The organism is Vibrio sp. Vb1127 (assembly GCF_033338735.1).
GTDB classification, from domain to species: Bacteria; Pseudomonadota; Gammaproteobacteria; order Enterobacterales; family Vibrionaceae; genus Vibrio; species Vibrio alginolyticus.
In genome coordinates, this window is the sequence record NZ_JAWOTF010000010.1 from 1 (window position 1) to 162,575 (window position 162,575).

The 162,575-nt window shown below is 44.1% G+C and carries 136 protein-coding genes, 2 tRNA genes, 1 other RNA gene and 1 riboswitch; of the genes, 84 read left to right on the forward strand and 55 right to left on the reverse strand.

What is annotated here, in order from left to right:
* Positions 1-156: 156 nt before the first annotated feature.
* Positions 157-241 (reverse strand) — tRNA-Tyr (locus R7H07_RS14525).
* Positions 242-525: 284 nt separating this feature from the next.
* Between R7H07_RS14525 and R7H07_RS14530 the strand changes: the two genes are divergently transcribed.
* The gene (locus R7H07_RS14530; RefSeq protein WP_005378593.1) at positions 526-1,620 is read left to right on the forward strand and encodes an efflux RND transporter periplasmic adaptor subunit; all 1,095 of its coding nucleotides are present in this window, start codon (positions 526-528) and stop codon (positions 1,618-1,620) included.
* Positions 1,620-4,733, forward strand: a complete 3,114-nt coding sequence (gene vmeF, locus R7H07_RS14535) for a multidrug efflux RND transporter permease subunit VmeF (protein ID WP_149191937.1) — start codon at positions 1,620-1,622, stop codon at positions 4,731-4,733. Before R7H07_RS14530 ends, vmeF begins: the two co-directional genes overlap by 1 nt.
* A gap of 80 nt (positions 4,734-4,813) precedes the next feature.
* Here vmeF and R7H07_RS14540 read toward each other — a convergent pair whose 3' ends face one another.
* Entirely contained in the window at positions 4,814-5,389 is a 576-nt protein-coding gene (locus tag R7H07_RS14540) for a porin family protein (protein ID WP_085569626.1), read from the reverse strand.
* Positions 5,390-5,603: 214 nt separating this feature from the next.
* Between R7H07_RS14540 and R7H07_RS14545 the strand changes: the two genes are divergently transcribed.
* Complete coding sequence (locus tag R7H07_RS14545) at positions 5,604-5,921, forward strand: DUF1244 domain-containing protein (protein WP_005378586.1); 318 nt, start codon at positions 5,604-5,606, stop codon at positions 5,919-5,921.
* 61 nt (positions 5,922-5,982) lie between these two features.
* Here R7H07_RS14545 and R7H07_RS14550 read toward each other — a convergent pair whose 3' ends face one another.
* Positions 5,983-7,077, reverse strand: a complete 1,095-nt coding sequence (locus R7H07_RS14550) for a PLP-dependent cysteine synthase family protein (protein WP_005389952.1) — start codon at positions 7,075-7,077, stop codon at positions 5,983-5,985.
* A 140-nt stretch (positions 7,078-7,217) separates the two neighbouring features.
* On the opposite strand from R7H07_RS14550, the gene R7H07_RS14555 reads away from it, so the two are divergent.
* Both R7H07_RS14555 and R7H07_RS14560 read left to right on the forward strand, forming a co-directional pair.
* The gene (locus tag R7H07_RS14555) at positions 7,218-7,682 is read left to right on the forward strand and encodes an Lrp/AsnC family transcriptional regulator (protein WP_025998626.1); all 465 of its coding nucleotides are present in this window, start codon (positions 7,218-7,220) and stop codon (positions 7,680-7,682) included.
* A 456-nt stretch (positions 7,683-8,138) separates the two neighbouring features.
* Positions 8,139-11,180: a cadherin repeat domain-containing protein gene (locus tag R7H07_RS14560; protein WP_206959073.1), complete on the forward strand. Its 3,042-nt coding sequence runs from the start codon at positions 8,139-8,141 to the stop codon at positions 11,178-11,180.
* Positions 11,181-11,248: 68 nt separating this feature from the next.
* Here the strand turns inward: R7H07_RS14560 and tesB are convergent, their stop codons facing one another.
* A complete protein-coding gene (tesB, locus tag R7H07_RS14565; RefSeq protein WP_005378575.1) occupies positions 11,249-12,109 on the reverse strand; it encodes an acyl-CoA thioesterase II in 861 nt (286 codons plus the stop codon).
* Between the two features lie 240 nt (positions 12,110-12,349).
* Here tesB and R7H07_RS14570 point away from each other — a divergent pair, with 240 nt between their 5' ends.
* Entirely contained in the window at positions 12,350-12,784 is a 435-nt protein-coding gene (locus R7H07_RS14570; RefSeq protein WP_005378572.1) for a YbaY family lipoprotein, read from the forward strand.
* Between the two features lie 30 nt (positions 12,785-12,814).
* Here R7H07_RS14570 and R7H07_RS14575 read toward each other — a convergent pair whose 3' ends face one another.
* Positions 12,815-13,117: a DNA base-flipping protein gene (locus R7H07_RS14575; protein ID WP_033905036.1), complete on the reverse strand. Its 303-nt coding sequence runs from the start codon at positions 13,115-13,117 to the stop codon at positions 12,815-12,817.
* 257 nt (positions 13,118-13,374) lie between these two features.
* On the opposite strand from R7H07_RS14575, the gene R7H07_RS14580 reads away from it, so the two are divergent.
* The 7 genes from R7H07_RS14580 to udp all read left to right on the forward strand — a co-directional run bounded on the left by R7H07_RS14580 (position 13,375) and on the right by udp (position 21,672).
* On the forward strand, positions 13,375-14,118 hold the full coding sequence (locus R7H07_RS14580; RefSeq protein WP_005389942.1) for a hypothetical protein: 744 nt from the start codon (positions 13,375-13,377) through the stop codon (positions 14,116-14,118).
* Between the two features lie 152 nt (positions 14,119-14,270).
* The gene (locus tag R7H07_RS14585) at positions 14,271-16,274 is read left to right on the forward strand and encodes a GGDEF domain-containing protein (RefSeq protein WP_206959074.1); all 2,004 of its coding nucleotides are present in this window, start codon (positions 14,271-14,273) and stop codon (positions 16,272-16,274) included.
* Positions 16,275-16,411: 137 nt separating this feature from the next.
* An RNA gene (gene ffs, locus R7H07_RS14590) (signal recognition particle sRNA small type) lies at positions 16,412-16,508 on the forward strand.
* Positions 16,509-16,720: 212 nt separating this feature from the next.
* Complete coding sequence (locus tag R7H07_RS14595; protein WP_005378485.1) at positions 16,721-17,455, forward strand: RNA methyltransferase; 735 nt, start codon at positions 16,721-16,723, stop codon at positions 17,453-17,455.
* A gap of 245 nt (positions 17,456-17,700) precedes the next feature.
* Complete coding sequence (locus R7H07_RS14600; protein ID WP_005378483.1) at positions 17,701-18,120, forward strand: CBS domain-containing protein; 420 nt, start codon at positions 17,701-17,703, stop codon at positions 18,118-18,120.
* 172 nt (positions 18,121-18,292) lie between these two features.
* A complete protein-coding gene (locus tag R7H07_RS14605; RefSeq protein ID WP_206959075.1) occupies positions 18,293-20,599 on the forward strand; it encodes a zinc/cadmium/mercury/lead-transporting ATPase in 2,307 nt (768 codons plus the stop codon).
* A 314-nt stretch (positions 20,600-20,913) separates the two neighbouring features.
* Positions 20,914-21,672 (forward strand): uridine phosphorylase, encoded by a 759-nt coding sequence (gene udp / locus R7H07_RS14610; protein ID WP_005378479.1) that lies wholly within the window; start codon positions 20,914-20,916, stop codon positions 21,670-21,672.
* Positions 21,673-21,829: 157 nt separating this feature from the next.
* Here udp and R7H07_RS14615 read toward each other — a convergent pair whose 3' ends face one another.
* Both R7H07_RS14615 and R7H07_RS14620 read right to left on the reverse strand, forming a co-directional pair.
* A complete protein-coding gene (locus R7H07_RS14615; protein ID WP_005378476.1) occupies positions 21,830-22,990 on the reverse strand; it encodes a DUF1887 family protein in 1,161 nt (386 codons plus the stop codon).
* A gap of 163 nt (positions 22,991-23,153) precedes the next feature.
* Positions 23,154-25,145: a methyl-accepting chemotaxis protein gene (locus R7H07_RS14620; RefSeq protein ID WP_033905040.1), complete on the reverse strand. Its 1,992-nt coding sequence runs from the start codon at positions 25,143-25,145 to the stop codon at positions 23,154-23,156.
* A 269-nt stretch (positions 25,146-25,414) separates the two neighbouring features.
* Between R7H07_RS14620 and hinT the strand changes: the two genes are divergently transcribed.
* The 7 genes from hinT (at position 25,415) to R7H07_RS14655 (ending at position 31,627) form a co-directional block, all read left to right on the forward strand.
* Positions 25,415-25,765 (forward strand): purine nucleoside phosphoramidase, encoded by a 351-nt coding sequence (gene hinT / locus R7H07_RS14625; protein WP_005378473.1) that lies wholly within the window; start codon positions 25,415-25,417, stop codon positions 25,763-25,765.
* Between the two features lie 69 nt (positions 25,766-25,834).
* Positions 25,835-27,232, forward strand: coding sequence for a COG3014 family protein (locus R7H07_RS14630; protein ID WP_005378471.1), 1,398 nt, complete (start codon positions 25,835-25,837; stop codon positions 27,230-27,232).
* Entirely contained in the window at positions 27,232-27,624 is a 393-nt protein-coding gene (locus R7H07_RS14635) for a YcfL family protein (protein ID WP_005378469.1), read from the forward strand. The genes R7H07_RS14630 and R7H07_RS14635 overlap by 1 nt, the downstream gene beginning before the upstream one ends.
* A gap of 66 nt (positions 27,625-27,690) precedes the next feature.
* A complete protein-coding gene (gene lpoB, locus R7H07_RS14640) occupies positions 27,691-28,281 on the forward strand; it encodes a penicillin-binding protein activator LpoB (RefSeq protein ID WP_005378467.1) in 591 nt (196 codons plus the stop codon).
* Positions 28,282-28,305: 24 nt separating this feature from the next.
* On the forward strand, positions 28,306-29,187 hold the full coding sequence (gene thiK, locus R7H07_RS14645) for a thiamine kinase (RefSeq protein WP_017634746.1): 882 nt from the start codon (positions 28,306-28,308) through the stop codon (positions 29,185-29,187).
* Between the two features lie 75 nt (positions 29,188-29,262).
* Entirely contained in the window at positions 29,263-29,805 is a 543-nt protein-coding gene (gene ycfP, locus R7H07_RS14650) for an alpha/beta hydrolase YcfP (protein WP_005378464.1), read from the forward strand.
* Positions 29,806-30,337: 532 nt separating this feature from the next.
* A complete protein-coding gene (locus tag R7H07_RS14655) occupies positions 30,338-31,627 on the forward strand; it encodes an NAD(P)/FAD-dependent oxidoreductase (RefSeq protein ID WP_005378463.1) in 1,290 nt (429 codons plus the stop codon).
* 76 nt (positions 31,628-31,703) lie between these two features.
* On the opposite strand, the gene R7H07_RS14660 is transcribed toward R7H07_RS14655, so the two are convergent.
* The 4 genes from R7H07_RS14660 to R7H07_RS14675 all read right to left on the reverse strand — a co-directional run bounded on the left by R7H07_RS14660 (position 31,704) and on the right by R7H07_RS14675 (position 37,224).
* Positions 31,704-32,252 carry a GNAT family N-acetyltransferase gene (locus R7H07_RS14660; RefSeq protein ID WP_042522138.1) on the reverse strand — a complete coding sequence of 183 codons (549 nt, stop codon included), beginning with the start codon at positions 32,250-32,252 and terminating at the stop codon, positions 31,704-31,706.
* Between the two features lie 160 nt (positions 32,253-32,412).
* Positions 32,413-33,180, reverse strand: coding sequence for a peptidoglycan binding protein CsiV (locus R7H07_RS14665; protein WP_021707672.1), 768 nt, complete (start codon positions 33,178-33,180; stop codon positions 32,413-32,415).
* Between the two features lie 7 nt (positions 33,181-33,187).
* A complete protein-coding gene (mfd, locus tag R7H07_RS14670) occupies positions 33,188-36,649 on the reverse strand; it encodes a transcription-repair coupling factor (protein ID WP_206959076.1) in 3,462 nt (1,153 codons plus the stop codon).
* 5 nt (positions 36,650-36,654) lie between these two features.
* Positions 36,655-37,224, reverse strand: a complete 570-nt coding sequence (locus R7H07_RS14675; RefSeq protein WP_017634743.1) for a hypothetical protein — start codon at positions 37,222-37,224, stop codon at positions 36,655-36,657.
* Between the two features lie 249 nt (positions 37,225-37,473).
* Between R7H07_RS14675 and lolC the strand changes: the two genes are divergently transcribed.
* The 3 genes from lolC to lolE are packed head-to-tail and all read left to right on the forward strand — an operon-like array spanning position 37,474 to position 40,629.
* Complete coding sequence (lolC, locus tag R7H07_RS14680; RefSeq protein ID WP_206959078.1) at positions 37,474-38,682, forward strand: lipoprotein-releasing ABC transporter permease subunit LolC; 1,209 nt, start codon at positions 37,474-37,476, stop codon at positions 38,680-38,682.
* Complete coding sequence (gene lolD / locus R7H07_RS14685; RefSeq protein WP_005378457.1) at positions 38,675-39,382, forward strand: lipoprotein-releasing ABC transporter ATP-binding protein LolD; 708 nt, start codon at positions 38,675-38,677, stop codon at positions 39,380-39,382. The genes lolC and lolD overlap by 8 nt, the downstream gene beginning before the upstream one ends.
* Positions 39,383-39,384: 2 nt before the next feature.
* A complete protein-coding gene (gene lolE, locus R7H07_RS14690; protein WP_206959081.1) occupies positions 39,385-40,629 on the forward strand; it encodes a lipoprotein-releasing ABC transporter permease subunit LolE in 1,245 nt (414 codons plus the stop codon).
* A gap of 148 nt (positions 40,630-40,777) precedes the next feature.
* Here lolE and R7H07_RS14695 read toward each other — a convergent pair whose 3' ends face one another.
* Positions 40,778-41,287: a DUF2062 domain-containing protein gene (locus R7H07_RS14695; RefSeq protein WP_005387834.1), complete on the reverse strand. Its 510-nt coding sequence runs from the start codon at positions 41,285-41,287 to the stop codon at positions 40,778-40,780.
* Between the two features lie 8 nt (positions 41,288-41,295).
* On the opposite strand from R7H07_RS14695, the gene R7H07_RS14700 reads away from it, so the two are divergent.
* From R7H07_RS14700 to kdsB, 5 genes are read left to right on the forward strand one after another with little or no spacing between them, the layout of a single operon-like run.
* Entirely contained in the window at positions 41,296-43,551 is a 2,256-nt protein-coding gene (locus R7H07_RS14700; protein WP_206959083.1) for a DNA internalization-related competence protein ComEC/Rec2, read from the forward strand.
* Positions 43,552-43,582: 31 nt separating this feature from the next.
* Complete coding sequence (gene msbA / locus R7H07_RS14705) at positions 43,583-45,331, forward strand: lipid A ABC transporter ATP-binding protein/permease MsbA (RefSeq protein WP_186584398.1); 1,749 nt, start codon at positions 43,583-43,585, stop codon at positions 45,329-45,331.
* A gap of 5 nt (positions 45,332-45,336) precedes the next feature.
* On the forward strand, positions 45,337-46,344 hold the full coding sequence (gene lpxK, locus R7H07_RS14710) for a tetraacyldisaccharide 4'-kinase (protein ID WP_017820019.1): 1,008 nt from the start codon (positions 45,337-45,339) through the stop codon (positions 46,342-46,344).
* Positions 46,325-46,504, forward strand: a complete 180-nt coding sequence (locus tag R7H07_RS14715) for a Trm112 family protein (protein WP_005378451.1) — start codon at positions 46,325-46,327, stop codon at positions 46,502-46,504. The genes lpxK and R7H07_RS14715 overlap by 20 nt, the downstream gene beginning before the upstream one ends.
* A complete protein-coding gene (gene kdsB / locus R7H07_RS14720; RefSeq protein ID WP_053349434.1) occupies positions 46,504-47,259 on the forward strand; it encodes a 3-deoxy-manno-octulosonate cytidylyltransferase in 756 nt (251 codons plus the stop codon). Before R7H07_RS14715 ends, kdsB begins: the two co-directional genes overlap by 1 nt.
* A 79-nt stretch (positions 47,260-47,338) precedes the next feature.
* Here kdsB and R7H07_RS14725 read toward each other — a convergent pair whose 3' ends face one another.
* From R7H07_RS14725 to R7H07_RS14765, 9 genes are all read right to left on the reverse strand, one after another.
* Positions 47,339-48,898 (reverse strand): SpoVR family protein, encoded by a 1,560-nt coding sequence (locus R7H07_RS14725; protein ID WP_005378449.1) that lies wholly within the window; start codon positions 48,896-48,898, stop codon positions 47,339-47,341.
* Between the two features lie 11 nt (positions 48,899-48,909).
* Positions 48,910-50,181 carry a YeaH/YhbH family protein gene (locus tag R7H07_RS14730; RefSeq protein ID WP_186584396.1) on the reverse strand — a complete coding sequence of 424 codons (1,272 nt, stop codon included), beginning with the start codon at positions 50,179-50,181 and terminating at the stop codon, positions 48,910-48,912.
* A 47-nt stretch (positions 50,182-50,228) separates the two neighbouring features.
* Positions 50,229-52,163, reverse strand: a complete 1,935-nt coding sequence (locus R7H07_RS14735; RefSeq protein ID WP_005378447.1) for a PrkA family serine protein kinase — start codon at positions 52,161-52,163, stop codon at positions 50,229-50,231.
* Between the two features lie 493 nt (positions 52,164-52,656).
* Entirely contained in the window at positions 52,657-53,157 is a 501-nt protein-coding gene (locus R7H07_RS14740) for a YfbU family protein (RefSeq protein WP_005378446.1), read from the reverse strand.
* A 136-nt stretch (positions 53,158-53,293) separates the two neighbouring features.
* Positions 53,294-53,959 carry an energy-coupling factor ABC transporter permease gene (locus R7H07_RS14745; protein ID WP_053303246.1) on the reverse strand — a complete coding sequence of 222 codons (666 nt, stop codon included), beginning with the start codon at positions 53,957-53,959 and terminating at the stop codon, positions 53,294-53,296.
* Between the two features lie 154 nt (positions 53,960-54,113).
* Positions 54,114-54,854, reverse strand: a complete 741-nt coding sequence (pflA, locus tag R7H07_RS14750; protein WP_005378444.1) for a pyruvate formate lyase 1-activating protein — start codon at positions 54,852-54,854, stop codon at positions 54,114-54,116.
* 211 nt (positions 54,855-55,065) lie between these two features.
* A complete protein-coding gene (locus tag R7H07_RS14755; protein ID WP_005378443.1) occupies positions 55,066-56,043 on the reverse strand; it encodes a lipid A deacylase LpxR family protein in 978 nt (325 codons plus the stop codon).
* 153 nt (positions 56,044-56,196) lie between these two features.
* Positions 56,197-58,473: a formate C-acetyltransferase gene (gene pflB, locus R7H07_RS14760; protein WP_005378442.1), complete on the reverse strand. Its 2,277-nt coding sequence runs from the start codon at positions 58,471-58,473 to the stop codon at positions 56,197-56,199.
* A 303-nt stretch (positions 58,474-58,776) separates the two neighbouring features.
* The gene (locus tag R7H07_RS14765; protein WP_005378441.1) at positions 58,777-60,324 is read right to left on the reverse strand and encodes a DUF3360 family protein; all 1,548 of its coding nucleotides are present in this window, start codon (positions 60,322-60,324) and stop codon (positions 58,777-58,779) included.
* 454 nt (positions 60,325-60,778) lie between these two features.
* Here R7H07_RS14765 and R7H07_RS14770 point away from each other — a divergent pair, with 454 nt between their 5' ends.
* The 6 genes from R7H07_RS14770 (at position 60,779) to R7H07_RS14795 (ending at position 68,524) form a co-directional block, all read left to right on the forward strand.
* The gene (locus R7H07_RS14770) at positions 60,779-62,254 is read left to right on the forward strand and encodes a hypothetical protein (protein WP_053307480.1); all 1,476 of its coding nucleotides are present in this window, start codon (positions 60,779-60,781) and stop codon (positions 62,252-62,254) included.
* Positions 62,255-62,518: 264 nt separating this feature from the next.
* Positions 62,519-63,289, forward strand: a complete 771-nt coding sequence (locus R7H07_RS14775; RefSeq protein ID WP_054729268.1) for an ABC transporter ATP-binding protein — start codon at positions 62,519-62,521, stop codon at positions 63,287-63,289.
* An 83-nt stretch (positions 63,290-63,372) separates the two neighbouring features.
* Positions 63,373-64,143, forward strand: a complete 771-nt coding sequence (locus R7H07_RS14780; RefSeq protein WP_005378437.1) for an ABC transporter substrate-binding protein — start codon at positions 63,373-63,375, stop codon at positions 64,141-64,143.
* Positions 64,144-64,224: 81 nt separating this feature from the next.
* Complete coding sequence (locus R7H07_RS14785) at positions 64,225-64,965, forward strand: ABC transporter permease (protein WP_005378436.1); 741 nt, start codon at positions 64,225-64,227, stop codon at positions 64,963-64,965.
* 3 nt (positions 64,966-64,968) lie between these two features.
* Positions 64,969-65,646, forward strand: coding sequence for an ABC transporter permease (locus R7H07_RS14790; RefSeq protein WP_005378435.1), 678 nt, complete (start codon positions 64,969-64,971; stop codon positions 65,644-65,646).
* A 154-nt stretch (positions 65,647-65,800) separates the two neighbouring features.
* Positions 65,801-68,524, forward strand: a complete 2,724-nt coding sequence (locus R7H07_RS14795; protein WP_206959085.1) for an ImpA family metalloprotease — start codon at positions 65,801-65,803, stop codon at positions 68,522-68,524.
* Positions 68,525-68,617: 93 nt separating this feature from the next.
* On the opposite strand, the gene xthA is transcribed toward R7H07_RS14795, so the two are convergent.
* The 5 genes from xthA to dinG form a co-directional block, all read right to left on the reverse strand.
* Positions 68,618-69,424 (reverse strand): exodeoxyribonuclease III, encoded by an 807-nt coding sequence (gene xthA, locus R7H07_RS14800; RefSeq protein WP_065274299.1) that lies wholly within the window; start codon positions 69,422-69,424, stop codon positions 68,618-68,620.
* A gap of 94 nt (positions 69,425-69,518) precedes the next feature.
* Positions 69,519-69,683 carry a pleiotropic regulatory protein RsmS gene (gene rsmS, locus R7H07_RS14805; RefSeq protein ID WP_047100850.1) on the reverse strand — a complete coding sequence of 55 codons (165 nt, stop codon included), beginning with the start codon at positions 69,681-69,683 and terminating at the stop codon, positions 69,519-69,521.
* Positions 69,683-70,228: a primosomal replication protein gene (locus R7H07_RS14810; RefSeq protein WP_005378431.1), complete on the reverse strand. Its 546-nt coding sequence runs from the start codon at positions 70,226-70,228 to the stop codon at positions 69,683-69,685. Before R7H07_RS14810 ends, rsmS begins: the two co-directional genes overlap by 1 nt.
* Positions 70,225-71,010 carry a sulfite exporter TauE/SafE family protein gene (locus R7H07_RS14815; protein ID WP_005387866.1) on the reverse strand — a complete coding sequence of 262 codons (786 nt, stop codon included), beginning with the start codon at positions 71,008-71,010 and terminating at the stop codon, positions 70,225-70,227. The genes R7H07_RS14810 and R7H07_RS14815 overlap by 4 nt, the downstream gene beginning before the upstream one ends.
* 14 nt (positions 71,011-71,024) lie before the next feature.
* A complete protein-coding gene (gene dinG, locus R7H07_RS14820) occupies positions 71,025-73,100 on the reverse strand; it encodes an ATP-dependent DNA helicase DinG (protein ID WP_053303240.1) in 2,076 nt (691 codons plus the stop codon).
* Between the two features lie 515 nt (positions 73,101-73,615).
* Here dinG and R7H07_RS14825 point away from each other — a divergent pair.
* Together R7H07_RS14825 and R7H07_RS14830 are read left to right on the forward strand one after the other, a co-directional pair.
* Positions 73,616-74,695 (forward strand): porin, encoded by a 1,080-nt coding sequence (locus tag R7H07_RS14825; protein ID WP_005378424.1) that lies wholly within the window; start codon positions 73,616-73,618, stop codon positions 74,693-74,695.
* 76 nt (positions 74,696-74,771) lie between these two features.
* Positions 74,772-75,449 carry a DUF2057 family protein gene (locus tag R7H07_RS14830; RefSeq protein WP_065274300.1) on the forward strand — a complete coding sequence of 226 codons (678 nt, stop codon included), beginning with the start codon at positions 74,772-74,774 and terminating at the stop codon, positions 75,447-75,449.
* Positions 75,450-75,534: 85 nt separating this feature from the next.
* Here the strand turns inward: R7H07_RS14830 and R7H07_RS14835 are convergent, their stop codons facing one another.
* Positions 75,535-76,236 carry a pseudouridine synthase gene (locus tag R7H07_RS14835; protein WP_017634731.1) on the reverse strand — a complete coding sequence of 234 codons (702 nt, stop codon included), beginning with the start codon at positions 76,234-76,236 and terminating at the stop codon, positions 75,535-75,537.
* Between the two features lie 311 nt (positions 76,237-76,547).
* Here R7H07_RS14835 and R7H07_RS14840 point away from each other — a divergent pair, with 311 nt between their 5' ends.
* Positions 76,548-78,773 carry an NADP-dependent isocitrate dehydrogenase gene (locus R7H07_RS14840; protein WP_005378404.1) on the forward strand — a complete coding sequence of 742 codons (2,226 nt, stop codon included), beginning with the start codon at positions 76,548-76,550 and terminating at the stop codon, positions 78,771-78,773.
* A gap of 185 nt (positions 78,774-78,958) precedes the next feature.
* Here R7H07_RS14840 and cspD read toward each other — a convergent pair whose 3' ends face one another.
* On the reverse strand, positions 78,959-79,177 hold the full coding sequence (gene cspD, locus R7H07_RS14845; RefSeq protein ID WP_005378407.1) for a cold shock domain-containing protein CspD: 219 nt from the start codon (positions 79,175-79,177) through the stop codon (positions 78,959-78,961).
* A 704-nt stretch (positions 79,178-79,881) separates the two neighbouring features.
* On the opposite strand from cspD, the gene clpS reads away from it, so the two are divergent.
* Together clpS and clpA are read left to right on the forward strand one after the other, a co-directional pair.
* The gene (gene clpS, locus R7H07_RS14850) at positions 79,882-80,202 is read left to right on the forward strand and encodes an ATP-dependent Clp protease adapter ClpS (protein ID WP_005378419.1); all 321 of its coding nucleotides are present in this window, start codon (positions 79,882-79,884) and stop codon (positions 80,200-80,202) included.
* 50 nt (positions 80,203-80,252) lie between these two features.
* Positions 80,253-82,520 carry an ATP-dependent Clp protease ATP-binding subunit ClpA gene (gene clpA / locus R7H07_RS14855; RefSeq protein ID WP_005387879.1) on the forward strand — a complete coding sequence of 756 codons (2,268 nt, stop codon included), beginning with the start codon at positions 80,253-80,255 and terminating at the stop codon, positions 82,518-82,520.
* A gap of 133 nt (positions 82,521-82,653) precedes the next feature.
* On the opposite strand, the gene infA is transcribed toward clpA, so the two are convergent.
* From infA to aat, 3 genes are all read right to left on the reverse strand, one after another.
* A complete protein-coding gene (infA, locus tag R7H07_RS14860) occupies positions 82,654-82,872 on the reverse strand; it encodes a translation initiation factor IF-1 (RefSeq protein WP_001040192.1) in 219 nt (72 codons plus the stop codon).
* 81 nt (positions 82,873-82,953) lie between these two features.
* Positions 82,954-83,655, reverse strand: a complete 702-nt coding sequence (locus R7H07_RS14865) for an arginyltransferase (RefSeq protein ID WP_005378346.1) — start codon at positions 83,653-83,655, stop codon at positions 82,954-82,956.
* Positions 83,652-84,359, reverse strand: coding sequence for a leucyl/phenylalanyl-tRNA--protein transferase (gene aat, locus R7H07_RS14870; protein WP_065274302.1), 708 nt, complete (start codon positions 84,357-84,359; stop codon positions 83,652-83,654). The genes R7H07_RS14865 and aat overlap by 4 nt, the downstream gene beginning before the upstream one ends.
* Before the next feature lie 39 nt (positions 84,360-84,398).
* Here aat and R7H07_RS14875 point away from each other — a divergent pair, with 39 nt between their 5' ends.
* Both R7H07_RS14875 and aroA read left to right on the forward strand, forming a co-directional pair.
* Complete coding sequence (locus R7H07_RS14875; RefSeq protein ID WP_005378348.1) at positions 84,399-84,875, forward strand: glycine zipper 2TM domain-containing protein; 477 nt, start codon at positions 84,399-84,401, stop codon at positions 84,873-84,875.
* A gap of 290 nt (positions 84,876-85,165) precedes the next feature.
* The gene (gene aroA, locus R7H07_RS14880) at positions 85,166-86,446 is read left to right on the forward strand and encodes a 3-phosphoshikimate 1-carboxyvinyltransferase (RefSeq protein WP_017634728.1); all 1,281 of its coding nucleotides are present in this window, start codon (positions 85,166-85,168) and stop codon (positions 86,444-86,446) included.
* Between the two features lie 63 nt (positions 86,447-86,509).
* On the opposite strand, the gene R7H07_RS14885 is transcribed toward aroA, so the two are convergent.
* Positions 86,510-86,758 carry a YciN family protein gene (locus R7H07_RS14885; protein ID WP_005387884.1) on the reverse strand — a complete coding sequence of 83 codons (249 nt, stop codon included), beginning with the start codon at positions 86,756-86,758 and terminating at the stop codon, positions 86,510-86,512.
* A 434-nt stretch (positions 86,759-87,192) separates the two neighbouring features.
* Here R7H07_RS14885 and topA point away from each other — a divergent pair, with 434 nt between their 5' ends.
* The 4 genes from topA (at position 87,193) to R7H07_RS14905 (ending at position 93,996) form a co-directional block, all read left to right on the forward strand.
* Positions 87,193-89,823 carry a type I DNA topoisomerase gene (gene topA / locus R7H07_RS14890; RefSeq protein ID WP_005378351.1) on the forward strand — a complete coding sequence of 877 codons (2,631 nt, stop codon included), beginning with the start codon at positions 87,193-87,195 and terminating at the stop codon, positions 89,821-89,823.
* Between the two features lie 595 nt (positions 89,824-90,418).
* Entirely contained in the window at positions 90,419-91,636 is a 1,218-nt protein-coding gene (gene glgC, locus R7H07_RS14895; RefSeq protein WP_005378352.1) for a glucose-1-phosphate adenylyltransferase, read from the forward strand.
* A complete protein-coding gene (glgA, locus tag R7H07_RS14900) occupies positions 91,626-93,083 on the forward strand; it encodes a glycogen synthase GlgA (protein WP_033905051.1) in 1,458 nt (485 codons plus the stop codon). Before glgC ends, glgA begins: the two co-directional genes overlap by 11 nt.
* Before the next feature lie 109 nt (positions 93,084-93,192).
* Complete coding sequence (locus tag R7H07_RS14905; protein ID WP_005387891.1) at positions 93,193-93,996, forward strand: alpha/beta fold hydrolase; 804 nt, start codon at positions 93,193-93,195, stop codon at positions 93,994-93,996.
* A gap of 31 nt (positions 93,997-94,027) precedes the next feature.
* On the opposite strand, the gene R7H07_RS14910 is transcribed toward R7H07_RS14905, so the two are convergent.
* From R7H07_RS14910 to torD, 5 genes are all read right to left on the reverse strand, one after another.
* Positions 94,028-94,348 carry a DUF2007 domain-containing protein gene (locus tag R7H07_RS14910; RefSeq protein WP_017820033.1) on the reverse strand — a complete coding sequence of 107 codons (321 nt, stop codon included), beginning with the start codon at positions 94,346-94,348 and terminating at the stop codon, positions 94,028-94,030.
* Between the two features lie 20 nt (positions 94,349-94,368).
* The gene (locus tag R7H07_RS14915) at positions 94,369-95,055 is read right to left on the reverse strand and encodes a TVP38/TMEM64 family protein (protein WP_005378366.1); all 687 of its coding nucleotides are present in this window, start codon (positions 95,053-95,055) and stop codon (positions 94,369-94,371) included.
* Positions 95,056-95,169: 114 nt separating this feature from the next.
* Positions 95,170-95,760: a TfoX/Sxy family DNA transformation protein gene (locus tag R7H07_RS14920; protein ID WP_005378367.1), complete on the reverse strand. Its 591-nt coding sequence runs from the start codon at positions 95,758-95,760 to the stop codon at positions 95,170-95,172.
* 116 nt (positions 95,761-95,876) lie between these two features.
* A riboswitch (cyclic di-GMP riboswitch) is annotated at positions 95,877-95,966 on the reverse strand.
* Between the two features lie 287 nt (positions 95,967-96,253).
* Entirely contained in the window at positions 96,254-97,258 is a 1,005-nt protein-coding gene (gene purR / locus R7H07_RS14925) for an HTH-type transcriptional repressor PurR (protein WP_005378368.1), read from the reverse strand.
* A 468-nt stretch (positions 97,259-97,726) separates the two neighbouring features.
* On the reverse strand, positions 97,727-98,374 hold the full coding sequence (gene torD, locus R7H07_RS14930; RefSeq protein WP_005378369.1) for a molecular chaperone TorD: 648 nt from the start codon (positions 98,372-98,374) through the stop codon (positions 97,727-97,729).
* 266 nt (positions 98,375-98,640) lie between these two features.
* On the opposite strand from torD, the gene torR reads away from it, so the two are divergent.
* Positions 98,641-99,351: a two-component system response regulator TorR gene (torR, locus tag R7H07_RS14935; RefSeq protein WP_005378370.1), complete on the forward strand. Its 711-nt coding sequence runs from the start codon at positions 98,641-98,643 to the stop codon at positions 99,349-99,351.
* Between the two features lie 72 nt (positions 99,352-99,423).
* On the opposite strand, the gene elyC is transcribed toward torR, so the two are convergent.
* Positions 99,424-100,209, reverse strand: a complete 786-nt coding sequence (gene elyC / locus R7H07_RS14940) for an envelope biogenesis factor ElyC (RefSeq protein ID WP_005387893.1) — start codon at positions 100,207-100,209, stop codon at positions 99,424-99,426.
* A gap of 114 nt (positions 100,210-100,323) precedes the next feature.
* Between elyC and cmoM the strand changes: the two genes are divergently transcribed.
* The 4 genes from cmoM to mukB are packed head-to-tail and all read left to right on the forward strand — an operon-like array spanning position 100,324 to position 107,627.
* On the forward strand, positions 100,324-101,115 hold the full coding sequence (cmoM, locus tag R7H07_RS14945; protein ID WP_206959246.1) for a tRNA uridine 5-oxyacetic acid(34) methyltransferase CmoM: 792 nt from the start codon (positions 100,324-100,326) through the stop codon (positions 101,113-101,115).
* Between the two features lie 2 nt (positions 101,116-101,117).
* On the forward strand, positions 101,118-102,455 hold the full coding sequence (gene mukF / locus R7H07_RS14950; RefSeq protein WP_017634722.1) for a chromosome partition protein MukF: 1,338 nt from the start codon (positions 101,118-101,120) through the stop codon (positions 102,453-102,455).
* On the forward strand, positions 102,436-103,161 hold the full coding sequence (mukE, locus tag R7H07_RS14955) for a chromosome partition protein MukE (RefSeq protein WP_192947903.1): 726 nt from the start codon (positions 102,436-102,438) through the stop codon (positions 103,159-103,161). Before mukF ends, mukE begins: the two co-directional genes overlap by 20 nt.
* Positions 103,162-103,163: 2 nt before the next feature.
* A complete protein-coding gene (gene mukB / locus R7H07_RS14960; RefSeq protein ID WP_206959248.1) occupies positions 103,164-107,627 on the forward strand; it encodes a chromosome partition protein MukB in 4,464 nt (1,487 codons plus the stop codon).
* Between the two features lie 143 nt (positions 107,628-107,770).
* Here the strand turns inward: mukB and R7H07_RS14965 are convergent, their stop codons facing one another.
* The 7 genes from R7H07_RS14965 to R7H07_RS14995 form a co-directional block, all read right to left on the reverse strand.
* A complete protein-coding gene (locus R7H07_RS14965; RefSeq protein ID WP_005378381.1) occupies positions 107,771-107,923 on the reverse strand; it encodes a hypothetical protein in 153 nt (50 codons plus the stop codon).
* Positions 107,924-108,150: 227 nt separating this feature from the next.
* Positions 108,151-109,119, reverse strand: coding sequence for an alpha-L-glutamate ligase-like protein (locus tag R7H07_RS14970; RefSeq protein ID WP_005378387.1), 969 nt, complete (start codon positions 109,117-109,119; stop codon positions 108,151-108,153).
* Between the two features lie 3 nt (positions 109,120-109,122).
* Complete coding sequence (locus tag R7H07_RS14975; RefSeq protein WP_005378389.1) at positions 109,123-110,628, reverse strand: inactive transglutaminase family protein; 1,506 nt, start codon at positions 110,626-110,628, stop codon at positions 109,123-109,125.
* Positions 110,629-110,639: 11 nt separating this feature from the next.
* Positions 110,640-111,386, reverse strand: coding sequence for an ATP-dependent zinc protease (locus R7H07_RS14980; RefSeq protein WP_005378391.1), 747 nt, complete (start codon positions 111,384-111,386; stop codon positions 110,640-110,642).
* A 276-nt stretch (positions 111,387-111,662) separates the two neighbouring features.
* Positions 111,663-112,634 (reverse strand): tRNA 5-methoxyuridine(34)/uridine 5-oxyacetic acid(34) synthase CmoB, encoded by a 972-nt coding sequence (gene cmoB / locus R7H07_RS14985; protein WP_005387902.1) that lies wholly within the window; start codon positions 112,632-112,634, stop codon positions 111,663-111,665.
* A gap of 81 nt (positions 112,635-112,715) precedes the next feature.
* On the reverse strand, positions 112,716-113,453 hold the full coding sequence (cmoA, locus tag R7H07_RS14990) for a carboxy-S-adenosyl-L-methionine synthase CmoA (protein ID WP_154204714.1): 738 nt from the start codon (positions 113,451-113,453) through the stop codon (positions 112,716-112,718).
* Between the two features lie 93 nt (positions 113,454-113,546).
* Positions 113,547-114,413, reverse strand: coding sequence for a DUF72 domain-containing protein (locus tag R7H07_RS14995; RefSeq protein WP_206959087.1), 867 nt, complete (start codon positions 114,411-114,413; stop codon positions 113,547-113,549).
* A 273-nt stretch (positions 114,414-114,686) separates the two neighbouring features.
* Here R7H07_RS14995 and aspS point away from each other — a divergent pair, with 273 nt between their 5' ends.
* The 21 genes from aspS (at position 114,687) to R7H07_RS15100 (ending at position 133,696) form a co-directional block, all read left to right on the forward strand.
* Positions 114,687-116,465: an aspartate--tRNA ligase gene (aspS, locus tag R7H07_RS15000; RefSeq protein WP_154204712.1), complete on the forward strand. Its 1,779-nt coding sequence runs from the start codon at positions 114,687-114,689 to the stop codon at positions 116,463-116,465.
* Positions 116,466-116,607: 142 nt separating this feature from the next.
* Entirely contained in the window at positions 116,608-117,354 is a 747-nt protein-coding gene (locus R7H07_RS15005) for a YebC/PmpR family DNA-binding transcriptional regulator (protein WP_005378402.1), read from the forward strand.
* A 92-nt stretch (positions 117,355-117,446) separates the two neighbouring features.
* On the forward strand, positions 117,447-117,968 hold the full coding sequence (gene ruvC, locus R7H07_RS15010; protein WP_005387909.1) for a crossover junction endodeoxyribonuclease RuvC: 522 nt from the start codon (positions 117,447-117,449) through the stop codon (positions 117,966-117,968).
* Between the two features lie 67 nt (positions 117,969-118,035).
* On the forward strand, positions 118,036-118,647 hold the full coding sequence (gene ruvA / locus R7H07_RS15015; RefSeq protein WP_005378313.1) for a Holliday junction branch migration protein RuvA: 612 nt from the start codon (positions 118,036-118,038) through the stop codon (positions 118,645-118,647).
* Between the two features lie 287 nt (positions 118,648-118,934).
* The gene (gene ruvB, locus R7H07_RS15020) at positions 118,935-119,939 is read left to right on the forward strand and encodes a Holliday junction branch migration DNA helicase RuvB (RefSeq protein ID WP_005378312.1); all 1,005 of its coding nucleotides are present in this window, start codon (positions 118,935-118,937) and stop codon (positions 119,937-119,939) included.
* A 461-nt stretch (positions 119,940-120,400) separates the two neighbouring features.
* Complete coding sequence (gene cydA, locus R7H07_RS15025) at positions 120,401-121,987, forward strand: cytochrome ubiquinol oxidase subunit I (protein ID WP_005378311.1); 1,587 nt, start codon at positions 120,401-120,403, stop codon at positions 121,985-121,987.
* A 17-nt stretch (positions 121,988-122,004) separates the two neighbouring features.
* On the forward strand, positions 122,005-123,141 hold the full coding sequence (gene cydB / locus R7H07_RS15030; protein ID WP_053307471.1) for a cytochrome d ubiquinol oxidase subunit II: 1,137 nt from the start codon (positions 122,005-122,007) through the stop codon (positions 123,139-123,141).
* A 12-nt stretch (positions 123,142-123,153) separates the two neighbouring features.
* Entirely contained in the window at positions 123,154-123,261 is a 108-nt protein-coding gene (cydX, locus tag R7H07_RS15035) for a cytochrome bd-I oxidase subunit CydX (protein WP_000270284.1), read from the forward strand.
* A complete protein-coding gene (ybgE, locus tag R7H07_RS15040) occupies positions 123,254-123,556 on the forward strand; it encodes a cyd operon protein YbgE (RefSeq protein WP_005378304.1) in 303 nt (100 codons plus the stop codon). Before cydX ends, ybgE begins: the two co-directional genes overlap by 8 nt.
* 172 nt (positions 123,557-123,728) lie before the next feature.
* Positions 123,729-124,148: a tol-pal system-associated acyl-CoA thioesterase gene (gene ybgC / locus R7H07_RS15045; RefSeq protein WP_017820044.1), complete on the forward strand. Its 420-nt coding sequence runs from the start codon at positions 123,729-123,731 to the stop codon at positions 124,146-124,148.
* Positions 124,138-124,836 carry a protein TolQ gene (tolQ, locus tag R7H07_RS15050; RefSeq protein WP_005378301.1) on the forward strand — a complete coding sequence of 233 codons (699 nt, stop codon included), beginning with the start codon at positions 124,138-124,140 and terminating at the stop codon, positions 124,834-124,836. Before ybgC ends, tolQ begins: the two co-directional genes overlap by 11 nt.
* Before the next feature lie 3 nt (positions 124,837-124,839).
* Positions 124,840-125,283 (forward strand): ExbD/TolR family protein, encoded by a 444-nt coding sequence (locus R7H07_RS15055; protein ID WP_005378298.1) that lies wholly within the window; start codon positions 124,840-124,842, stop codon positions 125,281-125,283.
* Between the two features lie 13 nt (positions 125,284-125,296).
* On the forward strand, positions 125,297-126,361 hold the full coding sequence (gene tolA, locus R7H07_RS15060; RefSeq protein WP_053303231.1) for a cell envelope integrity protein TolA: 1,065 nt from the start codon (positions 125,297-125,299) through the stop codon (positions 126,359-126,361).
* Positions 126,362-126,376: 15 nt separating this feature from the next.
* Positions 126,377-127,729: a Tol-Pal system beta propeller repeat protein TolB gene (tolB, locus tag R7H07_RS15065; RefSeq protein WP_005387925.1), complete on the forward strand. Its 1,353-nt coding sequence runs from the start codon at positions 126,377-126,379 to the stop codon at positions 127,727-127,729.
* 30 nt (positions 127,730-127,759) lie between these two features.
* The gene (pal, locus tag R7H07_RS15070) at positions 127,760-128,284 is read left to right on the forward strand and encodes a peptidoglycan-associated lipoprotein Pal (protein WP_005378293.1); all 525 of its coding nucleotides are present in this window, start codon (positions 127,760-127,762) and stop codon (positions 128,282-128,284) included.
* Between the two features lie 15 nt (positions 128,285-128,299).
* On the forward strand, positions 128,300-129,052 hold the full coding sequence (gene ybgF, locus R7H07_RS15075; protein ID WP_005378285.1) for a tol-pal system protein YbgF: 753 nt from the start codon (positions 128,300-128,302) through the stop codon (positions 129,050-129,052).
* Positions 129,053-129,303: 251 nt separating this feature from the next.
* The gene (gene nadA, locus R7H07_RS15080; protein ID WP_042522106.1) at positions 129,304-130,365 is read left to right on the forward strand and encodes a quinolinate synthase NadA; all 1,062 of its coding nucleotides are present in this window, start codon (positions 129,304-129,306) and stop codon (positions 130,363-130,365) included.
* A 118-nt stretch (positions 130,366-130,483) separates the two neighbouring features.
* Positions 130,484-131,527 (forward strand): potassium channel protein, encoded by a 1,044-nt coding sequence (locus R7H07_RS15085; RefSeq protein ID WP_017635053.1) that lies wholly within the window; start codon positions 130,484-130,486, stop codon positions 131,525-131,527.
* Entirely contained in the window at positions 131,527-131,943 is a 417-nt protein-coding gene (locus tag R7H07_RS15090) for a DUF350 domain-containing protein (protein ID WP_206959089.1), read from the forward strand. Before R7H07_RS15085 ends, R7H07_RS15090 begins: the two co-directional genes overlap by 1 nt.
* An 8-nt stretch (positions 131,944-131,951) precedes the next feature.
* Positions 131,952-132,521, forward strand: coding sequence for a DUF1190 domain-containing protein (locus R7H07_RS15095; protein WP_025766906.1), 570 nt, complete (start codon positions 131,952-131,954; stop codon positions 132,519-132,521).
* A gap of 8 nt (positions 132,522-132,529) precedes the next feature.
* Positions 132,530-133,696, forward strand: a complete 1,167-nt coding sequence (locus R7H07_RS15100) for a glutathionylspermidine synthase family protein (protein WP_042522104.1) — start codon at positions 132,530-132,532, stop codon at positions 133,694-133,696.
* A gap of 73 nt (positions 133,697-133,769) precedes the next feature.
* Here the strand turns inward: R7H07_RS15100 and R7H07_RS15105 are convergent, their stop codons facing one another.
* Entirely contained in the window at positions 133,770-134,381 is a 612-nt protein-coding gene (locus R7H07_RS15105) for a YecA family protein (protein ID WP_114139468.1), read from the reverse strand.
* Between the two features lie 51 nt (positions 134,382-134,432).
* Between R7H07_RS15105 and R7H07_RS15110 the strand changes: the two genes are divergently transcribed.
* From R7H07_RS15110 to R7H07_RS15120, 3 genes are all read left to right on the forward strand, one after another.
* Positions 134,433-136,853: a hybrid sensor histidine kinase/response regulator gene (locus R7H07_RS15110; protein WP_065274306.1), complete on the forward strand. Its 2,421-nt coding sequence runs from the start codon at positions 134,433-134,435 to the stop codon at positions 136,851-136,853.
* Positions 136,854-137,355: 502 nt separating this feature from the next.
* Positions 137,356-137,805, forward strand: a complete 450-nt coding sequence (locus tag R7H07_RS15115) for an L-alanine exporter AlaE (protein ID WP_054575116.1) — start codon at positions 137,356-137,358, stop codon at positions 137,803-137,805.
* Positions 137,806-137,949: 144 nt separating this feature from the next.
* Positions 137,950-138,037 (forward strand) — tRNA-Ser (locus R7H07_RS15120).
* A gap of 273 nt (positions 138,038-138,310) precedes the next feature.
* Here the strand turns inward: R7H07_RS15120 and R7H07_RS15125 are convergent.
* The 3 genes from R7H07_RS15125 to R7H07_RS15135 all read right to left on the reverse strand — a co-directional run bounded on the left by R7H07_RS15125 (position 138,311) and on the right by R7H07_RS15135 (position 141,115).
* The gene (locus R7H07_RS15125) at positions 138,311-138,439 is read right to left on the reverse strand and encodes a hypothetical protein (protein WP_017635045.1); all 129 of its coding nucleotides are present in this window, start codon (positions 138,437-138,439) and stop codon (positions 138,311-138,313) included.
* A gap of 349 nt (positions 138,440-138,788) precedes the next feature.
* Positions 138,789-139,781, reverse strand: coding sequence for a cytochrome d ubiquinol oxidase subunit II (locus R7H07_RS15130; protein WP_005388401.1), 993 nt, complete (start codon positions 139,779-139,781; stop codon positions 138,789-138,791).
* A 2-nt stretch (positions 139,782-139,783) separates the two neighbouring features.
* Positions 139,784-141,115, reverse strand: coding sequence for a cytochrome ubiquinol oxidase subunit I (locus R7H07_RS15135; RefSeq protein WP_065274361.1), 1,332 nt, complete (start codon positions 141,113-141,115; stop codon positions 139,784-139,786).
* Between the two features lie 815 nt (positions 141,116-141,930).
* Here R7H07_RS15135 and R7H07_RS15140 point away from each other — a divergent pair.
* On the forward strand, positions 141,931-142,179 hold the full coding sequence (locus tag R7H07_RS15140) for a hypothetical protein (RefSeq protein ID WP_005378271.1): 249 nt from the start codon (positions 141,931-141,933) through the stop codon (positions 142,177-142,179).
* A 5-nt stretch (positions 142,180-142,184) separates the two neighbouring features.
* Here the strand turns inward: R7H07_RS15140 and R7H07_RS15145 are convergent, their stop codons facing one another.
* Positions 142,185-143,174 carry a Solitary outer membrane autotransporter beta-barrel domain gene (locus R7H07_RS15145; RefSeq protein ID WP_005388404.1) on the reverse strand — a complete coding sequence of 330 codons (990 nt, stop codon included), beginning with the start codon at positions 143,172-143,174 and terminating at the stop codon, positions 142,185-142,187.
* Positions 143,175-143,948: 774 nt separating this feature from the next.
* Between R7H07_RS15145 and R7H07_RS15150 the strand changes: the two genes are divergently transcribed.
* The 4 genes from R7H07_RS15150 to R7H07_RS15165 all read left to right on the forward strand — a co-directional run bounded on the left by R7H07_RS15150 (position 143,949) and on the right by R7H07_RS15165 (position 150,998).
* Positions 143,949-145,586, forward strand: coding sequence for a methyl-accepting chemotaxis protein (locus R7H07_RS15150; protein WP_005378266.1), 1,638 nt, complete (start codon positions 143,949-143,951; stop codon positions 145,584-145,586).
* Between the two features lie 465 nt (positions 145,587-146,051).
* Positions 146,052-147,191 (forward strand): efflux RND transporter periplasmic adaptor subunit, encoded by a 1,140-nt coding sequence (locus R7H07_RS15155; protein WP_065274363.1) that lies wholly within the window; start codon positions 146,052-146,054, stop codon positions 147,189-147,191.
* A 2-nt stretch (positions 147,192-147,193) separates the two neighbouring features.
* Positions 147,194-150,355 (forward strand): efflux RND transporter permease subunit, encoded by a 3,162-nt coding sequence (locus R7H07_RS15160; protein ID WP_005378264.1) that lies wholly within the window; start codon positions 147,194-147,196, stop codon positions 150,353-150,355.
* 187 nt (positions 150,356-150,542) lie between these two features.
* Positions 150,543-150,998 carry a MarR family winged helix-turn-helix transcriptional regulator gene (locus R7H07_RS15165; RefSeq protein ID WP_017635039.1) on the forward strand — a complete coding sequence of 152 codons (456 nt, stop codon included), beginning with the start codon at positions 150,543-150,545 and terminating at the stop codon, positions 150,996-150,998.
* 44 nt (positions 150,999-151,042) lie between these two features.
* On the opposite strand, the gene R7H07_RS15170 is transcribed toward R7H07_RS15165, so the two are convergent.
* Positions 151,043-151,999, reverse strand: a complete 957-nt coding sequence (locus tag R7H07_RS15170) for an AEC family transporter (protein WP_065274364.1) — start codon at positions 151,997-151,999, stop codon at positions 151,043-151,045.
* 601 nt (positions 152,000-152,600) lie between these two features.
* On the opposite strand from R7H07_RS15170, the gene trpS reads away from it, so the two are divergent.
* Positions 152,601-153,623, forward strand: coding sequence for a tryptophan--tRNA ligase (gene trpS / locus R7H07_RS15175; protein ID WP_065274365.1), 1,023 nt, complete (start codon positions 152,601-152,603; stop codon positions 153,621-153,623).
* Between the two features lie 67 nt (positions 153,624-153,690).
* On the opposite strand, the gene R7H07_RS15180 is transcribed toward trpS, so the two are convergent.
* Positions 153,691-154,665 (reverse strand): ATP-dependent dsDNA exonuclease, encoded by a 975-nt coding sequence (locus R7H07_RS15180; RefSeq protein ID WP_206959092.1) that lies wholly within the window; start codon positions 154,663-154,665, stop codon positions 153,691-153,693.
* Positions 154,662-155,990 (reverse strand): sphingomyelin phosphodiesterase, encoded by a 1,329-nt coding sequence (locus tag R7H07_RS15185; RefSeq protein WP_047100810.1) that lies wholly within the window; start codon positions 155,988-155,990, stop codon positions 154,662-154,664. Before R7H07_RS15185 ends, R7H07_RS15180 begins: the two co-directional genes overlap by 4 nt.
* Before the next feature lie 291 nt (positions 155,991-156,281).
* Here R7H07_RS15185 and R7H07_RS15190 point away from each other — a divergent pair, with 291 nt between their 5' ends.
* Together R7H07_RS15190 and R7H07_RS15195 are read left to right on the forward strand one after the other, a co-directional pair.
* The gene (locus R7H07_RS15190; protein ID WP_025766895.1) at positions 156,282-156,548 is read left to right on the forward strand and encodes a hypothetical protein; all 267 of its coding nucleotides are present in this window, start codon (positions 156,282-156,284) and stop codon (positions 156,546-156,548) included.
* A gap of 154 nt (positions 156,549-156,702) precedes the next feature.
* Positions 156,703-158,331, forward strand: a complete 1,629-nt coding sequence (locus tag R7H07_RS15195; protein WP_047100808.1) for a methyl-accepting chemotaxis protein — start codon at positions 156,703-156,705, stop codon at positions 158,329-158,331.
* A 125-nt stretch (positions 158,332-158,456) separates the two neighbouring features.
* Here the strand turns inward: R7H07_RS15195 and miaE are convergent, their stop codons facing one another.
* Together miaE and R7H07_RS15205 are read right to left on the reverse strand one after the other, a co-directional pair.
* Positions 158,457-159,227 carry a tRNA isopentenyl-2-thiomethyl-A-37 hydroxylase MiaE gene (miaE, locus tag R7H07_RS15200; RefSeq protein ID WP_047100806.1) on the reverse strand — a complete coding sequence of 257 codons (771 nt, stop codon included), beginning with the start codon at positions 159,225-159,227 and terminating at the stop codon, positions 158,457-158,459.
* Positions 159,228-159,324: 97 nt separating this feature from the next.
* Positions 159,325-160,089: a hypothetical protein gene (locus tag R7H07_RS15205; RefSeq protein WP_005378247.1), complete on the reverse strand. Its 765-nt coding sequence runs from the start codon at positions 160,087-160,089 to the stop codon at positions 159,325-159,327.
* Positions 160,090-160,402: 313 nt separating this feature from the next.
* On the opposite strand from R7H07_RS15205, the gene cysB reads away from it, so the two are divergent.
* Positions 160,403-161,377 (forward strand): HTH-type transcriptional regulator CysB, encoded by a 975-nt coding sequence (gene cysB, locus R7H07_RS15210; RefSeq protein ID WP_005388967.1) that lies wholly within the window; start codon positions 160,403-160,405, stop codon positions 161,375-161,377.
* A 53-nt stretch (positions 161,378-161,430) separates the two neighbouring features.
* Positions 161,431-162,575, forward strand: a 1,145-nt coding sequence (locus tag R7H07_RS15215; RefSeq protein ID WP_318128766.1) for a methyltransferase, incomplete at its 3' end; no start/stop codon positions are given.

Consider the following 162,575-nt stretch of genomic DNA (forward strand, 5'->3'; position numbering starts at 1 on the left):
CGGATTCGAACCATCGAAGGCAGTGCCGGCAGATTTACAGTCTGCTCCCTTTGGCCACTCGGGAACCCCTCCAGGGTGTTTTATACTTAAAAGTTAGTTTCCCAACCTAGCTTTCAAGTTGTTCTCACGTTTAAAGGAAAAACATAAGAAAGAATATGGTGGAGGGGGACGGATTCGAACCATCGAAGGCAGTGCCGGCAGATTTACAGTCTGCTCCCTTTGGCCACTCGGGAACCCCTCCAGAGGATTTTTATACTTAGTAAGATGTTTTCCCAACTCATCTCCCAAGTGCGGAGCGAATCATAGCAAACTCGCTCAGGCTGTAAAGCGTTTTTCTTACGTTTTTACGTTGAATGCTGTCTTTTTGGGCAAAGATGGTAGAAAGTCAGCGTTTTGTTTGTCCTTTGAACAGAAGAGAGGCGCGCTTTTTACTTGAATTTACACTACTTGACGTTAAACACCGTATCTACTGATAAACTGTAAGCAGTTTAATGACATAAGTTTATTCGTTTAGAAGTCAATATCATGAGCATGAAAGCCACGTTATCGTTATCTGTTTTAACGCTTTCTATATTACTGAGTTCTCCATCGGTTTGCGCTGCGATGCGAGGAGGCTCAGCGGTTACTGTTGTGACTGAACAAGTAGAAACGCATGAGATCAATCAATCCTTAACTCTTATCGGCAAATTAAAGGCAGCGGAGTCTGTGGTTGTCGCATCGGAAGTCGCTGGCAAAGTGAATCAAATCGCTGTTAAAGCGAATCAAAATGTCCAGCAAGACCAGCTATTAATTAAGTTAGATGACGATAAGGCTCAAGCCGCTTTGATTGAGGCAAAGGCGTATCTAAAAGATGAACAGCGTAAGTTAAAAGAGTTCCAACGTTTGGTTAAGCGGAATGCGATTACTCAAACTGAAATCGATGCACAAAAAGCCAGTGTTGAAATAGCACAAGCGAGGCTTGATGCTGCTCAAGCCAATTTAGCTGACCTCCATATTACTGCCCCATTTTCTGGCACTGTTGGTTTTATCGATTTTAGCCGCGGCAAAATGGTCAGTGCGGGTACTGAACTTTTGACGTTGGATGATCTTTCCGTCATGGAACTGGATTTACAAGTACCGGAGCGCTATTTATCGATGCTTTCTATTGGTATGGAAGTCATCGCTAAAACCAGTGCATGGGGTAGCCAGACCTTTACTGGTCAAGTCACAGGTATTGATACGCGGATCAGTGCCGAAACACTGAATCTTCGCGTGCGTATTGAGTTTGATAATCCAGAAAATCAATTGAAGCCGGGCATGTTGATGAACGCTTCACTAGCATTTCCTGCTATTAAGGCGCCAATCATTCCTGTTCAAGCACTTGAATACTCCGGAACTAAACGTTTTGTATATGTAATTGATGAAAATAACAAAGCTACTCGTCAAGAAGTGTCGCTAGGTGCTCGTGTTGGCAACGAGGTGGTGATCGAATCTGGTGTTGAGATTGGTGACAAGATTGTGGTTCAAGGCATTGTTAACATGCGTGATGGTGTCGAAGTGAAAGAAATTGTCGCGCCACTAAAAGCGAACACCACGGATGTGACACGCAATGACAGTGAATCGGATGAGGAAGAAAACTAATGTTACTGTCCGACGTTTCAGTTAAACGCCCTGTCGCGGCGTTGGTTCTGAGCATGCTGTTGTGTGTGTTTGGCTTTGTGTCATTCACCAAATTAGCCGTTCGTGAAATGCCTGATATAGAAAGCCCAGTCGTTTCTATCAGTACGCGTTATGAGGGTGCATCGGCGACTATTATTGAAAGCCAAATTACCTCCGTTTTGGAAGACCAGCTTTCTGGGATCAGTGGGGTTGATGAAATTAGCTCCACTACTCGTAACAGCATGTCGCGTATCACGATCACGTTTGAGTTAGGTTACGATCTCAACACAGGTGTGAGCGACGTGCGTGATGCCGTAGCTCGTGCTCAGCGCTCGCTACCTGATGAAGCGGATGACCCTATTGTTTATAAGAACAATGGCTCGGGAGAGGCGTCGCTCTACATCAATCTCAGTTCTGCAGAGATGGACCGTACTCAATTAACGGATTATGCCGAACGTGTATTGATGGACCGCTTTAGCCTGATCTCTGGGGTTAGCTCCATTGATCTCTCCGGTGGTTTGTACAAGGTCATGTACGTGAAGCTTAAGCCAGAACTAATGGCTGGACGTTCAGTTACAGCTTCGGACATTACATCAGCTTTGCGAAGTGAGAACCTAGAAAGCCCAGGTGGTGAAGTTCGCAACGACTCAACAGTAATGTCCGTGCGTACGGCTCGTACTTATAACACGCCTGAAGATTTTCAATATCTTGTCATTAAACGCGCAAGCGACAATACACCTATCTATTTAAAAGATGTAGCAGATGTCTTCATTGGTGCAGAAAACGAAAACTCAACCTTCAAAAGTGATGGTGTAGTAAACATCAGTCTTGGTGTGGTACCGCAGTCAGACGCAAACCCGTTAGAAGTAGCGAAGCTGGTTAGGTCTGAAGTCGATAACATCCAGAAGTTCTTACCAGAAGGTACACGTCTTGCGATAGATTACGACGCGACAGTGTTTATCGAGCGTTCAATCGAAGAGGTGTACAGCACGCTATTTATCACGGGCGGCTTGGTGATTTTGGTGTTGTACATTTTCATCGGTCAAGCTCGTGCAACCTTAATTCCTGCGGTTACGGTACCTGTTTCTCTGATTTCTTCGTTCATTGCCGCGTACTACTTTGGGTTTTCTATCAACTTGATCACCTTGATGGCATTGATATTATCGATTGGTTTGGTGGTGGATGACGCAATTGTGGTTGTAGAGAATATCTTCCACCATATCGAACGCGGTGAATCGCCATTACTCGCCGCATATAAAGGCACAAGAGAGGTTGGTTTTGCTGTTATAGCAACAACATTAGTGCTGGTGATGGTGTTCTTACCGATCTCCTTTATGGATGGCATGGTAGGTCTACTATTTACAGAGTTTTCTGTATTGCTAGCTATGTCGGTCATATTCTCCTCTTTGATTGCCCTGACGCTGACTCCTGTATTAGGTAGTCAGATTTTGAAGGCGAATGTAAAACCAAATCGATTCAATGAAGCGGTTGATCGCTTGTTTAGCAAGCTTGAGAGTGGCTATCGCGCATTATTGAAAGGCGCATTGAAAGTACGTTGGGCTGCTCCGCTGGTGATTCTAGCTTGTTTGGGCGGTAGCTATTTCTTGATGAATCAGGTACCGGCCCAGTTGACCCCACAAGAAGATCGCGGTGTGATATTTGCGTTTGTGCGCGGTGCAGATGCTACGTCATACAATCGTATGTCAGCCAATATGGATATTGTCGAAGACCGATTGATGCCATTACTAGGGCAAGGTTATCTGAAGTCATTCAGCATCCAAACGCCAGCGTTTGGTGGCCAGGCAGGAGACCAGACAGGCTTTGTGATCATGATTCTAGAAGATTGGAACGAACGTGATATCACGGCTCAGCAAGCCCTTAACAAAGTACGGAAAGAATTGGCAGGTATCCCAGATGTTCGAGTGTTCCCATTTATGCCAGGTTTCCAAGGTGGTTCGAGTGAGCCAGTTCAGTTCGTATTAGGCGGCTCTGATTACGATGAGCTCGTTGTTTGGGCTGAAATGCTAAAGAACAAAGCAGAAGAATCACCAATGATGGAAGGAGCAGAGATAGATTACTCGGAAAAAACGCCTGAGTTATTGGTTACAGTTGACCGACAGCGTGCCGCAGAGCTAGGAGTCAGTGTTAAAGACATTTCTGACACCCTAGAAATCATGCTCGGTGGTAAAAGCGAAACGACTTATGTTGAGCGTGGCGAAGAGTACGATGTGTATCTTCGCGGTGATGAAAATAGCTTTAATAATGCTGCAGATTTAAGTCAGATTTATCTGCGCACGAATAGCGGTCAGCTAGTGACGTTAGATGCGGTCACAAAAATTGAAGAAGTGGCGGCCTCTATTCGTCTTTCTCACTACAACAAACAGAAGTCCATCACTATTACTGCCAACCTGTCGGAAGGTTATACATTAGGAGATGCGCTGAATTACCTAGACCAGGAAGCCATCGACAACTTACCGGGTGATATTTCGGTGAGTTATTCGGGGGAGTCGAAAGACTTTAAAGAGAACCAAGCGAGTGTTGCTGTTGTGTTTGCATTGGCACTACTAGTGGCGTATCTCGTGTTGGCGGCTCAGTTTGAAAGCTTCGTAAACCCGTTAGTGGTCATGTTTACGGTGCCGATGGGTGTATTTGGTGGCTTCCTTGGTTTGGTTATTATGGGCCAAGGTATGAACATTTATAGCCAGATTGGCATGATCATGTTGATTGGTATGGTGACGAAAAACGGTATTTTGATCGTAGAATTTGCCAATCAGCTACGTGATCGTGGCGTTGGGTTTGAAAAAGCGATCATTGATGCTGCCGCGCGACGTCTACGTCCAATCTTGATGACTGCGTTTACCACACTTGCTGGCGCAATTCCGTTGATCGTATCGACAGGGGCGGGTTATGAGAGCCGTATTGCCGTGGGTACGGTTATCTTTTTCGGGATGGGGTTTGCGACATTGGTGACCTTGTTTGTTATCCCGGCAATGTACCGATTGATTTCGGCGAAAACACAAGCACCAGGTCATGTAGAAGCAGAGTTAAACAAAGCAATTAGCCATGATACGAAGGGCCGTATAGCGCACCCTTAAATCAAACGTTAAAACATAAAAGCCGAGGTAATAACCTCGGCTTCTCTTTATCGGTTTAAAGTTAGCTCGGAAGCGTTCGATTAGAAGCGTTTCCCTAGGCTGATTTGTACACCTTCGTAGCTGTCGTAAAAATCTTCAAAACCCATATCTGCGACATTATAAATGTACTCTGCGCGTAACCAGATATCTGTACTCATATCCCAATGGACGCCAACACCGATGTTGAATAGTGCGCCTGAGTCATCTGTGACCTTTTGTTCGTTTGGTACGTACATTTCGGCTTGAGTGCCAAGCGCTGTTGCGCGACCGAATAGTGATAGTGGCGTATCGCCTAAGTCATCACTCGTTACAACAGCAGACATACCTGCTTGGTAATAGTGAAGATCTAAGTCAGTTTTTAGAGCATCGTTCTTAAGTTCATTTTGTGAATAGCGCAGAACCCCTTCAAACGCGAGGTATTGGTTTACATGGTAACCCCAGCCAACTGTGATATGTGGTGTTGACCACTCATTGTATCTATCCGAGCCGAAGTACGGTGTATCAAAACCAACGTTACCAGTACCTAGATAAAAATAAGATTGATGAGCTTGTTCTTGAGCAGCTAAAGTTGGCACGCTAATGGTCAAGGTAGACAATAATAGAATGGCGTTTTTCATAACTAGACGATAACCTTGGTAAAAGACCGTTGTAATGATTTGTTTAAATGTTAATTTAATCAATAGGATGGGTGGTAATTATCATATCAGCTTTTATCAAAGGTAGTGATTTTAGAATGGGAATTGTTGCGCTAAAGCATACTTCTTACTCATGACTACCAACTAACTAGATATGGTGACGAAAGCTAGTCAAATAAGAGAGAAGGAAAGGAAAGTGGCTGAATTCAAATATAAAAACTTGACTCAAGAAGAACAAGATAAGTTAGACGCGGCGACATTTCGCCGTTTATTGGCGCATTTAGATGCCAACAAAGACGTACAAAACATCGATCTGATGATCCTTGCGGGCTTCTGTCGCAACTGCTTTAGCAAATGGTATAAATCTGAGGCTGAAAATCTCGGTTTGGATTTAGATATTGATGACGCTCGCGAACGTGTTTACGGCATGACTTACGATGAGTGGAAACAAAATCATCAACCAGCGGCAACGCCAGAACAATTGGCTGCGTTTGAAGCGCGCCAGAAAAAGTAAAACCCAGCGATAAAAACAGCCCGCATGAAGTTGGGCTGTTTTTTAAAGTCCAGTTTGCACGTTAAGCGTTAGTTGAGCCGCAACAAGCTGGCTCAACGCAACCTTTTGCTTGAATGACTTCGAGTTGAGCTAAGTAAGGTTGAATATCGCCGATGTTCTCTTTTACCCATGTTAAGTCATAATACGTATCTAGGTAACGCTCTCCAGAATCACATAGAAGCGTCACGATAGAACCCTTCTCACCGCGTTGTTTCATCTCACAAGCCAATTGCAGCACACCGTAAAGATTGGTGCCTGTTGATGCGCCGACTTTACGTCCAATCAGCTGAGATACCCAATGGGCGGTTGCCACACTGGCTGCGTCTGGAATTTTGCGCATTTCATCAATGACACCAGCAATAAAGCTTGGTTCGACACGTGGTCGCCCGATACCTTCAATTTTGCTGCCAGTATCGCCTTTCAATGAGTGATTTCCTGACTGGAAAGCGTCGTAAAACACTGAGTTTTCAGGGTCTACCACGCAAAGCTTAGTGTCGTATTTTTGGTAACGAATAAAACGGCCAATGGTTGCTGATGTGCCGCCTGTTCCAGGACTCATCACTACCCAGCTAGGAATCGGGTGATCCTCTAACTCCATTTGGCTAAAGATAGAGTTCGCGATGTTGTTGTTACCGCGCCAGTCAGTCGCACGTTCAGCATAAGTAAACTGGTCCATGTAGTGACCATTTAGCTCTTGAGCCAAGCGTCGAGACTCGTCATAAATCTGATCTGAGCGCTCTACAAGATGCGCTTTACCACCGTAAAACTCAATTTGTTCAATCTTTTTACGTGCGGTGGTTTTCGGCATAACAGCAATGAACGGTAAGCCAAGTAAACGCGCAAAATACGCTTCCGAAACGGCAGTGCTGCCTGAGGACGCCTCGATTACAGTGGTTTCAGGACCAATCCATCCATTACAAATAGCATAAAGAAACAATGAGCGCGCCAATCGATGCTTAAGAGAGCCTGTAGGGTGCGTACTCTCATCTTTTAGATAGATATCGATACCATCAAGAGAAGGTAGTTCGAGTTTAAATAAGTGAGTATCAGCAGAACGTTGGAAGTCTGCTTCAATTTTACGCACTGCATTGTTGATCCAATTGTGGTCAGTACACATGGCGTCTCTCCTTGGGAAATCGATAGATAAGTATTAGATAGGGATAATTTATCTATGATTTCCGAGAAAAACTTTGCTATTGTTACTCTTAATAAAGATACCTGTAGAAAAATTTTCTACATTTTATGGGTTTTATAGAAATGAGCTTAGATCGAATAGATAAGCAGCTGCTTGCTTTACTACAAACCGACAGCACCTTGTCATTAAATGACGTGGCTGAGCGAGTCAATCTTACTACAACACCATGCTGGAAGCGCTTGAAAAGGTTGGAAGAAGAGGGCTACATCGAAAAACGCGTGGCGTTGTTAAGTGCAGAAAAGCTCGAGCTATCTTTCATTGCATTTGTTCAGTTAAAAACGATTGATCATTCCGAAGGTTGGTATCACCATTTTGTTACAACTGTGAGTGACTTTCCTGAGGTAATGGAGTTTTATCGTATGGCTGGCGAGTATGACTACATGATGAAAGTACTAGTCAAAGATATGAAGTGTTTTGACGAATTCTATAAGCGGTTAGTTAATAGTGTAAAAGGGCTATCTAATGTGACTTCAACATTTGCTATGGAGTCCATTAAATACACAACAGAGTTACCAATCCTAAAATAACTCGCCCTATAAGAATTCTATCTAATGTTAATTCTACCTTTTAGTATTTTAAATGTTAAAAGGTAGTTTGATTATGCTTTTAAAACTATTTCCTACCAGATTTTTACAAATATAAACGATATTTATTCTCTCTTCTATTTTTCATTAACCATTTGTTTTTACAGTCCATTAATCCTATACATCATAATGAAAGAAAAAATAACGCAATTTTTTCTCTTTCTTTTTCATGTTTTATTTTATTGAATATTAATTTTTACTAAATTAATGGAAGAGTTTGATTTAAACGTTTGCTTTTTGTGTTTTCATGTAATTTGGTCGCTATTTTTGAGTATTTGTTTTTAGGGTTAATACAGTAGCAATTACTTAAGTAATAAAGTACTCAAAAATGGGGATAGTGATTAATAAAACATCGTATTATTATCGCCCCATCTTGTATGTAACAAAGTATTACTAAAAATGAACAGAAATTACTATTTGCTTTTTCTCGCAGCTTTACTCGCTGGCTGTGGCGGTGGGGGAGACTCTAAGCCGAACAATACGAAGACACCAACTACGGTAACAAAGCAGAACCGTCCGCAATTAAAAGTGGAAGACACGGTGTTGAAGTTTGAAGGAGTGGGAACGGTTACTGAAGCAAAACTGAGCAATGTACATGGGTCGGTATCTTACCAAGTCATTGACTCTAATCCGCCAAATGTCGTGAAAATTAATGACTCAGGAATACTACAAATTCTGCGCCCAGGAACGGCGACGATTCTTGCTACAGATAGTAGCTCTGCTTATGAATCTTCTGAAGCAAGATTTTCTGTCACTGTAGAGCGAGGCATCAATACTGAACTTTCAGTGAGTGATCTGAATTTCAATGCGATTGAGTCAGAAGGAAAAGCGTTGATCGTCCGTGGCCAAAAAGGCGAACTGAGTTATGAGGTAGAAAGTGGTCATAACTTGATTCGTGTTGATGAGAACGGTTCGGTATATTCATTAGGTTCAGTTGGTCAGGCATCGGTGCTGATTACTGATTCAGGTAACGACTTTTACTTGCCGAAACAAGTTCGCGCTACGGTTAAACTGCATGCAGTAGCTCCGGGGCAATTACAGTTCGCTTTGCTTGAAGACGAGTATCGAGAAGGGTTGACGTTAGAACCAGTGCGTTTAGATAAAGCTCAAACGCAACGTATTTCTTACAAAATCATAAATAGCGTACCAGACAGCAAGGTGGCCGAGTTGCTAGACCCTGAAACGGGTTTGCTTCTTGTTCATAATGTTGGGCGATTAACGGTTGAAGCGACTGCAACTTACAGCGACGCGTTTCTAGATAAACAGCAAACAGCGCAATTTTTTGTGGATATAAAACAAGGCAAGCGTCAAGAAATCAGCGCAGCGGATATTGTCACAACTTATGAGGAAGGTGGACGAATTTTCCCTAAGGTGACGAACGCCTACGGTGACTATGAGCTGAGAATCATTCGTGGTGAAGACGTTGTCGCTAAAACTGAAAATGGTGAAGCATTACTGATCAAAGGTGTTGGTGCTGCTGAAGTGGAAATTTACGAGCATGACATGCGTAATTATCCTGCAAGCAAAACTCGTTTTGATCTTGAAGTTAATCGCGCGCCTCATCCCGTTATAAAAGACATTGAAATGCCGCTTACCTATCAACCAAATCTTTCAATCCCTCTGGCGTTTAAAGGGCAAAAAGGTAACGTAAATCTAGTTAGCAGCTTACCTAATGGCTTACGAATGACTGACGGCAAGTTGGAGGTAGTGACTGCGGGTGAGTACGACCTTAAGTTTGAAGACGATGGTGGGGAGTTCTACCAACCTATTCAATTTAATGTCGTCATTAAAGTTGCAAAGGCTGAAGGCCAACCCATGGCAACGCACGATTATGACGTTGTATACAGCAACAAATACAGTTTTGATCTTCATCGTGATTTTGGTTTGAGTGCTGACGAGCAAATTGAGATTGTAGATAACACCGCACCAGATGTTGTCGGTGGTTTTAGTGAAGGACGTCTCCATGTGTATAAAGCGGGTAAAGCGACGCTAACTGTGCGCAGAAAAGAGAGCGCGAATTATACTGTTGGTCCTGATCAAAAAGTCTACGTGACAATTTTGAGTGCGCCGAGCCGAATTGAAGTTCAATCCGATGTGGAAGAGATTTGGAAGGTTGGCCAAACATTTGTTGCGCCGAAAATCTCTGGTACGGTTGGGGAAGTTACGTACCGATTTGCAGACAACGCAGCAACAGATGTAGTTTCCTTAAGCAGCCAAACGGGTGCCATGCAAATTCTTAACGCGGGTAGCACAAAAATTATTGTTTCGGATGCGGGGGACGACAAAGTGGATCCGGGTGAAAGTAGCTTCTCGGTCACGATTAAACAAGGCGCAAACCCTGTATCGGTTACTTACCCAACGGTAGAATTCTCCGCTGGTAGTGTTATCTCACCAGTGATGAGTGGTGGGACTGCGAAGGCAAGTTACCGTCTTATTAACCAAAAAGATCCTGTGGTCGAGCTAGTTTCCCCTGATACGGGGCGTTTGAAGATTTTGCACGCAGGCGAGTACCAAGTAGAGGTTACTCTTACTGGACGCAACTACAAAGCTAAAACAATCGTCGTAAATGGCACTATTAACAAAGCGAATCACCCTGGTTTAAGTGCTTCTACAATGAAGGTGGAATTTGAACCATTTAAAAAGGTTAAGCTAGACTTTGGTACACCAATAGGAAACCGCAGCTATCAAATATCCAGCTCAACAATTAAAGGAGTCGCTTCATTAGATGTTGATAAGGAAGAGCTGACGTTACTTGACCTCCCGCCAGTAAAAAGACGTTGGATTTCTCTCGACGTTTCTGAAGGAGAATCTCGAGATTACAAAGCGTTGGAAAGTAAGAAAGTCCAGCTGTATCTAAGCTTTGCAGATGAAGGTGTTGCGGATCAATATACATTGCTTGAAACTGAACAAACAGTATTGTTTAGCACGCTAAATGCACGTGAGTTTTCTAACTTAGAAGAAAGTGAGTTTGGTTTGATGAACGTTCGTTCAGTGCGTGAGCCAACGGACGAAGAATTGAAACTATACGGCAAAGGTAAGATTGCACTACTTGCATTCAAGCCGGTGGGTAACGATGACCAAACTCTAATAAAAGGAGCGTGGGTACACTTAGCTCGATTTGATGGATGTACATCAGAGCTGTTCGAAGATGATCTCAAGCCTTTTGAAGCAATTGACTATGATGACCCAGGGTACTGCACCAACGGCAGCACGATTCGTATGACTCGGTTCTTAGTAATTGATGACTCGAAGATGGAAAAGGTAGAGTATGAGTTAGTAGCACCTGTGATTACTTACCGTCGTGGGGTTCGTGAATTTTTAGCAACGAATAAAGGTGGATTCTATGCCGACCCAAATGTCATTTACGGGAAAGGCGAATATGGTTACCCGAAATCACTTTACGAATGGTCGGTTGTTAACATGAAGTATCAACCAAATTAATCATCGTTTGATACCCATTAAAAAAGGAGTGCGGAACAGCACTCCTTTTTTCGTGTAACGAACACGAGCTATTTCGTGTAGCGCATCACCCCTTCTTGCACGGCGGTCGCCACTAAGTGACCTTGCTGGTTGTATATTTCGCCTCGGACCAACCCACGAGTATTGCTCGCCGTTGGGCTCTCTATCGCATATAGAAGCCATTCATCCATCTTAAACGGACGATGGAACCAGATAGAGTGGTCAATGGTGGCCACTTGAAAGTTAGGCGTCATTAATGAGACTTCATGTGGATGCATTGCTGTCACAAGGAATCCCCAATCGGATGCGTAGGCCAGAAGGTACTGGTGAATTAGCTGATTCTCTGGCATTTCACCATTAGCACGAATCCAAAGGTACTGTTTGGGTTCTGCTTTTTTGGGCTTCAAAGGGTTGATAACCGTAACGGGGCGAGTTTCGATTGGCTTTTCCCCGCAAAATGTTTTGCGTAAGCGTTTGGGTAGAAATTCTGCAATATGGCTTGCGAGCTCACTCTCTGAGGCAAAGTTTTCTGGACCAGGGATATCTGGCATTTCTTTTTGATGATCAAACCCAGGTTGATCGCCATGGTAGGATGCGGTTAGGTAAAAAATAGGGCGTCCATTTTGAATTGCTTTTACGCGTCTAGTGCTAAAGCTACGGCCATCTCTCAGATTTTCTACGTCATAAATAATAGGTTTTTCTGGATCGCCAGGGTACAAAAAATAGCTATGGAAGGAGTGTACCGTGCGTGTTTCTTCAACGGTGTAGCGCGCAGCAGAAAGTGCTTGCCCAATTACTTGACCGCCATAAACTTGAGGCAAACCTAGGTTTTCACTTTGGCCACGAAACAAGCCTTCTTCTAATTTTTCGAGTTGTAGTAGGCTGAGCAATTCTCGTAGTGGTTTACTCATTGTGTCTCCTCACCGTTGTCTTTCATTCCAAGTTACCTCAACAGCCTCACTCTTGTGAAGTGGCATAGTTAAGAACTATTGAGTAACTTAGAAATAGTATTGTTCCAATTATGAAACAAAATCAATTGTTTGATAAATTCTAACTCAGTCAAACTATTGTCAAATAAAATGACAGGAAGCAGACAGTTTTATATTCCACACCTATAATTGCTTCGGTTTAATGCTCTTTTCGAGGAATATATGAAAAAAACACTACTACTTGTTACTTCTCTACTCTTTGGGGCTGCGTTAGTGGGTTGCCAAACTTCTCAAAATACAGAAATGGAATCTACAGAGGCGTCAATGAAGACGATTACAGGTACAGTGGCTTATCGCGAGCGGATTGCCTTGCCACCAAACGCAGTGGTTACTATTGCGTTAGAAGATGTGTCCTTGGCGGATGCGCCAGCAAAAGTGTTGGCGAAACAGACATTCGAAACAGAAGGTAAGCAAGTTCCTCTTTCTTTTGAGTTGAGTTACGACAGCAATGAAATCAAACCAAACCATCGTTACAGCGTTCGTGCTCGCATTGAGGTAGATGGAAAGCTGCGTTTTATCAGCGACACACATAACGGTGTTATTACAGATGAAGCACAAACTCACCAATTAGATATTCGTCTAGTTGGAACACGTTAATACGACGTACTGAGAACAAAAAATGGCAGCTTAAGGCTGCCATTTGTATTTTTTAAGTGAAGTTTTGCCAACTTCCGAGACTTCAATCCCTTCTGCTTCTAATTTCTTTTTTTGTCGCTCTAAGTCTCTGCCTTTTAAAGATATTTTTCCTTGGCTATTTACCACTCTAAACCAGGGGAGTTTGCTGTCTTCTGGTAGGTTACCCAGTGCTTTACCAACATGTCTCGCATAGCCCGGATAACCGGCCATTTTTGCAATTTCCCCATAGGTGGAGACTTTTCCTTTTGGAATTTGGTGAATTACAGCAAAGATTTGCGCTAAAAATTGGTCCATACTCAAAAGTGTCTATTTTGGATTACTAAGGAATGGTAAACCATTGGACTTGTATATTGCTAACGGTTCTTAACCCTTGTGTTGTCAGCGACTCACTTTGAAGAATTACATTTTCTGTTCTTTAGTGTCGTTGGTTGATGAGCCTTAAACAGCATGAAGCAAACGCAAGCTAAGCTTGAATCTAGACCCTCTCAACGACTTTCAATCCCAGTTTTTGCCGTTGAGTTACCAAGTAGGTGGGGAAGCCAGGAGGCGCTATGATTTTATCGACACTTCAATTTTTCGTTACGACCTTACTCGCTGTTGTCTGCGTTCGGGCGATGAGTTTGAGCGAGGGTGACATTCCCGTTCTTGCACTTATGATCCCCGCGCTGTGGGTTCTGCCACAAGGTGGGTTCGCTGGCTTAGTATTGCTGGGCGCGATGATGGCTTTTGGTGCGACACTCTCAATGCAGCCAATTGCTTTGTCGGTTGGTGTTTTGATCCTTTTCCCACTTTTAATGGTGGTGTTTTCTCGTAGAAGCTCTTTAGGCGTGTTGCTCACCGCTGGTCTTATTGTACTTACACTGCAAGTTGGTCTTATGGTCACACAGCAAGGCGGTAAGCTGGATGGGTCTGCTTGGGTTACAGTGGTTCAAACCATTGCGGTTATGGCGATGTGGTGGTCGGCTGCGCATTGGACGCCATCCAATAAACACAGCTGGTGGCCGTTGTTTTTGTTGCTCCCTTTGTGGATTGCAGGCCTACCGTACGCCGTTCTTATGGCGTTAAGTTTGACGGGAATGTTAGCGTCAATGGAAGCACTTGCGAAGCTTCAACATACCATTCGTTGGAGCAAATTATTATGTTGGACATTGCCGACTGTGGGTTTTGCCGCTTTAGTCGTCAGCCCGACCACGGATGTGCCAAACCCTGTTTTCGTGGTTTGGATCTGTTTGTTAGGGACGGCTTGGATGACTGACTATATTTTACGTAGTAGCGATGAACAGGCTGAATTATGAGTTTTTAGTCAGGTAAAAAGTGACATGTGCGGCAGAGTATCGAATTGGTTGTGGAACAAAATGGAGATTAGTATATGTTCTTCATTTCATATTTACTACACTTCCAATAATAATAACCACAATATAAGTGGTTGATTTAAGATAAGTTTGTCATGACAACTTTTGCTCGAACACTGTTGCTTTTTGCATGTTGCCTCTTGAGTTTGAATGTAAAAGCCGAAGCCCCTTTAATTGCTCATTATAAAGTCGCGACTGAAGCGGATGATGTCGTCACTCGTGTTCTTTTCAATGCTGCTTCAAAGGAGTTTGGCTTTACCGTTCAATACGTGAACTACTCCAGCTTTGATGCCATTCTAAATTCAGTAGCGAATGGGGAAGCGGACTTTGCTGCGAATATCACTTACACACAAGAACGTGCTCAACGTTTTAGTTATTCCCGCCCAACAAATATCGAATATACTTACCTCTTTGGTTTAAAAGATTCGACGTTGAGTGACATTTCGCGTGTTGGCGTCCCCAAAGATACAGTTTATGCCCAATTACTTAAACAACACTACCCTGAGCTAGAACAGATCTCTTATCAAGGTTACGAACAAGCAGTAACACTGCTACGTTCAGGTGCTGTGGATGGCGTTGTCGATGCCATTAACCAGCTCAAGCCGATGCTGATGGAGGGGTTTGACGCCAAGATGCTCAATGATCAGATTTCGATAAAGCCCGTATCCATCATCAGTAAAAAAGATCATCATCTTGAAGAGTTGGACACGTTCGCTACGTTTATTCACGGGGAAGCGGTGCAAAAGCAGCTTCGAGAAGAAATTTCCCAGTATCAATTTGAATTAAGGCGAGCAGCGTTGCGTGATTCTATTCGTTTATTACCCCTTGATTTTAATGAACCAATACGGATTAAGCTCGAATCTATCTTTCCATATGTTGTATACAACGCAGATGGTAGTGTCGAAGGGATGACGGCTGATGTAGTCCTGAGAAGTTGTGAGATCTTGGCTTTAAACTGCTTGATCATTAGTGAGCCTGGTGAAAGCTGGGGTTCTATGTACCATGAGTTTATCCAAGGTAATTTCGAAATTTTGGCGCCGTTAACGGTCAGCCGTGAGCGGCGCGCATTTAGCTACTTTCCAAAGTCCCATTACGCGCCAGCATCGGTGATGGTCAAGCGTTTAGGTTACAAACCGAGCACATACTCTCATGTTTCACAGTTGATATCTGAGCGGATTGGCGTAGTTAAGGATGACTTTTTCGATCAAATGATGACGCAACTGTTACCGCTAAAAGAACTCAAACGTTATCGTACCCAACAAGAGCTCATTCAGGGGCTACTACATGAAGAAGTCGATTACATTCCGATGGATACGGCGATGCTCAATCATTTTTTACGTCTCAGTGAATTGGTTCCGATAGAGCAGGATACCGCTATTGGCGAGTTTTATGAGTCACAACTCTCTGTTGGATTGGTCGCGAATGAAAAAGGAGCCATGCTTGCGCCTTTCTTCAGTCGTGCGATAGCGATGTTAGAAGTTGATAAGATCATTGCTCAGTACGATGTACGCCCAGATTGGCGTACCGCACTTGAATATGAGATTCGATTAGCGACGCAAACACAAGCTGTGTTTATCTTTGTATTATTGTTTGCTATTTGTGTTTCGCTTTATCTTTACCGTCAATCGAACACTGACAACTTAACAGGGTTAAGGAATCGTCGTGCGTTGCAAGTAAAGTATCGAAAAGGAGTAAACAAAGATCTATCCATACTTTACTTAGACATTAATCATTTCAAACGAATCAATGACACTTATGGGCATCGCGCTGGGGACGAAGTTTTACAACTACTGGCACTAAAAATTCATTATGTCTGGTCGGGAAGATGTTATCGAATTGGAGGGGATGAGTTCATATTGCTGGGTTATCCTACGCAAGCCGAGTTAACTAGAGCAATGAGAGAGCTCAGTAGAATCGACGTGAAAGGCAAATTATGTAGTGATTTGGAGTCTATAAGTATCTCTATTGGTTTCTCCGCAAAAAGGGAACGGCACATGAGCTTAGAGCAAGCGATGCATTTGGCTGATGAAGACATGTACATGAGTAAGCAGTCCTCACGGCACGACTCCTCTTATCGTGACTGTACGGTTTCATCATAAAGGAATGAATTGATCGAGTTTTGTCCAAACGATAATGAAATGATGAAATTCAAGGTTTTTGCTCTTGCATTATGAGAGCTGATACTGAATAATCGCCCCATCGATTGAGGCAAGACCTCTCGAAAAGAATTATGGGGCTCTGGTCCTCTCGCAACAATAGCTCGTGAACTCGGTCAGGTCCGGAAGGAAGCAGCCGCAGCGTGTGACTTGTGTGCCGGGATGTGGCTGGGGTCCCACCCTTTGAAAGCCCTGCGTTATCGCAGGGCTTTTTTCGTTTTTGAGCCTTCTTTTATTTTGGCTACGCTTGGTGTTCAACGTCTTCTGATGATCAAGCTTCTTGAGGTTATTTAGGTATAATTTATAATCTCATCCGCTCGATACCGAACTTTCGTGAAGATTGTTTAGGGTACACTCGCCGAATAACCATTTTCACCTGGGATACTTTAATGATTTCAAAAAACCAATTAAAACTGCTTCGTGCTTTAGGTCAAAAGAAACAGCGTAAAGCGCATGGCTTATTCCTAGTTCAGGGTGAAAAGAACGTACTAGAGCTAGCAAGTAGTTCATTGAAGGTGAAGCAGGTTTTTGCAACAGCGGCATTTCTCGAACAAAATGCTGGTACGCTAAATCGTTTTGATTGTGTTGAAGCATCGCTTGATGAATTGACCAAAGCGAGCACGCTTGTGAGCAATAATGCGGCCATTGCTGTGGTTGAAATTCCGAGTGTAAAAGAGCCTCAAGCGAAAGGCTTGATGATTGCGCTAGATGGTGTATCCGACCCTGGTAATCTAGGTACGATTATTCGTGTTGCAGACTGGTATGGCATCAAGCACATTATTGCGAGTACAGATTGTGCTGATCCTTATAATCCTAAAACGATCAGTGCGACCATGGGCAGCTTTGGCCGCGTACAAGTGAGTTTGGTGGATTTGCCAAGTTACTTGGAACACGCCAAATTGCCAGTATATGGCGCGTTTTTGGAAGGAGAGAGCGTTCATAAAACGGATTTCGCTGCTGAAGGTATTTTGTTGATGGGCAGCGAATCTCATGGTGTGCGCGAAGCCGCAGCAAAATTCGTGACAGATAAGATCACGATTCCGGCGTTTGGCGGTGCCGAATCACTGAATGTCGCGATGGCGACTGGCATTATTTTAGACAACATGCGCCGCCAACATAGCTAATGCAACAATTACTTAATAACAAAGCCAGTCTATTTGACTGGCTTTGTTGTATTTTGCCTAGAAAAATCAGCCTGGCTGAATCTTGCGTTTAACGAAATACAGTGAATGTTGTTCGGTGAGTTAATTTTGTTTTAGTTCAATAGGCTGTGCCTATAAATAAAATTACTCCTTTCCATTTAGTAAAATCAGGAAATTAGGCGACACTTATCTAAAGGCCGCAATAAAATGCCCTTAAGGAGATAAGAATGCATTCATTAAAAGTAAAAGATTACATGACGTTGCAAGCGGTGACTTTCACGAAAGATATGTCACTTTCGGCAGCTTTAAACAAAGTAATGCAAAGTGTCACACTAGGTGGCCCTGTCATTGATGAAAATGAAAAAGTGGTTGGGTTTTTATCGGAGCAAGACTTATTAGATAAGTTGGTGAAAGCAAGTTATCACTGCCAAGATACACATACGGTACAAGAGTGTATGCATGATGATGTCTTATCTGTTTCTCCAGAAATGTCAGTAATTGAACTGGCTGACATGATGAAAGTTGGAAAGCCGAAAATGTATCCAGTGGTGGATGGCAAAGGTAAGTTGGTTGGTGTTATCACAAGAAGAGACGTGCTGCGTGCCATAGGAATGACATTAAATGAGTGTTTTAAGCATCCCGTTTAACCTCTCTGTTTAAACTTTACGGAATATTGCTTTTAAACTGGTTTGGAAAGACGCTTCGGCGTCTTTTTTATTTTCTATCGCCGAACTGTACAAATTTATCTTGACCTTGGAGCTTACTCTAAGGTTTATCCTTAGCAATAGGTAAATCACCGATACCAATAAGGAAAAAATTATGTGTACAAAACATCAAGGTTGCCAATCTAGCAAAATCAAAACTGCGGTGCCGCTTGGTGCAAGCGAGTCATGCTGTGCGCCAGTAAAATCTTCGCTCAATATCTCTCAGGCCAGTGTTGATGTTTCTGAAAGCTCTTGCTGTAGTGGAGGAGGCTGCAGCGTTGACACAGGCGAGGAAGACGATCCCACAAGGGAGAGTAATTCCTCCGTTCGGAACGCTTGGCTTGTGTCAGGTATGGATTGCCCATCTTGTGCGCAAAAGCTTGAGAAAGCCATTACGTCTTTACAAGGCGTCAGCCAAGCCAAGGTTTTGTTTGCAACAGAAAAGCTGGTCGTCGATTTTGATGGTCTAGAGCTGATAGCTACGATAGAGCAGACAGCCCAAAAAACGGGTTTCCCGCTCTCTTCACTTGATGCTCCAAAACCAAGCACTACAAAGAAAGGCTGGCTTGGCGTCATAAGAGACAACATCCAAATTCTCTCGATTGCTGGTGCAATGGCTACTGCGGCAGTAATTTCTAAGATCGACCCTCAAATAAGCGCTTGGTTATTCACTTTGACGTGTTTACTTGGTTTATACCCAATCGCGCTCAAATCATTTAAGTTGGCGCGTAGCGGTACGCCTTTTGCGATTGAAACGTTAATGAGTGTAGCGGCGCTCGGCGCTTTATATTTAGGTGAAACCGCCGAAGCCGCAATGGTGTTATTGCTTTTCCTTATTGGTGAAAAGTTAGAAGCATATGCATCATCTCGCGCGCGAAGCGGTGTCCAGGCGTTAATGGACTTAGTCCCAGAAAATTCAATTTTAATTATTGATGGTGAACGCAAAGAAGTACCAGCTGCGCAGCTTAAACCAGGGGATATCATAGAAGTCGCACCCGGAGGTCGTTTGCCTGCCGACGGTGTTTTGCAAGATGCGCTTGCGAGTTTTGACGAAAGTGCGTTAACGGGAGAATCTGTTCCCGTTGAACATCAAACCGGTGGCAAAGTGATGGCCGGGGCTGTGGTTGTCGATAAAGTGGTTCGTTTACAGGTGACTTCCCGTCAGGGCGAGAATGCGATAGATCGAATTCTTCATTTGATTGAAGAAGCAGAATCCCGTAAGGCACCATTAGAACGCTTTCTTGATAAATTTAGCCGTTGGTATACGCCACTAATGATGTTGGTGTCTCTGATGGTTATCGTTACGCCGCCATTACTATTTGCCCAACCGTGGGAAACGTGGATCTATCGAGGACTCGCCCTGCTGTTGATTGCTTGTCCATGTGCATTAGTCATTTCAACGCCTGCGGCGATCACTTCTGGCTTGGCGGCAGCGGCTAAGCGGGGCGCATTGATCAAAGGTGGAGCGGCGCTTGAGTTGCTTGGCAAGGTTGAGTCTGTCGCATTTGATAAAACTGGGACACTGACGCAAGGTAAACCAGAAGTGACCGACGTCTTTGCTTTTGATATGGATGAAGACAAGTTACTTAGCCTAACTGCGTCAATCGAGGTTGGTTCAAGTCATCCTCTAGCGGTTTCTTTAGTTACCAAAGTGCAAGAGCAGGGGCTTACTATTCCTGAAGCGTTGGATAAAACCGCGCAAGTAGGCTCTGGTGTCACTGGTTACGTCGATGGAAAAATGGTCCAAGTGGTCACGCCTTCAAAGGCAGACTTTCCACTTTCTCAAGAAGCCAAAGAGCAAGTGGTTACGTTGGAACAACAAGGTAAAACGGTTGTCATTGTTCGTTACGATGACGAGGTCATTGGCGTGATCGCATGGCAAGATACATTGCGCTCAGATGCCCAGCAAGCCATCGCAATGTTGAAGGAACTTGGGGTCACGTCGGTGATGCTAACGGGTGACAACCCGAGAAGTGCAGAAGCAATGGCAAATAGAATAGGCTTGGATTATAAAGCGAGTTTGTTACCTGCAGACAAGGTGCATTACGTCGAGAAACTATCACAACAACATACCGTTGCGATGGTGGGAGACGGTATCAATGATGCTCCAGCCATGAAAGCTTCGAGCATTGGTATTGCGATGGGAGGCGGTACGGATGTTGCGCTCGAGACTGCTGATGCGGCGTTAACACACAACCGGTTGATTGAGCTACCTGCCATGATAGAACTGTCGCGTGCGACGCTAAGTAACATTCGTCAGAATGTCGCGTTAGCGCTAGGTTTGAAAGGTGTATTCTTAGTGACAAGTTTACTTGGGGTTACTGGGTTGTGGGTTGCAGTATTAGCTGACAGTGGTGCAACAGCACTGGTGACATTGAATGCGTTGAGATTACTTCGTTTTGAGTCCAAACAGATCAAATAACTGACCTAACCAATGATCCCACTCATTAATAGCCCGAGGCATTCGTGTATCGGGCTTTTTTTAACCGTATTCACCTGATGCGATCAGACGTTTTTCTCGTCCTTGAAATCACGCATTGCTATGCAACAAAATGATTTAACGCCCCTTAAAGTGTGATCAATACCAGTTTTGTTTGAAATTTCATTTTCATTACATTTTGTCATTGTGATTGTGATCACTCTATGTTGGTGAAAGGTTCGCTACAGTGCATCTGTACCCAATAACTGATTAATGAGCTTATTGTTCATAAAATAAGCCACAATAAGGAGCGACTTATGTCTCAAGCTGTATTCCATTTAGGTGTTACTGAAGCTGATCTTAATGGTGCGACTCTAGCGATCATTCCTGGTGACCCAGCGCGTGTTCAAAAAATCGCAGAACAAATGGAAAATCCAGTATTTCTAGCAAGCCATCGTGAATACACGCTATACCGTGCAGAGCTAGACGGTAAACCTGTTGTGGTTTGTTCTACAGGTATTGGTGGTCCTTCTACCTCTATCGCAGTTGAGGAATTGGCACAGCTTGGTGTTCGCACTTTCCTACGTGTTGGTACAACGGGTGCAATTCAACCGCATGTAAACGTGGGTGACATGATCGTAACGACGGGGTCAGTTCGTCTTGACGGTGCGAGCCTACACTTTGCTCCTATGGAATTCCCAGCAGTTGCTGACTTTGAAGTAGCAACCGCAATGAAAGCAGCGGTAGAAGAGTCTGGCGCTACAGTTCACATGGGTGTGACTGCATCAAGCGACACGTTCTACCCTGGTCAAGAACGTTACGATACGTTCTCTGGTCGTGTTGTTAAGCGTTTCCAAGGCTCTATGCAAGAATGGCAAGACATGGGCGTACTTAACTTCGAGATGGAGTCGGCAACACTGCTAACAATGTGTGCGAGCTCTGGTTTAAAAGCGGGTTGTGTGGCAGGTGTTATCATCAACCGTACACAAAAAGAGATTCCAGATCATTCAACTCTGAAAGAAACGGAAGCGCGTTCAATTAAAGTGGTTGTAGAAGCAGCGCGTAAAATGCTTTAAGCCCCTATAGTTGGCATTTAAACAAACAGAAAAAACCAGAGGCTAACCTCTGGTTTTTTTCTAGTTATAGAAATGCGTACAGCTAAAATTTAGGTATAAAAAAAGCAGCATTAATGCTGCTTTTTATCGTTGTGAATTTTAGCTTTTCTTAATGGCACTATATCTCGTCTGAACCGCCCGCGTCTTTAAACCAAGCAGTTAAGTGCGTTCTTAAATCTTTAAGCTCATCAGGGCCAATCAGGGCTAGTCCTAAGTCTTCAGCACGAGTAATGTCATTGTGACGAAGAGGACGGAAGCTCACCAACATTGCGCGCGCTTGTAAGCCACCTAATAGATCGCGAAGCGATTCTAACTTATATAAAGTATCGTCGCCGTCATCTCTCATGCCTTTGGTTTTGCACTCGATGATGTGCAGCTTGTTGTTTACAACTGTTGCGACATCTAACTCATTGCGTACTTCACTTTCACCAAGTTTGCGATAAACCTGAACATTTAACGATCGATCTTGGATCGTCGGCATGGTGTCTTGGATTTGCTTCACGGTGCTGTGAACCAAAGTTTCTAACCACTCACCGTTTGAAAAGCGTCGAGCATCTTCATCTGCAAACGTTAAAACGCCATTCTCATAGGTGGCGATTTCTGCTTCTACTAAATCTGAAAGCAACATGTTTAGCTCACGGTAGCCCTGCTGTTTTTCGGAGAGCTCGACATCAAGCTTTTGTTCTTTGCGGCATGTGGTTGCAAGGTAGTTAAGTGTTGCTAGACCTGGCCCAAGCTCAAGCGCATTTGAGGCCCATCGTTCACCAAGTTCATACAATTTTTTATCAAGAAGAGGTGGTAAATCAACGTGGTGAAATTCGCCGCGTGCACCAAAGATAGTGAGGTAATCTGCAATCGTAATGTGATCTTCGACTTGGGTATCTTCTTTGCCATCAGGGTATAACCAACAAAGCTTATCGCTACTAGGCTCAACCACAAAAATTGGCCAGCGATAGGTACGGAAAACTTCGTACACCGACAACAAGCGATGACGAAGACCACAGCTCGCGTTCAATTTTACATCTTCGCCGCGTTCATGGAGATCTTTTGCCAGTTTTTGAATTGCTTGTTTGATCAGAGATGTATTAACAGCGGATGGAATTTCAAAAAATTCAGAAGTAATTTCTCGTTGATCTAAAACGGCACTCAGTCGGTCAAATATATCTAACTGGCTCTTGTCTCCGATGAAGACGATATGTGTGCTTAGCGTACGATTATCTAATAGAGGAGTGACCAATCTCACTGGGTCTTGGTCGATAATACCAACATGAACAGCCATAGATTTTCCTTTTTATGAGGCCGCTCGAAAAGAGTTGTGCAAGGGGATGAGCTGGCCTTATTAATCATATGTAGACATGGCCGACAAAAAACAAGGGCGACTTAACAAAAAGTCGCCCTTATACAGTTGATTGCACTAATTAATGCTCTTAATTATAAAGTATTTATAACTTAAATCGGTGGACCAATTCATTTTGCTGATGAGCCAAGTGGGTCAGTGATTCACTGGTTTGTGCGATATTCGACATGGCTTGGAAACTTTCATCGGCGATGCTGTTGATATCTTCGATGCTGCGAGCAATGTCTGTTGATGTTTCACTTTGCTCTGCTGCTGCTTGTGAAATGTGCGTACTCATTTGGCTGATTTCGATGATTAGCGCCTGGATCTCTTCCATTGAGCTGTTCGCTTTTGACGCTTGCTCAACCGACATCTCCATATCGCTCATACAGCTTTGTATGACTTGGTTTGCCGATTGTGAGCTAGATTGCAGATTACTGATCATGGATTCAATTTCAGTGGTTGATTGAGTCGTTCTTGATGCGAGTACTCGTACTTCATCTGCCACTACCGCGAAGCCGCGACCTTGTTCACCAGCGCGAGCCGCTTCAATTGCCGCGTTCAATGCCAGTAGGTTGGTTTGCTCCGCAATGTTGCGGATCACATCAAGGATAGACCCAATTTGACCACTCATCTTTTGTAGCTCAGAAACTGCGGAGACCGATTCGTTCAAACGTGTTTCTAGTTGATTAATGGTTGAGATGTTACTGCTCATAACATTTCTGCCTTCTTCAGAGGCAGATTCGACGCGTTGCACCATTTCTAGCGAGCCTTGCGCACTTTGCGCGACTTCCTGCACTGAATGAGACATTTCTGTCATCGCGGTAGCGACGTTTGCCGTTTGTTCGCGTTGAGAGCTCAATTTAATTTGTGCTTGCGAAGAGGTGCGTTCGTTGGTTGTCGCGGTTGACGATAGGTTTTCTGACGCTTCGTTGAGTTTCACCAAGATCTCGTGAAGGTTGTCGGCGAGTGAGTTAATGTGTCCACTCACACGGCTGAATTCGTTGTTATAGCGAATATCGATACGCTGTGTCATATCACCTTCAGTCAGGCCTTCTAACACTTTTAGAATACGAGTCAACGGCTCGCGAACGCTTTGTGCGATGTGGTAGCCAATCGCTGTCGCGAGTAAAACGACAATAACGCCAATGATGATGGCTTTCGTTACACCGGCCGAATATATGTCACCTGCATCTGCCAATGATTCATTGAGCTTATCTGTTGCGGTTGTCGTAAATTGCTCAAGAATCGCCATGGTTGAATCCACTTTATTTGCTAGGTTGGCGATATTGTTATACAAAGCGGCGCGAGCATTGAGGTAATTATTATGTTGGTCTAGCACACCGCCACGCATACCGACGTCACGAGTAAATTGCTCTACAGATTCGCCAAATGCTTTTTCTAGCTCAGGAAGCTGAGTCACCAACCCGCGGAATGCGTAATTCAAGTGCGTTACTGCTTTGCGGTTTTTAGCTACGGCTTGCGTAACAAACTCAGGGTTGGAACTGGCGAGGGCATCAGAGGTAATTACTTCGGCATCTTTTAACTTGATAAAGTAGCTCTTTGCCATGACTTTGACAGAAATGCTGGTTTGATCTGCCACATATTCTTTAAGACCAACCGAAAGTTCGGTATTCAGTTTTTGGAAGCGGCGTGAGGATTTTTGCACTTCTTCTTGAGCCGCGAACATTGCTTCGTAGTTGTCCATGGCCTCTAGAGCTTCTGTAAAATAGCTCTGCTCTAACGTTTTTAACTGTGAAAACGGTTCGGCAAGAGAAGGGTAGATTTGGCTTGCGGTTTTCAGTTGAGCCAATGTGGATTCGAAGCGCTGTTGAGATCTAGCAAATTCCTGACGCATTTCATCCATGCGTTGTTTATTCTCTGTTGTCAGGAAGTCTTTAAATGATTTGTCGGCAGAAAGCAGCTCAACACTGGTTTGATTAGATAACGATACCAACGGTAGGGATGATTTAGATACCGTGCCAAATTTTCCGTGAATATCACTCATTCCTCCCATCATAATGGCAATTGTGACGGCAAATAGGATGATGATCAGTGCAAAGCCGGCATACATCCTTTTAATAACTGAACCTCGCATAAGTGAGTTTCCTCTCCCAAAAATAGACAAGCTACCCAAGCATTTTTGAGTTTACTTGGGTATAAAAATAATAATTGTCTTAAAAAAGTAACAAAATTCATTGGATTGTATTCAGTTTGTGACGCGCATTTTATGACGCACACGACAAAAAAAGCCTCGTTAATTAGCATTTGATTAATAATGTTAAGTGAACACTGTTTTTATTGAGCTCCGCTTTTGGTTGGCGCATACTAATTGGGGTCTAATTACGTTTATAAAATGGAGTCCTCATGGCGGAAGAAACGATCTTTAGTAAAATTATTCGCAAGGAAATCCCTGCCGATATCCTTTATCAAGATGATTTGGTGACTGCGTTTCGCGACATTAACCCTCGCACACCAAGCCATATTCTCATTATTCCGAATAAACTGATCCCAACAACGAATGATGTAGAAGCTGAAGATGAAGCAATGATGGGGCGTTTGTTCACTGTTGCTAGAAAGTTGGCGAAAGAAGAAGGTATTGCTGAAGACGGCTATCGCCTGATCGTTAATTGTAATCCACATGGTGGCCAAGAGGTTTACCATATTCACATGCACCTACTAGGCGGCCGCCCTCTAGGTCCAATGGTATTGAGCTAAGCTTTTAAAAGTGGGTGGCGATTCACCCGCTTCTTTTTCCTGTCGAATGACACATTTGTGGAGATAAATGTGAAACTAGGTGTAAAGCTGTTAGGGCTGATGAGCTGGGCTTTAATGGCCTCTGGCTGCGCGAATTTATCTGCGGGCAATCTGTTTAGTCATTACAGCAACCAGAATCAAGAAGTTTATCAAGCCGTTGTTGCAGGGGAATATGCCAAAGCAAAACAACTTCAATCAAGTGAAGTGGGTGGCGAGATACTTGGCAATTTTGAAAAAGGTCGCATCTCTTTTCTTGCTGAAGATTACCCAACAAGTTTGAATGCGCTAGAAAGCAGCGATCGTGCCGTACGTGTTCAACAAGATCGAGCGACGATATCTGTGTCAGACACGGCAACGAGCGTCGGCTCTCTCGCAGTGAACGACAATCTCCAAGATTATCATCCCGCCGATTACGAACTTGGCTTTTTGCACCTGTATCTAGGACTAAATTACTTACAGAAAAACGATTTAGAAGGAGCACTAGTTGAAGTGCGTCGAGCTAATCAAGTTCAGGAAGCGGCAAGAAATGCGCGTGAAAAAGAGCTAAAAGCAGCAGAGAAAGACCTTAACAAGCAAGGCATGTCTGCCAATTTAGGCAGTGTATTAGCGAACTACCCTGATGCTGGTAAAAAACTAAGCGCGGTACAAAATGGTTATCTGTTCTATCTTTCTGGCTTGTTATATGAAGCGTCGCGAGACTTAAACAGTGCTTATGTTGATTACCGACGAGCACTCGCTGTAATGCCAGACAACAAGCAAGTTGTAGAAAGCACCTTATACGCTGCTAAGAAGTTAGGCATGCGTGAAGACTTGCGCATGCTAGAGAAGCGGTATGGCAAAGCACCTTCTGGATTAACTCAGTCACAAGGGCGAGTCATCGTTATTGATGAGCAGGGTGTTGTTGAGGCGATGAAAGGGTGGCGTATTGATTTACCGATTTACGACAGTCGCGATAATGGCGCGATTTATTCGTTGGCGCTTCCTTATTATCAGAACCGAGGTGCTCAACGTTTTAGCGATGTTGTTTTAAATGGTCAGGTATTGCCTTCCAGTACGCTGACTGATGTTAATGCGATGGCGCAAAACGATCTTAATGAACGTCTTACTACAATAGTGATCCGTCAAGCTCTTCGTGTTTGGGCAAAAGATCGAATCCGAAAAGAGGCGGCGAAAAAAGGCGATGATGTGGGCAACATACTTTTCAATGTATGGAACACATTGACCGAACAGCCAGATACAAGAAGTTGGCAAACATTGCCAGCGCAAGTGAAAACGGCTTCAAAAATCGTGAAACCGGGAACACAAAGTTTAAACTTGGGTGATCAAACCTATCAGTTTGAAGTGCCTGCACAGCAGACTACATTGGTATGGGTATCTCGTCAGGGAGCACACTCAACCGTGTGGCATAAACAGCTAGGGAGACTGTAATGAAAGCATGGCTTGTTTGTTTAGCAATGGCTATTGGTTTAGTTGGATGCGCCGAAAACACGGCTGGTATTCGAATTGATGGCCAAACGCAAAAAGTATTCTTTAATGATAACGTTTTAGGTAGTCGCTTATTAGTTGACAACATCACCACCACTTACGTTGATGATCGCCCACGAGGAGTCGTGCAGTTGAGTAGCAATTACAAAGGTGATCAGCACATTCTTTACCGATTTTATTGGTATGACAACAATGGTTTAGAAGTGAATACCAAACCTGGTCCGTGGCGAAAAATGATTGTGCGAGGATTTGAGCAAGTCACGTTATCTGAAGTTACTGTGAATCCAAATGGCACAAAATTCCGTGTGCAAATTAGAGAAGCACAAGACGATTAATCTTAACGGCTCTGCCGAAGCTGCCGCGCTAACGATGCGCTGGTATTGAAAAACTAAGGAACTCTCATGAAAAAAAGTATTATTGCTCTTTTAGGTCTTGCCGTCATTTTAGGTGGCTGTTCTAACAAAGTCTCTTACGGCGATGCGCAAGCAACAGAAACCACGACTATCGATTTTGGCTCAACAGATTTACAAAAAATCGCGGCTGAAATGGTGGATAGCATGATGATGTCGGGCTCTGTAGCAGCAATTACTCGTGACCAACGTCCTATCGTTTTTGTTGAGCGAATTAAGAACAAAACCAGTGAACATATTGACACTGAATCCATTACTGACACGATCTCTACTAAGATGTTGAACTCAGGTAAGTTCCGCTTTGTTGATATGGATCGTGTTGAGTCTGTGCGTGAACAACTTAACTTCCAAAACACGGATGAGCTTGTTAACCAAAGCACAGCGATCCAATTTGGTAAAATGGTTGGTGCTCAATACATGCTTTACGGCAACCTATCTAGCATTGTGAAAAATGCAGGTAGCGATAAAGATGTATACTACAAGATGACCATGCGCCTAATGGACCTAGAAACAGGTTTGATTGAGTGGGCGGATGAAACTGAAATTCGTAAAGCGCAATCTAAGAGCCTATTCGGTCTTTAATCGAACAGGGTGGAGAAGTCATCAATGGCATGGTTTTCTTGGCAACAAGCAAAACAGTTAGATCCGAGTCTTAATGCTCTCGATGGCTTCTTTACGGAGCCTCCGGTAAAAGTACAAACTGTTACCGGGGGGCTAACCAACCGCTGTTGGCGGTTGGAATCTTCTCAAGGCCTTGCATACATCTGGCGACCGACCAGTCATGTCTGCAAGGCTTTTTCAATTTCTCGTCACAGTGAATATCAAGTGCTGAATGCAGTCTCTTCATTGGAAATTGGCCCCAAGCCAGTTTTTATTCATGAGCAAGGGTTGCTGGTGGAATGGATAGAAGGAGAGGCACTGACGGAGTCAGGCTTAGCACTAAGCGATTTATTATCCATTGCGGCGAAGATTCATCAATATCCGATAAGCGCAATTCCTTTGGTTCCATTTTCATATATTTCTCGCATCGATCATTATTGGCTTGAGCTTGATGGTCAGTATGTGGGTACGGAGTTTGAGGCTTTGTACATGAAGTGGCGCACGGAACCGAACGTTGCACCTGTTCCGCTTGCCCTATGTCACTTCGATCTGGGGTGTTACAACCTAGTGCGAGGGGAGAGTGGGGTGAAAGTCATTGATTGGGAGTATGCCGGGATTGCTGACCCTAGGCTAGATTTGACCTTAACTATTCAGGTCGCGAATGCGCCTGTGGAAGAAGCGGTAAAGCAGTATTGCCAAATTCGAGGTATCGAAGATGTGTCTCTTTGGCTGAGAGGTGTACACGCTTGGCAACCAAGAACCTTGGTGATGGCGATGCTCTGGTATCTACTTGCCTATAAATTGTGGGGAACTGAACAATACTTAAACAGTGCGTATGAGTTGAAAGGCTCATTGTGTATGGAAGATCACTGTTTTGAGAACTCGTGATATTTTCCCCTTTAACAGTAAGGAAATAGTGGTAGTTTTAATAAAAGTACCAGATACACACAGGGAGAGGTACACATGATTATTTACTTACACGGCTTTGACAGTACAAGCCCGGGTAACCACGAAAAAGTTCTTCAACTGCAATTTATCGACGACGACGTTCGTTTTATCAATTACAGCACCCTTCACCCAAAGCACGACATGCAACACTTGTTAAAAGAAGTGTCTAAAGTTATCGATCAATCTGATGACCCAAACCCGTTAATCTGTGGGGTAGGTTTAGGTGGTTACTGGTCTGAGCGAATTGGTTTTCTATGCGGTATCAAGCAAGTGATGTTCAACCCGAACTTGCACCCAGAAAAAACGATGGCTGGTCGAATCGATCGCCCAGAAGAGTACGAAGATATCGCAACAAAATGTGTTGATCAGTTCCGAGCGAAAAATCAAGCGCACTGCTTAGTGATTCTCTCTAAAGATGATGAAGTGCATGACAATTCGAAAACGGCAGCTGAGTTAGAAAAACACTATCAAATCATTTGGGATGAAACTCAGTCTCATAAGTTCAAAAAAATCTCTCATCATTTACAAGCGATAAAGGCATTTAAAAATACTTACTAATGTTGAGTGTAGACAGTAAAGCGGCGTTTTTATCGGCTGCTTTGCTGCGATTCCTTCTCTTGAGTATGCCGAGCCACTGTCTCTTTGAAAGGCACATTTTCTTGGTTTAACGCTTTGAATATTGTGTTCTCCTTACCGTTTTCTTACTTACCTCCTATGTAGCACGAACACCTTGTTGTAGAGTAGTCGAAAAGTAGTCAATCCGTACTCGTTACACGGATTTTGGTTGCCTTCAAAGTTGGTCTCTATATAATGAACCGGACTAAAATAATTTGATAAATATCAAAAAAAATTGAGAGCGAGTAATAAACTTGCCCAAAAATTCTGGCGTCGTATGCGTACCAGATAAACGTGCCAAACCCTGACAAGTCATTGATAGATAAAGAATCAAGGTGAGTGGCAGTTTTTTAATCCAAGTAATTGAGACACCTCTAAGAACCAAGAATTCATCGGTTGGATGGATGCCACAAATGTTTGTGAGTCATGCATCGAGCTGAACCCCATATATTCATTTTTGTAGAGGAAAATCATTGTGACACGCATTATCGTTGTAGGCGGCGGTGCAGGTGGTCTTGAGTTGGCAACTAAGCTTGGTCGAACTCTAGGTCGCAAAAACCGTGCGCAAATTACGCTAGTCGATCGAAAAGCGAGCCACTTGTGGAAGCCATTATTGCATGAGGTTGCTACAGGTTCTTTGGACGAAGGAGTAGATGCACTGAGCTATCGAGCTCATGCAAAAAACCACAGCTTCGACTTCCAAATGGGTAGTCTTCAAGACATCGACCGTGAACGTAAAGTGATCATCTTAAGTGAGCTTAAAGACGAACACGGTGAACTTCTTATGCCAAGCCGTGAGCTAGAATACGACATTCTAGTGATGGCAATTGGCTCGACATCAAACGACTTCAACACGCCTGGCGTTCGTGAAAACTGTATTTTCCTAGACAGCCCTGAGCAAGCACACCGTTTCCGTACAGAAATGAACAACGAGTTCCTAAAGCTGCACGCGAAAAACGGTAACGGTACGGTCGATATTGCGATTGTTGGTGCTGGTGCAACTGGCGTTGAACTATCAGCTGAGTTACATAATGCTGTTAAAGAGCTGCGCACTTATGGCTTCGGTGATCTTGATTCTAGCAAGTTGAACGTCAATCTGATTGAAGCAGGTGAGCGTATTTTACCAGCGTTACCTCCACGTATTTCTTCTGCTGCTCATCAAGAGTTGGTGAAGTTGGGCGTAAACGTGCGCACCGCCACTATGGTGACTAAAGCTGAAAAAGATGGCCTTACTACAAAAGATGGTGAGAAGATCCCAGCTCAAATCATGGTTTGGGCTGCAGGTATCAAAGCTCCAGACTTTATTAAAGATATCGCTGGCTTAGAAACGAACCGTATCAATCAGCTTGTAGTGAAAAACACACTACAGACAACACGAGATGATGACATCTTTGTTATTGGTGACTTAGCACAATGCACCCAGTCTGACGGTTCGTTCGTGCCGCCACGCGCTCAAGCTGCACACCAAATGGCAAGCCAGGCATTTAGTAACATCGTCGCGAAGATCAACGGGCGCGAGTTGAAAGACTATGTATATAAAGATCACGGTTCATTAGTGTCTCTAAGTCGCTTTTCAACCGTTGGTAGTCTGATGGGGAACCTAACTAAAGGGTCGATGATGGTAGAAGGCCGTATTGCTCGTGTCGTTTACATCTCGTTGTATCGCATGCACCTAATGGCGTTGCACGGTGTATTCAAAACCGGTCTGATGATGCTCGTCGGTCGCATTAATCGCGTGCTGCGTCCAAACCTTAAGCTGCACTAAGGTTTTAAATCCACTCTATGTGGATGTACTGTATCTTAAAAAATGCAGAAGCCACCGCAAGTCGGTGGCTTTTTGTTTATGTTAGATCTGTCGGTAAAAGTGAGTACACAACGCCATCTTTAGGCTTACCATGAAAAATAAACCGGTTTCTGGCGATGGCTTCTTTTTGTGCACCGACGGACTCAATTAAGGCTAGGCTAGCTTCGTTGTCGGGGTCACAAACAATCTCTAGTCGAGTTAAACTTAGCTTTGCGAAGCAGAATTCTGCTAAGGCTTTAACGGCTTCTTGGGCATAGCCTTGCCGTTGATAGCGGTCGGCAACCCAGTAACCAATACTCGCCATATTAAACGTATGATATAACTCATTAACCGCTGCCATTCCAACCAAAGTGTTACTTTGCCGCTCATAGATACCGAAACCAAAAGCCTCAGTTTTGACCCAGTTAAGACGGGTTGCCAACAGAAAGTCCTGCGCGGTTTTCAATGTGACGTTTTTATCACACCAGTCAAGCCATTGGTGCAGCGAAGGGGATTCTGCAAGTAATCGTTGTAGTGAATGTGCTTCTTCAGCAGGGATGAGCTTGAGCGCTAAGCGGGGCGCAATGATTTCAAAGTCTGGACTCATGAACTAATACGACTTCCATGTTGAGTGTAAGTAAATTGAAAGCTGTCTATTTATACTTGAACGCAGCTATTTTCCTTGCTCTGCGTTGGTTAGGAATAACTGAGGTATAGCAGATAAAAACAAAGCGCAGCTTTGCTGCGCTTTGTCGAACCGCTCGTGCTTATCGAACCCGACGAACTTGAATGATCATACCCATCAACGGGTTATCTAGGTAATGAGTCTCGCTGCTACGCATACGACGTTTTTGATCCATTCGATAACTCTTCAGGAATTTCTCTTCGGTTACTGTCGGCGATATTTCTGCCAAGTTACCGACTTGGACGTTACCATCTACTTCACCTAAGTCATCCGCCAATTGCTCAGTTGAGGTTGGTTCAAAACGCACCTCTCTAACACTTGGTTCGCGCAGATCTAGTGTTGTTTCGGCGAAGAGGTAATGCTGTACGTATATTTGGAATCGACCATCTAGTTCATATAAAGGGCCATTGACCGTCTCTTCACTGTAACCGTCGCTGGAAAATGTTTGATTGCCATTGATTGGGCGGCCATCTGCTTGATAAGAATCAGAGAAATCTCGCCCGCCAACGATGCGGAAAATTGGGGCGCTAGATTTACCTCGGTCACCTTGACGCCAGGCTACGTGTTTAAGCACTTTAAAGCCGGCATGATTATTTAGTGCCGCTTCTTGCGCGTTGAGACGGAAAGAAGAACTTGGCAAAAGTGTCACGCCTTTAGAGCGGCGGTAGGATTCACTCTCTAGGCTACCGACATTTTCCATATCGATTTTTGGCAGTTGATTCGGCCAAGATTCTGTTGTGCTTTCAGCGTCGACTGCTCGCTTGAAAATGATCACTTCAATATCAAATTGGCGTTGTGCCCAAGAGGGCATTGAGACACATAGAAGCAATAACGGGATCAGTATTCTCATTCGACTATTAGCTCGTTGGTAATAAATTCTGTTTAAAATCATTCAGTAAGTCTTGAACAAACTGAATGCGTTTACGTCGGTCCACCAATGGTACGCTAAACTTGAACTTAGTTGGACCTTCCATTGCAAATTTTTGCGGCTGTGATTGCAGCAGTTTAACTAAATACGCTGGATTTATGTCAGCATCAGGGTAAAACTCGATAAATCCACCTTTATCATGGGCTTCTATCTTTTTCGCTTTTAAACTACCAGCCGAAATTTTCAATTCTGAGACGGCAAGTAAGTTCTTTGTTGCGTCTGGAAGCAAACCAAAGCGATCAATCAGTTCCACTTTTAGCTCTGATAGTTCATTACTGCTTGTGACACTCGCAATGCGTTTGTACATCGACAGTCGTGTGTTTACATCCGGAATGTAATCATCTGGTAAGAGCGCTGGGATTCGCATTTCCACTTCAGTTTGCTCACGAAGCAGCTCATCCAAAGATGGCTCCTTGCCTTCTTTTAATGCTTGCACTGCTTGTTCCAGCATTTCCATATAAAGTGTAAAACCAACGGATTGAATTTGCCCACTTTGCTCATCACCAAGCAGCTCACCAGCACCACGGATTTCTAAATCGTGGGTTGCTAACGTAAAGCCAGCACCTAAGTCTTCCAGTGAAGCAATCGCATCAAGACGCTTGATGGCATCTTTGGTCATGGCTTTTGGATGTGGTGTTAATAAGTAAGCATAGGCTTGATGGTGCGAACGTCCAACACGGCCACGCAATTGATGCAACTGCGCCAAGCCAAGATTGTCGGCACGATCCATGATTATGGTATTTGCCGTTGGTACGTCGATACCGGTTTCGATGATGGTTGTACACACCAACACATTAAAGCGCTGATGGTAGAAGTCATTCATGATTCGCTCAAGTTCGCGCTCGCGCATTTGACCATGAGCCACGGTAATGCGTGCCTCTGGGATGAGTTTCTGTAAGTCTTCTGCCGTTTTTTCAATGGTTTCAACCTGATTGTGCAGGAAGTAAACCTGACCACCACGCATAATTTCACGCAGTACCGCTTCACGGACCACTGGCTCTTCTTTTTGTCGAACAAAGGTTTTAATGGCTAAACGGCGTGCAGGAGGTGTCGCGATGATCGACAGGTCTCGCATGCCACTCATTGCCATATTCAGTGTGCGTGGAATTGGTGTTGCGGTGAGGGTAAGAATGTCCACATCCGCACGCATTGCTTTGACCTTTTCTTTTTGACGAACCCCGAAGCGGTGTTCCTCATCAACGATCAACAAACCTAAATCTTTGAATTTAATGTCGCTCGAAAGCAGCTTATGCGTACCAACGACAATATCTACTTTACCATCGGCAACGTCTTGCAGAATGACTTTTTGTTCTTTGGCAGATTTAAAACGAGACAGTACTTCAACTCGGATTGGTAAGTTGGCAAAACGGTCACGGAAGTTTTCGAAATGCTGCTGAGCAAGCAAGGTTGTTGGTACGAGTACGGCGACCTGTTTACTGTTATCCGTTGCGACAAATGCTGCGCGCATAGCGACTTCCGTTTTACCAAAGCCCACGTCACCACACACTAAGCGATCCATCGCTTTTGCCTGGCACATGTCTGACAATACGGCATTGATGGCCATCGCTTGGTCATCTGTTTCTTCAAACGGGAATGTTGCTTTAAATGTTGCGTATTGCCCACGATCTAGCTCAAATTTGAAGCCAGGTTTTAATTCTCGTTTAGCATACACATCCAGCAATTCTGCTGCGACATCACGCACTTTTTCTGCCGCTTTACGACGTGCTTTTGCCCACGCTTCACCACCTAATTTATGCAGTGGCGCACTCTCTTCAGCGCCGCCAGAATAACGGCTGATAAGATTCAGTGATGAAACTGGCACGTAGAGCTTGGCATCGTTTTGATACTCAAGGGTGACGTATTCCGTTTTCATGCCACCGGCTTCAAGTGTTTGTAAACCGATGTAGCGACCAATACCGTGATCAATATGAACCACAGGTTGACCGGGTTTTAACTCCGCAAGGTGGCGAATAACGGTGTCACTGTTGACGGCTTTTTTATCTTTGCGGCGTCGCTGGATAACACGGTCACCGAGTAGATCACTTTCACAGATCAGAGCGAAGTTCAGCTCTTCGTGAATGAAACCATGCTCTGCTGCGCCTAAGATCAAGCTGAATCGATCTCCCGAGTCTAGAGCTTGGTAAAGTGAGCCATGTACGACTGGCCGAACTTTGATGCCTTGCAACAGCTCCGTTAGTGCTTCACGACGACCTTCTGACTCTACCGAGAAAACGACTTTTCCGCTGAATTGCTCACTAAACTGACGAAGGCGCGAGAGCGGCTCTTTATTTTGTTGCTGAACGCCAAGCTCGGCTAACGATTGTACGGGTAGGTTTTGACGACCGGCACGCTTAACCACTTTATCTAGGCTCAATTGAGCGATAGGGAGCTGTTTTAGTTGACTGAAAAGTTCGTCTTTTTTCAACCAAAGCTGTTCAGGAGTCAAAAGAGGACGCAACGGATCAACTTTTTTCTGGTCGTATCGATATCCGACATCGGTTAAGAAAGTATCGACCGCAGATTCGATATCACCATATGTGATGACTTGAGAGTCTTCTGGCAAATATTCAAATAAAGTCTCGGTATGGTCAAAAAACAGCGGCTGCCAATACTCAATACCAGCGGGCCACGTGCCTTTGGTCACTTGCATGTAGATTGATTCAGGCTCGCGGCGTGCGTCGAACTGGGTGCGCCAACGTGTACGGAAATCTTCAATCGCTTCTTTAGTGGTTGGGAACTCATGTGCAGGCAGCAATTGGATTTGCTGAATATCGTCGATAGAGCGTTGGTTCTCTGGATCAAACGTGCGAATGGTATCTATTTCATCATCAAAGAAGTCGATGCGGTACGGGTCATTGCTGCCCATAGGAAAGAGATCCAGAATAGACCCACGACTTGCATATTCACCTGGCCCAAATACTTGATCTACATGGCGGTAGCCTGAATTTTCAAGTTGTACACGTAACTTCTCTAGCGAGATTCGATCACCAGTTTTCACCATTAAAGTGTGTTGCAACAAAAAATCACGTGGCGATTGGCGTTGCAATACTGTACTGACCGGGACGATGGTTATGCCATCACGTTGACTTGGCAGTTGGTATAGGCGTGCGATACGTTCAGAGATGATTTCTTGATGCGGAGAAAAGTTATCGTAAGGCAGCGTTTCCCAGTCGGGGAATAGGCTTACCGTTTGGTCGGTGAATTGCTCAATCTCTGCCTGAAGCTTTAAAGCAATTTGCGGGTCAGGCACAACGAGTAGCGAGTGACTCGAATGCTGTTTGGCCAGCTCTGCAATGGCTAGAGGTAGAGCTGCGCCCGGCAAATTACCTAGCTGTTTTTTGTCGCCACGCTCTGAAGGGTTGGTGACGGAAAGAATCGTTGCTTTTGTCATAGGAATTATTTTTTATCTCGCTCCATCGAGCGCTGACGTAAAAGTTTTTGTTGTTGATACAGTGCCGCCTTTATCAGTAAATCTTGATCAGATTCTCGGAGCATCTTGTATCTAAGCGTGATAATGAAATCTTGCTCTGAAGCATCACATTCTTCTACTTGAGCGTAACAGTAAATCGCCGCAGCAGGGTGATCGAGGAACAGTTTAACACGAACGAGTTGTTGAGTAGTTAACGCTGTATCTGAGCGGAAACTGAGTTGACTAGCACCAAACTGCGTCGTTTGATATCGAATGGAGGCGTCATCTTGTTGTGAAAGCATAAAGCTCAACAAGAGGTTAAGTTTCGCGTTTTGCGTATCAAGCAAGTTGATCACATGCTTTAACTCTTTGTTTTTCAGCTCTAGACGCGCGTTGTCTGCCAACATATCTAAGTGACTAAATTCACTGGCGACAATAAATGGTGCTGGAATTTCGGAGGCAAATGTTTCTTCATCTGGCAAAGCAAAGTCCGCACTCAACGTTTCGACGTTGATGGTGAGGTTATGATGGACGGTAAAGTATTCTTGCTCTGTCATATAGTCGATCCTTTTGCCAGTGAGCGCTCCCTGTTCACTCAACAAACAAAGAGAAATAGGGCACTGATTATCGCTAACTGAATGAAGTTATCAAGTTTAGCTGATTTGTCCTTGAACTTTTTGCCCTAAATACAGACTTATTGCATGTCGTTGACAAATTTAGCGATTCTCTTGTCTTCTTAATGAGAAGAGTAAGGTAAGATAATCCGCTAAAGCTTTATATCAAAACAACCAGTTGGTTTGTCTTATATGTATCATCCTATCTCATTGTTTATTGGCTTAAGGTATCTTCGGGGACGCTCTGGAGATAGGTTCAGCCGATTTGTTTCTTATATGTCGACGGCGGGTATTACGATCGGTGTAATGGCGTTGGTGACGGTTCTTTCTGTGATGAACGGGTTTGAATCGCAGTTAAAAGAACGCATTTTAGGTGTGCTACCTCATGCCGTTGTTTCGCAACACGATGGAAAAACGCCTATGACCGAGTCTGCCCCTCCATTTGTTCAAGCGATGTCGAGTGAATCTCAGCCGGAACCTATCGTTAGAGGAGAGGCTGTTATTCAGAGTTCTGCACAGCTGACGGCTGGTTACCTCATCGGTATTGAACCTAAGAAAGGCGATCCGATTAGCAACCATTTGATTGCCGGACGATTATCGTCACTTCAAGCAGGTGACTACAATGTATTTTTGGGTCACAGTTTGGCGCGTTCACTAAAGGTCTCAATCGGGGATAAAGTGCGCTTGATGGTGACCAACGCGACGCAGTTTACCCCACTTGGTCGTATTCCTAGCCAGCGAAACTTTACTGTCTCAGGCATTTTCAATACGGGATCGGACGTTGATGGTCAATTAATGATTGTGAACATGACGGATGCATCTAAGCTGATGCGTTTCCCTAAAGACACGGTTTCTGGTTGGCGTGTCTTTTTCTCTGACCCATTTATGGTGACGGATTTTGCTGACCAACCCATGCCTGATGGGTGGCAATGGAGTGATTGGCGCGAACAGCGTGGTGAGCTTTTCCAAGCGGTGAAAATGGAAAAGAACATGATGGGACTTATGCTAGGTCTAATTGTGGGTGTCGCTGCATTCAATATTATCTCCGCTTTAATCATGGTAGTAATGGAGAAGCAATCAGAAGTCGCAATATTGAAAACTCAAGGCATGAATCAATCTCAAGTGATGACCATTTTCATGGTGCAAGGTGCAAGCAGTGGTGTAATTGGCGCGATTGTTGGTGGTGCTGCGGGCGTGATCTTGTCACTTAATCTAAATGCGATTCTTGAATCTGCTGGTGTGGCGCTGTTCAGCTTTGGTGGTCATCTCCCTATCTTTATTGATTCACTACAAATTCTTTTAGTGGTGGTGTTGGCGATTGCTCTTAGCCTTGCTGCTACGCTTTATCCTTCTTATCGAGCATCTTCTGTTAAACCTGCTGAGGCACTTCGCTATGAATAAGCTATTAGAATGTCGTGATATTCGTAAAGTCTACCGAGAGGGTTCGTTAGATACGGAAGTGTTGAAAGGCGTAAGTTTCGATATCGACAAAGGGGAGTTGGTTTCTATTGTTGGCTCTTCTGGTTCGGGAAAAAGTACCTTATTGCATATTTTAGGTGCGTTAGATGACGCAACTCATGGTGAAGTTGATTTTCTAGGGCAAAACCTATCAGCTTTGAGCTCGAACAAACAGGCGGCATTACGCAACAAGCACCTTGGTTTTGTATACCAGTTTCATCACTTGTTGGCTGACTTTACTGCGCTTGAAAATGTGGCGATGCCACTGATGATTGGCGGTGCTAAAGTAGCGGATGCAAAACAGGCGGCTAAAGCGCTGTTAGATAAAGTTGGTTTGAGTCATCGGATGCAACATAGACCCTCCGAGTTATCGGGCGGAGAGCGTCAGCGTGTTGCGATTGCGCGTGCATTGGTGAATAAGCCTGATCTGGTCTTGGCTGATGAACCTACAGGGAACTTAGATCACAATACGGCACTGTCTATCTATGATTTGATGCGCGAGCTCAATAAAGAGTCAAACATTGCATTTTTGGTTGTCACGCATGACAAAGAGCTGGCAGCAAAAATGGATCGTCAAATGCACATGCAAGATGGTTTGCTCGTAGATCGTTTTGTGACTGATACAGCATCTGCGGAGGGCTAGTTTTGTTTACCTCTTTAGCTTTGATGATTGGTGGTCGCTTCAGTCGAGCGAAAAAGCGCAACAAGATGGTGTCTTTCATATCGCTTTCTTCGACTATTGGTATTGCGGTTGGCGTTGCTGTGATCATTATCGGTTTGTCTGCAATGAATGGCTTTGAGCGCGAGCTGCAATCGCGTGTGTTGTCTGTGATCCCACACGGCGAGTTAGAAGGTGTTAATGGACCACTTCATGACTACACCAAAACGATGAATCAAGCTCTAAAACATGAACATGTTGTTGCGGCAGCACCGTATGTTCGTTTTACGGGCTTGGCAGAAAAAGGCAGTAAGCTAAAAGCGATAGAAGTTCGTGGTGTAGAGCCTACTTTCGAGCAAGCGGTGTCGAGCTTATCGAATTTTATTGACCAAGAAGCTTGGCAAAACTTTTATGCCGGTCAGCAGCAAGTGATCTTAGGCCGAGGTGTAGCAAACGAGCTAAATGTCGCCGTGGGGGATTACGTTACGTTAATGATTCCGCAAACAGGCGGCGCAAATAAAGTGCAGGCTCCTAAGCGTGTGCGCGTGAAGGTGTCAGGGTTCTTAACGTTGAATGGCCAAATCGACCACTCTCTAGCGTTAGTACCATTAGCTGATGCGCAGCAATATGCGAGGTTAGGGGAAGGGGTCACAGGCATTTCACTAAAAACTGACGATGTTCTCAATGCGCCTTCTATTGTTCGCGAGGTTGGTAGAATGGTTGATGTTTACGTGTATTTGAAAAGCTGGCAGCAAAAGTTTGGTTTTTTGTATCGCGATATTCAGCTCGTGCGCACCATTATGTACTTGGTGATGGTACTGGTGATTGGCGTGGCATGTTTTAATATTGTGTCTACGTTGATGATGGCAGTGAAAGACCGAGCGGCGGAAATTGCAATTTTGCGAACAATGGGAGCAAAAGATAGCCTAATCAAACGGATCTTTGTTTGGCAAGGTGTATTCTCTGGTGTATTTGGTAGTCTCGTCGGCAGTGTTATCGGTGTCTTAGTGGCGTTAAACCTGACTCCGTTAATTAAAGGGTTAGAGAGCTTAATTGGTCATCAGTTTTTATCGGGTGATATTTACTTCGTCGACTTCTTACCATCACAACTACACTGGCCAGATGTGGCATTGGTGTCAGTGACGGCGATAGTGCTTAGTTTACTTGCGACGTGGTATCCTGCTTCGCGTGCCGCAAGGTTGAATCCGGCGGCTGTACTGAGTTCTAAGTAGCTGATTGTTTTACAATATGCGAAAAACAAAAAGGACCGAATTCGGTCCTTTTTTGTATTTATCCGACTTGAGTAACATCGCGTTTCATTCTAACTGTTAGATGCCCCTCAACTGATAGCTCAAATGCTGATTTTTACGCAGTAAGGTCTTATCTTATTTTGCGTTTTTGCCAGCTCCGTACCACCGAGTAGCGCCAAAGCCCTCGAATTCCGAAGTAGCCAATAATCGCGGATACAACCCCACAAATTGCGCAGCCCAATAGAAATGGAGGTCCAATGGTGCTCATTTGCTGCATGATGAATTCCCACGATAGTTCAAAGTGAAAAGGTTGCGGGGGAAGACGCATCACTAGAGCACCTAGCTTGTACGCAAAGTAAAATAGCACAGGCATAGTGATAGGATTGCTGATCCATACCAAAGCGACGGAGAGGGGCAGATTGACACCCAACATAATGGCCAAACCAGCGGCCATGATCATTTGGCTCGGCAGCGGAACAAAAGCCATAAATAACCCGACAGCAAAAGCCCCTGATGCCGAGCGGCGGTTTAAGCACCACAAGTTCGGGTTGTACAACACATTGCCGAAGACCTTCAATGCTTTTTGGCGTTTGATCAATTCATGATCTGGCATGAAGCGTTTTATCAGCTTTCTAGGCATAGGACAGCATGACTCTCTCAGAAAAAAGTTGGACCTTGGCGTTATTTGTAGCGAGCGTAATCTCGTCGGCTTGGTGGCCGACAATACCAGATTGGCGTTGGTTGCTGCTGGGAATAATAACCACTGGCTCAATAATCAAATTACGTCGTGGCTTAATTAGCATAGGCGCAATTGCGGGCTTTATGGTTGTCATCGTCCACGGCAATGTATTGGAGTCTCAGAGACAAGCCCTTTTTCAAGCAGGGGAGAATATTACCATAATTGGTAAAGTTGACAGCCCTTTTACGCAAATAAGTCACGGTTATGAAGGTATTGCCGCTATAGAAGCGGTAAATTCTCAAACTCTGTTACCTTTTCTTAAACCTAAAATCCGTCTTATTACGCCTTTTCCACTCGATGTTAACAGTGAGTTTACGACATCCATCTCGTTAAAGCCGATTACAGGTCTACGCAACGAAGCTGGCTTTGATGCTGAAAAGCACGCGATGGGTAAAAATATTATCGCCCGAGCGGTTGTTAACAAAGATGCTAAGTGGATTGTTCGTTCTAATGTATCTCTGCGTCAATCCATTATTGCCGATGTCGCTGATGATGTGTCTTCCCTTCATCATTTCTCGTTAATAAGTGCGTTAGTTTTTGCTGACCGTTCTTGGTTGTCTAAGGAAGATTGGCAAGCGCTCAGGGACAGTGGTTTACTGCATTTGGTCTCCATTTCTGGTTTACATATTGGTATGGCGTTTACTTTTGGGCTAGTCGTGGGCGGTACCGTTCGTTATCTATTACCCCAATACCAGTTGTTACCTAGCTTATATGGGCTGATCTTCGCTGTTGCCTACGCTTGGTTAGCGGATTTCTCTCTGCCTACTACGCGAGCAGTGTCGGTATGCGTTGTTTACGTTCTCCTGAAGTATACTCTGGTGCACTGGACTTCTTGGCGAGTTCTTTTGCTTGCAGTATCTCTACAACTGCTTGTCCAACCTTTTGCATCCTACAGCATGAGCTTTTGGTTATCATACCTCTCCGTTTGTGCGGTATTGTTCGCAATTAATTTGATTCGACATCAAAGGGGAGGTTGGAAAGCGCGATTAAAAGCGTTATTGCTTACTCAATTGATGTTGAGCGCTTTAATCGTACCTGTTAGTGGCCATTTCTTCTCCGGTTTTAGTTTGTCCTCAATAGCCTACAACTTGGTATTTATTCCTTGGTTCGGATTTATCGTTGTACCTTTGATGTTTCTAGCCCTGTTCTCATCTTTGTTTCTTGAAATGATAGCGAAGCCTCTGTGGCATTTGGTGGACTGGTCATTACAGCCATTGAGCACGTCAATACAGTACGCAGTAGGTTCTTGGCAACCCATTAGCATGGAAATGACAATGCTGGTTATGGTGATAGTGGTTTGCTTAATATTTCAACGGTTCATGTCTCAGTACGCGTGGTATTTGTTACTCGGCATCGTTATTAGTATCAAGTTTGCAGCGGAGTATGAACCGCATTGGCGTATCGATGTATTAGATGTAGGTCATGGCCTTGCAGTGGTTGTAGAAAAAGACGACAAGGTGTTGCTGTATGACACTGGTAAAGCATGGCAAAGTGGCAGTATCGCAGAGCAGGTCGTCACTCCGGTTTTGCATCAACGAGGTTATGAAAGCATAGATACACTGATTCTAAGCCATTCCGATAATGATCACGCAGGCGGCCGCTTTTTCATTGAAGATGCCTTTTCTCCACAGCGTAAACTTAGTAGTCAATTCTTTATCGGATATGAACCTTGCACTAGAGGCGACCAATGGAAATGGCAAGGATTAAAGATGGAAGTGCTCTGGCCTCCTGCACTTGTTCAACGTGCGTATAATCCGCACTCCTGTGTATTACGACTTACTGACCCTATTTCTAACTTTAGTATGCTTTTTACTGGTGATATTGAGGCCATTAGCGAGTGGATTTTGCTTAGAGAACCCGGAAAGTTACAAAGCGATGTGATGCTAGTCCCTCACCACGGGAGTAAAAGTTCATCGAATCCTCGATTTATCGAGGCGGTGAGCCCGAGTGTGGCGGTTGCTTCTTTAGCAAAAAACAATCGATGGGGAATGCCAGCGGAAAATGTCGTTGCTTCATACCGAAAGCTTGGCATTACTTGGCTTGATACTGGTGAGGGTGGTCAGGTAAGCTTCTTTATTCACCGTGATAATTGGCGCTCAGAAACCAAACGTAGCGATACATTTGAGCCTTGGTATAGGCAGATGCTGCGTAAGGGAGTAGAATGAGAGTCTTAATGTAAGAAAATAAAGCACTTCTATGTCGATAAATACTGATGAAACGACTTGGCAGACGTTTAAGCGTCTATGGCAATTTATTCGCCTTTATAAGTCAGGTCTTGTCGTTGCAGTCATTGCATTAGTTATTAATGCCATATCAGATACCTATATGATTTCCCTGCTAAAACCACTACTCGATGAAGGTTTTGGGAACGCTGAATCTGATTTTTTACGCACGCTTCCATTGATTATTTTTGCCATGATGTTCATCCGTGGCATAAGTGGATTTGTCTCCACCTACTGTTTGAGCTGGGTATCTGGCAACGTAGTTATGCAAGTCCGTCGCATGGTGTTCAATCACTTTATGCATATGCCAGTGTCTTACTTTGATAAGGAAAAGACGGGCAATTTATTGTCGCGTATAACCTACGACTCAGAGCAAGTGTCAGCGGCAACTAGCCAAGCGTTGGTGAGCATTGTCCGTGAAGGCGCAAGTATCATTGGTCTGTTAGTTTTGATGTTTTACAACAGCTGGCAGTTGTCGCTAGTGCTGTTTGCTGTTGCTCCCGTTGTAGCATGGGGTATTGGTGTTGTTTCTAAACGTTTTAGAAAAATATCCAAAAATATGCAGACCATGATGGGTAACGTAACTGCATCAGCAGAGCAGATGCTGAAAGGCCATAAAGTTGTGTTGAGCTATGGCGGCCAAGACATCGAACGTAAACGATTTGAAAAAGTCAGCAACCAAATGCGTCAACAAAGCATGAAGTTGGTGACGGCTCAAGCGGCGGCTAACCCTATCATCCAAATGATTGCATCACTTGCAATTGTTGCCGTTCTTTATTTAGCAAGTATTGATTCGATTAAAGAGCAACTGACTCCAGGTACATTTACTGTTGTCTTCTCTGCAATGTTTGGTCTGATGCGCCCACTTAAAGCGCTGACTAACGTTACTTCTCAGTTCCAACGTGGTATGGCCGCGAGCCAAACGCTCTTCGCGTTAATTGACCTCGAGCCTGAGAAAAACGAAGGTAAGTTGACAGTTGAACGCGCAAATGGCGATGTTTCAGTTAAAAACGTAAGCTTTACTTACACTGGTGCAGAAAAACCAGCATTGGAAAATGTCAGCTTCGATATTCCAAGAGGAAAAACGGTGGCGCTAGTTGGCCGTTCTGGCTCAGGTAAAAGTACCATCGCGAACTTGTTCAACCGCTTCTATGATGTTGACAGTGGATCTATCACATTAGATGGGCATGATATTCGTGATTACGAGCTAAAGAATTTACGCCAGCAATTTGCACTAGTATCGCAAAATGTTCATTTGTTTAATGACACGATAGCAAACAATATTGCGTACGCAACGGATGGCCAATATGAGCGCAGTGATATCGAGAAAGCGGCAACACTCGCGCATGCGATGGAGTTCATCAGCAAAATGGATGATGGACTTGATACCATGATTGGTGAAAATGGTGCTAGCTTGTCTGGTGGTCAACGCCAACGTGTTGCGATTGCGCGAGCTCTATTGCGTGATGCTCCAGTGCTGATTCTTGATGAGGCAACTTCGGCTTTGGATACCGAATCCGAGCGAGCTATTCAAGCTGCACTTGATGAGCTGCAAAAAGATAAAACGGTACTTGTAATAGCGCACCGCTTATCCACAATCGAGAAAGCCGATGAAATTCTTGTGGTTGATGATGGTGCCATCATTGAACGTGGCAACCACGCTGAGCTTATTAAGAAAAATGGTGCGTATGCACAATTGCACCGTATTCAGTTTGGTGAATAAGCGCGGTGATTGAAAAAATCTGGTTTGAAAACCATCCAATAAAATACCTCTTGTGGCCGCTTTTGTGGCCACTGAGTTTATTATTTGGAACGATAAGCAAGTCAAAGCGAAAGCAATACCAAACTGGCCGCAAGCAAGCTTATAATGCGCCAATACCTGTTGTTGTGGTTGGCAATATCACTGCTGGTGGCAATGGTAAAACACCAGTTGTTGTGTGGCTTGTTGAGCAACTACAGCAAATGGGCTTTAAGCCGGGGGTTGTTTCTCGTGGTTATGGGGCAAAGGCTCCTGCCTATCCGTTAGTGCTAAAAGAAGATACGCCAGCGAAGCATTGTGGCGATGAACCTAAGTTGATTCATCGCCGTACAGGAGCACCTGTTGCGGTAGATCCTGTGCGTTCAAATGCAGTGAAAGCACTGCTAGATTTGGATGTGGATATCATAATTACGGATGATGGATTACAACATTATGCGTTAGGCCGTGATATTGAGTTAGTGATTGTGGATGGGAATCGCCGGTTTGGGAATGAAAGCCTGATTCCATTAGGTCCTTTACGTGAAGGTATTGAGCGACTTAAAGAAGTCGACTTTATCATCACCAATGGCGGTCAAGCGCATACGGGCGAAATCGCAATGGCTTTAGCACCCTCTAAAGCTATTAATCTTAAGACTAAGCAACATGTGGATGTCTCGGAGTTGAAAGATCTCGTCGCATTTGCGGGCATTGGGCATCCTCCGCGGTTTTTTCATACACTAAACTCGATGAACGCAGATGTTAAAGTCACAAAAGGTTTTGCTGACCATCAAGACTTTGATCAACAAGAATTAGAAGCATTGGCTCAACAAGGGACCAATGTGGTTATGACCGAGAAAGATGCCGTCAAGTGCAGCCATTATGCGCAAGATAATTGGTGGTATCTGCCTGTATCTGCCCAGTTTGAATCAAACGATGCAGAGCAAATTTTAAATAGAATAAAAGAGGTTAAAGCGGCTTATGGATCACCGTCTACTTGAGATTGTAGCTTGCCCTGTTTGCAAAGGTAAGCTGACGTACGATAAAGATAATCAAGAGTTGATCTGCAAATTGGATCGCCTTGCTTACCCGATCAAAGAGGGTATTCCAGTTCTGCTAGAGCCTGAAGCTCGCACTATGAGCATGGATGAGGGACGCTAATGTCTTTTACGGTTGTCATCCCTTCGCGCTACGCATCGAGCCGTTTGCCTGGTAAACCGCTAGCGGATATTGGTGGTAAGCCTATGGTTCAGTGGGTTTATGAACAAGCGCTACAAGCGGGTGCGGAAGATGTCATCGTTGCAACTGATGACGAGCGTGTTGCGAAAGCGGTTTCGTCATTTGGTGGTAAAGTTTGTATGACCTCTCCCCACCACGAATCAGGTACGGAGCGTCTTGCCGAAGTTGTTGAAAAGATGGCTATTCCGTCAGACCACATTATTGTTAATGTGCAAGGGGATGAGCCTTTGATTCCGCCGTCCATCATTCGTCAGGTTGCTGATAACTTATCTGGGTGTGAAGCCCCGATGGCGACGTTAGCTGTAGAAATAGACTCGGAAGAGGAAGTGTTCAACCCGAACGCTGTTAAAGTTGTCGCAGATGAGCAAGGCTATGCGATGTACTTTAGTCGAGCAACCATCCCCTGGGATCGCGATAACTTTGCTAAACAAGACAAAACCATTGCCAACCCATTAATGCGTCATATTGGTATTTATGCTTATCGAGCTGGTTTCATTAATACGTATGTCAACTGGGCACCAAGTGCATTAGAGCAGATTGAGTGTCTTGAGCAACTGCGAGTGCTTTGGTACGGTGAAAAAATTCATGTGGCGGTAGCGAAAGAAGCACCAGCAGCAGGCGTTGATACGCCCGAAGATCTAGAAGCCGTGCGCGCGATTGTTGCAAAGCAAGCGTAACAAATGCTCATATAGATTTAAGAATAAACAAGGCTCCTGAATTAGGAGCCTTTTTGTTTTACTTGTATCGCGGTATTAGTTAAATGTTAGTGTCGTATTGGTTCCGTTTAGGGCAGGTCGCTAACACCTCTCGGTGACCGGTGTCTTTCACTTCTTGGAGAATGACATCAAAGCCCCATAATCGATACACGTGCTTTAGAACTTCTTCGTAACTATCATCAAGTGGGATGCGGTTGTGAGGAACGTACTGCAACGTAAGCGAGCGATCACCACGGACATCGACATTAAACACCTGAATGTTTGGCTCAAGATTAGATAAGTTATACTGAGCGGCTAGGGTTTCTCTAATGCGTTTATAACCCATCTCATCGTGTATCGCAGCGACTTCAATAAAGTTCTTATGATCATCATCGTTGATCGCAAACAACTTGAAATCACGCATTAATTTCGGAGAAAGGTATTGGCTAATAAAGCTTTCATCTTTGAAATTATGCATCGCGAAATGCACTGCATCTAACCAGTCGGTTCCTGCCAAGTCTGGAAACCACTCCTTGTCCTCATCAGTTGGTTCTTCACAGATACGCTTAATATCTCGGAACATGGCAAAGCCTAACGCGTAGGGGTTAATGCCATTAAAGTAAGGACTGTTATAAGGCGGCTGAGCCACGACACTGGTGTGGCTATGTAAGAACTCTAGAATGAACTTTTCAGACACCAAGCCCTCATCATAAAGATGGTTGAGTATGGTGTAGTGCCAGAACGTTGCCCAGCCCTCATTCATGACTTGCGTTTGTTTTTGCGGATAAAAATACTGACTGATCTTACGGACGATCCGAACAACTTCACGTTGCCATGGCTCTAACAACGGAGCATGTTTTTCGAAGAAGTAGAGCAAATTTTCCTGAGGCTCGCTTGGGAATCGCTCTTTAATGTCTTCCTCTTTCGTCTTGGCTGTTGGTACCGTGCGCCAAAGCTCATTAACTTGAGATTGTAGGTATGCTTCGCGTTCTTCTTGTCTTGCTTTTTCCTCTGTAATTGAGATTTTCTCTGGACGCTTGTAGCGGTCTACACCAAAGTTCATTAACGCGTGACAAGAGTCGAGAAGCTTTTCCACTTCTTTTACGCCATATCGTTCTTCACATTCGGCTAAGTACTTTTTGGCGAACAGCAGATAGTCGATAATAGAACTGGCGTCAGTCCACGTTTGGAATAGGTAATTACCTTTGAAAAAAGAGTTATGGCCGTAACACGCGTGCGCTATAACGAGTGCTTGCATTGTTACCGTATTTTCTTCCATCAAATAAGCAATACAAGGGTCGGAGTTAATCACAATCTCGTAGGCTAGCCCCATTTGACCATGTTTATAGTTCTGCTCTGTTTGGATGAATTTTTTACCAAATGACCAGTGATTGTAATTGATTGGCATGCCGATACTTGAGTAGGCATCCATCATCTGTTCTGAAGTAATCACTTCTATTTGGTTAGGGTAAGTGTCTAGGCGATAATGCTCCGCGACACGCTTAATTTCTTTGTGGTATCGCTCTAACAGCTCAAATGTCCAATCTGGTCCATCTGGCAACACTTTACTGTTACGCTTCTTAGGCGCCTCTCCTGAGAGGTTTCTCGTTGCGGTATTCATCGCTAGCCTCCTTACGCCGTTTCTTTTTGGAATAGTTCACGAAAGACTGGGAAAATATCCTCCACAGAGCGAATGTTTTTCATTGCGAAATTAGGAAACTCTTCAGTGAGTTTTTCGTACTCATGCCATAGAGTTTGGTGCGAGCGCCGTGTGATCTCTATGTAAGAGTAGTACTGACAGTTTGGAAGTAATTTGTTCACTAATAGATCCCGGCACCTTGGCGAATCATCTGCCCAGTTGTCACCGTCGGATGCTTGAGCTGCATATATGTTCCACTGACCAATCGGGTATCGCTCTTTTACTATTTCATCCATTAACTTGAGTGCGCTAGATACAATGGTGCCCCCGGTTTCTTGTGAGTAGAAAAATTCGTGCTCGTCCACTTCCTTCGCTTGGGTATGGTGGCGGATAAAGACGACTTCGACATTCTCGTAGGTACGAGTTAAGAACAAGTACAAAAGAACATAGAAGCGTTTTGCGATGTCTTTCGTTGCCTGATCCATCGAACCGGATACGTCCATTAGACAGAACATGACCGCTTGGCTCGATGGTACCGGGCGTTTCTCATAGTTCTTGAAGCGTAAGTCGAAGGTATCGATGAACGGCACGCTTTCGATTTTCTTGCGCAGTTCTTCAATTTCAGCCTTCAAGCGGTTCTCTTCAAACTGCTGAGCAGGTTCAATATTTTTGATGCGAGCAAGTTCGTCTTCTAACTCTTTAAGAAGTCGTTTCTTACCGGCAGTCATTGCAGTACGGCGCGCAAGAGATTGTTGCAGAGAACGTACTACGGCGATATTGGAAGGGATACCGGCAGTTTGAAAGCCTGCACGGTGTGTTTTCCATTCAGTGATTTTGGCAATTTGGTTTTTTTCTAGATTAGGCAGCTCGAGATCTTCGAACAAAATATCGAGGTACTCATCTTTTGATATTTGGAATACAAATTCGTCTTGGCCTTCTCCATCTGGACTGGCGTTCCCTTCTCCTGAGCCGCTACCCTGACCGCCACCTTTGGGACGCTCAATTTTATCACCAGCAATAAATTGATCGTTACCGGGATGAACTCGTTCGCGAACACCACCTTTGCCTTGATGAAATATAGGCTCATTGATGTCTTTGTGAGGGATAGAGACGTCTTCGCCCGTTTCCGTATTCGTAATCGAGCGTCGATTCACTGCGTCTGCTACCGACTCTTTTATTTGCTCTTTGTGGCGCTTCAAGAAGCGCTGTCGATTAACAGCGCTCTTGTTCTTGCCATTGAGCCTTCGGTCTATAAATTGCGCCATGAAATAGCCCTCTTCATGTTTCACAAGCGACCTAACTCAATACTGGGTTAGGATGACTTACGTACTCGTAGGTACCACTCAGAAAGTAGGCGAACCTGTTTCTCGGTATAGCCTTTTTCCATCATGCGAGCGACAAAGTCGTCGTGCTTCTTCTGATCTTCAGAAGAGGTTTTCGCATTAAATGAGATAACCGGAAGTAGCTCTTCGGTATTGGAGAACATTTTCTTCTCGATTACTGTGCGCAGTTTTTCGTAGCTGGTCCAAACCGGGTTTTGACCATTGTTATTCGCTTTCGCACGAAGCACAAAGTTAACGATTTCGTTTCGGAAATCTTTCGGGTTAGAAATACCAGCTGTTTTTTCGATCTTCTCTAGCTCAGCATTCAGTGAAGAGCGATCAAATAGCTGACCAGTTTCTGGATCTCGGTACTCTTGGTCTTGAATCCAGAAGTCTGCATAGGTGACATATCGGTCGAAGATGTTTTGGCCGTATTCAGAGTAAGACTCAAGATAAGCGGTCTGAATCTCTTTACCGATAAATTCAACGTATCGAGGTACTAGGTAGCCTTTCAAGAACTCGAGATATTTCTCTGCTGTTTCAGCAGGGAACTGTTCGCGCTCAACCTGTTGTTCAATCACATAGAATAGATGTACAGGGTTGGCTGCCACTTCGGTTTGGTCGAAGTTAAATACGCGTGACAAAATCTTAAAGGCAAAACGTGTTGAGAGACCGTTCATGCCTTCATCGACACCAGCATAATCACGATACTCTTGATAGCTTTTTGCCTTTGGATCCGTATCTTTCAGCGTTTCACCGTCGTATACGCGCATCTTAGAGAAGATGGACGAGTTCTCAGGCTCTTTAAGTCGAGAAAGAATACTGAATTGTGCCAGAGTCTCGAGTGTGCTTGGTGAACAAGGGGCTTGAGATAACTCACTGTTTTCGAGAAGTTTTTGGTAGATTTTGACTTCTTCTGAAACACGTAGACAGTAAGGTACTTTCACAATATAAACACGGTCCAAGAACGCTTCATTGTTCTTGTTGTTACGGAAGGTCTGCCACTCAGATTCGTTTGAGTGAGCCAGAATCATACCGTCGAATGGAATCGCAGAAAGGCCTTCTGTACCGTTGAAGTTGCCTTCTTGCGTTGCTGTTAGCAGCGGGTGAAGCACTTTGATTGGTGCTTTGAACATCTCAACGAATTCCATTAAACCTTGGTTTGCTTTACACAGCGCACCGGAGTAGCTGTAAGCGTCTGGATCGTCTTGCGAATAGTGTTCAAGCTTACGAATATCGACTTTACCAACCAATGATGAGATATCTTGGTTGTTTTCATCGCCTGGTTCAGTTTTGGCAATACCGATTTGGTCAAGGATAGAAGGGCGTACTTTCACTACTTTAAATTTGGTGATATCACCACCAAACTCGTGAAGACGTTTAGCGGCCCAAGGAGACATGATCGAGCGAAGATAACGGTGCTCGATGCCATACTCTTTTTTCAAAATATCGCCATCTTCTGTGGCTTTGAATAGGCAGAATGGATGGTCATTCACTGGGCTGCGTTCGCCGTTAGCAGTAAGAACATAAATAGGCATCTGTTCCATCAGAGCCTTAAGCTTTTCTGCAAGCGAAGACTTACCACCGCCGACAGGGCCGAGTAGGTAAAGAATCTGCTTACGCTCTTCTAGACCTTGCGCCGCATGTTTTAGGTAAGACACAATTTGTTCTATGGCATCTTCCATGCCATAAAAGTCTTTAAAGGTTTCATAACGAGAGATAACACGATTCGAGAAGATTCGGCTTAGTCTCGGATCTTTTGCCGTATCGATTATCTCTGGTTCACCAATCGCCATCAGTAGGCGTTCTGCTGCATTAGCATAAGCGCTTTTGTCATCTTTACACAGGGCTAAAAACTCCTGTAACGACATCTCTTCATCTTTTGCAGCTTCATATCTTGATTGATAGTGGTCGAAAATACTCATGTCGCTTTCCCCTTTAATAGTCAGTCTACCGACGAACGTTGATTCAGGCTTTCCACCAACAGTTATGCTCGTTGTTGTTTGAATATACGTCCTGTTATCACATTTGGTTCGTACAGAATGTAAGATTGGCGACACCAAAGACTTTGCTTTATGGACGGTTTTTTCGTTACAACGGTGAGCGGTGGATATGAATTTTTCAATCACAGCCTTTCTCTACTTAAGCCTAGTCGGGGATTTGCAATTTTGCTTAACAATTATGAATTTATTGTAAAAGTGACATTTGAATCACTCTTTTATTTAGGACGAATTTATGTCGTGAATAGGTGCAATAGAAATCAAATATTTGGCAAAGACGGAAGAGTCTCAGTGATTCGTTGTTCTACATTGAGCAAGGCAAGTGAAAGAGGTAGGAAGAGAGCAAAGTCTTAGATAAGTTTGTGACAGGGTAAATAACAAGGAGAGCGGGCGCTCTCCTCATTCTTAGATGACCATTTTATGCGCTGAAGATTTGCGCTAGTTCGTTTTCACATAAATGATACTGACGAGGGCAGTTACGCCAAGTTTGCAGCATACGGCGGTATTTATCTAGCATCGGCATTTGGCTGTTAAAGTGATGATCTGCCTTGTCAAACTGAGGGTACAAACCTTCAGAATCGATGAGAAAACGTACGTAATGTACTTGTTGCGCTTCTGAAGCGATATCAAATCCCAAGAACTTCAAGCGACGTTGATCCACGTTGCTGCGATCTTCATCGTCTAGCATGTTGTAAGATTCTTGCATCGCATGATACATCTCCATAACGTCGATGATCTCACGACATTCTGCTTCTGAGAGGCAGCCGAAATCTTTGTTCAACTCTCGCATTTGTAGTTCATAACCACGTTCAACGATCGTTTGTAAGCGTTTGTATTTGGCCGCATTACTTGGATCAAGTTGAGACATAAGGTTGTATTGGTTTGATAGAATCAAACGTTGAGCGTTTGACATTTCCATGGTGACCTCACTAGATATCTAATACATTTTTAATGTGCTTAGGTTAACGCTTAAGACATGAGTGAAACATGATCTCAACACATATTTAATACTAAAAAATGGCAAGAACTGTCACTTTTGACCAGTTTGAAAACACTTATTTATGGTAATGATTGTATATGTAGTCTCGGTCTGAAAATACTCTCAGCCACTCTGGCTTGAATACGGTTAAAACCGCCAGTGCCATACCATTTAATAGACCTTCTGGAAAGGCGAGCAACGGCACAAAAACAAAGTAGTTATGTTGAATGGTTTCCCAATCGTAGTGACCAACTGATAGGTGATAAAAAGAGTTAATGATGAGGTGCAGACTTCCTGTTATCGCGCCATTGAAAAATCCAGCAACGAAGATGAAAACAAAAATGTTTCGTGGCAAGTAGTGGTAACTCAGAAGAAACACTAAGTAACTAATGAAAATCGGAATTAGGGCAGATAGAACTAACGACGTGGGTAAGAGTAGCAAGGACACATCATGTAGTAGGTGGTTGACCAACATAGCGGGAATGCTGAGTAGAAATGCCATGCGCCAACCATACATCATCGTCAGCGTTGTTAGTGCAAGAAAATGAATCTGTAATCCTTCTTTTACACCTGCTTGAGCGGCCCATAAAATACTGAAAAAGAAGAGCGTTGCAAAAACGAGGTGCTGAAATCCTTTCTCTTTTTCCAGTTTTGGCCAAACGACTTTTTTCCAATCTGGTAGGCAGTAGACTACTACTATCCAAATTGAGACAACAAGAGAGCCTAAGTTAAACAAATCCATGTTACTTCCTTCCTATGCGAACATGACGCAATCATTTCTATCGTTCTTTTTATACCTAAATGACCGCAGAGAAACTCACTGATAAGGCTTAGATATAATCAAAAAAATACCAGCAATAAGCTGGTATTTTAAAGAGGTTAGTCTTGCGGTTCACTTAGTATTTTACGTTATCGTTGTATTGAGCAAGAATGGATTGAATTTCATCCATGGTTTCTTTCGGTGGCGGGTTTACGCCTTCGAGTGGGTATTCTAAGCCTAACGCTTCCCACTTATGAGCCCCTAATTTGTGGTAAGGAAGTAACTCGACCTTTTCGATGTTATCCATGTCTTTAATAAATTCACCAAGCATGTGTGCTGCTTCTGGGTCATCTGTGTAACCAGGCACGACGACATAGCGAATCCATGTTTTCTTTCCGATTTTTTGTAAGTAACGAGCAAAGTCCAATGTGCGTCGGTTGGATACACCGATGAGATCTTGGTGCACTTCGTCTTTCATGTGTTTGATGTCAAGCATGACTAAGTCTGTTGCATCCAGTACTTCATCGATAACATCAGTGTGCTTACGAACATAACCGTTAGTATCTAGACATGTATGAATGCCCTCGGCTTTAGCTGCGCGGAAAAAATCACGTACGAATTCCGGTTGAAGCATCGCTTCGCCGCCAGAACAAGTAACGCCACCACCTGATGCATTCATGAAGTGGCGGTAACTTTTCGCTTCGGAAATGATTTCTTCAACCGTGACTTCTTTGCCATCATGCGTGTCCCAAGTATCGCGGTTATGGCAATACTTACAGCGCATTAAACAACCTTGCAAGAAGACGATAAATCGAATACCAGGTCCGTCTACGGTACCACATGACTCAAATGAGTGAATACGACCAGCTGTTGACATCTTTTGCTCTCATTACTAGTAAATTCTAGCTGTTATTTTATTACAAAAAGCAGGGTTAAAACAGCTTTGTCGGTACTAAAGGCAAGGTTATTTGAAGAAAGAAAATAGGTGGAGCCAATCTACATAAACGCTTGAACACGAGGTGGTTAATACCTACCCCGAGAACTTGCCGTGTATCTAGATTGACTTCGATGCTGGGATAATCCAGTTTTTAGAAAAAGGCGAACACGGAGAACGAGCCTGTCCCATAAACATCGGTTTGGGCTTCTTCATAATCCGGTGTTTTAATTGTAAAGGTGATGCTTGCACCGTAATTTTGGTTGTACCAAGATACTCCCGCGACGGCACTTGCTTGCCAATTTTGCAGTGTGACGTCGTATGGCGCTGACGGTTCAGGAATGCCAGGACGATCTCCTTCGATAGTCATGTCATTAAAGCGGTAACGACCTTCAAACCCGGTGAACAAGAACCAACTCGACGTGTTCTGAGCGATCATACTTGCTGAGAAAGGGCTTTCGACACTGATATTGGCGGCTCCGATGCTATTCGCTAGGTTTGTACCCCAACGAAACATGACGCCTTGAGAGACATCACTACGGAAGTTACCCGCATTGATGTCGTTAATGTTGGTGATCTCCCATTGTGTTTTTTGTTCTTCGCTGCGCATCAATTTGTTAAATACGCGGTAACCAAGGCTGAACGCCACTTTATCTTCAATCTGGTAATCCCAACCTTGAGGGTCCGTCGATCCTGTTATGCCGTGAACGATTTCTTGCGCCTTTTCTGATAGCGAACTTTCACCCGTAGTTCCTATGGTGAAATTGTACCGTACAGCTTTGTCACTCGTTAGGGAAAGGTAGTTGATTTCGGTGTGTAGGTAACCGGCATATGGGCGATCATTGATTAGTGGATAATCGGCTTCAATGTCGCTTGGAGTCCACATCTTGTGGCCAAGAACCAACTCTATTTTATCGATATTGGCGTGCTCTGAGTTAGCTAGACTCAGCCATTTCCATTGGCTTTCTTGTGTCAGTTGGTCTGTCGCGTAAGAAAGGAAAACACCATTCGTATAGTCTTGATCGACGCCAAAAATACCATCGTTGTCGATGGTAAAAGAAACCGTAGACTTAGTGGATGCTATTGCAACTGGAGAAAGAAGGGTAAGAATAATTAATTTACTAAATCTCATAGACTTTATTTGCTAACTTTTTTCGCATCATACGTAAGAATGCGGGCAAAAGTCTTTCGCGATATCACAACTTTCATTCAAGAAATAAAAAAAGGCTGATGCTACTTAGCATCAGCCTTTGTTGTATTACTAGAACGTTATTTCGCTATAGTCTTATAGAGACTCAGTGAATGTACGCGCGATTACGTCAGCTTGTTGCTCTGCAGTTAGAGAGTTGAAGCGAACAGCGTAACCAGATACACGGATTGTTAGCTGAGGGTATTTCTCTGGGTGCTTAACTGCGTCTTCTAGAGTTTCACGGTTAAGAACGTTCACGTTTAGGTGTTGACCACCTTCGATACCCGCTTCGTGGTGGAAGTAACCATCCATAAGGCCAGCAAGGTTAGCGCGTTGTGAACCCTCATCTTTACCTAGTGCGTTAGGTACGATAGAGAATGTGTAAGAGATACCATCTTGTGCGTCAGCAAACGGCAGTTTAGCAACTGAAGTTAGTGATGCTACAGCACCTTTCTCGTCACGACCGTGCATTGGGTTTGCACCTGGAGCAAATGGAGCACCAGCACGACGACCGTCAGGCGTGTTACCAGTTTTCTTACCGTAAACCACGTTTGAAGTGATAGTAAGAATTGACTGAGTAGGGATTGCATCACGGTAAGTCTTAAGCTTACGGATTTTGCCCATAAATACAGAAACAAGTTCACATGCAATATCATCAACGCGTGGATCGTTGTTACCGAATTTAGGGTAATCGCCTTCGATTTCGAAGTCGATTGCTAGACCGTCTTCGTCACGAATTGGCTTAACTTTTGCGTATTTAATTGCAGATAGTGAGTCAGCTGCAACAGATAGACCAGCAATACCACAAGCCATAGTACGTTTAACGTCACGGTCGTGTAGAGCCATTAGTGCCGCTTCGTAGCTGTACTTATCGTGCATGAAGTGGATAGCGTTTAGTGCAGTCACATATTGTTTCGCTAGCCAATCCATGAAGTGGTCCATTTTCTCCCACAGTTCATCGTAGTTAAGAACATCGCCTTCGATCTTAGGCATTTGCGGGCCAACTTGGATTTTTAGCTTCTCATCCACACCACCGTTGATGGTGTAAAGCATTGTTTTCGCAAGGTTCGCACGAGCACCGAAGAACTGCATTTGCTTACCAACAACCATTGGAGATACACAACATGCGATCGCGTAGTCGTCAGAGTTCATGTCTGGACGCATTAAGTCGTCATTTTCGTACTGAATAGAAGAAGTATCGATAGATACTTTCGCACAGAACTTCTTGAAGCCTTCAGGTAGTTGCTCAGACCAAAGAACAGTGATGTTTGGCTCTGGAGAAGGACCCATAGTGTATAGTGAGTTTAGGAAACGGAAGTTTGTACGAGTAACTAGCGTACGACCGTCAAGACCCATACCACCCATAGACTCAGTTGCCCAGATAGGGTCGCCAGAGAATAGATCATCGTACTCAGGAGTACGTAGGAAACGAACCATACGTAGTTTCATTACGAAGTGGTCGATCATTTCCTGAGCTTGTTCTTCAGTTAGCTTACCAGCCGCGATATCACGTTCGATGAAGATGTCTAGGAACGTAGAAGTACGACCTAGAGACATAGCCGCACCGTTTTGAGATTTAACAGCAGCTAGGTAACCGAAGTAAGTCCACTGAATAGCTTCTTGCGCAGTTTCAGCAGGACGAGAAATATCACAACCGTATTTTGCAGCCATTTCTTTGATTTGACCTAGAGCACGGTGTTGCTCTGCGATCTCTTCACGAAGCTGCATTGTCATTTGTAGGTCTTCGCCGTTCTCAAAACGCTCTTGTAGAGAAGAGAACTGCGCGAATTTATCCTTCATTAGGAAGTCAATACCGTATAGCGCAACACGACGGTAGTCACCGATGATACGACCACGACCGTATGCATCTGGAAGACCAGTCAGTACGCCAGATTTACGACACGCCATGATTTGAGGAGTGTAGATATCGAAAACGCCTTGGTTGTGAGTTTTACGGTATTCTGTGTAGATTTTTTTAACTTGTGGGTCTAGCTCGCGGTCGTAGGCTTTGCATGAACCTTCAACCATGCGGATACCACCGTTAGGGATGATCGCACGTTTTAGAGGAGCGTCAGTTTGAAGACCTACGATAGTTTCTAGGTCTTTTTCGATGTAGCCTGCATCGTGAGCAGTGATGGTAGAGATAACTGAAGTATCAAAATCAACAGGAGCGTGAGTCGCGTTCTCTTGTTTGATGCCTTCCATTACCTTAGCCCAAAGCTTGTTAGTCGCTTCAGTACCTTCAGAAACTAGGAAAGATTCGTCGCCTTCGTACGGAGTGTAGTTCTTCTGAATGAAATCACGAACGTTTACTTCGTTTTGCCAGTCGCCTGCAGCAAAACCTTCCCAAGCTTTAGCAAATTGCTCTGCCATGACATACCTACCTTTTTAGTAGAAAAAAATACGTACTGCTTCGCCGTTGAGCCAGCTATCCCCAGATAAAAGAGGGGAACAGTACACTCTTATGAATAACAATATTTATAGTCTTAAATTTACGTATTCGATTTACAAAACTATAAATATTGTCACTAGTTTTAACGTTTCTCTTTTTAAGCAACAGTTAGAGGTTAAACTAAAATTTTTTTGCAAACCTTAAACTAAATCAATAAATCCTCAAAAATCTCGATAAAAATGGGGTAGCGACGAGCGCTACCCACAAATTTCTGGACTGCTAGCTTATAGCCAAGCTTGGATGCCATACTGGCCTTCAAGCATACCAACTGCAAGCATAGCAACTAAACAGATAACAAGTACGCTTACTGGGATCACAATCTTGTCTACAAATGATAGGCGAGACGCGCGCTCTTTATCTCCAATTAAACCGTTGTTATCTAAAAGCATAGTTAGTGCCCAAGCTAGAACTGGGTTAACAACGGCAGAACCAAAGATACAGATACCTGCTGCTTGTGAGTCTTTCGAGTCCTTCACCATCTGCATGCCAGCTTCAAGCAGTGGTAGAGATACACCAACGAGAAGAGCAACGCGCATAACTGGAGGCCATACTGCAACGTCCATAGGAAAACCAAGGATTGCAACAATAATACATAGAGAGCCTAGTAAGATGGCACCAGCAGGAATAGGGCGTTTCGCGATTGCAGCAGGGATCATGTAAGTCCCCCAAGATGATGTGATGTTACCACCACCCACTGCAGTACCAACCATTTGGCGAACGGAACACATTGTCATTGTGTCATCAACGTCCATCAGCACTTTCTCACTCTTACGTGGGTAGTTCATCTCTTGGAAGATACGGTGACCCAAGAAGTCAGGTGACCACATTGCTACCGCAAGAATCGCGAATGGTAGTGAAGCGATGAAGTGTTCCATATTAGGAAGACCAAGCATCCAACCTTCTTCTGTGGAACCCCACCAGTAGATTGGATTTAGGTTTGGAAGGCCTGTCTCGGTTACGAATTTAATATCGAAGCCTGCGCCAAGAGCAAGTGCGATTGCAAGCCCAGTGAAGGCACAAACAGGGATCGCTAGCCAGCGTTTGTTCACTTTAGCAAGGAACGCGTATAAGCCAATGGTAACCGCAAGAACAATTAGACCGATGTAACCCATGCTACCAGCGGCAACCGTATCGGATTGCAAACCAACAGCCCAAGCTTGAATAGAGTTAATTTGGCTCATGGTTCCGGTTAAACCTAGGAAAATAAGAAGGCCACCAGCCGTACCTTCAGAGGTGAGGTTAACCAGTTTTGACCCACCTTTTAAGAGGCTCAAAATCAAACCAAACACACCAATGAGAATTGCTAATGCAAGAGGGTGAGCACCAGCAAGAGCGATGGTACCAATAAGAGGGATCATTGGGCCGTGGTTGCCTGCTAGGTTGGCTTTAGGGTTAATAAAACCAGAGGCAAGTACACAGAAAAGAAGTGCAGGGATGAGCATTTCTACACGCGCAACTTCGATAGCAAAGTCCTTGCCTAAGTTTACGTGGTCCCATGCTGCAGTAAGACCTTCAGCCCAAGACATCATTACCGCAGAGTACATTGCGATAATACCGATAGTACCAGCAAGTGCTGGAACAAGGTCTTCAAGCTCAAAGCGGAAGTCACGACCTGGCAAGTTCAAGCCAAAACGACGTGGCTTCATAATTTGTAGTTCGTGGTCTAGGTAGTCTGAACGGCTTGCGAACTCAGATGCTGGACGATGAAGCTCACGGTAGCTCTTGGTCTCGATATCTGAATCAGAGTGCGTTTTGTTAACTGCGTCTGACATAGATTCCTCATATATTTAAAAGTTATGAATTCTTCATTCAATTGTGTTAATCCGCATCCTGCGGCACGCTTATGCTAGCTATTGTTAGATTTGTTACACGTCGACACTGTGCCTAAGCATAGCTAATAACTTATTGTGTTGAGGCACAAAAAAAAGCCTCATCTTTTGGCAGGAGTCTAGCAAGATAGCCATTTAGGGTGATTGATTTAGATCACTTTAAGAATGGTTGTGAAATAAAACTACAGAAAGTTTCTGGCATGCGAATGAGATGCGGAGATCTTGTGTAATTTCATTACACAAGTTGCATAAAATTAGAACTTTTTGTCCTTTTGCACGAGATGCAGATTAAATGTCAATATTCACGATGATTATATAAAGCTGGCTTTATTCTTGCTTTGGACAGAGCAAAGACAATTTTTTGGCTAATCATTGCCGCTCAGTTTAGGAAAAAGACATGAAACAGCTTAAAGTACTGCCACTAGTGGCAATCATCTCAGGGTTAATGGTCGGTTGCGGCGGCGGTGGCGGCGGTGGCGGTGGTGCAGCGCCGAAAACTGCGTTTACTTTTGATTTTGCTATACCAGCAACAATGACTGAAAGTGAAGCAACTACGAAAGGTTGTACTGTATATGACCACAAAACTGAACTGAACGGCGATAAAACGGTTTTAACCTATAGTGCAGCGTCAAAAGAGCAAGTGACCAACTATGTTATCGGTTACTACTCTGATGCCGATGGCAAAAGATCCGGAGACATTATCAAACCTACCACTGATAACTTTAAGTTTTATCTTGAAGATATCCCTGACGGCGGCTTTGTGACGTTTCAAGCAATAGAATTTAACGGCAAAGAAGCTCGCGTAAACACGTTTTCAAAAGAGTTCTTGCAAGATAAGAAACTACGTAATGCTACTTTTGCACTAAACCGAGACTCTTTGAACAAATGCTTTACTGGCGGTAACTTAGCAAGCAATAAGTTTACTAACTTAGATTACCGAAACGCTGAATCAGGTGGCGGAGATTACAACTTTGTCTCGCAAACCGATATTTTCACGTCTCCGAACCCTGATATGTTGCCTACTGATGAACTGATGGGGCTTAAAGGTGAACCAACGGCATTGTTTCAGTATGAATCAGGTTCAAGCGACAAAGCGCTTTACCAGTATGGTATTGGTTCGTGGGGAACTGGTGAGATAGCCTTAGTTAGAGCGGATAATACGTCAAACATTTATTCGTCTTCTGACTATACTTACGACTCGCTCAACATTGGCTTTGTTACTAACGGCTTTGCATATGACGCGTTGAAGCTGGATAAAACGGCCGTTGAATATAATCGCCCTAGTGCAACGAATAAAGAAACTTGGGTATACATGGCGTTCTCAGAGAATCAAGTTAATGGTTGGGAGTCTCTACTTAACGAAACGATCTCTGACGGATGGGATATTGACGTTGATCCGAGTGCTTACTTAAATATTGATAACCTGCCGAACACAAAACCAAGTGTATCAGCGCAAGGAAGTGCAGAGTCCGTGATTGATCTGGACATGGGCTTAACATCGTCTACTGAAGGCTTTACTCGTGTCGCTTACTTTGCAACTTCAGGCGACTACAGAGTCACACATCGCATTTTCACAACAAGTGATAGTGATTCTGTTGTTGTTCCAGAATTGCATTACTACAACTTCCCAACATCGGCCGTTAACGGTTTGAAAGTTTCAGCTTCGGACGATTTTAATCGCACTGCTTTGGTAGTGAATGAAGATAGTAATATTGATTCTAAAGTTTTCATGAGCTTCTTCTCCAATGGTGAAGCGTCAGAGCCTGAACTAGATGAAGACCTAGATGGCATCATTACTTCTGAAAAAGAAGGCTTAGAAAATGAAGTGACATTACGTACTTCAAACTCGTTGGTAGTCAGTCGTTTTAATTAATTCATTGCGACCTCGAATAGGTTTCAATTAACACTTTTGTAAATTTATTAAGCCCCTTTGAAAGGGGCTTTTTTATATTTAATATTCAACTTTTGAAGAATATGTTGCTATATATTGCATATTAATTTGTCTATCGTATCTTTCTATTCGAATTATTTAGGTTAATAATTTGTTGCAAGTTTCAAAGGGCGGTGCTAATTTGTTCCGAATTAGAGAGGGCGGAGTCCCTTAATTGCAGTGACAAAAACACAGGGAGTAGGGCGCATGAATGATGTACCAGCGCTAGATATAAAAGACCTGCACAAAACATTTGGACAAAATGAAGTTTTAAAAGGCATTTCACTTGCCGCGCACAAAGGAGATGTTATCTCCATTATTGGCTCTTCCGGCTCAGGTAAGAGTACCTTTCTCAGATGTATCAACTTGCTAGAAACGCCTACCGCGGGCGAAATTTGGGTAAATGGTGAATTAATCCAAATGAAGAACAGCAGAGCAGGTGAATCTGTTCCTGCTAATGAAAAGCAAGTCCAACGTATTCGCTCACGCCTGGCAATGGTTTTCCAAGGTTTCAACCTCTGGTCTCACCTAACCGTACTAGAAAACGTGATTGAGGCGCCTGTTCATGTCTTAGGCGTTCCAAAAGCTCAAGCGATTGAAAACGCAGAAGTCTTGCTTAAGAAGGTAGGCTTGTATGAGCGTAAAGATTATTACCCTGGGCACTTATCTGGCGGCCAGCAGCAACGTGCAGCTATTGCCCGTGCGCTAGCAGTTGACCCAGAGGTGATGTTGTTTGACGAGCCAACTTCTGCGCTTGACCCAGAACTTGTAGGAGAAGTTCTGGGGGTAATGAGAGATTTGGCAGATGAAGGGCGAACTATGCTGGTGGTCACGCACGAAATGGCGTTTGCGCGTGACGTATCAAACCATGTGATGTTTTTACATCAAGGCTTAGTGGAAGAACAGGGAAATCCAGCTAAGCTATTTACAAACCCGGATTCAGAACGATTACAGCAGTTTATCTCATCCATTTACTAATATTTGTTAGGCGGCAGACTATTGCCTCCTAAGCCAACACAACAAACAAAACGAAATAAAATAGCAATCACAGGAGTATGGAAATGAAAAAGTGGTTATTAGCAGCAACGATTGCTGCAACGGCAGTATCAGGTGTTGCCCAAGCGAAAGAATGGAAAACAGTTCGCTTTGGTATCGAAGGCGCTTACCCTCCGTTTAGCTGGACAGAAACTGATGGCTCAATAAAAGGCTTTGACGTAGACATGGCAAATGCACTCTGTGAAGAGATGCAAGTGAAGTGCAAAATCGTCGCTCAAGATTGGGATGGTATTATTCCTTCTCTGCTTGCACGTAAGTACGATGCCATCATCGCAGCAATGTCTATCACTGAAGAGCGCAAGAAAAAAGTCGATTTCACTGGCAAGTACGCACAAATCCCAAATAAATTTATCGCTAAGAAAGGTGCGGGTCTAGATTTTGATAATCTTAAAGATGTCAAAATTGGCGTGCAACGTGCGACGACACATGACAAGTACTTAACTGACAACTACGGCGATGATGTTGAAATTGTGCGTTATGGCTCTTTTGATGAAGCGTATCTTGATCTAGAAAATGGTCGAATTGCTGCCGTTTTAGGTGATGCGTCTGCTCTAGAAGAGGGTGTGATCAACAAAGCAGGTGGCGAAGCTTATGAGTTTGTTGGACCATCGTTAACCGATCCAAAATGGTTTGGCGAAGGTATGGGTATCGCTGTTCGTAAACAAGACAAAGATCTGACGAAGAAACTCGACGCAGCAATTATTTCACTACGTGAGAAAGGTGTTTACCAAGAAATTGCTGGTAAATACTTTAACTACGATGTGTACGGTGAATAAACCGTAATTAAGCGACCGTTGGCTTGTTCCTAGAAGTAGTCAACGGTCGATTTTTTGAGTTTAGGGATTAGGAACTCACCTATGCTAGATTTACAAGGATACGAAGCTTCGATTTTGAAAGGAGCTTTAGTAACAATAGAAGTTGCAGTGCTTTCACTCATTCTCGCCATGGTCTTAGGAATGCTTGGCGCATTAGCTAAGTTAGCACCTTACAAATGGGCAAGGGCGATTGCCACTCTTTACACTACCGTCATTCGCGGCATTCCAGATTTGGTTCTGATGATGCTAATTTTCTTTGGTGGACAAATACTTTTAAATAACAGCCTTTACTCCATCAACGAAACGCTCAACGAGTGGTTTGCCTCGAGTGATCCAAACCATGAATGGACGTCTTACTTACCTGATTATATTGATGTCAGCCCATTTATTGCTGGTGTACTCACGATTGGTTTTATCTTTGGTGCCTACATGGCGGAGACTTTTCGTGGAGCGATCATGGCGGTGGACAAAGGTGAGCTAGAAGCGGCGAAAGCTTATGGGATGAGTTCTGCTTTATCGTTTAGAAGAATCTTACTGCCTCAGATGATTCGTCATGCATTACCTGGATTTGGTAATAACTGGTTAGTGTTACTTAAGACCACAGCGTTAGTTTCCATTATTGGTCTGGATGACATGGTGAGAATGAGCTCATTGGCAGCAGGTACCACCAAAATGCCGTTCACCTTTTACATGGCTGTCGCGCTCATCTTTCTATTTTTTACCAGCGTTTCGACCGGGCTACTCAAGCTTGTTGAGCGTAAGTTCAGTATTCATGCGAGGTAAGTTATGGACTTTTCTTTGATTATTGAAAGCTTTCCAACTTATCTTCAGGGACTTTGGACAACAGTTTGGTTAGTGGGATTAGCGTTAGTTATTGGCTTGTGTGTCTCTATCCCATTAGCCGTGGCACGCAATAGTACCAATTACGCTCTAAGCTTACCTTCTTGGGGATTCATTTACTTTTTCCGTGGAACGCCGCTATTGGTTCAGCTGTATTTGATTTACTACGGCATGGATCAGTTTTTCCCTGTGAAAGATACCTTGTGGGAGAACGCTTGGTTCTGTGCTTTGGTCGCTTTTATTCTTAATACATCGGCTTACACCGCAGAAATTATTCGTGGTGCGATTAATGGTTTGCCGAAAGGTGAGGTGGAAGCTGCGAAAGCCTATGGCATGAGTAAGTTTATGACATACAGACGTATTATCTTGCCGAGTGCATTGCGTCGAGCATTACCAGCTTATTCAAACGAGGTCATATTTATGCTGCACGGAAGTGCAGTCGCGGGCATCGTTACCATCATGGATTTAACTGGTGCTGCGCGTCTAGTTAACTCGCGCTACTATGCACCATTTGAGTCTTTCCTGACGGCGGGGCTGTTCTACATGGCACTGACGTTTATGATCTTGTGGTGTTTCAAAGTGGCAGAGAAGCGTTTCTTAGCTTATCTGCGTCCTTTAAGCTAATTATCAATAGAGGCAATAGCACCGGAATGGGTGCTATTGCTTTTGATAATTTTGTTATCTTCATTCCTATTTTTCCAGCCGATGTAAAAGACTCTTTCTTATTATTCATTAACTTACATTAACATTCGGTAAACTCATTGTTTAGTAAGTAAAAATGAAAAAAACAATTCTATCGTTGGGCATTGCCGCCTTAGCCACAGGATGTGGTGGGGGAGAGGGAGAATCACAACCTAATGCTCAAGTAAAACCAACGCCAGCTCCAGTTCAACAAGCTCTTGAAACTGGTAATGCACTGCTCGTTTCTGACCCGAGCGATTTCATTCGTGAAAGTCGTCAGGTTGTGGAAGCTCACAAGATGCAGTCGAATACGATCAAATCTGCAATTGCGAAAAACCTTTCAGGTCTTTATTGGGATCCAACCCATGATGCCGCGATCTTGGCACCTAAGTATGGCTTCAACGACACCATCTTGATGACCAATAAGGCCATGGTAAGCGGTTACAAAGATCAAGCTATGTCAATTGGCGTTGCCGGGGAAAAGTCTAATGGTCAACGTTACGCACTATTAGGGAGTAACCCATTTAGAACGGCACAACGTTTTCCCGACTCTTCCAACGCAGCGATGACGAAATGGTTAAGTAATCTGGTCACTTGGTTGTCGGGCGGAGTTACTTCAAACGTCGTCATCGCGCAAATGGACCAGTCTTATTACTTTCCGGATGAGCAAGCGACTCGGAATTGGCTGAAAGACAATGTTTTACAAGAGTTGGCGTTTAACGAGGCCAACCTATGCGATGGTTCGAAGCTACTTAGCTGCTTGCAAACCAATACTCCAAACTTATTGATCTTGTCACAGCATCTGCAATCTGGCGACACCAACCAACAAGTACTCGATGCTCTGGCATACGCTGAGCAAGCCCAAATTCCTGTTCTATACCTGCATTGGGATGGAGGACTAACTGAACTTGGCCGAGACATTTTGGAAAAATTCCATGTTGATTATGTGGGAGATAACTATTGGCGTAAGTTAGGCTTGGTTGATTGGGCGCCTTCATCACTCATGAACTTCGTGCCAGACTCTGTTGCTACGCAACAAGCGCTGTTGTCTCGTTTTGAATCTCAAAACTTCAATGTTGACTTGTCACAGTGTGAGGACAAATCTTGTCCTGACACTGCGAATATGGAAAGTCAATTTTATGCAGGGGCAAACAGTATTCGCCATCGGTTGAAAAAGCTTGATGAACAAAAAGTAGATTTGTTTAATCAAGACGGCTACCAATACGAAAAACTCATGGTATTGCTGGCTGATCATTATCGTCAAACGGTTGTCTTCCCAATGGACAAACAGTCAACCCAAACGACCGAATTCCTAAAGTCGTACTTTGCCGATTACGTGCAATACAACAGCCGAAGCGTAAACCCAAAACAACCAAATATGGGGAACTTCAGCCGTAGTGAGTTTAGCCCTGAAGTAAAGAGAATCAGCGCAACTATTAATATGGAATCAAAGCGTAATTTCCGCTCTGCTGGTGTGTATGCGCTTCCTGGGGAGACCTTTACGGTCACGCGCAATGACAGTAATGAAGTGACGACTAAAATTGTCATCAACAGTTTAAGAAGTGGCGCAACTCATGAGTTCAGCAAAGATGGATACACGCGACCAAAAATGCTGACTTCTTTCGCCTATGAGGTGAAGCCGGGTGAAACCATCACGCTGACTTCACCTTATGGCGGGCCTATCCAGGTTCACTTTAACAATAATGATGTGCCAGTAGCTCTAACATTTAGCCATGTAGCGCAACACCCTGTATGGAGAAGTGAAAAGGATAACGATGCGTTTATTCAGGAGCTTGAAGCGAATTTGTTCGATTGGGCTGAACTGATCACGCCTGGATTTGAGGTACACTCTAAACGTGACAAAATGCTTGAATCTGTCAACGATGAGATGTGGTCGACACCAGCTGAAATGGCGCTAGCGACAGAAGAGTATGTTCATAACTACCCACATGTCTTGGCTGGTTTCCAAGGGCCGGGGATCGATGAGGTTCCGGAAATTATCCAGTATGCCAAAAATCAAGGTTGGGAAATCGCCAATATTGATATGGTGAAGCATATGAACGCTGACCAAGCGACGTGTGGTTACGGCTGTTCTGGTAACCCATACGATGCTTACTGGTCATTCAGCCCACTCGGTCACGGTGATTTACATGAGCTTGGTCATGGTTTAGAAAAAGGTCGATTCCGATTTTCAGGCTGGGAAGGGCATTCAACGACCAATTACTACTCGTATTACAGTAAGTCTCGTTTCTTCCAGAATACGGGGAAAGTTTCAACCTGCCAAAGCTTGGATTTCAAAGGCCAGTTTGAATTATTGCAAGCTAGCCGAACTCAAGCGGATCCAAACGCATACATGGCAGCGCAAAATCAAACCAGTTGGAGTTGGGGCGCTCGTGTTTACATTCAAATGATGATGGCGGCGCAGCATGAAGGTGTGCTTAAAAATGGTTGGCATTTATTGGCGCGCTTGCACCTGATTGAACGTGAGTTTAACCGCTTAAAATCGGACGATGCGCTTTGGGATGAGAGACGATTGAGTATTGGTTTCGCCAACTACTCTCGGGAAGAAGCAAATAGCATCTCGAACAACGACTGGTTGCTTATTGCTCTGAGCTACATTTCTCAGCGAGATATGACTAACTATCTCGATATGTGGGGGTTCTCGTTCACAGAAAAAGCGAAACAGCAGGTTGTGGCGCTGAATCTACCGTCGATGCCGCTCACTTACTTTGCAAGTAGTAATACAGGCTACTGTCTGAACGAATTTGCTCAAACACCGATAACTATTGATGGTCAAACAGTTTGGCCGCTGAATCAGTGATTAAATGGTAATTTGTATGAAAAAGGGAGACTGAGTCTCCCTTTTTATTGGACTAAGCTTAGCGTTGAGTCTCGCTTATAGCTTTGCAATATATTACTTAAATGTCGACCAGATTGGTGCGTGATCTGAAGGCTTCTCGATACCACGAAGCTCATAGTCGATACCAGATTCAATACACTTTTTCGCTAGAGAAGGGGTTGCCAAAATGACATCAATTCGTAGGCCACGGTTATCATCAAAACCGCGAGAACGGTAGTCAAACCACGAAAATTGATCGTTCACCTCTGGGTATAGCTTACGGAAGGTGTCCACAAAGCCCCAGTCTAGTAAGGTTTTCAACCATTCGCGCTCTTCAGGTTGGAATGAACATTTACCTGTTTTTAGCCAACGTTTACGGTTTGGTTCGCCGATACCGATATCTGCATCAATAGGGCTGATGTTGATGTCACCCATAACAATTAATTGCTCGTCGTTATTGTGATGATCGTTTAGGTAGGTCATCAGATCTTTATAGAATTGGCGCTTGTATGGGAATTTGGTTTCGTGGCTGATGTTATCCCCTTGAGGGAAATAGCCGTTTAGCACAGTGACCTTTTCGCCGTTTTCATTTAAAAACGTTGCCATGATCATGCGCTTTTGATGTTCTTCGTTATCCGTCGGGAACCCTTTTTGTACGTGTAGAGGCTCTTGCTTACAAAGCATTGCTACGCCGTAATGTGCTTTTTGACCATGAAAATACACTTTGTAGCCCATGGCTTCGACAGCTTCAATCGGGAATGCTTCATCGTGAACTTTAATTTCCTGAAGACCAATCACATCAGGTTGGTGTTTGTCGATTAGCGCTTGGAGTTGGTGCAGTCGCGCACGTAGTCCATTGATGTTAAAGCTGATTACTTTCATTATTTATCCTTTTGGGGGCGTACTTTTTATGAATAGTATCATTGTGTAAGAGCACTGAAAATGAGTCTCGGTGAAAGGAGTGAAACGCTCTGAGCTACTTTGCTTTTAATTTGTTTTCTAAGTCGTTTTGCACGATCTTTAAAGCGTTAAGCGCAATTTCTGGATCTATCTCATTGCTCTCAAGCAAATAGATTAAATCGACAGCCAGTTTGATCTCTTCAGGTGCGTCATCTAAAGGCGAGGTTGGTTGGTCAGCCATTATTGATGTTTTTCCCTATGTGTAATTTGGTTCTCTAGCTTAAGAAGTGCTGCTTCACAACGCGCTAAACGTTGCTCGGTTGCTAGTAATACTTTTTGAGCGTCGGCACGCATAAAACTAGGAGCGCTTTCGACAGCACGTTCTTTTTCTAACACCATCTCGCGCAAGCGTCTTGCCCACTCTTGGTGTTGAGCGAGCTCCTGATAAAGCACGTTGATAGGCTTACGGAAATGGCTGCTATGTTTGATTTCATTCTTACGAATTTTAGTGGTAGAAATCTCGCGTTGAATCGCACCGATTTGCGCCACTAACCGTTCAGTGAGGTACTCAGCACGCAAAGCGGTGAGCTTACCTTCATTTTGCTCACGCACAATCGCATCCAGCGTGGCTTTTGCTTCTTTTACGCAAGGAGTAAGTAAGCGAGAGCGGCAACCAAATAAACGCTCATCAAAAAGCGGAACATGATGTTCGCCTCTTTGACGGTCAAGAACAGCGGCTTGCTTCGCCATTTGTTCTAGATTTTCCTGGAGTTGAGAAATGTTCATGACAAACCTACAAACCATGCGTCATAAGCCAATTTAATGGCTAGTATGCTGACGACAGTAACAAATACAGGACGAATGAATTTAGAACCAAATCTAATAGCGGAGTGCGCGCCAACAAAAGCACCAGCCATTAAACATACTCCCATTGTTAAGCCTAGCACCCAGTTGATGTGTCCGAGGAATGCAAAAGTGATCAAAGAGGTAAAGTTACTGGTAAAGTTCATTGCTTTTGCTAACCCAGAGGCGAGCAAGATATTCAGCCGGTACAGCGCCATTGAACTTACTGTCCAAAAAGCCCCAGTTCCAGGCCCTGCGAGTCCGTCGTAGAATCCTATGGATAAGCCTTGCATGTACTGTTTTTTATGAAGTTTTGGGCAAGGCTCGGGTATTGGACTTTGATGAGCAGAGTGGGGTGTTTTATGAAAAACGGTATACAACGCTGCTGCCAAAATAACAAGCGGCAATCCTTTTTCCAGCCAATCCGTACTAATCGCATCTACAAATAGCGTACCTAATGTCGCTCCGACGAGTGTTGCCACGAATGCACGCCTCCAGCATTGAGGTTTGAATAGACGTTTTTTGTAGTACGTAAATGCTGCAGTAGAAGAAGCAAAGGTAGCGGCAAGTTTATTGGTGCCTAGTGCAATATGAGGCGGCAAGCCTAGCGAAAGTAGAGCAGGTACGGTAAGCATGCCACCACCACCGGCAACTGCATCAATAAATCCTGCGACAAAAGCGACAAGCGCCAACACCAACAGCATGGTTGGCTCAATCATTTCCATAAATGGTGATTCTTCTAATATTCTATTTTACGTTTAAATGGAGGTAGTGAGTCGATTAAGGCTTGTCCGTATCGCTTAGTGACTAGGCGTCGATCAAGAATCGTTACTCTACCAGAATCTCTCTCTTTACGCAGTAAGCGACCTACGCTCTGGATCAGCTTTTTGCTTGCGTCTGGTACAGTTATTTGCATAAACGGGTTTCCTCCTTTTTTCTCAATGTATTCGGAATGAGCCTGCTCAACAGGGGAGGTTGGAACGCCAAATGGAATTTTTGTAATCACCAAGTTTTCAAGTAATTCGCCAGGTAAGTCTAGCCCCTCAGAGAAACTGCCAGTACCAAATAAGATGCTGGTTTTATTTGATTCTATTAACTTTTTATGTTTTTTTAGAATTTCCTGACGTGAGCTTTCACCTTGAACTTGCAACGCCCAGCCTTTTTTTATGAACTCCGAAGAGAGTGCCTTCGCGACTTGGTTCATCTGCCAATAGGATGAGAATAATACTAAGTTGGCTTTCTTGTCTTCCAAGTACTTAGGCAAGATCTCAATAAGATATTCAGTAAATTGAGGCGCTGGTGGTTCATATTTCATCGCAGGGATGAGTAATTCTGCCTGGTTTTGGTAATCGAATGGTGACGCAAGCGCTAAAAACTGAGTGCCTGATTCTGGTTTTCCATCAATACCAACCTGATGGCAAAAGTAATGGAAAGAGTTTAATGCACGCATCGTTGCGGAAACCAAAATGGCGCCAATACATCTGCTCCAAATCTGTTGATCGAGTTGCCATCCAATTTCAAGTGGCGAAACACTCACAATGAAATCACCCTCGCGATCGGGGTGGGTTTCTAACCAGCGAGCTAAAGGCGCACCTTTTTCACGAGTTGGTTCAGCCATTAAATGCCATACTTGCGCTAGGTTTTCTAACCTTTGAATGTAGAAACCGAGCTCTGCAAGCGCTGGTTCAGCCAACCTTGTCGCAAGCTCCCCGTCTTTTACTCTTTCCGCAATAAGGTCGGCAATTTTTGCCACGCTCTGATTTGCTTTTTTACTGAACTGTTTTAGTTCTTTGGATTGGTTCTCTAGCCACTCAGGTAGTTCACCGTGTTCGAAGCGGTAGATACCCTCTTCAAATTGAGCTGGGTCGAACTGTTTGGGCAATTGAGTCAGTGCCGGTATCAAGTTCTGAACCGCGTCTTGAAGGTCGTTGCGAAATCGAGCTACGCGTTTCTCGTCTGCGAGTGATGAAAACTTACTAATCGACTGATTTAACTTCTCAAGCCATGCTGCCGCGCCTTTTAAACTCGCAGATGCTGAAGCATGGTCACGAGCGACGTGAGGTAAGTGATGTGCCTCGTCGAAGACGTATATTGTATTTTCTGGCTCAGGTAAAATCACGCCGCCACCTAAATCTGCGTCTGCCATGACGAGAGAGTGGTTAGCAATGATGACATCGTTTTTATCCAACTCTGAGCGCGCTTTTTGGAATGGGCAGCCGCGGTGGCCTGGTAAACTGTTATTGCAACTGTGTTTATCACTGACAATCAGTTGCCAAAGCTTATCGTCGATGGGTTTAGGCCAAGAATCACGGTCACCGTCCCATTTACCTTGCGCAAGAGAGCGATGCATTGTTTCTAACAGCTCTATATCTTTTTGCTTAGGTTTGGTTTCAAACATGGCTAACTGGCCACCATCAGCACCGCTAGCAGTGGCGAGCTTTTCTGCACAACAATAGCGTTGACGGCCTTTTGCCAAAATAAAAGAAAACTCTCGGTCGGTAATCCGACGAAAAAGAGGGAGGTCTTTATTTATGAGCTGCTCTTGCAGAGCGACGGTCGCCGTTGAGATAACCACTTTCCTATTGTTATGTACAGCCACGGGAATGGTCGCCATTAGATAAGAGAGCGATTTACCAATTCCAGTCCCTGCTTCTGCAACGAGTATTCGGTTAGATTTGTGATACTGACCGCACAGCGTTTTTGCAATCTCTGCAACAAGGTAGTTTTGTGCTCTTCTAGGCACAAAGTTATCAAGTTGATCTTGAAGGTTTTGATAGCTATTACGAATCGATTTTTGAATGTTACTGGTCAGCATACGGGCCTCAAATGCGTTGGAGGCGAATAGTAGCACACATCACTAGTTGTACAGTAGTTCACAAAACGGAATGCTTTTATAAGGAATGTAGATCTCCTTCACAAAAAAATATTGAACCTTATCTTAATGAAATTAATTTCATTATATGAAAAATATAAAACTCCAACTTGGTCTTATTTGTGGGTTTTTATTCTTTTTTTTGTTTTTTTAAATTTACTTATTGGATTAAAAAACCATTTGTTAATAATTTTGTAAATTACAAATAATAATGGAGATTGGTTAGATGTTCGTCGAATAAATAAAGGTAAACTTATCAAGTTATTGTTTTATAATGGTATTTTGTTTTTTTTACATTGGTGTTTAGAAAATTTGACAGCCAGAATAATCTTTTGCACTCTTAGCTCCAGATTTTGAGGAGGTGCTGTATAACGTTTTGTTAACGCTCTACCTCAAACATATAAAAAAAGGGAACCGGACAAGGATATCCCGAACTAAGAAAAGGCAGTGGATTAATTATGAAAAAAACTCTATTAGCACTAGCTGTAGTTGCGTCTGCAACTTCAGTGAACGCAGCTGAAGTATTCAAATCTGAAGAAGGTTCTGTAGATTTCTACGGTCAGCTACGTCCAACTCTTCTATTCACAGAAAAAACTGATCACACAGCAGAGCTAAACACTAGCTCTTCTCGTACTGGTGTGAACGCGGTTTACGTTGTTGACGAAAGCCTAAAAGTTCTGGGTGAAGTTGAAATCGGTGTTGCTCTAGGTGACAACTACGACGCAGGTGCTGATTCAAGCGAGCGTACAGATGACTCTGTATACGTACGTCGCCACATCATCGGCTTTGATATGGGTGATATGGGTACTCTTCGCTTCGGTAAAGAAGGTACTTGGGCGGATGACGTATACTTCGCAGATTACTCTTACTTCTTCGGTGGTAACGCAGCGGAAACTGCATACGGTCACGCTTGGAACAACGATTCTCAAATCAAATACGCTTACGAAAATGACGCATTCTGGCTAAAAGCTGGTTACGCGCTAGGCGAAAAAGATTCTAACGAAGAAGTACTAGAAGTATTCGTTGGTAAATCTTTCAACGACCTATCTCTACACGCTGGTGTACTTACTGCGAACAACGACATCAACGTAACTAAAGAGAAAAAACTAGTTCTTAATGGTGTAGAGCAAACAGTTTCTCACACAGAGCGTACTGATAACGAAAACCTATCTTTTGAAGTAACTGCTGAGTACGCACTAAACGAGCACACTCTAGGTGCTACGTACTACTACAACGAAAACGAAGATAAGCTAGGTAAATCAACAGTTGATTCACACTACATCGTTGTAGCTGGTATGTTCGCTGTTGCTCCTAAAACAACTCTATACTCTGGTTACGAGTACCTAGCTCAGTCTACTGACGAAGCAGGTAAAGTAGACGCAGACTCTTCTTGGTTCTACGCTGGTGTTGAATACAAGTTCTCTAAATGGGCACGTGTATTCGCAGAAGCGGGTTACACTTTCGAAGGTACTGACTTCGACAACAAAGACACAGACGACGCAACTAACTTCGGTGTTGGTGCTCGTTTCTACTGGTAATCAATACCCAGTTTGATATTGTAAGACCCAGCTATATGCTGGGTCTTTTACTATGAAGATAAGGATGAAAAATTCTATGCAGTTATCATTAAAAGTGGCAATGGCACTGTCTATTTTTGCCAGTACAAACCTCTACGCTGCAACGACTTTAGTGGTTCCAGAAGACGTGAAGTTATTGGCCGTCAACATGGAGAAGCCAGATCTAGAAGGTGGTCTTTTTTCTAGTGAGAAGACAATCGATCTACCTGACGGAACGAATCAAATTGTCTTCAAATATCAACCTGCTTTTGAAACAAACGAAAACCTTAAGACGGTTTACAGTGATGTAATCGTTGCTAAATTTGATGCTGAAAACGAAAAGCTAACGTTTGAGCTGCCAGAGTTTAAAACTCTTCGCCAAGCGCAAAACAACATCTCGCCTCTAGATTGGCAATTACTGGATACCAAAGGCCAACCTATTGCTTTGGTCGAAGATGTATTAGAGTCAGATGGTGTTCAAATTGGTCGTAATTACCCTCAAGAATCTCGTAACTACAACATTGCTGGCGGTATCGCGAGTGTTGCCGTTAGTTATGTAACTGTGAATCAGCATCAACAATCAGTAAGTGATATCGAGCCTCGAGTTGAGACTAGTGATACCCGTTCAACAGCCGCATCGAACGACAGCCCAATGGTTGATGTATTAAAGACGATGTACCAGAAAGCGTCTCCGGCGGAAAAAGAGGCCTTTAAAAACTGGCTTGCTGAGCAGTAATCCCTTAGTTCATTAGATAGGGCTTAACTGAAAAAGTACGAATCTAAAAAGCAGGCTTTAAGCCTGCTTTTATCTTTTCTGCTTATTAGAGAGAGATTTCTCTCCATTCACCAGGCATTAGGTCGTTAAGGACGATATCACCCATCGAATGACGAATGAGGCGCAAAGTAGGGAAGCCAATGTGCGCAGTCATGCGACGCACCTGACGATTTCTTCCTTCAATAATGGTAATGGCTAACCAAGTGGTAGGGATATTTGCGCGAAAACGAACCGGAGGCGTTCTGTCCCAGACTTGTGGTTTTGGAATAACTTCAACTTCGGCTGGTAGAGTCATACCATCTTTTAGCTCTACTCCCTTTCTCAATTTTTCAAGATCTTGCTCCTGAGGAGCGCCATCAACTTGAACCCAATAAGTCTTCGGCGATTTTGACTTTGGCTGCGTTAGCTTCGCCTGCAAGATGCCATCGTTAGTGAGTACCATCAAACCTTCGCTGTCTCGGTCCAATCGGCCAGCCGCATAGACATTTTTGATTGGGATATAGTCCGCTAACGTTTTGCGACCATCGCCATCGGTAAATTGACTGAGCGTATCGTAAGGCTTATTGAAAATAATGACTTTACGATCTTTAGGGGCCACTTTTGGCTTTTGGCTTTTTGTTGGGCGATTAGGGCGGCGGTCTTGCTGAGTACGAGTCTTCGAGCCATTGCGAGCTCCTGAGTGTTTAAAATGGCCCGTTTTAGACTGGTTACGACTGCGACCTTTTTCCTGACCTGTACGAGATGACATGTTAACTACCCTGCAAAAATGTAAATGAACTGTGTTTGAAAGTTTTAAGTTTTCTCATGATCGGATATGATTTGCGCGCCTAAAACTAACAAACGCGCACAGAATGATAGACTAATTCGTGTTATTTGTTTAATTATATCAGTGCACTCATGGATTCAGAGCTTAGAGCTTCAAACTACAACAAAGAGTGCGAACCGCATGTGGCGTTAGTGAGGAGACATGTACTGCTAACGCGCAGCAATGCGTCAATTAAACCAACTCAGACGCTGAGTTGATCAGCCAACAAGTTGATTAAAAAATAGGGAAATTTCATGCCTACAGAAAAACCTACAATTATCTACACCATCACTGATGAAGCGCCGGCGCTAGCAACTTATTCATTACTACCAATCATTCAATCATTCACAGCATCGTCTGGCATCAATGTAGATACTCGTGATATTTCACTAGCAGGTCGAATTATCGCTAACTTCCCAGAGCATCTAAAAGAAGAACAGCGCATTGGCGATGCGTTGACTGAGCTTGGTGAACTAGCTCAAACTCCAGAAGCAAATATCATCAAGCTACCTAACATTTCAGCTTCAGTTCCTCAGCTTAAAGCGGCGATTAAAGAGCTTCAGGCGAAAGGTTACGATTTACCAAACTACCCAGAAGAGCCGAGCACGTACGAAGAGAAAGCGATTAAAGCGGCTTACGACAAAATCAAAGGTAGTGCGGTTAACCCAGTACTTCGTGAAGGTAACTCAGACCGTCGTGCTCCGACTTCGGTTAAGAACTACGCGAAGAAAAACCCACACTCAATGGGTGCATGGTCAGCAGAATCTAAGTCCCATGTTGCGAGCATGTCAGACAATGACTTCTTTGGTAGCGAAAAGTCTACAACTATCTCTGGTGCAACAGAGGTCAAAATCGAGTTTGTCGGTAATGATGGTACAGTTAAAGAGCTTAAGTCTGCGTTCCCATTACTAGATAAAGAAGTCATTGATACTTCAGTAATGAAGAAGAAGGCGTTGGTTGAATTTTTCGAGAAAGAGATTGCTGAAGCGAAAGCACAAGACGTGCTGCTGTCTCTTCATATGAAAGCGACGATGATGAAAGTGTCTGACCCTGTCATTTTCGGTCATGCAGTAAAAGTTTACTACAAAGACGTTTTCGATAAGTACGGTAAGCTGTTTGAAGAGCTAGGCGTTGATGTAAACAATGGCATCGGTGATGTTTACTCAAAAATTGAGTCTCTACCTGAAGCGCAAAAAGCAGAAATTGAAGCGGCCATTCAAGCGGTTTACCAAACTCAACCAGAACTTGCGATGGTTGACTCTGATCGTGGTATCACAAACTTACATGTACCAAGTGACATTATTGTAGATGCTTCTATGCCAGCAATGCTTCGCTCTTCGGGTCAAATGTGGGGACCAGATGGTAAACAAAAAGACACCAAAGCGATGATTCCAGATCGTAGCTACGCAGGTATTTACCAAGCGGTTATTGATTTCTGTAAAGAGCACGGCGCATTTGACCCAACCACTATGGGGAGCGTACCTAACGTCGGCCTAATGGCTCAGAAAGCAGAAGAGTATGGTTCTCATGACAAGACATTCATTCTAGACGCTGCGGGTACTGTTCGCGTTGTTGATGCTTCAGGTAACGTACTGTTAGAGCAAGCGGTTGAAGAAGGTGATATCTTCCGTATGTGTCAGGTTAAAGACGCACCAATCCAAGATTGGGTTAAACTAGCAGTGACTCGCGCACGTGCAACAGGTGTTCCAGCTGTATTCTGGCTAGATGAAAACCGCGCGCACGATGCTGAGCTCATCAAGAAAGTAAACGCCTACCTACCAGATCACGATACTGACGGTCTAGAGATTAAGATCCTATCTCCTGTTGAAGCTTGTAAGTACTCACTAGAGCGTATGAAAGCGGGCCTAGATACTATCTCTGTTACAGGTAATGTTCTTCGTGACTACCTAACAGACTTGTTCCCAATTCTAGAGTTAGGTACGTCTGCTAAGATGCTATCTATTGTTCCATTGATGAATGGTGGTGGCCTATTTGAAACAGGCGCTGGTGGTTCTGCTCCTAAGCACGTTCAACAAGTAGAAAAAGAGAATCACCTTCGTTGGGATTCTTTGGGCGAGTTCCTAGCTCTTGCAGCTTCGTTAGAGCATTTAAGTGTAGCGACAAACAATCCTAAGGCTCAGGTTCTAGCAGATACACTAGATAAAGCGACCGGTGAGTTTTTAGACACCAACAAATCTCCGTCACGCAAAGTGGGTGAGCTAGATAACCGTGGAAGCCACTTCTATCTTGCACTTTACTGGGCGAAAGCGCTTTCAGAGCAAACGGATGATGCGGATCTTGCTGCTGAATTTGCACCAATTGCAAAAGCGCTGTCAGAGCAGGAAGAAACGATCGTTGCTGAGCTAAATAATGCGCAAGGCGTGAAAGGTGAGCTAGGAGGTTACTACTTACTAGACGATGCATTGGTTTCTAAATTGATGCGTCCAAGCGAAACCTTTAACGCAATCATTAACAAGTAAGTTAGTGTTAAAAAACACGTCGTTTTCGGCGTGTTTCCTATCCTGTAAGTGCGTTGTAAGTGTTCCTTTTGTAACACGTGCTCTAAATAGTAAGAAACCCGCTATCTTGGCGGGTTTATTTTTCTCTTCAAAACATCAACGTGGCGTTTCGAGAGCAATATTTTTATATTTCGACAGCGCTCTAATTATTTGGCTTGGCCTTCAAGAGGCACGACGCTACTCGCGTGACAGCCTTTGGGACCTTTTTCAATCTCGTAAGAGACTTGTTGGCCTGCTTTCAGTGTACGATAACCGTCCATCTGGATAGTTGAGTAGTGGGCAAAGATATCTCCCTCTTCTTCATCTGAACAAATAAACCCAAATCCTTTGGCATTGTTAAACCACTTTACTGTACCTGTAGCCATGCTTTACATCCCTCATGCATTTTTTACTGATGTTGTTACTGCAACCAAGTTATACCTTTAACTTGGTACTACCATTGTCAGCGAATGCCAACAAACGTCAAATCAATGATAAGTCACATTCATCAAACCACTTAAAGAAGAGAGGTTTCAAAATGATGATTTATGCATCGACACTTTCCACTGTAGTCAATGAATTTCGACAGTCAATAGCAGTGAGCAACAAACAGAAACATAATTGAAAACAAATCACTTTTGAGATTAACAAATTTGCAAACAGTTTTTCGTATATACGCAGAAGTTTAGTCAATTTGCCTATGAAGTGGCTCATACTGAAAAAGCCATACTGTCCGTGTTGCTTATGGGAGAAGAATCCTCTGACTGAATAAAAAATGAAGTTTTCGTGATAATTACCGTATTCTCAATGAGGAAGTGTGATCCAGATAGAAGATGATGGGGTGGTTTGCAATAGTCCGAAAGCAATAAATAGAAAGTTCTTTTATAAGAAAAAATGTGTAACTTATCGACAAGCATCTTTTATTTGCGCCGTATCAAGACGTGCATTAGTCTCTATATTAGGTAGCAACTTTTATCGATCAAAGATCGAATTCGGTGCCATAACTCACTACACCGCGCTGCACGCTTGTGGTAGATTGTTTTTATAGGTCGAAAACATCAACCCTTTGATACGATATCTTTAGATTGCCATGAGTAAAAATTTTGAATGGGTCACTCCGGACTCTGATCTTCTGGAGCGAGAAAGTACGAAAGTCCAGCCACCTAAGCTGTACAATGTCGTACTCAATAATGATGACTATACACCTATGGATTTCGTCATAGAGGTGCTTGAGCGATTTTTCTCACATGATATTGATAAAGCAACTCAAATCATGCTTCAGGTCCACTATGAAGGAAAGGCAATTTGCGGCACATACAGCGCAGAAATTGCCGAAACAAAAGTAGCGCAAGTTACGATGTACGCAAGGGAAAATGAACATCCGCTACTTTGCACTATGGAGCAAGCGTAAACAAAGAAGACTTGCTCGAACAACCCCAGTTGTTTTTTCGGGAGGTACTTATGCTAAATAAAGAACTAGAGTCAAGCCTTAACGGTGCATTTGCTCGGGCGCGAGATAAACGCCACGAGTTTATGACTGTCGAACACCTCCTACTTGCATTGTTGGAAAATGATGCAGCTAAGGAAGCCCTTCTAGCTTGTAAGGCGGATCTTGACGCTTTACGCAACGAACTCGATATTTTCATCGATCAAACTACGCCTCTTATCCCAGATAGTGATGAGACGCGTGAAACGCAGCCGACTTTGAGTTTTCAACGTGTACTACAACGCGCCGTCTTTCATGTACAGTCGTCTGGTCGTAATGAAGTAACAGGCGCCAACGTGCTTGTTGCTATCTTCAGTGAGCAAGAGTCGCATGCCGCTTACCTTCTGAAGAAAAATGACATCTCCCGATTAGATATTGTTAACTTCATCTCCCACGGTATTACTAAAGCATCAGGTGCAGGTGAGGATTCATCATCAGACTCGTTTAGCTCAGAAAGTGTTGAAGAGCCTAATTCTGAAGAACGCTTAGAAAGTTTTGCGACGAATCTTAATCAAGTCGCTAAAGATGGAAACATCGACCCACTCATTGGACGTGATAAAGAGTTAGAGCGCACTATTCAGGTACTTTGTCGACGCCGCAAGAATAATCCCCTACTAGTGGGTGAGGCAGGGGTTGGTAAAACAGCCATTGCGGAAGGTCTTGCATGGAGAATTGTTGAAGGGCAGGTCCCTGAGGTCATTCAAAACAGCGTGATTTATTCACTAGATATTGGCTCTTTGCTCGCTGGTACCAAATATCGCGGTGATTTTGAAAAGCGCTTCAAGGCGATTTTGAAACAACTTGAAAAAGAAGAAGATGCCATTTTGTTCATCGATGAAATACATACCATCATCGGTGCAGGCGCGGCATCTGGTGGTCAAGTCGATGCAGCAAATCTTATTAAGCCTCTTTTAAGTAGTGGTAAGTTGCGTTGTATTGGTTCGACGACATACCAAGAATACAGCAACATTTTCGAGAAAGAGCGTGCGTTGTCTCGCCGTTTCCAAAAGATAGACGTTGTAGAGCCTTCATTGGATGATACAACTAAAATCTTGATGGGCTTGAAGCCGAAGTACGAAGCTCACCATGAAGTACGTTATACCAATAAAGCACTGCGTGCCGCGGTAGAACTGTCGGCTAAATACATTAATGAACGCCATCTACCAGATAAGGCTATTGATGTCATTGATGAAGCTGGTGCGCGTAGTCGTCTTGCTCCTGCAAGCCGTCGTAAAAAAACGGTCGGAGTGGCTGATATCGAATCAATGGTTGCCAAAATGGCGCGAATTCCAGAGAAGTCGGTTTCTTCTTCAGATAAAGACATTTTGAAAAACTTAGATAGCAAAATGAAGATGTTGGTATTTGGTCAAGATAATGCGATTGATGCATTGTCCGAGGCGATCAAGCTGACACGTGCAGGTTTAGGTGTAGACAACAAACCTGTTGGTTCATTCTTGTTTGCAGGCCCAACAGGGGTTGGTAAAACAGAGGTGACGGTGCAGTTATCTAAGCTTCTAGGTATCGAGCTACTTCGTTTTGATATGTCTGAGTATGGTGAGCGTCACTCCGTAAGTCGCTTAATTGGTGCGCCTCCTGGTTATGTCGGTTATGACCAAGGTGGTTTGCTAACCGATGCTGTTATTAAGCACCCACACTCAGTCGTATTACTTGATGAGATTGAAAAAGCGCACCCTGATATCTTTAACCTGTTGTTGCAAGTCATGGATAACGGTACGCTAACGGACAACAATGGTCGCAAAGCAGACTTCCGAAATGTCATTCTTGTTATGACAACTAACGCAGGTGTGGCGGAAACCGAGAAGAAATCAATTGGTTTGATTCAACAAGACAACAGTCACGATGCAATGGCGGAAATTAAGAAGGTGTTTACTCCTGAGTTCCGTAACCGTCTTGATAACATCATCTGGTTTAACAGCCTTGATGAAAGCGTTATCCATCAAGTGGTTGATAAGTTCATTGTTGAACTGCAAGTGCAACTTGATGCGAGAGGCGTTTCAATGGAAGTATCTCAAGACGCTCGCCATTGGTTAGCACATAAAGGTTATGACAAAGCTATGGGGGCTCGCCCAATGGGGCGTGTTATCCAAGAACAGCTTAAGAAGCCTTTGGCTAACGAACTGTTGTTTGGATCTTTAGTTGACGGCGGTACAGTGAAAGTAACGCTGGTCAACGATACGCTTGAGTTTGAATACTTAAGTGAGAAAGAGACAGCGATGCATTAATCGTTAGTCGGTAACAAACGCAAAAGCGCACGAGAAGATCGTGCGCTTTGTTATCTGAACTAAATCGGAAAAAATTGTGCAATAAAAAACGGAGCAGCTTGCTCCGTTTTTTATTGCATCCGAAAATCAGAGATTAACGAGCGCGGAAGACGATGCGGCCTTTTGACAGGTCGTATGGAGTCATCTCTACAGTTACTTTGTCACCCGTTAGGATACGGATGTAGTTCTTACGCATCTTGCCAGAGATGTGAGCAGTCACAACGTGACCGTTTTCAAGTTCAACACGGAACATAGTGTTTGGTAGAGTGTCAAGGACTGTGCCTTGCATCTCGATTACGTCTTCTTTAGCCATTTAATCCTCTTTAGAAATTAGGCAATATTAGCGGGCTATATTCTGCCGCTAAATAGTAATTATGTAAAGTTGAGGCGTATTCTACCCTCGCCAACGCTGATTTACTAGCCTTTGGTGGCGTTGAAAGCGTGTTTTGTAGCTCATTGCTGGGCACTCATCAATCTGATATCCCAAATATAGCCACTGTTGTTTGTTTTCTTGGCAGTATTTAATTTGATAAAGCACCGCTAATGTCCCAAGAGATAACTCGTAGTCAGGGTCAAAGAAAGTATAAAAAGCACTCGAGCATTGTGGCATCAAATCTGTCACTGCAATGGCGAGCAATTGATCTGATTCATCGTAAATGTGTAAAAACGACGTTGTCAGCCAGCTGGTTTGAGCAAATCGAGCAAACTCATCACGCTTTGGTGGGTACATAGTGCCGTTTTTATGCCGTTTGCAGATGTACCGACTGTAAAGCTCAAACCATTCCTCATCCATTTCAGGTTTCATTTCCCAGCGTAAAGACTGTGCTTTATTAAGCAGCCTCTTCTGACTTTTTGATAGTCTAACGTCTGGAATCGAGACTCGAATTGGCTGGCAAGCGGTGCAATGCTCGCAATGCGGTTTATATATGGTATCTCCGCTACGACGAAAACCGTTAGCCATGAGCAACTGGTAATTTTCTTCAGTATGCAGCCTTTCATCAAGCGCCACCGCAACCCGCTCTTGCCGTTCAGGCAAATAACTACAAGGGTGATTATTCGTCAACCCTATTCGAATATGTTGTATATCCGTACTCATACTGAATCCTGCAAAACTTGGGGCTGATAGGCATCAAATAGTGTTTGCTTTTCTCTTAAAGATAGTAGTTTTTGCATAAATTCGTCACGCTCAAGTTCAAATGCGCCAAGTGATGCCAAGTGAGAATTCATAACTTGGCAATCTATTAATTGACCTTGCTTTGACGCCAAATGGTTGCATAAGTACCACAATGCAATTTTGGATGCGTTATCTTTTAGACTAAACATCGACTCTCCGCAAAAAAGTTGGCCCACGCAGATGCCATATAGTCCGCCAATCAGGTTGGTGTCATGCCATACTTCTACAGAGTGACAGTGACCAAGTTTGGCTAACTCAATGTAGGAAGTTTGCATTTCCTCGTTGAGCCATGTTTCCTCTGCAGGGCGTGTTGAAGAACATAGTCTAATCACTTCTTCTGTCGCGAAATTGAGTGTTACTTTATAGTTATGTTTACGCTGAAATTTTTTGAGACTTTTAGATGGCTTAAACTGCAATGGGTCAAACACAGCGCGCGGAGAAGGGCTCCACCATAAAATAGGTTCACCAGGACCATACCAAGGGAAAATGCCTTGATAGTAACCATTGAGGATTCTCATGGGGTTTAAGTCACCACCAAAAGCCAGCAAACCATTGGGGTCGCTGAGTGCTTTATAGGGTGAGGGAAAGTTGAACGTTTCATCGAGTTCAGTTAAATAAATAGCCATAAGAAGTCGTTACCAACATTGGAGTCAGAGGAGTTTATGATGACCTGGTTAAGAAATATCGTAAAAGTATGGCTTGGGATCATACTGTTTTTACCACTTGTCGCCAACGCAGCCTATGAAAGAAATGTTGCCAAGCCAGTTAATGAAGTAGTTTACGGGAAGATTGACTCTGTCCGTTATATTACTCAACAAGAGGTTGTTCAATCGAAAAGTAACGGTTGGAAGACACTACTTGGTGCCACTATCGGTGGTTTAGTCGGTAATCAATTTGGTGGCGGTACGGGAAGAGAAGTCGCGACGGCAGTGGGTGCGCTTGCAGGTGCCGCAGTTGCTCAAAACCAAAGTAATTACCAATACACGGTTGAATATAAGTTAGTTGAGCTACTCATCAAAGTGAAGGGTGATAAGCTAATTAATGTCATCCAAGATGTTGATAAAAATATGTTATTTAGTCGAGGGGATGAAGTTCGTATTTTATATTTTGATGATGGAGTCAGGGTTGATATCACTTATTAACCCTAGGTTGTTTTAGTCTAACGAAGCCTAATCAGGCATGTACAGTCGGGCTGGCTTATCGTCAAATAAAGTCGAAATAGTTTGCTGTTTCGCCGTGCTTCTTTCGCTCTGATTTACATCTCTGGCAATGCCTTTAATTCTGTATCTTTAGGCTGCTTGAGGATATTCATAAATTAGCGCCGATTTACTCTGGTTTTGTCGTGTTTTTTTGGGTAGTCTGAATTCACGAAGAATTGTTTAGCCCTCATAAAAAATCGTATGTTGAGGGCACAAAGGATTATCAACTTTTAATGGAAAGCCTAACGTTACAACCTATCAATAAAATTCAAGGGGAAGTGAACCTTCCTGGCTCTAAAAGTGTTTCTAATCGAGCTCTTTTACTTGCTGCTCTTGCTAAAGGCAGAACTCGCCTTACTAATCTCCTCGACAGTGATGATATTCGTCATATGCTGAATGCGCTGACTAAACTAGGCGTTCAATACCAACTTTCCGAAGATAAAACAGAATGTCTCGTTGACGGCCTTGGGCGTCCGTTTTCTGTCTCAGAGCCGGTAGAGTTATTTCTCGGCAATGCTGGCACTGCGATGCGACCATTAGCTGCGGCTCTTTGTCTTGGAGAAGGGGAGTATGTACTGACGGGCGAACCTCGTATGAAAGAGCGTCCAATTGGTCACCTTGTCACGGCACTGAAAGATGCTGGTGCGAACGTTGAGTACATGGAAAACGAGAACTTTCCGCCTCTCAAAATAATTGGTACTGGCCTAAAAGCAGGTACAGTTTCTATCGATGGGTCCATTTCAAGTCAGTTCTTGACCGCTTTCTTAATGTCTGCGCCATTGGCTGAAGGTGAAATTCGCATCAACATCGAAGGCGATTTGGTTTCTAAGCCTTATATCGATATCACCCTGCATATCATGAAGCAGTTTGGAGTCGATGTGATCAACAACGACTATCAAGAGTTTGTGATCCCAGCCGGTCAGCAATACATCGCTCCAGGTGATTTCTTGGTTGAAGGTGACGCGTCTTCTGCTTCTTACTTCTTGGCGGCGGCAGCCATCAAAGGCGGAGAAGTTAAAGTCACGGGTATCGGTAAAAACAGCATTCAAGGTGATATTCAATTTGCTGATGCGCTTGAAAAAATGGGTGCAGAAATTGAATGGGGTGATGACTACGTAATTTCACGTGTTGGTCAATTAAAAGGCATTGATATGGATTACAACCATATCCCTGATGCTGCAATGACCATCGCGACAACAGCGTTATTTGCCGAAGGCACTACCGCTATTCGTAACGTTTATAACTGGCGTGTAAAAGAAACAGACCGTTTGTCAGCTATGGCGACTGAGTTACGTAAAGTTGGTGCGGAAGTGGAAGAAGGGGAAGACTACATCATCGTCAAACCTGTCTCTCAGTTAAAGCATGCTGCGATTGATACTTACGATGATCATCGAATGGCGATGTGTTTTTCGCTGGTGGCACTTAGTGATACGCCTGTGACGATTAACGATCCAAAGTGTACGTCGAAAACGTTCCCTGACTACTTCGACAAACTTAAGGCTTTAAGCTGCTAAATATTCTGACCTGAAACCGGAAAGCCAGAGTGAATAACACTCTGGCTTTTTTGTTTCCCAATACTATTTAACCAGCGTAAATTCCTTAGAAAGGTGATGCGCTAAGTATTTGAACATATTGAATACTGCAGTCGTATTTGAAGTTGGTAAACCTTTGTCATCAAGGAAGTATTCACCTTTAAAAACTAAAACACCTTCTTTTTCTTCTACGCTTGTTGCTCGCATTCCCTCGATGTAATCATCGTGCTCTTGGATGATTTGGTTAGCGATCAAAAGAAGGTCGAACTCTTCGATAAACGTTCTATCAGACATATTCTTTCTACCATTCTATTCAGTTAAGAGCGCTGAGTATACCTACAACTAAAATGGGTTTGCATGATTAATTCAGTCAATCGTTCAGTAAGACTAAACAGATCAATTTTTAGAGTATAAGTATGATGTGGAGGAAGATGGCAGAGCATTGAACCAAACTATTTTGTGATGGGTAACAAAATTTATTGCATTGGATTAGCGGATGCTAAGTTTGCCTGTTTAGATATGCCGCTCAATACCTTTCAGAACCCTGTCTCTTTGAAGTATAAAGACGATGAATTGTCAACCAATCGGATCTGAATTTCAAAAAAGCAGTTGATCTTCTTTTCATCTCGCACAATAGTAAAAAAAGAAGCAATGAAATAGAACATTATGCGGGTGGCCTTTAAATAAGGTTTCTACCCGCATTATTATGAAGGACGTTAGAGTCAGTTATGGGTAAATCACTCGTTATAGTGGAGTCACCAGCCAAGGCAAAGACGATAAATAAGTACCTTGGTAAAGACTTTATTGTTAAGTCTAGTGTTGGTCATGTGCGTGATCTGCCTACGGCCGGTCAAAGCACTGGTGAGAAAAAAGCCGCAGCCATCTCAACTAAAGGGATGAGTCCGGAAGAGAAAGCGCGCGTTAAAAAAGAGAAAGACCGCAAAGCGTTGATCAAAAAAATGGGGATTAACCCATATCATGACTGGGAAGCGAATTACCAAATCCTTCCAGGCAAAGAAAAAGTTGTCAACGAACTACAAAAACTCGCCAAAGACGCAGATTGCGTTTATCTCGCAACCGATTTGGACCGCGAAGGGGAAGCAATCGCATGGCACCTTCGTGAGATCATCGGTGGCGATGAAGAGCGATACAAACGTGTAGTTTTTAACGAAATTACGAAAAACGCGATCCAACAAGCTTTCCAGACACCTGGTGAGCTGAACATGGATGGTGTAAATGCCCAACAAGCACGTCGCTTCATGGACCGTGTCGTTGGTTTTATGGTTTCACCTCTACTTTGGAAAAAAGTGGCTCGTGGCTTATCTGCTGGTCGAGTGCAGTCTGTTGCGGTGAAACTGTTAGTTGAGCGTGAGCGTGAGATTAACGCGTTTGTACCAGAAGAGTTCTGGGACATTCATGCGAATACGAAAACGAAAGACAAAGCGGACTTTAAACTGCTTGTTGCTCAGAAAGACGGTTCTGCGTTTAAGCCAGTTAATGAGGCAGAAACCAAAGCAGCGATGTCTGTACTTGAGAATGCAAGTTACGAAGTATGTAAGCGTGAAGACCGCCCTACAAAGAGCAAGCCCTCAGCACCTTACATCACCTCTACGCTTCAACAGGCAGCAAGTACACGTCTGGGCTACGGCGTGAAAAAGACCATGATGCTAGCTCAGCGCCTCTATGAGGCCGGTTACATCACTTATATGCGTACTGACTCGACTAACCTAAGTGCCGAGGCTGTGGACGCTGTACGTGACTTTATTGGTTCTGAGTTTGGTGATAAGTACCTACCAGCGAAACCATTGACGTACGGTAGCAAAGAAGGAGCACAGGAAGCGCACGAAGCGATCCGTCCTTCAAATGTGGGTGTTAAGGCGGAAGACCTGCAAGGTGTCGATGCTGATGCGCACAAACTTTACGCTTTGATTTGGAATCAGTTTGTAGCGTGTCAAATGACGCCAGCAGAATACGATTCAACAACCATCAGCGTAAAAGCGGCAGAATACACGCTTAAAGCGAAAGGTCGTATCCTTAAATTTGACGGCTGGACTCGTGTACAGCGTCCAATGGGCAAAAACGAGGATACAATCCTTCCAGCGGTACAACTTGGCGATAAGCTAAGCTTAGAGTCACTTGACCCTAAACAGCACTTTACAAAGCCACCTGCGCGCTACACTGAAGCAGCACTGGTTAAAGAGCTGGAGAAACGAGGCATTGGTCGTCCGTCGACTTACGCATCGATCATTTCTACGATTCAAGATCGTGGCTACGTGAAAGTTGATCAGCGCCGTTTCTACGCTGAAAAAATGGGTGAAATTGTTACTGACCGCCTTGATGACAGCTTTAACGATTTGATGAACTACGACTTTACTGCGCGTATGGAACAGAAATTGGACCAAATCGCTGAAGGTGAAGTGAACTGGAAAGCTGTGTTAGACAACTTCTTTGCTGATTTTACTGGCGATCTTGAAAAAGCGGAGCTAGATGAGTCAGAAGGCGGTATGAAGTTAAATCACATCGTCATGACGGATATCGAGTGTCCGACGTGTAGCCGTCCAATGGGCATCCGTACTGCTTCGACAGGTGTGTTCTTAGGCTGTTCAGGTTACGCGTTACCACCAAAAGAGCGTTGTAAGACAACCATCAACTTGGGTGACGAAGAAGGTATTATTAACGTTCTAGAAGAAGACGTTGAAACCGCAGCTCTGCGCGCTAAAAAGCGTTGTCCGATCTGTGAAACAGCGATGGACGCATACCTGATTGATGACAAGCGTAAGATGCATGTTTGTGGTAATAACCCGAATTGTGAAGGCTACCTTGTTGAATACGGCGAGTTCAAAGTAAAAGGCTACGATGGTCCAGTTGTTGAATGTGACAAATGTGGCTCTGATATGGTGCTTAAGAACGGTCGCTTTGGTAAATACATGGATTGTACGAGCGAAACGTGTAAGAACACTCGTAAGATCTTGAAGAATGGCGAAGTCGCGCCCCCGAAAGAAGATCCTGTTCATTTCCCCGAGTTGCCATGTGAAAACTCAGATGCGTATTTCGTACTTCGTGATGGTGCTTCAGGTCTATTTATGGCGGCAAGCAACTTCCCGAAATCGCGCGAGACACGTGCTCCTTTGGTTGCTGAACTGGCACGTTTTGAAGAGCGTTTACCTGAGAAGTTCAAATACCTAGCGACCGCACCGCAAGAAGATCCTGATGGTCGTCCTGCAGTCGTACGCTTTAGTCGCAAAACAAAAGAGAACTACGTTCGTTCGGAAGAGAATGGCAAACCATCTGGTTGGACAGCGCTCTTTGTTGACGGCAAGTGGGAAGTCACTGATAAGCGTAAAAAAGCGAAAGCATAAAAACGTACGAACTAAGTAATGTAAAAAGGCAGCGATATCGCTGCCTTTTTTGCGTAAAGGCCACTGTGTTGTTCGTATAGATCTTTGCTGCTTTGACTGAGTTTTGCTGACGCGAGAAGATTCTAGCATCAATATTTCTTGGTCGCTGACGTATTTTTTATGTAAAAAATATTCGTTGTAACTTTCATTTTGCATTCACATATTTGTTATACATTGGGCTAAAAAATCGGCGGTGTAGTGAATCCGTTCGTAAATTGTTTTCATAATGTAATCGTTTGCTTTTCCATGTGTGATCTAGATATCGTCTTGAGTACGCAAGAGCTGTATGGTACACAGAATGGCGTATTAAAAATTGTAATTTAGAACCCGCTTAGATAATTTATTACAAAAATTAGTGCAACTGTGTGCATTGTTTGCGTCAAAAAATAAGGAAAGAGTGGACGTTGCATACTGGAAGTACCGTAGCTTTTTTATCCGTGTTGTAAGAGTTCACAGAAACTCAGAGACGGTTGCTAAATGTATTCGCTTGACTCCCCGAGTATGACTCATTCAAGCGAGTACCAAATCCAAGCTATAACGATATGGAGAACAACAAATGGCTGGTGTTTTGGGAATGATTCTTGCTGGCGGTGAAGGCTCTCGTTTGAGACCTTTAACGGAATCTCGCAGTAAACCTTCGGTACCGTTTGGTGGTAGTTATCGATTGATCGATTTTGCTCTAAACAATTTTGTTAATGCGGATCTGATGCGCATTTACGTCCTAACCCAATTTAAATCTCAATCTTTATTCCATCACTTAAAAAAGGGGTGGAACATCAACGGCATTACAGACCGCTTTATCGATCCTATTCCCGCTCAAATGCGTACTGGTAAACGTTGGTACGAAGGGACGGCGGACGCGATCTATCAAAACCTGCGTTTTATGGAATTAGAGGAACCAGAGCAAGTTTGTATTTTTGGCTCTGACCATATCTATAAGATGGATATCAAACAAATGCTGAACTTCCACTCAGAAAAGAAGGCTTCTCTGACGGTATCTGCATTGCGCATGCCACTAAAAGAGGCGTCGCAATTTGGGGTTATCGAAGTGGATAGCGAAGGTCGTATGATTGGCTTTGAAGAAAAACCAGCAAATCCGAAGTCGATTCCTGGTGATCCTGATTACGCTTTAGTTTCAATGGGTAACTATGTTTTTGAAGCTCAGGTACTGTTCTCAGAGTTGGTCGAAGATGCGGATAATGAAGCTTCATCACATGATTTTGGAAAGGACATCATTCCAAAGATGTTCCCTAGAGGTGATGTGTTCGTGTATGACTTCAGTACCAACAAAATCAGTGGCGAAAAAGAAGAGGTGTACTGGCGTGATGTCGGAACTATTGATGCGTACTGGCAAGCGCATATGGATCTGCTAGAAAAAGATGCACCATTTTCGCTGTACAACCGTAAATGGCCATTGCACACTTACTACCCACCATTGCCACCTGCGACATTTACCGACTCTGATAATGGTCGTGTGCAGATAATCGATAGTTTAGTGTGTAATGGCAGCTATGTTAGAGGCTCAAGAATCGAAAAGTCGGTGCTTGGTTTTCGCAGTAATATTGCTTCTGCTTGCGATATCAGCGAATGTATACTTCTTGGTGACGTAAAAATTGGCGAAGGCTGTGTTTTACGTCGTGTGATTGTCGACAAGGATGCTGATATTGCTCCTGGTACTCAGATTGGTGTGAATCTTCAAGAAGATAAAAAACACTTCCACGTGTCTGAGGAGGGCATTGTTGTTATTCCGAAAGGAGCTCGAGTTGGCTACTAACAACTTATCTATTCTGTTTGTAGCTTCTGAGGTTGAAGGCCTCATTAAAAGTGGTGGCTTGGCAGATGTTGCCAAGGCACTACCGGAAGCCCTTCAAAACCTACAGCAAGACGTAAGAATTACCATCCCTGCGTACAGCAGTATTGATAAACTCGCAGACGCAGAAGTTGTATTAGAAACAGAATTAACATCATGGCCGCATACGGAGTACCGAGTTTTGCGGCTCATGTTAGGTCAAAATCCTGTTTACCTGATTGATTGTCCGCCGTATTTCAATCGACCATCAATGTATGCGGAGAACAACCAAGCGTATACTGATAACGGCGAGCGCTTTGCGTTTTTTAGTGCAGCATGTCTCGACATGTTACCCAAGCTCGCCTTTCAACCTAATATCATACACGCGAACGATTGGCACACAGGTCTTGTTCCATTTTTGCTCAAGCACAGGTATGGCAATGATCCGTTTTTTGCTCATACTAAAAGCGTCATTTCAATTCACAATGCGGTCTTTAAAGGCGTATTTAGTTATGAAGACGTGCAGTGTTTGCCAGAGTTTCATTGTAGAAACGTTCCCGATGCTGCGGTGAGTGCAACGCATATTACGATGCTCAAAGCTGGTGTAATGAATGCAGATAAGATAAACGCGGTCAGCCCTACGTACGCAGAGGAACTCAAAACAGAGCTTGGCAGTCATGGAATGGCTTGGGAGTTTCAGCAACGCGCGCAGGACTTAGTTGGTATTTTGAACGGTTGTGATTACAGTGCTTGGAACCCGGAAACGGATACTTACTTGCCAGTTAATTACTGCGCCGACCAGCAAAGTATGTCGCAAGGGAAGAAAGCTTGTAAAAAAGCATTACAACAACGACTAAATTTGCCCGAAAAAAATGTAGCTATGTTCGGTATGGTTTGTCGATTGACCCAGCAGAAAGGCGTTCATTACTTGTTGCCTGCTTTGGCCGATTTTTTGAAGCACGATGTTCAGCTAGTTGTCGTTGGGACCGGAGACCCTATTCTTGCCGCTCAGCTACGAGAGGTTGCCGCGCAGTTTTCTAGCAAATTTGCCTTTGTAGAAGCGTATGACAATGAACTTGCGCATATCGTTGAAGCTGGTTCTGATTTCTTCTTGATGCCTTCTGAGTTTGAACCATGTGGCTTAAACCAAATCTATAGTATGGCTTATGGGACATTACCGATAGTACGCGGTGTTGGTGGCTTAAAGGACAGCGTTAGCGATTATGATGTAAACCCATCTGAAGCAACGGGGTTTGTTTTTTTCGAACCGACACCGCAGGCATTGTTGTTAACGATGCTAAGGGCACTGTTGCTCTACGCTCAAAACGAGCCTGAAGTGAATAAAGTACAGTTGCACGCGATGCAACAAGACTTTTGTTGGCAAAAGGCCGCAGAATCTTATTTGCAGCTTTACCACTCAGCGTTAGTTTGACTTAAAATTGTAACGAAAGGCACCGAATGAGGTGCCTTTATTATCTTGAGTAAGGGGAGTGTGGTAGGATGGCTTTTTACTCAATAGCACGATCTTTTTGATACTCAATATGACCCAGCCGCTACTTTTTCATAAAACCTATTTGCACCCTACTAGTCATGAGTGGGTTGTATTTGTGCACGGTGCTGGTGGTAGCTCTTCTATCTGGTTCAAGCAAATTAAAGCTTACAAGCAACACTTTAACTTATTGCTGATCGATTTAAGAGGTCATGGAAAGTCAAATCAGTTACTTAAAGAGCTCATTGCTAGCCGTTATACCTTTACGGAAGTTACCCAAGATATTTTGAAAGTATTGGACCATTTAAAGATCCAATCCGCTCATTTTGTCGGTATGTCGCTTGGTACTATTATTGTTCGAAACCTTGCTGAATTGTCATCAGAGCGCGTACGTTCGATGGTGCTCGGCGGTGCTGTCACAAGGCTTAACACTCGTTCTCAGATATTGGTGAAATTAGGTAATTTTTGTAAGCATATCCTACCGTACATGTGGCTCTACAAACTGTTCGCTTATATTGTTATGCCTCAAAGAAGCCAACGAGAATCTCGCCACCTTTTTATTCGCGAAGCCAAGAAGCTTTGCCAAAAAGAATTTAAACGTTGGTTTATTCTCGCCGCTGATGTAAATCCGTTAATGAAATATTTTAAAGATCGAGAGTTACCCATTCCGACTCTTTACTTAATGGGCGACAGGGATTACATGTTTATTAAACCTGTCAAAGAAATGGTTGCAGCACATAAGCTCAGCATTCTACGAGAAATCCCGAATTGTGGTCATGTATGCAATGTAGAGCGTCCAGAAGACTTCAATCAACACTCCATCGAGTTTATTAAACAGCAAGCTGTATGTGCTTAAAACTGAGTGCATCCACTGAATAGGAGAGCCGCTATAGCTCTCCTAGTTGATATCCACATTGCCAACATGCACCAAATTGCCCTTCGTTTATTTCATGACATTTTGGGCATTGCCAATCTTGATACTCATGCCTATCGGATTGTTTTCGATATGCTTTTACTATTTCTTCAGCTTTCATCTTTTGTGCAGTGTCAAAAAGCCACACATAAGGATCGGTATCATCACCAAACGGCAGTTCTCCTTTTAAGCCGAAAATACCTTCTCCACGAACTTCACAGTAAATTTGTTCCACTTTAAGCAGCTCACATACAATGTGTGCTTCTGCTGGGTTTTTAGCGATAAATATTTTCATCAAAATACCCACTTCACCAATTACGAGTTTTGCTGACTTGGTGTCGGCCTTACTTTATTCATAACCCATTTAGTGATGATTGGAAATAGTCCCAATAGCGCAAAAGACGCTAATACTGCGGGTGAAACAATGCCCGATAGGCTTTCAATTGTTGCTAATTGAGTACCTGCATTCAGATATACGGCTGTGCCTGGCAGCATACCTATTTGGCTAGTGAGATAAAATCTACCTACAGACATCGGCGTTAAGCCCATCAGTAAGTTGATTAGAAAGAAAGGGAATACAGGGATTAGACGCAAGGAAAATAGATAAAAAGCTCCGTCTTTTTCGACACCTTGATTAATTGCGTTGAGTTTATTTCCGAATTTGTTTTGTACCCAGTCACGCAATAAGTATCGGCTGCTCAAGAAGGCCAGTGTTGCCCCCATAGTGCTAGCGAAAGAAACCAGTAGCAAGCTTGTCCAAAAACCAAATAAGGCTGCACCAAGTAAGGTGACTACTGCCGCTCCTGGGATAGAAAAAGCGGTAATTGCAATGTAGGTAAAAAAGTAAATCGCAGCCGAGAATACAAAATTCTGATCGATGTATGTAGTTAGTGCTTCTTGTTGGGCTTTTGCATTCTCTAAGGTTAAATACTGGCCAAAGTTAATACCTAAAAAGACGATAGCCGCTAGTAGGATGAGACCTAAAATCAGTTTCTTATTCATAATTTTGATTCCAATTTGGGATATATGTAATAAGACAGTAGGAAAACCGAAAAAATTTCACAAAAAAACCGCAGATTAGACTGCGGTTTTACAAGATAGTTTTTAGGCCGACTTTTATTGGAGGCCGTTCATCAACTCATCTCGGCGAGCTTGAGGTACCACACTCCAATGAGTGCCGTTGATAGCACCTTCTAGTGCCCATAGCAACTCAATGTTGACGGTTGCAGAGTGCGTATCTCTTATCGCTTTATAGGCGTTAAGCGCACCTTCCTCTTCAAGCTTCTCTACGGATTCGATGCCGGCTTTTTTTAGCATGCGCTCGGTAGCCAGTCGTAAGTTAGGCAAATCTTTCAAACGGTTAGGCTTTGTACTTGCTTGCTGTTCTTTCTCAAGCTTTGCCTTTTTCAATGATTGATTCGCTACTTCGATTAAGCGTTCGCTTGATTCCCATAAATCGCTGGAAATAGCGTAGTACTTTGTAACGACTGGGAAGCCACGTTTTTTATAAACGTAAGGCTTTAGCCCTTGTTTCTCGAAGTCAGATGAAGTTTTTTGGTCTGCTCTGATATGAAGCTGATTGTTTACCACTAGTGCAAACATTGTTTCATCAGCGAATAGTCCGAAGCCACCAAACATTGAGCGCGACTTGATATTACCAAGTGCCTCAAATAGCTTCATAGAGTCTTTGAGTATCGGTTTATCCATGTTTTGTTATCTCGGTGTAATTAATATTACGCCACCAAAAGTCAGGTCCGAGAGAGTAGCAAACATGCGTAAAAACAATGTCATTACAGAGTAAAGTCATTGCTTACACACTTGCCATCGGTAACCCCGCTACCTTCCATATCGTAATATGGTTCAGGCCGGAGGCTTTGCGTCCCACTCTTTCGAATGGTTTGCCCTGTGCGTGACACAATGAGCATACTTCTTATATTGAATTAACATCACGGTTTAGCGTTAAAAGTGTGATTTCGGTTCAATAAAAATGATAGATTGAATGCTCTATTTTGCATATGGAAAGGTGTAAATTGGCCTTTGAAAAGTAGTTCTTAATATATATTACATTTATATAAAACAGGGAGTTAACGTTAGTCAATTGTTATTAGAGCAGTGTGAAGTATTAGAGAATGCTTAATTTTCCCAAAAAAATAAGCACCCCTATAGAGCGCTTATTTAACACGGTTAAATACAGTGAAATTTAGTTCATTTTTTTCACAGTATTTCGAATTACAAGCTCAGGTTGCATTTCGAAAATTCGTTTTTCGTGTTCTTTATCTTTGATACGCTCAAGTAGAATTTCGAATGCATTTTTACCAACACGACGCTTAGGTTGGTGGATAGTCGTTAGCGGTGGAGAGAAGTATTCCGCAAGCTCGATGTTGTCGTAGCCGATCACTGAAATATCTTCAGGAATTTTGATCCCGTTTTGTTGCAAGCGGCTCATTAGGCCTAGAGCCATTGTGTCGTTAAAACAGAATACCGCCGTCGGGCGCTTGTCCATTGCGGTAATTTTATCTGCAACTAATACGGCCGTATCACATTCAAAGTTACCTTCAAGGATCCAGTCTTCATTTACAGCTAGGTTCGCTTCGCTCATTGCGCGACGGAAACCTGCAATGCGCTCTTGGCAAGCAAGCTTTTCAAAATGACCGCTTAGACAAGCGATATCCGTATGACCATTGTCAATCAGATGTTTGGTTGCAATGTAGCCACCTTCTTCTGAGTTATCCATGATCTTGTCTGCTTGTGAGCTCTCTGGGCCCCAATCCATGACCACTTTAGGAATGTCCGCATGACGGTCAAGCATCTCTTTTAGTTCTTCGGTTAAGTCAGAACACATCACAAGGATGCCATCAACGCGCTTTTCAGCCAGCATACGAATGTAATCGCGTTGTTTTTCGTAAATCCCGCCTGTGTTACATAAAATCAGAGTATAGCCTTGGCGGTAACAGTAGCTCTCAACGCCATCAATCACTTCTGAGAAAAATAGGTTAGTTGATTGAGTTACTAACATGCCAATCGTACGAGTTGAGTTGCATTTTAGGCTGCGTGCAACGGCACTTGGCGCGTAATTCAGCTCGTCAACGGCTTTCATTACTTTTTCTTGCGTTGCTTCTGCAACGAAACGCGTTTTATTGATAACGTGCGAAACTGTCGTAGTGGAAACGCCGGCTAAGCGAGCAACGTCTTTTATCGTGGCCATAAATGGTGTCCTGTATCGAGCTACTGAAATATGTCGTATTGGATGTACCTGATGCTCTAATGGTTTCACACCTAGCAATCTAAAATTGGCGCTAAGTGTCTCGGCAGCGGTTGATCCAAGTGCGACAAAAGGGTGCGTAGCAGCATCGGTCGATGAATTTTATCTTTTTTCTATCTGATGAGAAATTGCCATCAACCTGTTAAGAAAACACAAAAACCGCTATATTTCAGCGGTTTACATATAAATCATATTTAATCGTTTGCGCTCACATTTTAGCCCTATGTGGACTGACTAGCAATGTTTTCAGCAAGAGATTTGTGTATTTGAAGTCACATTTTGACTGCTAAATAACCAAGCGTCTTTGCGCTAAGTTAAGGCAAACGAATATTATACCCAAGTTACTTACAATTGGTCACTTTCAGGCATACAGGAAGCCCGATAGGCAGGCTCCCTAAAAATAGGCGGCAATTATTCACCAAGAAGGTAGGCGCTGTCTAGTTTACAAAATGCAACTAATAGTTTCGCGACACTCGAGTAAAATCCAAATTCGTCGAATTTTTTACATTTGTCTGAAAACTGAGGTAACCAAGACATCAATTGTTGCTGGATAAAGTCGTTTTGTTTAACGAAGGCTTCTTCCATGTGTTTTTCTTGTTCAAGCTCGTTTGAGCGGATAATCATGTTCCCGAGAAAGTCGAGCTCAACGGCTAAGTGATCCGCAGGTTCCTTTAGGTTTTCGTCTACTTGAACGCCAAATTCAGCCATCAACTTTTCCATTTCCTCAGCTGGCTTGTCATTCAGTAAACCTGATTCACCAATGTACATGGATGCGTAAGGAAGAGCGCCGTATTTTTCTGTCTTCAAAAACAGTTCACAAAAGTCAGCTGCAAGCTCTAGTTGTGCATCTTCACGATCTTGTAACCGATTCAATGCATCAACTAGGCTATCAACAGCTGGTTTCAGCGACTCATTTTCACCTAAACCTGCGAGAAAACTGCGAATTTCAACACTGTGATAGGCTTCCAATTCTTTCTCTGTTAGTTCTTTTGCGAACAAGCTCGAAAACCACCAGTAAATTTCAGCGCGTTTTTCATTAAAAGCTTTCACTTCTTGCATTTTGGGCTCCTGAATGATGCTTCAAGTCATGCATCACAAAGTCAATTAGGGATATCCCCTAAGTGTAATCAATTAAAATGAATAGCAGTAACTATAATTGTTATGTTTTATGGTCAAAAATGACCGTTTATTAATAGCAATGGGCAAGCTTGTTTTGAATCAATAAAAACGCTAAATCTTGCGTTTTAATGTATCTATGACTAGAAATGTTACTAGTTATGAATAGAATACGTCTTGGATAATAAGAAGACAGAAAAGTGGTGTAAATGAGCTATCACGTATTAGTCGTAGAAGATGATGTTGTAACTCGTAGTAAGCTTGCGGGATATTTCCAAAATGAGGGCTACCAAGTCAGCGAAGCAGAGAGTGGCGCAGAAATGCGTGAAGTTTTGCAAGCGGGCGATGTAGACCTGATCATGCTGGATATTAACCTGCCTGGTGAAGACGGCCTGATGCTTACTCGTGAGTTACGTAGCCAATCGGATATTGGTATCATATTAGTAACAGGACGCACGGATAGCATTGATAAAATCGTAGGCCTAGAAATGGGTGCTGACGATTATGTGACAAAACCTTTTGAACTGAGAGAGCTGTTAGTTCGCGTTAAAAACTTGCTGTGGCGTATTTCAGCAGCGCGCAGTGGCAGCTCGAAAGCGAATGAAACCAGTGAAGAGCACATTGTGCGCTTTGGGGAGTGGACATTCGACATTCAACGTCGCGCACTTAGCCGCAACGGTGAGCCAGTAAAACTAACTAAAGCAGAGTATGAACTTTTGGTGGCATTATCGTCTTACCCTAACCAGGTGTTAAGTCGTGAGCGTATTTTGAACATGATCAGCCATCGAGTGGATGCGCCGAATGACCGCACCATTGATGTTCTTATTCGACGTATGCGCGCAAAAATGGAGTTCGATCCTAAGAACCCACAGATTTTTGTAACGGTACACGGCGAAGGCTATATGTTTGCTGGTGACTAGTTTGAACATAACTCAATCGTAAAAAGAAAAAGGAGAGCTTCGGCTCTCCTTTTTTGTGGCTTCAAGATAATACTAGTTTGCTTCAACCATTGGTGTTTGGCCGACAGTATCACGCAACCTTTGCCAAATACTGCCCAAGTACTCATGCCAATAAAGCTCTGTTTGTTCTAAGTAACGCGCTTTAGGTGAGTATTTATCCCAAGGTTGACTGATTTCGCTAATAGCTAAGAAGTTGGTCGGAGCTGGGATTGGTTTAATGCCTGCTGCGTTGAACTCATACAATGCACGGCTCATGTGACTCGCAGAAGTGACTAACACAATCTCCTTTTGTTGAACGAATGCAGCCGCTTGACGCGCCTCTTCCCACGTATCTTTCGCATCTTCTAATAAAATGATATCGGATTTCGCGACTCCCAACGCAAGGGCAACGTTCGCCATCATTCGCGCGTGGCTAATTTCAGATCCGCCAGCATAGCCGGATAAGATTAATTTCGCGCCTGGATACATTCTTAAAATACGAATGCCCTCAGTTAAGCGCATTAATGCTGCACGGCTTAACTGCGAGGTGGGTGGAATTTCGTCATCGATAACATGACCATTCCCTAAAACCATCACGTAGTCGATGGTGCCAGAAACTGGCAAAAAGGCTTTATGCTCTCGCTCTAACGGCATAAGAAGCTTGGTTGAAACAGGTTGGAAGGCAACAAGAAAAATGCCAACAAAAGAGAATAGAACAACGAAGCAGCCAGTTTTACGTTTTGTAGTAAAACTAATGAGAGCAAGACCCAACAAGCCTATCAGCAGCAATGCCGGAAGGGGCATAAGCATGGCTGACACTACTTTTTTCAGCTCAAACATACATAAATAGTCCGAAAAAACATCAATTGATAATAAAAATGAGGGTATCCCTCTTTATTCCTGCTTTCCTTGTGCCAGAATAGCGGCACAATCCGTTATGATAACTCAGCAGAAGTGACAGAAGACCGCAATTTCGACGATATCGCCCACAAATTTGCAAAAAATATTTACGGCTCCGATAAAGGGGAGATCCGCCAAATCATTGTGTGGGAAGATTTTCTACAGATTCTAAGTGAATTAGATGCTGACCAGCAACCCCTAGAAGTGTTAGACGCTGGTGGTGGTTTGGCACAAATGTCGCAAAAGCTTGCTAAGCTCGGACATCGAATCGCTTTATGTGATCTATCTTCGGAAATGCTGCAGTTGGCTAAGCAGGATATTGAAAAAAACGGTTTGCTTGAGCAGTATCGCCTGATTCATTCGCCTGTCCAATCCATCGGTGAACATATGGATGGACGGGTCGATCTGGTTATGTTCCACGCTGTGATGGAGTGGCTGGTTGATCCTAAGGTCGCACTTGACACAGTTCTAGAACAAGTAAAACCGGGAGGCATCGCATCAGTCATGTTCTACAACCACCACGGTTTAGTCTATAAAAACGTGGTTTGTGGCAACATTCCTCATATATTAGACGGCATGCCTCACCGAAAAAGATTTAAACTACAGCCGCAAAAAGGCTTAAAACCTGAAGAAGTCTACCAGTGGATAGAAAATTCAGGTTTTAATATTTGTGGCAAATCTGGTATTCGCTCATTTAGTGATTACATAGGCAATATGGAATACATGGGTGATTACGAGTTTGAAGATGTGTTGGCGCTAGAAAAACAACTTTGTCGACAAGAGCCATACCTCTCATTAGGCCGCTACATTCATGTGTGGGCTAAAAAGAACGATAAACAGGAATAACAATGAGTGAGATGACTCTCAATGCTGCAGAGCAACCAATCGATGAGCTGGTTGGCTGGGTTAAGCAGCACGATTTCTCGTTGAACCTGACCACAGAGCGATTGGCATTTTTGATAGCCATTGCCGTACTGAGTAATGAAAGGTTCGATGAAGAACTGGGTGAAGGTGAACTGCATGATGCATTTGCCATCGTCACTCGACTATTTGATGAGACCGGCGAAGCCTCCGCTTTTCGTGCGAACAATGCGATCAACGAGATGGTTAAGCAGCGTCTTATGAGCCGTTTTGTCAGTGAGATTACTGACGGAGCGAGCATTTACCGCTTGTCGCCATTAGCGATAGGAATAACCGACTACTACGTGCGTCATCGTGAGTTCTCAAAACTGCGTCTATCTATCCAGCTATCCATGGTAGCGGATGAAATGGCGAAAGCGATTGAGGCAGCACAAAAAGGTGGCACACCGGGTCACTGGAAGAAAAACGTATACGGTGTTTTAAAATATTCTGTAGGCGAAATTTTCGATCAAATTGACCTCAACCAACGTGTTATGGATGAGCAGCAACAGTCAGTGAAACAACAGATTGCTGACCTGCTTAACAAAGACTGGCGCGAAGCGATCAACAACTGTGAAGCACTTCTGTCAGAAACATCAAGCACGTTGCGTGAACTTCAAGATACGCTGCAAGCCGCCAGTGATGAACTGCAAACTCAGATCCTCGATATTCAAGAAATTGTTTACGGTGACCCTGAGCTTGAGTTCATCGAAGAAGCCTTGTTTGGTCTGCAAATGAAGCTGGACCGAATCACAAGCTGGGGCCAGCAAGCGATCGACCTTTGGATTGGTTACGACCGACACGTACACAAGTTTATCCGTACTGCAATCGATATGGATAAGAACCGTGCGTTTAGCTCGCGTCTGCGTCAATCCGTCAAAGATTACTTCGATGCGCCTTGGTATCTGACTTATGCAGATGCGGAGAGGCTTTCTGACCTTCGTGATGAGGCCCTAGTACTGCGTGATGACGAGGTCACGGGTCAAGTTCCGATGGAAGTAGAATACGAAGAGTTTCAACAAGTCAATGATGAGCTGTCTGAGCGAATTGGTGACATGCTAAAAGCGCATAAAGATCAAGGCACACCAATCGATTTGAGTGTGGTACTGCGAGATTACCTTGCACAGCACCCTTACACTCATCATTTTGATTTAGCTCGCATTATCGTCGATCAAGCTGTACGTCTAGGGTATTCAGAATCGGATTACCAAGCGATTCAACCAGACTGGAAAGCAATCAACGAATTTGGGGCAAAGGTACAAGCGAATGTCATCGACCGATACTAATGAATACATGTCAGAGAATCTGGCAAAAGCAATTTCTAACCCTCTGTTCCCAGCGCTAGACAGCATGCTTCGAGCAGGGCGTCATATCTCAAGTGAAGATCTAGACAACCACGCGTTGCTGTCGGATTTCGAACTCGAGCTTTCTTCTTTCTACCAACGCTACAACACCGAATTAGTGAAAGCGCCAGAAGGTTTCTTCTATCTTCGTCCTCGTTCAACGTCTCTGATTGGCCGTAGTGTTCTTTCTGAACTGGATATGCTGGTGGGTAAGGTACTGTGTTTCCTTTATCTAAGCCCAGAGCGTCTTGCGCACGAAGGCATCTTCACTAACCAAGAGCTGTACGACGAACTGCTTGCTCTAGCAGATGAAAACAAGCTGATGAAGCTAGTGACGAACCGTGCGACTGGTTCTGACCTTGATAAAGAAAAGCTGTTTGAAAAAGTACGTACGTCACTTCGTCGTCTGCGCCGCCTAGGCATGATCATCAACATCGGTGAAACCGGTAAATTCAGCATCAGTGAAGCGGTATTCCGCTTTGGTGCCGATGTACGTATTGGCGATGACATACGTGAAGCGCAGCTTCGTCTAATCCGTGATGGTGAAGCAGTAGTGCACACCAAAGAGCCAAGCCAAGGCAGCTTATTGTCTGAAGAAGATCAAGACGACCAAGCCCAAGAAGAAACAACAGAAGAGGGTGAAGCATGAGCATGATTGAACGCGGTAAATACCAATCGCTGACCATGGTCAATTGGAACGGCTTCTTTGCCCGTACGTTTGACATCGATGGTCTGGTCACCACGCTATCAGGTGGTAACGGTGCAGGTAAATCAACTACAATGGCGGCGTTCATCACCGCATTGATTCCTGACCAAACGCTACTGCACTTCCGTAACACAACCGAAGCAGGCAGCAGCCAATCGTCTCGCGACAAAGGTTTGTACGGTAAGCTACAGCCGGGCGCATGTTATGCGGCGTTGGATGTGGTGAACTCACGTAACCAACGCCTATTGTTTGCAGTAAAACTGCAGCAAGTTGCGGGTCGTGATAAGAAAGTAGACATCAAACCGTTTGTTATCCAAGGTCTTCCAAGCCATGTGAAACCAACGGATATTTTGGTTGAAAGCGTATCTGCGACTCAAGCTCGTGTACGTCAAATCAACGAAGTAAAAGAATCGATCGCGGAATTTGAAGGCGTTCAGTTCAAAGCGTTCTCTTCTATCGTGGATTACCACGCACAAATGTTTGAATTCGGTGTGATTCCGAAGAAACTGCGTAACTCTGGTGACCGTTCTAAATTCTACCGCCTGATCGAAGCATCGCTTTACGGTGGTATCTCAAGTGCGATTACCCGTTCGCTACGTGACTACCTTCTGCCACAAAACGGCGGCGTGAAGAAAGCGTTCCAAGATATGGAATCGGCGCTGCGTGAAAACCGCATGACGCTAGAAGCGATCAAAACTACGCAAGCAGACCGTGACTTGTTCAAACACTTGATCACAGAGTCGACTAACTACGTGGCAGCGGACTATATGCGCCATGCTAACGAGCGTCGTAAAAAACTAGAACAGACATTGTCTTTGCGTTCAGAGTTATTTGGTTCTCGCGAGACCTTGATTGAGCAAAACAATCTGCTTAATCGCGTTCAAGAAGAGCTGGAACTGTTGATCGAGTCGGAATCGGCGCTAGAGCAAGATTACCAAGCGGCTTCGGATCACTTGCAACTGGTGCAAAACGCGCTGCGTCAGCAAGAGAAGATCGAACGCTACCAAGAAGATCTTGAAGAGCTGAGCGAGCGTCTTGAAGAACAAATGATGGTAGTGGAAGAAGCGCAAGAACGCGTGATGATGGTGGAAGAGCAAGCTACCGTTGCAGAAGAAGAGGTGGATAGCCTTAAGACGCAACTTGCTGATTACCAGCAAGCTCTTGACGTTCAGCAAACTCGCGCCCTTCAATATCAACAAGCAGTTCAAGCGCTGGAGAAAGCGAAGAAGCTACTTGGCGACGACAGCCTAACGGCGGAATCGGCTCAAGCGCTTGTCTCTGAGCTTAAGAGCAAAGAATCAGAAAACACCAATGCGTTGCTATCGGTTAAGCACAAACTGGACATGTCTTCTGCAGCGGCAGAGCAGTTTGAAACCGCGCTTAAACTGGTACAAAGCATCGTTGGTCAAGTTGAGCGCAAAGACGCGTCTGAACATGCGAAAACTGCAATTGCGAAAGCGCGTGAGTCACAACAAATTGCACAAAACGAACAGCAATGGCGAGCACAACACCGTGATCTCGAACGCAGCCTTAACCAGCAGCGTCAAGCACGTGAACTGGTTGCTGAGTACAAAAAGCAATATCACGTTGAACTAACCGATGAGATTACGTTTGAACAAGAACGTGAACGTCATGCGACGCAAATCGAATCACTAGAGATAGCTCAAGAAGAAGTTCGTGATCAGCGTGGTGAACAGCGCCGTCTAGAGCAAAACGCGGTGGCAGAAATCAGTAAGCTTGAAGCAATAGCACCAGCTTGGATTGCGGCGAACGATGCGCTAGAGAAACTGAGAGAGCAGAGCGGTGAAGAGCTTGAGGATCGCCATGCGGTAATGAACCACATGCAAGTTGTCCTTGAACAAGAAAGGGAGCTGTCTTTAGCTAAAGATAAGCTTGCTGAGCGCCGTAGCCAGCTAGACTCTGAGATTGAGCGTCTTGCTTCTCCTGGTGGTTCAAATGACCCTCGCCTGAAAGGTTTGGCAGATACGCTGGGCGGTGTATTGCTGTCTGAGATCTACGATGACATCACGATTGATGACGCGCCTTACTTCAGTGCGATGTACGGTCCGGCTCGTCACGCTATCGTTGTTTCTGACTTGTCAGGCATCGAAGAGAAACTGGTAGAGCTAGACGACTGTCCAGAAGACTTGTACATCATTGAAGGTGACATCGATGCCTTTGATGACAGCTCGTTCGATGCAGAAGAGTTAGAGGGCGCGGTTTGCGTTCGTATGAACGATCGCCAAATGCGTTACTCTCGCTTGCCTGAGATCCCATTGTTTGGCCGTGCGGCACGTGAGCAGCGTCTAGAGTTGCTGCGTAACGAACGAGAAGAAGTGGTAGAGAAACACGCAAAAGCGGCGTTTGATTCTCAGAAAATGCAGCGCTTGTACCAAGCGTTTAACCTATTTGTGTCTAACCACATTCAGGTTGCTTTTGACGCCGATCCAGAACAAGCACTGGCAACTATTCGTGATAAGCGTAACCAAATTGCTCGCGTGCTGGCGGATCTGGATGCGAAAGAGCAACAACAACGTTCTCAGCTTCAAACCAGCAAGCAAGCGTTGTCTTCTCTGGACAAGCTAGCGTCACACATGGTGCTTGTTGAAGATGAGTCATTGCAAGCGCGTTTTGATGAGCTAGAAGAGAAAATCGCTCAGCTTGCAGAGGCGAAGAACTTCTTAAGCAACCATGCAAAAGCCGTCGCGCAATTAGAGAATATTGCGTCTGCGCTTGATGCTGACCCAGAGCAATTCGATGCACTAGAAGCAGAATACAAAGCGGCAGACGAGCGGCTACAAGATCTTAAGAAGCAAATCTTTGCACTCTCGGATCTCGTTGAACGTCGTCACTACTTCGCTTACTCAGATTCAGTAGACCTACTGAACAAGAGTAGCGAACTGAGTGAGCAGCTAAAAGCTAAACTGGTTCAAGCTGAACAAATGCGTACACGCTCTCGTGAAGAGTTGAAACAGTCGCAAGGTCAAATGAACCAATACAACCAAGTATTGGCATCATTGAAGAGTTCACACCAAGCGAAACTGGAAACGGTTCAAGAGTTCAAACAAGAACTTCAAGAGTTTGGCGTGAACGCGGACGAAGGTGCAGAAGAACGTGCAATGCGTCGTCGTGACGAACTGCACGAGCGTCTACACACGTCTCGCAGTCGTAAGAGCGAATACGAGCGCACGATCACCTCTACTGAACTAGAGATGAAAGGCTTGGCGAAACGCCTGAAGAAAGTTCAGAAAGAATATGTTGAGTTGCGTACCTTCGTGGTTGCAGCGAAAGCTGGCTGGTGTTCAGTACTTCGTTTAGCGCGTGAGAACGATGTTGAGCGTCGTCTACACAAGCGTGAACTGGCTTACATGTCTGCGGATGAGCTGCGTTCTATGTCTGATAAATCATTGGGGGCGCTGCGTCTAGCGGTTGCGAACAATGACGACCTGCGTGATGCGCTGCGTCTATCAGAAGATAACGCACGTCCAGAGCGTAAAGTTCTGTTCTATATTGCTGTATACCAACATCTTCGCGAGCGCATTCGTCAGGATATCATCCGTACTGATGATCCAGTTGAAGCGATCGAAGAGATGGAAGTTGAGCTAGCGCGTCTAACGGAAGAGCTAACCCAACGTGAAAACCGCTTAGCGATCAGCTCTGAGTCAGTAGCGAGCATCATTAAGAAGACGATTCAGCGTGAGCAAAATCGTATTCGTATGCTGAACCAAGGCCTGTCGAATATTTCGTTCGGTCAGGTGAAGGGCGTACGTCTGAACGTGAAGATCCGCGAAAGTCACGAAGTGCTACTGAACGGTCTAGCGACACAGCAAGAGCAGCACAAAGACCTGTTTGAATCGACTCGCTTTACTTTCTCCGAAGCAATGGCGAAGCTGTTCCAACGTGTGAACCCACATATTGATATGGGTCAACGTTCTCCTCAGGTTCTGGGTGAAGAGCTACTGGATTACCGTAACTACCTAGAGCTAAGTGTAGAAGTGAACCGTGGTACAGATGGTTGGCTACAGGCTGAGTCTGGCGCACTATCAACAGGTGAAGCGATCGGTACTGGTCAGTCAATCCTTCTTATGGTTGTTCAAAGCTGGGAAGAAGAGTCTCGTCGTCTACGCAGCAAAGACATTGTGCCTTGTCGTCTGCTCTTCTTGGATGAAGCCGCGCGTCTGGATGCGAAATCGATCGCGACATTGTTCGAATTGTGTGACCGTCTGGATATGCAGCTTCTCATCGCGGCACCTGAAAACATCAGCCCAGAGAAAGGTACGACCTACAAACTGGTGCGTAAGGTGTTTAAAGACCACGAGCACGTACACGTAGTTGGTCTGCGTGGTTTTGGTCAAACGGATAAGCCTAAGACTGAAGCGCAAGAGATGATTGAAGAGTTTGAATCGTAAACTCCGAATCTAATAAAACGCCCGCAATGAACGCGGGCGTTTTTGTATCTATTTACGAGGTAGGCTTCGAACAACATAAGACAAGCCGAGACTGTAGGACGGCAGTCTCGGCTTATTAGCGGAACTTCACGAGGAAGCGACGTTTATTCCTCTGGAATATCGTCCCTGACTTCGATCATTTCAGCAAGCTCTTCGAGTGCTTGGACAGAAAGCTCAGACAAGCGTTGTAGGTGTTGGTCTAAGCTCTCTTGTTCTTCAAGCTCTGGTTCATCATTATTTGTTTCTTTTATTAGCATTTCCCAACCTCTCAAGTTGAGTAAGGGGAGCTCTCATCATACTCAAAAGGCAAAGTAGAAAAGAAACGATCTATGTTGATTTTGTTAGCTCGATCATTGATTCAACTTATATATGAGAAGGATGTGTTTAATAAGGAGAGTAAGTGCAAGGTTTTTGGATGCGGGAACAAAAACGCCAGTAATCATGACAATTACTGGCGAGTAATAACGAACATTATGTCGGAGGGTTAGAACAACGGCTTCACACCGAACTGCTCTGCCGCGTAAGCGACGCGTTCAATCGGTTTTGGATACTCAGCAGGTGTGCCAAGGCTCTCTATGTGTTTCAAACGAGGAAGTAAGCCTGCACCATTAGCGATTTGGATTGCCAGACCAGGGCGAGCGTTAAGCTCTAAAACCATAGGTCCTTCATCTTTATCCAGCACCATATCCGTACCCATGTATCCCAAACCTGTCATTTCCCAGGCACTTGACGCAAGCTCCAGCAAGCGCTCCCAATGCGGTACTTGAAGGGTCGAAAGGTCTTTACCTGTATCAGGGTGATGAGTCACTGGATGATCGAACTGCACCGCTCTGACGGCTTTACCTGTCGCGATGTCAATGCCTACTCCTACCGCACCTTGGTGAAGGTTTGCTTTGCCGTCGGAAGCCGCTGTAGAGCAGCGCATCATCGCCATAACTGGATAACCTTTAAATACGATGATCCGAACATCTGGTACGCCTTCATAACTGAAGCCATCAAAACAGTCATCAAACTTGATTAAGTTTTCAACCACAGCAACGTCATTTTTACCACCAAGAGAGAAAAGGCCAGCAAGCGCATTACTAATGTGACGCTCGACCTCATCCCTACCAATTGTAGAGCCGGAGGGTTTGGTATATACCCCGTTTTTATGAGACGTAACAACCAGAATGCCTTTACCGCCACTACCTTGTGCAGGTTTGATCACAAAACCAGGCCAGTTCTCAACCATTTTGTGGATAGTCTTAACTTCAGCTTGGTTATGAATGACACCGATCAGGGCAGGAACTGTTGCTCCTGCTGCCTGTGCAATAATTTTGGTCTTTAGCTTGTCATCGACAAGTGGGTATTTAGAACGATCATTGTAACGGCCAATATAGCTGTGGTTACGCTTGTTCATCCCCATAATGCCTTTATGGCGAAGCTTAGACGGCGAAGTAAAACTTTCGAACATCGTTTAGTCCTCCGCTAGTGGTTTGAAGCGTCGTAGCTCAGTGAGGCGGTAACCTGTGTAAGTACCTAGTAATAGAATACCGGCCAGAACAATCAACTGTAGACCAATGAAGTTAAAGGTTAAGTGTTGAATGTATGAGTTCGTCATTGCAAGGTAAACTAATACCGCTGTCAGCAATGAACCACCACCTTGCAGGGCAACTTCCTTCGCACCTTCTTCTTCCCATAGGATTGACATACGTTCAATCGTCCAAGACAAGATGATCATAGGGAAGAAGGTAATTGTTAGGCCTTCCGTTAAGCCCATCTTAAACGCAACAACGGTGAACACCGAGATGATCATAATAACGGTAATAATGACCGCAGATATCCTTGCTACCAGCAATAAGTTCAACCTAGACAAATAGCTTCGAATAATCAGGCCTGTACCTACAATTAGCAAGAAACCGACAATACCCGTTAATAGTTGAGTTTGAACAAAAGCAACGGCAATCAACACAGGCATGAAGGTACCGGATGTTTTCAGGCCGATAATCACACGCAAGAACACAACGATCAGAGCACCAATAGGGATGAGCATGATGGTTTTGAACATCGCTTGCTCTTCCAAAGGTAGGCTATGAATTGAAATATTCAGTAATCCATCTGCTTCTATTTTGTTGTTTGTAGCTTGTTGTGGTGTCATTTCTTGCTTAATCATCGAGAAATGCACTTGGCTATTTTTACCACCAACAAGGTCAAGTAAGGATACGTTTGATTCATCCCACACTAACAAGTTGGGTTTCACTGCTTTTTGTTCGGATTTTGGCGAAAACAGTACCCAATCTTTACCTGACCAAACCTGAACCATTGGTTGAATTGTTTGGCGTCGACGACCATCTTCTAGTTCGATAACACCGACGGTTTTGCTCTGTATACCTGCGGTAAGCAAAATATTATGCAGTGCATCAGTACGGCTGAAATCGTTCAGTAGTAGCGACGAGTTTTGGCTATCTGGGTCATTAAGCGCTTTGATAAGCTCACGAGTAAACGTCACATTATCGGCTGAGCGACTCATCGCACGTTCGATAAGGGCATTTGCCGCTGCTGCTTGTGGTGCTGATAGCGTTGGTGGCGTAATGTCTTCCGTTGGCGGTAAAGGAGTGACTTTAGCCTGAGGGTCTACTAAGAACTGGGCTTTGTAGTATATGGTTTGTGGCCCTTGAGCTTGGCGAATTGACCATTCTGCACGACGGCCTGAATCGTCATTGATGTAGGAAACGCCATAACCTGATGAGGAAGCAGATTCACCGATAAGTGTGTAACCACTTTGTGTATGAGGTGCTGCAAGTGACGCTTTTACTTCGTTGCCGTTAGCATTGAACTCAATACGAGCTTCTACATCCCATACCTGGCGAGTTTCGCCTGGCGTCCAAGGCACGCCGTAGTTTTCATGTCTGAAAACACTCAGAGCAATGCCCGCAATCACCAATAAGATGATAGAAAGGTAAAACGGTATTTTTGACGTCATAATCTACCTTATTATTTTTTATCTTCGTCCGTTTGGATATAGGTACGACTTACATCGACAAGTGCTATGTCGCGCATAAATTCTCTACCCAGTAAAATAGGATGGTTCATATGTGAGCGATCTGCCAACGTAAATTGCGCTTTTTCATGAATTTTTCCAACGCGCACCCAAAGTTCTACCACAGCGCGGCGTTCTAACTCTTCACTGGTAACCTGGCGGATTTTGACGTAGCGAATGACAGGAGCTTCGATCCAAGTACTTTTCTCTTCTTCGGATTTACTGGTGTCTGCTAAGTGGAATCGGACCCATTTTTTGCCATTTCTTTCGAACTCTTCAATATCAACGGCATTTAAAGACGACGTCGCGGCACCAGTGTCGATACGTGCATCAAAAGTTTGCTTAATCGACTCTACAGTGACCTTTTCGATAGAGCCAAGGACAATATCGTGAGTTGGGGTTGGTTCCACAGGAGCGGGAGATTGGACAATAATCGGCTCTTTCGGTTTTTTTACTTCTGCCATTGCTTCATCGCGAAATGTAAGAAGTTCAACCTGTAGTTTATCGACTTGTTCTTCAAGGCTGTCGATATAGTCCGATTGGTTGCTGAGCTGTAGCTCTAGGTTGGTAATGCGATTATTGACATTCGCTTCTGAATTTTGAATCGCCGCTAACGTTTCTTGGTGGTACTGTTCGCCTTTGGTTAGTGAGCATCCAGATAGTAAGGCGATGGCAACAATCGGGGTCAATCGTAATAACATTGAAAACCTTGGGATTGGATTAAGTTGTTTATTTTTTAGGAGTTTAGCTTATATCGATAAAGCCTCACAAGTAAGAATGTTTCTCTATTACTTATTGTTTGAGGAATAGTGATGAAAAGCCAAAAATCAAGGACATAAAAGCGCATCCTTATTTAGAGCGTGCTTATATTTTGACGTGAAAAATGGATTCAAAAAACAAACTCGCTCATTACGAGGAAAGAGGGTAATGTCTTAACTCGTAAAATGAGTTAAGACAATGTCAGGAATCTCAGCGAATTATGATTTGCGAGCGACAAGAACCGCTCGGCGAGGGGCAGGGTAGCCTTCTACAGTCTTGCTTGGGTCGTTCGGATCTAAGTAGTCAGGTAGAGAGTTATGCGTCATCCAATCTGTGGTACGTTGTTCATCTACGGATGTGATGTTTTCATCAACGATACGAACATCTTCAAAACCGACCAATTCTAACCACACTTTTAGGGCTTTTGCTGAAGGGAAGAAATAGACATTACGCATTTGCGCGTAACGAGAAGTCGGGACCAATACTGCATTCTCATCACCTTCAATCACGAGTGTTTCCAATACGAGTTCACCACCAGATACCAATTGATCTTTTAGTTGCACTAAATGATCGAGAGGCGAGCGGCGATGGTAAAGCACGCCCATGCTGAATACCGTATCGAACGCTTCTAACTTAGGTAGTTGTTCAATGCCCAATGGCAGTAGGTGTGCACGTTGGTCATCGCCCATTAGTTTACGAATTGCTTCGAACTGAATCAGGAACAGGTGAGATGGATCGATACCGACAGTTAAGCGTGCACCTTCGCCTAGCATGCGCCACATGTGGTAGCCGTTACCACAACCTACATCGAGTACGCTGCGATTCTTTAATGGTGAAATATGCGGAAGCACGCGGTCCCATTTCCAATCACTGCGCCACTCAGTATCAATATGGATGCCGTGTACGTGGTATGGGCCTTTGCGCCAAGGATGGAATGTACGAAGTAAGCTTTCTAGCTTTTTAAGTTCCCCTTGAGGCATCGGCTCATTGTTTGAAATCGTGACAGAATCAACAATGTCGATGTTGTCCGGTCTACCCGCTGGGATTTTGTTCAGGGCTTTCAACCAGCGACCAAAGTCACCGTGCTCTGCATTTTGCCAATCCGTTAGCTGTTGTGGAAGCACATTAAGCCAAGGTTGAAGACGGGTGTCTTGGGCAATCAATTGGTAGAAATTTGCAAAGTTAAACATAGTTAGTTAATCGCTGAGTTGATGGGTATAAATTATTAACAAAAGCCGAAATCGGTATGGTTCAGGCTTTGTATGCATGGTCTATTTAATCGCGAACATGGAGCCGAAGTTAAAGCATTGGAACCAAACATCGTAGCTAGAAAAGCCAATTTTAGCGAAACGCTCTTTATGTTCTTTCTTTGAATCTGGGCGCATTACGTTTTCTATCGCGCTGCGCTTTTGGCTGATTTCTAGTTCGCTATAACCATTCGCACGTTTAAAGTCGTGGTGAAGGTCAATTAACAGTTCGTTCGACACTTCATCTTCGAAGACGAACTTCTCCGATAGAATCAAAATGCCGCCTGGACGCAGGCCTGCGTAAATTTTCTCGAGCAAGGAGTAACGATCTTCTGGAGAGAGGAATTGCAAAGTGAAGTTCAACACCACCACTGACGCGTTTCCAATTTCGATATTGCGAATGTCTGCTTCTACTACATCCACAGGAGTGTCACTGCGGTAAGCGTTGACGTGAAGTTTACAACGCTCAACCATCGCAGGAGAGTTGTCCACTGCGATGATTTGGCAACCTTCTTGTTTGATATGGCGACGCATAGACAATGTTGCAGCACCCAAAGAACAGCCAAGGTCATAGATGTTTGAGTGAGGTTTTACAAAACGCTCTGCCAGCATACCGATTGCAGAAATGATATTGCTGTAACCCGGTACCGATCGTTGAATCATGTCAGGAAATACTTCCGCTACGCGTTCATCGAACGTGAAATCCCCAATTTTATCGATTGGAGCCGAAAAAATAGTATCTGGATTGCTCTTAGGGTTCATAACTAAGTCTCTGCATACAAGCCGCCTGAAAATGTCAGGCACCAAAAAAGGCGCGTATTTTATGGGAATTTCGCGCCTCTGTCATGTGTTGCGTTAGAACATCTGTAACTGCGAGTTGCCATCGTCAGCAGGGAAAGGCGCTAACTCAGGGATCGTGATACGCTTTTGTATGTCTTTATATAGGTTTGCGGCCAACTCTGGCGCAATTATATTGTCTGCAGTATGGATCATGACATATGGCTGCTTACCTTCGGCAATCCATTGTGGCAACTTGCTGAGCCATGGTTTAAAAAACTCGTAGTTTTGCTGTTCTTCTGGATGACCAATAAAGCGAATCAAAGGGTGTGAAGCGGTAGCAATGGCGTGAACAGGGACTCGTGGTTTTTTCATTTGTGCATCAATAATCGCCTCATTGTCGGGCTTAGCGGCAAAGACTGGGCGGCTATCCATAATAATGCGGTCAATATTATTCTCTACTAACCATTGGTTAAGTGCTCGCTCTTCTTCGCCTTTGGAGAAAAATGCCATATGGCGAACCTCAACACCGAGAGGGAAGCTAGGTGGAAAGCTCGCACAGAACTTTTTCAGTCGATCAAGGTGCTCAGGACCAAATGCGGCTGGTAATTGAATTGTCCATTGGCCCACACGGTCATGCAAAGGCTCCATGACCTTCATGAAGTCTCTCAGTTGTTCGCTGCAACCTCTTAGCATTTGCTCATGAGTGATGGCTTTAGGAAGTTTGAAAGTAAAGCGAAAATCATCGTGGGTTGCGGTTCTCCAGTTTTGCACTGTATTGAGCGTCGGTGTGGCATAAAATGTCGTGTTGCCTTCCACGGTATGAAACACTTGCGCATACCTTTCTAAACGTTCAGCGGGCTTTGTCCCGCTGCCGTAAAAACTTTGTTGCCATTGGTTGTGTGACCACATTGTCAATCCAAGTCGAAGAGGTAAGTTATCCATTATTCTTTACTGCTTGATACTCGTGTGAATACTTTACGAGAGTTTTGCTGAAATAGGTAATTTCACGCTATAATCCTCCCCAATTTTTTCGCTTTGGTGCGCTTTTGAACATTTGTTGTACTAAAAAGCACCAGTGAATGATAAAACACACGTAATTGTATGTTGAGTAGTCGATTTTCGTGGACATTCAGCGTATAACTGAATCTTTACTCTGCTTAGCAATGAGGCTGACAGAGCGTAGTTAACAACATTTGAGAGATTGGGAATTTCATTATGCGTACCCATTACTGTGGTCACCTGAACAAGTCCCTTGCAGGACAAACTGTAGAACTTTGCGGCTGGGTTAACCGTCGTCGTGATTTAGGCGGTCTTATTTTTATTGATATGCGAGATCGCGAAGGTATCGTTCAGGTAGTTGTTGATCCAGATATGGCGGATGCGTATGAAGTGGCGAACACACTTCGTAATGAATTCTGTATCAAACTAACGGGTGAAGTGCGCGTTCGCCCAGAGAGCCAAGCAAACAAAGACATGGCAACAGGTGAAGTCGAGATCCTTGCGAAAGGTCTTGAAATCATCAACCGTTCTGATGTTCTGCCTCTAGATTTCAACCAAAAGAACTCTGAAGAGCAACGCCTGAAGTACCGTTACCTAGATCTACGTCGTCCTGAAATGAGCGACCGCATCAAGCTACGCGCTAAAGCGTCTAGCTTTGTTCGTCGTTTCCTAGATGACAACGGCTTCCTAGACATCGAAACGCCAGTACTAACAAAAGCGACTCCAGAAGGCGCTCGTGACTACCTAGTACCTAGCCGTGTTCACAAAGGCAGCTTCTACGCGCTTCCTCAGTCTCCACAGCTATTCAAACAACTTCTAATGATGTCTGGTTTTGACCGTTACTACCAAATCGTTAAGTGTTTCCGTGATGAAGACTTGCGTGCTGACCGTCAACCAGAATTCACTCAGATCGATATCGAAACGTCATTCATGACGGCTGACCAAGTTCGTGCAACGACTGAGAAAATGGTTCGTGAAATGTGGCAAGAGCTACTAAACGTTGACCTAGGTGAATTCCCAGTAATGCCGTTCAGCGAAGCGATTCGTCGTTTCGGTTCGGACAAGCCAGACCTACGTAACCCACTGGAACTAGTAGACGTTGCTGACCTAGTGAAAGACGTTGAGTTCAAAGTATTCTCAGGTCCAGCAAACGACGAAAAAGGCCGCGTTGCCGTTATTCGCGTTCCAGGTGGCGCTTCTCTGACTCGTAAGCAAATTGATGGCTACGGTGAATTCGTTGGCATCTACGGTGCGAAAGGTCTAGCTTGGATGAAGGTTAATGACCGTGCAGCGGGCATGGAAGGTATCCAATCTCCAGTCGCTAAGTTCCTAAATGAAGACGTGATCAACGGCATTCTAGATCGTACTCAAGCGGAATCTGGTGACATTATCCTATTTGGCGCTGATAAAGCGGGCATCGTTGCAGAAGCAATGGGTGCGCTACGTTTGAAACTAGGTAAAGACCTAGAGCTAACGGATGAGTCTGCATGGGCTCCACTATGGGTTGTTGACTTTCCAATGTTCGAAGAAGATGACGAAGGCAACCTACACGCGATGCACCACCCATTCACATCGCCTCTAGGTGTGACTGCAGAAGAGCTAAAATCAAACCCTGCTGCGGCAAATTCTAACGCTTACGATATGGTTCTAAATGGCTACGAAGTGGGCGGCGGCTCTGTTCGTATCCACAACGCAGATATGCAAGAAGCCGTATTTGATATTCTAGGTATCACACCTGAAGAGCAACAGCTTAAGTTCGGCTTCCTGCTTGATGCGCTGAAATTCGGTACGCCTCCACATGCTGGTCTTGCATTTGGTCTAGACCGTCTAGTAATGCTGCTATGTGGCACAGAGAACATCCGTGATGTTATCGCGTTCCCTAAAACAACAGCAGCGGCGTGTCTACTAACAGACGCACCAAGTATTGCGAACCCAGCAGCGCTAGAAGAGCTAGCAATCGCAGTGACTGCAGCGAAAGAAAAAGACGTAGAATAAGCGCACAACATTTGAAGAAAACTCCCGCAACTGCGGGAGTTTTTGTTTAAATAAACCCAAGAAACTTCCAAAGCAATTTCCCAAGCAACGCTTTTAGAACATGTTTTGTTATTAAGCGTCAAAATACATTAAAAGGTGAATTATGGCTGGTCATAGTAAATGGGCGAATATTCGTCACCGTAAAGCAGCGCAAGATGCGAAGCGCGGCAAAATCTTTACTAAATTAATCCGTGAAATCGTTGTTGCGGCAAAAGAGGGGGGCGGTGAGCCAGAAAATAACCCACGTTTGCGAGCCGCAATTGATAAAGCACTGTCTAACAACATGACACGTGACACTGTCAATCGCGCTGTCAGCCGAGGTGCTGGTGGTGAAGGCGACGACAACATGGAAACCGTGATCTATGAAGGTTATGGTCCAGGTGGTACGGCGGTCATGGTCGAATGTATGACGGATAACCGAAATCGTACGGTATCTGGCGTACGCCATGCATTCTCAAAGTCAGGCGGTAATCTGGGGACGGATGGTAGCGTCAACTATCTTTTCGACAAGAAAGGCGTGATTTCATATGGCCCAGGTTTAGATGAGGATGCGGTAATGGAAGTAGCATTAGAAAGTGGTGCTGATGACATTGAAACGGCAGAAGATGGCTCGATTGATGTCTACACGGCCCCAGGCGATTTTGGACTCGTAAAAGATGCTCTTGATGCCGCAGGGTTTGAGGCAGAGAACGCTGAGGTGTCGCTGATCCCATCTACGAAAGCAGATTTGGACGCGGATACTGCGCCAAAACTACTTCGTTTGATTGACGCTTTGGAAGATCTGGACGACGTTCAAGAGGTTTATCACAATGGTGATATCTCTGACGACGTTGCGGCTACGCTAGATTAAACTCAAGGTGTCGGGAGCGGTATTTGCTCCGAAGTTAGCAAGTAATAATAAAAAGACTGAGGCCGAATTAGGCCTCATTTTTAGGAACATTCATGTCAATTATTTTGGGCATTGACCCAGGTTCGCGCATTACCGGCTATGGGGTCATTCGTCAAAATGGACGCCACTTGCAATACCTTGGTAGTGGCTGCATTCGTACTTCAGAAAAAGAACTTCCGGGTCGGCTTAAACAGATTTATGCAGGCGTCACGGAAATCATTACCCAGTTTCAACCGGACGTTTTCGCGATCGAGCAAGTGTTTATGGCCAAAAACGCGGATTCAGCGCTAAAACTTGGCCAAGCTCGTGGCAGTGCAATTGTTGCTGCGGTGAATGCGGAGTTGCCGGTATTTGAATATGCGGCTCGTCTTATTAAGCAAGCTGTCGTCGGCACTGGTGGCGCGGACAAAGCGCAAGTTCAGCATATGGTTCAGCAGATGCTTAAATTGCCCGCCAAGCCTCAAGCGGATGCAGCCGATGCTTTAGGTGTGGCGATTTGTCATGCCAATACTAACAAGACTCTCGTTGCGTTAGCGGGCAAAGCAACCAGTGCCAGAAAAGGGCGCTACCGTTAAAATTAACTGGATGTCTATCCAGTTCTTTATTATCCTGTCGCAAATTCATTTCCAAAGAGTATTTATAGTGATTGGACGTCTTCGTGGCATACTGATTGAAAAGCAACCACCTGAAGTATTAATTGAAGTTAATGGCATTGGCTATGAAGTCCAGATGCCAATGAGCTGTTTTTACGAACTGCCAAATGTTGGCGAAGAAGCCATTATTTATACTCACTTTGTTGTCCGTGAAGATGCGCAATTGCTATACGGTTTCAACACGGTAAAAGAACGAGCACTTTTCCGTGAAGTGATCAAAGCCAATGGCGTTGGTCCTAAACTCGGTCTTGGTATTCTCTCTGGTATGACAGCAACGCAATTCGTTACTTGTGTGGAACATGAAGACGTTTCTACGCTGGTTAAGCTTCCAGGCGTTGGCAAGAAAACCGCAGAGCGATTGGTTGTTGAAATGAAAGACCGCTTGAAAGGGTGGGGCGCTGGCGATCTATTTACACCATTTACGGATGCTGCTCCTGCGGATTCTGGTGCGACATCCAACAACGCGGAAGAAGAAGCAATCAGTGCGCTTCTAGCTCTAGGTTACAAGCCGACTCAAGCGTCGAAAGTGGTATCTCAGATCGCTAAACCGGACATGAGCAGTGAGCAAATGATCCGTGAAGCTCTAAAATCAATGGTGTAACGCTGGTTGCACAGTGAACATTTGTTCAAGATAACTCATTCTCTAAGGTTAATGCCAATCGCTTAACGATGTTTTTTTGTGTCATTCCAGCGAGCCTGGCGAGACTGGGAATCTAATAGCAGCACGCTGAGCGGTTAATGAAACAATTTGACCATAAATCGCTCGGATAGAAGATCCTGTATCACGCTCCTTCGTCGCTGTACAGGATGACGAGATATAGAAATATGCCACTTGCTGTTAAACGAGCGGCATTATTCTCTCAGGTAACCATTTTTCAAGGTAAAAAGATGATTGAAGCCGATCGTTTAATCGCGCCAGAAAACCCTGCCTTTCGTGATGAAGATGTCATTGATCGTGCTATTCGGCCAAAAAAATTAGCGGATTACCAAGGTCAGGACCATGTCCGTGACCAAATGGAGATCTTCATTAAAGCTGCTCAGTTACGTAGCGAAGCACTTGATCACCTTTTGATTTTTGGTCCCCCAGGTTTGGGTAAAACCACACTTGCGAATATCGTTGCCAATGAAATGGAAGTGAACATTCGCACTACTTCAGGCCCTGTACTTGAGAAAGCAGGCGATTTGGCCGCGCTGTTAACCAACCTTGAAGAAAACGATGTGTTGTTCATCGATGAGATTCACCGCTTGAGTCCGATGGTTGAAGAGGTGCTATATCCGGCGATGGAAGATTATCAACTGGATATTATGATCGGTGAAGGTCCGGCCGCTCGTTCTATTAAGATCGATTTACCACCGTTTACGTTAATTGGTGCGACGACCCGAGCGGGCTCTTTAACGTCACCATTGCGCGACCGCTTTGGTATTACTCAGCGCCTTGAGTTTTATAAGATAAAAGACCTCCAAGATATCGTGCAGCGAAGCGCGGATTGTTTAGGTTTATCAATGGAACCTGAAGGTGCATTGGAAGTGGCAAGACGTGCGCGTGGCACACCACGTATTGCTAACCGTTTGCTACGCCGTGTTCGTGATTATGCGGAAGTAAAAGGCAATGGTCACATTTGTGCCGATGTTGCCGATAAGGCGTTGAATATGCTTGATGTGGACGCCGAAGGCTTCGATTACATGGACCGTAAGCTACTACTCGCGATTATGGAAAAATTTGGTGGTGGTCCGGTCGGGCTCGACAACATGGCAGCGGCGATAGGTGAAGAAAAGGACACTATTGAAGACGTTCTTGAGCCTTATCTTATTCAGCAAGGTTATTTACAACGCACTCCGCGTGGAAGAATCGCGACAGATCGTGCGTATTTGCATTTCGGAATTGAAAAATAAGATTCCCTCGCTGGGCCTTTGTTGCCCAGCGCTTCATTAAAGTTGACCAAACTCACATTTTTTGAATTTTTTCTCATACTGGTTTAGTAAGTAAAAAGCATTGATTGTTAACTCGATGTTTGCTTGCAACTGGTTAATTTCTCTCCTGATTACTCTCTCTTAACATCCGTATCCAATACTGGTTGATCTAGATCAATGTGATGGATTTTTGTGCAAATTCCGCGCATAAACATTGATGTATATCAAAGCGCGTTACGGCTATAAACCTTTTGAAACAATCTGTTTTTACAAGTAATATTAGCCCTAGCTATATTAGCTGATGCTTAACAATTAACTAACCAATGAAGCACATTTTTGCAACAATGAGTTGTGATAATTCAACATTTTTCAAGTGTAAATAACACCTGAATATGGATTGCAATATGTAGAGAGTGTCATTCAGCCGACACATAGGAGTTACCATGATTGACGTAGTTGATCTATCGCGGTTGCAGTTTGCACTGACAGCGATGTATCACTTCCTATTCGTACCATTGACCCTTGGTATGGCCTTCCTTCTGGCCATTATGGAATCGATGTACGTAATGACGAACAAGCAAATCTATAAGGACATGACCAAGTTCTGGGGTAAGCTATTCGGTATTAACTTTGCACTTGGTGTGGCGACAGGCCTTACCATGGAGTTCCAGTTTGGTACGAACTGGTCTTACTACTCCCACTATGTAGGTGATATCTTCGGTGCACCGCTAGCGATCGAAGCACTTGTCGCATTCTTCCTGGAGTCAACTTTTGTTGGTCTATTCTTCTTCGGGTGGGATCGTCTATCTAAACGCCAACACTTAGCGGTTACCTGGCTTGTGGCACTAGGCTCTAACTTCTCTGCTCTTTGGATTCTTATCGCAAACGGCTGGATGCAAAACCCAGTAGGCGCAGATTTCAACTTCGAAACCATGCGAATGGAAATGGTGAGCTTCTCTGAGGTTGTACTAAACCCAGTTGCTCAGGTTAAGTTCGTGCATACGGTTGCTTCTGGTTACACTTGTGGCGCAATGTTTATTCTAGGCATCAGTTCATACTACCTATTAAAAGGTCGTGACATTGCGTTTGCTCGTCGTTCGTTTGCTATTGCTGCTTCTTTCGGTATTGCAGCTATCTTATCTACCATCGTTCTTGGTGACGAATCTGGCTACGAGCTTGGTGAAGTTCAAAAAGTGAAACTCGCTGCAATTGAAGCAGAGTGGCACACTGAACCTGCACCTGCCGCATTTACGTTATTTGGTGTTCCTAACCAGGAAACGATGCATACCGATTACGCAATTAAGATCCCTTACGTAATGGGTATTATCGCGACACGCTCTTTTGATGAGCAAGTAACAGGTCTTCGTGATTTACGTGATGAACACGTCGATCGTATTCGTGACGGCATGTACGCTTATGAACTTCTAGAGAAGCTTCGTGCGGGCGACAAGTCAGAAGAAAACATGACTGCGTTTGATGAAGTGAAAGGTGACCTAGGTTACGGCCTACTTCTAAAACGCTACACAGACAATGTTGTTGATGCAACAGAAGAGCAAATCCAAGCTGCTGCGGACGACTCAATCCCAACAGTATGGCCGCTATTCTGGTCATTCCGTATCATGGTTGCTTGTGGCTTCATCATGTTGTTTGTCTTTGGTGCGGCGTTTATCCAAACGTGTCGTCAGAAGATTGAACAGAAACAATGGATTCTAAAAGCTGCACTATTTAGCATTCCACTACCTTGGATTGCAATTGAAGCGGGTTGGTTCGTCGCTGAGTACGGCCGTCAGCCTTGGGCTGTAGGTGAAATTCTACCAGTGCATGTTGCAGCTTCTGCGCTAACTGCAGGTGAAATCTGGACTTCACTCTTCGCAATTCTGGCGCTATACACGGTATTCCTGATTGCAGAAGTTTACCTAATGTTGAAATTCGCTCGTAAAGGCCCAAGTAGCCTGAAAACGGGTCGCTACCACTTCGAGCAAAATGCTGACTCTGTTGAAGACAAAGTTAGTCGCCAAGTAGAAGCGTAAGGTAAGGAGATAACAAGATGTTTGATTACGAAATCTTGCGACTCATCTGGTGGGTACTAATCGGTGTTCTACTAGTTGGTTTTGCAGTAACAGACGGCTTCGATATGGGTGTAGGCGCGCTTGTACCTATCATCGGTAAAAACGACACGCAACGCCGTGTCATGATTAACTCAATTGCTCCTCACTGGGATGGTAACCAAGTTTGGCTTATCACTGCTGGTGGTGCACTGTTCGCAGCTTGGCCTTTGGTTTACGCAACGTCATTTTCAGGCTTCTACTTAGCGATGATTTTGACACTAGCAGCGCTATGGCTTCGTCCTCTTGGCCTAGACTACCGCTCTAAAATCGAAGATCCAAAATGGCGCAATAGCTGGGATATCTGTATCTCAATCAGTGGTTTTGTTCCGCCAATCATCTTTGGTGTAGCGTTTGGCAACCTTCTACAAGGTGTACCATTCCAATTGAGTGAGTTCTTGATGCCAACATACCATGGCTCATTCTTTGGTCTACTAAACCCATTTGCACTGTTGTGTGGTCTAGTAAGCTTGTTCATGATTTTGATGCAAGGTTCTACTTGGCTACAAATGAAAACAACAGGCGAAGTGCATGTGCGTGCGCGCAACGTTGCTCAGTTGGCTGGTTTACTGACGGTTGCTTCGTTTGTAGCGGCTGGTTTCTGGATCCAAAATATCGATGGCTACGTCATTGTTGGCGGTATCGACACTAACGCAGCTTCTAACCCTCTAAACAAAGAGGTTATCCGTGAAGCTGGTGCGTGGATGAAGAATTTTGAAAACTACCCATTACTATGGGCTGCTCCTGTACTAGGTGTTGCAATGCCGCTTCTCGCTGTATTGGCATCTCGTCTTGAAAAATGTGCGATTTCGTTCATTACTTCAAGCTTGGGTGTTGCTGGTGTTATCTTTACTGCAGGTTTTGCGATGTTCCCATTCATCATGCCTTCAGACTTAATGCCAAGCCACAGCTTAACAATGTGGGATGCAACGTCATCTGAGCTGACTCTGAACCTAATGACAGGCGTTGCGTTTGTTATGGTGCCAATCATCCTTGGCTACACATCTTGGACTTACTACAAGATGTTTGGTCGCCTTGATGACCAGTACATTGAAGACAACAAAAACTCACTTTACTAAGGAGCATTTACTATGTGGTATTTCGCATGGATTCTAGGTGTACTACTTGCTTGTGCATTCGGTATCATCAACGCTCTTTGGCTAGAGCACTCAGAAATGATGGATAAAGACAGTGAGTAACCTCGCTGATAAGGTAGCGAAACTTCACGCACCAATGGATAAGACTCTGCTACGAGTCTTATCTCTCATCCTTGGCTTTATGCACGTAGGATTGGTGATGTGGGACCCTGAAGCTTACCATCAAGCAATTGGTGGTTTTAACTCAATCATCGCACCAGCACTGATTTGGTCTGTATGTTCAAGCATGGTGTATGGGGTGGGCTTCAAGCCAAGAAACTGGTACTGGCAAGTTTTGTTTAGTCCTTATTTCTCGTTAGCTATCTTAATTTATCTAACGGCACTTTATTTCATTTAGGCTGAAATATGCTGTAATAAAGTCGGTTACTAAATCATCGAATAAAAGCTAGGTATCTCGCCTAGCTTTTATTTTTTCTACAAATTTCAAAAATATTTCCTTAGCTCGGTACCAATTGCTGTCGCTTCAGTTATAGTAATTACTTTAAAGAATTGAATATATTGGTACTCCCTTGCAAGGCACATCAAATCTCTTTCACTGGCCGATCACCGTGTACTATGAAGACACTGATGCGGGCGGTGTTGTATATCATTCTAATTATCTAAAATTCTTTGAGCGCGCACGGACAGAGATGTTACGTGCTAAAGGCATTTCTCAACATGTGTTACTGGAACAAAATATCGGCTTTGTTGTCCGACACATGGATATCGATTTCAACCAAGGGGCTAGGCTGGACGAGCATCTGACAGTCGTAACCCGAGTGTCAGAAATAAAACGTGCTTCTCTGCAATTCTGTCAAGAGTTGGTCAATGATCAAGGCAAGATATTGTGCAAGGCCTCGGTTAAGGTAGCATGTATCGATAATAAGAAAATGAAACCAATAGCTATTCCAACCTTTATAAATTCGGAGCTAACAAATAGTGACTGCTGATATTTCCATTTTAGATCTCTTTCTTCAGGCCAGTCTGTTGGTAAAGCTTGTGATGCTGACGTTGCTTGGCATGTCAATTGTGTCATGGGCAATGATCATCAAGCGCAGCAAAGTGCTTTCTCAAGCATCAAAAAATGCAGAGCAGTTTGAAGACAAATTTTGGTCGGGTACTGATCTTTCTCAGCTTTACCAAAAAGTAAAAGCGCGTAAAGACGAAATTGAAGGCACAGAAGAAATCTTCTACGCAGGTTTTACAGAGTTTGCTCGCCTACGTAAGAGCAACGCAAATTCACCAGCTTACATCATGGAAGGCACTGGCCGCGCAATGCGCGTTGCTGTTTCTCGTGAAGTAGATGAGCTAGAAACAAGCTTACCGTTTTTGGCAACAGTCGGTTCTATAAGCCCTTATATCGGCCTATTTGGTACCGTTTGGGGCATCATGCACGCCTTTATTGCGCTGGGTGAAGTAAAGCAAGCTACGTTGTCTATGGTTGCACCGGGTATCGCCGAGGCACTTATCGCGACAGCGATGGGGCTATTTGCGGCTATTCCGGCAGTAATGGCGTACAACCGTCTAAGCAATAAAGTGAGTAAACTAGAGCACACTTACGCAACATTTTCTGAAGAATTCCACAGCATCCTTCATCGTCAAGCGATGGCTGGCCGAGACAGCGCGGATAAGGAATAAAGCATGGCGGGTTATCAACCTAAAAAGCGAAAAATGACAGCGGAGATCAACGTTGTTCCGTATATCGACGTAATGCTCGTACTGTTGATCATTTTTATGGCGACCGCTCCATTTGTGACTCAAGGCGTCGACGTTGATCTTCCGAAAACATCGACCGCAGAATCTATGCAAGACCTTGCTGGCGAGACTGACAGTAGCTTTATTATCATCGAAATTGATAGCGAGGGTAATTTAGGCCTAAGCGTAAATGATGAAGAAGTTCAGCGAGGTTTGTCGTTGCAAGATGTTATTGTGCGAGTGAAAGCGGAGCGAGAGGTTAAGCCGGATTCACCAGTTGCGGTAGGTGGCGACGCGGCAACACCATATGCCGATGTTGTTCTATTGCTAGATGAACTAAGTCGAGCTGGTATCCCTAAGGTAGGTCTAATGACCGATATCAGGGAATAGACATCAATTATCTATGAAAGATCACAAGAAGAAACCCAACCAATACGCCAAACCGATAGCAATATCGGTTGGTTTGCATGCAATTCTAGTTGCAGCCCTGCTTTGGGGGACGGACTTCAACATGTCTAAACCAGAGCCTACAGGGCAAATGGTTCAAGCTGTTGTCATCGATCCAAAACTTGTGCAGCAACAAGCGAAAGAAATTCGCCAGCAACGCGAAAAGGCAGCGAAAAAAGAACAAGAGCGTCTTGATAAACTGAGACGCGAAGCAGAGCAGCTAGAAAAAAACCGCAAAGCTGAAGAAGAGCAAATTCGCAAGTTGAAAGAGCAGCAAGCGAAAGATGCTCAAGCGGCACGAGAAGCAGAAGCTGCACGTAAGAAAAAAGAGCAAGAGCGCAAGCAGGAAGAAGAACGTGTTCGCAAAGAAAAAGAGCGAGCTGCTAAGCTAGAAAAAGAGCGCAAGGCAAAAGAAGAAGCCGTGCGTAAAGCTGAGCAGGAGCGTTTAGCAAAAGAAGCGGCTATAGCAAAAGCTGAGCAAGAACGTTTAGCTCGTGAAAAAGCAGCAAAAGAAGCGGAAGAAAAAGCACGTCGTGAGCGTGAAGCTGCTGAAAAAGCTGAACAAGAGCGCATTGCAAAAGAGAAAGCGGCAAAAGAGGCAGCGGAGCGAGAGCGTAAAGCGAGAGAAGCAGCTGAGCGTGCCGAGCGTGAGCGTAAAGCTCAAGAAGCCGCGTTAGATGATATTTTTGCGGGTCTCGAGAGTGAGTCAGAACAGAATCAGCAAGCGAAAAATCAACATGTGCAATCTGAAGTTGACCGCTATGGTGCAATTTACAAACAATTGATAGAGAGTCGTATCATTAAGGACGATTATCTTGTGGGAAAGTCGTGTAGGCTTAATGTGAAGCTAGTTCCAACTGGGACTGATGGTATTGTGAGTAATGTTACTGTGTTAAACGGTGACTCTCGTCTTTGTAGTGCAGCCAAAAGTGCAGTAGCCCAAGTTGGCAACTTTCCGATGCCTAAAGATAGAGATGTTATTGATAAAGTTAGAGATATCAACTTAACCGTTGAATACTAGAATAAGGAATAAGACGTGATTAGACGCCTTTTACTAGGAATGTTTGTACTGTTTAGCAGTATGACAAATGTGGCGAATGCCGCATTAGAGTTGGTCATTACCGATGGTATTGATTCAGCACGACCAATTGCTGTTGTTCCGTTTAAGTGGGAGGGCACACAAGCGCTTCCAACGGATGTTTCTGCTGTTATCGCCTCGGATTTACAACGTAGTGGTAAATTCAGCCCAGTTCCAACGAGCAAAATGCCACAAACACCGTTCAGTGAATCAGAAGTTAATTTTGATGCTTGGACCAATTTAGGTGTGGATGCGCTATTGACTGGTTCAATCAAGCAAAACGACCAAGGTGACTACGTTATCAACTATCAACTTGTTGATATTGTGCGTGGTCAGTTAACAGGTGGGAAGAGTAAGGCGCTTGGTAGTGACGGTGAATTAGTCCTGTCAAAAGATCATGTGCTGTTCAATAAAGTAGCCACTGTTCAAGGGCCTCGTATGCGTGAGTACGCTCACCGTATCTCTGATTTGGTGTATGAGCAGTTAACTGGCGACCGTGGCGCTTTCATGACTCGTATCGCATATGTGGTAGTGAACGATAAAGACCGTTTCCCTTACCAACTTCGAGTCGCTGATTACGATGGCTACAATGAGCGTCTGGTTTTACGCTCTAAACAACCATTAATGTCACCAGCGTGGTCCCCCGATGGTAAAAAGCTTGCATATGTTAGCTTCCAAAATGGCCAAGCAGAAATCTTCATCATGAACATCTACACCGGTGAACGTGAGAAAATTACTTCATACCCACGTCACAATGGTGCGCCAAGATTTTCGCCAGATGGCAATAAGTTAGCGATTGTTCTTTCTAAAACAGGCTCGCTTCATGTTTATACGTTTGACCTTAACACTCGTAAGCTGACGCAAATTACGCGTGGCAGATCAAATAATACGGAACCGTTCTGGCATCCGGATGGAAAATCGTTGATTTTCACATCGGATAGGGGTGGTAAACCACAGATTTATCAAGTAAATTTGGGCAGCGGTTCTATTGACCGTTTGACTTGGCAAGGCAGCCAAAATTTGGGTGGTCAGATTACTCCTGATGGGCGATTCCTAGTTATGGTGAACCGCAGCAACGCAGGATTTAATTTGGCGAAACAAGATTTGGAAACTGGTGCTCTTCAAGTCTTAACTAAGACCTTGCTTGATGAGTCTCCTAGTATTGCCCCAAACGGTGGCATGGTTGTGTATAGCTCGATTTACAACAAGAAAAACGTACTATCGATGGTGTCAATTGATGGTCGATTCAAAGCTAGATTACCGGCAACAAATGGGCGTGTTCGAGCGCCTGCATGGTCACCGTTTTTGTAGTAATAAGTTTGATTAATAAAGGAAAATAAGATGCAACTGAACAAGGTTCTAAAAGGGCTACTAATCGCGCTTCCTGTAATGGCTGTTACAGCGTGTAGTTCAAGCGACGACGCTGCTTCTAACACTGGTGCAGCAACAAACAACAATGGCGCAGTGGAAACAACAGTAGCTACGCCAATTGATCAAAGCGGTCAGTTGACAGAGCAAGAGCTAAAAGAGCAAGCGCTACGTGAAACTCAAACAATCTACTTTGCTTTTGACAACTCAACAATTGCAGCAGATTACGAAGAGATGCTAGCGGCTCACGCTTCTTACCTAAGCAAGAACCCAGCACTTAACGTAACTATCGAAGGTCACGCTGATGAGCGCGGTACACCTGAGTACAACATTGCTCTAGGTGAGCGTCGTGCACAAGCAGTAGCGAACTACCTACAAGCACTAGGTGTTCAAGCTGACCAAATCTCAATCGTTAGCTACGGTGAAGAGAAGCCACTTCTTCTAGGTCAATCAGATGAAGTTTACGCTAAGAACCGTCGCGCGGTTCTAGTATACTAATTCGAGGTAATCCTCATGTTCAGTAACACTAAGCGCGCTGTTGCGCTTACGTTACTGGCAAGTGCAGCGAACTTTGCGTTCGCTGCACCAGCTCCAGTATCCGATCTCAACAGCACATCATCCGTCTCTAAGAGCCGTTCATCTGAAACGGAAGTAGAGCGTCTAGAACGTTTGCTACAAAATCGCAATCGCGTTCAGCTCCAAATGCAACAGCAAATTGACCAAATGTCACAAGAGATCAGTGAATTGCGTGGTCAATTAGAGCGAAATAGCTACGAAATGAAACAAATGTTGCAACGTCAACGTGAGTTGTTTGTCGAGCTGGATCGTGTTCGTGGAGAGATAAAATCCACACCTGCACAAGAAGCACAACCTGTGAAAACAGGTGGCCAGTACACTCCAAATGTTGATGAGCAAACGGCATATCAGAATGCAGTTGACCTGATTCTCAAAAAGCGTGATTACACTGGTGCAATTGCAGCGTTCCAGCAGTTCCAGAAAGATTATCCTGATTCTACATATTCAGCGAATTCTCACTACTGGTTAGGTCAGTTGTACTTCGCTAAAAAGCAGGATGAGGATGCAGTGAAAAGTTTTGCCGCTGTGGTGTCTTATAAAGACTCCAATAAGCGAGCCGATGCGTTGCTTAAGTTAGGCGAAATCGCTGAGCGTAATAACAATGCAGCTCAAGCGAAAAAGTACTACCAACAAGTGGTTGATGAATACCCAGGTAGTGCATCTGCAAAACTTGCCAGCTCTAAGCTGTAAGACGTTATGTTTTAAAAAGGAAGCTTCGGCTTCCTTTTTCTTTTCCATTTTCTGTTGGTGCAGAACGGCTAAGTCGATAGCAATGATGCAGAGCCTCTGACCTTATGTTGCACCGAATTTCGCTACTCGGAAATGCTACCTGTAACAAAGATATACGGCTAGACCGCTAGAAATCCCCGCGACAAGTTGGTTTTTGAAAATTAACGAGGTTACAATACTCGGATTAAAGGAAGTTGCGTAGAGCAAGAGCAATGAGCCATATATTAGATAAAATCGACACTGTTTACCCATTCCCACCGAAACCAGTTCCATTAAGCGAAGAAGAAAAAGCATCTTACATTGAGCGTATTAAAAAGTTACTCAAAGAAAAAGATGCGGTACTTATCGCGCACTACTATACCGACCCTGAGATTCAAGCCCTAGCTGAAGACACTGGCGGGTTTGTTGGTGACTCGTTGGAAATGGCGAAGTTTGGTAATCGTCACCCTGCAAGTACATTGATTATTGGTGGTGTTCGCTTTATGGGCGAGTCGGCCAAAATTCTGACACCAGAAAAGCGCATTCTAATGCCAACGTTGGAAGCGGAATGTTCGCTTGACCTTGGCTGTCCTGCGGATAAGTTCAGCGAGTTTTGTGATGCTCACCCTGATCATACGGTTGTAGTTTACGCAAATACTTCAGCAGCGGTTAAAGCCCGTGCCGACTGGGTCGTTACATCGAGCATTGCGCTTGAAATCGTGGAACACTTAGACGCTGAAGATAAGCCAATTATTTGGGGACCAGACCGTCACCTAGGATCGTACATCGCTAACAAAACTGGCGCAGATATGCTGCTTTGGCAGGGTGAGTGTGTGGTTCATGATGAGTTCTCTGCTGATGCGCTACGAAAAATGAAGAGCGTGTATCCAGATGCGGCTATTTTGGTTCACCCTGAGTCACCAGCAAGCGTCGTAGAACTTGCCGATGCCGTTGGATCAACGAGTCAGCTGATCAAAGCAGCGAAAGAGCTTCCTCACAAACAAATGATCGTTGCGACAGACAAAGGCATTTTCTTTAAAATGCAGCAACTTGTGCCAGAGAAAGAACTTATCGAAGCGCCAACCGCAGGTGCAGGCGCAACATGTCGCAGCTGTGCACACTGTCCTTGGATGGCAATGAACGGTTTGAAAGCAATTGAGAAAGCGCTTAGTGAAGGTGGTGAAGAGCACGAGATTTTTGTTAACGAAGAACTGCGTGTTAAATCCCTTATCCCGCTTAACCGCATGCTAGATTTTGCTGAGCAGCTAAATATGCAAGTGAAAGGTAATGCTTAAAAAGTAGGCGTAACTGAAAATAAATCTCAAAAACCAGCCGAATATGGCTGGTTTTTTTGTGTCTTACTATCAATGAGTTACTATTGATGCAATCAATGAATATCGAGGTCATAAATTTATGGCGGTGTGGTTAGTAGTTAAAAAGTGGCTTAGTTCCCACCTTTTTAAATTGAGCAACCGAAGCCTTCTCATCTTTAGTGGCTTATATGTGAGCCTTTCATGGTGGCTGCTGGTTCTCGCTGGTGAAACAGCATTAACAGACAGTTTCGCTAACTTTATCTATTACCTCATGGTTACGGCGAGTACGGTGGGTTATGGCGACCATTCTCCAGTAACAGATTTGGGTAAATGGGTTGTCGTACTATTTGTAATCCCCGGCGGTTTGAGCTTATTCGCCGCATTATTGGGGCGTGTCGCTGGAGCAGCGATGGACTATTGGCGAGCGGGTATTTTAGGAAAACGGAGAGTAAGAGTGGAAAACCATATTGTATTGTTGGGCTGGAATGGATCGAGAACGATGCACCTTATTCGCATGTTACAACATGAAGAAGAGGGAAAGCGTCCGATTGTTTTATGCAGCCGTTCAGAAATAGAGAACCCGTTACCTGGCGAAATCAGTTTTATCAAAGTGACCAGTTATACCGATTCGCAAGAAATGAAAAACGCCAATATTGCCGAAGCCGCTTGCATTATTGTGGATAATCTCTCGGACGACATTACCTTGTCAGCCGCTCTATACTGCGCATCTGTAAACCCTTCCGCTCATTTGGTCGCTTACTTTAAAGATGAAGCGCTAGGCCGACTTCTAAGTCAGCATTGCCCGAAAGCGGAATGCATACCTGCTGTTGGCGCAGAAATGTTGGCAAAAGCGGCGGTTGACCCGGGCTCAAGTGCGCTTCATCAGGAGCTTTTGGCTTCAACACGAGGTATGACGCAATACTCAGTTATTTATCCCGAGGGTCAGTCTGCCACCACTATTGAGAATCTCTTCGTTTTTCTCAAAAGACGCCATCATGCCACGCTGATTGCTTTTGATATTGGCGATGGTATTCAACTCAACCCAGATTTAGATGCTGAAGTACCCGCGAGTACCAAGCTGTTTTACATTGCAGATGAACGTATTGAAGATTTTGCCTGGAAAGAAATGAACAAGGAACAATAATGCACATGATTGCCGGCCTGTTAGCAGGCTTCCCAAACTTTTTACTCTATTTCTCTGTTTCTATTATTTTTGTATTGGCGTTTAAGTTCATCTACGTCAAGTTGACGCCATACGATGAGTGGCATCTGATCAAAGAAAAACAAAATACAGCAGCAGCGATTGCGCTAAGTGGGGCCTTCCTTGGTTATTGTCTCGCGGTTTCGGGGGCGGCAAAAAACTCGGTCAATATCGTCGATTTTATGGTGTGGGGCGTTGTTGCAATGCTTGCTCAAATTATCGCATTTGCAATTGTACGCTTTATTTTACTTCCGAAAGTGGCAGAGCGTATCGAAAAAGATGAACTGCCAGCCGGTATTGTATTAGCCGCAGTTTCTGTTTCGGTCGGCGTATTGAATGCCGCTTGCATGACTTACTAGGAGGAACGATGAAGCGGAGTTCTAACGTTAAACGTTCTTCCATGGACAAAAGCTTAAAGCTTGGGAAAATTCTTCCCTTTGCTGCCTTTGGTGGTATTTTCTTCTTTGCTACGTACGAGTCAAAAACAGAAGGGTACATTTTTTCTGATGCTGATGAGTGTAAATCTAACTCGCCTGAGTTTAGTGAACAGTGTGACATTGCATACCAAGAAGCTTTAGCTCGTGCCGAACAAAATGCCCCTCGCTACCGCAGCGAGTTCGAATGCGAGAATGATTTCTACGAGGATGATTGTTACTACAGTTCCAGTTCCCGAGCTTATGTACCTAACTTTGGCGGTTTTTTTTACAGTCGCTCATTAAGCGGGTTGAAAGGTTATAACAAGAGCTATTACTCAGAGCCGATGTACCGTTATAAATCCAAATTCTATAATGGAGCAGGGCAATTCTTTGGCTCCTACCGAAATCAGCCGACCAAAGTTGCGACGAATAGCCTTAATAAACGTGGTGGCGGCACCATTGGCAGGGCGATGTCTCGAGGCGGGTTTGGTAAAGCGGTGTCGGTCAGTCGAGGCGGTTAAAAAGCACTATGTTTCGACGAGAAATACAAGAGCGCGAAAACTGGCGTGAATTAGCACGCCAGTTTGGTTTTGGTTTCCATACCATGTATGACCAACCGTATTGGGATGAGAGTGCTTACTATCAATTCACGCTGGAGCAAATTGAGCGCGATATAGAAGCGCCCACTGAAGAGCTGCATCAGATGTGCCTGGCTATTGTGGATGAAGTCGTTCGGAGTGAGCGGTTGCTGACGCAATGTGCGATCCCTGAATCTATGTGGGAGCAGGTCGCTTCTTCATGGAGACGAAGCGAACCTTCGCTTTATTCGCGGCTGGATTTCGCGTACAACGGGACCTCGCCAGCAAAATTACTGGAAAACAATGCGGATACGCCAACCAGCTTGTTTGAAACTGGCTTTTGGCAGTGGGTGTGGCTAGAAGATGTTGTAAATAAAGGTCGAGTTCACCAGAGCGCGGATCAATTCAATATTCTTCAAGACTTTTTGATCGAGCGCTTTGCCGAAATAGCAAAATACCAACCAGGACAAACACTTCACTTTAGCTGCTGCAAGTACACTGAAGAAGATAAAGGGACTGTCCAGTATTTAGAGGATTGCGCGCGAGAGGCAGGGTTAGCAACGGCATTCGTGCATGTCGAAGATATTGGAGTGACGGAAGATGGTCTGTTTGTGGATGCTGACGACAGAGCGATTCGTTGGATGTTTAAGCTTTACCCTTGGGAGTTTATGTTTGAAGAGGAATATGCGAAGTACTTAGCGACTGCGAACGTAAACTGGTTAGAACCGATGTGGAAGTCGATTCTATCCAATAAAGCACTTTTACCGTTATTGTGGGAGCGCTTTCCTAATCACCCGAACCTTTTGCCCGCTTATTTTGCTAACGATTCAAAAGCGAACACTATGAGAGATTATGTCATCAAGCCACTATTTTCTCGAGAGGGCGCGAACATCGAGATCGTCATCGATGGAAAACGTTTTGTTAAAACGTCAGGGCCTTATGAATCTAAATTCAATATCGTCCAGCAATACCATCCACTACCTAAGTTTGGGCACAACCATACGTTAATTGGCAGTTGGTTGGTCAATGATAGAGCTGCCGGTATTTCGATTAGGGAAGACAGTAGCTTAGTGACTCAAGATATGGCGCGGTATATTCCACATGTAATTTTAACATGATCAAAAAAGCTCTCCATTTGGAGAGCTTTTTGTCTATTCAGCCGTTCAATGTTGATGGTCGACAGCGTTGCGTCTATTGTTCTTCAGCTAATGCAACACCGCGCTGGGTAAGACCACATAACATCACTGGCATTGCATTGAAGATCTCTTCAAACTGCTCTAAGCCTTCCATACCTTGTTCGGCCAATGTTTCAATGGTTGTTTCTGGGTCGTAAAGCATAGTAAGAGAAAGTAAAACACCACCGAGTAGGACATTATCTTCGCTATCCTCAGGCATCAACGTTTCCCAGTCATCACGCGCAAGTTGCCAGCCTTGTAATACACCTTCACAGAAATCGCGAGCCTGACTTGTTACAATGTCTTGCTCATCTAGCGCGCACCCTGCAGGCCACTGCCAAGTGCCTTCTAGGAGAGCGGGACGAGTTTGGTTCCACATTTGTACAATCTCGTCAATGTACTGCTCTAGTTGTTCACCGTCAGTAAATGGCGCTGTTTCTTCTCCACCCCATAAGAATGGCAACCACTCTTGAGGCATTAATACGTTTGGCGCTGCAGCCATCGCTGTTACAAAGCCTTGAGTTTTTGCTAGGTTTAGTAGTTTACCGTCAAGTTCTGGGAGAGAAAGGATGTCTTGTAGTTTCAAAATAGAATACCATTTGTTAATGGGCTGGTTGATTGCGCTCATCTTACCAATCAATTAGTGATAAATCGATATTAGGGAATGATTCACACATCTATGGAAATTCACTCATCACTTAGAAAAAAAAGCATTCTCGCCCTAACACTTTACCTGTGCTTCTTTATCGCCACTATCGGTTCTGTCGCCTATTTGGTTGTTGAGCCACCGGTTAGACAAAAGCTAGAGCAAAACCTAGAGTTACGTACCCAACTCCTGGCTCTTGAGATAAAAGAGCCCCTCCTCAGTTCTACAGGTGTATTGAGCAGCTTAGTAGGGCTAGCCCAAGGGACTGAAAATATTCAATCTCTCAACACAATAATTCCACATATACTTCAATTGAGTGACAAGATGCTTGTTAGTGGTGGCGTATGGCCTAAACCCGAACTAAAAGCAGAACAATGGAGATATAAAAGTCTATTCTTCAATAAAAACAGTGATAGTGGTATTGACCAAATTCACTCCTACAATAACCCCGAATCTGGCGGTTATGATAATGAAGCCTGGTATGTCGCTGCCGCCGATGCTCCGGTAGGTTCTGTTAGTTGGTCTACGGTTTACATCGATACCTTTACTCAGGTCCAGATGATTACCGCGTCTTCTCCGTACTACCAAAACGGTCGATTCGCTGGAGTTGTAACGGTAGACCTATCACTTGATGCACTTTTTCAGTTTATTCGAGAGCACACGAACCAGCATTCTTTGGGGGTAGTGGTTCGCGATGCTGACTCAAACGTGATTATTGAACACAACTTTCAACTGACGGACGAAATTTATGTCAGCGAGCTTGATTTCGGAGAGTTCGATTGGCGCATGGAAGTTGTCAACGCAAAAGCTAAAGTCGCCGATCAAGTGTTTGAACAAGTGATGAGCGTTGAGGGGAGGATCATTCCATTTTTGCTCTTGTGTGTCTTGGTCGGTTACTACTTACTGAATCGCTATATTGTTGAACCAATTGTTCGCATTGCCGCTAAGATTGATGACTCGAAAACTGGTGGGATCATAGATATTGACTACGATAGCGATGACGAAATCGGACAGCTTATCGAGAAGTTCAATGAAAAGACGATCTATTTAGAGCAGGAGAGAATAAAAGCTCAGGCTTCGACAAACGCTAAAACGGCATTCTTAGCCACATTGTCCCACGAGATTCGCACACCAATGAACGGTGTACTAGGAACTGCCCAGATACTGTTAAAAACACCACTTACCGATGAGCAGCGTAAGCACCTGAGAACACTTTATGATTCAGGTGATCACATGATGACATTACTCAATGAGATTTTAGATTACTCAAAAATTGAACAAGGGCATGTTGAGTTTGAAAATAAGCCTTTCCCAATTGAGTCGATTATCGGCAGTATCAAGAGTGTTTATCAAACTCTATGTGCAGAAAAAGGTCTTCGCTTTAGAGTCGTCTCGCATTTACCAACGGGTCGTTGGTACAACAATGACAAAGCCCGTTTGCGTCAAGTACTGTTCAATCTACTCAATAACGCTGTTAAGTTCACCGATCGTGGCATCGTAGAGGTAGAGCTAGCCGAGAAATCGAGTAAGGCAGGCACCAAGCTGATACTAAAGGTAAAAGATACAGGAATTGGTATTTCAAAAGAGGCACAAAAACGCATTTTTCGTCCTTTTGAGCAAGCGGAGTCATCAACGACTAGACGGTTTGGTGGTACAGGGCTTGGTTTAGCAATAGTCAAAGAAATCGCGGAACATATGGGTGGGCAAGTGGTTGTAGAGAGTCAGGAGGACGCTGGAACGACTTTTACTGTCGAAATTGCCCTTACACCTTGCAAGCCGGGTAAAGTAGAGTCAATCAATACACATAAATTGAACTGTAAAGGGTTGAAAGCACTCATTGTTGAAGACAACCGAACAAATGCGATCATTATGGAAACTTTCCTCCGAGCCAAGGGCTTTGAGTGCACAAGTGTCGAAAATGGTCAGCTTGCAGTCGATGAGGTTGCGATCAAACCATTTGATTTGATACTGATGGATAATCATATGCCTGTTCTAGATGGCGTTGGGGCCATATCAGCCATTCGAGCAATGAGTTCACCTGCTAAGTCGGTACTGATTTTTGGCTGTACAGCGGATGTGTTCAAAGAAACACAAGAACGTATGATTAATGTAGGAGCAGACCACATAATAGCGAAACCAATAGTGGAGTCTGAATTAAATGATGCACTGTATCTTCATGCGACACAGTTATATCAGTACCAATCGGACTTTGATGGAAATGCAGCAGATAGCTTTAATGCTGAAAAGTGGTTACTCAACTTCTATGTCGCTCTAGATAATGGACATCTTAATGAAGCACTTGAGGCTATTTCAGCGATCATTGCGGAGGCTCCCCTTGAACTCAGTGACGACGTTTCTTCAGTCGCTGAACGGATAAGAAGTAACTTAAAGCGTCAGCAATCCCCAGACCAAGATGATATCGATACATTAACGATTTTGCTGGCCTCACCATAACTGAATCAATATGGCGCAACTGTGAATTGTTCTTACTATTCATACGTCATCCAGCTTCGTGACAAACTCTTCTAACCTGCAATGAACAGGCTTGCAGTTTTACTTTTACGAGTAAAGCAGCAAGACCTTCTACTGTGATTATATCGGTAATACTCTGAATTTTCGCAGCTTGGTAGCATAAGCTATAGGAGTGACTGTTTACAGTCCGAGTTTTGTTCTAACTTTACGTCAAAATAATTATCGTAACCCCTTTTTATGTAAGTGAAATCCGTGTTTTTGTACCATTTTTACGTAATTTTAGGCGTTTTTACTCGTCATTGGTGAAAAAAACTACTTTTACTTTAAAAGTTGGTTATAAATTTACAACTTAATTTTAAATACAGAGCCATAAGCTAGTTTTTGTGTGTTCTAATTGCATCATTAACTGGCTTGGTATCTTTTTAGTGGTTAATAGTTTTATTATTTTTATTAATTGCAGTGTTTGATTTTAAGGGTTTTGTAAATGAAGTCTCGTGGACCATTTTGTATTCGTCACGCCGCAGCGGATACCTTTGCTATGGTTGTTTTTTGCTTTATCACAGGGATGATTGTCGAGATTTTGATTTCAGGGATGACATTTGAGCAATCTCTAGCATCGCGTACGCTATCGATTCCAGTGAATATCGCCATTGCTTGGCCGTATGGGGTTTTTCGTGATTGGGTGCTGCATCAAGGTAGTAAGGTGTCACCGTCTTCCTTTATGAAAAACATCTCTGATCTGGTCGCTTATGTACTATTTCAATCTCCAGTTTATGCGGGTATCTTATTCGCAGTTGGCGCGTCTACAGATCAAATTGTGACCGCGGTGGCAAGTAACGCTGTTATTTCTTGTGGCATGGGTGTGTTGTATGGGTACTTCTTGGACATGTGCCGCCGTTGGTTCCGTGTTCCCGGTTATTCTCAAAGCATCTAAATGCCCCAGTTTTGCTCAATTTAGTTACTTAGTGAGCAATCGATTCGAAAAGGGCGCTTTTTTTTATGTTTAGCCTTGACCATCAGGCACATAATCATTAAATTAGCGCCTCGTTAGCCAATGATGCTAACCAAAATTTGATTCGGTGAGTTGTCCGAGTGGCTGAAGGAGCACGCCTGGAAAGTGTGTATACGGCAACGTATCGAGAGTTCGAATCTCTCACTCACCGCCACATTCTAAAAGGTCTGATTTATCAGGCCTTTTTTCGTATCTACACTAAAGTAATGCGTCATTGAAAGTACACAAGAGTGCTCAAGGTGCAAGCGCCATTCTATCTACAAGCCAACTATTCACATCTCACCTCGATACAACGCCAAAATTGAAGATGCTATACAGAGGCCGCCATAATCTGATTGGTGCGGGTTAGCCTATCCGCTTTAATCTAGAATTTAGCAGCCATATCACATGAGGTATGAATACGGCCACAAGAATGAACGTAGTGCTACTAGATGCTAAGCAAAACAGCCATGAACACGAATACAACAGCAATCATACCAAAGAGATCTGTGTTTGGATTGAGGTCATCAGGGTTAAATTTTTCAATGCTTTGCGTCGTTTTGCATCTTATCTTCATGTTCTTGTCCTTATTTCATGTACGATTTCAACAGCAACATAACATGCAATTGAGTGTTCACAAGTCATAAAAAGCATAAGTATACTTGTACCTCATTGAGCGCAAAAAATACTCAAAGCGTTTTAAAGTGGCGGTCTACCTTTTGTAACATCAAATATTCTTTCTGTTTTTGTGCCTGTATCGCTATAGTTGAGAAACGGTTATCTCGTTCTAGTTAGGAACAAACTACTGGCTGCCGCTACATTCTCTCAGCGTTCCCACTCAGTCGCCTTGGGTAGATACTTTAGTCGTTGAGTACTGCAAAAAAACGCCGCATGAGCAGCGGCGCTTTGTTGAGGAATTCCCTTTCCTACTTGTAGCTAAGTTCTGTCGCTTTGCCTTTGAAGATCCGGTATACCACAAAGGTGTAAAGCAATATCACCGGCATAACAATCATCACACCGTAGCCCACGATTATTAATGTCGCAGGTGAGGAGGCCGCTTGTTGTGCGGTCATCAACCCCGGCACAACTTCTGGGAAGAAACTATACGCAAGCCCGAGAAAGCTCAACGCGAAAATGACGGTGACACCAAAGAAAGGCCAGCGCACACCCAGATCATTCACCATTGGAACCTGACGCAAATAGCGATCAACTAGGAAGATGGTTGCCAATACAATTAACGGAACTGGGGCAAGCAACAAGATTTCTGGGAAGCTGAACCAACGCAAGGCAACTTGTTGATTTACAATTGGGTTTACAACGCTAACCACCAAGATTCCTAAGGCTGCTAACCAACCAGCACGGCGAGACCAACGGGCCGAGCGTATTTGCAAATCACCTTCCGTTTTTAGTACTAACCATGCGCCACCGATGTAAACGTACGCCGCCGCTACACAAAGTGCGCTTAACCAAGCAAAGCCAAATGCTTCGGTTGATTGTTCAAATCCCATGATGTAACGACCCACCATGTAACCCTGAGTTAGTGCGGTGATTAGCGAGCCAATTCTGAAGCACCAATCCCAATGAGGTTTATGATCCGAGTTCGCTTTGGCTCGGAAATCGAACGCCACGCCACGCATTATCAGTGCGATAAGCATGATGGCGGTCGGCATATAGAGCTCCGTTAAAATCAAACTGTGAGCGGTAGGAAAGGCAATCAACAAAATACCAACGGCTAACACCAGCCACGTTTCGTTCGCGTCCCAGAAAGGGCCGATAGAGGCTATCATTCGGTCACGTTGCGCTTCATTATCACTTGGTAAAAGGATACCGACGCCAAGGTCGTAGCCGTCGAGCACAGCATACATAAAGACCGAGAAGCCAAGCAGCAGAAGATAAATTTCTGGTAGATAGTCGAGCATGATTAGGCCTCTTGTTGTGTCAGTGGGACTTCATGGGCTGCAATGTCTTTGCGCGCCAAATAGAATAGGGTATGGATGTACGCAACCAGCAATGCAGCATAAATGGCTAAGTACATAATGAGCGAAGTCATCACGCTACTGCTCGCAACCGTGGTGACGGCTTCGGATGTTCGCAATACACCGCTGACCAACCAAGGTTGTCGACCAATCTCAGTAACATACCAACCCGCCAGTGTGGCTATCCAGCCAGAGAACGTCATGGCTAATACCGTGTACAGGTAAGGTTTAGGTAGCGCTTTTTTACGTGCTAGCTTCACCGCGCCATACCAGCTAACAAGCAACATAAGGACACCAACACCAACCATCACGCGGAAGCCAAAGAACAAGGGCTTCACTGGCGGGTGGTCAGGTGCAAACTCGTTAAGTCCTTGGATTTCCCCATCTAAGTCATGCGTAAGAATCAAACTCGCCAGCTTTGGGATGCCCACTTCAAAATCATTGCTGCTAGTTTCTTCATTTGGCATCGCAAATAGTAGAAGAGGTGCGCCTTGCTCGGTCTCCCACACGCCTTCCATCGCTGCGATTTTTGCAGGTTGATGTTCAAGCGTGTTTAACCCGTGAAGGTCACCGACAAAGATTTGTACCGGGATGAACCCAGCCGCCGCGAATAGCGCGACTTTTAGGCCAAGTTTGGCTGAGCGGTGATCTGGCTTTTTCATTATTTGATAAGCTGAGATACCCGCAATCAAGAAGCTGGCAGTCAGCGCCGATGCTAATAGCGTGTGCAGAAGACGGTAAGGTAAAGAAGGATTGAAAATAACTTCCTTCCAACTGGTTACATGAACAATGCCGTCAATCACTTCATAGCCACTTGGTGTGTGCATCCAGCTGTTAAGCACTAGAATCCAAAACGCGGACATACTTGTCCCAACAGCAACCAGAACGGTGGCGAGAGTATGAACCCATTCCGGTACTCGTCCTCGTCCAAAAAGCATTACACCCAGGAAGGTGGCTTCCATAAAGAAGGCGGTCATCACTTCGTATCCGAGCAATGGCCCTGCTACGTTTCCGACTCTTTCCATAAAGCCTGGCCAGTTGGTACCAAACTGGAAACTCATCGTAATGCCGGATACCACACCTAAGGCGAAAGTAAGAGCGAATATCTTGACCCAGAAGTAATAAACATCGAGCCATACGGGAGCTTGTGTGCGGTTATATCGCCACTTGAAAAACACCAACATCCATGCCAACGCGATGGTGATGGTCGGGAAGAGAATGTGAAAGCTGATATTGGCCGCGAACTGGATCCGCGACAGCATGAGGGTATCTAACATCTTGGTTCCTCAAAAACGTGCCATACTAAAAATCGCGTCTATCTGTAATTTAGTTACGAAAAGTCGGGCAGTTTGGATTCATGTATCGAGAAATACAGGTGATTCTGTTTTCTTCTAACCATGATTTATATCAACTAAGGGAAAGAAAGGAGTGTAGGAAATTGTCTCAAAATGCCACTAATAGTCGCGAGAAGTGAGTAAAAGAAAGCAAATGTAACTGAAGGAGCATGGATTAAGATTAGTTCGAATTATCCTTATGATGGTTTCGATAATCCTGAAATAAAATTACAAAAACAATATTTTTAGTAAGGAAAATTGCCTTGCCTTCACTTTGAACCTCCATACTATTTATACACTAGTCATGTCGAGAACATCTCAAACACAGCAAACTTACTGGCAGTTAAGGTGGGAAACTTTAGCTAATTGATAAACTTAAAATTGCACTGCTAATGACATATGCATCATAAGTTCGTTAGCACTCGACCAGAAGTGCGATAGGCTACATTTTTATACTAGCGAACGACTTGGCGCTAGGTAATTCGGCTTTCACTAGATCAACAAGTCGACTGTGGACCATTTTCGATTCCTGATGAGTTTCAATCCAAACTGACACTTACTTTTCAGCAAGTGTGCTAGTGTCTTTCTTGTTATTTATTAAATAATTAATAAATGCCGATCTGGTAAAGAGAGTTGTGGACAGCTATCTCGAGCAGTAGACTGGCGCTAGCCAGAGAGTCTGACTTTGAGGGAGCATTCTACATGAATCTTGGATTCTGCCACCGCAAAGCTGATATTGAATTTGATGGAGATGGATAATGAACGACAGTTGGGCTAATTTCTTTCCTTACTTTGCTGGAGCTTTTAAGCTTATTGTATTAGGGATAGGAGCCTACTTAGCCATTAAATGGCATTTTGACGAAGAGCGAAGGGTAAGAGAAGCGGAAGGTGTGGTGTTTGATAACCCAAGTCTCATGAAAAAGTTTGCGAAGACGCTAACTCTGCCATTCCTTTTGTGTCTTCTAGTTCTTCTTGTTATATATGCTACCAACTGGTTCCTGTACTGACAGCGTTATTGTTTGTTGTAGTAAAGTTGAATGCTGCCACCTCTGAGAGTCGAGCCGTAGTTGAAGTTAACGCCTATGCCGAAATTGTCCAACCAATCAAAGGGCTTTGGTGCATAAAATAGCCATCCTATAGAAGCTTCGTAGTAATGCGGACTTCCCAGTTCATCGCTTAAATCATGCGAAAGGTCGACTCTTTTAATCCCAGTAAATAAAGCTTGCTCACCGTGATAAATATTGTAGTAACCGGTGATTTCATTAGATAGGTACCAACCTTTAGGGTTGCCTATATTGCCGTTATTTGCGCTTCCCCAGCTGTGCCCAATGAATGAATTCAATGTCGAACTGGCATGCCATTTCCCCCAACTTGTGGGAGACGTGTATTTGGCTTTAATGGATGGTTGAACTATTGCCGCCCATGCTGAAACGTTAACGGCACGGCCGTCTAGGATTCTTCCAATGATGGAGGAAAGTTTATTATCGGTAGAGAATGAGTTTTCATAACGCATAAGGTGAGTCGTCGTTCTGGTGCTAAGGGTGACGTTTTCACTTGCTTTGTATAGATACCCATAACCAATCGATGCACCGTATGTCCTTTCCTTGAGAAGATCCTTACTTGTGCCGAATAGTTTGAGATCATTCTCTGTTTGTATCGTAAATGCCTTAAACGACAGCTCATGTAAATCCTCGCTGCCCTCTATGTCAAAGTTAGTCGTGTAAGGGAGAACATATACGGATTTGCTTCGACGTTCATTGATTGACTCGTCAGTCCCGAACTCTGGGTTGGCGGTATCAAATAATGCATTCGGATCAAAGTCGCCAATACCAAACGCAATTGCGTCAGTATCGGACAGCAACACCGCGATAGAAAAACGTTGTTGAAGAAGGTTGCTAATTTCCTTATCTAGTGGATCCGCATGAGCAGTATGAGGTAGAGAGAGTAGGAGAGCGAGCGAAACGACTCGCCACTCCACTGAGGCGAAGTTGGGTTGGAACATTTTGGCTCTTTCAAATGGTTCATGCATGGAGTTTTTGGACGTACCGGTACGCTAACATTAGTTTAATCGTTGAATGGTCGGTGTAACTTTGAGAAATCTATGTTTTCTCATATTGATATGAAAAAGTTCCTTAAACGAGTTTAGCTTCAATGTGTATGCTGCACCAGATTTGTTTAGCAACATCATTCTTTTCTGAAGATGTAGCAAGACTTTGTGACTAGGTTGCATTATTTTCTTTAATGCGTCTCTTGAGAGGAAAATAGCAAACTTTTTTATTGCCTTGGCGCTCAAGAAAATCTGAATCGTTCACTGTGCTACTGGTTAACTTCGAAAACTTGTAAGCATCCTGTCTGCCAACATCACGACTAACATCATCAAGGAGTACCCTTAAATACGTCAGATAAACAATGGTTTTTTTGAGCTTTAGAAGAAATGTTCGGACCTTTGCATATTCCGCGGTGGTGCTCAATCCAAGAACTGTGTTTTGTATGTGTTCTCAGTAAATCATTGAGTCGATCTATTCTTCAAAATGTGGTCCCTTTTAATTCACTTTCTGTTACATATTTTTCGTTTTGAAAGAGCATTTTAATTTGCATCTTTTGAAAAGATCTCTTTGTTAAATTTTGTATAAAATCAACTAATTGTTGAAATTAGAACCCTTGTCAAAAAGTCATTAGATTTCATGTTGAATAGCCTCTTTTACCTAATAGTATACTCTATTTGTTTGATATAATTTCCGGCAGTTTGTATACCATAAATAAAGAGAGTCTATTCATGTTCCAGAACTTAACGATCAAGCAGAAGATAGTGATTCCGCTGTCATTGATTATTGGATTGTTTATTGTGAGCTCTGTATTAAACGTTATGACAAGTTGGAAGCAATCTGAATTGAGTGAGACACTCAACGAACAGATCGTGCCGAACTTATTAACGATTGAGGATGCTTATCGCGATCTTTACCAAGCAACATCTGCAATCCAAGGTGTTGCACTTTCTGATACTCAAACCGATATTGATCACCACATCGGTGAATACAAAGACAACGCATACAAAGCGCTGCCGCGTATGGAACAAATGATTGAGCTATCGCAAGCCGGTGTGACGCCTTCTACACATGGTAATGAAGTTCGAACGCTTGTCTCTTTGGGTGAAAAATGGTTAGCAAGTTATGAGGCGATGCTACGTTTACCTCAATCTCAATGGCGTGGTTACTACAATGAGCACAAACATACCTTTGAAGACCAATTTATCGAGGTTAGAGCGCAGCTTAACGTTGTAAAAGATGCAATAGAAGAAAAGCAAAGCCAATTGAAGGACGAAATATCAGCGGCTGCAACAAGAGCAGAACTCATTCTTGAAGCGGGCATTGTGATTGTTATTCTGGCCGCTATTGCGATGGCGTTTTTGTTGTTGCAAACGGTTGTGAAGCCTATCAATGATATTAAAAATGCGATGACAGAAATTGCGTCCGGTGAAGGTGATCTAAGTCAGCGAATCGATGTAAAAACACAAGACGAAATTGGCAATTTAGCAGACGCATTTAACCAGTTTGTGTCCAAAATTCAAGTGACAGTCGCTCAGGTAATTGAAAGCTCAAATACCCTACGTAACGAAATGGCAAATCTTAGCTCGTTGACCAAGACCATCGCGAACTCGACCGTTTCTCAGCAAAAAGATAGTGAGGCGGTAGCGGCGGCAGTGCACGAAATGCAAGTCACCAGCAGAAATGTAAGCGATAGCGCTAACGAAGCCGCGGTTGCGAGCCAAACAGCGAATGATGAACTTACCAATACCAATGTTATTTTGGATCAAACGGTTAGCTCAATTCGCAGCCTCGCAAGTGAAATCGAAAGCGCAAGCCACGTCATTAACACATTGGATCATGATGTGAGTAACATTGCGTCCGTACTGGATGTAATTCGTGGTATTGCCGAGCAAACAAACTTATTAGCGCTTAACGCAGCCATTGAAGCGGCTCGCGCTGGAGAGCAAGGGCGAGGCTTTGCTGTGGTAGCGGACGAGGTTCGTTCTTTAGCCAGTCGTACGCAACAGAGTACGGGAGAAATCCAAACCATGATTGAAAAGCTACAATCTGGTGCAGGACAAGCTGTAGAAGTGATGCGCGGTAGCCAAAATAGCAGTGATGAAACGATCAAGTCCGCTGGCCGAGCGAGTGAATCCCTTTCTGAAATCTTGAACGCGATTTCACGTATGAACGAGATGAATACACACATTGCAACGGCTGCGAGCCAGCAAAGTACAGTAAGTGACGAAGTAAATAGCAACGTACAAGGCATTGCAGACAGTAGCACTTCAATTGTGGAAATCGTAAACCAAGCGCAAGCTTCTTTAGCCATGTTGTCAGAGCAAACTCAACGTTTAGATCATCAGGTCAGTCAGTTCAAAGTATAAGCTGAGAACAGCAATCTCACTGACGAAATAACCCGCTTCTTAGCGGGTTATTTTTTAGATAAGTGGCGAACCTGACTTGTGAAATTTCGACTATATTTACATTCCTTTCTCACTTTAGTTCGTATACCAGAGTGGGCAAATAACCCTAGACAGCGGTAACAAACTCTGTACAGCGTGATGATGCTTTTATCATCACTTTTGCTGCTTTTTAACCATTGCAATTGCACACAGGAAAATGTGATTTCCAACCCAAAATCTTCAAATTTGAGAACTTCATAACACCTTTACCATAAACGTTTTTCGTAAGCGTATAGAACTGTAAATTTTGTTGTATGTACAACACTGGGTATTTATCATCCTAATTAATTTGTTCTGGATATACATCCATTAGTCATTATTAAGTCATTCTAGAAGCTTTTAATAAGGAATCTTGAAGGCTTGTCGGTAGATAAGAGAGAAAAATTCATGAGACGTAAAACCACGCTATCTCTGCTGATTGCGTCGAGCCTTTTTGTGGTTGGATGTCAACCTAGCGAAGAAGGATCGAGCCAAGGTGGTGGTCCTGCGCCCACAACCGAAGTAGAAGTGTTAACAGTCCAGCCAACGCGCCAAGCATTGACAGTAGAGTTGCCGGGTCGTAGCCGAGCATTCAAAGAAGCGGAAGTTCGTCCGCAAGTCACTGGCATTATTTCGGAGCGAAATTTTGTTGAAGGTGGCCTTGTTGAACAAGGACAGTCGCTATATCAAATTGATGATTCATCATTTCAGGCGGATTTGCTGAGCGCTGAAGCGGAATTAATCCGTGCGCAAGCTGCGGCAGAGTCGACCTATGCCACGGTGAAGCGTTACAGAACCTTGATCACCAAAAAATCCATCAGCCAACAAGACTTGGATGAAGCAGAAGCGGCATACAAAGAAGCGAAAGCGCAGGTCCTAGTCGCAAAAGCCAAGATCAACACAGCAAAAATCAACTTAGATTATACGCAAGTCAAAGCTCCGATTAGCGGAGTGATCGGTAAATCGAGTGTGACAGCGGGTGCGTTGGTTACGGCTAACCAAGCTGCCAAATTAGCGACCATTCAGCAGCTTGACCCTATCAATGTTGATATTGTGCAATCATCCGCGCAACTGCTGCGTTTGAAAGCATCACTCTCCCAAGGCCATATGCAAGAAGATGACTCTGCGCAAGTTACATTGATGCTTGAAGATGGCAGCACTTACGAACACAAAGGCACAATGAAATTTACTGAGGTCAATGTGAACGAAAGTACGGGCAGCGTGACGCTTCGTGCCGAATTCCCAAACCCTGACGGTTTGTTGCTACCTGGAATGTTTGTTCGTGCGACGGTCATTACTGGTGTCGACCCTGATGCGATTCTAATACCACAAAATACGGTATCTCGTGATGCGACAGGTAAAGCGACAGTGATGACGGTTAATGGCGAGAACAAAGTGGAAGCGAAACCAGTGAAGACTGCTGAAGCGATCAATAGCCAATGGCGCATTATTGATGGTTTGAACGCGGGTGATAAAGTCATTACCGCCGGTTTACAAAAGGTAGGGCCAGGCAGTTCGGTAACTATCCAAAACGGTGAACAGGAGTAATCATGGCACGATTTTTTATCGATCGTCCGGTATTTGCTTGGGTTCTCGCGATTCTAACGATGTTGGCGGGGGTAATGTCATTATTCAATTTACCCGTCTCGCAATACCCAACGATTTCACCGACGACGATCACCATCAGTGCTCGCTATCCAGGTGCATCAGCAAAAACCGTTGAAGACTCGGTAACGCAGGTTATCGAGCAAAACATGACAGGATTAGATTACCTTCGCTACCTATCATCGAGCAGTGATGCATTTGGTAATGCGACAATTACCCTGACGTTTGATAGCGAAGCTGACCCTGATATCGCGCAAGTACAGGTGCAGAACAAACTGCAATTGGCATTGACTTCATTGCCGATGGAGGTACAAAACCAAGGTATTGTCGTCAATAAATCCAATACGGCATTTCTCATGGTTGTCGCAGTTTATTCTGAAGATCCTGACTTTACAGAAAACGATATCGGCGACTTTGTTGTAACGAATATTCAAGACCCGATAAGTCGTGTAACTGGCGTAGGACAAGTGCAGGCGTTTGGTGCGCAGTATGCAATGCGAGTTTGGCTGGACCCTTTTAAGCTTACGCAGTTCAACTTGACCGCGATCGACGTAGCAAATGCAATCAGTGAACAGAACGCGCAAGTTTCTTCAGGTCAACTTGGTGCGGCACCTGCGCAGGAAGGCCAGTTGTTGAATGCAACGATTTCGTCTGCAAGTCGTTTGAGTAGTGTAGAAGAGTTCCAAGACATCATTCTTAAGTCCGACGCCAGTGGTTCGAATGTTTATTTGAAAGATGTAGCTCGCGTTGAGCGTGGTGCAGAAAGTTATGATATTCGAGGCCAATATAATGGCTTCCCAGCATCGGGGTTAGGTATTTCATTAGGTACTGGCGCAAACGCGCTTGAGACAGCCAATGCGGTAAAAGAGCGCTTAGAACAACTGAGTGCAACGTTCCCAGAAGGGTTGCAGATTGCTTACCCATTTGAAACAACGCCATTCGTCAAAGCCTCGATTCAAGAAGTGGTTAAAACGCTATTAGAAGCTATTCTTCTTGTGTTCTTAATCATGTACCTGTTCTTGCAGAACTTCCGTGCGACGATCATTCCAACGATCGCAGTGCCTGTCGTATTGCTCGGAACCTTCGCTATTTTGTACGCGACTGGATTTAGCGTAAACACGTTAACCATGTTCGCGATGGTTCTGGCTATCGGTTTGCTGGTGGATGATGCCATCGTTGTGGTGGAAAACGTCGAGCGTGTGATGCATGAAGATGGGTTGGAGCCCAAAGAAGCGACCAAAAAATCGATGGGACAGATTACTGGTGCCCTGATTGGTGTCGGTTTGACGCTTTCTGCGGTATTCGTCCCTATGGCGTTTATGTCTGGCTCTACAGGGGTTATTTACCGTCAGTTTTCAATAACTATTGTGGCGGCTATGACGCTTTCCGTTTTGGTTGCGATAATTCTGACTCCAGCATTGTGTGCTACGTTGCTGAAAAAAGGCGATGCTGAGCTTCTAGAGAAGAAAGGCTTCTTTGGCTGGTTTAACCGCAAGTTTGATGCGATGACAGCAGGCTATGAAACCGGCGTTGCCAAACTTCTAAAACGCACAGGTCGCATGTTGGTTGTATTTTTGGCAATGAGTGCAGGTGCTGGCTGGTTATTTATGAACCTTCCAACGTCATTTTTGCCAGATGAAGACCAAGGCACAGTATTCTCAATGGCTATTTTGCCGCCTAACTCAACACAAGAACAGACGGAAAAAACACTTGAGAAAATGCGTGACTTTTACCTAGTAGACGAAAAAGACAATGTAAAATCCGTCTTCTCCGTTGCTGGATTTAGTTTCGCAGGTCAAGGCCAAAACATGGGGATGGCATTTATCGGTTTGAAAGATTGGTCTGAGCGTGAAGCGCCTGGCGCCGATGCAGCTTCCATTACAGGTCGAGCGATGGGGTACTTCTCTACCATTAAAGAAGCTTTGGTGTTTGCGTTCGCCCCTCCAGCGATTCAAGAGCTAGGTAACTCGACAGGTTTCGATTTCTATCTCCAAGACTCGTTGAATAAAGGGCACGATGCATTAGTTGCGGCTCAAGGGCAACTTCTGGGCATGGCAGCACAAAACCCGAAACTTGTCGGTGTTCGTCCAAACGGTCAGGCAGATGCGCCAATGTACAAAGTGAACATTGACCACGTCAAACTTCGTGCTTTGGATGTCAGTATCAATGACGTAAACCAAATCCTGTCAGCTGCATGGGGCGGGGCTTACATTAACGATTATATTGACCGCGGTCGTGTGAAGAAAGTGATGGTGCAAAGTGATGCGGAATACCGCATGCAGCCAAAAGACTTCGATTCATGGTACGTACGCAACGCTAAAGGAGAGATGGTGCCTTTCTCTGCTTTTGCGAGTGGCGAGTGGACCTATGGTTCTCCTCTTTTGCAGCGCTTTGATGGTTTGCCAGCAATGAATATTCAAGGCGGTGCAGCTCCTGGTGTAAGTACTGGTGAAGCCATGGAAGAAATTGAAGCAATGGTAGAAAAGCTACCGGAAGGCTTCACGGTGAACTGGAATGGTATTTCGTATGAAGAGCGCCTTTCCGGAAACCAAGCGCCGATGCTATATGCGCTATCTATCCTCGTCGTATTCTTAGTTCTTGCCGCTTTGTATGAAAGTTGGTCAGTACCTTTCGCCGTGGTGTTAGTTGTTCCTCTTGGTGTGCTTGGTGCTGTGCTTGCGGTAATGACGCGCAGTATGGATAACGATGTGTTCTTCCAGGTGAGCTTATTAACTACGGTCGGCTTGGCAACCAAAAACGCCATTCTGATTGTTGAGTTTGCAAAGGACTACTATGAGAAAGGCGCTGGGCTTATCGAAGCAACCTTACATGCTGTTCGCGTTCGTCTGCGCCCAATTATCATGACATCGCTTGCTTTTGGTTTGGGTGTGGTACCACTTGCTATCAGTTCAGGTGTGGGATCGGCAGGTCAAAACGCAGTAGGTACCGGCGTACTTGGTGGCATGATCAGTGCCACGATATTGGGTATATTCTTCGTCCCAATCTTCTTTGTAGTGGTTGAGCGATTGTTTGATCGACGTGCGAGAAAAGAGTCGGAGGCAGAGTTGTCTGAGACCAGCACTAAACCCACTCAGCAAAGCGAGTAGGACTTGGTTGTTTTAACTGAGTTATACTAGTGATAATAAACACGATTAAAGGGCGCTTCGGCGCTCTTTATTTTATGTTTTCACTTGGTGGTTACCGTCTATGACGCGAGCCTGAAAGACGGCGTGTTGTGTGCAGTATCAGCACAGCCTTTTCGGCCGAATGAAAGCCTAAAGAAGAAAAACGACGATGAAAGATCAGAAAATTTCCCCAATTTCCGTTTTGGATCAAAGCCCTATGTTTGTCTGCGGTGTGATGCAGCGCATGTACCGCAATCGTGCCCAAGCCGAGCTGTCTCGGCAAAATTTGATGACACTAGAAATGGCAAGTGCACTGGCCGCTTTAGAAGAATTTCAACCTATGAGCCAGCAAGCGTTGGCTGATGCGGTTCGAACTGAGCGAAGTGTAGCAAAGCGGATGGTGGACAATCTGGAAAAGAGAGGGTTTGTTCAAGTTTCTAAAAGTAAATCGAATCAGCGCCTTAAAATGCTAAGCATGACAAAAGAGGGAGCAAATGCTTTAAAGCAAGTTCATCAAATCATGACGAATTTACAGAAAGAGTTTTTTTCTTGTTTGTCGGAATCTGAAGCGAGTGAATTTTTTCGTCTGGTAAGAAAGCTCACTTTTGCGAATCACGACCAGTAACTGACATCAATGCCGTTTAGCGTCTTTATTTTATCGCGGACCAATTACATTAAGCTGTAGAACTTAAGAAATAGGATGCCCAACGTACAGGTCACGGTAGAAAGCACCGTAGTGAGTGCGATGATATTTGCAGCTAACGTGGCATTGCCTCCCATGGAACGCGCCATGACATAGCTGGCAGCAGCGACTGGAGAGGCGTTCATAAAGAAAAGAATACCTAGCTCAATTCCTCGAAACCCTACTAAGTAAGCTCCCATGGTGATGATGACTGGCGCTACGATGAGCTTGTAACTGCTCGCAAACCAAGATGGACCTTTCTCTTTTCTCATCAAGCTAAAGTCAAGTGAGCCACCCGTACACAACAGCGCCAAAGGCAATGTCATTTTGGACAAGTAGTCTCCTGCGTCAATAACCACATTCGGTACTGGAATAGCGAGTAAATAAAAAGCCATTCCTAGAACAATGGAGATTATGAGCGGATTCCTAGTCAGTGTTCGGCCCATCATCTTTGCTGCTTGCGAGGCAGACGTTGCCCCCTTGGGCGATAAGCAAATTACCGCTTGGACGTTATAAATAAATGTGGTGACCGCGACATAGAGCGCTGCTAGCGCCACACCTTGAGAACCATACGCATTGGCAACGTAAGCGATACCAATAATACCTGTATTTGCTCGGAACCCACCTTGGATGAGAACGCCTTGGTCAGGCGATGCTTTGAACAGAAGTTTGACGGAAAGGTAGGTGAAAATGAAAAACGAAATACTAGCGATGACGCCGAAATTGACAAATCCACTTGCCGCGGAAAAGTCGTGTTCTGAAGCCACAATGCTGACAAATAACATTGCAGGCAAGGTAACTTGAAACACCAGTTTAGAGCCTACTTCGATAAAATTATCGTTGATTAGACCAAAGCGCTTAAAAAGAACGCCAAGTACCAACATCAAACAGATAGGTCCGGTTATCGACAAAGAGAATTGCAACTGATGTAAAACAGCTTCCATGTAAGTATCCGCAGCAAAAGAAAAAAGTGTTCCTGTTGCCTATTAAGCCACAAACCCGGAGGGTAGGACAGTAACGTGATGAAATTTTCTTCTGTTGTAGGTTCCGGAGTCATTTACACTCCAAGTTATGGACGAGGTCCCAATTTAACAAAGCGGTACTGGTCCTACGTGCGATATGTTGGTTAACTCGTTGTCGTGATGCATCCACATGCGTATTAGATGTGAGGGCTGGTCATCGTAGTTATGGATAGGAGTTCATCAATGAAAAGGAAACACAACAAAACTGTACTGTGTGCGTTTGTCTCTGGTTCGGTATTTGGTGCGGTTTTGGTCATTGCGATGTCTTTACCAATGTAATCCTCTTAATTGGCTGTTGGAACACTCACACTAATTCAGTACAAAACAGATTGAGTTCTGCGGTGTGTGCTGTTAGTTTAAAAAACATGAAAATACACGTTCGCCCTTCATTAACAACCTTCTCTTGGTGGCGCTCTAAATAGAGCGGCGCGGAATACTTACATTCTTAAGCTGCTGGATGGTAGCTAAGAGTGTTTGATCTTTTTATCTCCAGTAGCGATCTATTAAATACTTGGAGACAAATATGAATACCCATAAAAATACATCTCAGCGTGAAATTATACTTACCGGAGATCGAGCAACAGGTCCATTACACCTCGGGCACTATATTGGTTCATTGCAACAACGAGTCAAATTGCAAACGGAGCACGAGCAAACGATCTTGGTCGCGGACATGCAAGGGTTGACGGATAACGCGCATAATCCATCAAAGGTATCCTCTAATATTCTCAATGTCGTTGCAGATTATTTGGCTGTTGGTATCAACCCCACTCAAACTACGATCTCGTTGCAGTCTCAAATTCCAGCGTTAGCCGAGTTGACAATGTATTACAGTAATCTTGTTTCTATCGCACGATTAGAGCGAAACCCCACGGTTAAAAATGAGATTCAAAGTAAAGGCTTTGAACGCTCTATTCCTGCTGGCTTTTTAACATATCCAATTTCTCAAGCTGCCGATATTACGGGGTTTCATGCGACGCTAGTACCAGTGGGTGATGACCAACTGCCGATGTTAGAGCAAACTAATGAAATCGTGAGAAAAATAAACCATCTGGGTGGAAAAGAGGTTCTTAGGGAATGCCGTCCATTACTTAGTGATGCACCTCGTTTGCCGAGTACTGATGGCAAAAATAAGATGTCTAAAAGCATGGGGAATGCAATCAACCTAGGGGCGTCTGAAAAGGAGATTTCTGCGGCGGTGAAATCTATGTATACCGATCCCAATCATCTGAAAATTGAGGACCCTGGCCAAGTCGAAGGGAATATTGTATTCATCTACCTCGATGCTTTTCATCCTGATAAAAATTATGTCGAACAGCTAAAAGACCATTATCGACGAGGTGGGTTAGGTGATGGTTTGACCAAGAAAGTGTTAGAAGAATGCTTACAAGAGATGCTTCGCCCTATTCGAGAAAAGCGCGCTATGTATTTGAATGATAAAGCGCAGCTGATTGATATTTTAAAACAAGGTAGTGAGCGTTCTCGCGAGAAAACCGAAAAAGTGCTATTTGATGTGAAAGATGTATTTGGTTTAAATTTGTTCTGAATTAAAAGTAGAGAGTTGAACATAAGGCACGACGGCTGGTTAGCAACGTGCCTTTTTAAGTTCCCAGTCAGTCAAAGCGCATTGTTAAGAAGAAAAAAAATTCACGACGAAAATCCGCGACTTCTTGTTGGTAATAGCTTTGCCATTCCGGTTCTGACAAATTTGAATGGCTAGAAGCTCTTTGCGTTCTTAGCTTGGACTCAAGTTGTTGTAATGCTTGTTGGTAATCTTTGACTTGTTTTTTTTGCTCTGTAATTTGCTGCTGACGAGCATGAATGTTTTTACTTTCTTCTTTCGTTAAGTAAGTTCGTTCTAGCTCTGCGATGAGCGCCAAGCGATCTGGTAGGCTCATACTATTAGGAATCAGGGTGACCGCACGCTCATATTTTTCCTGGTCGCTTGTTAGCCCGATAGCACCTGCATGTTCTTGCCAGTCAATGGTGAGTTGCTCGAAAGCTCGCAAAAAGTTATCTGGGCTTTGAGTGTCCAGCTTTTGGGCTTCTAAGTTGAAATCGTACAGCGCGAACTCATCCGCGAAAACAACATCAGCCAATTCTCCCCAGATGCTTCTTGCTTCGTTCTTCAGCTGTGCAATACGCGACGCCAGTGATTGTTGCTTATCAAATAACAAATTTCCTACACTCTCTTGCCATTGGCTGCTGAGCTGAGGGTAGTTCGCCAAAAGCTGGAATCGAGCTGAAGATAAATGCGCCTCAAACAAGGCGATCTGCTCTTCACAACTACGGTTCAACATACACTCATGCCAAAACGTCTCAAGTTCAGCGACAAGTTTCCTGCCTTTGAGTTGAGTTAATCGCTCAGTCGTTATTTGAACTGTGGAAGGGAGGTTAGCTGTTTGTGGTGAAGTATCCGTATCGGGCACGATGCTGCTTGTTTGTGGTGATGTACTGGAGACACTCTGATTTTTTGTCTTAGGGGAAGGAGAGGAAGCGAGCTCTTTTTTTTGAACATCGTGATTGAAAGTTAAAAATATCATGCCCGCCATAATGGCGGACATGATTATCAAAGCGATTTTCTTCATGGCTTGATTGTTGCGCTTACTGGGAAATGGTCAGAAAGGTTATAGTGTTTCCATAAACTCTCTGCGGTTGTGCGCGGCACGTCTACACGGTTGTCATTGAATGATTTCACCCCGTATTCACTACTCACCATAACATAGTCAAGGTATTCCACGTTTTCGCCACCTGATAACGCTTCACCTGCGAAGTTATTGATACGGGGATCAAAGGTTGACTCCGTGTAACCAGAGTAGTGAGGCTCTATGGCACTTAAGTTAGCGATCATTTGTTGGTAGTCACCAGGGAACTTTCTTTTGTTGACGTTAAAGTCGCCGCTGTATACCACAGTTTCGCTTGAAGGAATGTCAAGAGATTGGGCGAGTGCGCGGATTTGTTTGAACTGGCGCTGACGATACTCACGGGCGGTGTCTGTATCGAAAGATGCGGTATGGGTAGCAAACACATGGTAAGCCTGACCACCTTTAATTATTTCCGCATAATTTACGCCTTTATCGGCAAAGCAGTCTGTACCAGAGCAATCGGGAAAGACATATTGCGCTTCATTCACGATAGGGTAGCGACTAACTATGATTACGCCACCATCATGAATATTAACGCCTTCTTTATCTAACATCTTTGTTTGGTAAGGATATTCCTTGGCTAACTCACGTAAGAATGCTTCACGGCCGCTGGCAAACACCTCTTGCAGCGCCAAAACATCGTAACCTTTTACATGTTGAGGAATCAGTTCGTAACGATCTCCAATGTGCGATGCAATAGCCGTCAACGCCCAGATGTTATAAGTCATCAACTTAAGGTTTTGTTCTTCGTTGTCGACAGACTCCGCTACCTTGCTTGGCGTGATGGTGTAGTAAAGATCATCATATCGAGCGGTACTGTCTGACTTAAATGCCAGTTCGGTTTCTCTCGTACCAAAAGCGTTAGTGTTGGCACGATGAATGTTACGATCATCTTTGAGAGATAACTCGACATCGGCTGCGGATAAGCCGTATTCAATGGTCGAATTGTACCAATGGCCTTCCATTATTTGATTGAGTGTTATGCTTTCACCTTCGGGGCTAGAAACCACCGTTTCAAAACGGTAAGTTTGATTTGATTTCACGCCCTCCCAGCGGTTGAAGCTTAATACAGATTTAGTTTCCCACGGACCAAGTACCTGCACATGTTGTTGCCACTCGTCTCCGTATTGAAGCAAATCACTACCTTCATGTTTTACTTGAATAGTTAACGGTTGATCAGAGTTATTCGTTAGGTAAACGTCGGTATCTGCAATGCTGGGTAACGCTATCAAGCTACTTAATAAAAGGCTCCACTGCGAAAATTTCATCTTATTTTTCCATCATTTGAACTAGAGTAATCATTCTTGTTTATAAATGTTACTTGCACGTTAAATATGGATGACATCTAAGCCAGTGTTGAAAATTGTTATCAGAATGTGATCTTTATTCAATGGTGAGGGTGGAGGTATTGAGTGTGTTGCCGTTGAAGCGGTGGAAAATAATACCAACAGTCAACGAATTGCATTCACTGCAATCAAGCTGTCATCTTTGCTCTATAAGTTGTGCGGCGTCATTCATCTAGCCATATGGCTAGAACTCAAATTGATAGATGGAGCACCATGGCTAGAGCAGTAAATCCAACCGATGAAACCATCATTAAATTGTTACAAGAGCAAGGTCTGATTAGAAGTGAAGCAGAAGCGCGTTTAAAGAAAGAGGTGTACCGCTTGCAGCCTAATGAGATAGCAAAAGTAAAAAATTATGCCCAGCATTTTGGGATAAACGCGAAAGAAAAGCTCATCGATGAGATCTTGGATCTGCGCCGAGAAGCGCTCATGAAAAGATGTAGACACAATAAGGAGCATACGAGCCTATCTCTAAAATAGCATGTGATAAAACTATCAATTACTGGTCAAGATTTGATCTCTCAAGCCGATGTATATAAGAGCGTTCAATGATATCGAGCGAAAAAACAGTGTGTTTTAGAGGTTAAGCTTTCACTTAAGTGAGAGGTTTGGAAAGGCTGCGGGGAGAAAGTGCATGCGTATTAAAGACTTAAGTGTCGTAAAGAAAATATCGGTTAGTTATTTAACCGTTTTTGCCGTGTTTGGTTTAGTGTCAGTAATGTTGGTGCAAGGTTTGTTAACACTGAATAAAGACATCTCAGTGTTAACAGATAAAAGTTTACCTTCTGTTGCGATTTTGAAAGGTATCCAAGTTGATATTACTAAAGTGCGTAAAGATGAGTTCTCTTTATTGCCAAACGCAAATCACCCCAAAATTGGTGAGTGGTTAAAAGGCCTCGACCAATGGCGTTCTGATGTGCAGGCTGGTATTGCAGAATACGAAAAGCTCGACCTTAATAAGCGTGAAACGCAGTCTTTTAGCGTTTTTAAAGAAACTTGGAATCAATACATCAAAGAAACGAAGACTTACAACGCACTGCTAAGCCAAGGTGATGCTGAAAGTGCAAATGATGTGATTTTATCGAGTTTCGATACCTACTCAAAAGCGTTGAGCAGCTTGGATGATACCCTCGCGTTGAACGATGAGTTGGTGAATTTGATTGGTGAAGAAGTACAAAGTGAAGCGGCATTTACACAATACAGCGCTGCTGTTGGTGCGCTCGTCGTCGCATTGGTCATGGTAATGTCTGCCATGCTGCTTTCTCGAGTCATTTGCGGGCCTGTTGATCGAGCATTGGAATTCGCTTCTAAAATCGCCAAGGGTCAATTGAATAATCAAATCGACGAAAGTGAATTGAGCAAAGACGAGTTAGGAACGTTGCTTAAAGAGCTTGTCGGTATGCAAACAAACTTACATTCGCTGGTTTCTGAGATTAATGACTCAACGATTCAGCTAACGGCAGCAGTAGAGGAAGTGAGTGCTATTTCTTCTCAGACCGCCTCTGGTATGCAAAATCAACAAATTGAACTTAGCTCGGTGGCTTCTGCGATGACAGAGATGCAAGCTGCTGTAAGTGAAGTGGCACAAAATACCGAAGTTGGCGCAACCTCTGCTTATTCGGCTGCGGAAGTGGCAAAGCAAGGAACGGCGACGTTACAACAAACTATCGCAGTAATTGAGCGTGTATCACATACGATCCAAGAATCAGATGAACTGGCACGTGAGCTTGAATCGAGCTCAAACAATATCAATGTGGTCGTCGATGTGATCCGCGGGATTGCCGAGCAAACAAACTTGTTAGCACTGAACGCCGCAATTGAAGCCGCTCGGGCTGGTGAACAAGGACGTGGGTTTGCTGTTGTGGCAGATGAGGTTCGTTCTCTGGCGCAACGCACTCAAGACTCCACTTCACAAATTGTGGAAATTGTTAATCAGCTACAAGAGAGCAGCAGTAAAATAGGGCATTCAAGCCGTGATTGTCAGGAGGGTATTTCTCAGTGTGTTGAGCAAGTTAATGACGCTGATAGCCAGATAAAAGAAATTGAACATTCTGTCGATAACATAGCGCAAATGAGCACACAAATCGCAACGGCGTGCAGTGAGCAGAATTCTGTATCCGAAGAGCTGAATCGCAGTGTGGAGCATATTAATAGTGCTTCAACAGAGATGGCTGAGGGAGCTTCACAAACGGCTGTGGCTTGTCAGCAGATTAGTAGCCTAGCGCACAACTTGAAAACTCGAATGGGTTCATTCCAGCTCTAGTTGTTGTGTTTCAGCTTTATTCCTAACCTCATTGCTACAATAAATAAGCCGGACGAAATGTCCGGCTTATTTATTCTCTGTCTATATAAGTTCAGAGTATGCTCAACCTTGGGAGAATATGCTCGCTAGGCTGGGATACCACTGTGAAACTTAAAATCTGTATCTGGCGTAGAAATTAAATCTGCCTCTATACGTCCAAAGTAGGCGATGCGCTCGCTGATATCTTTGCCTGCGATTTGCTCCGCTAATACAAGATAATCCTGGTAATGGCGTGCTTCTGAACGTAATAAAGAAATGTAGAACTTTGCGATATCGTCATCCATATGTGGTGCTAGTTTGGCAAAACGCTCACAAGATCGAGCTTCGATGTACGCACCAATGATGAGTTTATCGATCAGCGTTTCCGGCTCATGAGTCTTCATATGCGAAATCAGTCCTTTAGCATAACGACTTGCTGGAATATTTTTGTACTCAATTCCACGACTTTCCATGATCTCTAAAACTTGATAAAAGTGGTGTAACTCCTCTTTTATCAAAAGCACCATCTTATCGATCAAATCTTGGCTATATGGTGAGTCGGACTTAGCCATGATTGCCTTAGAAATATTGCTCTTGCCTTTTAAAGTTTCCAATGAGCCTACGTTACGGTAAGCAAAATCTTCGTAGGGCTTAAACCAGTCAAGTAGAGCATGTGAACTGGATTGATCAACGGCATACTTACGAATTAAAAACATGGCAGATTGGCCAGCTTTTAGTTCGCACAGTAGGTGGTCTAACAAAATGGTTTGAAGGTTCTCTGGTTTCTTTGCTTCCTCTACCCATTCATCAGGTGTACTGCATTGCAGAAATTGGTTAATGGGAGCAAGAAGATCTTGATAGGCGTCTAGATTCATCATTTTAGTTTTAGTACTTCACATTTTTATTGGGCATATCCGTTGTCTTGCGGATAGAAAAAAGGCTGCAATTGCAGCCTTTCTTGACCTGAAGTGAATGTTACCACTTTTTCTTCTCGCCGAAGAGTGCTTCCATGTCATTGTCACGCTCTTTGTCAGCAATCTGCTGCATTTCAGCATCGCTTTTATCTTGGCGCTTTTTATCTAAGTCACCCAACATCTCTTCAAGCTTTTGTTTCGCTTGAATAGAATAAGGATCGCTCTTAGTGCTCAAAGCATCGATACCTTTACGCAGCAGTTGAAGCGCGGTGCCTGGTTGGCCACGAGCGATAGAGTCGTTTGCTCTTTTGATGACATTTTCAATGTTGATGCGAATTTGCATCGTTTCCAAGCGCGCATTTTCAGTGACGTAAGTCTGGGTATCCAATCGGCCTTTGTTGTGCTCGTTACGGATAGTGTCGCGAAGTCGTTTGACCAGCTTAAGCATGACGATAGCTTGTTTATCACTACTCGGCATCTTGAAAGTGGTACTCTCGCCAGTAGGACCATTCTCTTTTAGCTGAGTAATCTGCTGCTTCATATTTTCGATACGTTGAGCAAGTTGCTTGTTCTTCGGATCCAGCTCATGCATGCTCTCTAGCGCGTCAAGAATACGATTGTTTAGACACAGCAACAGCTCTTTACTAAAAGGGATATGGTGCGCATGACCAATCAACTCTTCAGTACCATCTATCAAGGCTACATATCGTGCTGATTCCTGCCTTTTTGCGGTTTCAACTTTAACCTTATATTGCAACATAATATTATAGCCTAGGATTAACACCAGTAGGATGGCTACCAAAGCGATTATTAAACCAATATTCATATCTTTGCGTCTGCTTTACTTTTCTGCGGCTAGCGTTAAAGAATACATGAATCTTATCTTACTCGGCACCTTATTTGTTTGATTATTTTGTCTCTCCCACGTTTTAGTTACTGATAGAAGTCACATCATAGAACTTCGGTCATTTATTGGCTCAACTTTGTGCATATTGTTTCTTGCTTGAAGATTATTAGTATGTGATTGAGGTATAAGTTAGAAATTGCTGTTCATTTCGATTTGAACGCGTTATAACTAATTATTATATCGCTCGCTTGAGTGGCCAATAAACTCTCTCATGAATAAGTAAGGGATTACGATGAAACTGCAGCAGCTGAAGTATATTGTTGAGGTTGTAAACCATAATCTGAATGTATCTGCAACGGCGGAAAGCTTATATACCTCTCAGCCAGGTATCAGTAAACAGGTTCGGTTGCTGGAAGACGAGTTAGGCATTCAGATTTTTGAACGTAGCGGTAAGCACTTAACGCAAGTGACGCCAGCTGGAGAAGAAATTGTACGTATCTCTCAAGAAATTCTCGCTCGTGTAGAAAGTATCAAAGCGGTGGCTGGAGAGCACACCCATCCAGAAATGGGGACGCTGAATATCACTACGACACATACGCAGGCTCGTTATGCACTGCCAGATGTCATCAAAGGTTTTACTTCTCGTTATCCAAAAGTGTCGTTACACATGCACCAAGGTACACCGTCACAAATGTCTGAGGCGATAGCTAAAGGCACAGCGAATTTTGCGATTGCGACAGAAGCGCTTCACTTATATCAAGATGCCATCATGTTGCCTTGTTATCACTGGAATCGTTCAATAGTTGTGCCTAAAGACCACCCACTAGCGAAGAAAGACAAAGTAACGATCAGTGATCTTGCCGCTTACCCATTAGTCACTTACGTGTTCGGTTTTACTGGCCGTTCAGAGCTGGATACAGCATTCAACCGCGAAGGTTTAACCCCGCGAGTGGTGTTCACTGCAACTGATGCAGACGTCATTAAAACTTACGTTCGTATGGGTATTGGTGTGGGTGTGATTGCAAGCATGGCTGTGGATGAAGAGCAGGACGGTGACTTGGTTGCAATAGATGCGAGCCATTTGTTTGGCGCGAGCACCACGAGCATCGGCTTCCGCCGTGGTACATTCTTACGCTCTTACATGTTCGATTTTATGGAACGTTTTGCACCGCACTTAACGCGTCCAGTGGTTGAGCAGGCGATTTCGTTGAAGTCTAATGCAGAAATCGAAGAGATGTTTAAAGACATCGAGCTTCCAGTGAGATAACACTTCATTGATGTTTCGATTCCCTCTACAATGCGCTCGTTGTAGGGGGAGCTATGAAAACGCAATTTCAGTTTATTAATGACTGCTTAATCGAGAACCAATCTTTGTGGCGATTCGAGCCTTTTAAAAGCAGCATTCACACATCATTACCTTGGCAGGAGCAACATCCTCGGCTGTGCCAATGGCTAGCGTCTCTTACTCCCTCTCAAATCGAAGAATACAAAGCAGCACCAGAACTCGCGTTAAAAGCACTTAGTCCGTTTTTGCCTGAGCTTGAACAACTCGCAGAACTGACTCATTTAGAGCTTTTGTCGTTAAACGGCTTGGAACTCGCTCGTGGTTTAGATAACGGTATTCCGGGACGTAAGTTGGAGCAAATTAGCTCGATGGGTGAAGCTGCAATTCAACAACACTGTGGCGAAGAATGGCTAGAATGGTGCTCAGGTAAAGGTTACTTGGGGCGAATCCTGACAACGCAAACCGATCAGCCTGTAACCAGCTTTGAATACCAACAAGCACTGTGCGATTCGGGGCAACAAGCAGCCAATGAACATCATTGGAAGATGACGTTTATTCAAGGCGACGCGTTTGATAGCAAAGCGAAAGCCGTGTTTAAGCCAACGCAACACGCAGTAGCACTGCATGCATGCGGTGACCTTCACGTTCGTCTAATGCAGTACGGCAGTGAAAATGGGATTGCTGCGATGACCATATCACCTTGTTGTTACCACTTGATTCAGTCGGAACAATACCAGCCGATGTCGGAATCGGGCAGGGCTTCTTCTCTCTCATTGTCTAAGCAAGAACTGCGTATCCCATTACAACAAACGGTGACGGGAGGAGAGCGCGTGCGTCGTCATCGTCAGCAGGAAATGATGTTTCGTCTTGGGTTTGATTTGATCACGCGACAAGCTTTGGGAATGGCAGAGTATCAGCCTGTGCCGAGTATCCGTAAGTCGCAATTAAGTGATGGTTTTGAATTGTTCTGTCGCTGGGCAGCGGAGCAAAAAGGCATTATTCTTCCTCAAGAAATCGATTTCTCTCATTTTGAAAAGTTAAGCGAACAACGCTTCTGGCAAATGGAGAGAATGAGCTTAGTGCAACTTGTTTTTCAACGTCCGTTGGAGATCTGGCTCGCATTAGACAAAGTGCTTTATCTTGAAGAACGTGGTTACCGTGTTAGATTGTCAGAGTTTTG

Bases quoted from the DNA above. Each gene is read 5' to 3' on its own strand.
- R7H07_RS14530 (WP_005378593.1), top strand. From the start codon at position 526: ATGAGCATGAAAGCCACGTTATCGTTATCTGTTTTAACGCTTTCTATA.
- vmeF (WP_149191937.1), top strand. From the start codon at position 1,620: ATGTTACTGTCCGACGTTTCAGTTAAACGCCCTGTCGCGGCGTTGGTT.
- R7H07_RS14540 (WP_085569626.1), bottom strand. From the start codon at position 5,389: ATGAAAAACGCCATTCTATTATTGTCTACCTTGACCATTAGCGTGCCA.
- R7H07_RS14550 (WP_005389952.1), bottom strand. From the start codon at position 7,077: ATGTGTACTGACCACAATTGGATCAACAATGCAGTGCGTAAAATTGAA.
- R7H07_RS14555 (WP_025998626.1), top strand. From the start codon at position 7,218: ATGAGCTTAGATCGAATAGATAAGCAGCTGCTTGCTTTACTACAAACC.
- R7H07_RS14560 (WP_206959073.1), top strand. From the start codon at position 8,139: ATGAACAGAAATTACTATTTGCTTTTTCTCGCAGCTTTACTCGCTGGC.
- tesB (WP_005378575.1), bottom strand. From the start codon at position 12,109: ATGAGTAAACCACTACGAGAATTGCTCAGCCTACTACAACTCGAAAAA.
- R7H07_RS14570 (WP_005378572.1), top strand. From the start codon at position 12,350: ATGAAAAAAACACTACTACTTGTTACTTCTCTACTCTTTGGGGCTGCG.
- R7H07_RS14575 (WP_033905036.1), bottom strand. From the start codon at position 13,117: ATGGACCAATTTTTAGCGCAAATCTTTGCTGTAATTCACCAAATTCCA.
- R7H07_RS14580 (WP_005389942.1), top strand. From the start codon at position 13,375: ATGATTTTATCGACACTTCAATTTTTCGTTACGACCTTACTCGCTGTT.
- R7H07_RS14585 (WP_206959074.1), top strand. From the start codon at position 14,271: ATGACAACTTTTGCTCGAACACTGTTGCTTTTTGCATGTTGCCTCTTG.
- R7H07_RS14595 (WP_005378485.1), top strand. From the start codon at position 16,721: ATGATTTCAAAAAACCAATTAAAACTGCTTCGTGCTTTAGGTCAAAAG.
- R7H07_RS14600 (WP_005378483.1), top strand. From the start codon at position 17,701: ATGCATTCATTAAAAGTAAAAGATTACATGACGTTGCAAGCGGTGACT.
- R7H07_RS14605 (WP_206959075.1), top strand. From the start codon at position 18,293: ATGTGTACAAAACATCAAGGTTGCCAATCTAGCAAAATCAAAACTGCG.
- udp (WP_005378479.1), top strand. From the start codon at position 20,914: ATGTCTCAAGCTGTATTCCATTTAGGTGTTACTGAAGCTGATCTTAAT.
- R7H07_RS14615 (WP_005378476.1), bottom strand. From the start codon at position 22,990: ATGGCTGTTCATGTTGGTATTATCGACCAAGACCCAGTGAGATTGGTC.
- R7H07_RS14620 (WP_033905040.1), bottom strand. From the start codon at position 25,145: ATGCGAGGTTCAGTTATTAAAAGGATGTATGCCGGCTTTGCACTGATC.
- hinT (WP_005378473.1), top strand. From the start codon at position 25,415: ATGGCGGAAGAAACGATCTTTAGTAAAATTATTCGCAAGGAAATCCCT.
- R7H07_RS14635 (WP_005378469.1), top strand. From the start codon at position 27,232: ATGAAAGCATGGCTTGTTTGTTTAGCAATGGCTATTGGTTTAGTTGGA.
- lpoB (WP_005378467.1), top strand. From the start codon at position 27,691: ATGAAAAAAAGTATTATTGCTCTTTTAGGTCTTGCCGTCATTTTAGGT.
- thiK (WP_017634746.1), top strand. From the start codon at position 28,306: ATGGCATGGTTTTCTTGGCAACAAGCAAAACAGTTAGATCCGAGTCTT.
- ycfP (WP_005378464.1), top strand. From the start codon at position 29,263: ATGATTATTTACTTACACGGCTTTGACAGTACAAGCCCGGGTAACCAC.
- R7H07_RS14660 (WP_042522138.1), bottom strand. From the start codon at position 32,252: ATGAGTCCAGACTTTGAAATCATTGCGCCCCGCTTAGCGCTCAAGCTC.
- R7H07_RS14665 (WP_021707672.1), bottom strand. From the start codon at position 33,180: ATGAGAATACTGATCCCGTTATTGCTTCTATGTGTCTCAATGCCCTCT.
- mfd (WP_206959076.1), bottom strand. From the start codon at position 36,649: ATGACAAAAGCAACGATTCTTTCCGTCACCAACCCTTCAGAGCGTGGC.
- R7H07_RS14675 (WP_017634743.1), bottom strand. From the start codon at position 37,224: ATGACAGAGCAAGAATACTTTACCGTCCATCATAACCTCACCATCAAC.
- lolC (WP_206959078.1), top strand. From the start codon at position 37,474: ATGTATCATCCTATCTCATTGTTTATTGGCTTAAGGTATCTTCGGGGA.
- lolD (WP_005378457.1), top strand. From the start codon at position 38,675: ATGAATAAGCTATTAGAATGTCGTGATATTCGTAAAGTCTACCGAGAG.
- R7H07_RS14695 (WP_005387834.1), bottom strand. From the start codon at position 41,287: ATGCCTAGAAAGCTGATAAAACGCTTCATGCCAGATCATGAATTGATC.
- R7H07_RS14700 (WP_206959083.1), top strand. From the start codon at position 41,296: ATGACTCTCTCAGAAAAAAGTTGGACCTTGGCGTTATTTGTAGCGAGC.
- msbA (WP_186584398.1), top strand. From the start codon at position 43,583: ATGTCGATAAATACTGATGAAACGACTTGGCAGACGTTTAAGCGTCTA.
- R7H07_RS14715 (WP_005378451.1), top strand. From the start codon at position 46,325: ATGGATCACCGTCTACTTGAGATTGTAGCTTGCCCTGTTTGCAAAGGT.
- kdsB (WP_053349434.1), top strand. From the start codon at position 46,504: ATGTCTTTTACGGTTGTCATCCCTTCGCGCTACGCATCGAGCCGTTTG.
- R7H07_RS14725 (WP_005378449.1), bottom strand. From the start codon at position 48,898: ATGAATACCGCAACGAGAAACCTCTCAGGAGAGGCGCCTAAGAAGCGT.
- R7H07_RS14730 (WP_186584396.1), bottom strand. From the start codon at position 50,181: ATGGCGCAATTTATAGACCGAAGGCTCAATGGCAAGAACAAGAGCGCT.
- R7H07_RS14735 (WP_005378447.1), bottom strand. From the start codon at position 52,163: ATGAGTATTTTCGACCACTATCAATCAAGATATGAAGCTGCAAAAGAT.
- R7H07_RS14740 (WP_005378446.1), bottom strand. From the start codon at position 53,157: ATGGAAATGTCAAACGCTCAACGTTTGATTCTATCAAACCAATACAAC.
- R7H07_RS14745 (WP_053303246.1), bottom strand. From the start codon at position 53,959: ATGGATTTGTTTAACTTAGGCTCTCTTGTTGTCTCAATTTGGATAGTA.
- pflA (WP_005378444.1), bottom strand. From the start codon at position 54,854: ATGTCAACAGCTGGTCGTATTCACTCATTTGAGTCATGTGGTACCGTA.
- R7H07_RS14755 (WP_005378443.1), bottom strand. From the start codon at position 56,043: ATGAGATTTAGTAAATTAATTATTCTTACCCTTCTTTCTCCAGTTGCA.
- pflB (WP_005378442.1), bottom strand. From the start codon at position 58,473: ATGGCAGAGCAATTTGCTAAAGCTTGGGAAGGTTTTGCTGCAGGCGAC.
- R7H07_RS14765 (WP_005378441.1), bottom strand. From the start codon at position 60,324: ATGTCAGACGCAGTTAACAAAACGCACTCTGATTCAGATATCGAGACC.
- R7H07_RS14770 (WP_053307480.1), top strand. From the start codon at position 60,779: ATGAAACAGCTTAAAGTACTGCCACTAGTGGCAATCATCTCAGGGTTA.
- R7H07_RS14775 (WP_054729268.1), top strand. From the start codon at position 62,519: ATGAATGATGTACCAGCGCTAGATATAAAAGACCTGCACAAAACATTT.
- R7H07_RS14780 (WP_005378437.1), top strand. From the start codon at position 63,373: ATGAAAAAGTGGTTATTAGCAGCAACGATTGCTGCAACGGCAGTATCA.
- R7H07_RS14785 (WP_005378436.1), top strand. From the start codon at position 64,225: ATGCTAGATTTACAAGGATACGAAGCTTCGATTTTGAAAGGAGCTTTA.
- R7H07_RS14790 (WP_005378435.1), top strand. From the start codon at position 64,969: ATGGACTTTTCTTTGATTATTGAAAGCTTTCCAACTTATCTTCAGGGA.
- R7H07_RS14795 (WP_206959085.1), top strand. From the start codon at position 65,801: ATGAAAAAAACAATTCTATCGTTGGGCATTGCCGCCTTAGCCACAGGA.
- xthA (WP_065274299.1), bottom strand. From the start codon at position 69,424: ATGAAAGTAATCAGCTTTAACATCAATGGACTACGTGCGCGACTGCAC.
- rsmS (WP_047100850.1), bottom strand. From the start codon at position 69,683: ATGGCTGACCAACCAACCTCGCCTTTAGATGACGCACCTGAAGAGATC.
- R7H07_RS14810 (WP_005378431.1), bottom strand. From the start codon at position 70,228: ATGAACATTTCTCAACTCCAGGAAAATCTAGAACAAATGGCGAAGCAA.
- R7H07_RS14815 (WP_005387866.1), bottom strand. From the start codon at position 71,010: ATGGAAATGATTGAGCCAACCATGCTGTTGGTGTTGGCGCTTGTCGCT.
- dinG (WP_053303240.1), bottom strand. From the start codon at position 73,100: ATGCTGACCAGTAACATTCAAAAATCGATTCGTAATAGCTATCAAAAC.
- R7H07_RS14825 (WP_005378424.1), top strand. From the start codon at position 73,616: ATGAAAAAAACTCTATTAGCACTAGCTGTAGTTGCGTCTGCAACTTCA.
- R7H07_RS14830 (WP_065274300.1), top strand. From the start codon at position 74,772: ATGCAGTTATCATTAAAAGTGGCAATGGCACTGTCTATTTTTGCCAGT.
- R7H07_RS14835 (WP_017634731.1), bottom strand. From the start codon at position 76,236: ATGTCATCTCGTACAGGTCAGGAAAAAGGTCGCAGTCGTAACCAGTCT.
- R7H07_RS14840 (WP_005378404.1), top strand. From the start codon at position 76,548: ATGCCTACAGAAAAACCTACAATTATCTACACCATCACTGATGAAGCG.
- cspD (WP_005378407.1), bottom strand. From the start codon at position 79,177: ATGGCTACAGGTACAGTAAAGTGGTTTAACAATGCCAAAGGATTTGGG.
- clpS (WP_005378419.1), top strand. From the start codon at position 79,882: ATGAGTAAAAATTTTGAATGGGTCACTCCGGACTCTGATCTTCTGGAG.
- clpA (WP_005387879.1), top strand. From the start codon at position 80,253: ATGCTAAATAAAGAACTAGAGTCAAGCCTTAACGGTGCATTTGCTCGG.
- infA (WP_001040192.1), bottom strand. From the start codon at position 82,872: ATGGCTAAAGAAGACGTAATCGAGATGCAAGGCACAGTCCTTGACACT.
- R7H07_RS14865 (WP_005378346.1), bottom strand. From the start codon at position 83,655: ATGAGTACGGATATACAACATATTCGAATAGGGTTGACGAATAATCAC.
- aat (WP_065274302.1), bottom strand. From the start codon at position 84,359: ATGGCTATTTATTTAACTGAACTCGATGAAACGTTCAACTTTCCCTCA.
- R7H07_RS14875 (WP_005378348.1), top strand. From the start codon at position 84,399: ATGACCTGGTTAAGAAATATCGTAAAAGTATGGCTTGGGATCATACTG.
- aroA (WP_017634728.1), top strand. From the start codon at position 85,166: ATGGAAAGCCTAACGTTACAACCTATCAATAAAATTCAAGGGGAAGTG.
- R7H07_RS14885 (WP_005387884.1), bottom strand. From the start codon at position 86,758: ATGTCTGATAGAACGTTTATCGAAGAGTTCGACCTTCTTTTGATCGCT.
- topA (WP_005378351.1), top strand. From the start codon at position 87,193: ATGGGTAAATCACTCGTTATAGTGGAGTCACCAGCCAAGGCAAAGACG.
- glgC (WP_005378352.1), top strand. From the start codon at position 90,419: ATGGCTGGTGTTTTGGGAATGATTCTTGCTGGCGGTGAAGGCTCTCGT.
- R7H07_RS14905 (WP_005387891.1), top strand. From the start codon at position 93,193: ATGACCCAGCCGCTACTTTTTCATAAAACCTATTTGCACCCTACTAGT.
- R7H07_RS14910 (WP_017820033.1), bottom strand. From the start codon at position 94,348: ATGAAAATATTTATCGCTAAAAACCCAGCAGAAGCACACATTGTATGT.
- R7H07_RS14915 (WP_005378366.1), bottom strand. From the start codon at position 95,055: ATGAATAAGAAACTGATTTTAGGTCTCATCCTACTAGCGGCTATCGTC.
- R7H07_RS14920 (WP_005378367.1), bottom strand. From the start codon at position 95,760: ATGGATAAACCGATACTCAAAGACTCTATGAAGCTATTTGAGGCACTT.
- purR (WP_005378368.1), bottom strand. From the start codon at position 97,258: ATGGCCACGATAAAAGACGTTGCTCGCTTAGCCGGCGTTTCCACTACG.
- torD (WP_005378369.1), bottom strand. From the start codon at position 98,374: ATGCAAGAAGTGAAAGCTTTTAATGAAAAACGCGCTGAAATTTACTGG.
- torR (WP_005378370.1), top strand. From the start codon at position 98,641: ATGAGCTATCACGTATTAGTCGTAGAAGATGATGTTGTAACTCGTAGT.
- elyC (WP_005387893.1), bottom strand. From the start codon at position 100,209: ATGTTTGAGCTGAAAAAAGTAGTGTCAGCCATGCTTATGCCCCTTCCG.
- mukF (WP_017634722.1), top strand. From the start codon at position 101,118: ATGAGTGAGATGACTCTCAATGCTGCAGAGCAACCAATCGATGAGCTG.
- mukE (WP_192947903.1), top strand. From the start codon at position 102,436: ATGTCATCGACCGATACTAATGAATACATGTCAGAGAATCTGGCAAAA.
- mukB (WP_206959248.1), top strand. From the start codon at position 103,164: ATGATTGAACGCGGTAAATACCAATCGCTGACCATGGTCAATTGGAAC.
- R7H07_RS14965 (WP_005378381.1), bottom strand. From the start codon at position 107,923: ATGCTAATAAAAGAAACAAATAATGATGAACCAGAGCTTGAAGAACAA.
- R7H07_RS14970 (WP_005378387.1), bottom strand. From the start codon at position 109,119: ATGTTCGAAAGTTTTACTTCGCCGTCTAAGCTTCGCCATAAAGGCATT.
- R7H07_RS14975 (WP_005378389.1), bottom strand. From the start codon at position 110,628: ATGACGTCAAAAATACCGTTTTACCTTTCTATCATCTTATTGGTGATT.
- R7H07_RS14980 (WP_005378391.1), bottom strand. From the start codon at position 111,386: ATGTTATTACGATTGACCCCGATTGTTGCCATCGCCTTACTATCTGGA.
- cmoB (WP_005387902.1), bottom strand. From the start codon at position 112,634: ATGTTTAACTTTGCAAATTTCTACCAATTGATTGCCCAAGACACCCGT.
- cmoA (WP_154204714.1), bottom strand. From the start codon at position 113,453: ATGAACCCTAAGAGCAATCCAGATACTATTTTTTCGGCTCCAATCGAT.
- R7H07_RS14995 (WP_206959087.1), bottom strand. From the start codon at position 114,413: ATGGATAACTTACCTCTTCGACTTGGATTGACAATGTGGTCACACAAC.
- aspS (WP_154204712.1), top strand. From the start codon at position 114,687: ATGCGTACCCATTACTGTGGTCACCTGAACAAGTCCCTTGCAGGACAA.
- R7H07_RS15005 (WP_005378402.1), top strand. From the start codon at position 116,608: ATGGCTGGTCATAGTAAATGGGCGAATATTCGTCACCGTAAAGCAGCG.
- ruvC (WP_005387909.1), top strand. From the start codon at position 117,447: ATGTCAATTATTTTGGGCATTGACCCAGGTTCGCGCATTACCGGCTAT.
- ruvB (WP_005378312.1), top strand. From the start codon at position 118,935: ATGATTGAAGCCGATCGTTTAATCGCGCCAGAAAACCCTGCCTTTCGT.
- cydA (WP_005378311.1), top strand. From the start codon at position 120,401: ATGATTGACGTAGTTGATCTATCGCGGTTGCAGTTTGCACTGACAGCG.
- cydB (WP_053307471.1), top strand. From the start codon at position 122,005: ATGTTTGATTACGAAATCTTGCGACTCATCTGGTGGGTACTAATCGGT.
- cydX (WP_000270284.1), top strand. From the start codon at position 123,154: ATGTGGTATTTCGCATGGATTCTAGGTGTACTACTTGCTTGTGCATTC.
- R7H07_RS15055 (WP_005378298.1), top strand. From the start codon at position 124,840: ATGGCGGGTTATCAACCTAAAAAGCGAAAAATGACAGCGGAGATCAAC.
- tolA (WP_053303231.1), top strand. From the start codon at position 125,297: ATGAAAGATCACAAGAAGAAACCCAACCAATACGCCAAACCGATAGCA.
- pal (WP_005378293.1), top strand. From the start codon at position 127,760: ATGCAACTGAACAAGGTTCTAAAAGGGCTACTAATCGCGCTTCCTGTA.
- ybgF (WP_005378285.1), top strand. From the start codon at position 128,300: ATGTTCAGTAACACTAAGCGCGCTGTTGCGCTTACGTTACTGGCAAGT.
- nadA (WP_042522106.1), top strand. From the start codon at position 129,304: ATGAGCCATATATTAGATAAAATCGACACTGTTTACCCATTCCCACCG.
- R7H07_RS15085 (WP_017635053.1), top strand. From the start codon at position 130,484: ATGGCGGTGTGGTTAGTAGTTAAAAAGTGGCTTAGTTCCCACCTTTTT.
- R7H07_RS15090 (WP_206959089.1), top strand. From the start codon at position 131,527: ATGCACATGATTGCCGGCCTGTTAGCAGGCTTCCCAAACTTTTTACTC.
- R7H07_RS15095 (WP_025766906.1), top strand. From the start codon at position 131,952: ATGAAGCGGAGTTCTAACGTTAAACGTTCTTCCATGGACAAAAGCTTA.
- R7H07_RS15100 (WP_042522104.1), top strand. From the start codon at position 132,530: ATGTTTCGACGAGAAATACAAGAGCGCGAAAACTGGCGTGAATTAGCA.
- R7H07_RS15105 (WP_114139468.1), bottom strand. From the start codon at position 134,381: ATGAGCGCAATCAACCAGCCCATTAACAAATGGTATTCTATTTTGAAA.
- R7H07_RS15110 (WP_065274306.1), top strand. From the start codon at position 134,433: ATGGAAATTCACTCATCACTTAGAAAAAAAAGCATTCTCGCCCTAACA.
- R7H07_RS15115 (WP_054575116.1), top strand. From the start codon at position 137,356: ATGAAGTCTCGTGGACCATTTTGTATTCGTCACGCCGCAGCGGATACC.
- R7H07_RS15125 (WP_017635045.1), bottom strand. From the start codon at position 138,439: ATGAAGATAAGATGCAAAACGACGCAAAGCATTGAAAAATTTAACCCT.
- R7H07_RS15130 (WP_005388401.1), bottom strand. From the start codon at position 139,781: ATGCTCGACTATCTACCAGAAATTTATCTTCTGCTGCTTGGCTTCTCG.
- R7H07_RS15135 (WP_065274361.1), bottom strand. From the start codon at position 141,115: ATGTTAGATACCCTCATGCTGTCGCGGATCCAGTTCGCGGCCAATATC.
- R7H07_RS15140 (WP_005378271.1), top strand. From the start codon at position 141,931: ATGAACGACAGTTGGGCTAATTTCTTTCCTTACTTTGCTGGAGCTTTT.
- R7H07_RS15145 (WP_005388404.1), bottom strand. From the start codon at position 143,174: ATGTTCCAACCCAACTTCGCCTCAGTGGAGTGGCGAGTCGTTTCGCTC.
- R7H07_RS15150 (WP_005378266.1), top strand. From the start codon at position 143,949: ATGTTCCAGAACTTAACGATCAAGCAGAAGATAGTGATTCCGCTGTCA.
- R7H07_RS15155 (WP_065274363.1), top strand. From the start codon at position 146,052: ATGAGACGTAAAACCACGCTATCTCTGCTGATTGCGTCGAGCCTTTTT.
- R7H07_RS15160 (WP_005378264.1), top strand. From the start codon at position 147,194: ATGGCACGATTTTTTATCGATCGTCCGGTATTTGCTTGGGTTCTCGCG.
- R7H07_RS15165 (WP_017635039.1), top strand. From the start codon at position 150,543: ATGAAAGATCAGAAAATTTCCCCAATTTCCGTTTTGGATCAAAGCCCT.
- R7H07_RS15170 (WP_065274364.1), bottom strand. From the start codon at position 151,999: ATGGAAGCTGTTTTACATCAGTTGCAATTCTCTTTGTCGATAACCGGA.
- trpS (WP_065274365.1), top strand. From the start codon at position 152,601: ATGAATACCCATAAAAATACATCTCAGCGTGAAATTATACTTACCGGA.
- R7H07_RS15180 (WP_206959092.1), bottom strand. From the start codon at position 154,665: ATGAAGAAAATCGCTTTGATAATCATGTCCGCCATTATGGCGGGCATG.
- R7H07_RS15185 (WP_047100810.1), bottom strand. From the start codon at position 155,990: ATGAAATTTTCGCAGTGGAGCCTTTTATTAAGTAGCTTGATAGCGTTA.
- R7H07_RS15190 (WP_025766895.1), top strand. From the start codon at position 156,282: ATGGCTAGAGCAGTAAATCCAACCGATGAAACCATCATTAAATTGTTA.
- R7H07_RS15195 (WP_047100808.1), top strand. From the start codon at position 156,703: ATGCGTATTAAAGACTTAAGTGTCGTAAAGAAAATATCGGTTAGTTAT.
- miaE (WP_047100806.1), bottom strand. From the start codon at position 159,227: ATGATGAATCTAGACGCCTATCAAGATCTTCTTGCTCCCATTAACCAA.
- R7H07_RS15205 (WP_005378247.1), bottom strand. From the start codon at position 160,089: ATGAATATTGGTTTAATAATCGCTTTGGTAGCCATCCTACTGGTGTTA.
- cysB (WP_005388967.1), top strand. From the start codon at position 160,403: ATGAAACTGCAGCAGCTGAAGTATATTGTTGAGGTTGTAAACCATAAT.